Origin of the sequence: Pseudocitrobacter sp. 73 (assembly GCF_008369545.1) — a bacterium.
Classification (GTDB): Bacteria; Pseudomonadota; Gammaproteobacteria; order Enterobacterales; family Enterobacteriaceae; genus Pseudocitrobacter; species Pseudocitrobacter vendiensis.
On sequence record NZ_VTZO01000006.1, the window covers coordinates 1 to 224,369 of the forward strand.

248 protein-coding genes, 9 tRNA genes, 10 pseudogenes, 1 riboswitch and 1 other annotated feature (1 of these 269 running past the window's edge) are annotated in these 224,369 nt (G+C 52.0%); of the genes and pseudogenes, 124 read left to right on the plus strand and 143 right to left on the minus strand.

Annotation, left to right across the window (positions count from 1 at the left end):
• Positions 1–411, plus strand: a 411-nt coding sequence (locus tag F0Q32_RS04790; RefSeq protein ID WP_149462179.1) for an IS3 family transposase, incomplete at its 5' end; no start/stop codon positions are given.
• Between the two features lie 220 nt (positions 412–631).
• On the opposite strand, the gene F0Q32_RS04795 is transcribed toward F0Q32_RS04790, so the two are convergent.
• The 3 genes and pseudogenes from F0Q32_RS04795 to F0Q32_RS26735 all read right to left on the minus strand — a co-directional run.
• Positions 632–928, minus strand: a complete 297-nt coding sequence (locus F0Q32_RS04795) for a hypothetical protein (RefSeq protein ID WP_149462180.1) — start codon at positions 926–928, stop codon at positions 632–634.
• Positions 921–1,889: an IS5 family transposase gene (locus F0Q32_RS04800; RefSeq protein WP_000654811.1), complete on the minus strand. Its 969-nt coding sequence runs from the start codon at positions 1,887–1,889 to the stop codon at positions 921–923. Before F0Q32_RS04800 ends, F0Q32_RS04795 begins: the two co-directional genes overlap by 8 nt.
• Before the next feature lie 31 nt (positions 1,890–1,920).
• Positions 1,921–1,983, minus strand: a pseudogene (locus tag F0Q32_RS26735) (IS1 family transposase); the annotation flags it as partial.
• A 370-nt stretch (positions 1,984–2,353) separates the two neighbouring features.
• On the opposite strand from F0Q32_RS26735, the gene F0Q32_RS04810 reads away from it, so the two are divergent.
• Genes F0Q32_RS04810 through F0Q32_RS04830 form a run of 5 tightly spaced genes read left to right on the plus strand, consistent with a single transcriptional unit; the run spans position 2,354 to position 8,052 of the window.
• Complete coding sequence (locus tag F0Q32_RS04810) at positions 2,354–2,881, plus strand: fimbrial protein (RefSeq protein ID WP_015965675.1); 528 nt, start codon at positions 2,354–2,356, stop codon at positions 2,879–2,881.
• Between the two features lie 57 nt (positions 2,882–2,938).
• On the plus strand, positions 2,939–3,625 hold the full coding sequence (locus F0Q32_RS04815) for a molecular chaperone (protein ID WP_053275383.1): 687 nt from the start codon (positions 2,939–2,941) through the stop codon (positions 3,623–3,625).
• Between the two features lie 12 nt (positions 3,626–3,637).
• Positions 3,638–6,244 carry a fimbria/pilus outer membrane usher protein gene (locus tag F0Q32_RS04820; RefSeq protein WP_053275384.1) on the plus strand — a complete coding sequence of 869 codons (2,607 nt, stop codon included), beginning with the start codon at positions 3,638–3,640 and terminating at the stop codon, positions 6,242–6,244.
• Positions 6,245–6,256: 12 nt separating this feature from the next.
• On the plus strand, positions 6,257–7,297 hold the full coding sequence (locus F0Q32_RS04825) for a fimbrial protein (protein WP_053275385.1): 1,041 nt from the start codon (positions 6,257–6,259) through the stop codon (positions 7,295–7,297).
• Between the two features lie 20 nt (positions 7,298–7,317).
• Positions 7,318–8,052: an EAL domain-containing protein gene (locus F0Q32_RS04830; RefSeq protein ID WP_105629577.1), complete on the plus strand. Its 735-nt coding sequence runs from the start codon at positions 7,318–7,320 to the stop codon at positions 8,050–8,052.
• A 78-nt stretch (positions 8,053–8,130) separates the two neighbouring features.
• Here the strand turns inward: F0Q32_RS04830 and F0Q32_RS04835 are convergent.
• The 7 genes from F0Q32_RS04835 to F0Q32_RS04865 all read right to left on the minus strand — a co-directional run bounded on the left by F0Q32_RS04835 (position 8,131) and on the right by F0Q32_RS04865 (position 18,197).
• Positions 8,131–8,828 (minus strand): IS1-like element IS1B family transposase gene (locus F0Q32_RS04835; RefSeq protein WP_223844742.1). Its coding sequence is split into 2 segments (ribosomal slippage): positions 8,131–8,579 and positions 8,579–8,828, totalling 699 coding nucleotides; the frame shifts between segments, so codons are not numbered across the junction.
• 86 nt (positions 8,829–8,914) lie between these two features.
• On the minus strand, positions 8,915–9,670 hold the full coding sequence (locus tag F0Q32_RS04840; protein WP_149462181.1) for a M48 family metallopeptidase: 756 nt from the start codon (positions 9,668–9,670) through the stop codon (positions 8,915–8,917).
• Positions 9,667–12,951 (minus strand): type I restriction endonuclease subunit R, encoded by a 3,285-nt coding sequence (locus F0Q32_RS04845; protein ID WP_149462182.1) that lies wholly within the window; start codon positions 12,949–12,951, stop codon positions 9,667–9,669. Before F0Q32_RS04845 ends, F0Q32_RS04840 begins: the two co-directional genes overlap by 4 nt.
• 70 nt (positions 12,952–13,021) lie before the next feature.
• Complete coding sequence (locus F0Q32_RS04850; protein WP_255475141.1) at positions 13,022–14,884, minus strand: cold-shock protein; 1,863 nt, start codon at positions 14,882–14,884, stop codon at positions 13,022–13,024.
• Positions 14,829–15,512: a YecA family protein gene (locus F0Q32_RS04855; RefSeq protein WP_149462184.1), complete on the minus strand. Its 684-nt coding sequence runs from the start codon at positions 15,510–15,512 to the stop codon at positions 14,829–14,831. The genes F0Q32_RS04850 and F0Q32_RS04855 overlap by 56 nt, the downstream gene beginning before the upstream one ends.
• Positions 15,509–16,684: a restriction endonuclease subunit S gene (locus F0Q32_RS04860; protein ID WP_149462185.1), complete on the minus strand. Its 1,176-nt coding sequence runs from the start codon at positions 16,682–16,684 to the stop codon at positions 15,509–15,511. Before F0Q32_RS04860 ends, F0Q32_RS04855 begins: the two co-directional genes overlap by 4 nt.
• Positions 16,674–18,197, minus strand: a complete 1,524-nt coding sequence (locus F0Q32_RS04865) for a type I restriction-modification system subunit M (RefSeq protein WP_094888002.1) — start codon at positions 18,195–18,197, stop codon at positions 16,674–16,676. Before F0Q32_RS04865 ends, F0Q32_RS04860 begins: the two co-directional genes overlap by 11 nt.
• A gap of 306 nt (positions 18,198–18,503) precedes the next feature.
• Here F0Q32_RS04865 and F0Q32_RS04870 point away from each other — a divergent pair, with 306 nt between their 5' ends.
• From F0Q32_RS04870 to F0Q32_RS04895, 6 genes are all read left to right on the plus strand, one after another.
• Positions 18,504–19,736, plus strand: coding sequence for a hypothetical protein (locus F0Q32_RS04870; RefSeq protein WP_149462186.1), 1,233 nt, complete (start codon positions 18,504–18,506; stop codon positions 19,734–19,736).
• 506 nt (positions 19,737–20,242) lie between these two features.
• Positions 20,243–21,373: a hypothetical protein gene (locus F0Q32_RS04875; protein WP_149462187.1), complete on the plus strand. Its 1,131-nt coding sequence runs from the start codon at positions 20,243–20,245 to the stop codon at positions 21,371–21,373.
• 142 nt (positions 21,374–21,515) lie between these two features.
• Positions 21,516–22,652 carry a site-specific integrase gene (locus F0Q32_RS04880; protein WP_001721477.1) on the plus strand — a complete coding sequence of 379 codons (1,137 nt, stop codon included), beginning with the start codon at positions 21,516–21,518 and terminating at the stop codon, positions 22,650–22,652.
• Between the two features lie 142 nt (positions 22,653–22,794).
• On the plus strand, positions 22,795–22,995 hold the full coding sequence (locus F0Q32_RS04885; RefSeq protein ID WP_000281555.1) for an AlpA family transcriptional regulator: 201 nt from the start codon (positions 22,795–22,797) through the stop codon (positions 22,993–22,995).
• Entirely contained in the window at positions 22,985–23,623 is a 639-nt protein-coding gene (locus F0Q32_RS04890) for a hypothetical protein (RefSeq protein WP_001721479.1), read from the plus strand. Before F0Q32_RS04885 ends, F0Q32_RS04890 begins: the two co-directional genes overlap by 11 nt.
• 49 nt (positions 23,624–23,672) lie before the next feature.
• Positions 23,673–26,273, plus strand: coding sequence for a hypothetical protein (locus F0Q32_RS04895; protein WP_149462188.1), 2,601 nt, complete (start codon positions 23,673–23,675; stop codon positions 26,271–26,273).
• Positions 26,274–26,321: 48 nt separating this feature from the next.
• On the opposite strand, the gene F0Q32_RS26085 is transcribed toward F0Q32_RS04895, so the two are convergent.
• Positions 26,322–26,648 (minus strand): hypothetical protein, encoded by a 327-nt coding sequence (locus F0Q32_RS26085; RefSeq protein WP_000280681.1) that lies wholly within the window; start codon positions 26,646–26,648, stop codon positions 26,322–26,324.
• Between the two features lie 389 nt (positions 26,649–27,037).
• On the opposite strand from F0Q32_RS26085, the gene F0Q32_RS04900 reads away from it, so the two are divergent.
• Positions 27,038–27,940, plus strand: a complete 903-nt coding sequence (locus F0Q32_RS04900; protein WP_001721481.1) for a YafY family protein — start codon at positions 27,038–27,040, stop codon at positions 27,938–27,940.
• A 62-nt stretch (positions 27,941–28,002) separates the two neighbouring features.
• Positions 28,003–28,821, plus strand: coding sequence for a DUF726 domain-containing protein (locus F0Q32_RS04905; protein ID WP_001721482.1), 819 nt, complete (start codon positions 28,003–28,005; stop codon positions 28,819–28,821).
• A 624-nt stretch (positions 28,822–29,445) separates the two neighbouring features.
• Here F0Q32_RS04905 and F0Q32_RS04910 read toward each other — a convergent pair.
• From F0Q32_RS04910 to F0Q32_RS04930, 4 genes are all read right to left on the minus strand, one after another.
• Entirely contained in the window at positions 29,446–29,880 is a 435-nt protein-coding gene (locus F0Q32_RS04910) for a DUF2787 family protein (RefSeq protein WP_047741667.1), read from the minus strand.
• Positions 29,881–29,973: 93 nt separating this feature from the next.
• Complete coding sequence (locus F0Q32_RS04915) at positions 29,974–30,483, minus strand: hypothetical protein (protein WP_001721485.1); 510 nt, start codon at positions 30,481–30,483, stop codon at positions 29,974–29,976.
• 25 nt (positions 30,484–30,508) lie between these two features.
• The gene (locus F0Q32_RS04920) at positions 30,509–30,880 is read right to left on the minus strand and encodes a hypothetical protein (RefSeq protein WP_255475144.1); all 372 of its coding nucleotides are present in this window, start codon (positions 30,878–30,880) and stop codon (positions 30,509–30,511) included.
• A gap of 376 nt (positions 30,881–31,256) precedes the next feature.
• A complete protein-coding gene (locus F0Q32_RS04930; RefSeq protein ID WP_001721489.1) occupies positions 31,257–32,459 on the minus strand; it encodes a site-specific integrase in 1,203 nt (400 codons plus the stop codon).
• Between the two features lie 80 nt (positions 32,460–32,539).
• Here F0Q32_RS04930 and F0Q32_RS04935 point away from each other — a divergent pair, with 80 nt between their 5' ends.
• The gene (locus tag F0Q32_RS04935) at positions 32,540–33,280 is read left to right on the plus strand and encodes a hypothetical protein (RefSeq protein ID WP_001721490.1); all 741 of its coding nucleotides are present in this window, start codon (positions 32,540–32,542) and stop codon (positions 33,278–33,280) included.
• A 240-nt stretch (positions 33,281–33,520) separates the two neighbouring features.
• On the opposite strand, the gene F0Q32_RS04945 is transcribed toward F0Q32_RS04935, so the two are convergent.
• From F0Q32_RS04945 to uvrY, 6 genes are all read right to left on the minus strand, one after another.
• A tRNA-Leu gene (locus F0Q32_RS04945) sits at positions 33,521–33,607 on the minus strand.
• A 12-nt stretch (positions 33,608–33,619) separates the two neighbouring features.
• A tRNA-Cys gene (locus F0Q32_RS04950) sits at positions 33,620–33,693 on the minus strand.
• A gap of 38 nt (positions 33,694–33,731) precedes the next feature.
• Positions 33,732–33,807: transfer RNA gene (locus F0Q32_RS04955), tRNA-Gly, on the minus strand.
• Between the two features lie 151 nt (positions 33,808–33,958).
• Positions 33,959–34,507 carry a CDP-diacylglycerol--glycerol-3-phosphate 3-phosphatidyltransferase gene (pgsA, locus tag F0Q32_RS04960; protein ID WP_015963969.1) on the minus strand — a complete coding sequence of 183 codons (549 nt, stop codon included), beginning with the start codon at positions 34,505–34,507 and terminating at the stop codon, positions 33,959–33,961.
• Positions 34,508–34,561: 54 nt separating this feature from the next.
• Positions 34,562–36,394: an excinuclease ABC subunit UvrC gene (gene uvrC, locus F0Q32_RS04965; RefSeq protein WP_149462189.1), complete on the minus strand. Its 1,833-nt coding sequence runs from the start codon at positions 36,392–36,394 to the stop codon at positions 34,562–34,564.
• Positions 36,391–37,047 carry a UvrY/SirA/GacA family response regulator transcription factor gene (uvrY, locus tag F0Q32_RS04970; protein WP_015963967.1) on the minus strand — a complete coding sequence of 219 codons (657 nt, stop codon included), beginning with the start codon at positions 37,045–37,047 and terminating at the stop codon, positions 36,391–36,393. Before uvrY ends, uvrC begins: the two co-directional genes overlap by 4 nt.
• A 453-nt stretch (positions 37,048–37,500) precedes the next feature.
• Between uvrY and F0Q32_RS04975 the strand changes: the two genes are divergently transcribed.
• Positions 37,501–37,725 carry a DUF2594 family protein gene (locus F0Q32_RS04975; protein WP_149462190.1) on the plus strand — a complete coding sequence of 75 codons (225 nt, stop codon included), beginning with the start codon at positions 37,501–37,503 and terminating at the stop codon, positions 37,723–37,725.
• A 67-nt stretch (positions 37,726–37,792) separates the two neighbouring features.
• Here F0Q32_RS04975 and sdiA read toward each other — a convergent pair whose 3' ends face one another.
• From sdiA to F0Q32_RS05015, 8 genes are all read right to left on the minus strand, one after another.
• The gene (gene sdiA, locus F0Q32_RS04980) at positions 37,793–38,515 is read right to left on the minus strand and encodes a transcriptional regulator SdiA (RefSeq protein ID WP_149462191.1); all 723 of its coding nucleotides are present in this window, start codon (positions 38,513–38,515) and stop codon (positions 37,793–37,795) included.
• A gap of 205 nt (positions 38,516–38,720) precedes the next feature.
• Positions 38,721–39,473, minus strand: coding sequence for an L-cystine ABC transporter ATP-binding protein TcyN (gene tcyN, locus F0Q32_RS04985; RefSeq protein WP_149462192.1), 753 nt, complete (start codon positions 39,471–39,473; stop codon positions 38,721–38,723).
• Entirely contained in the window at positions 39,470–40,138 is a 669-nt protein-coding gene (gene tcyL / locus F0Q32_RS04990; protein WP_149462193.1) for a cystine ABC transporter permease, read from the minus strand. Before tcyL ends, tcyN begins: the two co-directional genes overlap by 4 nt.
• A 15-nt stretch (positions 40,139–40,153) precedes the next feature.
• A complete protein-coding gene (gene dcyD, locus F0Q32_RS04995) occupies positions 40,154–41,140 on the minus strand; it encodes a D-cysteine desulfhydrase (protein WP_015963962.1) in 987 nt (328 codons plus the stop codon).
• A 93-nt stretch (positions 41,141–41,233) separates the two neighbouring features.
• Positions 41,234–42,034, minus strand: coding sequence for a cystine ABC transporter substrate-binding protein (gene tcyJ / locus F0Q32_RS05000; RefSeq protein WP_015963961.1), 801 nt, complete (start codon positions 42,032–42,034; stop codon positions 41,234–41,236).
• Positions 42,035–42,119: 85 nt separating this feature from the next.
• The gene (gene fliZ, locus F0Q32_RS05005; protein ID WP_149462194.1) at positions 42,120–42,665 is read right to left on the minus strand and encodes a flagella biosynthesis regulatory protein FliZ; all 546 of its coding nucleotides are present in this window, start codon (positions 42,663–42,665) and stop codon (positions 42,120–42,122) included.
• Positions 42,666–42,703: 38 nt separating this feature from the next.
• On the minus strand, positions 42,704–43,426 hold the full coding sequence (locus F0Q32_RS05010) for an RNA polymerase sigma factor FliA (RefSeq protein WP_113857143.1): 723 nt from the start codon (positions 43,424–43,426) through the stop codon (positions 42,704–42,706).
• 162 nt (positions 43,427–43,588) lie between these two features.
• On the minus strand, positions 43,589–44,869 hold the full coding sequence (locus F0Q32_RS05015; RefSeq protein ID WP_149462195.1) for a FliC/FljB family flagellin: 1,281 nt from the start codon (positions 44,867–44,869) through the stop codon (positions 43,589–43,591).
• A 247-nt stretch (positions 44,870–45,116) separates the two neighbouring features.
• Between F0Q32_RS05015 and fliD the strand changes: the two genes are divergently transcribed.
• The 4 genes from fliD to amyA all read left to right on the plus strand — a co-directional run bounded on the left by fliD (position 45,117) and on the right by amyA (position 48,900).
• Positions 45,117–46,526, plus strand: coding sequence for a flagellar filament capping protein FliD (fliD, locus tag F0Q32_RS05020; RefSeq protein ID WP_149462196.1), 1,410 nt, complete (start codon positions 45,117–45,119; stop codon positions 46,524–46,526).
• 15 nt (positions 46,527–46,541) lie between these two features.
• Positions 46,542–46,952, plus strand: a complete 411-nt coding sequence (gene fliS / locus F0Q32_RS05025) for a flagellar export chaperone FliS (RefSeq protein ID WP_149462197.1) — start codon at positions 46,542–46,544, stop codon at positions 46,950–46,952.
• A complete protein-coding gene (gene fliT / locus F0Q32_RS05030) occupies positions 46,952–47,326 on the plus strand; it encodes a flagella biosynthesis regulatory protein FliT (protein ID WP_149462198.1) in 375 nt (124 codons plus the stop codon). Before fliS ends, fliT begins: the two co-directional genes overlap by 1 nt.
• Before the next feature lie 86 nt (positions 47,327–47,412).
• Positions 47,413–48,900 (plus strand): alpha-amylase, encoded by a 1,488-nt coding sequence (amyA, locus tag F0Q32_RS05035; RefSeq protein ID WP_149462199.1) that lies wholly within the window; start codon positions 47,413–47,415, stop codon positions 48,898–48,900.
• 106 nt (positions 48,901–49,006) lie between these two features.
• Here amyA and yedD read toward each other — a convergent pair.
• A pseudogene (yedD, locus tag F0Q32_RS05040) lies at positions 49,007–49,417 on the minus strand (lipoprotein YedD); the annotation flags it as partial.
• A 181-nt stretch (positions 49,418–49,598) separates the two neighbouring features.
• Between yedD and yedE the strand changes: the two are divergent.
• The 3 genes from yedE (at position 49,599) to F0Q32_RS05055 (ending at position 52,069) form a co-directional block, all read left to right on the plus strand.
• The gene (gene yedE / locus F0Q32_RS05045) at positions 49,599–50,813 is read left to right on the plus strand and encodes a selenium metabolism membrane protein YedE/FdhT (protein ID WP_149462201.1); all 1,215 of its coding nucleotides are present in this window, start codon (positions 49,599–49,601) and stop codon (positions 50,811–50,813) included.
• Entirely contained in the window at positions 50,810–51,043 is a 234-nt protein-coding gene (yedF, locus tag F0Q32_RS05050; protein WP_108475236.1) for a sulfurtransferase-like selenium metabolism protein YedF, read from the plus strand. The genes yedE and yedF overlap by 4 nt, the downstream gene beginning before the upstream one ends.
• A gap of 357 nt (positions 51,044–51,400) precedes the next feature.
• Entirely contained in the window at positions 51,401–52,069 is a 669-nt protein-coding gene (locus F0Q32_RS05055) for an SOS response-associated peptidase (protein ID WP_149462202.1), read from the plus strand.
• On the opposite strand, the gene F0Q32_RS05060 is transcribed toward F0Q32_RS05055, so the two are convergent.
• Positions 52,070–52,390 carry a hypothetical protein gene (locus F0Q32_RS05060; protein ID WP_188016828.1) on the minus strand — a complete coding sequence of 107 codons (321 nt, stop codon included), beginning with the start codon at positions 52,388–52,390 and terminating at the stop codon, positions 52,070–52,072.
• A gap of 77 nt (positions 52,391–52,467) precedes the next feature.
• Between F0Q32_RS05060 and F0Q32_RS05065 the strand changes: the two genes are divergently transcribed.
• Positions 52,468–52,707, plus strand: a complete 240-nt coding sequence (locus F0Q32_RS05065; RefSeq protein ID WP_149462204.1) for a DinI family protein — start codon at positions 52,468–52,470, stop codon at positions 52,705–52,707.
• Complete coding sequence (locus F0Q32_RS05070; protein WP_149462205.1) at positions 52,707–52,946, plus strand: hypothetical protein; 240 nt, start codon at positions 52,707–52,709, stop codon at positions 52,944–52,946. The genes F0Q32_RS05065 and F0Q32_RS05070 overlap by 1 nt, the downstream gene beginning before the upstream one ends.
• Positions 52,947–53,048: 102 nt before the next feature.
• On the opposite strand, the gene F0Q32_RS05075 is transcribed toward F0Q32_RS05070, so the two are convergent.
• The 22 genes from F0Q32_RS05075 to F0Q32_RS05180 form a co-directional block, all read right to left on the minus strand.
• On the minus strand, positions 53,049–54,380 hold the full coding sequence (locus F0Q32_RS05075; protein WP_149462206.1) for a phage tail protein: 1,332 nt from the start codon (positions 54,378–54,380) through the stop codon (positions 53,049–53,051).
• Positions 54,381–54,452: 72 nt separating this feature from the next.
• Positions 54,453–55,055, minus strand: a complete 603-nt coding sequence (locus F0Q32_RS05080) for a hypothetical protein (protein ID WP_255475148.1) — start codon at positions 55,053–55,055, stop codon at positions 54,453–54,455.
• 35 nt (positions 55,056–55,090) lie between these two features.
• A complete protein-coding gene (locus F0Q32_RS05085) occupies positions 55,091–55,390 on the minus strand; it encodes a hypothetical protein (RefSeq protein WP_147251875.1) in 300 nt (99 codons plus the stop codon).
• Positions 55,391–55,400: 10 nt separating this feature from the next.
• A complete protein-coding gene (locus F0Q32_RS05090) occupies positions 55,401–58,961 on the minus strand; it encodes a host specificity protein J (RefSeq protein WP_149462208.1) in 3,561 nt (1,186 codons plus the stop codon).
• A 55-nt stretch (positions 58,962–59,016) separates the two neighbouring features.
• Positions 59,017–59,616 carry a tail assembly protein gene (locus F0Q32_RS05095; RefSeq protein WP_054528465.1) on the minus strand — a complete coding sequence of 200 codons (600 nt, stop codon included), beginning with the start codon at positions 59,614–59,616 and terminating at the stop codon, positions 59,017–59,019.
• Positions 59,604–60,335 carry a C40 family peptidase gene (locus F0Q32_RS05100; protein WP_149462209.1) on the minus strand — a complete coding sequence of 244 codons (732 nt, stop codon included), beginning with the start codon at positions 60,333–60,335 and terminating at the stop codon, positions 59,604–59,606. Before F0Q32_RS05100 ends, F0Q32_RS05095 begins: the two co-directional genes overlap by 13 nt.
• Before the next feature lie 12 nt (positions 60,336–60,347).
• Positions 60,348–61,118: a phage minor tail protein L gene (locus tag F0Q32_RS05105; protein WP_188016829.1), complete on the minus strand. Its 771-nt coding sequence runs from the start codon at positions 61,116–61,118 to the stop codon at positions 60,348–60,350.
• Entirely contained in the window at positions 61,118–61,468 is a 351-nt protein-coding gene (locus F0Q32_RS05110; RefSeq protein ID WP_149462211.1) for a phage tail protein, read from the minus strand. Before F0Q32_RS05110 ends, F0Q32_RS05105 begins: the two co-directional genes overlap by 1 nt.
• A 79-nt stretch (positions 61,469–61,547) precedes the next feature.
• Positions 61,548–62,045, minus strand: a complete 498-nt coding sequence (locus tag F0Q32_RS05115) for a type II toxin-antitoxin system death-on-curing family toxin (protein ID WP_149462212.1) — start codon at positions 62,043–62,045, stop codon at positions 61,548–61,550.
• Positions 62,046–62,055: 10 nt separating this feature from the next.
• Positions 62,056–62,235 (minus strand): hypothetical protein, encoded by a 180-nt coding sequence (locus F0Q32_RS05120; RefSeq protein WP_016156674.1) that lies wholly within the window; start codon positions 62,233–62,235, stop codon positions 62,056–62,058.
• Between the two features lie 492 nt (positions 62,236–62,727).
• Entirely contained in the window at positions 62,728–63,114 is a 387-nt protein-coding gene (locus tag F0Q32_RS05125; protein ID WP_127341916.1) for a hypothetical protein, read from the minus strand.
• A gap of 56 nt (positions 63,115–63,170) precedes the next feature.
• Positions 63,171–66,347 (minus strand): phage tail tape measure protein, encoded by a 3,177-nt coding sequence (locus F0Q32_RS05130; protein ID WP_149462213.1) that lies wholly within the window; start codon positions 66,345–66,347, stop codon positions 63,171–63,173.
• Positions 66,347–66,634 carry a DUF1799 domain-containing protein gene (locus F0Q32_RS05135; RefSeq protein ID WP_149462214.1) on the minus strand — a complete coding sequence of 96 codons (288 nt, stop codon included), beginning with the start codon at positions 66,632–66,634 and terminating at the stop codon, positions 66,347–66,349. The genes F0Q32_RS05130 and F0Q32_RS05135 overlap by 1 nt, the downstream gene beginning before the upstream one ends.
• Before the next feature lie 17 nt (positions 66,635–66,651).
• Positions 66,652–66,990, minus strand: a complete 339-nt coding sequence (locus F0Q32_RS05140) for a phage tail assembly chaperone (protein ID WP_149462215.1) — start codon at positions 66,988–66,990, stop codon at positions 66,652–66,654.
• A gap of 40 nt (positions 66,991–67,030) precedes the next feature.
• Positions 67,031–67,561: a KilA-N domain-containing protein gene (locus tag F0Q32_RS05145; RefSeq protein WP_149462216.1), complete on the minus strand. Its 531-nt coding sequence runs from the start codon at positions 67,559–67,561 to the stop codon at positions 67,031–67,033.
• Positions 67,562–67,777: 216 nt separating this feature from the next.
• Entirely contained in the window at positions 67,778–68,710 is a 933-nt protein-coding gene (locus tag F0Q32_RS05150) for a phage tail tube protein (protein WP_149462217.1), read from the minus strand.
• A 46-nt stretch (positions 68,711–68,756) separates the two neighbouring features.
• Positions 68,757–69,206: a phage tail terminator-like protein gene (locus F0Q32_RS05155; protein WP_149462218.1), complete on the minus strand. Its 450-nt coding sequence runs from the start codon at positions 69,204–69,206 to the stop codon at positions 68,757–68,759.
• Entirely contained in the window at positions 69,196–69,795 is a 600-nt protein-coding gene (locus F0Q32_RS05160) for a hypothetical protein (RefSeq protein ID WP_149462219.1), read from the minus strand. Before F0Q32_RS05160 ends, F0Q32_RS05155 begins: the two co-directional genes overlap by 11 nt.
• Positions 69,796–69,797: 2 nt before the next feature.
• Positions 69,798–70,151 carry a hypothetical protein gene (locus F0Q32_RS05165; RefSeq protein ID WP_149462220.1) on the minus strand — a complete coding sequence of 118 codons (354 nt, stop codon included), beginning with the start codon at positions 70,149–70,151 and terminating at the stop codon, positions 69,798–69,800.
• A 1-nt stretch (position 70,152) separates the two neighbouring features.
• Positions 70,153–70,635, minus strand: a complete 483-nt coding sequence (locus F0Q32_RS05170; RefSeq protein WP_149462221.1) for a DnaT-like ssDNA-binding protein — start codon at positions 70,633–70,635, stop codon at positions 70,153–70,155.
• A gap of 2 nt (positions 70,636–70,637) precedes the next feature.
• Positions 70,638–70,823: a hypothetical protein gene (locus F0Q32_RS05175; protein WP_149462222.1), complete on the minus strand. Its 186-nt coding sequence runs from the start codon at positions 70,821–70,823 to the stop codon at positions 70,638–70,640.
• Between the two features lie 39 nt (positions 70,824–70,862).
• Positions 70,863–71,996, minus strand: a complete 1,134-nt coding sequence (locus F0Q32_RS05180; RefSeq protein WP_255475150.1) for a P22 phage major capsid protein family protein — start codon at positions 71,994–71,996, stop codon at positions 70,863–70,865.
• A 110-nt stretch (positions 71,997–72,106) separates the two neighbouring features.
• On the opposite strand from F0Q32_RS05180, the gene F0Q32_RS05185 reads away from it, so the two are divergent.
• Complete coding sequence (locus tag F0Q32_RS05185) at positions 72,107–72,847, plus strand: hypothetical protein (RefSeq protein ID WP_127341149.1); 741 nt, start codon at positions 72,107–72,109, stop codon at positions 72,845–72,847.
• On the opposite strand, the gene F0Q32_RS05190 is transcribed toward F0Q32_RS05185, so the two are convergent.
• The 3 genes from F0Q32_RS05190 to F0Q32_RS26420 all read right to left on the minus strand — a co-directional run bounded on the left by F0Q32_RS05190 (position 72,844) and on the right by F0Q32_RS26420 (position 74,865).
• A complete protein-coding gene (locus tag F0Q32_RS05190; protein WP_149462224.1) occupies positions 72,844–73,596 on the minus strand; it encodes a DUF6651 domain-containing protein in 753 nt (250 codons plus the stop codon). The two genes, F0Q32_RS05185 and F0Q32_RS05190, sit on opposite strands and share 4 nt — an antisense overlap.
• Positions 73,597–73,724: 128 nt before the next feature.
• Positions 73,725–74,189, minus strand: a complete 465-nt coding sequence (locus tag F0Q32_RS05195; RefSeq protein ID WP_149462225.1) for a DUF2829 domain-containing protein — start codon at positions 74,187–74,189, stop codon at positions 73,725–73,727.
• Between the two features lie 19 nt (positions 74,190–74,208).
• Positions 74,209–74,865, minus strand: a complete 657-nt coding sequence (locus tag F0Q32_RS26420; RefSeq protein WP_255475152.1) for a hypothetical protein — start codon at positions 74,863–74,865, stop codon at positions 74,209–74,211.
• A gap of 201 nt (positions 74,866–75,066) precedes the next feature.
• Between F0Q32_RS26420 and F0Q32_RS26740 the strand changes: the two genes are divergently transcribed.
• Both F0Q32_RS26740 and F0Q32_RS26745 read left to right on the plus strand, forming a co-directional pair.
• Entirely contained in the window at positions 75,067–75,489 is a 423-nt protein-coding gene (locus F0Q32_RS26740) for a DUF559 domain-containing protein (protein ID WP_370516869.1), read from the plus strand.
• 120 nt (positions 75,490–75,609) lie between these two features.
• The gene (locus F0Q32_RS26745; RefSeq protein ID WP_370516868.1) at positions 75,610–76,473 is read left to right on the plus strand and encodes a hypothetical protein; all 864 of its coding nucleotides are present in this window, start codon (positions 75,610–75,612) and stop codon (positions 76,471–76,473) included.
• Here F0Q32_RS26745 and F0Q32_RS05215 read toward each other — a convergent pair.
• From F0Q32_RS05215 to F0Q32_RS05330, 23 genes and pseudogenes are all read right to left on the minus strand, one after another.
• Positions 76,382–77,785: a DUF4055 domain-containing protein gene (locus F0Q32_RS05215; RefSeq protein WP_149462227.1), complete on the minus strand. Its 1,404-nt coding sequence runs from the start codon at positions 77,783–77,785 to the stop codon at positions 76,382–76,384. The genes F0Q32_RS26745 and F0Q32_RS05215 overlap by 92 nt on opposite strands.
• 4 nt (positions 77,786–77,789) lie before the next feature.
• Positions 77,790–79,361 (minus strand): terminase, encoded by a 1,572-nt coding sequence (locus F0Q32_RS05220; RefSeq protein WP_149462228.1) that lies wholly within the window; start codon positions 79,359–79,361, stop codon positions 77,790–77,792.
• Positions 79,358–80,008 carry a hypothetical protein gene (locus F0Q32_RS05225; protein WP_149462229.1) on the minus strand — a complete coding sequence of 217 codons (651 nt, stop codon included), beginning with the start codon at positions 80,006–80,008 and terminating at the stop codon, positions 79,358–79,360. Before F0Q32_RS05225 ends, F0Q32_RS05220 begins: the two co-directional genes overlap by 4 nt.
• 165 nt (positions 80,009–80,173) lie before the next feature.
• Positions 80,174–80,392, minus strand: a complete 219-nt coding sequence (locus F0Q32_RS05235; protein WP_149462230.1) for a hypothetical protein — start codon at positions 80,390–80,392, stop codon at positions 80,174–80,176.
• Between the two features lie 151 nt (positions 80,393–80,543).
• Positions 80,544–80,927, minus strand: a complete 384-nt coding sequence (locus tag F0Q32_RS05240; protein ID WP_045889172.1) for a hypothetical protein — start codon at positions 80,925–80,927, stop codon at positions 80,544–80,546.
• 61 nt (positions 80,928–80,988) lie between these two features.
• Positions 80,989–81,462 (minus strand): lysis protein, encoded by a 474-nt coding sequence (locus F0Q32_RS05245; RefSeq protein WP_149462231.1) that lies wholly within the window; start codon positions 81,460–81,462, stop codon positions 80,989–80,991.
• Positions 81,459–81,899, minus strand: coding sequence for a lysozyme (locus F0Q32_RS05250; protein ID WP_023330224.1), 441 nt, complete (start codon positions 81,897–81,899; stop codon positions 81,459–81,461). Before F0Q32_RS05250 ends, F0Q32_RS05245 begins: the two co-directional genes overlap by 4 nt.
• Positions 81,886–82,191 (minus strand): phage holin family protein, encoded by a 306-nt coding sequence (locus F0Q32_RS05255; protein WP_129318762.1) that lies wholly within the window; start codon positions 82,189–82,191, stop codon positions 81,886–81,888. The genes F0Q32_RS05250 and F0Q32_RS05255 overlap by 14 nt, the downstream gene beginning before the upstream one ends.
• Positions 82,192–82,356: 165 nt before the next feature.
• Positions 82,357–82,432: transfer RNA gene (locus F0Q32_RS05260), tRNA-Arg, on the minus strand.
• 241 nt (positions 82,433–82,673) lie between these two features.
• Positions 82,674–83,438 (minus strand): antitermination protein, encoded by a 765-nt coding sequence (locus F0Q32_RS05265; protein ID WP_149462232.1) that lies wholly within the window; start codon positions 83,436–83,438, stop codon positions 82,674–82,676.
• Entirely contained in the window at positions 83,438–83,548 is a 111-nt protein-coding gene (locus F0Q32_RS26095; RefSeq protein WP_188016830.1) for a hypothetical protein, read from the minus strand. Before F0Q32_RS26095 ends, F0Q32_RS05265 begins: the two co-directional genes overlap by 1 nt.
• Positions 83,545–84,186 (minus strand): recombination protein NinG, encoded by a 642-nt coding sequence (locus F0Q32_RS05270; protein WP_149462233.1) that lies wholly within the window; start codon positions 84,184–84,186, stop codon positions 83,545–83,547. Before F0Q32_RS05270 ends, F0Q32_RS26095 begins: the two co-directional genes overlap by 4 nt.
• Positions 84,179–84,847, minus strand: a complete 669-nt coding sequence (locus tag F0Q32_RS05275; RefSeq protein WP_149462234.1) for a metallophosphoesterase — start codon at positions 84,845–84,847, stop codon at positions 84,179–84,181. Before F0Q32_RS05275 ends, F0Q32_RS05270 begins: the two co-directional genes overlap by 8 nt.
• Positions 84,847–85,301 (minus strand): annotated as a pseudogene (locus tag F0Q32_RS05280) (YbcN family protein). Before F0Q32_RS05280 ends, F0Q32_RS05275 begins: the two are co-directional and overlap by 1 nt.
• A 198-nt stretch (positions 85,302–85,499) precedes the next feature.
• Positions 85,500–86,051: an antA/AntB antirepressor family protein gene (locus tag F0Q32_RS26430; protein WP_255475155.1), complete on the minus strand. Its 552-nt coding sequence runs from the start codon at positions 86,049–86,051 to the stop codon at positions 85,500–85,502.
• A 271-nt stretch (positions 86,052–86,322) separates the two neighbouring features.
• Entirely contained in the window at positions 86,323–87,099 is a 777-nt protein-coding gene (locus F0Q32_RS26435) for a DUF551 domain-containing protein (protein WP_255475156.1), read from the minus strand.
• Between the two features lie 271 nt (positions 87,100–87,370).
• A pseudogene (locus F0Q32_RS26750) lies at positions 87,371–87,607 on the minus strand (ead/Ea22-like family protein); the annotation flags it as partial.
• Between the two features lie 203 nt (positions 87,608–87,810).
• Positions 87,811–88,002, minus strand: coding sequence for a DUF1382 family protein (locus tag F0Q32_RS05305; protein WP_149462235.1), 192 nt, complete (start codon positions 88,000–88,002; stop codon positions 87,811–87,813).
• Positions 87,999–88,298 carry a protein ren gene (locus F0Q32_RS05310; RefSeq protein WP_149462236.1) on the minus strand — a complete coding sequence of 100 codons (300 nt, stop codon included), beginning with the start codon at positions 88,296–88,298 and terminating at the stop codon, positions 87,999–88,001. The genes F0Q32_RS05305 and F0Q32_RS05310 overlap by 4 nt, the downstream gene beginning before the upstream one ends.
• Positions 88,295–89,089 (minus strand): replication protein P, encoded by a 795-nt coding sequence (locus F0Q32_RS05315; RefSeq protein ID WP_188016831.1) that lies wholly within the window; start codon positions 89,087–89,089, stop codon positions 88,295–88,297. Before F0Q32_RS05315 ends, F0Q32_RS05310 begins: the two co-directional genes overlap by 4 nt.
• Positions 89,071–89,799 (minus strand): helix-turn-helix domain-containing protein, encoded by a 729-nt coding sequence (locus tag F0Q32_RS05320; protein WP_063619687.1) that lies wholly within the window; start codon positions 89,797–89,799, stop codon positions 89,071–89,073. The genes F0Q32_RS05315 and F0Q32_RS05320 overlap by 19 nt, the downstream gene beginning before the upstream one ends.
• 130 nt (positions 89,800–89,929) lie before the next feature.
• The gene (locus F0Q32_RS05325; RefSeq protein WP_149462238.1) at positions 89,930–90,151 is read right to left on the minus strand and encodes a CII family transcriptional regulator; all 222 of its coding nucleotides are present in this window, start codon (positions 90,149–90,151) and stop codon (positions 89,930–89,932) included.
• 40 nt (positions 90,152–90,191) lie between these two features.
• Entirely contained in the window at positions 90,192–90,413 is a 222-nt protein-coding gene (locus F0Q32_RS05330; protein WP_023296412.1) for a helix-turn-helix domain-containing protein, read from the minus strand.
• Positions 90,414–90,511: 98 nt separating this feature from the next.
• Here F0Q32_RS05330 and F0Q32_RS05335 point away from each other — a divergent pair, with 98 nt between their 5' ends.
• From F0Q32_RS05335 to F0Q32_RS05435, 26 genes and pseudogenes are all read left to right on the plus strand, one after another.
• The gene (locus F0Q32_RS05335) at positions 90,512–91,144 is read left to right on the plus strand and encodes a LexA family transcriptional regulator (protein WP_058657415.1); all 633 of its coding nucleotides are present in this window, start codon (positions 90,512–90,514) and stop codon (positions 91,142–91,144) included.
• A 435-nt stretch (positions 91,145–91,579) separates the two neighbouring features.
• A complete protein-coding gene (locus F0Q32_RS05340; protein ID WP_149462239.1) occupies positions 91,580–92,008 on the plus strand; it encodes an HNH endonuclease in 429 nt (142 codons plus the stop codon).
• 168 nt (positions 92,009–92,176) lie between these two features.
• Positions 92,177–92,464 carry a hypothetical protein gene (locus F0Q32_RS26310; protein WP_223145794.1) on the plus strand — a complete coding sequence of 96 codons (288 nt, stop codon included), beginning with the start codon at positions 92,177–92,179 and terminating at the stop codon, positions 92,462–92,464.
• Between the two features lie 39 nt (positions 92,465–92,503).
• Positions 92,504–92,710, plus strand: coding sequence for a hypothetical protein (locus F0Q32_RS26315; RefSeq protein ID WP_223145795.1), 207 nt, complete (start codon positions 92,504–92,506; stop codon positions 92,708–92,710).
• A gap of 128 nt (positions 92,711–92,838) precedes the next feature.
• Positions 92,839–93,348, plus strand: a complete 510-nt coding sequence (locus F0Q32_RS05350) for a hypothetical protein (protein ID WP_149462240.1) — start codon at positions 92,839–92,841, stop codon at positions 93,346–93,348.
• Complete coding sequence (locus tag F0Q32_RS26105; RefSeq protein ID WP_188016832.1) at positions 93,345–93,503, plus strand: hypothetical protein; 159 nt, start codon at positions 93,345–93,347, stop codon at positions 93,501–93,503. Before F0Q32_RS05350 ends, F0Q32_RS26105 begins: the two co-directional genes overlap by 4 nt.
• The gene (locus F0Q32_RS05355) at positions 93,500–93,709 is read left to right on the plus strand and encodes a hypothetical protein (RefSeq protein ID WP_001514158.1); all 210 of its coding nucleotides are present in this window, start codon (positions 93,500–93,502) and stop codon (positions 93,707–93,709) included. Before F0Q32_RS26105 ends, F0Q32_RS05355 begins: the two co-directional genes overlap by 4 nt.
• Before the next feature lie 70 nt (positions 93,710–93,779).
• On the plus strand, positions 93,780–94,814 hold the full coding sequence (locus F0Q32_RS05360) for a hypothetical protein (protein ID WP_149462241.1): 1,035 nt from the start codon (positions 93,780–93,782) through the stop codon (positions 94,812–94,814).
• Between the two features lie 7 nt (positions 94,815–94,821).
• Entirely contained in the window at positions 94,822–95,106 is a 285-nt protein-coding gene (gene gamL, locus F0Q32_RS05365) for a host nuclease inhibitor GamL (RefSeq protein WP_149462242.1), read from the plus strand.
• Between the two features lie 11 nt (positions 95,107–95,117).
• Positions 95,118–95,351, plus strand: coding sequence for a hypothetical protein (locus tag F0Q32_RS05370; RefSeq protein WP_023328770.1), 234 nt, complete (start codon positions 95,118–95,120; stop codon positions 95,349–95,351).
• Positions 95,348–95,546, plus strand: a pseudogene (locus F0Q32_RS26110) (hypothetical protein). The gene F0Q32_RS05370 and the pseudogene F0Q32_RS26110 overlap by 4 nt, the downstream one beginning before the upstream one ends.
• Positions 95,543–95,851 carry a hypothetical protein gene (locus F0Q32_RS26115; protein ID WP_161503855.1) on the plus strand — a complete coding sequence of 103 codons (309 nt, stop codon included), beginning with the start codon at positions 95,543–95,545 and terminating at the stop codon, positions 95,849–95,851. Before F0Q32_RS26110 ends, F0Q32_RS26115 begins: the two are co-directional and overlap by 4 nt.
• Positions 95,848–96,471 carry a lambda exonuclease family protein gene (locus tag F0Q32_RS05380; protein WP_149462243.1) on the plus strand — a complete coding sequence of 208 codons (624 nt, stop codon included), beginning with the start codon at positions 95,848–95,850 and terminating at the stop codon, positions 96,469–96,471. The genes F0Q32_RS26115 and F0Q32_RS05380 overlap by 4 nt, the downstream gene beginning before the upstream one ends.
• On the plus strand, positions 96,468–96,896 hold the full coding sequence (locus F0Q32_RS05385; protein ID WP_149462244.1) for a regulator: 429 nt from the start codon (positions 96,468–96,470) through the stop codon (positions 96,894–96,896). Before F0Q32_RS05380 ends, F0Q32_RS05385 begins: the two co-directional genes overlap by 4 nt.
• Positions 96,893–97,060 (plus strand): hypothetical protein, encoded by a 168-nt coding sequence (locus F0Q32_RS26120; protein ID WP_188016833.1) that lies wholly within the window; start codon positions 96,893–96,895, stop codon positions 97,058–97,060. The genes F0Q32_RS05385 and F0Q32_RS26120 overlap by 4 nt, the downstream gene beginning before the upstream one ends.
• On the plus strand, positions 97,057–97,716 hold the full coding sequence (locus F0Q32_RS05390) for an MT-A70 family methyltransferase (protein ID WP_149462245.1): 660 nt from the start codon (positions 97,057–97,059) through the stop codon (positions 97,714–97,716). Before F0Q32_RS26120 ends, F0Q32_RS05390 begins: the two co-directional genes overlap by 4 nt.
• A pseudogene (locus tag F0Q32_RS05395) lies at positions 97,713–98,471 on the plus strand (dcm methylase); the annotation flags it as partial. The gene F0Q32_RS05390 and the pseudogene F0Q32_RS05395, both read left to right, overlap by 4 nt.
• 7 nt (positions 98,472–98,478) lie before the next feature.
• Positions 98,479–98,697 (plus strand): annotated as a pseudogene (locus F0Q32_RS26445) (hypothetical protein).
• Positions 98,694–99,305, plus strand: a complete 612-nt coding sequence (locus F0Q32_RS05405) for a hypothetical protein (protein WP_149462246.1) — start codon at positions 98,694–98,696, stop codon at positions 99,303–99,305. The pseudogene F0Q32_RS26445 and the gene F0Q32_RS05405 overlap by 4 nt, the downstream one beginning before the upstream one ends.
• An 88-nt stretch (positions 99,306–99,393) precedes the next feature.
• Positions 99,394–99,579, plus strand: a complete 186-nt coding sequence (locus F0Q32_RS05410; RefSeq protein WP_149462247.1) for a hypothetical protein — start codon at positions 99,394–99,396, stop codon at positions 99,577–99,579.
• On the plus strand, positions 99,572–99,793 hold the full coding sequence (locus F0Q32_RS05415) for a TraR/DksA family transcriptional regulator (protein WP_149462248.1): 222 nt from the start codon (positions 99,572–99,574) through the stop codon (positions 99,791–99,793). The genes F0Q32_RS05410 and F0Q32_RS05415 overlap by 8 nt, the downstream gene beginning before the upstream one ends.
• Positions 99,790–100,461 (plus strand): hypothetical protein, encoded by a 672-nt coding sequence (locus F0Q32_RS05420; RefSeq protein ID WP_149462249.1) that lies wholly within the window; start codon positions 99,790–99,792, stop codon positions 100,459–100,461. The genes F0Q32_RS05415 and F0Q32_RS05420 overlap by 4 nt, the downstream gene beginning before the upstream one ends.
• Positions 100,439–100,678, plus strand: coding sequence for a DUF4222 domain-containing protein (locus F0Q32_RS05425; RefSeq protein WP_149462250.1), 240 nt, complete (start codon positions 100,439–100,441; stop codon positions 100,676–100,678). Before F0Q32_RS05420 ends, F0Q32_RS05425 begins: the two co-directional genes overlap by 23 nt.
• Before the next feature lie 9 nt (positions 100,679–100,687).
• Complete coding sequence (gene sra, locus F0Q32_RS26755) at positions 100,688–100,858, plus strand: stationary-phase-induced ribosome-associated protein (RefSeq protein WP_186436782.1); 171 nt, start codon at positions 100,688–100,690, stop codon at positions 100,856–100,858.
• A 108-nt stretch (positions 100,859–100,966) separates the two neighbouring features.
• Complete coding sequence (gene xisR, locus F0Q32_RS05430; RefSeq protein WP_149462251.1) at positions 100,967–101,209, plus strand: excisionase family protein; 243 nt, start codon at positions 100,967–100,969, stop codon at positions 101,207–101,209.
• A 45-nt stretch (positions 101,210–101,254) separates the two neighbouring features.
• The gene (locus F0Q32_RS05435) at positions 101,255–102,550 is read left to right on the plus strand and encodes a site-specific integrase (RefSeq protein WP_149462252.1); all 1,296 of its coding nucleotides are present in this window, start codon (positions 101,255–101,257) and stop codon (positions 102,548–102,550) included.
• A gap of 26 nt (positions 102,551–102,576) precedes the next feature.
• On the opposite strand, the gene fliE is transcribed toward F0Q32_RS05435, so the two are convergent.
• Positions 102,577–102,888, minus strand: coding sequence for a flagellar hook-basal body complex protein FliE (gene fliE / locus F0Q32_RS05440; protein ID WP_149462253.1), 312 nt, complete (start codon positions 102,886–102,888; stop codon positions 102,577–102,579).
• A gap of 214 nt (positions 102,889–103,102) precedes the next feature.
• Between fliE and fliF the strand changes: the two genes are divergently transcribed.
• From fliF to rcsA, 14 genes are all read left to right on the plus strand, one after another.
• The gene (gene fliF / locus F0Q32_RS05445) at positions 103,103–104,764 is read left to right on the plus strand and encodes a flagellar basal-body MS-ring/collar protein FliF (protein WP_149462254.1); all 1,662 of its coding nucleotides are present in this window, start codon (positions 103,103–103,105) and stop codon (positions 104,762–104,764) included.
• Complete coding sequence (fliG, locus tag F0Q32_RS05450; RefSeq protein ID WP_015963948.1) at positions 104,757–105,752, plus strand: flagellar motor switch protein FliG; 996 nt, start codon at positions 104,757–104,759, stop codon at positions 105,750–105,752. The genes fliF and fliG overlap by 8 nt, the downstream gene beginning before the upstream one ends.
• Positions 105,745–106,440, plus strand: a complete 696-nt coding sequence (gene fliH / locus F0Q32_RS05455) for a flagellar assembly protein FliH (protein WP_149462255.1) — start codon at positions 105,745–105,747, stop codon at positions 106,438–106,440. The genes fliG and fliH overlap by 8 nt, the downstream gene beginning before the upstream one ends.
• Positions 106,440–107,810 (plus strand): flagellar protein export ATPase FliI, encoded by a 1,371-nt coding sequence (gene fliI, locus F0Q32_RS05460; protein ID WP_149462256.1) that lies wholly within the window; start codon positions 106,440–106,442, stop codon positions 107,808–107,810. The genes fliH and fliI overlap by 1 nt, the downstream gene beginning before the upstream one ends.
• A gap of 21 nt (positions 107,811–107,831) precedes the next feature.
• Positions 107,832–108,278, plus strand: a complete 447-nt coding sequence (gene fliJ / locus F0Q32_RS05465; protein ID WP_149462257.1) for a flagellar export protein FliJ — start codon at positions 107,832–107,834, stop codon at positions 108,276–108,278.
• Positions 108,271–109,413: a flagellar hook-length control protein FliK gene (locus tag F0Q32_RS05470; RefSeq protein ID WP_149462258.1), complete on the plus strand. Its 1,143-nt coding sequence runs from the start codon at positions 108,271–108,273 to the stop codon at positions 109,411–109,413. The genes fliJ and F0Q32_RS05470 overlap by 8 nt, the downstream gene beginning before the upstream one ends.
• Positions 109,414–109,519: 106 nt before the next feature.
• The gene (gene fliL, locus F0Q32_RS05475) at positions 109,520–109,987 is read left to right on the plus strand and encodes a flagellar basal body-associated protein FliL (RefSeq protein WP_149462259.1); all 468 of its coding nucleotides are present in this window, start codon (positions 109,520–109,522) and stop codon (positions 109,985–109,987) included.
• A 4-nt stretch (positions 109,988–109,991) separates the two neighbouring features.
• On the plus strand, positions 109,992–110,996 hold the full coding sequence (gene fliM / locus F0Q32_RS05480) for a flagellar motor switch protein FliM (RefSeq protein WP_149462260.1): 1,005 nt from the start codon (positions 109,992–109,994) through the stop codon (positions 110,994–110,996).
• Positions 110,993–111,406: a flagellar motor switch protein FliN gene (gene fliN / locus F0Q32_RS05485; protein ID WP_149462261.1), complete on the plus strand. Its 414-nt coding sequence runs from the start codon at positions 110,993–110,995 to the stop codon at positions 111,404–111,406. Before fliM ends, fliN begins: the two co-directional genes overlap by 4 nt.
• A gap of 2 nt (positions 111,407–111,408) precedes the next feature.
• A complete protein-coding gene (gene fliO, locus F0Q32_RS05490; protein ID WP_149462262.1) occupies positions 111,409–111,792 on the plus strand; it encodes a flagellar biosynthetic protein FliO in 384 nt (127 codons plus the stop codon).
• Positions 111,792–112,529 carry a flagellar type III secretion system pore protein FliP gene (fliP, locus tag F0Q32_RS05495; RefSeq protein WP_149462263.1) on the plus strand — a complete coding sequence of 246 codons (738 nt, stop codon included), beginning with the start codon at positions 111,792–111,794 and terminating at the stop codon, positions 112,527–112,529. Before fliO ends, fliP begins: the two co-directional genes overlap by 1 nt.
• 12 nt (positions 112,530–112,541) lie before the next feature.
• The gene (gene fliQ, locus F0Q32_RS05500) at positions 112,542–112,811 is read left to right on the plus strand and encodes a flagellar biosynthesis protein FliQ (protein ID WP_007371488.1); all 270 of its coding nucleotides are present in this window, start codon (positions 112,542–112,544) and stop codon (positions 112,809–112,811) included.
• A 5-nt stretch (positions 112,812–112,816) separates the two neighbouring features.
• On the plus strand, positions 112,817–113,611 hold the full coding sequence (fliR, locus tag F0Q32_RS05505; RefSeq protein ID WP_149462264.1) for a flagellar biosynthetic protein FliR: 795 nt from the start codon (positions 112,817–112,819) through the stop codon (positions 113,609–113,611).
• A gap of 278 nt (positions 113,612–113,889) precedes the next feature.
• Entirely contained in the window at positions 113,890–114,513 is a 624-nt protein-coding gene (rcsA, locus tag F0Q32_RS05510) for a transcriptional regulator RcsA (protein ID WP_149462265.1), read from the plus strand.
• A gap of 46 nt (positions 114,514–114,559) precedes the next feature.
• Here rcsA and dsrB read toward each other — a convergent pair whose 3' ends face one another.
• Positions 114,560–114,748 carry a protein DsrB gene (dsrB, locus tag F0Q32_RS05515; RefSeq protein ID WP_112296194.1) on the minus strand — a complete coding sequence of 63 codons (189 nt, stop codon included), beginning with the start codon at positions 114,746–114,748 and terminating at the stop codon, positions 114,560–114,562.
• Positions 114,749–114,915: 167 nt separating this feature from the next.
• Here dsrB and F0Q32_RS05520 point away from each other — a divergent pair, with 167 nt between their 5' ends.
• Positions 114,916–115,125, plus strand: coding sequence for a YodD family protein (locus F0Q32_RS05520; RefSeq protein WP_149462267.1), 210 nt, complete (start codon positions 114,916–114,918; stop codon positions 115,123–115,125).
• A gap of 294 nt (positions 115,126–115,419) precedes the next feature.
• The gene (locus F0Q32_RS05525; protein ID WP_149462268.1) at positions 115,420–116,232 is read left to right on the plus strand and encodes a mannosyl-3-phosphoglycerate phosphatase-related protein; all 813 of its coding nucleotides are present in this window, start codon (positions 115,420–115,422) and stop codon (positions 116,230–116,232) included.
• Here the strand turns inward: F0Q32_RS05525 and dgcQ are convergent.
• From dgcQ to F0Q32_RS05540, 3 genes are all read right to left on the minus strand, one after another.
• Complete coding sequence (gene dgcQ, locus F0Q32_RS05530) at positions 116,229–117,917, minus strand: cellulose biosynthesis regulator diguanylate cyclase DgcQ (protein ID WP_149462269.1); 1,689 nt, start codon at positions 117,915–117,917, stop codon at positions 116,229–116,231. The genes F0Q32_RS05525 and dgcQ overlap by 4 nt on opposite strands.
• A 202-nt stretch (positions 117,918–118,119) precedes the next feature.
• Positions 118,120–118,299: a YodC family protein gene (locus F0Q32_RS05535; protein ID WP_149462270.1), complete on the minus strand. Its 180-nt coding sequence runs from the start codon at positions 118,297–118,299 to the stop codon at positions 118,120–118,122.
• 77 nt (positions 118,300–118,376) lie between these two features.
• Positions 118,377–119,288, minus strand: a complete 912-nt coding sequence (locus F0Q32_RS05540; RefSeq protein ID WP_149462271.1) for a DUF808 family protein — start codon at positions 119,286–119,288, stop codon at positions 118,377–118,379.
• Between the two features lie 177 nt (positions 119,289–119,465).
• On the opposite strand from F0Q32_RS05540, the gene yedA reads away from it, so the two are divergent.
• The gene (yedA, locus tag F0Q32_RS05545) at positions 119,466–120,377 is read left to right on the plus strand and encodes a drug/metabolite exporter YedA (protein ID WP_149462272.1); all 912 of its coding nucleotides are present in this window, start codon (positions 119,466–119,468) and stop codon (positions 120,375–120,377) included.
• On the opposite strand, the gene F0Q32_RS05550 is transcribed toward yedA, so the two are convergent.
• From F0Q32_RS05550 to drpB, 4 genes are read right to left on the minus strand one after another with little or no spacing between them, the layout of a single operon-like run.
• Positions 120,352–120,846 carry a very short patch repair endonuclease gene (locus tag F0Q32_RS05550; RefSeq protein WP_149462273.1) on the minus strand — a complete coding sequence of 165 codons (495 nt, stop codon included), beginning with the start codon at positions 120,844–120,846 and terminating at the stop codon, positions 120,352–120,354. The two genes, yedA and F0Q32_RS05550, sit on opposite strands and share 26 nt — an antisense overlap.
• Positions 120,827–122,242 (minus strand): DNA cytosine methyltransferase, encoded by a 1,416-nt coding sequence (locus tag F0Q32_RS05555; protein WP_149462274.1) that lies wholly within the window; start codon positions 122,240–122,242, stop codon positions 120,827–120,829. The genes F0Q32_RS05550 and F0Q32_RS05555 overlap by 20 nt, the downstream gene beginning before the upstream one ends.
• A 57-nt stretch (positions 122,243–122,299) precedes the next feature.
• Positions 122,300–122,995, minus strand: a complete 696-nt coding sequence (locus tag F0Q32_RS05560) for a phosphohydrolase (protein ID WP_149462275.1) — start codon at positions 122,993–122,995, stop codon at positions 122,300–122,302.
• Positions 122,996–123,052: 57 nt separating this feature from the next.
• Positions 123,053–123,322: a cell division protein DrpB gene (gene drpB / locus F0Q32_RS05565; RefSeq protein ID WP_149462276.1), complete on the minus strand. Its 270-nt coding sequence runs from the start codon at positions 123,320–123,322 to the stop codon at positions 123,053–123,055.
• 698 nt (positions 123,323–124,020) lie between these two features.
• Here drpB and ompC point away from each other — a divergent pair.
• Positions 124,021–125,196, plus strand: coding sequence for a porin OmpC (gene ompC / locus F0Q32_RS05570; RefSeq protein ID WP_149462277.1), 1,176 nt, complete (start codon positions 124,021–124,023; stop codon positions 125,194–125,196).
• Positions 125,197–125,250: 54 nt separating this feature from the next.
• Here ompC and F0Q32_RS05575 read toward each other — a convergent pair whose 3' ends face one another.
• Positions 125,251–126,147: an N-acetylmuramic acid 6-phosphate etherase gene (locus F0Q32_RS05575; protein WP_149462278.1), complete on the minus strand. Its 897-nt coding sequence runs from the start codon at positions 126,145–126,147 to the stop codon at positions 125,251–125,253.
• 165 nt (positions 126,148–126,312) lie between these two features.
• Between F0Q32_RS05575 and F0Q32_RS05580 the strand changes: the two genes are divergently transcribed.
• A complete protein-coding gene (locus tag F0Q32_RS05580; RefSeq protein ID WP_149462279.1) occupies positions 126,313–127,932 on the plus strand; it encodes a sensor histidine kinase in 1,620 nt (539 codons plus the stop codon).
• The gene (dcuR, locus tag F0Q32_RS05585) at positions 127,929–128,648 is read left to right on the plus strand and encodes a two-component system response regulator DcuR (RefSeq protein WP_149462280.1); all 720 of its coding nucleotides are present in this window, start codon (positions 127,929–127,931) and stop codon (positions 128,646–128,648) included. The genes F0Q32_RS05580 and dcuR overlap by 4 nt, the downstream gene beginning before the upstream one ends.
• Here dcuR and F0Q32_RS05590 read toward each other — a convergent pair.
• Together F0Q32_RS05590 and F0Q32_RS05595 are read right to left on the minus strand one after the other, a co-directional pair.
• Entirely contained in the window at positions 128,629–129,594 is a 966-nt protein-coding gene (locus tag F0Q32_RS05590) for an FAD:protein FMN transferase (RefSeq protein WP_149462281.1), read from the minus strand. The two genes, dcuR and F0Q32_RS05590, sit on opposite strands and share 20 nt — an antisense overlap.
• A gap of 60 nt (positions 129,595–129,654) precedes the next feature.
• Positions 129,655–132,435: a flavocytochrome c gene (locus F0Q32_RS05595; protein WP_149462496.1), complete on the minus strand. Its 2,781-nt coding sequence runs from the start codon at positions 132,433–132,435 to the stop codon at positions 129,655–129,657.
• A gap of 632 nt (positions 132,436–133,067) precedes the next feature.
• Between F0Q32_RS05595 and F0Q32_RS05600 the strand changes: the two genes are divergently transcribed.
• On the plus strand, positions 133,068–134,576 hold the full coding sequence (locus F0Q32_RS05600; protein ID WP_188016834.1) for an anion permease: 1,509 nt from the start codon (positions 133,068–133,070) through the stop codon (positions 134,574–134,576).
• A gap of 54 nt (positions 134,577–134,630) precedes the next feature.
• Positions 134,631–136,280: a class I fumarate hydratase FumA gene (gene fumA, locus F0Q32_RS05605; protein WP_108475202.1), complete on the plus strand. Its 1,650-nt coding sequence runs from the start codon at positions 134,631–134,633 to the stop codon at positions 136,278–136,280.
• An 83-nt stretch (positions 136,281–136,363) separates the two neighbouring features.
• On the opposite strand, the pseudogene F0Q32_RS26450 reads toward fumA, so the two are convergent.
• Both F0Q32_RS26450 and F0Q32_RS05620 read right to left on the minus strand, forming a co-directional pair.
• Positions 136,364–137,101, minus strand: a pseudogene (locus F0Q32_RS26450) (YnfC family lipoprotein).
• 211 nt (positions 137,102–137,312) lie between these two features.
• The gene (locus tag F0Q32_RS05620; RefSeq protein ID WP_149462284.1) at positions 137,313–137,696 is read right to left on the minus strand and encodes a VOC family protein; all 384 of its coding nucleotides are present in this window, start codon (positions 137,694–137,696) and stop codon (positions 137,313–137,315) included.
• 175 nt (positions 137,697–137,871) lie between these two features.
• Between F0Q32_RS05620 and F0Q32_RS05625 the strand changes: the two genes are divergently transcribed.
• The 4 genes from F0Q32_RS05625 to F0Q32_RS05640 all read left to right on the plus strand — a co-directional run bounded on the left by F0Q32_RS05625 (position 137,872) and on the right by F0Q32_RS05640 (position 140,990).
• Positions 137,872–138,993, plus strand: a complete 1,122-nt coding sequence (locus F0Q32_RS05625) for an alkene reductase (protein ID WP_149462285.1) — start codon at positions 137,872–137,874, stop codon at positions 138,991–138,993.
• An 18-nt stretch (positions 138,994–139,011) separates the two neighbouring features.
• Entirely contained in the window at positions 139,012–139,326 is a 315-nt protein-coding gene (locus tag F0Q32_RS05630; RefSeq protein WP_149462286.1) for a helix-turn-helix transcriptional regulator, read from the plus strand.
• 110 nt (positions 139,327–139,436) lie between these two features.
• Positions 139,437–140,345, plus strand: coding sequence for a LysR family transcriptional regulator (locus F0Q32_RS05635; protein WP_149462287.1), 909 nt, complete (start codon positions 139,437–139,439; stop codon positions 140,343–140,345).
• A gap of 126 nt (positions 140,346–140,471) precedes the next feature.
• Positions 140,472–140,990 (plus strand): SRPBCC domain-containing protein, encoded by a 519-nt coding sequence (locus F0Q32_RS05640; protein WP_149462288.1) that lies wholly within the window; start codon positions 140,472–140,474, stop codon positions 140,988–140,990.
• A 38-nt stretch (positions 140,991–141,028) separates the two neighbouring features.
• Here the strand turns inward: F0Q32_RS05640 and F0Q32_RS05645 are convergent, their stop codons facing one another.
• Positions 141,029–142,612 carry an MFS transporter gene (locus F0Q32_RS05645; RefSeq protein ID WP_149462289.1) on the minus strand — a complete coding sequence of 528 codons (1,584 nt, stop codon included), beginning with the start codon at positions 142,610–142,612 and terminating at the stop codon, positions 141,029–141,031.
• A 109-nt stretch (positions 142,613–142,721) separates the two neighbouring features.
• Positions 142,722–143,021 (minus strand): hypothetical protein, encoded by a 300-nt coding sequence (locus tag F0Q32_RS05650; RefSeq protein ID WP_149462290.1) that lies wholly within the window; start codon positions 143,019–143,021, stop codon positions 142,722–142,724.
• 525 nt (positions 143,022–143,546) lie between these two features.
• On the opposite strand from F0Q32_RS05650, the gene F0Q32_RS05655 reads away from it, so the two are divergent.
• Positions 143,547–144,818, plus strand: a complete 1,272-nt coding sequence (locus F0Q32_RS05655) for an amino acid permease (RefSeq protein WP_149462291.1) — start codon at positions 143,547–143,549, stop codon at positions 144,816–144,818.
• Between the two features lie 366 nt (positions 144,819–145,184).
• Here the strand turns inward: F0Q32_RS05655 and F0Q32_RS05660 are convergent.
• Positions 145,185–145,274 (minus strand) — tRNA-Ser (locus F0Q32_RS05660).
• Between the two features lie 90 nt (positions 145,275–145,364).
• On the opposite strand from F0Q32_RS05660, the gene mtfA reads away from it, so the two are divergent.
• Both mtfA and F0Q32_RS05670 read left to right on the plus strand, forming a co-directional pair.
• Complete coding sequence (gene mtfA / locus F0Q32_RS05665; RefSeq protein WP_149462292.1) at positions 145,365–146,162, plus strand: DgsA anti-repressor MtfA; 798 nt, start codon at positions 145,365–145,367, stop codon at positions 146,160–146,162.
• Between the two features lie 100 nt (positions 146,163–146,262).
• Positions 146,263–146,338 (plus strand) — tRNA-Asn (locus F0Q32_RS05670).
• Positions 146,339–146,376: 38 nt separating this feature from the next.
• Here F0Q32_RS05670 and cbl read toward each other — a convergent pair.
• A complete protein-coding gene (gene cbl, locus F0Q32_RS05675; RefSeq protein WP_149462293.1) occupies positions 146,377–147,327 on the minus strand; it encodes an HTH-type transcriptional regulator Cbl in 951 nt (316 codons plus the stop codon).
• A 101-nt stretch (positions 147,328–147,428) separates the two neighbouring features.
• On the minus strand, positions 147,429–148,346 hold the full coding sequence (gene nac, locus F0Q32_RS05680) for a nitrogen assimilation transcriptional regulator NAC (RefSeq protein ID WP_015963906.1): 918 nt from the start codon (positions 148,344–148,346) through the stop codon (positions 147,429–147,431).
• A 309-nt stretch (positions 148,347–148,655) separates the two neighbouring features.
• Here nac and F0Q32_RS05685 point away from each other — a divergent pair.
• Positions 148,656–148,731: transfer RNA gene (locus tag F0Q32_RS05685), tRNA-Asn, on the plus strand.
• A 56-nt stretch (positions 148,732–148,787) separates the two neighbouring features.
• Here F0Q32_RS05685 and F0Q32_RS05690 read toward each other — a convergent pair.
• Positions 148,788–149,864: a glycosyltransferase family 9 protein gene (locus tag F0Q32_RS05690; protein WP_149462294.1), complete on the minus strand. Its 1,077-nt coding sequence runs from the start codon at positions 149,862–149,864 to the stop codon at positions 148,788–148,790.
• Positions 149,865–150,155: 291 nt separating this feature from the next.
• Here F0Q32_RS05690 and shiA point away from each other — a divergent pair, with 291 nt between their 5' ends.
• Together shiA and F0Q32_RS05700 are read left to right on the plus strand one after the other, a co-directional pair.
• On the plus strand, positions 150,156–151,469 hold the full coding sequence (gene shiA / locus F0Q32_RS05695; protein WP_149462295.1) for a shikimate transporter: 1,314 nt from the start codon (positions 150,156–150,158) through the stop codon (positions 151,467–151,469).
• A gap of 114 nt (positions 151,470–151,583) precedes the next feature.
• Positions 151,584–153,032 carry an AMP nucleosidase gene (locus F0Q32_RS05700; RefSeq protein ID WP_149462296.1) on the plus strand — a complete coding sequence of 483 codons (1,449 nt, stop codon included), beginning with the start codon at positions 151,584–151,586 and terminating at the stop codon, positions 153,030–153,032.
• Between the two features lie 88 nt (positions 153,033–153,120).
• Here F0Q32_RS05700 and F0Q32_RS05705 read toward each other — a convergent pair.
• The 3 genes and pseudogenes from F0Q32_RS05705 to F0Q32_RS26760 all read right to left on the minus strand — a co-directional run bounded on the left by F0Q32_RS05705 (position 153,121) and on the right by F0Q32_RS26760 (position 154,890).
• Positions 153,121–153,196 (minus strand) — tRNA-Asn (locus F0Q32_RS05705).
• Positions 153,197–153,335: 139 nt separating this feature from the next.
• Entirely contained in the window at positions 153,336–154,760 is a 1,425-nt protein-coding gene (locus tag F0Q32_RS05710) for an EmmdR/YeeO family multidrug/toxin efflux MATE transporter (RefSeq protein ID WP_149462297.1), read from the minus strand.
• A pseudogene (locus tag F0Q32_RS26760) lies at positions 154,708–154,890 on the minus strand (DUF5951 family protein). The gene F0Q32_RS05710 and the pseudogene F0Q32_RS26760 overlap by 53 nt, the downstream one beginning before the upstream one ends.
• A 63-nt stretch (positions 154,891–154,953) precedes the next feature.
• On the opposite strand from F0Q32_RS26760, the gene F0Q32_RS05715 reads away from it, so the two are divergent.
• Positions 154,954–155,029 (plus strand) — tRNA-Asn (locus tag F0Q32_RS05715).
• Positions 155,030–155,073: 44 nt separating this feature from the next.
• Here the strand turns inward: F0Q32_RS05715 and ldtA are convergent.
• The 23 genes from ldtA to pduF form a co-directional block, all read right to left on the minus strand.
• Entirely contained in the window at positions 155,074–156,003 is a 930-nt protein-coding gene (gene ldtA / locus F0Q32_RS05720; protein WP_149462298.1) for a L,D-transpeptidase, read from the minus strand.
• 141 nt (positions 156,004–156,144) lie between these two features.
• The gene (gene cobT, locus F0Q32_RS05725) at positions 156,145–157,200 is read right to left on the minus strand and encodes a nicotinate-nucleotide--dimethylbenzimidazole phosphoribosyltransferase (protein ID WP_149462299.1); all 1,056 of its coding nucleotides are present in this window, start codon (positions 157,198–157,200) and stop codon (positions 156,145–156,147) included.
• A 30-nt stretch (positions 157,201–157,230) separates the two neighbouring features.
• Entirely contained in the window at positions 157,231–157,971 is a 741-nt protein-coding gene (gene cobS / locus F0Q32_RS05730) for an adenosylcobinamide-GDP ribazoletransferase (protein WP_149462300.1), read from the minus strand.
• Positions 157,968–158,513, minus strand: coding sequence for a bifunctional adenosylcobinamide kinase/adenosylcobinamide-phosphate guanylyltransferase (gene cobU, locus F0Q32_RS05735; protein WP_149462301.1), 546 nt, complete (start codon positions 158,511–158,513; stop codon positions 157,968–157,970). Before cobU ends, cobS begins: the two co-directional genes overlap by 4 nt.
• Positions 158,507–160,033: a cobyric acid synthase gene (locus F0Q32_RS05740; RefSeq protein ID WP_149462497.1), complete on the minus strand. Its 1,527-nt coding sequence runs from the start codon at positions 160,031–160,033 to the stop codon at positions 158,507–158,509. The genes cobU and F0Q32_RS05740 overlap by 7 nt, the downstream gene beginning before the upstream one ends.
• Positions 160,033–160,845, minus strand: coding sequence for an energy-coupling factor ABC transporter ATP-binding protein (locus F0Q32_RS05745; RefSeq protein WP_149462302.1), 813 nt, complete (start codon positions 160,843–160,845; stop codon positions 160,033–160,035). The genes F0Q32_RS05740 and F0Q32_RS05745 overlap by 1 nt, the downstream gene beginning before the upstream one ends.
• A gap of 8 nt (positions 160,846–160,853) precedes the next feature.
• Positions 160,854–161,531, minus strand: coding sequence for an energy-coupling factor ABC transporter transmembrane protein (locus F0Q32_RS05750; RefSeq protein ID WP_149462498.1), 678 nt, complete (start codon positions 161,529–161,531; stop codon positions 160,854–160,856).
• Positions 161,518–161,799 (minus strand): energy-coupling factor ABC transporter substrate-binding protein, encoded by a 282-nt coding sequence (locus F0Q32_RS05755; protein WP_015963893.1) that lies wholly within the window; start codon positions 161,797–161,799, stop codon positions 161,518–161,520. The genes F0Q32_RS05750 and F0Q32_RS05755 overlap by 14 nt, the downstream gene beginning before the upstream one ends.
• Positions 161,800–162,537 carry a cobalt ECF transporter S component CbiM gene (cbiM, locus tag F0Q32_RS05760; RefSeq protein WP_149462303.1) on the minus strand — a complete coding sequence of 246 codons (738 nt, stop codon included), beginning with the start codon at positions 162,535–162,537 and terminating at the stop codon, positions 161,800–161,802.
• Positions 162,537–163,247 carry a cobalt-factor II C(20)-methyltransferase gene (locus tag F0Q32_RS05765; RefSeq protein ID WP_149462304.1) on the minus strand — a complete coding sequence of 237 codons (711 nt, stop codon included), beginning with the start codon at positions 163,245–163,247 and terminating at the stop codon, positions 162,537–162,539. The genes cbiM and F0Q32_RS05765 overlap by 1 nt, the downstream gene beginning before the upstream one ends.
• Entirely contained in the window at positions 163,244–164,038 is a 795-nt protein-coding gene (locus tag F0Q32_RS05770) for a sirohydrochlorin cobaltochelatase (protein WP_149462305.1), read from the minus strand. Before F0Q32_RS05770 ends, F0Q32_RS05765 begins: the two co-directional genes overlap by 4 nt.
• Positions 164,035–164,835, minus strand: a complete 801-nt coding sequence (locus tag F0Q32_RS05775; protein WP_149462306.1) for a cobalt-precorrin-6A reductase — start codon at positions 164,833–164,835, stop codon at positions 164,035–164,037. The genes F0Q32_RS05770 and F0Q32_RS05775 overlap by 4 nt, the downstream gene beginning before the upstream one ends.
• The gene (locus F0Q32_RS05780; RefSeq protein WP_149462307.1) at positions 164,832–165,557 is read right to left on the minus strand and encodes a precorrin-3B C(17)-methyltransferase; all 726 of its coding nucleotides are present in this window, start codon (positions 165,555–165,557) and stop codon (positions 164,832–164,834) included. Before F0Q32_RS05780 ends, F0Q32_RS05775 begins: the two co-directional genes overlap by 4 nt.
• Positions 165,557–166,612, minus strand: a complete 1,056-nt coding sequence (cbiG, locus tag F0Q32_RS05785; protein WP_149462308.1) for a cobalt-precorrin 5A hydrolase — start codon at positions 166,610–166,612, stop codon at positions 165,557–165,559. The genes F0Q32_RS05780 and cbiG overlap by 1 nt, the downstream gene beginning before the upstream one ends.
• Complete coding sequence (locus F0Q32_RS05790) at positions 166,593–167,366, minus strand: cobalt-precorrin-4 methyltransferase (protein WP_149462309.1); 774 nt, start codon at positions 167,364–167,366, stop codon at positions 166,593–166,595. Before F0Q32_RS05790 ends, cbiG begins: the two co-directional genes overlap by 20 nt.
• Positions 167,359–167,928 carry a decarboxylating cobalt-precorrin-6B (C(15))-methyltransferase gene (locus F0Q32_RS05795; protein ID WP_149462310.1) on the minus strand — a complete coding sequence of 190 codons (570 nt, stop codon included), beginning with the start codon at positions 167,926–167,928 and terminating at the stop codon, positions 167,359–167,361. Before F0Q32_RS05795 ends, F0Q32_RS05790 begins: the two co-directional genes overlap by 8 nt.
• Positions 167,918–168,523, minus strand: a complete 606-nt coding sequence (locus F0Q32_RS05800; RefSeq protein WP_149462311.1) for a cobalt-precorrin-7 (C(5))-methyltransferase — start codon at positions 168,521–168,523, stop codon at positions 167,918–167,920. The genes F0Q32_RS05795 and F0Q32_RS05800 overlap by 11 nt, the downstream gene beginning before the upstream one ends.
• Positions 168,517–169,656: a cobalt-precorrin-5B (C(1))-methyltransferase CbiD gene (gene cbiD / locus F0Q32_RS05805; protein WP_149462312.1), complete on the minus strand. Its 1,140-nt coding sequence runs from the start codon at positions 169,654–169,656 to the stop codon at positions 168,517–168,519. Before cbiD ends, F0Q32_RS05800 begins: the two co-directional genes overlap by 7 nt.
• Positions 169,653–170,285: a cobalt-precorrin-8 methylmutase gene (locus F0Q32_RS05810; RefSeq protein WP_149462313.1), complete on the minus strand. Its 633-nt coding sequence runs from the start codon at positions 170,283–170,285 to the stop codon at positions 169,653–169,655. Before F0Q32_RS05810 ends, cbiD begins: the two co-directional genes overlap by 4 nt.
• Positions 170,286–170,295: 10 nt before the next feature.
• The gene (cbiB, locus tag F0Q32_RS05815; RefSeq protein WP_149462314.1) at positions 170,296–171,255 is read right to left on the minus strand and encodes an adenosylcobinamide-phosphate synthase CbiB; all 960 of its coding nucleotides are present in this window, start codon (positions 171,253–171,255) and stop codon (positions 170,296–170,298) included.
• Positions 171,252–172,631, minus strand: a complete 1,380-nt coding sequence (locus F0Q32_RS05820; RefSeq protein ID WP_149462315.1) for a cobyrinate a,c-diamide synthase — start codon at positions 172,629–172,631, stop codon at positions 171,252–171,254. The genes cbiB and F0Q32_RS05820 overlap by 4 nt, the downstream gene beginning before the upstream one ends.
• A 97-nt stretch (positions 172,632–172,728) precedes the next feature.
• Positions 172,729–172,905: riboswitch (cobalamin riboswitch) on the minus strand.
• 227 nt (positions 172,906–173,132) lie between these two features.
• Positions 173,133–174,050 carry a regulatory protein PocR gene (pocR, locus tag F0Q32_RS05825; RefSeq protein ID WP_149462316.1) on the minus strand — a complete coding sequence of 306 codons (918 nt, stop codon included), beginning with the start codon at positions 174,048–174,050 and terminating at the stop codon, positions 173,133–173,135.
• Between the two features lie 212 nt (positions 174,051–174,262).
• Positions 174,263–175,051, minus strand: coding sequence for a propanediol diffusion facilitator PduF (gene pduF, locus F0Q32_RS05830; protein WP_149462317.1), 789 nt, complete (start codon positions 175,049–175,051; stop codon positions 174,263–174,265).
• Positions 175,052–175,571: 520 nt separating this feature from the next.
• On the opposite strand from pduF, the gene pduA reads away from it, so the two are divergent.
• The 21 genes from pduA (at position 175,572) to F0Q32_RS05935 (ending at position 192,313) form a co-directional block, all read left to right on the plus strand.
• Entirely contained in the window at positions 175,572–175,856 is a 285-nt protein-coding gene (gene pduA / locus F0Q32_RS05835) for a propanediol utilization microcompartment protein PduA (protein ID WP_149462318.1), read from the plus strand.
• Positions 175,853–176,665: a propanediol utilization microcompartment protein PduB gene (gene pduB, locus F0Q32_RS05840; RefSeq protein WP_149462319.1), complete on the plus strand. Its 813-nt coding sequence runs from the start codon at positions 175,853–175,855 to the stop codon at positions 176,663–176,665. The genes pduA and pduB overlap by 4 nt, the downstream gene beginning before the upstream one ends.
• Before the next feature lie 18 nt (positions 176,666–176,683).
• Positions 176,684–178,348 (plus strand): propanediol dehydratase large subunit PduC, encoded by a 1,665-nt coding sequence (pduC, locus tag F0Q32_RS05845; protein WP_149462320.1) that lies wholly within the window; start codon positions 176,684–176,686, stop codon positions 178,346–178,348.
• Positions 178,349–178,358: 10 nt separating this feature from the next.
• Positions 178,359–179,027, plus strand: a complete 669-nt coding sequence (locus tag F0Q32_RS05850) for a propanediol/glycerol family dehydratase medium subunit (RefSeq protein WP_149462321.1) — start codon at positions 178,359–178,361, stop codon at positions 179,025–179,027.
• 13 nt (positions 179,028–179,040) lie between these two features.
• Positions 179,041–179,562, plus strand: a complete 522-nt coding sequence (gene pduE / locus F0Q32_RS05855; RefSeq protein ID WP_149462322.1) for a propanediol dehydratase small subunit PduE — start codon at positions 179,041–179,043, stop codon at positions 179,560–179,562.
• 9 nt (positions 179,563–179,571) lie between these two features.
• Entirely contained in the window at positions 179,572–181,404 is a 1,833-nt protein-coding gene (locus tag F0Q32_RS05860; RefSeq protein WP_149462323.1) for a diol dehydratase reactivase subunit alpha, read from the plus strand.
• A complete protein-coding gene (locus tag F0Q32_RS05865) occupies positions 181,394–181,744 on the plus strand; it encodes a glycerol dehydratase reactivase beta/small subunit family protein (protein ID WP_149462324.1) in 351 nt (116 codons plus the stop codon). Before F0Q32_RS05860 ends, F0Q32_RS05865 begins: the two co-directional genes overlap by 11 nt.
• 19 nt (positions 181,745–181,763) lie before the next feature.
• Positions 181,764–182,039 (plus strand): propanediol utilization microcompartment protein PduJ, encoded by a 276-nt coding sequence (gene pduJ, locus F0Q32_RS05870; RefSeq protein ID WP_149462325.1) that lies wholly within the window; start codon positions 181,764–181,766, stop codon positions 182,037–182,039.
• Positions 182,040–182,062: 23 nt separating this feature from the next.
• Positions 182,063–182,512 (plus strand): BMC domain-containing protein, encoded by a 450-nt coding sequence (locus F0Q32_RS05875; RefSeq protein ID WP_149462326.1) that lies wholly within the window; start codon positions 182,063–182,065, stop codon positions 182,510–182,512.
• A gap of 11 nt (positions 182,513–182,523) precedes the next feature.
• A complete protein-coding gene (locus F0Q32_RS05880; protein ID WP_149462327.1) occupies positions 182,524–183,153 on the plus strand; it encodes a phosphate propanoyltransferase in 630 nt (209 codons plus the stop codon).
• Complete coding sequence (gene pduM / locus F0Q32_RS05885) at positions 183,153–183,644, plus strand: microcompartment protein PduM (protein WP_149462499.1); 492 nt, start codon at positions 183,153–183,155, stop codon at positions 183,642–183,644. Before F0Q32_RS05880 ends, pduM begins: the two co-directional genes overlap by 1 nt.
• A 3-nt stretch (positions 183,645–183,647) precedes the next feature.
• On the plus strand, positions 183,648–183,923 hold the full coding sequence (gene pduN, locus F0Q32_RS05890) for a propanediol utilization microcompartment protein PduN (RefSeq protein WP_149462328.1): 276 nt from the start codon (positions 183,648–183,650) through the stop codon (positions 183,921–183,923).
• 9 nt (positions 183,924–183,932) lie between these two features.
• Positions 183,933–184,940 (plus strand): two-domain cob(I)yrinic acid a,c-diamide adenosyltransferase PduO, encoded by a 1,008-nt coding sequence (gene pduO, locus F0Q32_RS05895; protein ID WP_149462329.1) that lies wholly within the window; start codon positions 183,933–183,935, stop codon positions 184,938–184,940.
• Positions 184,937–186,322 carry a CoA-acylating propionaldehyde dehydrogenase PduP gene (gene pduP / locus F0Q32_RS05900; protein WP_149462330.1) on the plus strand — a complete coding sequence of 462 codons (1,386 nt, stop codon included), beginning with the start codon at positions 184,937–184,939 and terminating at the stop codon, positions 186,320–186,322. The genes pduO and pduP overlap by 4 nt, the downstream gene beginning before the upstream one ends.
• 10 nt (positions 186,323–186,332) lie before the next feature.
• Positions 186,333–187,445, plus strand: a complete 1,113-nt coding sequence (locus tag F0Q32_RS05905; RefSeq protein WP_149462331.1) for a 1-propanol dehydrogenase PduQ — start codon at positions 186,333–186,335, stop codon at positions 187,443–187,445.
• On the plus strand, positions 187,442–188,797 hold the full coding sequence (locus tag F0Q32_RS05910) for a 4Fe-4S dicluster domain-containing protein (protein WP_149462332.1): 1,356 nt from the start codon (positions 187,442–187,444) through the stop codon (positions 188,795–188,797). The genes F0Q32_RS05905 and F0Q32_RS05910 overlap by 4 nt, the downstream gene beginning before the upstream one ends.
• 2 nt (positions 188,798–188,799) lie before the next feature.
• The gene (gene pduT, locus F0Q32_RS05915) at positions 188,800–189,354 is read left to right on the plus strand and encodes a propanediol utilization microcompartment protein PduT (RefSeq protein WP_149462333.1); all 555 of its coding nucleotides are present in this window, start codon (positions 188,800–188,802) and stop codon (positions 189,352–189,354) included.
• The gene (gene pduU, locus F0Q32_RS05920; protein ID WP_149462334.1) at positions 189,354–189,704 is read left to right on the plus strand and encodes a propanediol utilization microcompartment protein PduU; all 351 of its coding nucleotides are present in this window, start codon (positions 189,354–189,356) and stop codon (positions 189,702–189,704) included. Before pduT ends, pduU begins: the two co-directional genes overlap by 1 nt.
• 4 nt (positions 189,705–189,708) lie before the next feature.
• The gene (pduV, locus tag F0Q32_RS05925) at positions 189,709–190,161 is read left to right on the plus strand and encodes a propanediol utilization protein PduV (RefSeq protein WP_149462335.1); all 453 of its coding nucleotides are present in this window, start codon (positions 189,709–189,711) and stop codon (positions 190,159–190,161) included.
• Positions 190,146–191,360 (plus strand): acetate/propionate family kinase, encoded by a 1,215-nt coding sequence (locus F0Q32_RS05930; protein ID WP_149462336.1) that lies wholly within the window; start codon positions 190,146–190,148, stop codon positions 191,358–191,360. Before pduV ends, F0Q32_RS05930 begins: the two co-directional genes overlap by 16 nt.
• 92 nt (positions 191,361–191,452) lie before the next feature.
• Positions 191,453–192,313 (plus strand): GHMP kinase, encoded by an 861-nt coding sequence (locus F0Q32_RS05935; protein WP_149462337.1) that lies wholly within the window; start codon positions 191,453–191,455, stop codon positions 192,311–192,313.
• Positions 192,314–192,350: 37 nt separating this feature from the next.
• Here F0Q32_RS05935 and F0Q32_RS05940 read toward each other — a convergent pair whose 3' ends face one another.
• The 4 genes from F0Q32_RS05940 to dacD all read right to left on the minus strand — a co-directional run bounded on the left by F0Q32_RS05940 (position 192,351) and on the right by dacD (position 195,758).
• Positions 192,351–192,686, minus strand: coding sequence for a DUF496 family protein (locus F0Q32_RS05940; RefSeq protein WP_015963878.1), 336 nt, complete (start codon positions 192,684–192,686; stop codon positions 192,351–192,353).
• A gap of 166 nt (positions 192,687–192,852) precedes the next feature.
• A complete protein-coding gene (locus F0Q32_RS05945; RefSeq protein WP_149462338.1) occupies positions 192,853–193,911 on the minus strand; it encodes an FUSC family protein in 1,059 nt (352 codons plus the stop codon).
• A gap of 90 nt (positions 193,912–194,001) precedes the next feature.
• Positions 194,002–194,475: a DNA gyrase inhibitor SbmC gene (gene sbmC / locus F0Q32_RS05950; RefSeq protein WP_149462339.1), complete on the minus strand. Its 474-nt coding sequence runs from the start codon at positions 194,473–194,475 to the stop codon at positions 194,002–194,004.
• Positions 194,476–194,591: 116 nt separating this feature from the next.
• The gene (dacD, locus tag F0Q32_RS05955) at positions 194,592–195,758 is read right to left on the minus strand and encodes a serine-type D-Ala-D-Ala carboxypeptidase DacD (RefSeq protein ID WP_149462340.1); all 1,167 of its coding nucleotides are present in this window, start codon (positions 195,756–195,758) and stop codon (positions 194,592–194,594) included.
• 190 nt (positions 195,759–195,948) lie between these two features.
• Between dacD and sbcB the strand changes: the two genes are divergently transcribed.
• From sbcB to F0Q32_RS05990, 7 genes are all read left to right on the plus strand, one after another.
• The gene (gene sbcB, locus F0Q32_RS05960; protein ID WP_149462341.1) at positions 195,949–197,373 is read left to right on the plus strand and encodes an exodeoxyribonuclease I; all 1,425 of its coding nucleotides are present in this window, start codon (positions 195,949–195,951) and stop codon (positions 197,371–197,373) included.
• 166 nt (positions 197,374–197,539) lie between these two features.
• The gene (locus F0Q32_RS05965) at positions 197,540–198,145 is read left to right on the plus strand and encodes a CDP-alcohol phosphatidyltransferase family protein (protein WP_149462342.1); all 606 of its coding nucleotides are present in this window, start codon (positions 197,540–197,542) and stop codon (positions 198,143–198,145) included.
• Positions 198,124–199,059, plus strand: coding sequence for a phosphatidate cytidylyltransferase (locus F0Q32_RS05970; protein WP_370516870.1), 936 nt, complete (start codon positions 198,124–198,126; stop codon positions 199,057–199,059). The genes F0Q32_RS05965 and F0Q32_RS05970 overlap by 22 nt, the downstream gene beginning before the upstream one ends.
• Before the next feature lie 3 nt (positions 199,060–199,062).
• Positions 199,063–199,704, plus strand: coding sequence for a 1-acyl-sn-glycerol-3-phosphate acyltransferase (locus F0Q32_RS05975; RefSeq protein WP_149462343.1), 642 nt, complete (start codon positions 199,063–199,065; stop codon positions 199,702–199,704).
• Entirely contained in the window at positions 199,697–201,457 is a 1,761-nt protein-coding gene (locus F0Q32_RS05980) for a bifunctional alpha/beta hydrolase/class I SAM-dependent methyltransferase (RefSeq protein ID WP_149462344.1), read from the plus strand. Before F0Q32_RS05975 ends, F0Q32_RS05980 begins: the two co-directional genes overlap by 8 nt.
• A complete protein-coding gene (locus F0Q32_RS05985) occupies positions 201,454–202,740 on the plus strand; it encodes a phosphatase PAP2/dual specificity phosphatase family protein (protein WP_149462345.1) in 1,287 nt (428 codons plus the stop codon). The genes F0Q32_RS05980 and F0Q32_RS05985 overlap by 4 nt, the downstream gene beginning before the upstream one ends.
• A complete protein-coding gene (locus F0Q32_RS05990) occupies positions 202,716–203,132 on the plus strand; it encodes a hypothetical protein (RefSeq protein WP_149462346.1) in 417 nt (138 codons plus the stop codon). Before F0Q32_RS05985 ends, F0Q32_RS05990 begins: the two co-directional genes overlap by 25 nt.
• Before the next feature lie 29 nt (positions 203,133–203,161).
• Here F0Q32_RS05990 and tsuB read toward each other — a convergent pair whose 3' ends face one another.
• The 6 genes and pseudogenes from tsuB to F0Q32_RS06025 all read right to left on the minus strand — a co-directional run bounded on the left by tsuB (position 203,162) and on the right by F0Q32_RS06025 (position 208,066).
• A complete protein-coding gene (tsuB, locus tag F0Q32_RS05995) occupies positions 203,162–203,389 on the minus strand; it encodes a thiosulfate utilization sulfurtransferase TsuB/YeeD (protein ID WP_015963873.1) in 228 nt (75 codons plus the stop codon).
• A gap of 14 nt (positions 203,390–203,403) precedes the next feature.
• Positions 203,404–204,459 (minus strand): thiosulfate utilization transporter TsuA/YeeE, encoded by a 1,056-nt coding sequence (gene tsuA, locus F0Q32_RS06000; protein ID WP_149462347.1) that lies wholly within the window; start codon positions 204,457–204,459, stop codon positions 203,404–203,406.
• A 186-nt stretch (positions 204,460–204,645) separates the two neighbouring features.
• Entirely contained in the window at positions 204,646–206,004 is a 1,359-nt protein-coding gene (gene plaP, locus F0Q32_RS06005) for a putrescine/proton symporter PlaP (protein ID WP_108475161.1), read from the minus strand.
• Positions 205,994–206,056 carry a membrane protein YoeI gene (gene yoeI, locus F0Q32_RS26765; RefSeq protein ID WP_108475379.1) on the minus strand — a complete coding sequence of 21 codons (63 nt, stop codon included), beginning with the start codon at positions 206,054–206,056 and terminating at the stop codon, positions 205,994–205,996. The genes plaP and yoeI overlap by 11 nt, the downstream gene beginning before the upstream one ends.
• 163 nt (positions 206,057–206,219) lie before the next feature.
• A pseudogene (locus F0Q32_RS06020) lies at positions 206,220–207,204 on the minus strand (LysR family transcriptional regulator).
• Between the two features lie 37 nt (positions 207,205–207,241).
• On the minus strand, positions 207,242–208,066 hold the full coding sequence (locus F0Q32_RS06025; RefSeq protein ID WP_149462349.1) for an SDR family oxidoreductase: 825 nt from the start codon (positions 208,064–208,066) through the stop codon (positions 207,242–207,244).
• A 178-nt stretch (positions 208,067–208,244) separates the two neighbouring features.
• Here F0Q32_RS06025 and hisL point away from each other — a divergent pair, with 178 nt between their 5' ends.
• From hisL to hisIE, 9 genes are all read left to right on the plus strand, one after another.
• Positions 208,245–208,295 carry a his operon leader peptide gene (hisL, locus tag F0Q32_RS06030; protein ID WP_113857321.1) on the plus strand — a complete coding sequence of 17 codons (51 nt, stop codon included), beginning with the start codon at positions 208,245–208,247 and terminating at the stop codon, positions 208,293–208,295.
• Positions 208,271–208,391: a sequence feature (His leader region), on the plus strand. It overlaps the preceding gene by 25 nt.
• 33 nt (positions 208,392–208,424) lie before the next feature.
• Complete coding sequence (hisG, locus tag F0Q32_RS06035) at positions 208,425–209,324, plus strand: ATP phosphoribosyltransferase (protein ID WP_149462350.1); 900 nt, start codon at positions 208,425–208,427, stop codon at positions 209,322–209,324.
• A gap of 5 nt (positions 209,325–209,329) precedes the next feature.
• Complete coding sequence (gene hisD / locus F0Q32_RS06040; RefSeq protein WP_149462351.1) at positions 209,330–210,634, plus strand: histidinol dehydrogenase; 1,305 nt, start codon at positions 209,330–209,332, stop codon at positions 210,632–210,634.
• Positions 210,631–211,692 (plus strand): histidinol-phosphate transaminase, encoded by a 1,062-nt coding sequence (hisC, locus tag F0Q32_RS06045; protein WP_149462352.1) that lies wholly within the window; start codon positions 210,631–210,633, stop codon positions 211,690–211,692. Before hisD ends, hisC begins: the two co-directional genes overlap by 4 nt.
• Positions 211,689–212,756 carry a bifunctional histidinol-phosphatase/imidazoleglycerol-phosphate dehydratase HisB gene (gene hisB, locus F0Q32_RS06050; protein ID WP_149462353.1) on the plus strand — a complete coding sequence of 356 codons (1,068 nt, stop codon included), beginning with the start codon at positions 211,689–211,691 and terminating at the stop codon, positions 212,754–212,756. The genes hisC and hisB overlap by 4 nt, the downstream gene beginning before the upstream one ends.
• Positions 212,756–213,346 carry an imidazole glycerol phosphate synthase subunit HisH gene (hisH, locus tag F0Q32_RS06055; RefSeq protein WP_149462354.1) on the plus strand — a complete coding sequence of 197 codons (591 nt, stop codon included), beginning with the start codon at positions 212,756–212,758 and terminating at the stop codon, positions 213,344–213,346. The genes hisB and hisH overlap by 1 nt, the downstream gene beginning before the upstream one ends.
• Positions 213,346–214,083 carry a 1-(5-phosphoribosyl)-5-[(5-phosphoribosylamino)methylideneamino]imidazole-4-carboxamide isomerase gene (gene hisA, locus F0Q32_RS06060; protein WP_149462355.1) on the plus strand — a complete coding sequence of 246 codons (738 nt, stop codon included), beginning with the start codon at positions 213,346–213,348 and terminating at the stop codon, positions 214,081–214,083. The genes hisH and hisA overlap by 1 nt, the downstream gene beginning before the upstream one ends.
• Positions 214,065–214,841, plus strand: a complete 777-nt coding sequence (gene hisF, locus F0Q32_RS06065; protein ID WP_149462356.1) for an imidazole glycerol phosphate synthase subunit HisF — start codon at positions 214,065–214,067, stop codon at positions 214,839–214,841. Before hisA ends, hisF begins: the two co-directional genes overlap by 19 nt.
• Complete coding sequence (hisIE, locus tag F0Q32_RS06070; protein WP_149462357.1) at positions 214,835–215,434, plus strand: bifunctional phosphoribosyl-AMP cyclohydrolase/phosphoribosyl-ATP diphosphatase HisIE; 600 nt, start codon at positions 214,835–214,837, stop codon at positions 215,432–215,434. Before hisF ends, hisIE begins: the two co-directional genes overlap by 7 nt.
• 59 nt (positions 215,435–215,493) lie before the next feature.
• On the opposite strand, the gene wzzB is transcribed toward hisIE, so the two are convergent.
• From wzzB to F0Q32_RS06110, 8 genes are all read right to left on the minus strand, one after another.
• Positions 215,494–216,468 carry an LPS O-antigen chain length determinant protein WzzB gene (gene wzzB / locus F0Q32_RS06075; protein WP_370516871.1) on the minus strand — a complete coding sequence of 325 codons (975 nt, stop codon included), beginning with the start codon at positions 216,466–216,468 and terminating at the stop codon, positions 215,494–215,496.
• A 169-nt stretch (positions 216,469–216,637) separates the two neighbouring features.
• Positions 216,638–217,804 carry a UDP-glucose 6-dehydrogenase gene (gene ugd / locus F0Q32_RS06080; RefSeq protein ID WP_149462359.1) on the minus strand — a complete coding sequence of 389 codons (1,167 nt, stop codon included), beginning with the start codon at positions 217,802–217,804 and terminating at the stop codon, positions 216,638–216,640.
• Between the two features lie 231 nt (positions 217,805–218,035).
• The gene (gene gndA / locus F0Q32_RS06085; RefSeq protein ID WP_001572820.1) at positions 218,036–219,442 is read right to left on the minus strand and encodes an NADP-dependent phosphogluconate dehydrogenase; all 1,407 of its coding nucleotides are present in this window, start codon (positions 219,440–219,442) and stop codon (positions 218,036–218,038) included.
• A 90-nt stretch (positions 219,443–219,532) separates the two neighbouring features.
• Entirely contained in the window at positions 219,533–220,477 is a 945-nt protein-coding gene (locus F0Q32_RS06090) for a glycosyltransferase family 2 protein (protein ID WP_149462360.1), read from the minus strand.
• 3 nt (positions 220,478–220,480) lie between these two features.
• Positions 220,481–221,227, minus strand: a complete 747-nt coding sequence (locus F0Q32_RS06095) for a lipid II flippase family protein (RefSeq protein ID WP_149462361.1) — start codon at positions 221,225–221,227, stop codon at positions 220,481–220,483.
• The gene (locus tag F0Q32_RS06100; protein WP_149462362.1) at positions 221,224–222,522 is read right to left on the minus strand and encodes a hypothetical protein; all 1,299 of its coding nucleotides are present in this window, start codon (positions 222,520–222,522) and stop codon (positions 221,224–221,226) included. Before F0Q32_RS06100 ends, F0Q32_RS06095 begins: the two co-directional genes overlap by 4 nt.
• A gap of 7 nt (positions 222,523–222,529) precedes the next feature.
• Positions 222,530–223,312, minus strand: coding sequence for a glycosyltransferase family 2 protein (locus tag F0Q32_RS06105; RefSeq protein ID WP_188016837.1), 783 nt, complete (start codon positions 223,310–223,312; stop codon positions 222,530–222,532).
• On the minus strand, positions 223,296–224,369 hold the 3' portion of the coding sequence (locus F0Q32_RS06110; protein ID WP_149462364.1) for a CDP-glycerol glycerophosphotransferase family protein. Its footprint extends 12 nt past the window's final position; 1,074 of the gene's 1,086 nt are visible here — the last part of the coding sequence; its start codon lies beyond the right edge, outside the window — the gene reads right to left on this strand; it ends in the stop codon at positions 223,296–223,298. The genes F0Q32_RS06105 and F0Q32_RS06110 overlap by 17 nt, the downstream gene beginning before the upstream one ends.

Consider the following 224,369-nt stretch of genomic DNA (forward strand, 5'->3'; position numbering starts at 1 on the left):
ATCGATCTCTTCGCCCGTAACGTGGTGGGCTGGTCGATGAAGCCCACTCTCTCACGCGAACTGGCGCTGGATGCACTGATGATGGCGGTCTGGCGACGTAAACCCGACGGCGAGGTCATCGTGCACTCAGACCAGGGAAGCCAGTACGGCAGTGACGACTGGCAGCGCTTCTGCCGGGCTAATAACCTGGTCCCGAGCATGAGCCGGCGTGGCAACTGCTGGGATAATGCGGTGGCCGAATCGTTCTTCAGTTCACTGAAAAAAGAGCGCATCAGGAAGAGAATATACAAAACCCGGGATCTAGCCCGGGCGGATATCTTCGATTACATTGAAGTGTTCTACAACCGGGCCCGGCGCCACAGTCACCTCGGCGGCGTCAGTCCGGAGGCCTTCGAACAGGCCTCGTCGTGAGGACAGAATTTGTCTACGGGCGTGGGGTCAGTCCACAACACCACGGTCAATCAACCAATGACTGAGCAAATCAGGCTCAACATTACGGTTGTTAGGACGCTTGTGCCAATCGCCTAGATAACGATAGCCCAATTCCTCAATAAAAAACCTGATTACGCGCTGTTGAGTTGCGCGTTCACGTTGTCCGACAGTTGTCACTGTTCTTATTACCTTTAACTAATTATGCCAATTCAGACTCAAACGCTGCATCATTCGCTTCAGCCTCTGTGCCATCAATTAATGCCAAGACTCGGTCAAGAAAGCGTTGCGCTTCGTATACATCTGTTGCTTGCCGCAGATAATGAGGTATTCGTTCAACAAACTCGGAACGTGATAAAGGCTGATGTTCCAGCAAAGCCTCAAGCATTGCGGGCCGCAACAAACGACGATCAGCATCAACATTAGGAAGCTCAACGGCTTTGTTGAATAAATAAGATTTCTTGCGAACGACCCTGTAGCTGGCTGGATTTTCAGGCAATACGCACGCTTTCTGGCATCCCAGCCTTTGTCATCCTGTTCAACGCACGCACCATGGCCATAGCTTCCGCTACCTGACCATCGTAGTCACGCAGCGTCAGTGAATCTCCCAACAACTGCTTCATTCTGTACATTGCCGTTTCCGCTATCGAGCGACGGTTATATTCCGTTGTCCATTTCCACCGTGCATTGCTTCCGCTCAGCCGCTGATTAGCAACGGCACGGTTGCGGTCTGCGTACTCACCGGGCCAGTAACCTGCTCCTTTTCGGGGAGGAATAAGCGCGCTGATTTTTTTGCGGCGCAGTTCATCGTGACAGAGCCGGGTATCGTAAGCCCCGTCTGCCGCGGCTGCCCTGATTTTTCTGTGAGTCTGCCGGATAAGGCCCGGGAAGGCTTCTGAGTCCGTGACGTTATTCAGCGACAGGTCTGCACAGACAACTTCATGTGTGTTGCTGTCAACAGCAAGATGCAACTTTCGCCAGATACGACGGCGCTCTTTGCCGTGCTTTCTGACTTTCCATTCGCCTTCACCAAAGACCTTCAGCCCGGTGGAATCAATCACCAGGTGTGCGATTTCACCCCGGGTGGACGTTTTGAAACTGACATTAACCGACTTTGCCCGCTTACTGACACTGGTGTAATCCGGGCAGCGCAACGGAACGTTCATCAGGGCAAAAATGGAATCAATAAAACCCTGCGCAGCCCGCAGGGTCAGCCGGAATACGCGTTTAATCACCAGAACGGTGGTGATGGCGAGATCAGAATAGCGCTGGGGCCTTCCTCGTGATGAAGGCGTTGCCGACTCATACCAGGCCTGAATCGCCTCATCATCCAGCCAGAAAGTGAGGGAGCCACGGTTGATGAGAGCTTTGTTGTAGGTGGACCAGTTGGTGATTCTGAACTTTTGCTTTGCCACGGAATGGTCTGTGTTGTCGGGAGGATGCGTGATCTGATCCTTCAACTCAGCAAAAGTTCGATTTATTCAACAAAGCCCCGTTACGCACCACCCCGTCAGTAGCTGAACAGGAGGGACAGCTGATAGAAACAGAAGCCACTGGAGCACCTCAAAAACACCATCATACACTAAATCAGTAAGTTGGCAGCATCACCTTATCTATCAATGTATTCGGTTTAATTGATTGATGCCAATATATAATCAATTCTCATTTAGGAAATGACTTAGCCTAACTTACGAATATTCCAGGGTTTTTCCGATAAAACATAAATATGAGTTCTAATCAACTGTTTCTACCTATCAATAACAACCCATTAAAATATTAAAACAATCCTTGTAATCAAACTGTTCTGGTAAACTTCATCGCACTCAACTTGCCTGCACTGGCTGGTTGCATGCCTGGCTGCACTGCATTCACTTTCAGTGCTGACTACTTATGTCGTTTTTCAAAGAAAATACATGGAGTTAAAATGAATAAGAAATTGCTGCCGATTGCGGCTCTCATTATTTCCGCATCCGCAATGAATGCTTATGCAGTAAATGGTAAAGTCAATTTTACCGGTGAAATTATCGAATCCACCTGTACTGTGACCTCTGGCGACCAGAATAAAGACGTCTTCATTGGTAAATATCCTACCAGTGCATTTGCCACCAAAGGCGACGTTACCGCCTCTAAAGCCTTCACCATCAACCTGGAAAAATGCGAAGCGGGTGATTACTCCCTGCGTTTCGATGGCCCGTCTGTTGCGGGTAACCCAAACCTGCTGTCCGTTGACCAGGCAGGCGGCGTTGGTATCGAAATTCTGACTAACGACGAAAAAGTTATCCCGATTAACCAGGATGCCGATGCCAGCTCCCCATGGGTTAACGTTGCCACCACTGGCGATGCCAGCGGTACCGCGACCTTTAACCTGAAAGCACGTTACAAATCCTTCCTGGATAAAGTGACTGCCGGTTCCGCAAACGCCAGCGCAACCTTCACCATCGAATACAAATAATTACGGATAACGGATGTTAGCCACGGATGGCTAATAAAATATAACTGGAACAGGTAAATGAAAAAAATAGTAGCAGCCTTATTACTGCTGGCGTCATTAGAGGCATCTGCGGGTATCCAGGTCGATCAAACGCGTGTGATTTATAACGGCAATGAAAAATCCGCCGCGCTGTCCATTCATAACGATACGGATGAAACATGGATGGTTCAGACCTGGCTGGATACCGGAGATTCATCCGCTACGCCTAAGAATTTACCGATGCAGGCAATTCCACCGATTTTAAAACTGGCGGGCAATAAAGACGCTATTTTGCGTTTCATCTACTCTGGCGCAGGCTTACCGACCGATCGAGAAACCGTCTACTGGATTAACGTTCAGGAAATTCCCCCTGCATCAAAACAAGAGAACGTTCTGCAAATTGCCATACGCACTCGCGTGAAACTTTTTTATCGTCCAACCACGCTGAAAACCACCCTGCAAAAAGAAGTGGAAGCATTGAGCTGGCGTAAACAAGGTAATCAGCTGGTGGTCACGAATAACGGCCCGCTGCACATCACTTTTGGTACGTTGACCCTGAAAAATGGCACCAGCAAAACCTGGAAAGTGAATGCCGATATGGTTAATCCGATGGATTCACTGCGCATCAACTTACCGGCCGGCGCGTCTATCGCCGATCAGCTCTCTTTCACCTTTATTAATGATTTTGGCGGACACACGGAAATTAAAGACATCCGCCTGGAATAAGGGATAAGTACAATGGCCAGCCATAAGATAAGGACTACACCGGGACGTCTGGCGCAACGAATTCGTTGCGCCGTTTACGTATCAACAATGCCATTGTTGGCGACGCCGTTTGTTAACGCGGAAGAACAGTTCAATACCTCTTTTATCCACGGGGCTGACAATGCCTCGCTTGTGCAAAGCTTATCCAACAGCGATGATATCCTGCCGGGTCACTATCCCTTTGATATTTATCTGAATAAAGTTCGCGTCGATCACCGCGACGTTGAATTTAAAAAAGATGGCCCCAATACCCCAGGCTATTTTTGTTTAGATGCAGAGAGCTTCCGTCAATATGGCGTTCTGGTGCCAGAAACGGCAGGAAGCAGCGCGTGTTACGATCTGGTCAAAGGGATCCCCGGCAGCAGCGTTAGCTGGAATGCGGCATTGCAGGAGCTGGATATTTCCGTTCCACAAACCGAGCTTGAACCGCGCCCGCAGGGAATGATTTCACCACAAGTGTATGACGACGGGATCAACGCCGCATACTCTAACTATGCCTACAGCGGTAGCCATTCCCGTTACACCAGCAACGGGGAAAAGCACGATAGCGACTACTCCTTCCTGACGCTGAATAACGGTATCAATATTGGTGCCTGGCGCTTTCGCAACAACGCAACCGTCTCGAAAGAGAGCGGACGAAACGCGCAGTGGAACTCGGTGTCCAGTTGGGCGGAAACGGACATTGTGCCGTGGCGCAGCCGCGTCTTAATTGGTCAGAGCAACACCAATAACAACGTTTTCGATAGCTTCCAGTTCCGTGGCGCACAACTTTCCAGCGTGCCGGAAATGCTGCCGGACAGTCGCCGCGGCTACGCGCCGGTGGTGCGCGGCGTCGCTAACAGTAACGCCCGCGTGGAAGTGCGCCAGAACGGCTATACGGTTTACAGCACCGTCGTACCGCCAGGGCCGTTTGCCCTGAATGATATTCACCCCAGTACCCTGAGCGGTGACCTGGACGTCACGGTGATTGAAGCCGATGGTACGCGCCATAACTTCACGCTTCCCTACTCCTCCGTGCCGAATATGCTGCGTGAAGGGATTTGGGAATATCAGGTGACCGCCGGGAAATATCACGATGGCACCACCGATTACGAACCAAACTTTATTCAGGGTACGGTTTCTCACGGCGCGGGCTGGGACATCACCCCGTACGGCGGGATAATCGTGGCTGAAAACTACCGCTCCGGCGTGCTGGGTATCGGTAAGAATATGGGCGACTACGGCGCGGCGTCCGTCGATGCGTCCTGGTCCGACACCGATCTGGCTTCCGGCGACAGTAAACGCGGCGCCAGCGTCCGTTTCCTGTACTCTAAATCCCTGAATGCGCTGGGCACCGAACTACAAATTGCGGGTTATCGTTACTCCACTTCCGGCTTCTATGATTTCTCAGATGCGGTGACCGAACGCTCCAACTGGAAAAACGGTTTCTACCAGACGGAATATTACGATCAGGAAGGCGATAACAGCGGCGCGCCGTCATGGGCAACCCAGAGCCAGCGCCGTCGTTATTACGAATCAATGCGTTATAACAACAAACGCCAGCGTGTCGAACTGACCGTCAACCAGCACGTGGCCGGGGCGTCGTTGTATGCCACCTTTACCCGCCAGAACTACTGGAACACCTCATCGTATGACCGCACCATCCAGACCGGGATCAACACCAGCTTCCATTCAGTGAACTACAGCCTGTTCTATCAAAGCAGCCGCAGTAACTATGGCTACAGCGACAACAGCGTCAACGTCAGCGTGTCGATTCCGTTCAACATCTTCAGCCCGGATAACCAAACCGTCGCGTCGTTTAACGCCTCGCACAGTAAACAGAGCGGCGATGGCTACAGTGCGGGCCTGAGCGGCACGCTGCTGGATGACCACCGCATGAACTACTTCGTCCAGAGTGGTCATTCCCAGTATGGCGGTGACACCAGCGTAGCAAACCTGGGTTATATGGGCAGCATGGGTAACGTGGCGCTGGGCTACAACTACAACAACAACTATCAACAGACGTCCCTCAACGTCTCTGGTGGCGTAGTGGCACACTCTGGCGGCGTAACGCTGTCGCAGCCACTGCAAAACACCTTTGTGCTGGTGAAAGCGCCGGGCGCGCAAGGCGTGCGTCTGGAAAACCAGCCAGGGGTGGCAATCGACCGGTTTGGCTATGCGGTGTTGACCTCTGCAATGCCGTATCGCCATAACCGCGTCGCACTGCGTACTTCTGATATTGGTAACGGAATGGAAATCCCGCTGGCGGCAAAAGATATCGTGCCAACACAGCGCGCTATTGGTCGTGTCGAGTTTGAAACACATCGTGGTCATAGCCTGCTGATCCACGCCAAACTGGCAGACGGCTCTGTACCGATGATTGGCGCCAATATCTTTAACCAACAGGGCGTTAACGTCGGCGTGGTCGGCACGCGCGGCGAAGCCTATGTGGCGGGTATCGAAAGCGGCGAGCGTCTGCGGGTGAAATGGGGCGACGATGACAGCATGTCCTGCACTCTGCCGATACCTGAACTGCCTCCTGTCGATCGCGATCAACCCGGTGGTTACCAGGTTGTGTCTATCACCTGTAACCGGAACTAAAGGATATTTACCATGCGGATTTTTAATCCACTGCCGCGCACCGGGCTGCTTCTGCTGATTTTGTCCGGCGCGCTATTCTCCACCAGCAGCTACGCGCTGACCTGTAAGCGTGCCAGCGACGGTAGCGTCGAGCAGATCATCCCGTTGGATCATCAGATCAACGTTTCTACCGCCAATCTGACGGCAGGCACCGTGTTGTGGCGCTCACAAACTTTTACCTCGACCTTTAAATGCACGGATACGAATAACTACCCGCAGGGGGAAGATGCCTACCTGTGGTGGGATCCGGACGTTAAGATGTCGGCTATCCACAATTCGCTGGAAGTCGGTGTGACTTTCCTTGGAACAGATATTGATCCAACCAAAATCAAAAGTACCGACATTGGCCCAGGTACAGTATGCCGACGGACGGCGGGTGGACGGTGCAGGCCCCCTGCGCTTCCGCAGACCATCACGGCATCCTACGCTATTTATATCAAAGCAACCGGCAACCCACCGCCTTCCAACGGTGTGATTAACGATCAGAGCAAATATGCCGCCTTCCAGGTCGATGGTGAAGGCGGCTTAAACAACCAGCCAAACAGCAACTTCCGCGCTTATGTTTCCGGGCTTGGCAATATCAGGTTCATCTCCTGTAGCCCGAAAATCACCGTCTCAGCCAATAACGGCGAAACGGTAAACTTTGGCGCGATCCCGGCGCGTAATGCCGTGGTCGGGAAGATTGAGAAACAAGTGCCGTTCAGCATTCGCGCCGACCTGACCGGTCAGGGCCAGGATTGTGAAAAACAGACCCTGATGGCGAACTTCAGTACCACCTACCCGACGCAGGATAACCAGGTCATTCTGCCGGAACAGAACAGCGGTTTCGGGATTTTGCTTTCCCGCGCCGATTCGCCGAACACCTGGATTCACATGAACACGCCAATGGAGCTGGGCTATGTGAACGGGAGCGTCGTGGAGAGTAATTTTCTCGCCAGCCTGAAATGGCTTAGCGCAACGCCGAAAGTAGGCAAATTCAACGCGTCAGCTAATATTGACGTGACCTTTAAATAAAACGAGGACACTCCCGGAAAATGTCGCTGACTTCCGCCGAGCCAACCGGACTGCGCTATGTTTTTCAGCCAATGTTCGACCGCGCAGGCAAAATGATTGCCGTTGAGTGCTTAACCCGGTTCACGCAGGTTCCGGGAAGCACGGCCATCACCGTAGAGCAGTTCTTTAGCGAGGCGTCTGAGGAGCTTCGCGCCCGCATTTTGCAAGAGCAAATTGCGCTGGTGAAGAGCTATCAGTGGTGGTTTCAACAAAATGACGTGATGGTCACTATTAATGTTGACGAAGCCACGCTGCACTTGCTGAACGATGACTTTATTGCCGATTGTGTAAAAACGATCGGCTGCCTGCATTTCGAGGTGAGCGAGTTTTCCAGCACCCTGGTAAAACGCAACCCTGCCATCGATGCGCTGGGCGATAAATATTCGTTCTGGCTGGATGATTTTGGCGCGGGCTATGCCGGGTTTGGCGCACTGGTGATGCAGTCGTTCCGTTTTATCAAAATGGATAAAAATCTGCTGTGGAACCTGTGTGAAAAGAAAAACGGACAGCAGTTGATGGCCTCGCTGCTGCACTACTTCAGCGCCAACCACTACCAGGTGATCGTTGAAGGAATTGAAACGCAGGAGCATCTGGCCTGGCTTGATAACATGCCATGGTTTGCGTTACAGGGATTGCTGTGGCAAGAACAGAGTATTGAAGCCCTGACTGCCGGCCACTCCAACGCCAATTATCTCCCCCGCCAGCCCCATCACTAATTCCGTACGTTTTCATTGTTCTATATTCCCATGCGCTAAAGCGTCTTGCTTTATCGCATGGTTGGTAATGACTCCAACTTATTGATAGTGTTTTATGTTCAGATAATGCCCGATGACTTTGTCATGCAGCTCCACCGATTTTGAGAACGACAGCGACTTCCGTCCCAGCCGTGCCAGGTGCTGCCTCAGATTCAGGTTATGCCGCTCAATTCGCTGCGTATATCGCTTGCTGATTACGTGCAGCTTTCCCTTCAGGCGGGATTCATACAGCGGCCAGCCATCCGTCATCCATATCACCACGTCAAAGGGTGACAGCAGGCTCATAAGACGCCCCAGCGTCGCCATAGTGCGTTCACCGAATACGTGCGCAACAACCGTCTTCCGGAGCCTGTCATACGCGTAAAACAGCCAGCGCTGGCGCGATTTAGCCCCGACGTATCCCCACTGTTCGTCCATTTCCGCGCAGACGATGACGTCACTGCCCGGCTGTATGCGCGAGGTTACCGACTGCGGCCTGAGTTTTTTAAATGGCGGAAAATCGTGTTGAGGCCAACGCCCATAATGCGGGCGGTTGCCCGGCATCCAACGCCATTCATGGCCATATCAATGATTTTCTGGTGCGTACCGGGTTGAGAAGCGGTGTAAGTGAACTGCAGTTGCCATGTTTTACGGCAGTGAGAGCAGAGATAGCGCTGATGTCCGGCAGTGCTTTTGCCGTTACGCACCACCCCGTCAGTAGCTGAACGGGAGGGACAGCTGATAGAAACAGAAGCCACTGGAGCACCTCAAAAACACCATCATACACTAAATCAGTAAGTTGGCAGCATCACCGACAAATGAGCCCATTGGAATAAGTTAGAAACTACATATCTGCCAACAACATCCCAGCCATACCATCCAGTCGCTTCTTAACCTTTTCCCACCCAGGAATAACCTGCCCCATCAGGCGGTAAAACTCTTCACTGTGGTTGTGCTCAGCAACATGGCATAACTCATGTAGCAAAACATAATCGATACATTCTGAGGATGCCTTAACCAGCCATGGATTCAGGGTCAGACAGCCTTTTGCTGAACAGTTGCCCCATTGCGTTTGCATCGCCCGCAGACGTATCGGAGGACGCTCACTGACCCAAAGGGTCTGCGGAATCAGTAAATCAAGCCTGCGCTGAAAAACATCTCTGGCACGTTCCCGATACCATTCAGCCAGCAAGGCTTTAATCTTTTCTGCCGATTTGTGTCTGACAGTCACTTCCAGACGCCCACGCAACATTTTCACTCGTTGCGGCACAGTAGCGTCTTCTGTCACTTTCAACTGATATTGCTTACCGAGATAATAATGGCTTTCTCCGCTGACATACTGACGCGGAACAATGTGTGTCTGTTGCTCCCTGAAATCACGCAGTTGCTGGTATATCCAGCGCCCTCTTTTTTTCAGCGCAGACAACACCTCGTGCTCCGGTGTTTCTGGCGGTACAGAGGCCACTACCCGGCAGTCGGGATGCACCTTGATGAGCACCCTGCCCTTTACGACCTGACGCGGAAAACACTGTACGACGATGACCTCATCACCATAGACAATGCGTAACGCTTTCATTGATGGCGATTCTTTTTCACTCATGATTTCATCAAACCAACGCGCAGTATCTGGATGATGGTTTCCACAATACGGTTAACCTGATTCATTCCGGCACCCATCTCCCGGCAGGCCGTAAACAGCAGCGGCAAAAGACTTGTCTTAACGGCTTTTTCAATATCCTGTGGGTTCAGGGAATTTTCTGCCACTGCTTTGACGATAATGCTGTCCACTTCAAAAGCCAGCTTCGTCCACTTATCCTGCACCTGAACGTCGTTTACCGCAAAAACCTCAGGTAGCTCTTTTTTAAATACACCGTAATACGCCTGAGCATGCTTGTTTACCGCCAGTGCATCCGGGATATCGCTGAGCTTACGGGCTTCAACCTGTTCTTCAAATTCACGGAACAAAAGGTACTGTTTCAGCGGATGGTCAAACAGTTTTTCAGCCTCTTCGATAGCCATACGCAGGAGTTTTGAAAATGCCTCCTGAGCATACGGGTCATCACGCAATTCCTGCTCAATCATCTTTGTCACACGGGTTTTAATGATGTCGGTTTCATTGCGGGTTTTATTGTTGTCCCACTCTTCGGGCTTTTCACTCTTGCCCATTTTACCGACTTCATACACGCCATCCGGTTCACGAACCTCAACGCCGGTGACATGCTTATCCAGCAGTTTTTTCACCTGCTCAGCGTAGTCGTCATAATTGACCTGCTCTCCACTTACCTGCATCGCCCACTGGCGAAGGCTGGACATCTGTTTTACGGTTTCTTTATAGAGATTTCGGTCTTGTTCCGTAAAGCTCTTGTCGGTGAAGAAGGTAGCGGACTGCAGTGCCACTTTCAGGCATCCGGCAAAGGCCGTTAACGCCTCGAAGAAATCATCACGGGTTTTCTGATGGATATCGACCATCTCTCCATCACGCTCTTCCATTTTAGGCACCAGTACTGCACGCAACTGCTCAGTATCATTTTTGTTTTTAACACCGGAAAATATGGCCCACAACTGGTTATACAGATGCGGCAGACGCTTGTATTCAGAGCTCATGGCGCTGTACAGCCCGTCAATATCCTTGATGTCGTATCCGCCCTGAGTTCGGGAAGCGAGATCCTGATATTTACCGATAGTCGTGTCCAGCTCAGCCAGAATGCCGCGATAATCAATCAGCAGGCCAAACTTTTTCAGTGGATGCAGTCGATTCACCCTGGCAATCGCCTGGATAAGGTTGTGGGACTTAAGCGGCTTGTCGATATACAGCACGGTATTTTTCGGTTCATCAAACCCGGTGAGCAGTTTATCAACGACGATCAGTAATTTGAGCTTATCATCAGTATCGAAACGACTGATGATGTTGCGGGTATACGCGGACTCATCCTGAGTGCCGACATTGTCCTTCCACCATGTCGTCACTTCCGGCAGTTTGCTTTCATCCACCTCGGTATTCCCTTCCCGGGTATCAGGCGGGCTGATAACTACAGCCGACTCAAACAACCCGGCTTCATCAAGATACTTTTTATATTTGATGGCGGAAATCTTGCTGTCACAGGCAAGTTGCCCTTTCAGCCCCTCATCAATATTCTTCGAGAAGTGTGTGGCGATATCGAGTGCGATCAGCCGGATGCGGTCATCTGCACTATAAACCTCACCTTTACGGGCATATTTACGCTTAAGGTCGGCTTTTTGCGCTTCGCTTAACCCATCGGTAATACGATCAAACCAGGCATCTATTGCCCGGTCGTTTACCTCAAGATCAGGAATACGCTCCTCGTAGAGCAGAGGCGTCACCGCCTGATCTTCTACCGCCCGCTGCATGGTATAAGCGTGGACAATCGGCCCGAATTTATTGGTGGTCTTATCTTCTTTCAGCAATGGCGTACCGGTAAATGCCACAAAGGCGGCGTTCGGCAGGGCCAGTTTCATTCGCACATGGTTCTCGCCACCCTGGCTGCGGTGTCCTTCATCAATCAGAACGATGATGTCGGGGCTGGTATTGACGCATTCAGGCAATTTTGTCGCTGAGTTAAATTTCTGGATAAGGGTAAAGATTATACGTTCTTTACCAGAGCCAATCTGCTGTGCCAGCTTCTGACCTGAGGTCGCCATCGCTTTGGCCTTATCATCCTTCCCGGCCAGTTCTCCACCAGAAGCGAAAGTACCGCTGAGCTGCCCTTCAAGATCGACACGGTCCGTCACCACCACAATGCGACACTGCTTCAGGCTGTCATGAAGGATCAGCGCCTTGCTGAGGAAAACCATGGTGTACGATTTACCTGACCCCGTGGTATGCCAGATCACCCCACCTTCCCTGCCCCCATCCGGTCTGCGGGTGCTTATGCGTTCCAGCAGTCTTTTAATCCCGAACACCTGCTGATAGCGGGCGACAATCTTTCCGGTCTTTTTATCAAACAGGGTGAAGAAGCGGGTCATCTCCAGCAGACGTTCCGGCGAAAGCAGGCTGATAAGCAGCTTATCCTGTCCACTGACGGCCAGTTCACCAGCGGCTACTAACTGTTGGTACCAGTCGAGATCGGCTGAAGGACGATGATCAAACAACGCATGAATTTGTTCAGTCGATAACTTATGGTTGCGCAGCGCATACATCTGCGCATCAGTAATATCTTCTTCGCGCCATGCCGCCCAGAATTTCATTGGTGTATGACAGGTACCGTAGCGCCCGTCATGCCCGTTAATCGACAGTAATATCTGGCTGTAAGCAAACAGCTGCGGGATTTCATCATTGAGCTGATTTCGGATACTCTGGGATATCCCTTCGTCAATGGTTGGCCCTTTCTTGCCGTGACCCGCCGGGCTTTTCGCTTCAATGACGGCCAGCGGGATACCATTCACAAAACACACAATATCCGGTCTGCGGGTTTCGACACCGCCTGACCGCAATACCGTAAATTCTTCGGTAAAATGGAACTGGTTATTTTCCGGATGTTCCCAGTCGATCAGCGCAATGGTGGGGTTCACCTTCTTGCCATCGACAAACTCCGTGACGGCGATACCGTAGAGCAGATGGTTATACATCCGCTCATTGGCTTTCAGCAGCCCTTCATTCAGCGCCGGAGAACAAACCTGCGATATCAGGTTATCCAGTGCCTTTTCCGATAACTGGCAAGTTTTACCGCCCGCCATAAAGGAACGCTTCGACAACGCCTCACGCAGAACCGGACGCAGCACCACCTCATCCTGTTTATAGCCCCGATAACCCATAATCTGTTTCGGGGGTAAAAACGTCCAGCCGAGGCTGGTCAGTAACGTCAGTGCCGGGATTTTGGCGCTGTATTCTTCCTGGAATTTAGGTTGGTAGTGCTTATCCACCCGGTAATCCTTCTTGGCTAAGAGGTGAAACTGTATGTCTGTACGGACATACTCAAAAATGAGCGAAGACTTATGATGAAAAGAACGGCGAGTCCCGGTAAAGGCGATCATACTTGGCCTGTTCTGTTTCACCCTTGTTTACATTACCAAATTTCTCCTGATGCGTCGTACAGCAGGAACCACAGGATGCACAAATAAATCGTCCTTCTGAACATTTTTCATGCAAATCTCTGGCGTCAATTATTTCGCTGCATTTGTAACCAATACAGTGATTAATGTAATACCCGATACCAAACTGTTCGCAGGAATGACTGGCACATTTAAAGACGGTCAGGCGATACGCGGCCTGGAAAGGTTGTTTCACAAATCCTTTCGACTTTGTATCCCAGACGCTGACTTCGACACGAGCATATTTCATATCTGGAACCATCAGCACCCCACAACTTCGGCAATGCAAGCGGGAATGTAATTCTCTGATACGGTTGAAATACCCAGCCAGTTTAATTGGGAAATCCCGCTTAGATGGTTCTCCTGCAACCATATAGGTCATGCCATAGTGCGCAAGCCAGTCATAAATAGTAAAGTCGATGTAATCCCGACTGAGCTCGGGTAGTACCTGCGGATCATGGCAGACTTTCGAACGACAAAGGTATTTTTTCTCTATCGTTCCATCAGACTGTTTTGCATTCCAGTGAAATGCTTCACAGGATAATTTTAAATTCCGGGAACGAATTTTCAATGAGCTACACTGTGGGAACAATTTGAAAACAGAAGGATGGCTTACCGGGATTTTACCCGACAACACTCCCTGCCATATCTCATGCAGAATAATACTCAGAACGGACTGTTCATCGTTACGCCCAATCAGCGGTAACAATTTACTCAGAATAAAGTATTCAGGGTCAGAAGAAAATTCAGCATTTGATTCAACATCATTAACAAAACTGAAATCTTTTCTGAACATCTTCTGTTTAATCAAATACGCACTGGTAAAAGGGCTAATCACGGAATGCTTGTAAAATTGCTCTCTCGATGAGAATTTCTGCTGATAGGCATCACGGACAAACGGTTTTATATCCATTTTATTTTTCGTGAAACTACGTCGAACAAAATTCTCTATATCATCATGCCGATGCTCAAGAATCCGCTCGCTACTTATACAATCGTAAAAAGCCAGGTAGAGAATAGCACTTATAGATATATGGCTGAGTAATTCATTGATGATGTCCGATGTTGAAGCCCCCTGGCAATCCGTAGCTGCAGAACACCTTTTCACCCAAACAGCGAACTGATCAATGTTATTATCGATAAATGACGAAGGCATGACCACAGGAGATATTTGTTGTGCGGTCAAATCATCAAAATTCTTATCAGAGGCGAAAAGTGCAAACTGGTTATCGTAGTTACGTGATTTTAAAAATAGCGGCAAGACTTTTGTAGCAGCTATATCACTGGTAACTAACCGAATTATAGCCCTTTCGCCAAAGGACTGAGTGAGGAAATTAATAACGCAGTCACGATAACGCCAACGAGCGAAATCAACGCCCTCCTCAATAATAGCGCGGAGATATTCAATAAGGAGCTCAGCCGTCTCCTCATCTGTTTTATCAAGAATGTGAACGTTAAAAGCCGTAGACTTACCATTTTTACCTATACCTTCCCTGAACAGCACCGGTGTATTGTCAGCAGGTGTATAGTTCCGGCTTATCTCATTCTTATGAAAAAACAGCTCATTACCATTCTCTGATAAGAGAAAGCCAAAGTTATTCTCCCGATCCGTTTTACTATTATAGCCTCCGAACCAGAGAACATTTCCCATGTACCACCGGGAACGATCCAGATTGTTCACTGCCATGAACAAGCCCCCTTCCGCTTTGTCAGTGCAGGCAGCACTTTTTAAATTTTTTACCGCTGCCACACTGACACGGGTCATTACGACCGGGCAGTTTTTCTGCCCCCTTCACGGGTACAGTCTGAGATGATGCCTCTGACATTCTCACCGACAACCAGTGCTGATAAAGCGCCAGTGCCGCAGGCTGAATGAGAGTAATACTCTGTTCAAATTGAACAGGTGACATTTTCTCAACCACTGGGAAGTTCTTTTCAATACCATGAAGGGCTATCGCCTCCAGCGAGGGACGTAAGGCCTCTGGCAAGGCTGACCAGTCATCCAGAGACCGGCCTTTCATATACCCGAAACACCACTCTTCGACGATGGTATATGTCTTCCCCTTCACCTCACGTCCATTGAAAATCGGTTCAAACTGTTCAGGGGCCTCATACAGGCAGCCAGCGATATCGTTCATATGCTGAAAACACAGCCCCACAAAACGCGTCATCTCTTTTTCAGTGGTCCAGCGAGGGTGGTAATCACCTCGCCCCCAGATAGCACTGAGCCAGGTATTAGGGGAAATCGTATTCGGGCCAGAGACAATCGCCGTCAGAAAGCCATCCAGCTCAGAGAAACAGAGCACAGAGTCATCATTGCCGTATTTCATCAACACCTCTTCCAGCCAGTCGATTTCCCGGTCAATCAGCGGCCCGCTTTTCGTCAGTTTCATTCGGCAACCGCCTCATCGACCTTAACACGACGTTTGCCAGTCAGTAGCTGTTGCATCAGGGCTTTTTTCTCATCTCTCAGGCAGGCGAGTTTTTTCTCAAGTGTGTAGATTTCGGCGTCGGCTGCGGACAGCACGGTGGCGATCTTTTGTTGCTCTTCGATACAGGGCAAATTAATGATATGCGTTTTAATGTTTCCGGTTATTTGTGGTTGACCGGAACCGGATATTAAATACTTCAGATCACTGCCATTCAGAGTATAGAATAGAAATTTTTTACTCACGTAGGAATAGTTATCCGTATTGATAACCATTGCATTTCCGGTAATCCACGATTTTGCTTGAGTCCAATTGACTATGCCGCATGTGCTACCCCGGCAAGTTACGGCTATTTGTTCAGTTTCGTGGTTAAACTCTTGATAAAATCCAATAACTCCATTTGCGCCATAAACTGGATACCCCGAATCAGACATCATAGACTGGGATATTGTTTTTGGTTGATAAACATCAGCTACATCTGAAAGAAGTTTTTTCTCCCATTTACCATTAAACCTCACCCCACTTTCATCCAGCAAGCGTTTCTTCCCAGTAAGCAATTGCTGCATCAGGGCTTTTTTCTGCTGCTGGCTGTTGGTGAGAAGCTTTTCCGTCACCGAAATAGCTTTATCCCAGGTAGACAGGATTTGGGCGATTTTCTTTTGTTCGAGGAAAGGCGGTAGATTGATCAATATCTCACCGCAATCTGGAACTCTCATATGAGCTACAGTACCGCCATTGCTAAAATCTTCAATTTGTTTCTGGCAGAAGGGACTTGATAACGAGTAGAACAAGAAATAGTTATCTGAAAGGCAGGTATCAGCTCGATACATCATCGTTCTTTGCCCGAGGAAAATACCTTCAGCATCTTGCAGGACACCAGCTTCTCCTACAGGTGCTTCACGTGTAAAGATGATATCACCTACTTGCGGTTTTCCGCGTCGAACCCATTGCAGGTAAGTGTCTTCAGTCACATATCTGACGTCTTCAGTATTAACCCTTCCATTACGTACATTCGTGGTACGAATCATCTTAAAGGGAGTTTCATAATCAACAACTGGAGCTGTTTTATTTACGCAATCGATTATAGACTCGCACACATCCTTAATCGGTACTCGTTTCCACCCCTTAGGCACCATAACCCAGCTCCTCCAGATAACCCGCCATCTGCGTTTCCAATTTCGCCAGTTCCGCTTTCAATTCCTCCCGCTCAGCACGAACGGCAAGTAAATCGATATCTTCTTCTTCTTCAAAGGTATCGACATAGCGCGGAATATTGAGGTTGTAATCGTTGTCCTGAATCTCCTTCAGGCTGGCAAGGTAGGCATATTTCTCGACGCTATCGCCATCACGGTAGGTCTTGACGATTTTCTCGATGTTTTCTGCGCTGAGCTGGTTCTGGTTTTTACCTGCCTTAAATTCACGGCTGGCGTCGATAAACAGCACCTTGTCATCCACTTTCTGCTTTTTAAAAATCAGAATTGCAGCAGGAATACCCGTACCGTAGAACAGTTTTTCAGGCAGGCCAATCACCGCATCGAGTAGGTTTTCATCAATCAGCTTCTGACGAATTTTGCCTTCGCTGGAGCCACGGAACAGCACACCGTGCGGCACCACTACGCCCATACGACCCGTTCCCGGTTTCAGGGTTTCGATCATATGCGAGATAAAGGCGTAATCCCCTTTAGTCTTCGGCGGTACACCGCGACGGAAACGCCCAAACTTATCATTCTCGGCCTCGTCATGGCCCCACTTATCCAGGCTGAACGGTGGGTTTGCGGTCACGATATCAAACAGCATCAGGTCGCCGTTTTTATCCAACAACTTCGGGTTACGAATGGTATCGCCCCACTCGATTTTGTGGTTATCTTCGCCGTGCAGGAACATGTTCATTTTCGCCAGCGACCACGTGGAGCCAATCGCTTCCTGACCGAACAACGCATAGTTGCGGCTATCATGTCCTGAGACAATTTTACGCCCGCACTTCATTAGCAACGAACCGGAACCACAGGCCGGGTCGCAGATTGTATCACCGGGTTGAGGATCAAGCAGTTCAGCGATGAGATCCGAAACTTCCGGTGGGGTATAGAATTCCCCGGCTTTCTGCCCACCGCTGGCAGCAAAGTTTTTGATCAGATATTCGTAAGCATTACCGATAACGTCCAGCGTACCGACACGGCTTGGCTTCAGGTTAAGATCTTCACCGGCAAAGTCTTCCAGCAACTGACGCAGGATGGTGTTCTTCTGTTTTTCTTCGCCCAGACGGTCAGTGTTAAACGAAATATCCTGGAAGACACTTTTCCCGGCATCTTTCAGTTTGGTGCCGTTGGCTTCTTCAATCGCATGCAGCGCCTGATCGATACGCTCACCGTTGCCCGGCTCATGACGTCGCTCGTACAACGCATAGAAACTGGCGCTTTTCGGCAACACGAAGCGCTCGTTCGCCATCATCGCTTCAATCAGTTCCGGCTCATCACCATATTGCACTTTATATTCGTCGTAGTGATCCTGCCAGACATCCGAAATGTACTTAAGGAATAGCATGGTAAGGATAAAGTCTTTATAGGTATCAGCACTGATGGTGCCACGGAACGTATCACACGCGGCCCACAGGGCTTTGTTGATCGTGTCCTGACTGATTTTGTCGTTCATGAATCATCCTGGTCTGAAGAAAAAGCTAGCGATGCAGGGCTTTGCATCTTAAAAATTGCGGTAAATGATACCGTAAGATGCCTCCCCTGACACGCCAATATCGCAGCATTCAGGTTTGCATCATCCCCGTAATATCGACATGAGACAGACTGACACAACCGGGCTCGTCACTCGCTAAAAACCAATTATCTTAGTAAGATAGCATCCATATTAGCCATGGTGTAAAACTGCCGTTGGGGTAATGATGATCCATATATCACCCATTCTGGTGTGTGAAGCTGACATCATCCATAATCGGCAACGTTGATGCCCTTTGATAGTAATGATGACCGTCAATGTGATTCCCCTGCTGACTGGAGGTCTCCGGATAGAATGAGTATTGCCAACTGTGCTATCGGCCCACTTTATGATGAGCAAATAAAAAAAACACTTATGTATGCTGACCATAAATTCAAGCGGCTAATGAATACACGAATGTCGTTACTCGAACATTTATCACCCCACTATGACTTATCTTCCATGTTCAGCTATGAGTTGGAGGGAAGAGTTTTTCGGATTAAATTGATCAAGCCTGAGATTAAATTATCTCGCCAGCAGTTGATCTTCTCCTCACTCTTTTTAGAGCAAGATTTTCTAAAAGAATATAAAAAACACATCTCAAATACTCTACAAAAAACAATCAAACAGTGCATTAAAAAATACAAACAAAAAATCAAAATCGAGCCTTCTATTTTAGATTACATATCAACGTCACCCCGCAATACTTCGAGTTATGTATTACATGAGATAGTTTCTCAATGTGAACATTGCGATGAAATTCGCAATATTAAAAATGATATATTGCTTGATGAACTAACGTTGAATGGCCGGATCACTAACATTTCAAAATACATTAAAAATAGTCAAGATAAAATCGTCGAACATATAGAGTTCTGCACTCATAAATTTGTCAATATAAGTCGTAAGAATCGCCACATTTTCAACACCACCACAATATCTGGCAGAAAACCTAACATCACTGGTGTTTTACTTTGCCTTTCAGAATTGATAAGCAACCTGCATATTTACCCAACTGAAATTAATAATATAAGAAATGCCATAATATTAAGCATTGTATACTCTGTACTTCAACATCTTCAATCCGGAAGAGAAACAGAAAAAACCAAAACCTCTCCAGCACTGGATTTTATCCCCACCATCATCGCACCTCATGTTTTCTACCTGGCGAAACGCGAAAAATCCTCTCAATATAAATACATTGAAAAAGAATACCTTCTCGGCCAGTTACTTATATTTTTGATGTATAAAACAGTTTACTACTCGATTCATAACATCAGGGTAAGCCATAAGCACTTCTATAACGATATAAAACCAAAATTAATGGCATTAAAAAAAGAAAGCTTATTAAGCACCAATTTCATGAAAAATCGAAGTGAGATTAGAGGTGAAGTCTTTGGTGATGTTGGTAGTATTGAGGCTGATTTAAGGGAAATCAGCACATTGATTCAGCGGCGGAAGGCATTATTTATTTCCTTTTAACTTCAAAACGATAAAAACAAATGAGAGACTGAATAAATATCAGCCTCTCATATTGTTAATAAGTTTCAACTTTAATATCTGAGAAATCATTCTATCTGGGCCTTGTGGACATTAATCCTCCTGGCAACATACGACTCAAAGTTTCAGCCTTGTATAGTCATCATCAATAGTACAGGATTGGGTGCTGCTCGCATGTATCATTCTGGTATTAATACTGATCATAAGGGGTAACTTGTATGTAATTTAAAAACCATCATATCTCAAACCTCACAATGCTCATATTTTGACCATAAAAACTAACCGATTTACACCCGCCACACACCGTCATAACTTATTGTATTTAAATAGCTATAAGCCTCTAGCTCACTGATTACACCATTAAATTCAAGCCATATCCTTACGCAGATTCAAGCTTGCCCCTGCTGCCATTCATGTTTTAGGATTACCTCGCTAACACGACATGCTACTTTTTAAATCAGTGCATTAATTCAAACGAGGATAAAATTATGTTCGAGAAAATGAAAAACAATGTACCCCGTGTACCGGGGAATTTAAAAAAACTTAACCAATACCAAAAAGACATTGATCACCTGTCTAAACTATTTTCTGAACAGCAATTACTGGAACTAATGACGACTACCGAATCCGATCAAATATTGCAAATGAAGCCTGCTGTAGATATTCTTCATGTACTATCTCCATCAGCATCTACTGCTAAGCATATCAATTTTTTTCAGCACGTCCCAGTGCTCGAACAATGGTTAAAAAATGAGTGCACTGCCTTTAATTTACTGGCAGTACATTTCTATTCACAGCAATCCCGTAAAAATGTAATTCCAAAAGAAATCTGTATGCTACTGGATGCATTTATTGAAACTGAACTTTCATCTGCGGTTAATGGTAATAATAATGCCGAACTCCTTTCTTGTTTTCAAAACACGCTGGATAAAATGTGCAATACACTAACATTTATAGACCACACAGTTACGGAACAATCAGATCAAGTAGCAATGCTTGATTTCAGCGCAAAAATGCATGAATATACTGTTGAAATCAGGACCTTTTTGAAGTCTGAATACTGGCTATACAAACTACCTAAGGATATTAACATTCCAGCCATTGACCTATCCTGGCTTGTGTTTTGTTACTTTTGCTCTGAATATCTTTTTGTATTTATTCAAACAACACTCAATACAATGAAGGCAGGAAAAATCATTCGTGATAACTACCTTTATCATCCTAAAATGATTGCATTGATCATTTTATCTATGCTGCCTTATGAAGTCATTCATAACGATGGATCACTGAATAAGTTTAAAACGCCTTTAACCAGCCCTGATGAGTTCATAATCAAATCAATTTGCATTAAAGGTAAGCAAAACACTACGGGGTATAAAAAAGATATCGAACAATTGCTTCGTAAGACATATATCTACATTGCATTACTCTTAAACCCTGAGTGGGCACCATCTTCCAAGGAGTTGATTTCATTTTTATCAGGAAAGTCCACCGTGATAAGTGGTTCACTCAACTTCCAGTCAACCTCCAGTGGTCTGGGTGTTCAAACTAACAATATCACTCTTCTTAAGAATGAGGTTTACTTCGAAAAAATAGCGAACAAGATCATGAAACTGTAGTTTCTTAATATAATGGCGACATGGAATTGTGTTGCCATTATATCCGAATCAGCATTTTTCACCTGATGAACTGTGAAAGCTGTAACTGGCAGACTATAACCTCACATCGTATTTTTCCAGTGTCATTTACAGGAGAAATACGATGCCTATTCTGGATCTGCGTTTCAGCAACAAATCAATTCACCAACTTCCACATCCCCTCACGGGTTGTCAGGAATACCGTGATATTCAGTGCCAAAACCTGCGTGCACTGGTATATCCAAAACGGATCACGCTGGCCTTTCGCGCCACCATCAAAAATCAACGTATATATGAAACACTGGGTGAATTCCCTCATCTCTGCATTGAGGATGCCCGTCAGCATGTGATGAACCTGCTTGCCGATAAAAATCGCCTTGCTGTTCAGTCCCGTCGATTCACTGTGGAACAGGCCATCAATGACCTGTGGCTACCGGATTTGCAGTTGTATAAAAAGAGTCCTCAGTCAGAGTTGTCAAAACTCAACCTCTACGTTCGCCCGTTCTGGGGCAAGCGGCAACTTCGCGACATCACGGCAGGAGAACTAGAACAATATGCTGCTGGCTTACGGGAAAAATTACGTCCGTCAACAGTAAACCGTATCCTCGCAATATTGTCCAAAATATGCTCTCTGGCAGTACGTGCTGGATGGATCACACATTCCCCGATGTCACATGTCCGCTATCTGAAAGAAAATAACATTCGCTATCGCACACTATCACCGACAGAAATCCCGCGCTTTATTGACGCGGCAACAGCGCTGCAAACACCGGCAGCTGATTCTATATTGCTTGCTCTTTATACCGGGATGCGTATTGGAGAGGTATGTACCCTGAAATGGGAGTACTGGCACCCGGATATGCATCAACTCATACTGCCTGATACAAAGTCCGGACACCCTTTCACCTGCCCACTTGCACCTCCAGCCATTGCAGTTGTCCAGTGCCAGCAAGACCTGATGCTCAGCAAAACTTACATTTTTCCACAACTAACCGACAATGCCCGCCCTCTGGCATATCCGCGTGCAACCTTTGCCCGTATTTGTCGGGATGCCAACATTGATAACCTGCGGATGCATGACCTGCGCCGTACCTTTGCCACCCGGGTACTACAGGCGACCGGGGATATTGCAATCGCTTCCCATCTGCTAAATCACCATTCACTCACGGCGACCCGTCGCTACGCTTTTCACAATGCAGCGACATCGCACGCAGTGGTTTCTCAGGTCATAGAAAGTTATGACACAAAAATGAACCTATGATCTGTGATTCGTGATTGATGCAACACTCGTTTAAGGACGGTATTGTCATTGCATGCTTCTGCAGGGCCCTGCATTAAGCCATCAAAGAATGTGGATTGATATTAAATCCGCGTGGCTTCTTCTTCTCTAAAACCGGAGGTTTATGTATTTAACCATTAAGCAGTTTGCAGAAAGATTTAATCTTTCCGCATCCACGGTTGCGTCAGATATATCGCGCAACCCAGGAAAACTCCCGCCCTTCATCAGAATTGGGCGGGCTATACGATTCTCTCTTGATGATATTGTTGAGTGGGAAAATGCACATCGTCAAAACAAACTTAAAGGTGATATAAATGGTTACTAAGAACACAGCAAATAATGCTAATAATGCACTGAACATTCTTCCTGAAGCAGCAAACACAGCTGTAGACAACGATGAAAAATATCTGTCCTTTGCATTAGTTCTCGCTATCACGATTATGGACAACTTAGTAAAGCTCATCGGCACAGATGGCTTCGTACTTTATACCTACACCCTGCAGGACACGGCTACTGCTCGTGCTGTTTTTAATGAATTAGCCAGGCGTCTCAAAAATTTCAATCGTCAGGAGGAGGTCTACACCACCGATTACCTCACCTTTCGAATGAAATACATTTACGGTGTTACCCTGTTCGAACATGATAGTAAATCTATCCTTAACCTTTTTGATAAGAAGGGTTATCCAGTATTGAGTGAATCAGGAGAACCCGGTTCTCTTGATGATATGTATCTTGACATTCAAGCCCGATTACATGGCGGCTACGCCTCGAAAAAGTTTCTTCATTTACATGAACATTGTCTGTTATCTGCACACGTTACCCCGTCTGTGGAAAAGACGCAACGTGGTATCCTGATTAAAGCAGGCAGGAAACTCGTTTCCTTTATCTATGCAGATAATGAATCTCGCAAAAATGATATTTTCAAAGCTGTAGTAGACGTCATTAAATCCTGATTCATTATGCCGGGGGGGACAAACTCCCGGCATTTTTTCGGAGTTAACTATGAGCCATAATTTGCAGGACATCCTCGCTGCCGCCTCGGGGTATCAGTCCGTGACTTCAGAGCCAGCGCTCAATCTTAAAAGACCTAAAACGCTTGATGATTATCCTGTGATACCACCTGCATCAAAAAAAGTATCTGTTATTTCAAGTGACCTGACACTCCATATCGGTTTTGATACCGAATATGTTTTCAACCCTGAAACACGACAGAATGATATTCTGTCATATCAGAGTTATGTCGTCTTACCCGATAACACTGGTGTATCGAACATTATCTATCCACCTGACTCACAGAAAAAATCCCGGCTGTCTTTTAAGGACTTTCTCTGTCAAACGATTACACCGCTTCTTGAAACGGGTGTGATTACAAAATGGCCCGGTATTATTAATATATATGCGCATTTCATTCGTGCGGATATCGCCTCCTTTGCCAATTTCTGGTCAGACTACAAAATTCTTCTGAAAGGAATACGCGGTACTGTCAGCAGCTTCAAAAATCGTTACGGTATCGATTTTGATGAACAGCAGGAACGTCGCGTAAAGACTGAACAGATAATGTTTGACAAACGAACTTCCCCTCCGCGTTGCAGTAACGTAGCTTTCATCGATACACTGCTTATCACTCCCGGGGGTATGGGTCTGGCTGAATGTGGTGAATTACTGGGTCTTCCCAAACTCACCATTCCTGCACCTTATTCCATAACCAATATGCGTGAATATCTTCTGGGCGACAGAGCAGGGTTTGAAGCCTATGCTCTGCGGGATGCCGAGATTGCGGTTCGTTATGCTTTACAGGTTCGCAATTTTTGCGCCCGGGAGCTGATGATTGATCGTGTCCCCGCCACCATCGGGGCGATGGCAGTTTCACGGTTCACCAAAACACTGAAAGAAAACAATATGTCTCCTGAAGTCTGCCTTGGGACACACATTAAAACCCGTGAACTCTGGCTCACGGAGAAACAGGCATTCCGGACGATTAAAAACCCCGCCAGTGTTCCTTCAAGAGAGCTGTTTGAAACGTTCCCGATCAACTGTTACCACGGCGGACGCAATGAGTGTTTTATGATGGGGGTTACACCGTCTGATCACTGGTATGACTACGATCTGGCTGGAGCGTATACCACCGGGCTATTAGATATCCTCACACCCGATTACGGGAACATCCGCCTCAGTAAAAATCCGGACGATTACTGTGGGCATGTAATGGGATTTGCGCTTGTCACATTTCGGTTCCCGGAATCAGTTCCCTATCCCAGCCTGCCGGTTCGGACCGATCAATATGGGTTATTCTTTCCATTAAGTGGCGAATCATGGGCAACGGCACCTGAAATCGCACTTGCTCTGGCACTCGGGGCTGATATTACGATCCATAACGGGATCATCGTCCCCTGGCGCTGTGATACCTCCCCACATAACAGCGAATCAACATCGGTGTTTCTTCCCTTTGTTCAACAGGTCCGGGAGAACCGCAATCGCCATATTAAAGGTTCTCTGGAGGAGAAATTCTGGAAAGAAATTGGCAACTCGCTTTATGGCAAACTTGCTCAGGGGCTTCGCGCCAAAACCGCCTTTGATACTGCCCGTGGGGTAAACAGATCCCTCCCGCCATCATCGGTTACTCAGCCATTCTTTGCTGCGCATGTGACGGGATTTATCCGCGCCGTTGTCGGGGAACTCATGAATGCTTTGCCTTCTGATTCAACCGTTGTCAGCGTCACAACCGATGGCTTTTTGACAAATTGTTCACTTAACAAGATAAACATGAGCGGTCCACTGTCTTCCCGATTCCAGTCGCTGTGCGATATTGTTGATCCGGGCTCATCAATGTTGACATGCAAGCATGAGGTTAGCCAACTTATCGCCATGAAAACCCGGGGGCAGTTAACCTATAAAGCTATTCAGGGAAAACCTGTTGTTCATGCCAGGGCTGGCGTTAAACCTCCTGCCGATATTCCACGCAGTGACTATAACGACTATATGGTAGATCTTTACCTTAATCGTTTACCCGGTCAGACGTTATCCCGAAGTACGTTGATATCAACGCGTGAGATGTGGCTGTCGGAAAGCGATCTGGTATCCCGGGAACAGGATATTCGTCTTAATCTGGAATTCGATTTCAAACGCCAGCCCGTACAGCCCGCCATGAATGAAGGGCATTTACTGATGTCTTCCCGCCCGTGGGATAATATGGAAGAGGCTCTGCAGCAACGCTCCCTTTTCGACGACTGGCGGCAAACGCATACACTGAAGACCCTGGCTGACTGGGATGACTGGTGTGATTTTCTCTATTGCCGGACGGTGTTTTCTGATATGAAACTAAAAGTCGGAAGCAAACGTAGTGATGATATTTTAGTCAGACTATTTCTCCGGGCGCTGACTCAGTGCCAATGGGGGCTGATGCCGAAAGATAAAAAAAGTTATTCCTGTAAAGAGGTTGCTGAATGGCTGACGTCAGAAGGCTATTCAGTAACAGTGACTGATGTAAAAAATGCGGTAAGAGCAAAGATACCCCAAATGAAATTTGGCTCTGTAACACTGCGAATGAAGCGACTGATGGATATCATCGCCCGTAAATATCCGACATTCGGTCTTCCCGTGTGATAAAAGATAAATCGCCCCCAACTCCTTTAACAGAAGTTGGGGGCTTAATCACAGACAATCGGCATCAAAACAGTGAAATAACTGCCGTGCATCAGGATGACCATTTACATGATAGATCCTCATGGCATGACAGGTGATACTCTCGAGATTAGCCGCCAGCCTTTTCCCCATATTCACCAGTATACCATTTGGTATTTTACTGCTTGTGCTGTTTACCGTCAGAATAAAACAACGCGTTTCAACTCTGACCTCAATAAAATCATTTCCAAATAATGTACTCACAACCTGCTTGATTGTTTCTTCATAATCCGTCAAATCAATGATATCACGCCATCTCGCATTTACGAGTTGATACTTTCTGATATGTAAATACATAGAACCGCCTTTATGTTATTTCAACTAAAATGATGTTCTCCGACATTATGTAAATATTAGTGACCATTGTAATTGCTGATAACCTCTCATCACAGGCAGCAACCTTCGTCTCTTACGGTGCCCCTGTCTCTCTGACTTGATGGCAAAAGTGCATGGCCAAATATGCAGCAAAAACAGGTCATGCACAGGTCAGGATAATAATCATCACCCTGAACGTAAAAATACACATGAACAGGATAAGTCCACATGTTATTCGATCAGTCTACGTATGTTTTAGTATATTGATAATTAAAGATTTAATTTTTTTCTCCACCACGGTAAAAGTGGACTCATCTTGTCCGTTGCTTTGCTGAAAATATCCTTTTCGCTGGCATTAACCGGTTAAACGAATGGGTAAGCACGATAAACTTGGATATCGACTCGGATTGATTTTAACTCGCCTGAACAATGGTGAATCACTAGCCGTCCGGGAGCTATCTGAGGAATTTAACGTTTGCGAAAAAACTATTCGTCGTGATCTTACTCAGCGCCTGTGCTATCTTAGTCTGATTCGACAAAATGGTCGCTATCGCCTGTCTAACGGTGTTCTCGGTCAACGCAGCAATGCTGATTTACGTCATTTCACGCGCATCCTGGGCATTGAAGGGCTGTTCCCTCGCTGGGATGACAGGCTACTGGGTATTTTATTGGGTAACACGAAAAACAACCAGTTTCTGATAAAACAACGCCCATACGAAAACTGCGGATCATTCATGTCAATACTGAATGTATTATCCGATGCCATCCTGTCACAGAAGAAAGTAAATTTTAATTACAAAGATAAAGAGTTTCGGGCTGTTGAGGCATACAGGCTGGTTAATGACAAAGGGTTGTGGTACCTAGCAGCCTCCCATAACAGCACATTAAAAAGCTTTGTTATCTCATCTATCAAAGATGTTTGCGTGAGTAATATCGCTTTCAGTATACCCCCCGAAATTAATGAAGAAATAGAAAAAACAGATGGTATCTGGTATGGCGAAGATCTTATCGAAGTTCTCATTTCAGTTTCCGCACATGTTGCTCCGTGGTTTACCCGCCGTCATCTATTACCGAGGCAGGAAATAATTCATACTTCCCGGAATGGCGATTTACTGATAATATCACGTGTAGCACACACAAATCAGATAATACCTTTAATGAAATACTGGATGCCGGATATCGAAGTAATACGACCCCTCTCAGTCCGTCAACAACTTACTGAAGATATACAATCCGCACTGAAACGTTACACCCAGCCAAGTAACGCCCCGTAGAGACTCGGGTAATATCATTATCACTGAATGCTATTTCTGTAAGCTAAATAAATGGAGTTACCATGAATAAATACCCAGTTCTTATTATTGTATCAGGATTTCTGACCGAAAATGACATTTCATGGTTAAACCGAATTGAAGCAGGGTGTGACCTTGATGTCAGGTACTTTCAATGGGAATCAGCAAATCTACTATCCATATTAAGTTCTAACATAGCGAATAAATGGGGATTATATACTCTCCTCCCCCTGAGAACGCCCCCTTTATTGTCATCAATCTCCATCCCATTTAAAGCGCGTCAGGCCTGGTATAATGCAACTAAAGCATCGGTTAATAACAGAGATAAATTAGCGCGAATCATAAATGAGATATATGATAAAGAAAAGCGTAATGTGATCATCATGGGACATTCTTTAGGAACTCGATTAATAAATAATACATTACCCTACATTAAGAATGACAATACCCTTTTAACAATATCTATGGCTGGAGCCACCCCAATAACAAGTTATACTGAGAATATAATGAAAATGACTTACGGTTCAAAGATGGGGCATTTAAATATCTACAGTGAACATGATAAAGTGCTTAACACGATATACCCTCTCGTAGAGTCAGTAACGCCAATTGGGGTTCGGGAGGTGAGATTCGGACCTGCTCGGGTGATCAACTGGAAGTGGGATATTGGTCACACTGAATATATTACTTCAAAAAGGATTGATTCATTAATACACTGGTTAAATGTTACCTGTGCCGATTTAGCTGATCCAGACGTAGAGCTCACTGACGACGATATAAAATTATTTAATGATATTATTGACCTTGCAAATTTAACACACCACGAAGACATCACCGTGCCTGAATTAACGTCACTCAAGTAGTAAAACAACTTAGAGTAAAAAAAATCTTATATTATAACGGGAGCGCACATCAACTCCCGTTACGTTTTCATATTTAAGTATTTATATGGATTCGATTAGAAATTTCGTCTGACCCGTTCCCTTATCAAACTTGCCAGCCTTACCCTTCCAGGTGAAATAGTTTCCGTTACAGTTTCAACTCTCAACAAATCACGCTGTCCGGTTCGGCGACTGACCGCGAAACGCTGACATATATCATTAACCGATACCGTATTACCGGTATACAGTTGAAGTAATATCCAGCACAGCCTTTCTGCGATCCTTTCACCGCGAGTTTTATACATCTGTAAAACCTTCAGTTATCGTCAACGATGACATAGTCCACCTCAAAACCCACATAACTGACTGTATTCATGAATATTTATTACCGGTGTAATACTGTCGTTGGGGTAATGAATTAACCGTTATCACCCTGCTACTGGAGAATGCACCATAGGGGGCAAAAATCACGAGGGATCTGAGATCCCCCGTGTCTGCACATGTTTATGCGAACGGTCCGGTACAACCAGTATCATCATCATGCTGCGATGTACTGCGCATGAAGAGGATTACAAAGATGCCCGTTTTCTTCCTGTTCATAACAGGTCAACAACTTTCCACAGTTACCGTTACCCGGTAAATCCCCATAGACAGGTAATCCATAAAATTACCCTCCCATAAGGACCAGAGTTCATTCCTCTCTGCCGCCAGTGAAATATCCCCAGCCAGATAATGGAAGACGTATTGACCTGACCAACAAAAGTCCATTTCCTTTTCCAGCTCCGGATAGACTCGTCCCATGTAACTAAAGTCTGTGACATAGTCGAAATACCATTCGTTATCCTGGCGGATGAACCGCATTTCAACCGGATGAAATCCGCCGGATTCTGCACTGTAGTCCGGGTCACGAAAATTAATGACTACTGCCCTGACCGATGTTTGCTGAGATTGTTCTGCCAGAAGCGTAACGATGTGCTGCTGAAATAATTTAGTGACAGGCAGCGTTAATCCTGCCTGTTTTAAGACATACTGGGTTTGCATAATAGATTTTCCTGTAAAAGGTGAGTAGAGGTGTGTAGTAGTTTCTGGTTGTATAACAGTTCTGGTAAAGAATTAATTCTTCGCAATCCTTTCTCAATCGCCAACCTTACCGAGTGTTTTAAGACGCGCCCGCCAGTCAGCATATAAAACATGCGTAAACAACTTCTCAGGGTGCGCCTCAAGCAGACATATATCCGGTGAGCGTAAAACAGCAGCCAGAAAACCAGCATTATTGGCACTTGCTCCTTTAAATAATGATCTGAATACGCCTGATGTGAAGCCCGTTGTCGGTTGAACTTCGAGTACACTTTCAATCTTAGAAAGTGGGACCCAGTCTTTAGAGAACAATCCACCGCTGCCATTTGCCATGAGACGCAGGTAAAGTTCATTATCCGTTTCAGACATAGCCAGTTGCCATGTCAGAATACCGCTGGCTTTAGGGCTGATTTTTTCCGCCTGTCCTGATTCAATGAGCAGCTTATAACTCTCTTCAGGTAATATTTGGCCATCTTCAGTGATACCTTTTTCAATATCACTTAAATCATTATTTAACTCCAGCTTCTCGTGTTCATTATTATTTTTCTCTAACTTTGATTTTCTCATTTTCATCTCCTGATTTTAATCTGATTTACAGACGGGATTCCGCCATAGACATTAATGTGTCAATCCCCTTCAAAGGGTATTCCGGATGAAATAGCAGATAAATACCATTTCCATTATCTTCTGTAATTGATAGCATCAAGTAATATTCATCTGTCAGATGGACCACGAACTCAGGGTTTGCAATTAAATGATGAATTACATCCAGTACGTGTCGTTTAATATCTTCGGGAACATCACCGGGTTCAATGTACATTAATGTTACACCCACCTCGCCCCAAAAATTCATTGCGGAAAGTTCATCATCAAATGGAAGTATCAGTTCTTTTCTCAGGACAGTCATAACTGAATCGGGAAGAAGGAGCGACGGCAGGTCTTGCCAGTTCGAGATAAATTTCATTGAATAATCCTCATAAACAAAAAACCCGATACGTTTTAAGTATCGGGGTTACATAGACAGGGTAAAGAATCTGGAATTGCCTTCAGTGGTCATCTATATTCTTTCATAATATCCACAATCCTTGCAGATAAGCACTGGCGCATTATTTCTTTCACGCTGTTTAAGGAATCCAAATAGACGCTGTATCGCCCTGATGATTTCTTTAAGCAATTCTGGTAATTGCTCCGGGCTAATATAACCGGATGTCGATGTCAGAAACCGGTCATCGCGAGTCACCTTTGCTATATTTCCGGCAGTTTCTGTGACTGTATTCCGACTACCGCACTTAGGGCACTTTAACGTCATAATCATTCTCCACGTTTAAGAGACGCAAAAATCACTGTTCTTTACTGGTAGCTACGGGGGGTAAAAGAAGGTCGGTAACACCCTGCCCGGTCTGACGCATTCGCTCTGGTGTCAGTTTTGCGTAGCGCTCCGTACTCTGAATACTGGCATGCGCCAGCTGGGCTTTAACGTCATACAGACTGTACTGTCCGCTGGAGACAAGTAATGATGCGACGGAATGGCGCGTAGTGTGGAAACAGACTTCACTTTTATCTATCCCGCACTCTGCCAGTATTTTTTCATAGGCCCACCGGGGTTCTGATATTGGTTTTCCATTATCTTTTACGGCAAACAGATAGGGGTTGCTGCCAGCCCGTGGGATCGAATCAATAATAGATAATGCAACATCACTGAGATACACAGTTCTGCTGCGACCATTCTTAGTATAAGGAATGAATAACGACCTGTTATCCCGATCAATATGTTTGTGCATGACGTTAAGCATTTCTGATTTGCGGGTACCGGTTAACAACAGCATGGCTATTAGTCCCCCGGCAGCCTTATTGGGATATCGTGCCGCAGCGTCGAGGATCCTTCTGATCTCATCGGCGTCAAAAAAGCGCGTCCGCTGATTATTCTCCTTCAGCAAAGGGATCTTATCGGCTTCATTCTTCTCCAGGACATCCTGTCGTAGCGCATAACGCCCCATAGTTTTCAGAATAGCCAGTGCCCTGTTACAGGTTGACGGTGCATACTGCTGGCCGTGAATACGACCCTCAAGCATGTCGAAAAGCACCTGCTGGATTTCCCGGGCCCGAAGGTCGCAGTAACGTATCTTCCCCAGACGAGGTTCAATGTATTGCGTGAAACGCTGAACATCCTTATCCCAGGACTTTTTATGGCGCTTGATGAACGGAACATAGGTCTGGTGAAAAAACTCACTAAGCGTTGGCATAGCACGATAATTATCGCGTTCTGCCTTAGGGTCATTTCCCAGTGCAATCGCCTCCTTGTGACGACGAGCTATCTGACGGGCTGTCCCCACATCAATTTCAGGGAATCTGCCAATACTGATACTTTTTTTGGTACCGTGGAATGTGTAGCGCAGGAGGAAACGTTTGTTACCCGTTCGACCTGAGAGGCATTTGAGGCCAATGACCTCGGTATCAGATACCTCAAGCTCTGTAGATCGGGTATCTGTGTTTGCCGGAAGGGCTTTGATGGATGAATTGGTGAATCGGAAGGATTTTTGCATATTTATCCTCATATATCTGATTGATATCATGAAAATAATATATATCTGAAGGTGTTTTTATTACGGGGCAGGATTGAAGAATGGAAAGGCTATTAGACGCGTACAAACGGATATTACAGGAAGTTGACGCCCAGTCATTTAACCTGAATGAAGATAAATACTCAGGCGTCTTTTTACCCGTGCCGTTTGAAGAATACTGGCATTCACCGGTAAAAATCATGCTGGTTGGACGTGAAACCGCTGGCTGGAATACGCTGAATGGTAAGAATACGATATCACGGGTGTTGGGACTTATGCCTGACGTCACCATCGGGCAGGTGGTTGAAGAGGCTGTAGATCGTTACAGGAAACATCTTCCGGTACAAAATGATGGCACCACCAACCTCAAATCACGTAGCCGCTTCACGCAATATCATTTCAGGCTGGCCCGGGAGCTTAATATTCCTCCTCAGGCTATCGTGTATGCCAATCTACTGGCGTGGGATTACGACGGACTGACCCCTCTCAATCGCCCTCAAAATGAATTGCAGGAAGTCATATTAGCCTCGCTGAAGCTACTGGCGGTACAAATTAAACACCTTGAGCCTGATTTCATCATCTTTGCATCTGGAGCCCGGAGAACAGACTACATCATAAAACAGGTGCTTACTGAGCTGGGCGGCTATGAGACTTCTTCAGTCATTCCGGGGAAGCTATGGGAGTTCAAAACAGGTAATGCAATCTGTTTCAGAATTGCCCATCCACGGGCTATGCGCGGACACCAGAAGTACAGAGATGAGGTGATTGCACGAATTAAGCAACTTTGTACTCAGGGTGGCTAGAGCATTACAGCTTGCTCAGCGGGCCCCCTTCCCGGAAGCGTACCGGAAAACAGGCAAAGCGGCCTGGTTCTCTATGCTGGAGGCGACACGTTCGATTCGGCATTGCCAGGCTGGAGATTGCAGCTCATTGCACCCCATGAGCACAGGATATGCACAGGACATGAATTTCAGGCACAAAAAAACCACCCGGAGGTGGTTTCACGACACTGCTTATTGCTTTGATTATTCTGATGTTTCCCATGGTACCCGGAGTGGGACTTGAACCCACACAGCGCGAACGCCGAGGGATTTTAAATCCCTTGTGTCTACCGATTCCACCATCCGGGCTCGGGAAGAAAGTGGAGGCGCGTTCCGGAGTCGAACCGGACTAGACGGATTTGCAATCCGCTACATAACCGCTTTGCTAACGCGCCTTTAAAACTTAACACCCGCAACTGCCGATGCTTTAATTTGGAGCGGGAAACGAGACTCGAACTCGCGACCCCGACCTTGGCAAGGTCGTGCTCTACCAACTGAGCTATTCCCGCATCATCAAGTTGCTTTGCTAACCACTTGATTTTGCTATCGTCTGGCAATCAGTGCTGCCGTTCGATGCGTTGCATTCTACTTATCTGACGCACTGAGTCAACGGTATTTTTCGCAACTTTGTGTTGTTTGCTGAAAATTACGCCGAAACGATCACTGTTCAAGCAAATCTGCACGCGCAGCGTTCAAATATTGCAGCATTGACCACAGCGTCAGCACCGCCGCAAACAGGAAGAGCACAATACCGGCCCACTCAACCCACTCATTAGGACGCCACAGCAGCCACGCCAGGGCGGCCATTTGCGCGGTGGTTTTCACTTTGCCGATCCAGGAGACTGCCACGCTACTGCGTTTACCCAGTTCTGCCATCCACTCACGCAGAGCAGAAATGATGATTTCACGGCCAATCATAATGGCAGCCGGCAACGTCACCCACCACGTGTGATAGTGTTCCACCACCAGCACCATGGCAATCGCCACCATCACTTTATCGGCTACCGGGTCAAGGAACGCGCCAAAACGCGTACTCTGGTTCCAGCGACGCGCCAGATAGCCATCAAACCAGTCTGTCACGGCGGCAATACAGAAGATAAGCGCGCAGGCGAATGGCGCCCAGACGAACGGGAGATAAAACGCCAACACAAAGAACGGGATAAGGATGACGCGGAACAGGGTAAGCAACGTAGGAATATTATATTGCATGCAAGGTAACTATCTGTTGTTAGTAAATATTAGCCCTATGTTGCTACAGAGCCCCTAATGTTTCAACGAGTAGAAGATCTTTTCTGCCAGGCCGTGAGAGATACCCGGAACTTTTGCTATCTCTTCTACGCTTGCATTCTGCAAGCCCTGTAGGCCACCCATGTACTTGAGTAGCATCTGACGTCGCTTCGGCCCAACGCCTTCGATAGTCTCCAGCGTACTGGTGCTCTTTACTTTAGCGCGTTTTTTACGGTGCCCGGAAATCGCATGATCGTGTGATTCGTCACGAATATGCTGGATAACGTGCAGCGCAGGCGAATCTGGCGGTAAGCTAAAGCCCTCGCCTTCCGGTTCGAAGAACAGCGTTTCGAGCCCGGCTTTACGGTCGCTGCCTTTCGCCACGCCGAGCAGTAAAGGATGGTTTTTATCCCACGCGACATCCAACTCAGCAAAAACGGCTTTTGCCTGGCCCAGTTGCCCTTTCCCGCCGTCGATGAGTATGACATCCGGGATCTTACTCTCTTCTATATCTTTGCCATAGCGGCGTCGCAGCACCTGATTCATCGCGGCATAGTCATCGCCCGGCGTGATCCCGGTAATATTGTAGCGGCGATACTCGGCGCGCAGCGGCCCGTTCGCATCAAACACCACGCAGGAGGCCACGGTCTGTTCCCCCATCGTGTGGCTGATATCAAAACATTCCATACGCTTGATCTCGGGCAGCTCCAGTTGCGTCGCCAGCGCTTTCAGGCGCTGATGCACAGTAGACTGTTGCGAAAGTTTGGTGGTGAGCGCCGTCGCCGCGTTGGTGCGGGCAAGTTTCAGGTAGCGTGCGCGGTCACCGCGCGGTTTGGTTTCAACGTGAATACGTCGCCCGGCCAGCTCAGATAAGGAATCGGCCAGCAGCGTTTTATCACTGAGCGCAAAGTCGAGCAGGATTTCCCCTGGCAGAGTACGCATCTGGCTGCCCTGGAAGTAGAACTGACCGACGAAAGTTTCCACCACTTCGTCCAGTTCCGTACCGCCGGGCACTTTCGGGAAGTAACTGCGACTGCCCAGCACTTTACCCTGTCGGATAAAGAGCACATAGACGCAAGCCATTCCTGCCTCAAACGAGACGCCGATAACGTCGAGGTCATCGCCGTTATTCGAGACAAACTGTTTCTCGGTCACGCGGCGAACCGCCTGAATCTGGTCACGAATGCGCGCCGCCTCTTCAAACTCCAGCGCCTGGCTGGCTTTTTCCATCCGCGCGATCAGCATCGTCAATACCTGATCATCTTTCCCGGCGAGGAACAGGCGCACATAGTCGACCTGCTGCGCGTACTCTTCTTCGCTGACCAGCCCGGCCACGCAGGGCCCAAGGCAGCGGCCTATCTGGTATTGCAGACAGGGACGCGAGCGATTGCGGTACACGCTATTTTCACACTGACGGATCGGGAAGATTTTTTGCAACAGCGCCAGCGTTTCCCGCACAGCATAGCCGTTAGGGAACGGACCAAAATACTCCCCTTTCGCATGCTTCGCGCCACGGTGCATCGCCAGCCGTGGGTGGGTATCGCCGCTCAGGAAAATAAAGGGATAGGATTTATCATCACGCAGCAGCACGTTATAACGTGGCTGGTAGAGTTTGATGTAGTTATGCTCCAGCAGCAGCGCTTCGGTTTCCGTATGTGTCACGGTCACGTCTATCTGCGCAATTTGCGCCACCAGCGCTTCCGTTTTACGGGAAGAGACCTGGCGACGAAAATAGCTGGAGAGGCGTTTTTTTAGATCTTTGGCTTTACCAACGTAAATAACGGTGCCGCCGACATCGTACATGCGATAGACGCCGGGCTGGCTGGTGACCGTTTTCAGGAAGGCTTTTGAATCAAAAACTTCACTCACTGACTTGCTAACGACTCCGCATTGCACAGACCATGGCGAATTGCCAGGTGAGTCAGCTCCACATCACCGTGAATGTTTAATTTGCTGAACATTCGATAGCGATAGCTGTTCACCGTTTTGGGACTCAGATTCAACTGCTCTGAGATCTCATTTACTTTTTGGCCTTTAGTGATCATCAGCATAATCTGCAATTCGCGTTCAGACAAACTGGCGAATGGCGATTCAGTTTTTTCCGGCTCTATCTGACTCAGGGCCATCTGCTGTGCAATATCGGAAGCGATATAGCGCTGACCAGAGAAGACAGAGCGGATGGCATTCACCACTTCTTGTGGCGCTGCCCCTTTCGTTAAATAGCCAGCCGCCCCTGCCTGCATAACCCTGGCGGGAAGCGGATTTTCGGTATGAACGGTTAACATAATCACTTTTGTATCAACCGCAGAGCGCGCAATCTTACGCGTGGCCTCCAGGCCGCCGATGCCCGGCATGTTCATATCCATCAGTACAACATCAACGGGATTAGCGCGGCACCACTTCACAGCGTCTTCGCCGCAGTTAACTTCACCGGTGACCCTAATACCCTTTATATCTTCGAGAATGCGTCGTATCCCTGCGCGCACCAGTTCGTGGTCATCAACAAGAAGGACGTTGATCAAAGGAATAATCTCCAGAATAGGGATAACGCTACTGCCTCTTAATTCACCTCCATAGTACCGGGTTTTATATCAATTTTGAAAGTCTAAAAGTGTCACAGCGTCGATTTTGATCTCGTTTTTGGAAATTAGAATGTACATCCGCTGGAAACGTCTTAAAAACAGTGAGATGCAACGCGCACTTTTTACAACTTTCTGCGCAATTTGTCCAAATATGGACAATTTTTCGCAGATGAGAAATACGCAATATAATATGTAACAATAATTAACGATGAGTGAACCAGATTTAAACATTTTGTGTGCATAATCACTGTTCCGGCCATTTTTAATTATCAGGAAAGGTGAAAGCGGCGGGTAAAAAACAAGCACTCCTTTTTTTCTACTGGCTTGTGGTATACTTCGCGCCCTTCACTATCCAGTATCGCGCACCAGCGCAGAAATCATACGAGGCAATAAATGAGCACACCTGATTTTTCCACCGCGGAGAATAATCAACACCTGGCGCAGGAGGTATCCTGTCTGAAAGCCATGCTGACGCTGATGCTACAGGCCATGGGTCAGGCAGATGCAGGCCGCGTGATTCTCAAAATGGAAAAGCAAATTGCACTGCTGGAAGATGAACACCAGTCTGCTGTATTTTCCAGCACCGTTAAGCAAATTAAACAAGCTTACCGCCAGTAATAAAAAACCGGCTGTAAGCAATGCCTGCAGCCGGTTTCCAGTCTGACACGCAGAACCTTAAAAAGAGTCAGATGAGACCAATCGCCACCGCATAACAGGCAATCTGTGTTTTATTGGGCGCGTCAAATTTCTTCTGCATATTCTTTTGGTGAAAGTTCACCGTATTCTCGGAAATTGACAGAATCATCGAAATCTCCGCCGACGTTTTACCTTCTGCCGTCCACTGTAGTATTTCCAGTTCACGTTTACTGAACTTCATCGTCCTCGGCATAACCATTTCATCTTCTACGCGTAATAGCGCAAGGGAACTCATCTCTAATAACATTTGCAGACGAAGTTCTATTTCATCACTATACGGCCCCGCTTCTGTGGCGTGAGTCCGTGATACCGAAAAGAAACTATGAGCATGATTAGGAAGCATCAGGCATTGTGTCGCGCCGGTGCGCAGACCATGATCGCGTGCGGCATCCCACAGCTCCTGGGCTTCACAGAATAACGCGTCATCCCAGCGTAAATGACCAAGACGGAAATTATCCTGCTTCAGCACCGGATCGACTGCCAGATAATTCGCTGCTTTGTAATGCGACATCCAGGCGTCAGGATAGGTGGTATAAAGTGAAATTTTAGGTCGCGTGAATGGTACCGGATGGCGCACGCACAGCGAGAAGAAGTCATATTCAAGGCGTTCGGTTTGCTGCTGCAGAAGCGTATAAATTTGGTCGCTGGTCGATGCGGATTGAAAACGGTGCAGCATCTCCCGCCGCCAACTGAAAAAGTCACTGTCCCTCATAACGAACGAGAAAGCCTCTTATTGAGAATTGTTTTTATCAATACAGAAAACTAACACATAAACAGTGCTTATATGTATAAAATATTACATTCCCGCAAAATTAACTTAATTTTCGACTGCCGGGCTGAGATATGTCAGGGAAGTCTGCGGGAGGGCGAGGCAATTACCGTCCTGATTTTGGTTAAGGACGGTAATTGATTGCGGCTTATTGCATGAGGAATTTTTCGAGGAACTGACGGGTACGCGCCTGCTGCGGATTAGCAAACAGCGCTTTCGCCTCGCCCTGCTCCACAATGCGTCCCTGATCCATAAATATGGCCCGGTCGGCGACATCGCGCGCAAAACTCATCTCGTGCGTCACAATCACCATGGTACGTTTCTCCTGAGCCAACTGGCGAATGGTGTTCAGCACCTCGCCGACCAGTTCGGGATCCAGCGCAGACGTCGGCTCATCAAACAGAATCACATCCGGGCGCATTGCCAGCGCGCGGGCGATAGCCACACGCTGCTGCTGACCGCCGGATAAGCGGCGCGGATAGCTCCCCTCTTTCCCGGTCAGGCCCACTTTCGCCAGTAACTCACGCGCGCGCGCGCTGGCTTCAGCCTTATTTTCCCCTTTCACAATCACCGGGCCTTCAATGATATTTTCCAGTACCGTCCGGTGGGGAAACAAATTGAAGCTCTGGAAGACAAACCCCACATGCTGACGCAGACGGCGAATTAGCCCCTTCTGCTGGCTGATGGATTTTGCCGTGTCGATGGTAATATCACCCACCCGAATGGTGCCGCCTTCCGGCTGTTCCAGCAAATTAATGCTGCGCAGAAGCGTGGTTTTCCCCGAGCCGCTCGGCCCGATAATCGCCACAACTTCACCTTCGTTTACCTGCAAATCGATGCCATGCAGCACCGTCTGACCATGGAACTTTTTCACCAGGTTTTTTACATCGATGGCACTCATTTTGGATCACGCTCCTGGCGGTTAAGCTGATTTTCAAAGTAGTTTTGCAGCGAGGAGAGCACCGTCGCCATCACCCAGTAGATCAACGACGCCGCGAGATACATGGTGAACACTTCCAGCGTGCGCGAAGTGATCAGTTGCGCCTGACGGAACAGCTCCGGTACCTGAATCGTCGCCGCAAGCGAGGTGTCTTTCACCAGGCTAATAAAACTGTTCGACAGCGGCGGCAGCGCAACCCGCGCAGCCTGCGGCAGAATCGCCCGGCGCAGCGTTTGCCACGGCGTCATCCCGATACTGGCGGCCGCTTCCCACTGGCCTTTATCGATAGAAGAGATCGCCGCACGCAGCGTTTCAGACGTATACGCCGCCGTATTCAGCGACAGACCAATCATCGCCGACGGGATAGGATCTAATTCAATGCCAAACTGCGGGAGGCCGTAGTAAATCATAAACAGCTGTGCGATAAGCGGCGTTCCGCGGAAAATAGAGATGTAGAATCGCGCCAGCCAGCGCACCGGCCAGATTTGCGACATGCGCATCAGCGCCAGCAGGAACCCCAGCACCAAACCAAAAAACATGCCGCCAATACTCAATTGCAGCGTGAATACCGCGCCTTTGAGCAGATAGGGCAGCGAATCAACAACCAGTTGTATACTCTCTTGCATAAGTCTTTTTCTACGTTAGATATGCGGATGATAGGCGAAGAGCGCAGGCGCGCCGCCCGTATGAACAAACAGAATCGGCCCTTCATCCTTAAAGCGTTTCTGCGTAATACCGTCGATAAGCCCGGCCATCGCTTTGCCGGTATAGACCGGGTCCAGCAGAATGCCTTCGAGGCGAGAAAGCAGTTTCACCGCTTCCATGCCAGCTTCATTTGGCATGCCGTAAGCCGGGGCAAAATAGTCATCCCACAGCAGAATATCGGCACTGGCGCTCACCTCAAGGCTTTCGGCAACGGCCTGCTGCAGCGTCACCACTTTTGGTTTTTGGTCCGCGACACTGCGCGAAACGGTGACACCAATCAGTTCCGCATCCGGCATCACCTGCTCAAGGCCCACCGCCAGCCCGGCGTGAGTACCTGCGCTACCTGACGCCACCACCACGGAAGAAATCGCCACCGCACCTTCACACTGTTGCGCGATTTCCAGCGCGCTTTCGACATAACCCAGCGCACCCAGCGCGTTAGAGCCGCCTACCGGAATGACGTAGGGACGAAAACCCTGTGCTTCGATGCGCGTCGCCAGTTCAGCCAGCTGTGCGTTCGGATCGGTCAGCGCGTCGCACATTTCCACCTGGGTATTGAACAGATCCAGCAGCAGGCGGTTACCGTTGGTCAGATAGTTTTCCGCCGTGGTGCCAATCGGGTTTTCCAGCAGCGCCACGCAGTGCAGGCCGAGCTTCGCGGCTACGGCAGCGGTCTGGCGCACGTGGTTCGACTGAATGGCCCCGGCGGTAATCAGCGTATCCGCGCCTTCACGCAGCGCATCTGCCGCCAGAAATTCCAGTTTACGCAGTTTATTGCCGCCCATCGCCAGCGGCGTGACGTCATCGCGTTTGATAAAAATGTCGCGCCCTAAGTAATCGGAAAAACGCGGCAGATATTCCAGCGGCGTCGGCGCGCCAATAAATTCGAGGCGCGGGAAGCGCGTTAAGTTTTGCAGAGACATGAAACCTCCTGACTAAATTCTCTTGATTATGCACCCAGTTGCCGCGGAAATAAAAAAAGGCGCTCTGTTAGCGCCTTTTTTAAGCAACTTCGATTATTTCGTCACGTCAGCGCCGAACCATTTCTCAGACAGCGCTTTCATGGTGCCGTCTTTCTGCATGGCATCGATCGCGCCATCAATCGCTTTCAGCAGGTCTTCATTGCCTTTGCGCAGCGCCACGCCAGATTCCTGGTGAGAGAACGCTTCACCAGTGACGGCCAGCGTGTCATTGGTTTTCTTCACCATATCCAGCGCTGCCAGGCGATCAACCAGAATGGCGTCAACACGGCCTACGCGCAGATCCTGGAATTTCGTCGGGTCATCATCATAGGTGCGAACATCTACGCCCTGCACATTCTGACGCAGCCACTCTTCGTAGTTGGTGCCCAGACCCACGCCCACTTTTTTCCCTTTCAGGTCAGCCGGGGTTTTAATGGAACCTTCGTTGCCTTTTTTCACCAGCGCCTGAATACCGGAGATGGTATACGGGGTAGAGAAATCATATTTTTTCTGACGTTCAGGTGAAATGGTCACCTGGTTTATCGCCACATCAATGCGTTTGGAATCCAGTGACGCCAGCATCCCGTCCCATTTGGTCGGTTTAAGGTCTGCTTTTACGCCCAGATGTTTCGCCAGGTCGTTGGCGAAATCGACTTCAAAACCGGTCAGTTTGCCATCGTCGCCCTGGAAGCTGAACGGCGGATAGGTGCCTTCCAGACCAACGCGCAGCGTGCCGCGCTCTTTCACCTGGTTAAGCAGATTTTCCGCTGCAAACGTGTTCGCGCTGACACCTGCCATCAGAGCCACTGCCATCACGCCCATCAGTGCCTGACGACCGAAAAGTGCTAATTTCATTATACCCCCGAAAAGATTGCTTTTTTTGTAGTGTAGGCCGTTTGTGAAAACAGACAAACACCAGACAGTTATAAGCTATTCCGTTTTAATATATATCAGAGGTCGCGGGATACGCGAGGTTCTGACCCGGTACCATGCCAGCCCGATTAACAAATTGCGTATATTTTCGTAGCGCAATACGATAATTATTGGTGCTGGTCAGCGGCAGCCAGGGAATTAATATCTCATCCGGCGCGCCTTTCTGCAGCAGGTTTCGGGGAATATTATTTTTAACCAGATGCTCGCCCAGACGCCGTAAGCGCACGACATACTCACGCACCGTGCCGGGGCTCATTTCGGTCTGTTCAAAGAGAAACTGCTTAAAGCCAATGATATCAAAGAAATCACTCTGCTCTTTGCAGTGCAGGTCGCCACAGAAGCGGCATAGCGCAGCCCACTCGCCACGCTGCTGTAACCAGGTCTCCTCGTCCATCAGCATATCCAGACGGGCGATGGCGAGTTTGTTAACGATTTCGCCAAGGCGAACAAGCGTCACCCGATCGAGCGCTTTATGGCAGTGAGTACAATGTGTTTGGCTGTGTTTAAAGTCTTTAAGGTAGCGGCTTAAAGGCCGTCTTTTTAATTGCTGCATAGTGGTGAAAACTCCACGTCGTCATTTCTTATGCGGCATTACTCCAGCTTACCCAGCTTAGTGCGCAGGCGTTTGATTGCCTGGCTATGCAACTGACTGACTCGCGACTCCCCCACTTCCAGTACCGCGCCAATCTCTTTCAGATTGAGCTCTTCCTGATAATAGAGCGTCAGCACCAATTTTTCCCGCTCTGGAAGGGCTTCGATAGCTTCCATCACGCGTAGTCGGAGATTCCCCTCCAGCAATTGGTGTAGCGGATTTTCCTGCTGATTTGCCTCCGTCACCATCTCGACGCTATCGCCATGCTCTTCCCGCCACTCATCGTAGGAGAACAACTGGCTATTATTGGTATCGAGCAGCATCTGACGGTACTCTTCAACGGGAATGCCCAACCGATGCGCAACTTCTGTTTCGGTCGCGTTACGGCCCAGTTCCTGTTCCAGTTGCCCCATCGCCTGCGCAACTTCACGCGCGTTACGCCGAACGCTACGCGGTGCCCAGTCCCGGCTGCGTAGTTCGTCCAGCATCGCCCCACGGATGCGTTGCACTGCGTAAGTGGTAAATGCCGTGCCCTGCAGAGCGTCGTAGCGTTCAACGGCATTCAATAACCCTATGCCGCCCGCCTGGAGCAAATCGTCAAGTTCCACACTCGCCGGCAATCGCACCTGCAGGCGCAGTGCCTCATGGCGCACCAGAGGTACGTAACGTTGCCATAGCGAGTGTTTATCCATTACACCATCAGCGGTATAGAGTGAATTCACGATAAACAGCCCTGCATTAATTAAGTTATCGGCATAATTATCCGTTTCTGCATAATTTTTAATTGAGGGAATAGTGGGTGAAATGAGGGGTTATTTGCGCAGTCGGGGAAGTGGAAACGTGAAAAACCCCGCCGGAGCGGGGTTTGCGAGGCATTCAGGCGATTAGCCCTGCAGCAGAGACAGAACCTGCTGAGGAACCTGGTTGGCTTTCGCCAGCACGGAGTTACCGGCCTGCTGAATGATCTGCGCTTTCGACATGTTGGACACTTCGGTCGCATAGTCGGCGTCCTGAATACGGGACTGCGCTTCAGACAGGTTGGTGGTGGTGTTGTTCAGGTTGGTGACCGCAGAATCCAGACGGTTTTGTACCGCACCGAGGGAGGAGCGGAATTTGTCGATCTGGCTGATAGCGTCGTCAAGGGCAGCCAGCGGATTAGCTGTTTTAGCCTGCGCGGATAAATCAGCCTTATCCCCTTTAGTTACGGTGCCATCGGTCGCGATATCTGCTTTGTAATAATCAGCACCATCTTTGACGTAATAAACGCCAGTACCTTTCCCATCTGCATCCTGTGCTTCAAAGACACCATCACCAGTTTCACCTGTCAGTGTTGTCCCGCCTGAGGCCGGAGTCTTTTCATAGGTGGTTACTGCTGTTGAGAAAGTAGCAATACTACCGGACGCCACTTTAGTGGCTGCATCGGTTGAATCATAAGACGCTGCACCAGTTGTATCATCATAAGTGGCAGTGAAGTAATCAGCACCAACTTTCACGGCGTAATTACCGCCTCCGTCCGTGAACAAACCATCGGCTGCCGTACCGGCACCCGCATCATTAAAAGTAACCGGGGCCGTAACGGCTGGTGTTCCACCGATAGAGGTAGTCGCCGTTGCAGATAAGGTTGTTGCAGCAACGTCTTCTACGCTAAAGCCCTTTAAATTCAGAGTGGTCGAATCAATCTGTTGCAGATCGATAGTGATGGTCTGACCATCGTTAGCGCCAACCTGAATAGACATCTTGTCATTCTTAGCTAGCACATTCACGCCGTTGAACTGAGTCTGGCCAGATACGCGGTCAATCTCTTCCAGACGAGATTTGATTTCGTCCTGAATAGATGACAAATCAGATTTTGAGTTGGTGCCAGTTGAAGCCTGTACAGTCAGTTCACGCACACGCTGCAAGTTGTTGTTGATCTCAGACAGCGCGCCTTCAGTGGTCTGTGCCAGAGAAATACCGTCGTTGGCGTTACGTGCAGCCTGAGTCAGGCCCTTGATGTTAGAGGTAAAACGGTTAGCAATCGCCTGGCCCGCTGCATCATCCTTTGCGCTGTTAATACGCAAGCCAGATGACAGACGCTCAATAGAGCTGGACAGCGCAGACTGGTTTTTGTTGATGTTGTTCTGAGTGATCAGCGAGAGGCTGTTGGTATTAATGACTTGTGCCATGATTTCTTTTCCTGTTTTCAAGTCTACGGTTTAGGTATTGGGCTTCCACCCTTCGGCTTCGTCGCCGTCAAACCTGTTATCGTCTGGTCACTCACAACCTTTAGAATTTTTTTCTAGCCGCCGAAATACTCTCCTCACACCGTCCTATTCTCGCCATTAAATACGCAAAATTAATCGTAAACTTTGCGCCATTCCCGCCGATAACCCCGGTATTCGTTCTACGTGTCACACGATTAAGGAATTCATAATGGCAAGTATTTCAACGCTGGGCGTCGGGTCGGGTTTGGATCTGAGCGGCATTCTGGACAGTCTTGAGGCGGCGCAAAAATCGACGCTGACGCCAATTTCAAAACAGCAGAGTTCATATACCGCGAAACTGAGCGCCTACGGCACATTAAAAAGCGCGCTGGAAACCTTTCAGACTGCCAACACTGCGCTGAATAAAGCCGACCTTTTTACCGCCACCTCCACCACCAGCAGCAGCACCGCGTTCAGCGCCACCACCACCGGGAGCGCGATTGCCGGGAAATACACCATCAGCATCACTCAGCTGGCGCAGGCGCAAACGCTGACCACCAAAAACAGCCAAACCGACACCAAAACCGCTATTGCCAGCAGTGACAGCGTGCTGACTATCCAGCAGGGCGGCGGGAAAGATCCGGTGACCATTGATATCAGCGCGGCCAACTCCTCGCTAACCGGTATCCGCGACGCCATCAACAATGCAAAAGCAGGCGTCAGCGCCAGTATTATCAACGTCGGCAACGGACAGTATCGCCTCTCGGTGACCTCGAACGATACGGGCAGCGCCAACGCAATGACCCTGAGCGTGAGCGGTGACAGCGCCCTGCAAAGCTTTATGGGCTACGACCCGAAAGCGTCCAGCAACGGCATGGAAGAGAGCGTCACCGCGCAGAACGCCAAACTGACGGTCAACAACGTTCCGATTGAAAACAGCAGCAACACCATCAGCGATGCGCTGGAAGATATCACCCTCAATCTGAATGATGTCACCACCGGCAACCAGACGCTGACCATCACCAAAGACACCTCAAAAGCTGAAAGCGCGGTGAAAGCATGGGTGGACGCTTATAACGCGCTGCAGGATACGTTTAGCAGCCTGACCAAATACACCGCCGTTGATGCGGGCGCAGAGAGCCAGGACACCAGCAACGGCGCACTGCTCGGCGATTCCACGCTGCGCACGATCCAGACGCAGTTGAAAACCCTGCTGGGCAATACGCACAGTAGTTCCGATTACAAAACGTTGTCGCAGATTGGCATTACCACCGACGCCAGCACCGGCAAGCTTGAATTGTCGACCGAAAAACTGCAGGCGGCGCTGAAAAAAGATGCCTCCGGCGTGGGCGATATGTTTATCGGCGACGGCAAAAATACCGGCGTCACTACCACGATTGGCAACAACCTCACCAGTTGGCTTTCTACCACCGGGATTATCCAGGCGGCGAAAGATGGCGTCAGTAAAACGCTGAATAATCTGACGGATCAGTACAACGCCGCCAGCGATCGTATCGACACAATGATGGCGCGCTACAAAGCGCAGTTCACCCAACTGGACGTGCTGATGAACTCCCTAAACTCGACCAGCAGCTACCTGACGCAGCAGTTCGATACGTCCAGCAGCAACTCTAAATAATTAGCAGGAGACGACATGTACGGCGCAAAAGGCACGCAGGCCTACGCACAAATCGGAGTAGAGAGCGCAGTCATGAGCGCCAGCCAGCCGCAGCTGGTGACCATGCTGTTTGACGGGGCCCTCAGCGCACTGGTTCGTGCTCGCCTGTTTATGCAGGACAATCAGTTAGAAGGTAAAGGGCTCTCGCTATCGAAGGCGATTAATATTATCGAAAACGGCCTGAAAGTGGGGCTGGATGAGAACAGCCGTGATGAACTCACACTGAATCTTATTTCGCTGTACAGCTATATGGTGCGACGCCTGTTGCAGGCTAATCTGCATAATGATGTCGCCGCCGTTGAGGAAGTGGAAGGCTTGCTGCGCAATATCGCAGATGCGTGGAAGGAGTCGTTACTTACGCCAAACTTGATTCAGGACGCCGTCTAATGAACCACGCACCGCACTTGTATATTGCCTGGCAACAGTTGGTTGAGAAAAGCAAAACGATGCTCCGCCTTGCCACACAGGGTTTGTGGGATGAATTGATCGCCAGTGAGATGGAGTACGTGCGTGCGGTGCATCAGGTCGCGGAGCTCACCCAGCAGAATCCGCCGTCGGGCGCCATTCAGGACCAGCTCCGCCCACTATTACGCGCCGTGCTGGATAACGAAGCCGAAGTAAAACGTCTTTTACAACTGAGGATGGATGAGCTGGCCACGCTTGTAGGTCAATCCTCCCTACAAAAATCGGTACTCACCACCTACGGTAATCAAGGGGGGCATGTTCTGTTGCCGCAAAGCAGCAACGACACCAGCCATTAATCCCCGCGGCGTGATTTTTGTCCAAATATCGCGCCGCACGCATTTCACACCTATATTACTTGTGTCGCCTTACACGGAGAGCAGGTATGCGCAACCCCACCCTTTTGCAATGTTTTCACTGGTATTACCCTACGGGCGGCGAATTATGGCCCGAAGTTGAGGCGCTTGCGCCGAACCTGAATGAAATAGGTATCAACATGATCTGGCTGCCGCCGGCCTATAAAGGCGCTTCTGGCGGCTATTCTGTAGGCTATGACAGCTACGATCTGTTCGATTTAGGCGAGTTTGATCAGAAAGGAACCGTTGCCACTAAATATGGTGATAAAGGTCAGCTACTGTCGGCTATTGACGCCCTGAAAAAGCACGATATCGCGGTACTGCTGGACGTGGTAGTGAACCACAAAATGGGGGCAGATGAGAAAGAGCGCATTCGCGTGCAGCGGGTTAACCAGGACGACCGCACGCAGATCGATGAAGAGATTGTGGAGTGCGAGGCCTGGACACGCTACACCTTCCCCGCGCGCGCGGGACAATATTCAAAATTCATATGGGATTACAAATGCTTCAGCGGGGTCGATCATATTGAAGATCCGACCGAAGACGGTATTTTCAAAGTCGTTAACGACTATACCGGCGAAGGCTGGAACGATCAGGTTGATGATGAGATGGGTAACTTTGATTACCTGATGGGCGAAAATATTGATTTTCGTAATCACGCGGTCACTGAAGAGATTAAATACTGGGCACGCTGGGTGATGGATCAAACCCACTGCGACGGTTTTCGTCTCGACGCGGTAAAACATATTCCGGCCTGGTTTTATAAAGAGTGGATTGAGCACGTTCAGGAGGTGGCGCCCAAACCGCTGTTTATTGTGGCCGAATACTGGTCGCATGAAGTGGACAAACTGCAACAGTATATCGATCAGGTCGACGGCCAGACGATGCTGTTCGATGCGCCATTGCAGATGCATTTCCATGAAGCCTCACGCATGGGCGCGGATTACGACATGAGCCAGATTTTCACCGGCACGCTGGTGGAAGCCGATCCCTTCCACGCGGTGACGCTGGTCGCCAATCACGATACCCAACCGCTTCAGGCGCTGGAGGCCCCGGTTGAAGCCTGGTTTAAACCGCTGGCCTATGCGCTGATCCTGCTGCGGGAAAACGGTGTGCCTTCCGTCTTTTATCCCGATCTTTTTGGGGCACACTATGAAGACACAGGTGGCGACGGCGACACTTACACCATCGATATGCCGGTGATTGAACAGCTACATGAATTAATCGACGCTCGCCAGCGCTTTGCCCACGGTGTGCAAACGCTGTGGTTCGATCATCCCAACTGTATCGCCTTCAGCCGCAGTGGCACTGACGACGCGCCGGGTTGCGTGGTGGTCATGTCTAACGGCGACGATGGCGAGAAAGCCATTACGCTTGGCGAAAATTACGCCAACAAACGCTGGAAGGATTTCCTCAATAACCGGGAAGAAATTGTTGAGACCGACGATGCGGGCAGCGCCACCTTCACCTGTAAGGGGGGAGGCGTCAGCGTGTGGGTTCTGGAGGATGTGCTGTAAAACAGACCCGGCGGGAGAACCGCCGGGTTAACACTTATTTGATGGGAACGATATCCGCAGGCACGCTGCTGGATTGCGTTTCCGGCTGCGTGGCTGGCAGCTCTGTCGGTAACGCGCTCGCCAGCGGTTTTTTCTCCAGCGCGGCGATACACTCGATGGTTGGGCGATCGACGCGTTGTAACGTCATGCCATCATAGTCCAGCGTACCGTTTTCGCGATCGACGGAATAGACATCGCGTTTTTCGGTCACGTTATACAGCTCATCCCCACGCAGCATCAGTTTGCCCGGCACGGCAATCGTACGCTGCCACTGACGGCAATCCAGCGTATCGCCATCACGGGTGACGATTAAACTGCCGATGGCTTCCGGGCTGACCAGCGAACGCTGTGGCCCTTTCGTTTGCCAGTAACCAACCAGCCCTTCTGGCGCGGGCGCTTTCACCACGTCTTTATAGTTCTCGACCTGCACGCAGCCTGCCAGCGTCATCAGCGCGGCAACCATTGCTAATTTTTTCATGATTCATCCTGCACACGGAGAAAAAAATATTGTGACATTATAGCCTTAAGCTCGCCACCCTTTCACGTCCGTTGTCTGAAATTGATCTGTTCGAGGTTTTACGCAAAAAGCATTCGCCAGATGAATATTGCAGCGTAGAATTCCCGCTCTTTCGATCCTTCTGAGTTCAGAGGCTAGCACCATGACCTGGCAACACTTCAAACAGGCGTACCTGATCAAATTCTGGGCCCCTGCCCCGGCGGTTATCGCGGCCGGTATTCTCTCCACCTATTATTTTGGTATTACCGGCACCTTCTGGGCGGTGACCGGCGAATTCACCCGCTGGGGTGGACAACTGCTGCAACTGGCAGGCGTTCACGCTGAAGAGTGGGGATACTACAAACTGATTCACCTCGACGGCACCCCGCTGACCCGCATCGACGGCATGATGATTATTGGCATGTTCGGTGGCTGCTTTGCCGCCGCGCTGTGGGCCAATAACGTCAAACTGCGCATGCCACGCAGCCGCGTGCGTATCCTGCAGGCCATCATCGGTGGCGCGATTGCCGGTTTCGGCGCGCGTCTGGCGATGGGCTGTAATCTGGCCGCATTCTTCACCGGGATCCCTCAGTTCTCGCTGCACGCCTGGTTCTTCGCCGTGGCAACCGCGATCGGTTCCTGGTTCGGCGCGCGCTTCACCCTGCTGCCGCTGTTTCGGATCCCGGTAAAAATGCAGAAAGTCTCTGCCGCATCGCCGTTAACGCAAAAACCGGATCAGGCGCGTCGCCGTTTCCGTCTGGGCATGCTGGTGTTTATCGGCATCGTTGGCTGGGGGCTGTTTACCGCCATCGATAAACCCAAACTCGGCCTCGCGATGCTGTTCGGCGTTGGCTTTGGCCTGCTGATTGAACGCGCGCAAATCTGCTTTACCTCAGCCTTCCGCGATATGTGGATCACCGGGCGCACGCATATGGCGAAAGCGATTATCTTCGGTATGGCGGCCAGCGCTATCGGTATTTTCGGTTATGTTCAGTTGGGAGCAGAAGCCAAAATCATGTGGGCGGGCCCAAATGCGGTGATTGGCGGTCTGCTGTTCGGCTTTGGTATTGTGCTGGCAGGCGGTTGCGAAACCGGCTGGATGTATCGCGCGGTGGAAGGTCAGGTACATTTCTGGTGGGTGGGCATTGGCAACGTCATCGGTTCAACCATTCTCGCCTACTACTGGGATGATATTTCCCCGGCACTGGCAACCAACTGGGATAAAGTCAACCTGCTCAACACTTTCGGCCCGACGGGCGGTCTGCTGGTAACTTACCTTCTGTTGTTTGCGGCGCTGATGCTGATCATCGGTTGGGAAAAACACTTCTTTAAACGCAAGAATCAGTCTGCCGTTGTCACGGCGAAGGAGATAGCATGAAAGATATCGTGCCTGATTACCGTCTGGATATGGTCGGCGAGCCGTGCCCGTACCCGGCAGTCGCCACGCTTGAAGCGATGCCGCAGCTGAAAAAAGGCGAAATTCTGGAAGTGGTGAGCGACTGCCCGCAGTCGATCAACAACATTCCACTGGACGCCCGCAACTACGGCTATACCGTGCTGGATATTCAGCAGGATGGGCCCACGATTCGGTATTTGATTCAGAAGTGAGTTGTTTGCACTCCCCTCACCCCGGCCCTCTCCCACAGGGAGAGGGCGAAAACCGACGCAGAATTCAACACTGAGCACAATCGGTTCCCTCTCCCTGTGGGAGAGGGTTAGGGTGAGGGGAACCCGCACGCACTTACCCATCAATTACACCTGCATGCCCATCACATGAGCATGTATTTTTCATAAACGACAAAGATCGTCCAAGAGCGCATTACATAACAGTTGGTTGGCGTCGTTAAAAACCATCCCTACCCAAGTTCCCCCAAGAATCCCCCTCCATTTATGTCCCATCCATGCCCCATTCCATTTCAGCAATTATCCTCTTCTATACTTTCAGTTCGACTACTGGAGGTTTCCATGTGCGGACGTTTCTCTCAATCAATGACCCGTGAAGATTACCTGGCGTTAATCGCTGAAGAGGCCGAGCGTGACATCCCGTTCGACCCGGAACCGATTGGCCGGTACAACGTGGCGCCAGGCACTAAAGTTTTGCTGTTGAGCGAACGAGACGAACAACTACACCTCGATCCGGTTTACTGGGGCTATGCTCCAGGATGGTGGGATAAGCCGCCTCTGATAAACGCACGTGTGGAAACCGCGGCCACCAGTAGGATGTTCAAACCACTCTGGCAACATGGCCGGGCGATAGTCTTTGCTGATGGCTGGTTCGAATGGAAGAAGGAAGGCGACAGGAAGCAGCCGTACTTCATTCATCGGGCGGACGGTAAGCCGATATTCATGGCAGCGATAGGCAGTACGCCGTTTGAACGTGGCGATGAAGCAGAAGGCTTTCTAATTGTCACGGCGTCTGCCGATAAAGGACTGGTCGATATTCACGACCGCAGGCCACTGGTCCTCTCACCGGAGGCAGCGCGCGAATGGATGAGGCAGGATGTAGGCGGGAAAGAAGCAGAGGAGATTGTTGCTGACGGTTCTGTGTCAGCAGATGCATTTATCTGGCACGCAGTCTCGCGCGCCGTCGGCAATGTGAAGAATCAGGGCCCGGAGTTAATCGAGCCCGTCTGATTAAATTACCGGGCTATCATCATCGGTGGCCCGGTTAATCAGATGCGTCAGAACTCCCTTCACATCCACCTCATCCAAAACATCACCTTCCAGAACCTCACCATCGACCGTTATCAGTGCATCACCTCTACGCCTGGCAAAGTGACAGCCTCCTGAGTACGAAATCAGGTAGGTGCTATCCGGCGAGGGCTTCATACCCTTCTCTATCACCGCAAGTCCATGCGATGTCTCAATCACCAGGCTGTTAGCCGTGACGCCGCAGATAGTCTCTATGGTGAGCGTGCGTTCAATATAGTCTTTTGCTGGCGATGGAAAACCCATGATTGCCCCCATACTTGACACTGGATAAAAACACAGTATAAATACTGTATATCCAACCAGTAAAGAGGGAAGCTAAAATGTTTGTGGAATTGGTTTATGACAAGCGCAATGTGGCAGGACTTCCGGGTGCTCGTGAAATCATCCTGTCAGAGCTTACTAAACGTGTTCACCGGATTTTTCCTGATGCAGATGTGAAGGTGAAACCGATGCAGGCGAACGCCCTAAACAGTGACTGTACGAAAACAGAGAAAGAGCGGCTTAACCGCATGCTTGAGGAAATGTTTGAAGAGTCTGATATGTGGATGGTGGCAGACTGATGGACATCGATAACATCATTATCTCTGGTGTCAGAATCTACTTTCCACCAGATAACATCCTACCCACTCCATCGCCGGATATGCTCACCTTTGCCGTAATTAGAGACGAAGAAGAGTTATCCGACTACTTTCTGATGATACACAAAGATGGAAGATGGGGCTTGGCCACTGCAAGACTTTTCAAAGAACCGGCTGAGGCTATCAGTACGGCAACCAAAATCGGGCAAAACATGTGGTGACAGCATTATTAACTTATATACTTTTTGCACGTGCCAGGGCATGAACAACCTGGCCGCTGCCGCAGCCCATTACGATAATCAGCGCGGCTGCGGCACTGTTAGTTAGCCCTGCTGAGAATCGGTCGGCTCTTCAGACTCGAACTTCCTCATCGCATCAATTGCCTCTTCCTGCTTTTGATTCCAGATACTGCAAGCTGGCATCTGAACACGAACAGAAACAAACTGATCTGTCGGAATATCGACCGGGTCTCCATCAGCCAGGCCATCAATTTCATTACGAGCGAACTCCGGTGCGCCGGGATTCGTACGATGATAGGTTTTTACAAGCACGGAACCATCTGCATTCACTTCATAATCAAGCCAGATTAACGGCTGCTTATTACGGTCTGTGGGGATATCAAAACCGCCGTCTATGCCACCCCAGGCAGCGTCAGCGTTCAGACCAGTGCAGCCTTCAATGAGATATTCTCCGACGCTCAGCCTTGTTACTGTACAGCCTTCAGATTCATCGTTGAGATGGCATGAACCATCGGTATAGACCTGCACGATTGGAGAGGCTGCTTTGAGCGTGCCATCGCTGGCTTTAGTTGTATTTCTGTTATTATAAAAAATAGTCCAACCTGTAACTTCACCAGATGCATTATAAAAACGAGTACCTAAATGCACGGCAGAACCTGAATAAATCCAGTCTATAAGAAACTTATGCCCCCATCCATATTGAGACAAAATAGCCCAGTGCTGGCCCGTAATGCCAGGCCCTGATGCCATACCATTTGAAGCATTTAATCCAATAGCAGAGTCACCTATAGGTAACAAATTAAAATTACTACCGAAATCGGATGCTTGATTACTGACTAGCATCGGTGTGGCTTTCATAAAGGCAGCATGGAGGTTGTTGGCCATCACGACATTATCTCCAGAATCCCCGACATCTTTCGTAGCGCTACTTCCTAAACCGAGGTTTGTGCGAGCGTCTGCTGCTGTCGTTCCGCCATGTCCACCTTGCGCTATTGGAACTGCCCCGTTAGAACCTTTCTGGGCCAATTTACCCAGTGCGGGAATAGTAACGCTGACTCCATTAATCGTTACGGTTACGCTCTGATTTGCTGAAGTGCTGGCGAACGTCTCCCATGCTCCGATATTCTCGTCGTACTCATTAATGAGCTGAGACATACTCTGCGCCAGGCCATCGACTGAGAGGCTATCGGTAACGAGGATGCCGTACTTCTGTCCGCTCAGTGCCGGTGACGCAGCCGGGGTAACGGTTAACGATGTGCCGCTGTTGATAGCGGTAATCTGAAACATCTGGACCGGGTTAGAGAGCACAATAATGGTCTGGCTCACGCGAATCTGGCTTGCCGCTGCTGTCCAGTTCGTCCCGGTGCCGGTTGCGGTATTCCCGTTGATGCTGATGGTACCGGTGTTATAAATCATATTTTCTCCAGGCATAAAAAAACCCGCCGGAGCGGGTTTGAAGTTTAATAAATGTATGAACTGACTATATCGTTAAATATTCGGTAGAATAGCGAATGGAATCTTTAGGCCGTATGGCTTTAAGGTATTTGCCCACGACACCTGATTTCGATTTATCCAGACAGCCTGCAGCGTGCCTCCCGAGAATTTAAAAAACAAACCTGAATATCCGGAAACAGTACCGTCTGTATTGATATTCCCCGGGCAGTCGCTGGCCAGTAACCAGCTGTTCGTTCCAATGCTCTGTGAATAGGCTGTGTTATCTAAATCATAATTTGCAGGTATTTCAAAGAAGCCTGTCACGCGCGGTATTTTTGCAGCTGTCACGGCTGACCAGACAAGCTTTCCCTGGGCGTTGAACACATCGACATAGCCACTTGTGGTTGTGACATCATAGCCAGTACGAGCCATTGTTCCCGCATTAGCCGTCATGTAAGGGTAACCGAAGATAACCTTCGCATTGTTATTGAACTTGAACCACTGCAAATCGTTATTGTAAGGAAAGGGGTTTATTGCAAATCCCATATCCGTACCGTTGCCAAGTGGCGTTGAAATTTCGAAATAGCCAGTATCGGAAATGGTAGAGTAAACTTTTGAATCACGATAATAAGTACAGTAAAAGTCAGAGTCGACCACCTTCGCCCCTGCTGTATTAAAGGACTGGAATCCGCTCATATGAATGCATACACATTAACAGTCACTGTATGGGCATAAGCATATTTTAAAAGAATAAATGTTCTTATCCCTCCATCGTATGCCCGACAGTAGTAATATCCAATTTCACGGCCCGCTGATACCGATACTGGCACCGCAAAGTAACCAGCTGCTGTTGCACCTGCATAACTTGTGGTAACGACCGTCGCACTTGCAGGTACTGAAATAACCAGAGAGCCCACATAACGACAATTATAATCACCAATGTCAGCGACAAGATTGCCTGATGCATCCCAGCATTGTACCCCTTGAGGCATAATCAACTCCTTACCATAAGCCCATACGAACGCGCAGAACATTATTGTTATCGTAAATCTGAATCAATGTATTACTGATAACCATCCGACCGGTTCCCGCGCTGCCATTTATATAAAATGTTCCGTCTTTATTGATGTGCCAGCCGGTGCTGTTCGCGACATAGTTATTGGACTGAATGTAGTTACCGATTTTGGCGTTGCTGATAGTTCCATCACCGATTACGGTATCCCGGATAATCGTCTGTCCATTCTGAATAACGAACGGTAGCGTCGTCACGCCGCCGACAGCCGTTGTCACGGCAAAGCGGTCCGCCAGGAATACCACCTGCGACTGCATGCCGCTGGGCGTGTTCTCAACGCCAATCCCCATGCCCGCCGCGTAGTATTGCCCGTTGCTGGCCAGACCAACTTTGATTGAGTACAGCGCGGATAAATCGCCATTAATATCGGCAATTGCGTTAGCGTTCGTCGTGATGGAGGACGTATGCCCTTCCACCGTCGCGGTGATGGCGTTGATTTGTGTCGCCGTCGCCTGCTGATAATTCGAAACAGTCTGGCTCAGGCTGTTAATCGAGGCTTTATTACCGGCGACGTCCGTCTCAAGGCTCAGCAGTGATTCGGCTGTTGCCTGCTTCTCATCGACGATAACCTGATCGATGCGGTCCAGCTGCGCGCTGTTTCCGGCAACCGTGGCTGAGAGCGTTTTCCGCGTGGCGACCTGCGCCAGGTTGCTCTGGATAATGGCAATCGCTGAGTTCTTGACCCCTCCCGTCATGCCGTCCATAGACACACTGATGCTGTCGATTCGCTGGCCCAGCGCGGTATCAGCCGTCGCAACGGTCTGCTCAAGCTCAGAGAGGGAAGACGACACTTCACCGACCGTACTCGAAAGCTCATTAACGCTGGTCTGAACCTTCCCGACGTCCTGGGCATTTTTGGCGATATCCTTCGCCTGCTGCTCCAGTTCCTCGTTAGCCTGTTTAATATCATCAGCCATGCCAGCGACTTTCTCACTGGTGTCGACGGCATTCTCAATCAGGTCTTTGAAAACCACTGAGTCCTTCATATCCTCCAGGATTGCATCGGTGATATCGGATACATCGATGCTGGCCTGTCCGCGCACCCAGTCGGTCCATCCGCTCTGATTCCCGATCCTGTCGACAAGCCGTGCCTGGTACCAGAATTCCTGCCCCGCCTTCAGCCCCATCTGCTGATAAAGTTTCTGCGGATACGGTACAGATGCCAAAAGCATCGGATTCGAACCGTCAGCGGCAATGCTGTATTGCAGCTCAGTGCTCAGGGTGTCGCCGGTATTCGCCGGGAATCCCCAGGTGACGTTAATCCCGAATACGACGTCTTCGGAGGCTTTAAGCCCGACAGGTTTGGGTACATCACCCGCGCGTCCCTTCAGGTGTGTAAGCGCGGAAGTTGCCCAGAGACTCGATGCACCGCCGGAGTTGATCGCGCGTACACGGACCAGATAATCACCCTCGAAGATGCCAGGCACTTCGATATTGCGAAGACCGGTCTCCGGTACGTTAACCCACTCATTGTCGCCGCGCTTCCACTGCACCCGATAGGCTATGACATCCGCCTGTGGTTTGCCGTTCTTGTCGACCGGCGCATCCCAGGATGCCGTCAGGGTAGCCACTCGCTGCCCCTGGCGCACTGCGTCATAGCTCGCTACCGCGATATTGGTCGGCTGGTTAACGAGGCCGGTTGGTATCAGACTGATTGGCGGCGTGTCCAGGCGGGCATTGTTGTCGACCGCATCATATTTTGATGCGTTATATTCGGCCCCGGTGATTGTGAAGGTGTTTTCTTCATCATCAAATCTCAGGTTCGTAACACGGAAGTATTGCAGGCGCAACTGCCCGGCATCGATGACGAAAACAGCGTTGGGTAACGGCTCTGCCGTGAAAGGCGTGGCGACCACCAGCTGCGTGCCGTTTACGGCCTGGATCACCCTGCTTTCAACGGTACCGCCCCGTGTGCGGATCATCAGCGTGTCACCCGCAACGGCACTGGTTCCCCGATCGGTTGTCACAGCCTTCAACCCGGCGTTATATCCGGTTATACGCCCGCCATAAACACGCCCTGAAAGGCGTTCGTCAGCAAATGCAAACACGGTACCCGGCACGTAGACATAGCCATCAAGCCCGGTCTGTAGCGTGATAATCCGGTCGAGTGAGTTGGAATACACAGCCCACCCGCCACGGCGCTGTGCTTCGCTCTCGCGCGTACAGCCGATTGCGGTGATCTGCGTCTGCTTAAACTTGAACTGCTTAACCAGGTCCGGGAACATCACCGCTGTTGTGCGGTCCTGGTAGTGATTGTCAGGGTCGCTGAAGTTAATCAGCGCGCTGGAGAAGCGGGTCTTTTCACTGCCGCTCGAGTAAACCGGTTTGCCCACCACCGAAGCGCGGGTAAGGATTTGCAGCTTCGACGTATCCGCCGGCATGTCCGAGACAACATTGAACATGTTGTTGCCCCAGAACGTCATGCCATTGAACCCTGCGGCGATGTCTTTGATTACCTGCCACGCATCAGCCTGCGACTGGATGTAGACATCAAACATGAAGCGCGGCTCGGTACCGTCGCCACCCTTCCCGTCAGGTACTTTCTGATCGCAACGCTGGGCAATACGGTAAAGCTCCCACTTATCCAGCATCTGCGCCGTGACGCGTCGGCCAAGTCCGAAACGCGGCTCAGTGAGCACATCGAACCAGATCCATGCCGGGTTATTCGTCCAGCCCCACTTAAACGTCCCGTCCCATGTGCCGCTATAGGTTCGGGCTATCGGATCGTAATTCGAAGGGATGCGGATAATGCGCCCCTTAGGTTTACAGGAAACCTTCGGGATATTGTTGAACGATTTGGCGTTGAACGACACATACAGCAGCGCCGTATGGGGATAACGCAGGCGCGCATCAATCACCTCAGTGATTGCCTGTACCTGCGTTTTATTCTGCAACATCTGGCTGGTGCTGTCATCGGTGTCACGCACCACGCGAATCTGCCAGCCTGTACTGGCTTTCGGAAGATTAATGCGATGGGTCAGTTCATAGAGAGAACTGAGTTTCTCTGTCACGGTTTTAGTCATGACTGTCGAGTAAGCGCCACCGTCCACCGCCAGATCAATATGGTACTGAACCGTAGTGCCGACAATATCCGCATCGTTTTCCTGCTGCTGTAACCCAGGGATGCCAATACGAACCAGCACCGCGTCAATCTGGGTGTTACTCAGTGCGCGGGTCCATGGTGTGGCCTTTGTCAGCGATACCCCAACCGTAGTTTCATTCTCGACTGCAGGGAATCCCGGTATTGGTGTCTGGGTCTGTGTGCCAGGCCGGAAATCCCATGACACATTTTCAAAATTCATCGTTCCGTCGGGATTTCCCAACGGCGTACCGTCCAGGAATATCCGGGTCGCATCCAGGCCACCAGCAAACTCCCCCTCCCCGAGCGCCAGCAGCATGCGGCAGCGTGCCATTGACTGAGCCGAATCGGGCTGTTCTACAGGTGTGTGCTGCTTCTGGCTGCCACCCTTTGCACCAGTGATCGCTTCCATATTACATCCATAAAAAAAGCACCCAATTGGGTGCTTGATATTCAGAAAGGAGTTTTCAGATGTCTTCTGCGACTATGCCGGCACTGATGATGGCGCCGCCAATCTCGCGCTCACCATAAAGAAGCGCCACCGGGTTACCCATCGCAAGGGTATTCACCGAGCCACCGAAGGCATATGAGGGTTTATTGTCAGGATCGTCTCGCCCCTGTAACCCTTTGGGCTGGGGCGAAAGCATCTGGTAAATACCGCCGGCCATCATTGACGCGCCCGACATGATAAGTCCGGCCCCAAAGGTCAGGCCAACGCCTGTCCAGTTGGTCGTTACTCCAATAATTACGCCAGCAACAACCATCACGGCGCCGAGGATTGTCTGGAACATGCCGGCCTTCTTCGCCCCTTCCATAACTGGCGCTATGCGAATATCGCTATCGCCTGCCAGCTCCTGGAAGTCCTGCACGCCTATGTTGCGCTTACCGCGAAACACCGCGAAGGTCATGCCATTTTTTTTTGCATTCATTAGATAGTCTTCCAGCCCGTCGAAGTTGATACACAGGGCTTTGACCGCTTCGGCAGATGTCTGCACTGCCAGTTTATGCACGCGCCCGAACCGGGCGCCCAGTGCGCCATACAATCGAATCGTGGTTAAACGCGCCATGGCTTTATCTCCTGCGGCAGGTCTTTGTGACGAACGCAGATCATCGTGCGGTCTTTGAAATAGCCGCGGGCATACGGGGTAATACATGAAGGCTGGCCGTAAAGGTGATGGAGCAGTTCACCTTCTTCAGTGATGATGCCCGCATGGTTCCACTTATCGGAATCAACCTGCATGATGACCATACAGCCAGGTGCCGGATCGCACTCGACGAACCCTTCCCGCTCCCAGTTTTCGAAATAGAGGTTGTCCGGGTACTGGCTTTCCCACCATGGGTAATCGACGCGAAAATCGTTCAGCGTGACGCCCTGGATGGCATGCCAGTCCATAATCAGCCCCCAGCAGTCATTCGAGCCCAGGATAAACGGACGCCCAATAAGTGGCACCGCCTCCGGCATTATCTCGGCGTATTCATCGCTGTCCGGAGCGTAAATACCCCATACCACGCCGGAGTTATTGCACTGTTGTCGGTCCAGATCGGACGGAATAGGCCGGGCACCGTCGCCAGGGTGGGAGTGGATGACGCGAATAATCGTCCCCGCATCCTCGGCATTTGCCCAGTGCTCGCCGTCAATCCGGAAATGCTCTGTCGGATTTTCGTGCGTATTCGGCACGGGAATGTAGCGCTGGCGACGGCCAGACTGAATAACGAAGCCACAGCACTCGCGTGGGGATTCCTCCAGTGCATGCGCCCGGATAGCTGCCATTATGGTTTTATTCATTGGTACGTCCGGTTATCGGGAAAAAAGCACGGTGGCTGGATAGCCCCCAAAATCAAGGGTCGCGGTATTAGGCTCTGCCAGCCCGGCACCAAACCGCTTACGGCAGTCACTCAGGCAGCCGCCGCACACATCCAGCGCCGGGTCAGCGACAGGATTACCCTTCGCATCAAAATACGCCGTGCCGTTGTAGGTGCAGCCGTCGCCGCTACGGTATTGCCCGCGCAGCGCCCACTCGCAGAGGGAGGTGATTTGCCGTGTAGGAATGACCAGATTTTGCAAATCGGCCGGGCTGCTGAGTGACCAGGTAACTACCTCGTCGTCTTCGGAGGTTTTGGTGTCAAGCCAGAAGGTCTGAAGCGTGAACATCGACGGGTCGGCTGTAGGATTTACACCGCCAGGAAAATTCACGGCATCGAGATAAACCGCGTAAGTGTCGATAATGCTCACTTTAGCGTTAACCATATCCTTAAATTGCAGGCACAGCGCAGTGATATGGCCGTCAAGGTTTGAGACACTGAGAGTGGGCTCCGCTGCCTGGTCTGTTGATAGCTCCAGGCCTGAAACCTGAAACGGCCAAAAATCGTAGGTATTGCCACCGAAGAAGATAGGCTTGGGTCCGAGCTTTTGTTCATCTCCATTGGCAGCATCAATTTCTTCCGGCGTATGGGGGAAAGGTGCGTAGTGGAAACGGTGGATACCACCACTGAACTCTGAGGCGTCAACTTCAACCAGGCGGACTCTGCCACCTGGTGCCAGCATCGCCGCCTGATCGACTAATGCCATTATGCGTACACTCCGTAAGCCCGTTTGATGGTGAACGTCAACTCAGCATATTTGCTGCTGATCTGCGTTTTACGAACCGAATCGGCTACGACGCGGTAAAGTCCCTTCTCTTCACCTGGCGGCGTAATGATGAAAGCTTTCACGGTATGAGCGAGGAGAAAATCACGAATCCTGTCCACTTCCGACTCGTTGCCCGTGTGCTTCATATGGACCTGAATAGCCGTGGAGTTAATCCCGTTATCGGCCACCTGCTCGTAGCCATCACCGAACTGCGCCGCGCGTACTGCCTGACTATATTCAATCGCCCCAGCACCGAGCTGCGAGCGCCAGCTGTATGTTTCAACTGCCATATTTACTCCATAAAAAAACCCGCCGAAGCGGGTTATATAATTCAGTATTGGTCGGCAGAAAAACCGCCTCTTAGCGGATTCAGTTATTCGATATGATTCGGATGTAGTGTGAAGTCGCCACGAGAGCCTGAAGCGAATTTCCGCCTGTTGCACATAACGTTCTGGAATCGTACTCTCGAGACCAGTGGCATAACCAATTTTCCAGGTCATCCACTGAATAATCCTTACGAGCCAAACCCTCTGCGATGGTTACGACCTCATCACTGGGTGCTGTAAGCTCATATCCATTCAGCAACAGGAATACGTAACCAGCCATCATGGCAGTTCGTTTGTTTGCATTTGCGAATGGATGATTCTGGATCAGGCTTTCAATCAGAACAGCAGACAGACGAAACATGTCGTCTGTCTGCTCATAATATCGAATTGTACTTGGTCGTGACTGGGAAGAACTGAGGTTGTTCGGATTCAGTACGCCTATAGGTTCATTTGGCGTCTGAGTCTCGATCAGAGACCTGTTGATGTAAACGATATCTTCGATGGAAAGATAATTGACTCCCTCAACATACTCTGTCGTCATCCGTTTTTACTCAGACCTTTGAAAGTTCTTCCATCGCCTTCTCGTAACGAGCAAACCCGAACTCAAAGGCGTTTTTTACTTGACCAGTATGTGAACAAGCTTCGCTGATCGCTGCACGAGGTTTCGCCACCGTGGATTTGTCACGAGGCGGAATGTACAAGCGATCTGCCTTTTTTAATGCGTGACCCATGATTATCACCCTCATGCACGTTTGGCAGTGCTTTCTCAAATTGTAGGATGTAAACACATCCAAAGATTTCATGACCACTTTAAGTGGTTGAGGACAATTTAATACCATTCGTCATATTTGAGCAATGGGCCCATGTCTGAAGATGGATGCATGTTCGACGAACTTAATCGCGGCCACTTTGCAAGTTAACACCATTTTCGCAGAAATTACCCTCAGGTAATAGTAAACTATTGTCACGTTCTCGGGAGATAGGCCGAGCCTATGATCCTCTTCACACGTTCAAGAATGGCATAAAAAGCACTTTTTGCACAAAATGCATGGTTTGGTTGGAATGCACGACAACAAAGATTGCTGTAGTATTTGGCCCCATCTGAAAGAGGCGCTCAGATTTTGACCACACACCGCCCCCCCGGCGAAAACAAAAAGCCCCGCGTTAGCGAGGCTTGGTTTTGGTTGAAAGCATGGGAGGGAAAGATATCAAACCATTTTGGTTTAACTTCCATTCATTTCTACAAGCCGGTAATCAGTCTTCCCATCCTTGTCTTCAATACATTCAGCCCTGAATTTCTGCTCAAGACCAAATTTATTTTTGGCGCTAAACTCCTGCGTGGCGTAAAACTTACCGTCATCACCGAGCCATCTGTTCGAGCCAAACACCGACATATCCAGGGTGCTTTTGTTAATGACTGACATCCTTACGTAAGCTTCACACGCGCTTCTCAACTCATCCAGCTTCTTATCAGATAACGCTTTGGCTTCCTCAGCTTTCAATTCGTCATCAGTTTTCAGACTAAGTCTCGCTGCCACAAGGACAACAACTAAAAGTAAAATGAGCAAACCAATGGTTTTGAGTATCTTCTTAAAGATTTTTTTTAACACAATCATCCCCTGATTTTTATGGTTTTCATCATATTAACCAGGGGACGACGTAAACACTACCTGCCTTTACTGAAGTTGTAGATCATGCCTCCAGGCTTAAGGTGCTTCTGGATAACCTGCAACGCAGCGTTCTGCATTTCATCAGCAAGGGCACGGCCCATAGCATCACCTGAGCTGGAAGACTGAACAGTTGCAGAACCACCAGCATCAACGTTAACGGTGGTATTAATAACCGGAGCCATACCGCCACCGCCCTGGGCGCGTACGCCCAACCGCCCGGCAGAATCCCGAGTAAGTGGCATGATTGCTTCAGCGCCGGCCTCTGCGAATACACCGCCCTTCGCAAACTTGGACGCCCCCTGGAAAGTAAAATACTGGGGAGAGTCGTATACCCCATTGACGTACTTACTGAGCCCGGGCGAGTCATAGACACCGCCTTTAGCATTAAAGGTTAGCCCAGCAGCAGCGTTAGCATATGATCCGCCAGGAGTGCTGCCGCCGCTACTGCCACCGCTTATCCAGCCCATCGCAGCCTGTACTGTATAGGCCACTATAAGTTGGTTGGTTATCTCGAGGATCATCTTGAGCATAGATTTGCCGAACTCTTTAACTGACGCGGTGCCAGTTGTCATAAGCTCAGTCAGCATGTTGCCCAGGCCGGTCAGCGTGGAACTGGCAACGTTTTTAACGGCGTCGTAAGTGTTCGTGGCCGCATCCAGATATTCATTCCAGCCACTTACCGCACCTGCTTTCCAGTCGCCCCGTAATTTGTCCTCTTCAGCGTAATATTTTCTGAGAGCTGCCAGTTCTTTTTTATAACCGGCATCGTCAAGCTTACCGCCACCGTTGAGCCAGCCCTGGCGAAGCTGCGCCTCTTCCATCATGCGCTGCGTTTGCCGACTGCTGAGGCCTGCACTGTCGCGCAATGCATCGGTTTTTTCCGACATCTGCGTGACGTATTTATTCGCCTGCTGCGCCAGGCCGTTAATCTTCTGCTGCGCCTCTACTTCCTTATTCTTCTGATCAACCACCTTGGCGGCGTTCAGAATCGCCTCACGGCTCGACAGTAAAGATTTTTCCTGAGCAGTAAGCGACCGTGTCTTCGAAGCCTCATCCAGCTCTGCAAAGCGTGATTGCTGCTTGCTGAGTTCAGTGTTTTTGGCGTGGACATCACCGGTCTGCCGCAGAGTTTCGAGCGTTTCCGTTAACGTTCTGGCCTGTGCCCGGTAGTTCTCAAGAGTGCGATCGCCAGCATCCAGAGTGGCTTTGGCCTCTTTGGTCTTTTTGGTCGAGTCTTCGGCAAGCTTCGATACTGCGTCCTTTGTTTCACGACTTACCGACCCGTTGCCTTTTACTCCACCACCAGCGCCATTTCTGGCCTCATCCTCCCATTGTCCTTGGGATTTACTGAGGTTTGCAAAGTGCTTGTTGTAGTCGGCAGTAAGCTGGACATACTCCTTGTTGGCAGCTTCTCGATTCTTGGCGACGCTCTCAGCTAACCCATCAAACCCCATGGATTTGATGAGTGCTTCTCCACCCGGGAGTTTGTTTGCAATATCTGTGAAGCCAGTGACCATTCCCCCCATAATTTCGAGAGAGAACTCTTTCATCTTCACGAACAGGGCCTCAAACGAGGTTCCCAGCAGCTTAAGTACTTCGATGACCTGGTTGCCCCAGGCCCTCACTGTGACCCCGATTTGACCGAAGGTATCGGAGGCAAAAGCCTTAAGACCGTTCCACGCCTGCCCGATATTATCGGTGGCCTCTACAATTTTATTACTTCGATCCTCCATGGTGTCGGCAAAAAGCGTTATAGCTTCGTTTGCCGCTGCTGTTTTCCCCTTCGTTTTCTCCAGGGTAATGATGTGCTTCATCATGGCTTCATCAACAAAGCCATATTGCTGGTTCAAGCTTGCGAGCGCTTTAATAGGGTCGCTTGCCAGGCGTGAAAAATCCGCCAGCGCAGCCTTTGTATCCAGCCCAGCATCGCCCATAGCCAGAATTGATTTGGCGATTTTCGACATCTGGTCGGCGGTATACTTCCCGGTGTCATTTAGTTGGACCAGGGTATCAACGGACTCAGCCAGGGAAGCACCTGCGTTATCAGCAACAGCTTTTGCCGCATCATTCAGTTGCTGCATGGAGGAAAAACCAGCCCCGCCCATCAAAATGAGCGATCTGGCAACGTTGTCGAACTGTTGGGATGAACTGTATGCAGCCCCCGCCAGAAGAGCCAGTAAACCCACCGTGCCCGCAATCGCAAGATTAAAGGTATTTAGCAGCCCGCCGGCCCGCCCCAGTTTCTCCGCTGCCTCACTGGTATTGTTAAGTCCTTCAGCAGCGTCACTAATCCCCGCTGCCGACTCGGATGTTTCTCTGCTCTCCTCGTTAAACCCAAACAATGCGTCCCGCAAAGCCTGGAGCATTGGACTTAACCCCCCGAAGGAATCTTTTATTTGCCCACCTTGCTGGAGCAGGATAAGGAATGGAGACTGCCCTCCCGCCAGTTGCGTAGCGATATCGGTAAACTGCGCCGGAAGCGTGCGCAGCGCTGCGCTGTATTGACCGACGGAGATTCCAGCGCGGCGGGCCGCCGCCTCTTGGCGGGATAGTGCCTCTGGGAGAGCGTCAGCCACGCCAGAGAGGCGCTCACGCGTCTGGTTAAGGATTGTGTTGAAGTGCTCGAACTGAGCACCGTTAATGCGCCCTGCTTCGAAATGGGCCACCAGCTGTGCGTGCTGCTCATCCAGCGAGTTGAAAGCACGAATCGTCGGGTCGATGGAGCCCAGCAGGTTTTTCAGTGCTGTGGACTGCTTCTCTGCCGCCTGGGTGGCGGCTAATTCAGCCTGAGCACGCGCTGCTGCCTCGCCGGTGTCGGTCAGCTTGAGGCGGGTGTCGTCCAGAATTTTGCTATACGCCTGGAACGAATCAGTATCAAGAAACCCCTTCGCCTGGAAGTTGCGCAGTGCCGCCTGCTGCTCATCAAGGCGGTTAAGCGCCTTGTTTACCGGGTCAATATTCTCCAGCAGCCCCCTGAGCGCGTTCTGCTGTTCCTTAATTCCTTCACTGCCCTGTTTCGCAGATTCAGCGCCAGCGCGAAACACGCTATTCAGATCATCTGCTTTATCTACAGCACCGGCCGCCGCCTGGCCGAGTTTATCCAGTTCGTTGCTGGCTGTTTTCAGGTCAGAAACATCGGCCCGCAAAGTAATCGAGGCGATCTGGTCTGTCATTATTTCGTCTCCTTGTGCATTACCTTGAGAGCCTCGCTTTCCATAATTTGAAGGTCAGCCATGCAGGCCGCCGCATCCTCAACCCCGTGTAACTCGAACATCCAGGGTAGAACGTTGTAATCAAGGCCGGTCGCCCCGCTCGCGCCGACTCGCCACTGGGTCGCCAGGGAAGAGAAGATGGTGAAGGACCGCCACACCGAGGGCAGGATCCACACCTCTTCCTCCACGTCCTCAGGCGTCAAACCAAAAGCGCTCAGCTCCGCGAGAGTCGGCCCCGGCGTGTACAACGCTGCGGCGACCTGCCTCAGTTTTTTTCGCGGATGCCCATGAGTTCCTTGGTGTAAGCCAGGCCGATGCTGTCAAACGCGCGAGGGTAGTTCTTCAGCAGGACGATCACGTTATCGCGGGTGAGTTCATCCGGCAGCGCCCAGCCATCGACGATTTCCATCAGGTAATCGGCCTGTGGCTCAATAGCAGCTTTCTTGCTTGCTGCATCCTTTTGCAGTTTCTCGTCCATCGCGCGCAGCTCTTCCAGCGTCTTATGGCGGAAGGTGAATGTAAGCTTGCCGTCTTCGGTACCGGCGCGCGGGATGCTGGCAGTTGCGGAGAAGGTTGGGTTTGGGATCAGGGAGAATTTGGTCATTTCGGTTCCTTAGAAAAAAAGAAACCCGCCGGAGCGGGTATTAGTTAATGCCGGGCAGATACATCTGGACTTCGTCAGCAGCACGCTCCCGGACTGAATGCAGGAGTTGTTTGCGCCCACCAATACCCCACTTAGCCATCTGACTTGCACACTGGCTAATTGCTTTGGTTTCAGTGTTGATGATGTGGTCGATTTTGTTCAGGCGCGACATGGCACTAATACCCAGACGCACCACTGTTCTAAATACTTCGTACACTTCAATCTCAAACTCTGGTTTTATCCAGGCGGCATAGCGAATTGCCAGAAGTTCAATGCCCCATGCACCACTTTGATCACCGCCTTTTATAACCTTAAGTGGTTGATTTTGTTCCGAAGCACTTTTTAGTGCTTTGGATTTTAGCGCTTTAACGAAGCGTTTGATCTGCGCGCTACGCAGGAAGACGCTGGGCCTTTGTGACTCAGTAGCCTCTCCGTTAGCTACCGCTGCCGCATGAAGATCGTTAAGACTGTACCGGCCTTCGTCATCAACGTGGACGGAGACCCCATTCACTGAGACGGTTGGGTGATTCATGGTGTGTACCTTTTAAAAAGCGAACCTGTTCACACAGAAAAGCCGCCCCAAGAGGCCCACCGGCACTAACGGCAGTTCTCAGGAACGCTTTCTGAAAGGTTCTTGGTTAGAGAGCGCGTGTGAAGGCGCAGTTTGAAAAGATGGGCAATGCGAATACAGAAAATTCGCCAGCGGTACTCATTGCGAAATAAAGCCCGGCGAACCGGGCCTGATTGATTAGCTGACAGTAACGGTGCACCCAGCAGAGGTAAGCGTCTTGCCTGCGGCATCAGTGACTTCGCAGGTGTAAACGCCAGCATCGGAAGACTGTGCGGATGGAATGTTAAGCGTCGATGCCGTTTTACCAGGAATGGCGGTACCGCCTTTCTTCCATACGTAGGTGTAAGGCGCTGAACCACCCTGCATGACAACAGCCAGGTCCAGAGGTGAGCCAGAGGCAACAGACTTGGTTGCCAGCAGGTCTGTCAGGAATGCCAGCGGCACAGCGGAAGAGTCAGCGATCGGGTAAATCTGCATATCCGATTCGAAGTTCATGCGCGCTTCGTTGCTTTCTACGGCGTTGATTTCGGTCTTTGGTACCTTCTGGAATGAGACTTTCGCAGAGTAGTAGCGGTCCGCTTTGCCGCGCTGGTTGTGGAACCAGATTGCCGTCGTATCGCTTGACTCATCGAGTTCAATCAGTCGCTTGTAGATGGCAAGCAGCGGGTCGTGAGCGAACGTATAGACCTGTACCACTGCGTTTTTAAACGTCGGGATAGTTCGGGCTTTATCATCTTCCAGGAACTGGATGCTGATGGTCTGCTGGTCGCCACCTTCGGTAGATAAGGTCATGACCTGTGGCATGGTGATCCACGAGTCAATTTTGCGTAGCGTCCCCGCGCCAGTACCGGCCGGGAATTTATTGGTATCGGTGGTATCGAACGCTTCCAGCACGATTTTGGTACCAGTGACCGACTTCACGCGAAGCACCATGTTATCGAGCTTCAGCCAGCCAGAGTTAACCTGGACAACATCACCCGCCAGAATGCCAGCGGCAGATGCAACAGTCAGTTCGCATTCAGTTGCGTTAGAGGCAGCGGTAAAGGTGATGGGAGCCTGATAGGCCTTGGCCACGTTCACACGCGAGCCGTTAGGGATTGCGAATGCCATAGCACTCTCCTGAATTTAGCTAATAAAAAACCCGCCATCTGGCAGGTCAGTAGTCAGCGCGGTACTGCATGCTGACGGGAATGGTGTAGGTTATGGAGCCACTGGACCCGTTGGGCGCCGAGGTTGGCCGGTCCTGGATGGGTTGTCTCACCTGCGGCGGCCCGTTGATGTAAACCGTCAGATTACCGTCCACCAGCGGCAGTCCTTCAGGGAAGGCATCGGCAACAGACTTTGCCAGCCCCCTTGCCAGCGTCACCCCGCCGCCTGCCGGCGCGATGATGTTGAGCTGGAGGATGCCCTGATATGTAAGCAACTGACCTTCCAGATCCTGCCCCACGGTTTGCGCCGGAAGAACGTAAACACGCCCGTACGGCGCATTATCCGGTGGAGTAAACGCGATGTTCGGCCAGGCCACCGGCAGCCCGAGCGAGGAGCAGATAACCGCGACGCGACCTTCCAGCATGCCAGCGATACGCATTGACTGATCACCGGCCATTGCGCACCTCGCTCATTGCCTCACGGAATAGCTGCGCCGCGTCGATAGCTGTAATGCCCACCATCCCGCCCGGCGCCTGGGTGGAATGACCGTTTTCCAGCGCTGCCGCATATGGCAGGTTATTGGTGAAGTAAATCGAGCTGACCTGGCCCACTCTGAATACCTCAAGCACCGCCATGCCACGGGAATTTGAGCCCTGGCCGGAAGCATCTGGTGTATCGTTTGACTGAGTCGGCTGGCTGTCGAAACCAACATACCAGTTGTTTTTGAACCGCCCGCCGACATAGCCGTCTGGCTTTTTGATGTCCATCGAGTCGTTTACGCGCAGGCCGCGCTTGAGCCGCCCGGCTTTGGTGAGGTTAGCCGGATTATCACGTAGGTTCGCGTTATGCTCCCGAACTGCATCGTTATAGGCCGATGCTGTCTGGTTCACCTGCCAGAGGTCGGGGTTACCAATTGGAGACATCTCCACCAACTGAGCGAGGATTTTAATACCCGTCCTGCGTACCACCTCATCCATCTCCTCTTTTGAGCTATCCACGAACAACTGAATGGCAGCCAGGAACGGCTGATTAGCAGTACTGGCCATACTCACGCCCTCAGTTGGATGTTGTAGGAGATAAGCACATCAGCAGGCTTAACCGGATTCGGCTGCACTACCCGCCACTTTTTGCCGTCAATCTCGATGCGGTCATCGATACGCACCTCAGTTTCATACGTGGCCGCCAGCTTCTTATCGCCTGTAGCAATCAGAGAGCCGTCGATTTCACGAGAGGAGTATTCAGTGATAACGCCGGTAACGGTCGCGATAACAGGCTCGGTGGTAATCTCTTTCCCATACTGATCGCGGGAGGTGGTACCGCCTCGGGTCAGTTGGTAGGATTTGCCGTTATCCTTCAGGAGCCGCGTTGCCGTAGCGCGCATGCGGAGATAGTCGATTGCCATGCTACCCCCTTTCGATACGGATCTGATTGCCGCCCACCACCAGCCCGCGCAGCGAGGAATAGAACCAGGGGAATGACGGCGAGGCCTTATTGGTTCCCGGCTCGTACTGGACGGTAACAGCACCCTCAACGCGCTCCATTGTCACGGCGCCACCACCAGCTACCGACGGCGTGAGGTCAATCTCCTGAGATTCGATAGCCAGCCGGCATTGAGCATCAACCAGGCGCTGTGGGATAGCGTCATCCGACAGGTCAACACCGTCGAAGCGCACGCCAGAGCGAGGCCAGGATAGTGGCTGTGAAACAACGCTGCGCTGCCCGCGCCATGACTTACCTTCCAGATAATCCATTGCCTGCATCAGCATCTGGCCGCACTCACCATCATCTGCAGGAATGCTATATCCGCGCCAGGCGGCAAATGCCCGCAGGTCTGACACGCTGGCGTAGCTGTTGAAGTCTGGAGAGTTGGGATCGGCAACCAGCATGGTTATTCCTCCCGACGCCAGTCCAGCGCCAGCCAGTTATCCACTTCATCAGGATGAACATCTGCACGCAGCGGGCCGCCAGGGAATTCCGTGGTGTCGCGAACCATGACCACCAGCTCAATACCATGCTGAGCTGCAAGCTTTTCCGCGTCACGTTGTGCGCGCTGCTCTTTGGTTAATCCGGCCATTGGGCCTCCTGAAAAACAAAGGGGCCGAAGCCCCCTGGGTTAACCCATGATGATGGCGGAATGACGTGGCGCCACAGCAGCCACACCCCATGCCAGACCAACTTCATAACGCACCTGACGGTACTGGCGGTACAGCGCCACCTGGAAGGTGATGCCAGATACCGGGTCGGTCACATTCATGACGTCATCAGCAGTATCGCCACCTTCAGGCATCGCCGGGGTACGGCTGGCCAGCAGGAATGCCCCGCGGTCAAACGCCATGTTCGGTACAAATTCGCTCAACACAGTGACATCAGCCTGGTCTGCCAGATCCTGACGGAGCCCCGGCGCGCTGATGGTGATAGTGGAAGACGTAGCCGCAACAACCAGATACTGATTGTCATCACCAGCGAACTTCACCGCAGTACCTGCAGCAATACCGCCGGTGCCGGCAGAGATAGCGATGATGATATCGCCCTCTTTCTTCTCGCCATTGACCTTATAGCCAGCAGCAGCGCTTTTCGCGGTACGCTTGATGCTGAAGGATTCGTGGAGGTTGAAGCCCATGATGCGACCGATAACACCTTCACGCAGCAGCTGGTCGGTTCCCGCTTCGTTCGCTTTGAAGAGGACAGCCTGTTTACCACGGATGGATGCCATCGCTTCGCCACCAAGCACCATACGCAAATCGGTAGTCGGCGCACCGTTATCGGTCAGGATTTGACGCGCCAACGCAGCATCAGTCAGATCGTCTTTGATGCTGAACGGGGTATTCTTCGGCGCGCCAACAGCGCGGGAGGAGTTGAGGTACAGCGCAGCGAGGTCTGCATCCACTTCGTTCGCCAGCGCTCGGAAAGCCTGCTTGAACTGGTCAGCCAGGATGGTGTTGTAGGTACCAGCCGGGCCCAAAGCCAATTGCTCTTCACCATCCCATTTGACCGGGGCCATCTTGGATTTGGTGATTTTGACATCCACACCACCGATGGTCTGGTCGCCAGAATTAGGTGCTGACGGACCAGGGACAATATCTTCAGTGGTGGCTGCAGGTGCGACTGGCGCACGTACGGTCTGGTCTTTTGCAGCAGCATCCGCTTTCGCGTCACGAGCCACCGCAGGAATAAAACCAGTTTGCTCGCGGGACACTACGTCCAGCGCGGTATAGATGGTCGGGATTAAATTTGTGAGAGTATTCACTAGATTGTCCTTATGATTCAATGGATTGATATTTGCTCTATCCAGAGCTTGCGCCGCACCTCTTCCAAGGATAAGCTAGGGATTACATCTGTTATAAATGGTAATCAAAATTGAAAAAATGTCTGATTGATGGCTGTGATCGCGATGCTGATTCAAAGGCGCATGGTAAAAAAGGATATTGCTCGGCCCATTACCAGCGCATCCGAATTTATGGTGATGCGATGACGTACAAAAAGATCGCAAAACCTTTTGAATTTAAAAAATGTTTGGTTGAGGACTGCGAAAGAAGCGCTAACCGTACTAATGGCGGTAAACGTGGATATTGCTCAATGCACTATCTGCGAGTTAAACGATCTGGAGACCCTTTGGTTGTTAAACAGACTCCATCACCTGCAAAAGACTTTATTGAAACGCATAAAGATTATGATTCTGATGAATGTTTAATCTGGCCTTTCCACCGAGATAAAAAAGACGGCTACGGGCGCATTCATGAATCAGGAACTGAGCGGCTAATAACCGCCTCAAGGGCAATGTGTATCGCTGCCCATGGTGAGCCACCAACCCAACGCCATGAATCTGCTCACAGTTGTGGTAAAGGACATGAAGGATGTGTTAATCCACGACACCTTTACTGGGCAACCCCAGAGGAAAATCAGGGCGACAGAGTCCTGCACGGCACATCAAATAGAGGCGAGGCTCAATGGAATCACAAGCTAACTGTTGAGCAAGTGCGGGAGATCAGGAAACTTATAGACTCCCACACATTGCGAGAATTAGCTGATATGTACTCAGTATCAACCAGAGCTATTCACAGCATAAAAACCAGAAAAACATGGGCGTGGCTCGATTAATCGACGATGCTGACGCCGTCTTTCAGCGCTGCTTGCTTGCCAGCGTTATCCAGGGAATCAAACGCACCGCGTTTCATGGTTTTTTGCCCGGCCTGATGCTGCGACTGGTGGGAGTCACCGCCGCTGTTGCCGGACGATTTGAGGATGTAGTCTTTCTGCGGATGCGACTCGACCAGAGATTCCAGCGCTTCATCGAAGCTAGCCAGCTCGCCAGGCTTGGTGCGAGAGAACACCTTATTGCCCTGACCGTCGAAGGCCACGACCTTGCCGTCTTCGATTTTGAAGTTCTGCCCGAAGTACGAACGCACGAACTCAGCCGGGATCGCCATCTTCTCTGAAATGAATCTGGAGCCACCGAAGCGGCCGCCGATCATCTCGTCGTAGAGCTGGCTTTCGAGCTGTTTGGTCTTGCCGTTCGCTTCATCCAGCTGCTGCTGGAATACCTTGGTAATCTCAGCCTTAACCTGGTCAACAGCGCCAGCGTCGATCAGTTTTTTCTGGTCGATTTTGGTCATCATCTCCAGGGCTTCGAGCGCCTTGGTCGGATCGGTGATGCCAGAGAATTTCGCGAGACTGGCTTCCGCCGCCTCCTTCGCTTCACGGTGAGTTTTAGCTTCACCATTCAGGGAGGTGATTTTGGTCATCGCTGCGGCTGCGTCGAACGGGATCTCTTTGCCATCTTCATGGATGTACACAGGCATACCGTTTTCAACGACCACATTTCCGTTAGCATCAAGTTTCAGTTTCATTGTTTTTGCTCCAGCCTTCCGGCCATTGGTAATAGGTCATCCGACCCGGTCACCGCGTCGCATCCGCTCAGCGGCAGGCATAAAAAAGGCCGCTCGGAGGCGACCTGCTAAAACGATAAGTAACTGGTTTAGATAATCTGCCAGTCATCAGCTAAGACGTCGGTTTGGCTTGGTGCCCAAGGCACGCGAGCGCCATTTGGGTATGGCATAGCACCATTGCATGGCACCGGATAAATTAAACGAATGTACGGCAGGTCCACAGATGGCGACTGCTGGACCAGCTCAAGCCACAGGCCCTTGCCGTTCCAGCCTGCCCGGGTGACACGCTTTCCTGATTTCAGAGCCTCGACAGCCAATCCGAAGCTAAGGCCCGATACTGGTCGGTAGGCTTTGTCGAACACCTCTTTTGGACTCCAGCTCACATACCCATTAAAGCGCTCGGTATTTGGCTTTCCGCCATCCAGATACTCGACGAGATAGCCTTCATCGCTGCCATTTTCATCACCTGGCAACTGCCAGCCGCGAAAATCGTTATAAGCCTGACGGTTCATCGGGTAAGCATTGATAAGCTTCACGCCAATATGTTGAGTCATTGGTTTTTACCTTTATCAGTTATTCGAACGCCGACGCATCCACGCGGCGCAGTTCGTCCAGAGTCATGAACTCACCTTTATCGGTGAACATTTCCGGCACCGTGATTTTGCCGTCACGTAGCATCATGGCGCGGGTAACACCCAGCACCTGCTCCTGCCGTGCGTACGGTTGCCGGGTAAGCCAATCGGCATAGCTGGTATGCGCTGGTACCTGCCCATCCATCGAGGCGCGTGTAGCGCTGCTCAGTTCGCCTGAGGCTATCTGCATCTCTTCCCACGATTTGGTAATCAGGATTTCACCGGAGCGACAGTTTGATACGAGCAAGCCGTTAGCGAAGTATGAATTAGCCTCACCAACAGAAAGGTCGTATAATTCATTCCTATTATCGACAACAAAAATGGATTCAATAGTGCCATGAGAAAAGTTATTGATTACGCATTCCTCATCCAGTTCGAGCATTGGGGCAAGGGCCTTTCTTTGCGTGAAATCGAGAGGCTGTACGGGCTCGGCAATGGTGTTGTCTCCCGAGCAGCCATTAAGCACGGCATCAGAACGCGTACTAGAGCTGAGCAGCAGCGTGTCAGCATCGACCGCGGAATTACCACCTACCACAGCGGAGCCGATCACCACTTCTTTGGGCTCAGAAAGGAAAACAGCGACGTCATGGCCGCCCACTCCGCTCGCATGACCGCGAACAACCCCACTCAAAACAGAGATGTCGTGGAAAGAATCAAGTCAACCAATCTTGCCAATGGTCATTTCGAGAGAGTCAGCGAACGAATGAAGAGCCGCCACGTTAGCCATGAATACCGAGAGAAAATAGCCAAAACGCTGCAACCCCAATTCAGAGAGAAGATTAGCGATCGCGAGCAAATGATGCTTCTCGCTCTCTCCCATGATGATAGATGGGTTCACCAGCACCTTTTCGAACACTATCTGCTCGACTTTGCGATCCCATCCCTCGGCGTGGCTATCGAAATCGACGTCGGCGGGCACAAGCTCGGTCGTTCTCAGAAGCGCGATGAGAGTTTGGCGGAGTCTGGCTGGGTAATCCTGCGCATGAGATGTGACAAGGCCACTTCCGTTGATTACTGGCACCACCTCTTTTCCATGATGGAAAAGTTTGTCCCCAACTTTGAGAGCTCCTGCAAATTTCCACCCTTCAAGCGTCAATACCGGGTGATCGTGCGTTATCAAAAGAACCCTACCGGTATCATCCTGGATCTTAATGACAGGGAGACCATTAGCAGCCTTTCTGACCTTCTGCATGACCGGCTCAAAGCACCCTTTATGGGTTAAAGCCCTATCCCCAAGTTCGATATGTTCCACCGCTTTGGGGCCATTGTCAGTTGTGATGATGGTCCCTTTTGGTACCGCGCAAAAGTGGATTTTTCCAGGCCCTCTGAGATACGGCACCACATGGCCCAGCGGCTTGCCGTCGAGGGTGTAGAGCTTGCGGTCGCGGATAATGCACCACTGGCTGGTATGTGTATCCAGCGTGGACGACCACTGTTTGGCCTTCACGATATCGCTGTTGGCCTGTGCGAACTCCTGGCGCGCCGTGGCGGCCATGTGATTCACAGCGGTGCGGGTCACCACCGCCATGTCGCGCCGGGATGCGTTGATCACCCCGTCTTCACGGTTGAGTTTTGGCGTGCCAGCAGCGCGCCGGACAATCTGTTCTACCGTCTCGCCCTGGAGGAAACCGGAGCGCACAGCATTTGTGATTTTGTCCAGCCGGTCGGCTTCAAGCTTCTGGCCCCACTCCTTCAGCAATCTCCCCTGGAATGGCTGCGCTGCTGCTGCGGCGTAGACCTGCTCAGGTGCGATGCTTTGCAACGGCACATGCTTAAGGATCTGCTTCGGGATGATGCTGCTGAACAGGTCCAGCTGATACCCGGCCTCATATTCAACGTAGCGCGTCAGTTCACGTGCCAGCGCAGCATTCACCGGTTCATAGGCCTGTTGATTCAGGTCGCGCACACCAGCCAGCAGCGAAGCCAGGCGGCGAGCGCTGTAGGTATCAGCGCGCTTACCCTCCAGCAGAACAAGCAGCCGGGCAGCCAGATCAGCATCCATCCTGTTAAGCAGCCCCACCATTCGTCGGGCAACACCCGTCCCGTAGCGCGTCACGTAAAGTCCGTGAGCTATGGTCTCGTCCTGCAACCTGTCGTTTACCGAACGAGCCATATCACACCTCGCCCGGTGGCGGTTCAGTCAGAGATGCTGACTCAGCAAGCAACTCGCTCAGAACCACATCAGGATCCGCATCGGCATCAATAATGTTCAACTTCTGTAGCGATTTAATCGCATCAGCTCGACGGATATCACCACCCTGGCGCAGTGCCTGGATGGCAAGCGCGGCGGACGGATTGAATACGGTCGATTCGACATCCAGCTCAGTGCGGACATCTACGTTGCCACCATCTTTCTCGCCGATGTACTCAGCCATGATTTGCAGGATGTTGTCGATCGCATCTTCAAGGCTGGTAGCCATGGTGTAGAGCGGTGACTGCTCCTGCATTTTCTCTTCAGAGGTCTGGTCTACCGATTTGGTAGAGGTGTTCTCTGTACGCAGCAACTTCGCGCCCGCCTGGCGCATCTGCTCCACAAGTTCTGCCAGCGACTCTTTACCAGCACCGATGGAGGAGCCTGTATGCTCGACGTATTCCAGACCCTGCTTTTGCCGATCAGTGAACGACGTAGCTGAAGACGAGCCAATTATCAGCTCTTGCCCCTCTTCCAAACCGAACACCGTGAGCAACGGCACCCTGGCGACGTGCAGAATGTTGTCCTGCTCGCTCTGGCTCTGCCAATGCTTGATGTTCAGCAGGGCCATGTTGAGCAGTGGCGGTGATCCGCACATAAACCCGGTGCGCTTGGTGTAGAGCGTGACCAGAGTGATATCCTGGCGGGATGTCTGCCACTCCTCGAATAGCGCCCAGTTCGCGGCACCGTCAGCATCTTTGGCCTTGCGGTAAATTTCCACCTTTCCAGGTGTCAGGTACCGTATTTGCTCGACCTTGGTCTGCCCGAAGTCGTCGCCGTCTTCGACCACAACCTCTTTGATACGCAGCGCAGTCAGCACCACTTTGCCGTCCACCATTTTCGACTTCCAGCCAATTACCTGGCGTGGATTAAGCATGGTGACATAGGGGCGCGCGCCGGTAGCTTTCTCTTCAGCTTTGGTTTTCACCTTTTCGGTGTCCACCCTGGGATAATCCACCAGCGCGTGGGAGAGTCCATACTGCATCGCCAGACCGAAGAATGCCTGCGCCCATACGTCCAGGCGCGTCCCCTCAAGGTCGAAGTTTTTCGCATACTCTCGCAGCTGATCAGGCACATTCTCGGCAATCTTAATGGGCTCGGCGAATACACGCCCGATGTTTTGCTTAATGGTCTCTTCGTAGGCTGGCAGAAGCGTGGCCACGGCGAGGCGTTTTTTGTAGTCCTCTTTGTCTTCTTTTGGCCAGCGCGGGAGATAAGACTCTCCAAGCTGTCGCATATAGAGCGTGCCGCCCATCAGGGCGTCGTTGATATCCCACGCCTCGACCATGTTCCCATAGTCCAGATTGGGTGTTGAGATGTCAGGCATGGAGTTACATCCGTAGGTTGGTGACTTTGCCGACTTTCTTCGGCGGTGAATGCAGGACGGCATATCGAGTGCCATCCCAGTCGTGATCTTCCTGCTGAGTGTCTACGTCATCAGGGTTCTTACTGTCGCGAACGAGCACCGGAACACGGCTTATCCAGCCGCGGCAATAGTCGAAGACGTAGAATGCTGGTTTCTCAGGTACACCAGATTCCAGCTTCTTACCCTCAAGGACGGCCTCCAGCATGTCAGCAAAGAGGGCCGATCCGTTTACGCGCGATCCCGGTTTCTTGTTGGATGGAACCCACTTAACGCCCTGCGATTCCATCTTCTGGGCAATAGAGAGCTCGTCATCGCCAGTGTTGTAGATGGCACCGTCAGCTGGGCCCGGCACAACCTTTTTGCAGATACCGGGCATGATGTTCAGTTGCCCCTGAGTTATCCCATTGAGTTTTATCTCTTCAGGTTCAGGCAGCTCTTCGCCCATCAGCCGCTTATCAATCCAGGCCACACCCTTGGCGACGTTTGTCGAGCTCATATTGAGCCCTTTGTTCAGCTCGTCAGGTGGACAGCCATACCACTCGCCAATCAGGATCAGCGACCCGGCTGGCGGGCAGAACTGGCGACCATCAGGCAGCTCTGCGGCGGTTCCGTCGGATCGTGCCCACCAGAGGTTGGAAAACGGTTTCGATTCGCCCCAGTCATGCGAGCGGTCGACCGTCCAGCTATCCGGTATGCGGAATGGCTTGATGACATGATGCGAGGCATTCCACAGATGGTCGAAACGTCCGCCGCTGGTAACATCCCACGAGCCATCAACCCACGCCTTACGGCGATTCGGGTCTTTGATGGCCATCAGCGTTGCGATGTACTGCGGATCGAGGTACGGGTTCTCTTTGAACGAGCCGTGAATCGCAACGCGGGTAAGCGTGACGTCCTCTTCACGCTCGGTCTGCGGGTTGAACACCTTCTGTGTTTCGCGAATGATAGTGCCGCGCGGCGCCGGCTCAATGAATCGTTTTTTTACCCAGGTGTGGCCGATGCCGAACGGGTTTGTGGTGCTGAAAGTCTCCAGCGGGATCGGCTTAAGTAATGAACCATCTTCCAGCGGGTAATTCTCTGGCCGGAACGATGAGCGCCGGCAGGAAAACATCATCTCGTAAAACTCAGATGACTGCTGCTTGGTCAGTTCGTTGAAACCGATGAACGGGAATTCCTGCCCGTGATAATCCCAGTAATCGCCCTCCTCCTTGCCGAAGCGAAACAGGAGTTCTTCTCCAGTCGGCCATACCCAGCGCAGCTCGGATGCTGACGCCAGATAGCGCGCACCGTCATTAAATAGGCGATACATACGCTTCGACTGGGTGATGATGTCGGTGAGGTTTTTATACTCGGTATCGAAAATGACACCGCGCCAGAACGAGCCGTAGCCCAGACCAACCAGGCGACGAAAGCGCGCCAGCTGCGCGGCAGTTTTACCCGGTCCGCGCGTACCTTCATAGAGGACTTCGTTACACGGACAGCTAAGGGAGAGCGATTGCGATCCCGGCAAAGGTTTCCAGACGGCTTTGTAATTCATCCACCAAGAACCTCGCTCTGTTGTTTCTGTGCTGCAGCTTCCCAGCTATCCACATTGTCGCTGGTTGGTACCAGCATTACGTTGTGAGTGACGTCCTTAGCAGGCTCTTTCTCGCCAATGTCATATGCCTGGCGCTCAAGGCCGACAAGGTTTTTCATCGCATCACTCAACGCTTTCACTGCTTTGACTCGTTCCGGCATGCTGATAATTGAGTGGTAAATCTCGTTGAGCTTATCGCGTCCATTCTCGTCCGGCTCAAGCATCAGCTCGCCCAGCTTACGAAGAGAAGCTACGTCCGCACACTCAGCGCCCAACTCATCAAACAGAGCATTGGTGATCTCCCTGGCTCGCCGTATGTCACCGCGATGCTCCATGCGCACCGTAGCAATCACCTCGGCAGTGGCCTCGATTAGTACGCGCTCAGAAAGTACCGTTTCGCTGCGTACCTGTTTGCGTACCTCGGCTTTGCGTACCAGATCGTCTGCACGCTCTTTCACCTTCGCATTGAGGTCACGAGACCATTCATCACGTTTGGCACGCTTACGGATAGCGCCTTCGCTGATGCCGTGTTGTGATGCTATTTCTCGGAGGGACATCACTCCGGCCCGGTACGCCGTCTCGATGGCCTCCCAGTCCGGTTTGCTCATTCGTTACTCCGTTATCTCTTTACAGGCTCATACTTCAACTTCTGGCTAATGCCATACTTAACGATGAAGTTACCCACCTTTTGGTAATCAGGCTCGCACCGCATCATCAAGCAGAGCAGTGTCAGCGTCCTGAGATAGACAGGAACCCACCACCTGCTCTTGATTTCAACTGACAGTCTGCACGTCGCCATTGGTGTCTTCCTCTGCTGGTACTGGCGTGAACTCCACTCGCTTTACATCGGCAGGAGCGAAATACAGCCACTGCCCAGTCTCGGTCGCCAGCGGTACAAAGCCGTTAACCAGCTCAGGCTGACGTCGTGACATCTTGCCCGTGAAGGTTTCGCCTGTTTGGGTAGTTAGCGTGATTTGGTAGATGTCGGACATGATTACCTCTTTGCCTTGTCGCAGCTGTTGCCCTGCTTCTCAGAAGTGCTTAGCCACTTACGGCTTACCCGTCAGCAAGATGTGATCACCATCCTTACGGGGTTACACAGATCATTATCGAAGCCCCTCAGTGAAGGGCTCCTGTAATGCCCTACTTAACAGTTTCGATGGTTGAGCCGTGAGAGTTCATCACGTAAACCTGGTCGCCCGGATAGATGAACTGGTAACGGATGCCATCAAAGGCGCGCTTCTTTGCATGCTCAGGACTTTCGAAGTCTTCAATAAGGACAGCGATGGCATCATGGTCCAATACGCCATCGCGCTCACTGACAATCAACTCCTCTCCCTGGAGTGCGTGTTTGCACTCTGGGTCGGCATACACATCCGGGAGCCAGATAGCAAAGTCAGGGTTAGAATGGTCATTTGTAAGCTTGAGGATGTCGTCAAATCGTTCTGAGTCAGGTCTAGCTACTGTGAATGTAGGCAACTCGCAGATATGGGTTACACCATTGATAATGGTTTTTACAGTGAACATTGTTACTTCCTTCTTCGTCTTCTGGTTACAACAAAAAGCCCCACACGATGGCGAGGCTTGGTTACTTCAGGCACTGCGTATCGATGTATTCCTGCATGCCGTGAATCATTTTGTTAACGGTTTCGATTCCGTCCCGGTGATCGAAATAATTCCGTCGAGCGTCTGGAGTAAGTTCGGGGGTTCCTGCATCATCCACGCCGGTGGCGGAGGTGGCTTTGGACACTCCAGGGCAGGTTGCGGCGATGCGCAGCCGTTTAGCGCCAGAATCGACATCCCGACGCAAATCGTTAATGGTTTTTTTCGCATCAGACAATTCCTTCGTATATTTGGCATCCAGTGCAGCGACATCACGCTGGCGAGTCTGCATGTCTTTGATAGTGGCGTTCGCCAGGCTTAGCTTCTCAGTAGCCTTATCGCGCTGGTCTTTGTAGGTGATGGCGTTATCGCGGTATTTGTTAACGAGGAACGCCAGAACGCCGATTAACGCCAGCACCAGCAGCTGCAACCAATAACGCTTTGCCAGTGCCGCTATCACGACAGGAACAGAGCACGCTCCGCCTCACGACGACGGGTTAGCCCATTCAGGACTTTGCCACCAGCTTTATTCCAGCGCAGGAATTCATCAGCAGCACCAGCGTAATCACCGGCGTTGAGTTTTCGCAGAAGGGTCGATGTCGACAGTGACCGGGCGCCGAGGTTGTAAGTGAACGACACCAGAGCATCGAATTGCCCCTGAGTCAGGTCAACTTTGACCAGGCGGGACACGTCGTTTTCATAGCTGACCAGCCCGGTCTTCAGCAGGCGTTCTGCAGTTTCCTGCTTAATCGTCATCCCGGCTCGGATCGGTTTGCCGTCGACAGGCTTGGTCCAGCCATAGCCGATCGTCCACACTCCGACGCTGTCCTGATACGCGGTGAGCTTGCAGCCTTCGAACTGCTTGATCAGGGCAATGCCTTTATCACTGGTTTGCATTCTTCATCCCCGTCAGACGTTCCCAGAAATAGGTCAGAGCCACGGAGCCCATCGCCCCGCTAATGCCTGACGTAACCAGAATCATGTAAAGGCTCAGCCCACTTTCTACGCTGATTAGGCCACCAATGAGTCCGGTAAAGCCGGACACTGCAATTTGCGCCAACGCATTGACCCAGCTCCAGGCGGCTTTGTTCTGCTTCACGTCAATAAGGTATCTGACCAGGCCGCCCCAGCATGACAGAGCAAGGACAATCAGCCATGACACTCCGGCAATGCTTTCTTTATCTTGCATACGTTTAGCCATATCACCTCCGAAAAAACGGGGTGCTGTTTGTGTAGAGTGGAAGGATGACAGGAAACAACGACCGGACATCGCAAATAAAAAACCCGGCGACAGGCCGGGAAGATGAGGGTAAGGCAATGCCGGCTCTCTGGCCGTAAATACCCTGGCTGGGTTTGGCTCACCTGGCTGGATTCGAACCAGCGACAAACCGCTTAGAAGGCGGTTGCTCTTTCCACTGAGCTACAGGCAAATAAAAAGCCCGAGGCGCGAACCTCAGGCTTGGATTTTTGGTGATGGCTCAAGTCGCGTTTTGGCTGTCGCCACACAATTCAGCTTTTGGGCTTTCGATGTCCCCGATTCATGAGCGCTGTCATCTTGCACTTCATCACCTCAACGAAGGCATTAACCCATCGTTATAATCGATATTAACCAAATATCGCCACTTTGTAAATATATTTCCTACAGAAAGTTAATCCTGTAGGAAATATTTCTCACTGAGTCACTTTCTTTAGCATGTTGTTGGCAAACTCTTCTTGCTTAATGCACTCTCCTACAAGGCTTTCGAAGAAGTCTTTGTAGGATCGGCGCCATGTGGTTTCCGGGATATCGATAACGTTATCGCTAATGAATTTGCGGACGCTTTCCGGCAGTAGTCGGGAGTAGCCTCGCCCATTACAGCGGGAACAGGTTTTATGTACCGGTACGCCGCCTTGCTGTTTGGTTTTCTCTTCGTCCAGGACAACACCCTTCCCATTACAGCGGCATGCGTTGCTGATAACGCCCTTCCCTTTGCATTTGTGGCACAGCACTTTGACGGTCTCTCGCTTCTCTTTCAGATTCGGCCTACCGATGTACTTCATGGTCATGACTTCAGCCTCAACGAAGCGATCACCATTGCAGCAGTCGCATGTACGGGTGCTGGCAGCGCTGCGGGAATAGTCTTCAAAGGCAAAGGTTGCGAGCAGTTGCATGACCTTTGGCTTAATATCAGAATCAAGTTTGCGCAGCGCGGCCACCTTGTCACATTTGGTCAGCGCGTACTCTGCCAGCAGCGAGATCGCCTTATCTCGGTCATGAGTGCTGATACCCATTTTCCCCAGGAAAGCGCTGTATCCCATCGATGCTCGTTCCTGAGTCATCCCCATGGCTGCCATTACGTCCGTACCAGTCAGAGAGTCAGACGCAGTAGCGCGAGGAGAGTCACTGATCATGGTTGATTTTGCGAAGTGGAACTTCAGCGTGTTCTCAAGGTTCATTAAGCGGCTTCCTTCTGAGGTTGTTTGTTCTGGCTGTGCTTTGCTACTGGCGGCATCCTGGCGCGCATGACGCTTTCGGCCTGGTATCGGGATATCTGGTCGCGGGTCATGCGGCCTCCTGCTGTTTCAGCTCTTTCAGCTTTGCTCGGTACTCGTCTCGGATCCGGATGAAGTCATCGCGGCGGTAATTGGTCATTTTATGAGGCCCGTTCAGCCAGTCGACATACTCCTGCCCGTAACGAGCGATCAGTCCGGACTCATAGTTCTTCGCTACCGTGGCCTCTTTAGCTGTGTACTTGCCGGAACCGGCATTGCAGGATTTGCATTGTTTATGGGCATTGCGCTCTTCAAAGCGCAGCTCAGGGTTAGCACCAACCGTTTTGAAGTGGCCGCAATCCCACTGCCCGCCATGCAGATCAGGCGGATTTGTCTCTCCGCAGCTGATGCAGGGAAGATCGACATCTCTGGCACGGATGAAGGCGTTGAATGCTTGTTGAGCCTGCGCCTTGTAATAACCGGCGGGACGTAGCTCTGCCAGTCGCTCCTTGCGACGCTTGCGCCCTGCCTTCTCGGCCTCTTTCTGCTCTTTGATACGCTTTGCGGCTTCCTTCACTTTCTCCTTGGCTCGCTCTTCAATTGCCAGGATGACGCCATGCTCCTGGCAACACCAGCGGATCCGGATATCGTGATATTTCGGCACGAACCACTCATCACAAACTTTGCACTTACGGCGGGCTGGATTACGCATGGTCACCACCTTGAACCTGTACCAGCGTCAGGTTTCCGCAGAACACAGCACCGGTATCGATGTACATCTGGTTTGCATATTTCAGAGGCTGGCGCGCCGGGGTATGCCCGAAAATGAAGAGGTCAGCACCGGTTATTTCTGAGGTGATTCCGTCCATCGCATCGCTCACTCTCTCACGATTCCAAATTACCATTTCCTCTGACACTGGCTTATCGAACTCGTACTCGTTGTACGGGTAGTCAGCATGGCAGATGACCACTTTGCGATTTCCGGTCACCAGTTCGATGATCAGAGGAAGTTCAGCGGCCTTATGCACTAACGCCTTTGCCAGCACTTCTTTGTCATAGTCGAGATTGAAGAACCAACCACCACCATTTACCAGCCAGTGATTGACGTTCCCATACTCAGATAGCCCATCAATCATCATCTGCTCATGGTTGCCGCGCACAGCTCGGAACCACGGCATAGTAATCAGGTCAAGGCACTCGACATTTTCGGCTCCGCGGTCGATGAGGTCACCGACGGATATAAGAAGGTCATGAGTCGGATCGAAGTTTAGGTCTTCCAGCTTGCCCATCAGGTTTGTGTAGCAACCATGCAGATCGCCAACCACCCAAATATTGCGCCAGTCAGCACCGTTAATGCGTTGATAAATACTCATCAGGCCTCCTGCTTATCGCGCAACTGCTGGAATTCGCAGCCGCTAGGAATCGTCAGCGCCAGGCCAAACTGAGCGCACCACGCTTCGACTTTGCACAGGAAGATTGCATTTCTCCGGTATCAAGTTGCGATGTATGGCGAGGCTCCCAGGTGGTTTCTTTGGTACCGGTTATGAAATCGGTGTAGGTGACTTCTTCGCATCCGAGGTAGGTCTTTTTGAGGTTGCGCTTAACCCAATCAGGGGTGGCGTCTGTGCGACCGGAAGCGATCAGGTATTCGCTGATTTCCTGGTACCACATATGGGAAAGTGAGTTCTGAGAGATGCTGCGTTTCTCGCGCCACTCTTTGACCTGCAAACGCAATGGGCGGCCAGATTCGAGCTGCTCTTGCAGGAGCTTGCCAATAGCGGCGAAATTACCGGAGTGCAGCTTGATACCGCATTGAGGGATGTTCACGCTTCACCTCCGCAGAGGCCAAACGCAGAATGCAGAAAATCACAGGTGCCAGAAAGCATCTGTGAAAGAGGTCGGATTGTAACTTCATACAGCGCCATGAGGTTTCCTCTTCACGACGCTGGGGATTGGGTATCAGCGGGTGTTCAGGCCGCTGACCCCATGATTATAGCAGATGTTTTGATTGGTGATTATCAAAAATCAGTAATATGCGCCGACAGGCATGGTAATCATCTCCGATACGAAGATACCGAAACGCTTAGCTGTGCCCTGAATGATTTCACCTGGTGAATTAGCCCCGCCACGAAAAGTTTCTTCCTGACCGGTCACCACATCTTTGTAGGTCAGTGTGATGATGTAGCGGAATGTTGGTGCGTTATGGCGGTGGACTGGACGGGTTGCTGGTTGCGTGGTTTTCTGCGTCAGGCGTTTTTCACACTCGATGAAGTACCGGCGGATCTCCCGCCCTTTTTCGTTGCGCTCAACCATTGCCAACTCTTTCGCAGTGTCGATGGTGAGATGGTAATCCTTGCTACGGCGGTCGCCACCGCGCCCAACATTGATCCCCCCGCTTTGGTGAACCAATACATAATCGGCATCGATGAGAAATCCGTACTCAGTGATTCGGTTTTTTATCCACGTTGAAAAGTCACGTTTAACACCGAGAAAAGCATGCAGATCTCGCGCGTTGACAAGTAAAGCAGATTCGCTGGAGATGGTGCCGTTGAATACGGGAATAAGTTGAGAAGTCATTGTGATGTCCTCTTAGTCAGGATAATCACCACCGTCTGGTCTCAATCATTGGGTGGTGAACTGTGCAGGGTTGAGACTACCGGCTAAGAGAACCCGGCCAACCTTTCGGTTGCCCCACACAGCCCACCATAAATCGCGAATGTGGCTGTGCTTAGCGCATAAAAAAACCGCTAACGCGGCTATGCGTCTCTTAGATATCCGGGGTCTCAATCCCGACAACCGATTTTGCGGCTGCACAGGGAATATAGCCCCGGATATCTGTTTGTGTCAATTACTCCTGCTGCGGTGCTGCTGCGAGCATGACCTTGTAAGTTCCCTTATATGATGGGTTTTTGGTGCCAATAAAATGCAACCACCCGGCATCAATCATCTCTTTCGTTGGCTCAACCGGAACCAACTGCCAACCATCCGGAATTGCCGGAGAGTTGCCAGCCACCGCCTCCTGATATCGCTCCAGTTCGACGTATTCCTGCACCGCCCAACCGCTTTTGGCAAAACTGGAGGCCTCAAAAGCATCAAACGTGAATGACGTTTCACTGCCGGTTGGCGAGGTGACCCCGTACAGGTCAGCTACCTGCTGAAACCGCGTGGATGGCAACTTGTAAGCAGTCCTTACAAGTTCGACCATATCGCGATCATCATCGGAATGGTTGAGCATGGCGGCGCGGCAGGCGTTCCAGCCGACAGCTTTTCCGTGTTCAAACGCGCTGTCAAAGTCATCATCCATTTCCATCGCATCGGGCACAGATACCGGCGCTGGATGGACGGTGTAGAGCGGCATTACCTCAATATTGAAGATATCCCCCTCGCTTGGACACGCCTCTGCGCTACCGTAAACCCAAGGGTGAACGACTCCGTTACGCTTGTTGATTAATCTGTGCGCCCACGCCACAGGCTCCGCTTCGAGCGATGCCAGCGCGATACGCGCATTATTAATCAGGAGGCTATCAGCAGGAGATAAAACAACATGAGCGTTTCCCTCCGCATCAATTTCAGAATTCGTAATTTTTCTGAACAGCTTTGCCAGTTCTTTGGTAATAGTGCTCATGGGCGAATCTCCGTCCTGCCACCAAGTAAGCGGATTGCCACTCGTTCCCGGAAGGTAAGCGGTCGATGGTGTCCGCGGGCATTAACAATTTCAGGCTTTCCATTAGGCGGATAATTGACCCTGACCGATTGACCATCTAGCGCGTGAGAAGCCTCGAGTAGTGCTGACTTTAAGTGCGCAGGGCACTCTTTCTGCACCCGCTCGCCGTCTGAAATGACACCTGCAATCCCCTGAAGCATGCTGGCTAAATTGCTGAGATAATTTTTCACATTCACTCTCCTTTACCGGTGCCATAGGCAGATAAGCACTCTTCAAATCCAGCCTGATTATCCGTTTGACCTAAACTGAAGCCATGCTGAAGACCATGACGAAAGGCGCTGTCCTGCAACTTGTCGACTGTTTCGAGCTTCTCTTCCAGCTCAATAATCCGCTGGCGTAAGGCGGTGTTATCATCAAACAACTCGCAAACATGGCGGTTCTGCTTGCCTACTCGATTTTCACTATCAGCAATCTGCTTATCTCTGGCTTCCAGCGCCTCTACCAGCTCAGCGCTAGCCGCTTGCCATGCTGTCCACATATAAGTGAAAACCTGCACTGAGTAACCGCCACCGCTTGGATTGCGTCGTTTCTTTAAATAACCCCATGGTAAAGCGCTGGCTTCTTCTGCCCACGCTTCGAATTTTTCACGCTGCGCCAGTTCTGTTGTCATGCTCATACTGCACCGCCTTCATGCTTTTCTGCTTCGACTGCCATATTTTCAAGCCGTCGAGATAGCTCGGCGGCCAGCGTCTGGAACTCTTCTTCGGTCTCCACCGGGATCGGCACAAAGCGAATCCCGATATGTGCGAGGTTGGTAGCAATTTCTATGCTTTTCCTCAAGTCAACGGGTGAGGCTCTGTTCATGCTGATGTTCTCCCGTAAAACGCTAATACCCGACGCATAGCCGGACTCTGGCGGCATTCACTGAAAATCATGTTGGTACAGTTGCGCGACGTCCCTGCCTGCTCTTCCGACGTCGCCAGGCGATAAGTCACCGTTCGCCAGACCTTGCTGACACGCACAATCTTTCGTGCTCGCTCCAGATCGATGGCGTTCTTCGTGATGCAGTTGATGGTCATGCCGCAATCTGTGGCCACATCCTTCGCGGTGAAGGTCCGGTGCGTTTCGAGATAACGCAGAATTGCCTGTTTGCCTTTCATTGGATAAGCCCTCTCTCTTTCCCGCGCTGATACTCTTCCCAAAGCCATTGGGCCGGGGTTAGAGCTCCGAGAGTCGCTGCGTTTGGCATGCACCCGAAGCTTTTTCCTTCCGGGTGATAACCGGCCTGACGGCTCACGTGATTTGTCGGGATCACTTCATCAGAATTCTCGAGCGCCAGGACGGGAGATGGTATTTTTTCCCCACCAGCAACTTTCAGCGCCCATTCCTCAAGTTTTTTTGACGCGTATTTTTCAGTTTCAGCCTCGCTCAGCTGGCGCTGGTACATCGCTCTGCGCGTATCGGTCACAATCCAGTACATGACGTCATGAGACCACGGGAAAGCTTCTGCTCCGCCGGTATGCAGCCCTTTTTCGCGGCTATAACGATGGAACTCATTCATCACATCAGCCAGGCCAATGCCAAGCACCGTGCCGCTATCCTTGCACCATTTGATGAATTGCCCAGGCGACGGCCAGAAAGGTGATTCACTGGCGCGGGCATGACGCACACCAGCGGAAAGTTGTTCGCGAGTGCGGATCCCATTCTCTGAAAACGCTGCGATCCACTGACGCTTTGCCGTTTTCTCGTCTGCGTCAGTTTTCAGGTTTGTCTGCGTAGACGCAGGGAAAATCTGCTTCAGCTGCCGAAAGAGAGAATCAACAAGCCCCTCAGCCTCATGGTTGATAACCTTCTGCTGGTCGGTACTTCCGTTCGCCATTCTGGAAAGTAGCGCGCCATCACGGCCGTTAACGGCTTGCATAATCTGATTATTCACAGGAAGTCCTCCCATCCCTCGCGGCTGTTCCAGTGAGGCGTTTCCTGCTCGGCACGACCACGCTTAGCCAGCGGGTTAACCCTGGCATTCCGGATCCAGACTCTGAAAGCCGAATTCCAGTCGATTAGCTGCGTGCCACGGGAAAGGTGATAGTCCCGGAAGTTCAGCAGCTCAGTTTCAATGCTCACCCCCTTCTCGGCAGCCATGGCAATGTGATCTGCTGATGGCTTAAACAGGGGCGGGAATGGAATCTCCCCGTTTGGTGAAATCCCGATCCGCCGCTTAGCGGATTCGCTCATAAAACCTTCGCGCCCAGAGAGAGAGTTAGGTTCAGTGACTGGTTCAAAAGAGTGACTGGTTCTGGTGCCATCTGGTGGCACAGGGGGTGTGCCATCTGGTGGCATAGGGTGTGCTTCGTCGTGGCATACCCCTGTGCCATTTAATGGCATAGGGGTGGCATCTAATTTCAGGTAATACACATTTGACGTGTTTCCTTTTCCGTTGTTGACGCCGACACGGTTCTCACGCTTGATAAGACCCATTTCTTCAAGCGCATCAATATGGTTACGAACAGCCGTTCGGCTGCATTCGCATTGGTCGGCGATGTGTTGATACGAAGGCCAGCATTCGCCTTTGTCGTTGGCGTTATCAGCCAGCTTAATCAGGACGAGCTTACGCAGTGAGTTTCCCACTTTGACCCCCATTGCTTTCGCCATAAGTGACATGCTCACGTGCTACCTCCGGTTTGTTTACTCTCTTCGATTTACTTGGCATAATTGCCTCGCAATTGACTGACGTTTATTGCACCTGAAAGCCGTTGGTGTTCGCGCACCGCGGCTTTCGCCCTTTCTGCGTTCATGCTTCAAAATCTCCCTTCACTCCATCCCGGTTCGAAATCAGGATGGCCAGCAGCAGCGACATGTTCGGAACCAGGTTTTCCCGCCACCGGCTTACGGTTGATTTGTTGACCCCGATAACCTCGGCGATACGGGTTGTTCCCAGCTCTGCAATCTGACGGTGTAACCAACTCTCAATTCGTCGTGCCTCCGCTTTGTTGCGTGTCGTTAAGGTTTCCATTTGCGATACTTCCTCTGATTTAATTGGTTATGGCCGCCGGTCATGCGGCTGTTGATTTATTTGGCTCGTCGCCAAAGAGAAGCCATTCAGGCTCGCACTTAAGGGCGCGCGCCAGCTCAACCAGGTAACGTGGGCGCTTTGTTGTCCCGGCCTCAATGGCCTGCAGAGATTGCTGTTTCATTCCTGCCAGCTTCGCCAGCTGATCCTGAGACAGATTCATCTCTTCACGTTTTTGCTTGAGTCGTTGAGAAATTGTTTCCATATCTCCTCCACAGTTTTATCTGTATTCTCTGACAGTTATTTCTGTTTGTCAATTACAGTTTTAACTGTGATTATCAGGGAGGACAGAGAGAGGTATTTATGAGCCTTGCGGACCGCGTAAAGCAGAAGAGAATTGAGCTGGGGTTAACCCAGGCAGAAGCAGCTGAAATGGCCGGTATACGGCAGCAATCTTGGCAGAGCATTGAAGATGGGAAAACACTTAAGCCACGGAATATAATTGGTATAGCCAAGGCTCTGAAATCCGATGCTGACTGGCTGATGAATGGCGGCGCTTTTATGCCGGTGGCAGAGGTTAACAGCAGGAGAGTTCCGTTGATAAGCTATGTTCAGGCAGGCGCATTAGCCGAAAAAAATCCCATTGAGGCTTTCGACGGGAATCTCGAGTACATCCTCACGGACTCTGATATTTCTGAATATACCTTCGCGCTGCGCATAGAAGGTGATTCGATGGAGCCTGATTTCAAGGCCGGGGACATTATCATCGTTGATCCCGAGGTTGAGCCAACTCCCGGGGAGTTTGTTGTGGCAAGGAACGGCGGAGCGCAGGCAACTTTCAAAAAATATCGCCCAACATACATTGACCCCATGGGATGCCAGCACTTTGAATTAGTCCCCCTAAATGATGATTACCCTGTCATTAACAGTGATCACCAGCCATTGACCATCATTGGCGTTATGATTGAGCATCGCATCTACCGCAGAAAGCGATAGCAGACCTTCCCTCCTATAAAAAATCACCGGCTTCTGCCGGTTTTTTTTCGTCTGAACAAAAATATTTTTCAATCAAATACAGAAACATATGTATTTTACGCCATTAAATACAGTTTTGTCTGTTGACGATAATACAGTTTTATCTGTATCTTTAACCCATCGAAACAAAACATCGACAGCTGAGCGAAGTTAGCCAGCGGCGGACAGCAAGTCGCCTGCTCATTAAGAATTCAGTCAAGCAGCAAATCACCCGGAGCGCTCCTGGCAAATTGAAATGGCGCCCAATGGGATTGAGGCAGGTGTGTAACGCGTGGCGGGTATAGCACACGAAGAGGACTCCGCACCGGAATGGTTTGCTGCTCAGTTCCCGAACATCGGGGAATCTTTACCAGTGTCTCCTCATGATGGGGTAGCGGTAAAGAAAATGGGAGGAATATGAAACTTAATACACCTTGCCAGGATCATGGTCGCACAAGAAGTATCAGGGGCGGAGGATATGTTGTTGTCAGGTATCAGGGACGTACAACAAGCCTTCATCGCGTGGTCTTTATGGAAGCAAATAACCTGAAACCGGCAGATTTGGAGGGTCTTGTTGTACGGCACAAATGTGATAACCCACGCTGCATCAACCCTGAACATTTAGAGTCCGGCACACAACAGGAAAACATGAATGACATGATTTCCCGTGGGCGTAGTTCTAAGCGACCTGGTGAGAAAAATCACCAAGCGAAATTAAAACTACGGGATGTGGAGATCATTAGGGAAATGAAAGGGAAGTGTACACAAGCTGAGCTGGCAATGAAATTTCATGTAAGCCAAAAGCAAATAAGTAGGATTCAGCGCGGAGAAAGATGGCGCTCGTGAGAACGGGCAACACTGGCAGGGAGTTGGCGCTGACCAAAACAGGGAATGTTTTTGGATTGGATGAATGCGCAGGCTGATGCGCTGAGACGTCAAGATGATGATGCTCAAGCTGCCTGGGCACGGTTCGCAAAGTGGTGAGAGGCAGGTTTACCCAGCGAGAAATCATCAATGCCGGGAGTAGTTCAGCACCGGCCATCCAATCACCAAAGCATTTCTCCCGCATCAGCGGGTAACGACAGAGCCAACCTCAAGCACCGGGCGCCGATGCTTGGTGATGGTAATACTGCCATCTCAACCGCACAGGAGACGATGATCCTGTTCTGGTTGGATTGGAAAAGTCTTCTTGGCCCGCCAGCGCGCGGGCATTTTTTTGGAGGTTGCATGTTTGCTACTGACATCTCACTGAAATACGGCACTCATCAGCCAGAGACGATTCTGGAAACAATGCCGATCTAAGAAGCCTCCGAAATTATCAAGGAGAAGCTTCGTGATGAAGTGCGCAAGGAACTCGAGTGCGAGTATGGCGATCGCCTTTATGAGGCTGAAGAAGAGGCATCAAACTGGGAAAGCAGAGCTGATGACTATGAAAGCGATGCGACTTGCCTGGCTAAGGCCATAAGAGAGGCTTTTGAATCTTCCAGCTTTGAAGATGCAAAGGTGATCCTCCAGCGAGCGATGCACGACCATAAAGACTATTTCTGAAGACCCGCTACGGCGGGTTTTTTATCGCCATATCAAAGCAAATTCACAGAGTTTGCTCAGATATAGCACCCCCTGCTGGGGATTGGGTTTAAACGTTCGGCGGCGCGGCCTTAAGCGCGGAGATGATTATGACTCTTATCGAATTGACCAAAAAGAAAATGGCAATTGAAGCCGAACTGGCTCAGTTGAAGGCGAAGTTTGTTGATGACACCTCACGCATCGGCAAGGAGTTTATTGCTGTGTCTGAAGGTATCAACCAGGCCAATAAAGGCCTAACGATTGAGATGGTCCAGCATGGCATGACGATCATTAACTTCGGAGACCCGAAACAAAGCACGGAGCGGCGCGGGTGTGTTGAAGATGCGATTAACGACATTGCATCCGGGTTTACCCGCCTGAGCGAGCGCTATTTTGGCACAAAAAATTACGCCCAATGGAGCGATCAGCGTGAAGACCATCGCTATGGATATGGCCCTAAACACGGCTCTATCTGCTTCAAAATCGGCTTAACTGGCGCTGCCCTTAATAAGCTGGCAAGCGGCGGGTTGAGTGATTACGACGCTGAATGCGCTATCTACTGCCTAATGAACATTGACGCCATCAATGCGGCAAATGCCAAAGCCCGGGAGGCATCATGACAGTCACCCACAACGTCAAGCAGTACACCGCCAAAAAGCTCAACGATAACGAGTGGCAACTGACGTCGGTATCGGCACCGCGGGAAAAGCTCACACTTAATCGCCGGCAGATGCATATCGCTGGCCTCCTGGTACAGGTTGAGGTGAAGGTATGATGCACCACTACGGAACCACCCCGCTCATTCGCCAGTGCGTCACGCCCGGCATGATGGCAATGCATGAAGGTCGCACCTATCGCGTTTCAGCAGTCATTCAGGAGCGTAAATGGGTATACCTGCACACCGATGCAGAAATCATCCGACTAAGTGACTGCGTGATTGACGTCCTTCTGGACGGTCACGGCAACCCTATCCAGCACTAACCACCATATTCAACCGATCGGCCTGGCTTTCTGCGGGCGGGATCTGCACATCCAAATTTCAGGAGAAACCATGAGCGAAGTAACGGACTTAACTGTCATCGAAATCAAGACGGAACAGGCGCCGGTGCTGTACGTAGCGGGCGGCCTTGATGCTTATCTCGAGCAAATCCGCCAGGCAGTAAACGAAGTGCCGGACCTGTCCACGAAGAAAGGCCGTGACCGTGTCGCCTCTCTGGCGGCGCAGGTATCCCGCAGCAAGACGGCAATCGAAAAGCCGGGCCGTGAGTACCTGAAGCGTCTGAAAGAGGCTGTGCGTCCCGCTGAGGCCGAAATTAAGCGATTCGTTGATGCCTGTGACGAGCTGCGCGATGCGACCCGGCGCCCACTCACTGAATGGGAAGCCGAGCAGGAACGCATCAAGGCTGAAGAAGCCATGAACGCGATGCACGCCGAAGCGCTGGTGATGAACGAAGAGTTCGACCGTCAGCGCGCCGCGCAGATCGAGGCAGACCACGAAATGGCTCTGCTGATGAATGACAAGTTTGACCGTGACCGCGCCGCGCAGATCGAGGCAGACCACGAAATGGCTCTGCTGATGAATGACAAGTTTGACCGTGACCGCGAAGAGCAGCGCCGCCTGGCGGAACAGGCTCAGCGTGAGCACGAAGAACGCATTAAGCGCGAAGCGGCAGAACAAGCCCGCCGCGATGCCGAAGCGAAGCACAAAGCAGAGATAGAAGCTGCAGCGCGCCGTGAAGCTGAAGAGAAAGCACGTGCAGAGCAGGCTGAACGCCAGCGCATTGAAGCGGAACAGCGTGCGGCACGCGAGAAACAGGAAGCAGAAGCCCGGGCGGAGCGCGAAAAAGCCGCGGCAGTGGAAGCTGAGCGCCTCAAGGCAAAACAGGCAGAAGAAGCCCGCCTAGCCGAAGAGAAGCGCAAAGCTGAAGAAGAAGCGCGCCGAGCCGCAGACAAAGAGCACCGCCGCACCGTCAATCGTCGTGTCTACGCAGATCTGATTGCTCAGGGCATCCCCGAAGAATTCGCGCAGAAAGCAGTGCTGGCGATCGCTGGCGGCAAAGTGCAGGACGCGCACATCAAATATTGAGGCAACCATGAACGCATACCTCACTTACGACCGCATCGAAGATCGGCGCTGGGTTGAACAACAACTCACCGACGAGAAAGAGAAGTGGATCGACGACCGGGCTCAGCAAATCATCGACATGATGCCAAAAGAGCCGTCCGGCCTCTTCCACTTCACGGTCCCGATTGACTCCAGACCATACGAAGGACTTCGCAGCGATAAAGCTGGCGAGGCCTACAACGATTTCATTTCGGCAGTTGCTTACGCCCAGGCAGAATACGACTGGGAACACCGTACCGGCTGCCCGTTTTAAGGAGAGAGTTAATGGCCCGCAGAAATTTACTCCACAAATCGAAATTAGCCGACTTTAAGGAGTGGCTCTCGATGAACGGAATTCAGTGGAGAGATGGGAAAGGTAGTTACCAGGTGATCCAGGTGAATACGGGATGCGGCTGGACACCGATTTATGACAGCAGCAAAGAGCGACGCGAGCATTTCACCATTCAGGATGCTCTCAGGCCTTTGGTAAACAGATTCATCAGAGAGGCTGCAAAATGACAGATTCAAAAACACATTACCGCAAGGCATTTGACTCTCCTTACCTGAGCAGCGCCGACATCGTTGAGCCAACGGTGCTGACGATCGCCCGCGCAACGTTAGAAAACGACAAAACAAAAAAATCCAAAGACGTTTTTAACACCGCTTATTTTGAAGAGCGCGAGCTTCGCCCTGGCGAAAAGCTTAAGCCTATGATTCTGAATGCAACCAATAGCAAGATGCTGAAAAGCATCACCGGCTCGCCCTTTCTTGAGGATTGGGTTGGCGTGAAGGTCACTGTCTACGTCGATAAAAATGTCCGGTTCGGAAAGGAATCGGTTGAAGGTCTCCGCTTAAGCCCGGCGCGCGTCACAAAGCCGGTGCTTTCGCCAGATAAAACGCAGGCATGGAATAACGCCAAGGCAGCCTTCAAACGCGACGGCAACCTTGATGCAGTGCTGGCGAGAATGGACATTTCCCCAGAGCATCGCCGCCAACTTGAACAGGAGTGTTCATCATGATCTGGCACGACGTCGAGCAAAATGGTGAAGAGTGGGATGCTCTTCGCCTGGGTAAGGCCACCGCTTCAAACTTCGGCCTGATCATGGCTAACGATGGGAAAGCGTTTGGCGAACCGGCCAAGCGTTACGCTCTACAGTTGGCTCTGGAGCAGATTAAGGGGTGCAAGTCTGAGTTTGGCTTCTCAAACGAGCACATGGAGCGCGGGCACGAACAGGAGCCAATTGCCCGCATGCTGTACGAAGAGATGAACTTCGTCGACGTGGATAATGGCGGGTTCTTTGATCACGAAACGTACGGTGACAGCCCTGACGGACTCGTAGGACAGGACGGCCTCATTGAGATTAAGTCGGTCATTGCCGCCACTCACTACTCCACCCTCACCCGCGGCTCCTTCGATACGGCATACAGATGGCAACTTGTCGGTCACCTTGATTGCTCTGGCAGAGATTGGGTGGACTTCATCAGCTACTGCGCAGACTTCCCGGATGGTAAACAGCTCATCGTCTATCGCCTTACATCTGCCGAATGTGAATCAGAAATAGCACGGCTTCGCGCACGCAGAAAAGATTTCCTCGAACTTGTTGCGGACATTAAGCGCCGCATACTGGAGCTCGAATGAAACGCACACCCTTCTATCGCAGGCCCGGGCGAACCGGGCAATTCTCCGGCCTCCGTGAGCGCGTTATCTGGATGATTCAGACGCGCGGCCGCCCGGTAACCGGCAGCGAAATCGCAGAGAAGTTTGGCGTAACGCTCATTGAGTTTAACCGGGTTGCCAACGGCAACACTCGCGGCACCGGACAGATAGCTCAGATCGTTGAGTCAAAAAAATGGCTTAACGAGGACGGCATCTGCGACCGCACTTTCGACCTGGTCACGAAACCAAAGGTCGTAACGCCACAGGGCAAATCGCGCCTGTTCACCCGGCGCGCCATAGAGCAGTCGCAGGAAGGTAGACGGCAGGAATGCATAGCGCGAGCCGCCCGCCGTCGTCGCCTCATTGCTCAGGGCCTCTACATCGACGAAATGGAGTCAGTGCTATGAAAGCGTGGTCTCTCGAAGAGCTGGCGATGCTGCAGCGACACTCAAACGCTGAAGTCGCTGAGATTACCGGCCGCTGCATTGAAGAGGTAGGAGATAAGCGGCTGCAAACCAATATTGAGCGTAATGGCTGGGATGTTAACGATCCGGAGCGGGAGGATGTATGACCGGAAAATACTCTCTTATCTACGCCGACCCGCCTTGGTCTTACGGCAACACCATCAGTAACGGAGCCGCTGCCGATCACTACTCCACCATGAAGTTAATCGACATCAAGCGCTTGCCTGTGTGGGAGCTTGCCGCCGAAAACGCAGTGCTGGCGATGTGGTACACCGGCACGCATAACCAGGAGGCTATCGAACTGGCAGAGGCCTGGGGCTTCACCGTTCGCACGATGAAGGGCTTTACCTGGGTGAAGCTGAATCAGAACGCCGAGTTGCGCATCAACAAGGCGCTGGCCGAGGGGGAAGTTGCCGACTTTTACGACTTCCTCGATCTGCTGAACGCCGAGACGCGCATGAACGGCGGCAACCACACCCGGGCCAATACCGAAGATCTGCTGATTGCCACCCGCGGCGCCGGGCTGGAACGAAAGCACGCCGGGATTAAGCAAGTGATATACAGCCCGCTGGGCGCGCACAGCGAAAAGCCATGGGAAGTGCGCCACCGGCTAGAGCTGCTTTACGGTGATGTGCCGCGCATTGAGTTGTTTAGCCGCTGCGCGGCGCCGGGCTGGCACCACTGGGGAAATCAGTGCGCCACCGCCGCGGTTGAATTGCTACCCGGCTGCGCCATCGACGTTGTGAAAACGGAGGCCGCATGAGCAAAGGTACCATTATCTGCCTGTGCGATATCACTGGCGTCATGTCTGAGCCATGGGTTGAAGCCGGTTACCGTGCGGTGTTGGTTGACCCGCAGCATCCAGATACTTCGATTAACGGTCCGATTGAACGCATATCGGCAACCATAATTGAGGCTATGCCGCGGCTGTCCCAGATCATTCGTACAGAGAACGTGGTTATGGTTATCGGCTTTCCTCCTTGCACTGACGTTGCAGTATCAGGATCCCGCTGGTTCGAATTAAAACGAGCCAAGGACCAACATTTTCAGGCGAAAGCTGCACTTGTTGCCGAGCAATGCAGGATGACAGGCTTGGCGGCCGGATGCCCGTGGGCATTCGAAAACCCAGTGAGCGTGTTCAGTAGCATCTTCGGTTCGGCAGATTACACGTTCCATCCGTACCAGTTCACTGGGCTGTGCGCGGATGACAACTACACGAAACAGACCTGCCTCTGGACAGGTAACGGCTTCAAGACGCCGGCAGAGAATGTGCACCCGATGGTGGAAGCAGCTATCGACGCCGTGAAGCTGGCCTGCGGCCGGATGGTGCCGAAGAAGAAGGCAATCGAGGTCATCTCAGGAACATCTTTCGCCGGATTGGTGACTGACTGGTATCCGGACAACCGCATTCACGAATGCCCTCCCAGTGACGAGCGTGCCAACATTCGAAGCGCAACTCCTCTGGGCTTTGCGAAAGCAGTTTTTCTTTCGAATGCCCCTCATCTCAAAAACAAACGGAGGCCGCATGACGCCAGAAACAGACAACGCCATCCGTGCCGCCTGCCGCCGCTGAACCGAGGAAATCCAGCAGGCCATGCGCAAGAAGCCAAAGCCTAACTGGAACGAAACGGTGCCTCCCATCATCAACAAGCATCACAAGAAAATTGAAGCTCTGGGAATTAGCCTCATGGAGTTAGTCGTCAAAACTGGCCGCCTTAACGGGCGGTTTGGAGCCGAACAATGAATATGAAAACTGAAAAAATCGTGATGATGGACAGCGCTGAAGCGGCCAGCATCCAGACTGTAACTGGCTGGGTAGACCGACAAGGCCGTTTCTGGGGTGGTGACGAGCACCAGGCGCGTTGGTGCGGTGCCACTCATCGCAAGTGCAAAAACAAACCTGAAGAGCACCCTATTCATAGCACTCATGGCTATTGCGAAGAATGCCACCGCGAAAGCCGACAGGCGAAGTTCTCTACCTTTGAGCGCGCGGTATGGGCCGGAGAGCCGCTCGTTATCTTTGACAGTGACCAGTACTTTTTCGACGCTGAATCGCTGGCTGACTATTGTTGTGAGCACTCCCTACTGCCGAGTGAGTTGCAGTTAATGATCTGCGAGCCTAACTACCCGCCGGAGTTCGACCTGGAACAGCACTGCGAAGAGATAATGCCTGATGGTGATGACTATTACTGCTTGCCGCAAGCTGTGCGTGATGCTGCTGAGGCACTGAATAAGGCGCTGAAAGAAATTGCTCCAGTTTCGTGGAGCGCCAGCAATCGCGTGGCGATCGTCTCTGACGACATGCTCAACGATGAGCAGAAAGCCGAAATAATGGCGGAGCGCGCCGCATGAAGGCACTAATCACCCGGGAGCTTAAGGCTCCTTTTTTATTGCTGGCGTTCACATTCAACCGAATTAACCGACAGTTCCGGGAGCACCCATGAAACGAACATCCATAGCATTAGCTGTCATGGCTGCCGCCTGTACGTCAGTTAAATCGTGGAGCATCGCAGAAATTTCCCCTTCCATTTATATCGGGAATAGCTATCCGGTTAGTGGTGGAAAAACTGGAATTGCAGCGGCGCGTCGAGCCGCCAAGAAACGCAGGAGAGCACAACATGGCTGACATCATCGATACCGCAGCAGAAATTGAAGAGCTTCAGCGTAACGCTGCCCTTTCCGCTCACCGCATCGACCACAACGCCGTATCAGCTGAGCATTGTGAGGAATGCGACGAACCAATTCCCGAGCCGCGGCGCGCTGCCGTTCCAGGCTGCCAGACGTGCGCGGAGTGCCAGGGCGTTATCGAATTGAGGAATAAGCAGAGGGGGATCCAGTGAAAGAGCGCGGAATGATTTTTAATGAGTATCAGGTGCGCGCCTTGCTTGATGGCAGCATGACGCAGGTTCGGCGCCCTATCAAATGGCGTCAGACTCGGGCTACTGAAATTGCAGAGCGCGACGATGGAAGCATGTGGCCATGGAGCGAAGATGCGGAGCACGTGTGCGATTACTGGCATCCATGTCCATTCGGTGTAGTTGGCGATGCGATTTATGTCAGAGAGTCATTTTCACGGCTCGACGCATTTAACTTCTTTGATCCAGCAGTTCCTCACGAAGTCCCGGACTTCTGGTATTGGGCCGATGGTGAGCCAGCATGGGGAGACTGGACACGTCCACAATCTGGCGCAGTAATGCCTCGCGCCGCCAGCCGAATCACCCTGGAGATAACCGGCATCCGGGTCGAGAAACTTCAGACGGCTAATGAATCAGACTTGCTGAATGGCCTTGGCGACATGCTCGAACACTGCGAAACCGTAGCTGGACGAGCCTTCAACCATGCCGAGCATTATGCGATCGCTGGCGTTCCGGTAGGGCTGTGTCCAGAAATGCACGGCTTTAAAGCGTGGTGGGATAAGGCCAATGGCGAAGGTAGCTTCGACTCCAACCCTTGGGTCTGGGTAATCGAATTTAAGGTGGTGCCCAATGTTCAGGATAATCCAGCCTAATACCTGGTACGCCGATCCCCATGGCGCGCCCTGCAAAATACTCCGCTCAACCTATGAAGTAATCCACTACATCCGCAACGGCCGCACCTGCATCGCCAGTATGGGCAGATTTCAGCATGAATTCGAGCCGCTGACAAAAGCACAGGCCGAACGGATCGCTGAAGAAATCGAAACAGCAGAACACCTGAAGAAGCTTCGCGCCCAGCGTGCGGCATGAGGAGAAATTATGAAGAGTAACGCAGCCGCACGTCGGCTACTTGGGATGCCTCACTGGCGCAGTAATACGCAACAAATGCATTTTGTCGCTAACGTTCATCATGCAACAAAGACCGGAAAGATGGTTAGCGCATGGGTAGCTATGCGGACTAAGTCAGATTCCTTTTTCTATTTCACTTAATGACGCAACTGATAGCCGGTTATGAGCTGGCTATTGGGTGCGAAAGCACCACCTCGTGATCCATTTTGCCCGGCCCTGCGCCGGGTTCTTTTTTGCCTGGAGACACCCATGACCGACATTATTCAGCTGGCGCCCAACAAGTGGGTGACAGAACAAAAGTTGACTGAAATTACCGGACTCAAGCCAGGGACTATCGAGCGCGCCCGTAAATGCTGGCTTATCGGACGCGAGTATATGCACATCTCGCCAGAGGGCGAACCAAAACCTACCAGCCAGTGCATGTACAACACAGAAGCGATTAATCGCTGGATTGAACAACAAGCGTCTAAACAGCCAGGTGCTCACCCTTGATGAACAAGGTATGCTTAGCAGGCTCTTGGACGTCAGGAGGGAGTAATGGCTAAGTCAGCATACCCAACAGGCGTGGAAAACCATGGCGGTACGCTCCGCATATGGTTCATCTATAAAGGCAGCCGGGTGCGTGAAAGCCTCGGCGTGCCGGATACACCAAAAAACAGAAAGGTCGCTGGCGAGCTGCGCGCGTCGGTGTGCTTTTCGATTAAGACCGGCAACTTCAACTATGCAGCGCAATTCCCAGACTCGCCTAACCTGAAAAGGTTTGGGGTGGAGAGCAAGGAAATCACCGTGCTGGAGCTGGCGAATAAGTGGCTTGAACTGAAGCGTATGGAGATCAGCACCAACGCGATGTCACGCTATGCATCTATAGCTCGCAACATGGTGCCCAGGATTGGTGGGGACAGGCTGGTATCTGCGGTAACGCAGGAAGACCTGCTGTTTATCAGGAAGGAATTGCTGACCGGTTATCACACGCTGAAAGTCGGGCAGAAAACGCCGGTTAAGGGCCGCTCAGTCAGAACGGTCAACAACTACATGAAGACCATGGGCGGGATGTTTAAGTTTGCCGCTGATAGCGGTTATGTACGGGTGAATCCGTTCACCGGGATCGCCATGCTTAAGCGGTCACGATGCGAGCCTGACCCGCTGACGCGCGATGAGTTTGTCAGGTTGATTAACGCCTGCGCCCACCAGCAACTGAAAAACATGTGGTCTCTTGCCATCTACACCGGCGTGCGCCACGGAGAACTTGTGTCGCTGGCCTGGGAAGATATCGACCTGAAAGCGGGTACGATGATGATCCGCCGGAACCACACGTTAACGAAGGAGTTCACCCTTCCGAAAACAGAGGCCGGGACGGACCGTATCATCAACCTCATTCAGCCAGCGATCGACGTGCTGAAGAGCCAGGCCGAGTTAACACGCCTGGGTAAGCAGTATCAGGTTGAGGTGAAACTGCGCGAGTATGGCCTTACCGATGTGCATCCATGCACGTTCGTGTTCAACCCGCAGATCGCATCACGTAATGGCCGTGCCGGGCATCATTACGCAGTGGGGTCGATTAACCAGTCGTGGGAAGCGGCAATGCGACGCGCCGGGATTCGCTATCGCAGAGCATACCAGTCCCGACACACGTATGCATGCTGGTCGTTAGCTGCCGGCGCAAACCCGAACTTCATTGCGAAGCAAATGGGCCACACCGACGCGCAAATGGTTTACCGGGTGTACGGATCCTGGATGGCTGAAAATAATCAGGACCAGGTACTCATCCTAAACCAGAAATTGAGCGAGTTTGCCCCATCCATGCCCCACGCTGTGGGATCGGATGGTTATTAATAATAAATATCATTAGGTTAGATAACCTAAACCTGCATGCCCATCACTTCCTGATACGCACTCACCATTTTATTCCTCACCTGAATGCCCATCTGTAACGACACGGATGATTTTTGCAGATCGGTCATAACATCATTCAGCGCCACGCCCGGTACGCCAAGGGTAAAGTTTTCCGCCTGGGTGCGTGCGGCGTTTTGCGTATCGCTGATGCGATCCAGAGCGGCGCTCAGTTGCCCGGCGAAACTCACGGTTGACTGCGTATCAACCTGCTGATTCCGCGCCACATTGGCTGTCATGTGTAACTGTGACAGCACGCCCTCAATACCCTGAATCGCCATAACCCACTCCTGATAAATGTTAATGGAGCAGAGATTAGCACCTTGTCAATAAGATAAAGGCGTTAATTAGCGGCAAAAAAACGGGTTATTTGGACCATAGAAAATCCCGCGACAGCAAATAATGGCAGCGCTGTCATTTTGTGTTCGTCGCCCGGGAGTCTGCTTTGTTTTTGTACACATTTAACGCCATCTTTCAGGATTTACGAGGTGCGCAATGAGCGCGAACGCCACGACTACGCCGCAAACTAAAACGCTGGAGTGGGTCAGTCGCCTGCGCGCAAACCCGAAAATTCCGTTGATGGTGGCCAGCGCTGCCGCGGTGGCTATCATCGTTGCGCTGGTGCTGTGGGCGAAAAGCCCGGACTACCGCACGCTGTTTAGCAACCTTTCCGATCAGGACGGCGGCGCGATTGTCAGCCAGTTAACGCAGATGAACGTCCCCTACCGCTTTGCGGATAACGGCGGCGCAATCGAAGTTCCTGCGGATAAAGTGCATGAACTTCGCCTGCGTCTGGCGCAGGCCGGTTTGCCAAAAGGCGGCGCGGTCGGTTTTGAATTACTTGACCAAGAGAAGTTCGGCATCAGCCAGTTCAGCGAGCAGGTGAACTATCAGCGTGCGCTGGAGGGCGAGCTGTCGCGTACCATCGAAACCCTGGGGCCTGTGAAGAGCGCCCGCGTCCATTTAGCGATGCCCAAACCGTCGCTGTTCGTGCGTGAACAAAAATCCCCTTCTGCCTCTGTGACCGTCAATCTTGAACCGGGTCGCGCGCTGGACGAAGGACAAATTTCAGCGGTGGTGCATCTGGTCTCCAGTTCCGTCGCCGGGCTACCGCCAGGCAACGTTACGCTGGTCGATCAGAGCGGGCATCTGCTCACACAATCCAATACCAATGCCCGTGACCTGAATGACGCGCAACTGAAATACGCCGCCGACGTAGAAAGCCGTGTGCAACGCCGCATCGAAGCCATTCTGGGGCCCATCGTCGGCAACAGTAATGTGCACGCGCAGGTCACCGCGCAGATCGATTTTGATAATAAAGAGCAAACGGAAGAGCAGTATCGCCCAAACGGGGATGCCAGCCAGGCCGTGCTGCGTTCACGTCAGGTGAATGAGAGCGAGCAAATCGGCAGCCCGTACCCGGGCGGCGTGCCAGGCGCGCTGTCAAACTCCCCTGCGCCCGCGCCGTCAGCACCCATTGCGACACCGCCCGCGACTAACAATACCCGCACCACCAGCACCCAGAGCAGCGGCGGGCCGCGCAACACACAGCGTAACGAAACCAGTAACTACGAAGTGGATCGCACCATTCGCCATACCAAACGCAACGTGGGCGACATTCAGCGCCTTTCCGTGGCGGTGGTGGTGAATTATCGCGCGCTGGCCGACGGTAAAACGCAGGCGCTCAGCGCCGAGCAAATGAAGCAAATTGACGCTCTCACGCGTGAAGCGATGGGCTTTTCCAGCCAGCGCGGCGATACCCTCAATGTGGTCAACTCTCCGTTTACGCAGGCGGAGGAAACCGGCGGTGAATTGCCGTTCTGGCAACAGCAATCGTTTATCGATCAGTTGCTGTCGTTGGGTCGCTGGTTACTGGTGCTGCTGGTCGCCTGGCTGCTGTGGCGCAAAGCCGTTCGTCCGCAATTAATGCGCCGTCAGCAGGAGACGCAGGTCGCCGCCGAGCAGTCGCGCGTCATCCAGGAAACGCAGGACGCGGTGGAAGTGCATCTCAGCAAAGATGAGCAACTCCAGCAACGCCGCGCCAACCAGCGAATGGGCGCGGAAGTTATGAGCCAGCGTATTCGTGAAATGTCTGATAACGATCCGCGCGTTGTCGCGCTGGTCATCCGCCAGTGGATGAATAACGATCATGAGTAAATTAAGCGGTGTAGATAAAAGCGTCATTTTGCTGATGACCATCGGTGAAGATCGCGCCGCCGAGGTGTTTAAACACCTGTCGGCGCGAGAAGTGCAGCAGCTCAGTACCGCTATGGCCAATGTGAAGCAGATCTCCAATAAGCAGCTTACCGAAGTGCTGGCGGAGTTTGAGCAGGAAGCCGAGCAGTACGCCGCGCTGAGCGTCAATGCCAACGAATATCTGCGCTCGGTGCTGGTGAAAGCACTCGGCGAAGAGCGTGCCGCCAGCCTGCTGGAGGACATTCTCGAAACCCGCGAAACCGCCAGCGGCATCGAGACGCTCAACTTTATGGAGCCGCAGAGCGCCGCCGATATTATTCGCGACGAGCATCCGCAAATCATCGCCACCATCCTGGTACATCTCAAACGTGCGCAGGCCGCCGATATTCTGGCACTGTTCGACGAGCGCCTGCGTCACGATGTGATGCTGCGTATCGCCACCTTCGGCGGCGTGCAGCCTGCTGCACTGGCGGAGCTGACTGAAGTGCTCAACGGTCTGCTGGATGGTCAGAATCTTAAGCGCAGCAAAATGGGCGGCGTAAGAACGGCGGCTGAAATTATTAACCTGATGAAAACCCAGCAGGAAGAAGCCGTTATCACCGCCGTGCGCGAATTCGACGGCGAGCTGGCGCAAAAAATTATCGACGAGATGTTCCTGTTCGAAAATCTGGTCGAGGTGGACGATCGCAGCATCCAGCGGCTGTTGCAGGAAGTGGACTCCGAATCGTTACTTATCGCGCTTAAAGGAGCCGAACCGCCGCTGCGCGAGAAGTTCCTGCGCAACATGTCTCAGCGTGCCGCCGATATTCTGCGCGACGATCTCGCCAACCGTGGCCCGGTGCGTCTGTCGCAGGTGGAAAACGAGCAGAAAGCGATTCTGCTGATTGTGCGTCGTCTGGCGGAAACCGGCGAGATGGTGATTGGCAGCGGAGACGACACCTATGTCTGATACCACGCCGTGGAAAGTCTGGCAGCCGGACGATCTCGCCCCGCCCTTAGAAGATGAGATTGTTATTCCTGAGCAGGAAGCGGATGCGCAAGAGATCGCCCTTTCTGAAGAAGCATTGCGTCAGCAGCAACTGGCGCAAATTCAGATGCAGGCTCACGAGCAGGGTTACCAGGCTGGGTTGCAGGAAGGCCGCGCCGCCGGGCAGCAGCAGGGTTATCAGGACGGTCTGGCGCAGGGGCTTGAACAAGGCACAATGCAGGCGCAACAAGCGCAAGCCCCGCTCCATGCCCGCATGCAGCAACTGGTCAGCGAGTTCCAGAATACGCTGGATGCGATGGATAGCGTCATCGCCTCGCGTTTAATGCAGATGGCGCTGGAAGCCGCCCGACAAATCATCGGCGAGACTACATCCATCGACAGTTCTGCGTTGATTAAACAGATTCAGGGATTACTGCAACAGGAACCGTTATTTAGCGGCAAACCGCAGCTACGCGTAAACCCTGACGATCTTCCTCGCGTAGACGCGGTGCTGGGTGCCACCTTAAGCCTGCACGGCTGGCGGCTGCGCGGCGATCCGACGTTACATCCTGGCGGTTGTAAAGTGAGCGCCGATGAAGGTGACCTTGATGCGAGCGTCGCCACCCGCTGGCAGGAACTCTGCCGTCTTGCCGCGCCGGGAGCTTGCTGATGACCGCGCGTCTCACCCGCTGGCTGACAACGCTGGATAACGTCGAAGCGCGCATCGCCCAGCTTCCTACCGTGCGCCGCTATGGTCGCCTGACCCGCGCGACCGGGCTGGTGCTGGAAGCCACGGGTCTGCAACTGCCGCTCGGTGCGACATGCATTATCGAACGTCAGCTTGGTGCAGAAACGCAGGAAGTGGAAAGCGAAGTGGTGGGCTTCAATGGTCAGCGCCTGTTTCTGATGCCGCTGGAAGAAGTAGAAGGTATTTTGCCCGGCGCGCGCGTCTATGCGCGTAATGCCTCCGGCGACGGGTTACAAAGCGGCAAACAATTACCGCTCGGCCCGGCGCTGCTGGGGCGCGTGCTTGACGGCAGCGGCAAACCGCTCGATGGCCTTCCCGCGCCGGAGACCACCGAAACCGGCGCGCTCATTACACCGCCGTTTAACCCGCTCCAGCGAACGCCGATTGAACACGTGCTGGATACCGGCGTGCGGCCCATCAACGCCCTGCTCACCGTCGGTCGCGGGCAGCGTATGGGGCTGTTTGCCGGCTCCGGCGTGGGTAAAAGCGTGCTGCTGGGGATGATGGCGCGCTACACCCAGGCGGATGTGATTGTGGTTGGCCTGATTGGCGAGCGCGGGCGCGAAGTGAAAGATTTTATCGAGAACATTCTCGGCAGCGAAGGCCGGGCCCGTTCAGTGGTGATTGCCGCCCCAGCCGACGTGTCGCCGCTACTGCGCATGCAGGGCGCGGCCTATGCCACCCGCGTGGCGGAAGATTTCCGCGATCGCGGCCTACATGTGCTGCTGATTATGGACTCCCTCACCCGCTACGCGATGGCGCAGCGTGAAATCGCCCTGGCGATTGGCGAGCCGCCCGCCACCAAAGGCTACCCGCCTTCCGTTTTCGCCAAATTGCCCGCGCTGGTTGAACGCGCCGGGAACGGCATCAGCGGTGGCGGTTCAGTCACCGCATTTTATACGGTGCTGACCGAAGGCGACGACCAGCAGGACCCCATCGCCGATTCGGCGCGCGCCATTCTCGACGGGCATATTGTGTTGTCGCGCAGGCTGGCAGAGGCCGGGCACTATCCGGCCATCGATATTGAAGCATCCATCAGCCGCGCGATGACGGCGCTGATAAGCGAACCACACTACGCCCGCGTGCGTCATTTCAAACAGTTGCTCTCCAGCTTTCAGCGCAACCGCGATCTGGTGAGCGTCGGCGCTTACGCCAAAGGCAGCGACCCGATGCTGGACCGCGCCATCGCGCTATGGCCGCAGCTGGAAGCATTTTTGCAGCAGGGCATTCTGGAAAAAGCCGACTGGGAGAGTTCTCTTCAGGGGCTTGAGCAAATTTTCCCGTCAACCTGATGAAGCAGGAGGTACCGCAAGATGGCGCAACAAGGTGCATTGGCCACGCTCAAAGAGCTGGCGGAAAACGAGGTGGATACCGCCGCGCTCAAGCTCGGCGAGATGCGTCGTGGTTTTCAGAAAGTCGAAGAGCAATTGCAGATGCTGATGGATTACCAGCTTGAATATCAAAACAATCTCAACAGCGACATGAGTCAGGGGATTGCCAGCCTGCGCTGGCAAAACTATCAGCAGTTTATTCAGACGCTGGAAAGCGCCATTGAACAGCATCGCCAGCAGTTACAGCAATGGAATAACAAAGTGGAGCAAGCATTGACCTTCTGGCGCGAGAAAAAACAGCGTCTTCAGGCGTGGGAGACGTTGCAGGAGCGCCAGGCCAGCGCCACGCTGCTGGCGGAAAACCGCCTTGACCAGAAAAAGATGGATGAATTTGCCCAGCGCGCCACCTTAAGGAATCGCAATGATTAACCTGCTCACGCTTTTAGCCCCGGACGTCGAGAGCGGCACGCCGGGTATTTCCACGCAGGCGGGCGGCGAGGCGGATTTTCTCAGCCTGCTCAGCGATGCGTTGGGGAGTGAACATACCCAACCGCTTAAAAGCCTGACCGCCGCCCTTTCTCAGGAGCCGGCGGACGCAAAAACCACGGCAAAAACCTCCATTACCGAATGGCTGTTACAGCAGGAGACGGCAAAGATTCCAGTCGAACTGCCGGACGGTACGACAACGGATACGCAGACGCTGCTCAGCCAATTGGCCTCGCATCTGAAAAGCGATGTTCAGAGTACCCAACCGCAGGAGGATAGCGATGACGACGAAACCGTTAGCGACGCATCGCTTGCCGGGATGAGCGCGCTGATGGCCATGCTGCCAACGGTGCAACCTGCACAACCAACGACGGTCACCGCAGGCACTGAGATGCCCACTCTGAACGGTGTATCCGAACGCGGCGGTGATAAATCTTTTGCTCAGCACGCCGCCAGCAACGATACCGCGCAGCCGCTTGCCAACAGTGAACTACCCACCGCAACACAAAGCGCGCCGCAGTTGGCACCGATAGCGCTGAAAGCAGAAGCCGACAGCACGCCAACCGCTGCGGCCCCAACGGCAACGTTCTCCGGGCTGGTCAGTGTCGCCGCACAAACTACGCCTGCATTACCGGCCCCAATCGTACAGGCTCCACTCGGTTCACCGGACTGGCAGCAGAGCATAAGCCAGCACATCACCCTGTTCACACGTCAGGGGCAGCAGACAGCTGAGTTACGTTTGCATCCGGAAGATCTCGGCCAGGTGCATATCTCGCTTAAGCTCGACGATAACCAGGCGCAGATTCAAATGGTGTCGCCGCACAGCCACGTGCGCGCCGCGCTGGAAGCCGCGTTACCGGTACTTCGCGCACAGCTGGCCGATAACGGCATTCAGCTTGGACAAAGCAATATCAGCAGTGAGAGTTTTGCCGGACAGCAGCAACAGCAACATGCTTCGGGCCAGCAGTCGGCCTGGCGTGGCGCGGCATCCGGGGATGACGAGGATGATACGTTGATCGCCCCTGCTGCGTTGCAATCCGCCGCAAGCGGCGATGGCAGAGTCGACATTTTTGCCTAAACGCCAGAGGTAGCGTGATTATTCCCGTCTTTTCCACGCTTTGACCCGCGCGGGAGTCGGGATAATCACACGATAAGCAGTATATGCAACAGGAAGACCGCATCAGATGACCGACACCGCTATCACCAAAAACCGCAAACGCGCCATTTGGCTGCCGCTGCTGATCCTCGTGACGCTCGCCGCCGTAGCGATCGCCGGTTACAGCTACTGGCGGATGCAGCAGCACAATACCACGGAAAGCAAAACCGAGACGCCGCCCCCTGCCGCGCCGGTCTTTTACGCGCTGGATACCTTTACGGTGAATCTCGGCGACGCGGATCGCGTACTTTATCTCGGTATTACGTTGCGTCTGAAAGATGAAGCGACGCGCGCACGGCTGAATGAGTATCTGCCGGAAGTGCGCAGTCGTCTGCTACTGCTACTTTCTCGCCAGGACGCCACGCAGTTGGCGACCGATGCCGGGAAGCAAAAACTGGCCGCCGCCATTAAAGAGACGCTGAGCACGCCACTGATTGCCGGTCATCCAAAGCAGGACGTGACTGACGTTCTCTACACCGCTTTTATTCTGCGATAACCTCATGGGCGATAGCATTCTTTCACAGGCCGAAATCGACGCCCTGCTCAACGGCGACAGCGACAATCGCGATGAACCGCAGGCAGGCGTGGCGGGCGAAAACGACATTCGTCCTTACGATCCCAATACCCAGCGTCGCGTGGTGCGCGAGCGTTTGCAGGCGCTGGAGATCATCAATGAACGCTTTGCGCGTCAGTTCCGCATGGGGCTTTTTAACCTGCTGCGTCGTAGCCCGGATATTACCGTCGGGGCGATTAAAATTCAGCCATATCATGAATTTGCGCGCAATCTTCCCGTGCCGACCAACCTGAACCTGATCCACCTGAAACCGCTACGCGGCACCGGGCTGTTCGTGTTCTCGCCGAGCCTGGTGTTTATCGCCGTGGATAACCTGTTCGGGGGCGACGGTCGTTTTCCGACCAAGGTTGAGGGTCGCGAATTTACCCACACGGAACAGCGCGTCATTAATCGCATGCTGAAACTGGCGCTCGAAGGCTACCGCGATGCGTGGAAAGCGATTAACCCGCTTGAAGTCGAGTATGTGCGCTCCGAGATGCAGGTTAAATTCACCAATATCACCACTTCGCCCAACGACATCGTGGTCAACACGCCATTCCACGTTGAAATCGGCAACCTGACCGGCGAATTCAATATCTGCCTGCCGTTCAGCATGATCGAACCGTTGCGTGAACTGCTGGTAAATCCGCCGCTGGAAAACTCGCGCAGTGAAGATCAAAACTGGCGCGAAAATCTGGTGCGCCAGGTGCAACACTCCGAACTGGAGCTGGTGGCAAACTTTGCCGACATTTCACTGCGACTGTCGCAGATCCTGAAGCTAAAACCCGGAGATGTGCTGCCTATTGATAAACCAGACCGCATCATCGCACACGTCGATGGCGTGCCGGTACTCACCAGCCAGTACGGTACCGTAAAAGGCCAATATGCTTTGCGCGTCGAACACCTGATTAACCCGATTTTGAATTCGTTGAATGAGGAACAGCCCAAATGAGTGATATGAATAACCCGTCCGACGAGAACACCGGCGCAATGGACGATCTGTGGGCTGAAGCGTTGAATGAACAACAATCCACCAGCAGCAAAAGCGCGGCGGATGCCGTGTTCCAGCAACTGGGCGGCGGCGACGTCAGTGGTACGTTGCAGGATATCGATTTGATTATGGATATCCCGGTCAAGCTCACCGTTGAACTGGGCCGCACCCGCATGACCATCAAAGAATTGCTGCGTCTGACGCAGGGTTCCGTGGTCGCACTGGATGGCCTGGCGGGCGAACCGCTGGATATCCTGATTAACGGCTACCTGATTGCCCAGGGCGAAGTGGTGGTGGTGGCGGACAAATATGGCGTGCGCATCACCGACATCATTACGCCGTCCGAGCGCATGCGTCGCCTGAGCCGTTAATCATGAAAAGTCCGACTCACGCCACCGTCACCCACGCGTCTGCGCCCGATGCCTCACCGCTGATTCAGGTGAGCGGCGCGCTGCTCGGTATTATTCTGCTGATCCTCGCGGGGGCGTGGATTGCCAAACGTTTTGGCGTCGGCGGTAATAGTGTGAGATGTCTGCAGGGTCTGAAAGTCAGCGCCAGCGCTTCATTAGGCCAACGCGAACGCGTGGTGGTGGTAAACGTCGAGGATGCACGACTGGTGCTGGGCGTCACTGCCAATCAGGTTACCCTGCTGCACACGCTGCCGCCCGCGCCAGCAGATACTCAAACAACACAGCCTGCTGCCGCCGATTTTTCGTCATTGATGAAAAATGTTCTCAAGCGTTCCAGGAGATCCTGATGCGCCGCATTTTCGTTGTCCTCATCTCCACGCTGTTATTGCTCTCGCCATCTGCCTTTGCGCAGCTGCCGGGGCTGGTCAGCCAGCCATTACCGGGCGGCGGTCAAAGCTGGTCACTGCCGGTTCAGACGCTGGTGTTTATCACCTCGCTGACGTTTATTCCGGCCATTTTGCTGATGATGACCAGTTTTACGCGCATCATTATCGTCTTCGGTCTGCTGCGCAACGCGCTGGGCACCCCCTCTGCGCCACCGAACCAGGTACTGCTGGGGCTGGCACTGTTTCTGACCTTTTTTATTATGTCGCCGGTCATCGATAAGATTTACACCGATGCCTATCAGCCTTTCAGCGAGGACAAAATTACGTTGCAGGAAGCCATGGATAAAGGCTCGCAGCCACTGCGCGAGTTTATGCTGCGTCAAACGCGCGAGGCCGATTTGGCCCTGTTTGCGCGTCTGGCGAACAGTGCGCCCATTGAAGGCCCGGAAGCAGTGCCGCTGCGCATTCTGCTACCGGCCTATGTAACCAGCGAGCTGAAAACCGCCTTCCAGATTGGCTTCACTATTTTTATTCCCTTCCTGATTATCGACCTGGTTATCGCCAGCGTGCTGATGGCACTGGGGATGATGATGGTACCGCCCGCCACAATCGCCCTACCGTTTAAGCTGATGCTGTTCGTGCTTGTCGACGGCTGGCAACTTCTGGTGGGTTCGCTGGCGCAAAGTTTTTACAGTTAACAGGAAAGCGACATGACACCTGAATCCGTGATGATGATGGGCACCGAGGCGATGAAAGTCGCGCTGGCGCTGGCTGCGCCACTGCTGCTGGTGGCGCTGATTACGGGGCTGGTTATCAGTATTTTGCAGGCGGCGACGCAGATTAACGAAATGACGCTCTCATTCATTCCTAAAATCATCGCCGTGTTTATCGCTATCGTGGTCGCCGGACCGTGGATGCTCAACCTGCTGCTTGATTACGTGCGCACTCTGTTCAATAACATTCCGTATATCATCGGCTAATCCTGATGCTCAATATCACCAGCGACCAGTGGGTCCACTGGATAAGCCTCTATTTCTGGCCGCTGCTGCGCGTGCTGGCGCTGATTACTACGGCCCCGATATTGAGTGAACGCACCGTGCCTAAACGCGTCAAACTGGGGCTCGGGCTGGTGATAACCGTGGTTATCGCCCCCGCCATTCCGGTGCCGGATGTCCCGCTTTTTTCACCTGACGCCCTTTGGCTGGCGCTTCAGCAAATCCTGATTGGCATTGCACTGGGATTTACCATGCAATTTGCCTTTGCCGCCGTGCGGACTGCCGGGGAGATTATCGGTCTGCAAATGGGGTTGTCGTTTGCGACCTTTGTCGATCCTGGCAGTAATCTGAATATGCCCGTACTGGCGCGAATTATGGATATGCTCGCCATGCTGTTGTTTTTGGTTTTTAACGGCCATTTATGGCTGATTTCGCTGCTTGTTGATACCTTTCACACCTTGCCCATTGGTGGCGACCCCCTTAACAGCAACGCCTTTCTGGCCCTTTCGCGGGCAGGGGGACTTATCTTCCTCAATGGCCTGATGCTCGCACTGCCGGTCATTACGCTGCTGCTCACCGTTAACCTTGCATTAGGTATGCTTAATCGTATGGCGCCGCAATTGTCCGTATTTGTGATCGGTTTCCCAGTCACATTAACTGTAGGGATATTATTGATGGCGGCGTTAATGCCACTTATTGCGCCTTTTTGCGAACATTTATTTAGCGAAATATTCGATCTTTTAGCGGATATTATCAGCGAGTTACCCCGAGTCAATTATCCCTGAATCCGCTATCGATATTGTAAGGAAATTCCTAAAAGGAAATTTATAAAACATCAACCAGGATATATCTGGCGCGGATTATTTGTTTTTACCCTACTCACATAACATAACATTTACTTTACTTTGAGAAGATTCCTGGCAAATTATACGTAACTTTACGGGATAGTTTAGGCCGCCTGATCGTCTTCGCTTGGTTCTTAGTTTTAATAATTTGCTCAGGCAGTTATGAAGTGTTCAGGCAAGAGGGTTAATTATCGTTACGCATTGAGTGAGGGTATGCCATGTCAACGATTATTATGGATCTATGCAGTTACACCCGGCTAGGATTGATAGGGTACTTGACGAGTCGAGGGGTTAAGAAGCGCGATATTGATAACGTCAGCGACGTTGACGGACTTGCGGCATTATGTAGCACCCGCCGCCCGTCTGTGGTGTTCATTAATGAAGACTGTTTTATCCACGATGCACAGAGCAGTCAGCACATTAAACAAATCATTAATCAACACCCCAGAACGCTGTTTATCGTTTTTATGGCGATTGCAAATATCCATTTTGATGAATATTTAATGGTTAGGAGTAATCTGTTAATTAGCTCCAAATCGATCAAACCAGACACTCTTGATGATATTTTGGGGAATTATCTTAAAAAAGAAACTGACAATGTAAAGCAGATGAACATGTCGACGTTATCGTTAAGTCGAACGGAATCGAGCATGTTACGCATGTGGATGTCGGGACAGGGGACGATTCAGATATCGGATCAAATGAATATTAAGGCCAAGACGGTATCGTCACATAAGGGTAATATCAAGAGGAAAATTAAAACGCATAATAAGCAAGTGATCTATCATGTTGTGCGTCTTGCAGATAATGTCACCTCCGGCATTTACGTGAATATGCGTTAATGTCGACTTACTGGCGGATAACACCGCCAGTCAATTTCATGACGACTCAGTCTACTTTCTCGACGAAAATACCGTCCGGATGGCCATTTTCATTGAAAAACCAAATACCGAGCGGATAATCTTCCAGCGAGACCAGATACATTGTTCCTTCACTGAACTGCTCAATCGCCAGTACCACGCCCGATCGACGTGGGCCGCCATCCGTTTTGACCGTGACACGATCGTTTACCTGCATACGCAATCTCCTCAACATTTCTGCCCAGTGTAGAACAAAATGCCCGCGCTGACAGCGCCTGACTGCATAACTGCTGCTTTCTTCATCAATCACTCATCCGCTCATAAAATGAGCACATTGATAAATGCCGGGTATACTTATTATTGCACGGGCTGTAAGAGGTAGTGATGATGAACAATGCCAAAGCGACCCACGGCGTCAATGTTGATGCGCTGCTGGCAGCAATCAATGAAATCAGCGAAAGCGAAATCCATCGTACCGCTGACGATCCTTATCACGTGAGCGTTGATGGCCGTGAATACCATACCTGGCGAGAACTGGCTGAAGCGTTTGAGCTGGATATTCACGATTTTAGCGTGAACGAAGTCAATCGATGAGGATAGGGATAAAAAAATCCCGACGCTTGAGGAGTCGGGATCAAACTTGCATCTGCAAGAAGTCATCGAAAAATTCGTTACACCAGGAAATCTGATGTGGATGAAACATTATCTGCGTTTATATCCAATGACAAGATTTATTCACCAGACAGAACAATCCACTCACGGACAATGCCTAAGTGCATTACCGCGGGCCCAGCATCCCACGCGGGTTGTCATGCGTTTTATCTCAATTATACCGTTTTATTATTTTGAGATTTTTCTTAATAACCTTTGTGTGCATAAGGAGATCTTATGTTTGATTGGCAACAACCGCTGGTAATCTTCACTGATTTAGATGGCACGCTGCTGGATAACCACACTTATGATTGGCAGCCGGCAGCAGCCTGGCTGATGCGTCTGAAACAGCGGGATGTGCCAGTTGTCTTGTGTAGCAGTAAAACCGCTGCAGAAATGATGCTTATTCAGAAAGAGATTGGACTGGAAGGTCGCGCGTTTATTGCTGAGAACGGGGCAGTTATCCAGCTTGATGCAAAATGGCAGGATGACGAGTCCTGGCCACGCATCATTTGCGGGGCAACACATGCAGATATTCTGGGTGTCCTGCACCATCTTCGCGAACGGGAAGGCTATAAGTTTACCGCGATTTCCGATGTCGACGCGCAGGTGCTCAGCGAGTGGTCTGGTCTGAATGACAAACATGCGGCGCTGGCACGCCTTCAGGAGGCTTCTGAGACGCTTATCTGGCGCGATACAGATGAACGCATGGCCGCATTTTCCGCGACGTTACATCAGCTTGGGCTGCGTTTTATTCAGGGGGCGCGTTTCTGGCACGTGCTGGATGAGCAAAGCGGTAAGGCTCAGGCGGTCAGTTTTCTGCGCCGCAGGATGCTGCAACGGGAAGGTCACAGCCGACTTTCCCTTGGTTTAGGTGACGGCCCTAATGATGCAGACCTGTTGGATAGCACCGATTACGCCGTCGTGGTGAAAAGCCTGAATCGGGAAGGGATTCATTTAAAAAATGACGACCCGCAACGAGTCTACCACACGCAGCGGCAAGGCCCGAGTGGCTGGGACGAGGGCCTCAGCCACTTCCTGGGTGATTAATCTTTGGCGCGCACCTGATTACGTCCACCCTCTTTCGCCAGATAGAGGCGGCGATCGGCCACCGATTGCAAATAGGCAAAATCATAACGTTTCTGCTCATCGTCGCTGGCTGATACCCCGACGGACGCGCTGACGCGAATGGTCTGCCCTTTCGACACCAGTATCTCACGGCGGTTGATACACTCGCGGATACGCTCGGCTATCTCTCGCGCCTGAGCAAGCGTGGCGTTCGGCAGGACAACGCAGAACTCCTCTCCGCCCACACGCCAGGCAATATCCCCTTCGCGTATTTTATTCGCAATCAAGCGGGCAATATGTGCCAGCACGCGGTCACCAGCCTGATGGCCATAGTGATCGTTAATCGATTTAAAATGATCGAGATCGAGTTGCAGAACCGCCAGCGGTTTTCCTGCCTGCCGACACTCTGCCGATGCCGTTGCCGCACGCTCAAACAATGCGCCACGGTTGTATAAACGCGTCAGCGCATCGTACCAGGCGCGCCATTGCAGGGACTCCTGTAATGTGGACATGTTACTCACCATCTGACGAATAACCATCCACGAGAGAATCAGCATACCGGTGAACAGTATCCACAGCAGCGTAAGCGCGATGCTGATACGCCCAAAATCGCCTTTTATCCCCTCTTCCAGGCTGTGAATCCGCAGCAGAACACCATCAAAATTACGCAGCTTTTCCCAGCTGATATAGCGCGTCATTTCGCGAAGACTACCGCGATTATTCTCTTCGTAGGCGCGAGCGAGCTGGGCCTGCACTTCCTGGGTGAGTGGCGTGACATGCGGGTTGGACGAGGCGATCAGGTTCATCCGGCTATCATAAAGCTGATACTCCCCTTCTGTTTCGCCTTCCACGGCACGTAACAAAAACTCGCCCATTTCTCTGACGGAGAGTTGCGCCGCCAGCACACCAAACCAGTAGTGCTGATAGTTCAGCGGTACAGATGCGGTAACCATCTGCGCTTCATGCTGTTTATCGCTGGAAAACGTCGTGTACCAGCGCACGCCACGTCCGGGATTTTCACGTTCAGACTGCTGTATGAACCACGGGCTGGTCACCAGTTCATAAAACTGCTCGGTAATATTACGGGTCACGGGCTCGCTGCTCAGGAAGAATCCGGCCCGCGACACGTAAAGCATGCGCGGTGAAAAGCGCGAAAGATGTTGCCCGGTAATAGAAGAAAGACGCAGTAAATAGCCCAGCTCTAACGCCGCGGTGAACTCGTTTGCGACCAATGGGTTATCGCGCGATAAGAAATCAGATTGCTCGACAAACGCATCCGACACACCATTGAGCGGCAACGTACGGCGGTTTTCCAGCGCGATATGCCAGTCTGGCTCATGGCGTTTGCGGGAGAATTCCGCTTCCGCATTACGCAAAACTTCAAACGCCAGCGGCGCCTGCAGCGCGGCCTGCATGCCATGACGAAAAAAAAGCAGTCGATCGACGTTGAATTGCAGCTGCCCATCCATCTCACGGGCAACGTTTTCCAGATTATTGCGCTGGCTGGAGATATAAGCCTCCTCCAGTACCACCGTTTCGCGCCACGTCAGAATCGTTGAACACAGCAGAACAATACAAAAGCAGAGGTTTACCACTCTACCGGGTCTGGAGTGCTGGCTAAGTTTTCTCAACCAACCGGGGGATTTTTCGGGGGCTACGGGATGCACAAAGGCTCCCGGCAAAACTCCTGATGAAAAGACAACGTACTCACTCCTGAACGGAAAAACGGCCTTGAATTCATGATGTACAAACAATCTTAGTATCGAGTCACACACGCATCATTGCCTGATGCGCTACGCTTATCAGGCCTACAAGATTTCTGCAATATATTGGATTCGCAAAAAATTATAGGCCGGATAAGACGTTTGGCTAGGCTTTCTCCTGCGCGCTATCGCCACCAGGCATGAGCTCATCTTCATGGAAGGCCTCACGCTTGACGCCAAAACCGTCATACCAGCGACATTCAACCATCCCACTGGCATAACCCGTCACAACCATACGCTGACCACCATTTTTAGACTGAACTTCATCACTGACCAAAAAGACCATAGTTGCCTCCGGTATCAGGGTGAAACAGTTTCACATTAGTCGATCGCCAGCGGATTTGCGTAATAGGTGCGCACTTTTTAGCCTTCACGCTGACGAAGGCGATTGATGCCATTTACGACCGCAACCACGACAGCGCCGATAATAAATCCGAGCACCAGATTCGCAAGCATCGGGAGTAACATCGCGACGACGGCGCCCTGCTGTGTGGCGAAGCCTTCAATCGCGTGATGTAACGGCGCAACACCGTGAACCACAATCCCACCGCCAACCAAAAACATCGCCAGCGTACCGACCACTGATAGAATTTTCATCAACCAGGGTGCAACAAAAAGTAAACCTTTCCCGACCCCTTGTGCCAGCGCGCTCTTTTTCTCTGCCAGCCAGTAGCCCATATCGTCCAGTTTAACGATGATGCCCACCAGCCCATAAACGCCGACGGTGACCAGCACGGCAATACCTGACAGAATCAAAACCTGGTTCAGTAGCGGGGCTTCTGCCACGATGCCAAGGGTAATCGCGACGATTTCTGCGGAGAGAATAAAATCGGTACGGACAGCGCCTTTTACTTTATCGCGTTCGTAAACCATCGGGTCCTGATTGGCGATAGCGTCTAATCGCTGCTGACGCGCGGCATCATCCTCTTTGTGCTTACGCGCATGCAGCGTATGCACCACTTTCTCCACCCCTTCGAAGCACAGGAACGCCCCGCCTATCATTAACAACGGGGTCACCGCCCAGGGAATAAACGCGCTGATCAACAGGGCCAGCGGTACGAGGATCACTTTATTCAGCAGTGAACCCTTCGCCACGCTCCAGACCACCGGAAGTTCACGATTTGCGCGCACGCCGGAAACCTGCTGTGCATTCAGCGATAAATCATCGCCCAGCACGCCCGCCGTCTTTTTCGCCGCCAGCTTTCCCATCATGGAGATATCATCCAGCAGCGTGGCAATATCATCCAGTAAGGTTAATAAACTACTTCCCGCCACAATCTATTCCTTTCATTATTTTGTTTATTAATCACACAGTATGGAACAAATATACGGGTTACACATACCATACATTTTGCATACATAAATTCAACATTTCACTGCAAATAAAAGCACTCGCAGAGAATCATTTTGCCGCTTACTATATCCCGCCTTGGTGTTTTCCCGTGAGAAATTATGCGTATCAAACAGCTGTTACCGCTTATCGGTGCATTATTTGCGCTCTACATTATCTGGGGTTCGACCTACTTCGCCATCAGCATCGGCGTTGCCAGTTGGCCACCGCTAATGATGGCGGGCGTGCGTTTTCTTTCGGCGGGAGTGTTGCTGCTGAGCTATCTGCTGTTAACCGGTCATCGCCTGCCCGCCTGGCGTCCGTTACTGAACGCCGCGTTAATTGGCGTACTGCTGCTTTCAGTGGGTAATGGTCTGGTCACCGTCGCCGAACACCAGAATGTGCCTTCCGGTATTGCTGCCGTGATGGTCGCGACGGTGCCGCTGTTTACACTCTGCTTCAGCCGCTTTTTTGGTATCGCGACGCGTAAACTCGAATGGTTGGGTATCGCCATCGGTCTGGCCGGGATTATTCTGCTGAACAGCGGCGGCAACCTCAGCGGTAACCCGTGGGGCGCGGTTTTGATTTTGATTGGTTCGATGAGCTGGGCTTTCGGTTCTGTCTACGGTTCACGCATCGAACTGCCCGTCGGTATGATGGCAGGGGCGGTTGAAATGCTGGCAGCAGGTATCGTACTGATGAGCGCTTCTCTTCTGACGGGTGAACGTCTGACCACAATGCCGGATACCTCTGGCTTTCTGGCGGTAGCGTATCTGGCGGTGTTCGGCTCCATCATCGCCATTAATGCCTATATGTTTTTGATCCGCAACGTGTCGCCTGCGGTCGCCACCAGCTACGCCTATGTTAACCCGGTGGTAGCGGTACTGCTGGGTACCGGGTTTAACGGTGAACATTTATCGGGCGTCGAGTGGCTGGCGCTGGTGATTATTATCGCCGCCGTGGTGCTGGTGACATTAGGGAAGTATCTGGTCGGCGCGAAAAGCAGCGTTACATCGTGTCAGGTAGAGAAGTAATCGCCAGTTGCGACATCCCCTGAGTGCCGATCTGCGCGCTGCCCTCGCCGCCGCAGATCCACTCTTCCAGCCGTTCCTTCAGGTCGTTATCCGCCAGTTTTTCACGCCCGCGCAGGGCGCATTCCCAGATAATCAATACCCGCCAGCCCAACTGATGCAGCCGGGCAACATCGCGCCTGTCGCGCGCCACATTGCTGGCGATTTTTGTCAGCCAGAATTCCGTACGCGTGGCGGGGACCTTAAACAAGTAGCAGTCGTGATGATGCCAGAAACAGCCATGGGTAAAGATGATGCAGCGGTAATCGTCCATCGCGAAGTCGGGCCGCCCCGGCAGGGTTTTATCCTGTGCCGTCCAGGCGAAGCCGCACTCGGTAAGCAAGGTGGCGACGCGTTTTTCTATCGCCGTGTCGCGCGTACCGATCGCCCGCATGTTTTTACTGCGGGTGGCTTTATCGTGAACGTCCGCCATTTTTCTCTCGCATCGCAACGGCCTGCAAAATGCGCGAACGCAGCAGACGCGCCACGGCGGCAAAAACCGGCACCACCACGGAATTACCAAACTGGCGATACGCCTGGGTATCAGAAACCGGAATACGGAACTGATGGCTATGGGGTTGTTCAAAGCCCATCAGGCGCGCGCATTCCCGTGGCGTTAAGCGGCGTGGGCGATGCCTCTGGTTTTGCGGATCGTCGAAATCTTTCTCCCCCAGCGCTTTATCCCAACCGCGATCGATAAGGATCTCCGCACCGTCTTTGTAATAGCGCGCAGAGAGCGTACGCGCCACGCAGCCCGGACGCGTCGGGTCAACCATGCCGTAACCAAAACCGTTGCCTTTTGCCTGGTGCTTACGCGCGTAGCGGTAAAGATATTTCCACAGTACGGGGGTCAGAATGAATTTTTCATCCACTGTCGGGTCCAGCAGTTCGCCAAACTCTGGCCGCCGCGCCGGGTAGTAATTCGGAATATCGCGCAGGGTAAATCCTTTGTGCAGACCAAGAGAGCGTCGGAAACCCACCAGCACGATACGCTCGCGGTGCTGCGGTAAAAAGTGCTGCCCGTCGATAATTTTCGGGTCATCCGCGCCCATATCCGTTGCATCAGAGACTTCGTACCCCAGTTCATCGAGGGTTTGCATTATGATGCGGAAAGTTTTACCGCCGTCGTGGCTTTTGAGATTTTTGACGTTCTCCAGCACAAAGATAGGCGGACGGCGCGCGTCGATGATGCGCACCACATCAAAAAACAGTGTGCCCTGCGTATCGCAGGCAAAACCGTGCGCGCGGCCCAGCGCATTTTTCTTGGAAACGCCCGCCAGTGAAAACGGCTGGCACGGGAAGCCCGCGAGCAAAACATCGTGCTGGGGGATGTGTTGACGAATATTCTCCTGGGCTTCACTGTCGCTCACATCCGTGTGATGACTTAAGGTGATATCACGGATGTCGGCATTGAACTGATGCTCGCTCGGATCGCAGAACCAATTTGCTTTATAGGTACGCACCGCATGTTTGTTCCATTCACTGGTAAACACGCACTTCCCGCCTATGGCCTCAAACCCGTGGCGAATGCCGCCGATGCCAGCAAACAGATCAACAAAACGAAATGCGTAATCTGGATGATGTGCAGGAGGTTTGGGCAATAAAGCCGCCAACTGAGCCATCTCGTTTTCACTCAATCGCGTATTGGCACGCGCCAGCGTCACCACCCGTTTAACGATGGCCGGGCTCCAGTGCTGCTCGCCTACCGCATTCAGCTGCGCCACGACGGTTTTGAGATCGTATATTTCCAGCACATGTTCAAGCAGTGCCTGGGCATCGGTTTCAACCGCCTGATGCGGGGCCTCGCTCAGTGACTCACTCTGTTGCATAGATTCAACCAGACCAGACAAATAAGCGTGAGATTACCATACTTTGCCGAAGGAAATTCATTCCGACAGCGTAAATCGACGCACCACTGCTTCATCTATACCCAGCGGGTCGCCACGCAGCTCAGCGCTCAGTTTCGCCATAAACTGCACCAGATAATCCGCATTATGTTGCGCAAGCTTGCGCCCTCTGACGGTTTGCATGGTTTGCGGTAGCCGTAACAGCTTGGTTTGAAAGTGATCCAGCGCCCAACGTTTATCGTCTAACGGGCGAGAGTCAGCAAAAGGATCGTCCGCGTTAAACAGCGGCGTGTTCATGGCGCCCGACACGGCAAAGACGCGCGCGAGGCCGATAGCGCCCAACGCTTCAAGACGATCGGCATCCTGCACAATTTTCGCTTCCAGGGTCCGTGGCGTTATCTGCGCGCTAAAACTATGAGCTTCAATGGCATGCGCCAGCGCGGGGAAGAGATCGTCCGGGAAATCAGGGAAATCCTGACGCAGAATGACCTGCGTTCGTTCGGCAGATAACCGCGACGCGCGTGAACGATCGGGATGATTTTTGGGCGGGCTGATAATGTCGTGGAAATAGCAGGCCGTGAGCAGCACCAGTAAGTTGACAGGTTCGTCTGCGGCGATGTGTCTGGCACTGAGCCAGACACGGCGGAAATGGGAAATATCGTGGGCGGCATCGCCACCGGGGTAGTGTTGTGCGAACCAGCGTTCAAAACGCTGCTGCCAGGCATCAATTGTCATGCTTTGCGGCCTTAATCCGTTTCCAGGCCGCGAGAATAACAAAATTCGCGTAGCGCATCATTCCTGAATCTGACGAGGACGGGTATACCAGGCAATGCCGCCGAGGATCAACCCGACAATCCCGAGCACGATAAACCCCGCAAGCGCCCCAAGCAGTTTGCCGGAGGTTGAGCCGATTTCGCCATCCAGCGTCGCGCCAGGAAGGGTTTCTACCTCGCTAATAACCCAAAAGTAACGCACCATCGCCCAGACAAAATAGCCGCAGAACGCATAAAAAACCCATAACGCCAGCTTACCGCCAGGGCCACGCGTCATTGTTTCTTCCATATAACACTCTCATTTAGCGAGGAAAATCGTTGTTGCCGCAATTCCATTTAAGGATCAAATGTGATTGCCGTCACATTATAGCGACTCTTTGCACGCTGAGTAGTACTGGTCAGTCCTGCCTGAGCGCAAAATGCCGATCGTTTGATCTTCGGCAATTTTGTGAGGTGATGCACAATTCTCCAGAGGCACAAGCGTCAATGCTTCATGATTTTGTTGATTGAAATAATTTTATTATATATTTCTGATGAAATTATTCATATTTTTAATATTTCATGATCCGTTTTCAGACTTTACCTTTCATTATTTTCATGCAACTATTGCTCCGTTATTAGCCTTTTGTTGTTTTACACTGCACTCGTTAAATTTTTTTCATCTATAGCAGGCCCGATGATTTTTTAGTCGGGCTTTTTTTTTAGTTTTTTTTCCTCTTACCCTGTCATCAAATCACATATCAATATCTAATAAATTACCGACAAACATACATAAAACATCGTAAATTCAATCACATGTATTTACTATCCATATTTATATTATTAAATACATACAAATAAAAAATTAAAGAAACATTTTGCAATATTTAATATAAAATAGTTACATCTTTGACGTAAAATAAAATGAACTCTATAGATAATATCGCCGCTGCAATGCTGATTTATCTAAAAGCATTCATAACCATTATTATTTAAAGGAAATAAATAATGAAAAGAAAAGTATTGGCAATTTTTGTCCCGGCATTGTTAGTGGCTGGTGCAGCAAATGCGGCAGAAATCTATAATAAAAACGGTAATAAACTGGATCTCTATGGGAAAGTCGATGCTCGTCATACTTTCTCTGACAATCCGGGTGATGATGGTGATGACACTATCATTGAACTGGGTTTCAAAGGTGAAACGCAGATCACTAACGAATTGACTGGCTTTGGTAACGCACTGATGAAAGTGAAAGCCAGCGATACCGAAGGTAGCGATAACATGTATGCGAAACTGGCCTTCGCCGGTTTGCGCTATGCCGATGCAGGTTCATTCGACTACGGCCGTAACTACGGCGTCGTGTACGATGTCGAAGCATGGACCGATATGTTGCCGGTCTTCGGTGGCGATTCTTACACCTGGACTGACAACTTCATGACTGGCCGTGCTAACGGCGTAGCGACCTACCGTAATACTGATTTCTTCGGTCTGGTTGAAGGCTGGAACTTCGCGCTGCAATATCAGGGCAACAACGAAGGCGGCAACACAAACGAAGATCAGGAAGGCACCAAAAACGGTCACGACGATTATCGTTTCCAGAATGGTGATGGCTTCGGTATGTCCACTACCTATGATTTCGGTGATGTACTGGAAGGCTTAAGCGTTGGTGCGGCATTCTCCTCTTCTGACCGTACAAATTCACAGGTCAATGCTGGCGGTATCAACAATCGCTACAGCAAAAACGCAGGTGGCGCAGAAGCTGAAGCCTGGACCGTTGGTGTGAAATACGATGCTAACGACGTCTATCTGGCGATGATGTATGCAGAAACCCGCAACATGACACCGTATGGTGACGCTGGCATTGCCAACAAAACGCAAAACTTTGAAGCGGTTGCTCAGTATCAGTTCGATTTCGGTCTGCGTCCGTCTTTAGCGTGGGTTTACTCTAAAGGTGAAGACCTGGGTGATTACAACGGCCACAACGGTCAGCATCACGTAATTGAATACACCGACAAAGCGCTGGTGAACTACGTTTCTGTTGCAGCGACCTATTACTTCAACAAAAACATGTCCGCATACGTCGATTACAAAATCAACCTGCTGGATAACGACGTGAAATTCTATCAGGACAATGGCATCTCCACCGATGACGTTGTGGGTGTTGGCCTGACTTATCAGTTCTAATCCCTACATATTATAAAGCCCGCATTGCGGGCTTTTTTATTTCTTATGAAAGCGTTACGGCGCTTCCTGCAACGCCACTCGCACAAAACCGTTGTTCTGCGCCAGCAGGGCATTGGCATCATTGGCTTCCATTCCTGTGAGCACCATCAGAATTGCGGTTTTACAATGATGATCGCAGCGTTCCAGCGCCGCTTTCGCCACGGCGCGTGAACAACTTCCTGCTTCCATCACAATCGCAATCTGACGCTCGCACCACTGGGTGGTATCCCCTTGCAGATCCACACGCAAATTGCTGTAAACCCGGCCGCTGCGAATCGCAAGCCCGGTGGTCAGCATATTCAGAACCAGTTTCTGTGCGGCATTGGCTTTCGGATTACCGTAGCCAGCCACGACTTCCGCCCCGGTTTGTGGCGCAATAACCAACGACGCCAACTGTGCGGCTTCGCTTTGCGGATTGCGCGTGAGCACCGCTACCGGCGCACCCAGAGACCACGCGTGACGCAGTGCGCCCCACACCCACGGCGTTTTTCCGCCGACGGTCAGGCCCAGCAGCATATCTTTATCATTAAAGCCGATGGCCTGAAGGTCCAGCGCACCACGATCGTAATCGTATGCGGCTTCGCTTTTTTCATTCAGCATCGCCTGCGGCCCACCCGCGATAAGCCCGACAATCGGACCGTGACCCTGTGGTGTAAACTCACTGGCAGCCAGCATCCCGGCACGCCCCGACGCGCCCGCACCGACTATCACTAAGCGCCCACCGCGACTCAGCGCCGCCGCAGCTTGATCCACTAAACGGGTGATTTCATCCAGACAAGGCGTGATGGCATCGGCAATACGTTTATCTTCCTGATTGATAACGTTAAGCATGTCCTCGGTGGACAATCTGTCGATATCGGCGGTAACAGTACTGCGTCGTTCCATGACTGCATCGGTAAGCTTAATGCTCATAAACTGCCTCCTTATTATGAGTTGCCTTTCAATATAAAGTGTTTCATATGTATAGCCTGAGAGTGGCGTCACAAAGAGACGTTTGTTTTGCTAAGGGCTACACTGCTTTAAGAAATCAGGCTTATCAGCGATAATGCTTGTTTATTAATGATGACAGGGATCCCGATGCACGATTTACAGCAGCCTCAACGCGCGCCAAAACGTCCGATGAAGCTCAGTACGCTGGTCACCCTGATGGTCTGCGGTGTCATCGGTGCCGTCCTGCTGGTTATCTACACCTTTTATCTTGCGCAAATTGCCAAAGCCACGCGTACGGGGTTGCAGGATACCGCCTTTGCTATCGCGCGCACCCTCGCCGATTCGCCGGAAATCAAACGCGGCCTCACCTCACCTTCTTACAGCGATATTATTCAGCCGATTTCAACCGCCGTGGAACAACGTAATCATCTGCTGTATGCGGTGGTGACAGATATGCATGGCATTCGTTATTCGCACCCTGATCCCCGCCGTGTCGGCCAGCGTTTTATCGGAGAAGATTTACAACCCGCCCTGCTTGGTCAGGAAAATGTCTCGGTGAACCATGGCGTACTGGAAGAGGCGCTGCGCGTCTTTACGCCAGTTTATGATGAAGAGCGCCGTCAGATTGGCGTGGTGATTGTCGGTATCTCGATGAACGATGTTCAGGCGCAAATCAACGCCAGCCGCTGGAATGCCATCTGGTTTGTGTTGTTCAGCGCCATTATTGGTAGCTTCGGAACCTGGGTGCTGGTTCGGGTACTGAAAAATATTCTTTTCGGGCTTGAGCCCTACGAAATTTCTACGCTGTTTGAACAGCGTCAGGCGATGCTGCAATCGCTTAAAGAAGGCGTCATCGCCGTCGACAGCCTCGGAAACGTAACGCTGATTAACCATACCGCGCGGCAAATTCTGCTCTCCGCCAACAATCGCCAGCCTGGAGAACCGCCACATGCGCCGCTACAGGGAAACCTGCAACAGGTTCTGTCTACCGGAGTCGCGATTCCGGATCAAGAAGTGGGCTGCAACGGACGTCTGTTACTCACCAACACCGTACCGGTCCGCAGTCAGAACCGTGTGATTGGCGCGATTTGCACCTTCCGCGATAAAACCGAAGTCAGCCAGTTGATGCAGCGCATGGATGGTATGGTGAACTATGTCGATGCGCTGCGCGCTCAGTCTCACGAGTTCATGAATAAACTGCACGTGATCCTCGGGCTTTTGCACATCAAGCGCTACGACAAGCTGGAAGAGTACATTCTGCAAACCGCGCAAAATTATCAGGCCGACATCGGCGAAATTCAGCATAAAATTAAATCACCGATCGTTGCCGGTTTCCTGCTTGGCAAAATCAATCGCGCGAAAGAAGCCGGGTTTACGCTGACGCTTGCCGAAGAGTCGCGCGTGCCGGACAACGCCAACGAACAACAGGTGGCGGTACTGGTCACCGTGCTGGGCAACCTGATAGAAAATGCGCTGGACGCCATGTCCGGCCAGCCGGAAGGCGAGATAAGCCTGCTGCTGCACTATCAAAATGGCTGGCTCTCCAGTGAAGTCAGTGATGATGGGCCTGGCATCGCCCCGGATAAAATTGATGCTATTTTTACCAAAGGTTTTTCGACGAAAGGCGAGAATCGCGGCGTCGGGCTCTTTCTGGCCCGGCAACAAACTGAAAACCTCGGCGGCAGCATCGCCGTGGAATCAGAGCCGGGCGTCTTTACGCAATTTTTTGTACAAATCCCCTGGGACAGCGAGAGGAATGCCGAGTGATTAATGTGTTAATTGTTGATGATGATGCCATGGTGGCCGACCTGAACCGTCTCTATATCGAACGGGTTGAGGGGTTTAGCTGCTGTGGTATCGCGTCAACCCTCAGCCAGGCTCGCGAATTTATTGAAGAGAGTGTGCAGCCTATCGACCTGGTGCTGCTGGATGTTTATATGCAACAGGATAATGGGCTGGATCTGCTGCCGATCATTCGCGCATCGGGCCGGGCCATCGACGTTATCATGATCTCTTCCGCTTCAGATGCGGAAACTATTCAAACGTCGATGCATTATGGTGTGGTGGATTACCTGATCAAACCGTTCCAGTTCCCGCGCTTTGAAGAGGCGTTAACCGGCTGGCGTGAGAAAAAACAGCTGATGGGAAACCATAAGTATTACGAACAGGCTGATGTTGATCGCCTGCTGCACGGCGGTGCGCCGGAACTGGCTGACGCCAAACGTCTGCCGAAGGGTTTAACGCCGCAGACGCTGCGCACTATTTGTCAGTGGATTGACGCGCATCCGGAAAGCGAGTTCTCTACCGACGACCTGGCGAACGCAGTGAATATTTCGCGAGTATCATGCCGAAAATACCTGATTTGGCTGGCGCAGATTAATATTTTGTTTACCAGCATTCACTACGGCGCAACCGGGCGCCCGGTGTATCGCTATCATCTGCTGGCGGAACAGTACGGTCTGCTTAAACAGTACGCGCAATAAGCCGATAATCGTCATCAAGCAGCGTAAACCGGTAATGTCTGGCCGATGAGAGAATGATCTCCCGCTGTTTGGTGACAAATATCGCTTCAATGTCCGGGCGTCCGCGTAGCGCTGCAATACCCTTCTCTACACCCATTCCATAAATCAGCGTGGTCCAGAGATCACAGTCGAGCGATTCGCTGGCGATAATGGTCACGCTGTCGAGCTCGTTATCCAGGGGATACCCGGTGCGAGGGTCAAGAATATGGTGATAGCGGCGCCCGTCCAGCTCGAAAAAGCGCTCGTAGACGCCGGAGGTCACCACCGACTTGTTCACCACCTCAATGGCCCCGAGCAACGCGTTATCCTGCGCAAAGGGCTTCTTCAGGCCAATCGACCAACCGCCCTCGGGTGAACCGAGCGTTTGCACATTTCCACCAAGATTAATCAGCCCCAGCGTCACGCCCTGCTGGCGCAAATAGTCGCGCACGCGGTCGGCAATGTAACCTTTTGCAATCGCCCCCAGATCGATTTCCATTCCGGCACGCGTCAAAAATACACTGCTTTGAGCATCATCCAGCACCACATTATGTGGATCGGTCAACGTCAGTAATTGCGCAATATCCTCGGCGGGCGGCACGCTATCGCCCTTAAAACCGATTTTCCAGCGTTTCACCAGCGGGCCAATCGCCAGATTAAACGCGCCGCCGGGGACAAGGCTTGCGGCTTTGGCGCATTTGATCAACTCATAAACCGGGCGGCTGACGCTGACGGGATTGATGCCGGCGGCGTGAATGATATCCATCACCTGCGATTGTGCGCGGTTAACGGTGAGGAGGTCTTCGTATTGCTTGATGAGATTAAAAACACGGGAGGCGAGCGGTTCGTTGTGTTCGAAGAGTTTGAGCAGAATGGGCGAGCCCATCAGGACCGCGGAATAACTGTATACGCGTGCATCGTCTGACATTCCAGCCTCCTTTCACAAAAGAGAACCCGGTAGCCTGGGCTACCGGGATTTCATGGGCTGCTAGCTGCGTTTTGCGCGCATTGCGGCCTGATGACCGGCGAGTGTACCAAAGATAATGATATCGGCGACAGCGTTACCGCCGATACGGTTGCCACCGTGGATGCCGCCAACCACTTCGCCTGCGGCGTACGCCCCGGCGATCACCTTGTGCGCTTTATCCAGCACACAGGTCTCGGTATTGATGGTCACGCCGCCCATGGTGTGGTGCACGCCCGGCGCAATTTGAATCGCATGGAACGGACCTTCGTTGATCGGCGCACGCAGCGCGGTCGTACGACCGAAATCATCATCGTGCTGTTTTTCAACGAAACCGTTATAGCGTTCCAGGGTTGCCAGGAAAGCGTCTTCATTGAGCCCCAGTTTTTTCGCCAGGTCGCGCGGTGAGCTGGCGCTGGTGACAAAGCCACGGCCAATGTATTCATCAGCGGCTTTGTTTTTCGCCCGAACATGCTCATCAAACACGATGTAGGCATATTTTTCCGGCAGCGCGATGATTTGCGCGGACACTTTGTCGCGGGTTTCCATTTCATTAAAGAAGCGGTTGCCCTGCTGATTCACCAGAATCGCCCCGCCGCCGCGGATAGATTCGGAAATCAGGTACGATGTTTTCTGCTCAACGGTCGGGTGAATCTGAATTTCGCCCATATCGACCGTGCCTGCGCCGATATTTTCCAGAAGTGAGATACCGCCACCGGTTGCGCCTTTATGGTTGGTGGTCACGAAGCCGGCCAGATCCGGACGGTATTTCACCACCATCGCGCTGTTGGCGCTGAAGCCACCGGTCGCCACGATAATGCTTTTGGTTGCGACGGTAAGCGCCTCTTTCTCTTCGGTCAGCAGACGGACTGCGGAAACTTCACCGTCCTCCATCACGATATCCACCACGGAAGTATCGAGCATTACATCGATATTGCGTTTGTTGACGTTACGCACCAGGCCGCTGATCAGATAGCCGCCAACCGCCGATCCGTCACGCGGACGGTGGGTACGGTCGATGCTCATCCCGCCGGTAGTGGTGATGTCGTTCAGCATAATGCCGCGCGTAGCCAGCCATTCGATGGCTTCTGGTGCGTTTTCGACAAAGCGACGCAGCAGTTCCGGGTTGTTTTTGTTTTTCCCGCCTTTCAGGGTTTCCTGGTAGAACAGCTCTTTGCTGTCCTGAATCCCTTTCACGCGCTGGAAGCGCGTTTCCGCCGCGTTCATCCCGGCAGAGGCTTTGATGGTGTTCCCACCGATGGTTGGCATTTTTTCGACAATCAGCACGCTTGCGCCTTCGTCGTGCGCCTGAATCGCCGCAGCCAGACCCGCGCCGCCGCTACCAACAACCACAACGTCGTAGCTTTTCGCTTCTTCGATGTCGCCGCCCTCTTCCGCCACCCGCGCTTTGCTTGATTTGAGCATCGCTTTAGAGACGGCTTTTTTCACTGCTTCACTCTGACTGGTTGCGCCGGAGATAGCATCAACGTGCGGGGTGTTCGCATCGAGAATACGGGTACGAATCTCTTCAAAACTGGTGGTGAATTCCACGCTTTGATCCGGCGCGCTCGCCAGTTCGATATCGGCGATACGATCCGTATCCAGGCTGACGTTGATAACCAGTTCGTTGGTATCGTCCATCACGGTTTCCACGAAGGTACCCGCTTTGAATTTGGACTCGCCCATGCTCATGTCGCGGATCATCGCTTCAACCAGGAAGAAACGCCACAGCGGTTCCGGGATGCACAGGGCTTCGCGCTGAGTGCTGTCGATGAACAGTTCCGGCGCTTCATTACGCGCAATGCGGTCAGTCCAGTCCGGATAGGCGATGCAGGCGCGTCCCACGGCGACCAGGTCGTAACCGTTATCCAGCGCGGTATCGACATCCGCTTCGTTCACGACGCCGCCCACGCCCATTACCGGGATTTGCGCGAGCGTTTCAGAACGCATGGCGACATATTTTTGAATCAGCGGCGTCGGATCGTTGGTTTCAACGATAGAAGGACGCAGCGTAGCGCCTACTGAGAAGTGCAGGTAATCGACGCCGCGCTCCGCCAGTTTTTCCAGCAGATACATGGTGTCGTCAAAGCGGATACCCGGGATTTCCATCTCTTCTGGCGAGAAACGATAGCCGATGATAAAGGAATCATCAGCATACTGGCGCACCATTTTATGGGTGATATCCAGTACTGCCAGCGGGAATTTCGCGCGATTGTCGCGGCTACCGCCCCACTCATCGTCACGCAGGTTGGAGTTCGGCGAGTAGAATTGTTGAATCAGATAGGTGTTGGCACCATGAATTTCCACGCCATCGAAACCGGCCTGGATGGCACGACGTACCGCATCGCCGAATTTACCGACCATGCCATACACTTCTTCCGTGGTCAGGGCGACCGGGGTTGCGGCTCCGTCACGCGGTGCAGCAACGGCGCTTGGGCCTACCGGCGTACGCCCACCGATCAGCTTTGGTTCGACCATGCGGCCACCGTGGTAAATCTGTAATAGCGCTTTCGAACCTTTAGATTTGATCGCTTCGGCAATTTTCGCCAGGCCGGCGATTTTGTCGTCGTTGTCGATACCCAGTGCGCCCGGGAAAGCGACGCCGAGATCGTCAACAAAGCAGCACTCGACGATGATGGTACCGATGCTGCCGGAACGGGCGCGATAGTACTCAATCAGCTCGCTGCTGACTGAACCGTCGTAATAACCCGAACAGGTGGTCATCGGGGCCATGAACAAACGGTTTTTAATTTCAGTTCCGTTCGGTAAGGTGAATGACTCAAGTATGCGATGGTTTGTGTTCATCATATAAAAACTCCAAACTTTAAAAATTGAAATCTGCGAATTCTGAATCGGTGTGTATTTGAGTTATTTTTTCTTGCCGATATTGATGCTATTAATATAATGGTATTTTTAGTTACTAAAGTAATTACGTTAGTTAAAAAACTAATTAAGTACCGCTATAACACCAATACCCCCATGGTGTTATTAATAAAAAATATTTTGTTCACAATTATTTAAAATGTTATTACTTTTACGCTACCTCTTAAAATGCAGTAAACCCCGTAACTTCACCTGCAATAACTAATATAAATCAATGACTTAGACAAGCATCAACTTATGTTCTATATTTAAGATACCCGCGCTCTCGTGAGCAATTAACGGCCAATACCCTTATAGTCCAACAGGGTTATTCAAAAATAATAAAAAGCGCGTTATCGTCCTGTTTTTTTGATCGAGATCAATTGCCTTATTCTTTAAAAGAGCATTAAATAAATATAAAGAATTCCTGATTTATCGCTAACGAAATAGCGCTAAATTTCCATGCCAGTAATACAAAAAGCCGCCTTTAATAATTAAATAAAGTAAAAAAACTAAAGAAAGCAAAAAGTCATTCCTGGCATAACCGAATTATTAACAACTTAAGACGCAAAACTATGAAAGAGAAAACCGCCGTAACGCCCCCCGTGGCGAGCAAGCCAAAAGACGGAAAGACAAACCGTCTGATGATGATGGCACTGCCGATTATCGTCGCCGTGCTGCTGCTATTTGTGCCGGTTCCTGAAGGGCTGCCGCCGTATGCCTGGCACTACTTCGCTATCTTTGTCGGCGTCATCGTCGGCCTGATTTTCGAACCCCTGCCGGGTGCGGTGATCGGTCTGACGGGCGTCGTCGCCATCGCATTATGCAGCCAGTGGGTGCTTTTCAGCCCGGAACAACTGGCCGATCCGAAATTCAAACTGGCAGGCGCGTCCTTTAAATGGGCAGTGAGCGGCTTCGGTAACTCCACCGTCTGGTTGATTTTCGGTGCCTTTATGTTTGCCGCCGGTTATGACAAAACCCGCTTCGGTCGCCGCCTGGCGCTGATTCTGGTGAAATATCTGGGTCGTCGCAGCCTGACGCTCGGTTATGCCATAACCTTTGCGGACCTGCTGCTGGCGCCGTTCACCCCATCCAACACCGCGCGTAGCGGCGGGACGATCTACCCGATTATCGCCAACCTGCCGCCGCTGTACGGTTCAAAACCGAACGACCCGAGCGCGCGTAAAATTGGTTCTTATCTGATGTGGGTGGCGATTACCGCCGCGTGTATCACCAGTTCTATGTTCCTTTCCGCCCTGGCACCAAACCTGCTGGCGCTGGCGCTGGTGAAAAGCATCCTCGGTATCACCATTTCCTGGGGCACCTGGTTCATCGCCTTCCTGCCGCTGGGTATCCTGCTGATTCTGACTATGCCGTTGCTGGCTTACTGGTTCTATCCGCCGGAAGTGAAAGTGAACGACGAAGTGCCGCTGTGGGCGAGCCGTGAACTGGAAAAACTGGGCAAACTGTCACGTAACGAAATTCTGCTGCTGGTCTTCGTATGCTGCGCGCTGCTGATGTGGATCTTCGCTGCAGCGTGGATTGAGCCTGCCATGGCGGCGCTGTTAATCGTTGGCCTGATGCTGTGGACCGGCGTGCTGGAGTGGAACGATATCACTGGCAACAAAGCCGCATGGAACACCTTTGTCTGGTTCGCAACGTTAGTGGCGCTGGCCGATGGCCTCTCCTCTACTGGCTTTATCAGCTGGTTGGGTAAAGAAGGCGGCCTGCTGATGAGCGGTATCTCTCCGGGTGTGGCAACCGTTGTTCTGCTGCTGGCGTTCTACCTGCTGCACTACCTGTTTGCCAGCACCACCGCGCACACCACGGCGCTACTGCCAGCGATGCTGACCATCGCCGCCACTATTCCGGGCATGAACATGGAAGTGTTCGTCCTGCTGATGGTGACTTCACTGGGTATCATGGGGATTATCACCCCATACGGTACTGGCCCGAGCCCGATTTACTACGGGAGCGGCTACCTGCCGACCAAAGACTACTGGCGGTTAGGCACCATCTTCGGTGCCATCTTCCTGGCAGCCCTGCTGCTGATTGGTTACCCGTGGATGTCCATGATGTTCTGATTCTCAACCGCCGGAGGGTAACGTCCGGCGGTTTTATTTTATGGAGCAATAGCTATGTCGAATAAACCTTTTGTTTACCAGAACCCCTTCCCGCTTGGCAAAGATGACACCGAATACTATCTGCTGAGCCGCGAGCACGTTTCCGTTGCCGAATTTGAAGGTCAGGAAATCCTCAAAGTTGAACCTGAAGCGCTGACGCTGCTGGCACAGCAGGCTTTCCATGACGCCTCTTTCATGCTGCGCCCTTCTCACCAGAAACAAGTTGCCGCCATCCTGAATGACCCGCAAGCCAGCGAAAACGACAAATACGTCGCGCTGCAATTCCTGCGCAACTCGGAAATCGCCGCTAAAGGCGTCCTGCCGACCTGCCAGGATACCGGTACTGCTATCATCATGGGTAAAAAAGGCCAGCGTGTATGGACCGGCGGCGGCGATGAAGCTGCTCTGGCACGCGGTGTTTACAACACTTACACCGAAGATAACCTGCGCTACTCGCAGAACGCCCCGCTGGATATGTACAACGAGGTGAACACCAAAACCAACCTGCCTGCGCAGATTGATCTCTACAGCGTTGACGGCGACGAGTATAAGTTCCTGTGCGTCGCCAAAGGCGGCGGTTCAGCGAACAAAACCTATCTCTACCAGGAAACCAAAGCGCTGATCACCCCGGCGAAATTGAAAAACTATCTGGTTGAGAAAATGCGTACGCTGGGTACGGCGGCCTGCCCTCCTTACCACATCGCATTCGTGATTGGCGGTACATCCGCTGAGAGCACGCTGAAAACCGTTAAACTGGCGTCAACCCGCTACTATGACAGCCTGCCAACCGAAGGCAACGAACACGGTCAGGCGTTCCGTGACGTTAAGCTGGAGCAAGAACTGTTACAGGAAGCGCAGAACCTGGGCCTCGGCGCGCAGTTCGGTGGCAAATATTTCGCTCACGATATCCGCGTGATCCGCCTGCCGCGTCACGGCGCATCCTGCCCGGTCGGCATGGGCGTTTCCTGCTCGGCGGATCGTAATATCAAAGCGAAGATCAACCGCGATGGTATCTGGATCGAGAAGATGGAGCACAATCCGGCGCAGTATATCCCGGAAGCACTGCGTCAGCAGGGTGAAGGCAGTGCCATTGCTATCAATCTGAACCAGCCGATGAGTGAAATTCTGGCACAGCTTTCAGCACATCCGGTATCTACCCGCCTGTCGCTGAACGGGACGATTATCGTTGCCCGTGATATCGCGCACGCCAAACTGAAAGAGCTGATCGATAACGGGGAAGAACTGCCGCAGTACGTGAAGGATCACCCGATTTATTACGCAGGCCCGGCAAAGACACCGGAAGGTTATGCTTCTGGCTCTCTCGGCCCAACCACCGCAGGTCGTATGGACAGCTACGTGGATCTGCTGCAGTCGCACGGCGCAAGCATGGTGATGCTGGCGAAGGGCAACCGCAGCCAACAGGTCACCGATGCCTGTAAACAGCACGGTGGCTTCTATCTCGGCAGCATCGGCGGCCCGGCGGCGATTCTGGCGCAGGACAGCATCAAGAGTCTGGAATGCGTGGCGTATCCTGAACTGGGTATGGAGGCTATCTGGAAAATCGAAGTGGAAAACTTCCCGGCCTTTATCCTGGTGGATGATAAAGGGAACGACTTCTTCCAGCAGATCCAGAACAAACAGTGTTCAGGGTGTTCACAGCGTTAATCACGTAAAAAAAGCCTGATGCGCTACGCGTATCAGGCCTGCATGACGAAGCCAGGCATCCGCCTGGCTTTTTTGTGTTTGGCTCAATAAAACGTCGCTTGCGTATACACTTTCAACCTGAGCGGCTTTTTACCGGGTTTATCTTCCCAGGTAATGGTTAAATCACACTTTCCCGGCGTACCGCGTTCATCATACTGACAGACGCTATTGGTGGCATAGTTTTCTGAATAGCGCGAGGAGTTGATCAGTGTGTAATCCAGCGGCTTATGCTGCGGGTCACTGTACATCACCACATTCGAGGCCGTTACACCGCGCGAGGAGTAAAACTTCGTCATATTGACGTTGCCGCGTTCATCGTACAGATATTCAGAGACCTTATTGCCCATAAAACGTGTCGACATCAGCAGACCATTATCTGCGATTTAATATTGTTCTAAACCGCCGCTCTCAGTTTTTGACACAATATTACATTTCTCATCTAATGATATAGTAATAATTGACCAGTCTTTGATGCCTTTAAGTGTGCGCCCATCACGCCTGAGAATCAATTCCGATCGTTTTCGTTTATCATTAAATTGCAGACTATCAAGACACCCACTTTGACTCAGCGTCGCATCCAATTCATATATCTGCTGTCCCTTTTCATTCTCAATGGAGACGTTTAATTCTTTAACATTCCCTCTGATAGACACAAATCCATATAATAATGAAAGATTATATAAAACAGGAAGATAGGAATCATTCGCCAATACAGAGCTTGATAACATGAAAAAACCGAGTAATGGTGTTTTCCTATTACACAGCATAAGCCCCTCCATCATTTGTTACTATTATTTTATCATAGTAAGCCACAATCGACACCGATGCTCAATATCTCAATAGATTATTTTCAGATGCAAATATCTTAATAAAATAGAATTACCGTGAAATTATTTCGTAGTCATCATACAAGATACGTAATAATACAGAGTATAATCCCTGATGGTATTAGAAGTGACATCAGGGAATGATATTAAAATGACGAAACAGCATTTACTCAACAATCTCAACTAAATTGCCATCGGGATCTTTAATAACTGCTTCGTAGTAACCGTCTCCGGTGGTACGCGGGGCGGAGACTAAAATTCCCCGTTCTTGTGCCTTCTGCGCCAGGGCATCTACTTTTGCCTTCGTGCCGACGGCAATCGCCAGATGTACCCAACCGCTGGTGTTGTTATCCGACTCGCGCGCGGTTAACCCTGGTTTGGTCATCAGTTCAATAGCCACATCCTCACCCATCTTAACAAAGTAAGATTCAAAGCCGGGATTAGTTTTGCTGCAGTACTTTTCGTTGATTGATCCCTCAAAGAAATCAACCCAGAAGCGAGCCTGAGTCTCAAGCTGTCGCGTCCAAAGTGCAACGTGGGCGATTTTCATCTTTCACCTCTTTCTCAGATTGTAATCAGTAACCGGTTGTCTCTTAGACTTATTTTTACTCACTATGCCAGTAATCAGCACAGAGATCGTCATCTAAATATGACTTTTTGCATTTACACATTTAAATTTATAAATATAATAACCCGCACTTTTAGTAGCAGAAGAATGCTTGAATATGAAAAACGACACTCTCTTTAGCCCACTCACCCTCGGCGGCCTGACCTTACGCAACCGCGTGATCCTGCCGCCGCTGACTCGCTGTCGCAGCGAACAACCGGGGAATGTGCCTGGCCCACTGATGGTTGAATATTATCGCCAACGCGCCAGCGCCGGGCTGTTGATCACCGAAGGCACGCAGATTGAACCCCGAGGCCAGGGCTACGCCTGGACGCCGGGCATTCACAGCGATGCTCAGGTTGAAGGCTGGAAAAAAGTCACGGATGCCGTCCATCAACAAGGCGGTGTGATTTTCTGCCAGCTGTGGCACGTCGGGCGCGTCTCACACACCTCGCTTCAACCGAATCAACAGCCGCCCGTCGCACCGTCGGCCATTGCTGCCACGAACGTACGCGTTTTTATCGAAACCGCGCCTGGTGAAGGCATGCTGACCGCCCCGAGCCAGCCGCGTGAGTTGAATACGGAAGAGGTTAAAGAACTGGTTGAGCTCTACCGTCAGGCCGCGATTAACGCTAAACGCGCTGGCTTTGACGGCGTGGAACTGCATGCGGCAAATGGGTATCTCATCAATCAGTTCATATCAGAACACACCAACCATCGTACGGACGAGTACGGCGGTTGTCTGACAAACCGTCTGCGCTTTTTAAAAGAAGTCATCGATGCAGTGAGCGATGTGTTTGGCAGCCAGCGCGTCGGGGTGCGTTTCTCGCCGCTGTTCACCACCACAGACGAAGACAGGGTCTACCTCGGCCTGGTAGAGTCTAATCCGCATGAGACCTGGACCACCGCGGCCCGCTTGCTGAACGATGCCGGTGTGGGTTATCTCTCCATTGCAGAAGCAGACTGGAACAACAGCCCGGATCTGCCAGAAGATTTCCGCGCGGCACTGCGCGTCGCATTCCGCAATCCGATTATGTATGCGGGCCGTTACACGGCAGAAAAAGCGCAGCACATGCTGGAAAATCACTGGGGCGATATGTTTGGTTTTGGTCGTCCGTTTATCGCCAACCCTGACCTTCCGGCACGCCTGAAAAACGGCTTCCCGTTGAATGCGGTGGATGAATCATCCATGTATGGCGGCGGCAGTAACGGGTATACTGATTACCCGGTTTATTCATAAAAAGAGTAATGAGGTCGCATGACACCTGAAAACGCCATGAAGTTACTGTCGAATCCCACGCGCGTTGCCATTCTGAAGTGGCTAAAAAACCCGCACGAGTCATTCGCCGAGTACAGCCAACTTTATGACTATGATGTCTATGGTGTCTGCGCCAGTCTGATTCAGGACAAAGCCGGACTCTCGCAGCCCGCCACTTCCTTGTGCCTGAAGGCGATGCAGGAAGCGGGCTTGCTGGAGGCCAACAAGGTTGGAAAATGGACCTACTATCGGCGCGTTGAATCGGGCATTGATACCATGGCCCACAACGTCGCTGAGTTTCTGGAACACCTCTGATCCCTCGGGCGACACCTCGTCGCCCGATTTGCTTCGCCGCTGCATAGACACCACCCCGCCCAGACGCTAGCATTCCATAACTATTCTTATCGCATCGTGACGCTTACATTATGAATAATGATATCAGATCGCTGGATCTCAACCTGTTGAAGGCGCTCGACGCATTGATTGATGAAGGCAGCGTCACCCGCGCCGCCCAGCGGCTTTCGCTGACGCAACCCGCCGTCAGCGGCATGCTGACACGCTTACGCGACTATTTTGGCGATCCGCTGTTTGTTCGCGCGCAGCGTGGCATGGTGCCCACGGCACGGGCCCGCGAGCTTGCCGCGCCGGTGAAGCAGATCCTGACCGATATCTCTATCCTGCTGAAGCCTGCACATTTCGACCCGTTGAGCGCCGAAATGACCTGCTCGATTATGGCCACCGATTACGCGTTAAAAGCGGTGATAGTACCGCTAATGAGTGCGCTAAAAAAACGCGCACCGGGTATTCGTGTCGCCGTGCGTCCGGTTGATGATGAACGTCTGTTTTCCCTGCTGGAGCGTGGCGATGTTGACCTGGCGCTGGTCACGCCTGCAACGACACCCGGCGATCTTCACGGGCGTGCGCTGTATGAGGAGGAGTACGTTTGCATGCTGCGCGCCGATCATCCTGTCGCCGTCTCGGGCACACTCAGTCTCGACCAGTTTTGCGCGCAGGACCACATTCTCGTTTCCTCAGAAGGCGGTTTCTGGGGCGTGACTGACGAGGCGCTGGCAGCGCTTGGCCGCACACGGCATGTCGGCATGTCCGTAAACAGCTTCCTTGTATTGCCGGAAATTTTACGGACGACGGATATGATTGCCGTCGTGCCCCGCCGTCTTGCCCTACAGCATGAACATTTGACCATTATGCCGCCACCGCTGGACGTGCCCGGCTTCACCAAAAGTATGGCCTGGCACGAACGTAACCATCGTGACCCTGCACATCAGTGGATACGGGCCCTCTGCGTCGAGGTTAGCCAGAACGCCTCATCCTGATATAAGTTATCTTATGAATTATATCGTGATTGCTAATTTGTCTTATAAGTGAATTTACCGATAATAGCTTCATACCGCTGAGATGCACGCCTTCAGCGCCATTGACATGATTTGAGGAGATACACTATGAACGCAATTAACTGGCCAGAAGGTTTTGTTCCGGGCTTCACCGATAACTTCGTCTCAAACGAAATGATCATTGCCGGGCTTAGCGTGAGCGACGTTTGGCCGTTCCTGAACCAGCCTTTCCTGTGGCCGGACTACTACAAAAATTCCGCAGATGTTCGTTTCTACGATAATAAAGGCCCGGAACTGGAAAACGGCGTCCGTTTTTACTTCAGCACTTTCGGCTTCCCGGTGGAATCTCAGGTCGTCGAGTATGTCCCGCCAGCAGAGGGACAACCCGCGCGCGTCGCCTGGCACGGTTGGTCTGGTGAAGAGCATGCCGCCGATCGTCTCGATGTACACCACGCGTGGCTGCTGGAAGACTTGCCGGGTAACCGCGTGCGTATTCTGACCCAGGAAACACAGAACGGCCAGCCAGCAAAAGCACTCGCCGCCACACGCCCTAACCCAATGCTTAACGGGCACCAGGAGTGGCTGGACGGATTGGTTGCTGCGGCGATGAGTGCGAAGAAAGCGTGATGAATTCGCGTCAGGGGCCACGCCCCTGACGCGGTTATTTATGGCCTGGATGTGGTAATAAAGTGCCGTACTTTTGGCGGTTCATCACCCGTGTGATATTGCAGGAGTTCTGCCTGGATATCCGCATCAGCCTTTGACACCCTTCTGTGCTGGCGCAAATGTTCCGCCCAGGACTCCACCATAAACCACTCCAGTAAAATGCGCGGATTGGCAGAATCTTCGGTGATCCCCCAGTTATAGGCCCCATCCCGCCGCCGTTCGTACGCCAGGTTATAAATGGCTTTCAGGAAAGGCGCGCGATGCTGCGGATCAACGTCGTATTCAATCTGAATCAGCACGGGCCCGCGATCGTGCTCAACCACCTCTGCCGTCAGCGGCTCTGGCCAATGGTTGGACGGCAGCAGATCCGATTCTCCTTTTGGCAGGCGCAGGCGATAACTGACAACACCAATAACAATGATGCCAATAGCGCCAATGAACAGGGTTTCCTGAACGCCAGCCGATTGCGCCAGTGCCCCCCAGGCCAGGCTGCCCGCCGTCATCGCTCCATTAAAGACGGTCAGATAGACCGCCAGTGAGCGGCCACGAACCCAGTTCGGTAAAATCGACTGCGCTACGCCGTTGAATGTGGTCAGCGCAATAATCCAGCCGCAGCCCAACACCACCAGCGCCACCACGGCCAACCATTGTGGCGGCGCAATCGACAACAGCGCCATCACGGAAGCGGTAATGATCGACGCCAGTAAAAGCAGGCCATCCGCACTGCATTTTTGCCGCAATTTGGGTAACAGAAACGCGCCGGCAATCGCACCGACACCGACTGCGCCCAGCAAAATCCCGTAGAAGCCGGCATCACCGCCCAGCACGCGGCGTGCAACCAGCGGAAGCAACGCCCAAACGGAGCTGCAAAACGCGAAGAACAGAAACGTGCGCAACAGCACAACGTGCAGCTCACGGCTGGCCATGGTGTAGCGCAACCCGGCACGAAAAGCACCGAGGAATTTTTCCGCCAGCTCATCGCTATCGGTTTTGGCTCTTTTCCACCACAGCAGGGCCGCAATCACAAACAGATAACTGATCACATCCACGCCGTAAGTGACTGACGTACCGAAGGTTGCCAGCACAACCCCGCCCAGCGCCGGGCCGATTGCGCGTGCAATATTGATGCCCAGCGAGTTCAGCGCGACAGCATCGCGAAGATCCTGCTTCTTCACCAGTTCAGGTACAATCGCCTGCCAGGTCGGCCCCATTAACGCCGCGCCGATCCCACCTACAAAGGTAAGCGCCACCAGCGAAAGAATGGTTTGCAGCCCCGTTGCGGAAAGCAGCAACAGGCAAATACTGACGCTTGCCATCAATAACTGAATACCAATTAAGAACTTGCGGCGATCGAGAATATCAGAGAGCACACCGGCGGGGATGGCGAGCAGGAAAACCGGCAGCGTCGCGGCAGCCTGAACCATCGCAACGGCCAGAGGCGAAGAAGAGAGATCGGTCACTAACCATGAGCTGGCAATATCACGTGCGAAAGAACCTATATTACCAATAATTGTTGCTACCCACAGAACTGCGAATACAGTCTGGCGTAATGGGCCAAAGCCACTGGAGGCGCTGGTCGTCATTATTCATCCTCAACAAAAAGTCGTGGATTAAATTTAGCCTAATGGTATGTGTATTACACGTGATAGTGTTGAAAGCGCCCCGAATATTTATCCAGGGCGTACAGGGTGTTTAACGGAAATCGAGGACATCAGGCTTCGAAGAGGGGTAACGTTCGACTTGCTGCGGAGCAAATCCTTTTAGCTGATCGCGATAGAAGCGCAAACGCTGTTGGAAGTGCTCAGACATCTCTAAGGGCATATTACCCACGACAGCGCGTGCGCACAGGCCACGTTGTTCATACTCCATTTTCGCAACGGTAAAGGCAATGAAATCTACGTTAGTTTTCATAGACTTTGGACAAAACTCAAACATATAAGCTCCTTTATTGTTTGTTTTCTCCACCCGACATGCAGTCGGTTTTTTTAGCATAGCCTGTTTTCTGACCGTTGAGTTAAATACACCTGAAACGAATGGGGTTACTTACCCATATTTTAAATTATGCAGATATCTATACGCAGGGTTTCGCATCATTCAAATATCCGACTGCTCATCCTCTGCGCCTGAAAGTTCATCTTTTCGGATTAACCGTCGTCGCCCCGCTCATTGTGCGAGCGCCGGACTGCATCAAAAGTAGTCGCTGTGTAATCACTTACCCACCCTTAAGTTAACTCATTGAAACAATTATGCTACGCGCAGTTTAAATAATACTGAATATTTAAATATCTTCATTTTAATCTTTAAAGAAGAGATTAATTGTGATAATAAAATAATGAACGGGATTATACTTAATCACTTAATATTAAAAAATTAAGCATCATCTCACATTCACTCATTGTTCACACCTTGACCAATGTATGAGTTTACAACAGGTAACATAAGGAACTGTTATTTCATATGCAAACGGAAGAAAACATGACATTTATATTTTGACAGTTACGAGCATTAATAATAAAAATGGTTACCAACACAATAAACAATATTGCATCACCCACATCAGCATGGAAGTTTAAAGATACAATCTGGTCCATGGGAGTCTATGGCGCAACCGTCGGAGCCGGTGTTTTGTTCCTTCCGGTTGAAATAGCCATGCGCGGGCCGCTGGTCTATTTGTTGCTGATTATCCTTAGCCTGCCGCTATCGATGATACCGCATATGCTGATTTGCCGCGTATTTATGCGCGAAGAAGGTCCGAAGGATAAGTCACTTCCGCTCTTCAATAGCTTCTTTGATCACAAAGGTAAAAAGGCGATTAAAGTTTTTTACTGTTTTTCTAACTTTCCGGTTACCCTGGTTTACGGTATTTCGCTGGTTAATGCTATCAATAGCTACGTGATAACCCATTTACATTTACCGGGCATTAACCGCGCGGTGCTGTCGTTTATCGTTGTGGCGATTTTATTTTTACTGTTGAGCCGGGGCCGCGATAAAGTTGTCGGCATGATGTCGGTACTTGTTTTACCCTTCGCTGTCACCGTCACGCTTATCGCTGCCTTTCAAATTCCACAATGGAACCTCGCCAATGTGATGCCTGCTATTCATGGTGTCGGGCAGCAGCCTGTAGGCAACTCACTTAAAAACATCTGGCTTACCATTCCACTTATCACCTTCGCCTTCTGCTCCGTGCCGTTAATGTCGCCACTGGCGTCGTTTTATCGTGAAGCCGGGCACGGCGGTGAAAAAAAATCCGTAAGGGTCATCAAAGTCGCTTATATCAGCATCTATGCCAGCATCATCTTCTTTGTTACCAGTTGCCTGTTAAGTATTCCGCACAATGTCTTTGCTCTGGCTAAATCGCAGAATTTGAACGTGCTTTCCGTACTGCAAAAAGATAACAGTAATATCGTTCTTTTTTACATTGCCCCGTTTATTGCCATTATCGGCATGACCAAGTCGTTTTTAGGCATTTGTTTATCGGTAGCAGAAACCTTTGCCCGTATGGTCAGCGATGCACTTGGCGAAAAAGAGGACACGCCACATAAAAAAGGGAAACGCATTGCGTGGCTTATCATGTTCAGCATCTCTTATGCCGTCGTGTATATTAATCCCGATGTTATCGAACTGATTGAAAAATTCTGCGGACCGCTTCAGGCAATCTTCCTGTTCCTGATCCCTGTTTATTTAATCTACAACCGAAGCGCGCTCAAAAGTTTGCGTGGTATTCGCCCGGTGGTGGTACTGATTGGCGGTATTCTAACCGTATCTGCTCTTTTTTATTCCCTGTTCTAAAAGCCAATACACTGTCAGGGTATTTGGCCTGATTGATTCAGCAGCCCGCTTAACGAGTTGCTGAATCAAGTACCGCCACCTCTGTTGAATCCGCTACATTGGTTTAGTCAAAGCTCATTATGGTCATTGTCCTGCGCGACAGAGTTTGTTTTGCATCCGTGGTTGACGTAAGAAAAGACAGGAAGCGTATAAGGATTAATCCGGTTTTAAGCCAATAAAGGGTGTGCGCAAGGCGTGCATCCTTTTTTTTGCTAATACTGACGTAAAGCAATGAGCAATTGACGGAAGATTTTAGGTTGGGATTCTCTCAGATTACCTCAATGCGAGTTGAGTCACTGAAAATTATTGCGGTAAGTGCTTGAATAGTGGCGGAGAGAGGGGGATTTGAACCCCCGGTAGAGTTGCCCCTACTCCGGTTTTCGAGACCGGTCCATTCAGCCGCTCTGGCATCTCTCCGTTTTGATGGTTGCCATGATGCCAGGTTATTTGGCATTTTAACAGACCCAGTCTCTTCAATTGCGTTCAAGTGACGAGTTTGCGAGCAAAATGATGATTAAATGGCCCTGGAAGGCAGATGAGTCTGCTGAAAAAACCGACATCCCGTGGGAACAAGCGTTCTCCGTCCCACTTTTAGCCAATCTCAGCGCAGATGAACAAAGCAAACTCCGCGTGCTTGCCGATCGTTTTTTGCAGCAAAAGCGGCTGGTTCCTCTTCAGGGATTAGTGCTGGAGCCTATCACTCAGGCACGTATTGCGCTGCTGTTTTGCCTGCCGATAATGGAGCTGGGGCTTGAATGGCTTGATGGCTTCCATGAGGTGCTCATCTACCCCGCCCCCTTCGTGGTGGATGATGAATGGGAAGATGATATTGGCCTTGTGCATAATCAACGCGTGGTGCAGTCCGGCCAAAGCTGGCAACAGGGGCCCATTATTCTTAACTGGCTCGACATTCAGGACTCCTTCGACGCATCCGGCTTCAACCTGGTTATCCATGAAGTCGCACATAAACTCGATACCCGTAATGGCGATCGCGCCAGTGGCATTCCGTTAATACCTCTGCGTGAAGTCGCGGGCTGGGAGCACGATCTCCATGCAGCGATGGATAATATTCAGGATGAGATTGATTTAGTCGGTGAAAGCGCCGCCAGCATTGATGCTTACGCGGCTACTGATCCAGCAGAGTGTTTCGCCGTGCTGTCCGAGTATTTTTTCAGCGCCCCCGAACTTTTCGCTCCGCGCTTTCCGGCACTGTGGCAGCGTTTTTGCCAGTTCTACCGCCAGGACCCGCTCACGCGTTTGCGAGATAACGACACGCAGGAAGATATTTCGCCTGTAGTTCACTAAAACAACAGCTTGCGCTAAATTCATGCAATTGAATCAGTCAGTTAAATTTAGTGTTGACACAATATTACGAGGCCAGTAGTATTCGCCTCGTTCACACGATTCCTCTGTAGTTCAGTCGGTAGAACGGCGGACTGTTAATCCGTATGTCACTGGTTCGAGTCCAGTCAGAGGAGCCAAATTTAGAAAAGCCCGCTTATCGCGGGCTTTTTGCTTTTTAGATTTGATAATCCAGCGCCAGCTCATCAGGCTCCATCGCCTGCCGCTTAATTTCCTCCAGCGATAACCCAGCATTACACAATTCGATAAAACGCCAGACATAGTTACGCTGTAGCTGCCCGCGTTTAAGACCCAGCCACACCGTGTTGGCATCAAACAAATGATGCGTATCCAGTCGCACCAGTTTGCCGGACTCCTGAAGATCGCCAGACTGTTCAGCGACCAGCCCAATGCCCAGCCCCAGTTCAACGTAAGTTTTGATAACGTCTGAGTCCTGCGCGCTGAGCACGATATCCGGCAACAGCCCTTTGCGGTTGAAGGCTTCATCAATACGCGAGCGCCCGGTGATCCCCTGGCGATAAGTAATAAGCGGCCAGCGCGCGATGGCTTCCAGCGTCAGCGGCGTGATTTGCGTCAGAGGATGATCCTGCGGTACCAGCACATGGTGATGCCAGCGGAACCAGGGAAAAGCCACCAGCGTACTGTCATTGCTCAATCGCTCGCTGGCAATGCCAATATCCGCGCCACCGTTATGTAGCAGCGTTTCAATTTCCTGCGGTGTTCCCTGGACCAGTTCCAGACGCACATCAGGGAATATTTCACGAAAAGCTTTAATCACCGGTGGCAGGCTATAGCGCGCCTGGGTATGCGTGGTTGCGACCGTCAGAACGCCCGAACCATCGTTGGTGAAAAGATCGGCAAGACGTCGAACGTTACTTGCCTCATTCAGAATACGTTCGGCAATCACCAACAACGCTTTACCCGGTTCGGTCATCCCCAGCAGTCGCTTTCCGCGGCGGATGAAGATCTCAATCCCCAGCTCTTCCTCCAGCTCACGGATATGACGGCTTACACCCGATTGCGACGTGTATAGCATATTGGCAACTTCAGTCAGGTTGTAATCCTGCCTTGCTGCTTCACGAATTATTTTTAGTTGCTGGAAGTTCACCTTCCCCTCCGGGTCAAACAGACATTGCACTATTGTTAAAGTCTGTCGCGTCCACTAACAAATAATAAAAACCAGCAACTTATTACTTAAAAGAATATACGTTAGCTCACCAGCTGCAATTCGCGGTTATCCAGCGCCGGGCGGCTGACCAGCGAGATTAGAATTTCTTTCACCGCCTGCGCCTGTGGAGAGAGCTGTCCACGGGCTGACATATTTAGCGACAACGGCAGGCTCATTGATGGCGTGGTGATCCGGGCCATCCAGCCATTTGCCGCCTGTGATAGCGTTCGCGCGGCGGACTCTGGCAGAACGGTGACGCCCATCCCACTGGCAATCGCCGCCGTCAGCGTAGAAATAGATTCTATCTCACCAATGATTTTGGCCGTCAGACGACGCAGCGAAAATGCTTCATCTACCCGGGCACGGACTGCGCTGTAGTCGCGCGGCAGGAACAGGTTCATTTCAGCAACTGCCGTTAAATCGATGCTCTGTCCCGGACAATCACGCGTGCCAACCAGGTAGAGATCTTCTTTCAGCAACGGCTGACTGTTAACGCCCGCCACGGGAGAGCGGTCGTAAAGTACCGCCATATCCAGCTGGCCGCTCAGCAGTTTGTCATTCAACGCCGCGCCGCTGTTTTCATGAAGATAAATCAGCACTTCCGGCAGTTCGTTACGCACGGCTTGCAACAGCGGCATGGTGATGGACGATGCCGCTGTACCCGGCGCCAGACCAATGGAGACCGGGCCGCTTAACGTTTGCCCGACATTATTCACCGCCAGCTGCGCCTGCTCACACTGGCGCAATATCGTACGCGCATGGGTATAAAGCACTTTCCCCGCTTCCGTTGGCGTAACGCCGCGCTTAGTGCGGATCAGTAATTGCTGATCGAGCTCCCCCTCCAGAGTGGCAACCTGCTGGCTCAGTGCGGGCTGTGCGATATGTAACACTTCAGCGGCCTGGGTCAGGCTACCGATATCGACGATTTTCACAAAGTACTTCAGTCGTCTTAAGTTCATTTTGCCTCCTGTACTGCCAACAATGGCGTTTAGATATCGAAGGAGTTGCAAGATGCTTGCCAGCTTTTTAAGAAAAGGCGTCACGGGCGCGTAACAAGGCTTTCCAATCGATAAGCGCATTTTCGCAGGCAGTCAGAAGATGTTGATCTGCCCCATTAGGGGTAAATTCGCACCACCCCGGTGCAAATCAACGAAAAAATAGCCAATCACCCGTGAATTGCTGAAATTGTCAGCAAACGAACACAAAGTGGAGAGACACCCTTTGACAAGCCAGAAGCACCCCGTTAATATGCGCCCCGTTCACACGATTCCTCTGTAGTTCAGTCGGTAGAACGGCGGACTGTTAATCCGTATGTCACTGGTTCGAGTCCAGTCAGAGGAGCCAAATTTAGAAAAGCCCGCTTATTGCGGGCTTTTTGCTTTTCGGCAGAAAGTTATATGTCACCCCACAGAACGCGATTGCCTGTCGATCCTCATCAAAATACGTCTTAACGTGACTTCAAACTCATTCATATTGATATGATCAATATCTTTCCCCACCACAATGTTCTCTGCAATATCCTGCATCGTCGGCCAGCGTGTTTTATAATCCACGTAAATCGCAATAGCCGGTATATTGTAAGCACTGGCCATATGCAATATTGATGTGTCCGGTGTGATAGCCAGAAAAGCGTCTTTAATAATGCTCGCCGATCGCATCAGTGTAGGGGGTAGTGTTAATCGATAAACATTACGGCGCGATTCCACGAGTTTTTCCGCACTCTCAATACCTTTGGGGCCGTGCACAATGACAATCGGCATATCACATATACGTTGAATTATCGCAATCAGATTCTGCGCAACAGCGTATGAAAATGTTCTCGCCGCAATGCTGCCTTCTAAATTCATAGCGATATATGGCCCCAACGCCCCCATCTCTTTACGCACTTCTGTGATGGACTCAGTGCTTAGCGGGAATTCATACTTCGCAGCAACAGCAGGAAAACCCGCATCTCTCATTAACGTCGCCCAGGTCATAGGGACAGGCGCGCGAAGATGCTGATCCATTCTTGAGGCTATCTTGCATAATGGGGAATAACATTTCTGAGTTAGCCCCACGACCTGAAAGTTAGTTCCAGCTTTTAGCGTGCGGATAAAAACCATAGTTTTGAAGTTCTTTTTACGCATTGCTTCGATGCAAAGGTCAGGCGTACCATATTGCTCTTTTATTGCCGTCGCGAGTTTTTTTATTTCAGCAATCGTGGCGTGGTCCTGCATCGTCATCGTTGTGACAGTTAGCTTTGTGTTATTTAATGTCAAAGCCTCAAATACAGGTTTATTAAGCGTGGATGACACAATTAGCAGATGTGCTATGGGTTGTTGCTCCAGTGCGCGAATCAGAGGATAAATCGCCATGGCATCCCCAATCTGGTCGGGAATGTGAATAACAACAAATTTCACATCATTAATATGAATGCTTTTGGCATTATAATCATAAAAACTAAATATGATATTCCTGAACATCGTTAGTAATGGCATTGAGTAGCGACAACTCCCTGTCGAATGAAATATTACATTTCGCCGCAGTCTATCAGATCTATCGCCATCGACTTCATCGTTCTGCGCATCGTTTTGTGAACCCTTTTGAAAAAATGAATAATTTTAGTGCGTAACTAAGTGTAATCTTACCGTTACATAAAAATTCAGTACATAAAACCATTCCCCTGATGCGTCAGTCGCGGTAGTCTCATAAGAACCAGTTATGAACTGGCGCAATGTGTACAATTTTATTTACAAATATAAGAAAAAGACGTTACAGACAGGATAACTATGGATTCCACCCTCACCTCCACGCGTCTTCAGGAGAAAACACCTTCACTTAGCCGCGCCCGACGCGCCGCACTCGGCAGTTTTGCCGGAGCCGTCGTCGACTGGTACGATTTTCTGCTTTATGGCATTACCGCCGCGCTGGTGTTCAACCGAGAATTCTTTCCACAGGTTAGCCCGGCGATGGGCACGCTGGCAGCTTTCGCGACCTTCGGCGTTGGATTCCTGTTTCGCCCACTCGGCGGAGTGATCTTTGGTCATTTCGGCGATCGTCTTGGCCGTAAACGTATGCTGATGCTGACCGTCTGGATGATGGGCGGCGCGACGGCGTTAATCGGCCTGCTGCCCTCCTTTGCGTCGGCAGGATGGCGGGCGCCCGCATTGCTGGTCACGCTGCGCGCTATCCAGGGGTTTGCCGTTGGCGGTGAATGGGGCGGCGCGGCACTGCTCTCGGTAGAGAGCGCGCCAGAGAATAAAAAAGCGTTCTACAGCAGCGGCGTGCAGGTGGGTTATGGCGTAGGGCTGCTGCTTTCCACCGGGCTGGTTTCGCTTATCAGCATGCTCACCACTGACGAACAGTTCCTGACCTGGGGCTGGCGCATTCCTTTCCTGTTTAGCGTTGTACTGGTGCTTGGCGCGTTATGGGTCCGTAACGGAATGGAAGAGTCCGAGGAATTCGAACAACAGCAGCAAACGCCGCCGGTCAAACAACGCCTGCCGGTTATGGAAGCGCTGGTTCGTCATCCTGGCGCTTTCCTGAAGATTATCGGTTTACGCCTGTGCGAACTGTTGACCATGTACATCGTCACTGCCTTCGCCCTCAATTACTCAACGCAAAATCTCGGGCTGCCCCGCGAACTGTTCCTCAACATCGGTTTGCTGGTCGGTGGCGTAAGCTGTCTGACTATCCCCTTCTTTGCCTGGCTCGCCGATCGCTTCGGCCGACGCCGCGTCTACATTATTGGCGCATTAACCGGCACGATAAGCGCCTTCCCGTTCTTTATGGCGCTGGAAGCGCAATCCCTTTTCTGGATAGTGTTCTTCGCCATCATGCTGGCTAACGTCGCGCATGACATGGTGGTATGCGTTCAGCAGCCCATGTTCACCGGGATGTTTGGCGCCGGCTATCGTTACAGCGGCGCCGGTGTCGGTTATCAGGTCGCAAGCGTGGTTGGCGGGGGATTCACACCGTTCATCGCCGCAGCACTGGTCACCTTCTCGGGTGGCGACTGGCACAGCGTAGCCATTTACCTGCTGGCTGGCTGCCTGATATCCGCAGCCACTGCCCTGCTGATGAAGGATAAGCCGCAGGCCTGAGCATCTTGCTTAAAGGTTAATCAGTTGTGACAAAGGCGTCTTCTGACGCTTTTGTTTCATCTGAGGCTGACATACTATCGAAAAACGCCGCAGACCTGACACAAGGAGCGAAGGATGAATACTACGAGCGCAAGCCTGACGCCTGAACAAGCCCTGGAAAAACTTCAGGCACTGTATGACCAGTCGGTCACCGCCCTGCGTAATGCCATTTCCGTGTACATTGATAATCATTCGCTGCCTGATGCCAAAGCACGCGCCGAGGGGCTTTTTGTCTACCCCCAGCTCTCGGTTTCATGGAGCGGTAACGCGCACAAAGCACAGAAAACGCGCGCCTTTGGCCGCTTTACCCACTCCGGGTGTTACACCACCACCATCACGCACCCCACCTTGTTCCGCCCTTACCTGCTGGAACAGCTCACGTTGCTGCATGAAGATTATGATGCACACATTGAGGTGGGCCTGTCGCAGCATGAGATCCCGTATCCGTACGTGATCGACGGCTTAATGCTCGACCGTTCCATGAGTGCCGACCTGACGCGCTTTTTCCCCACCACGGAGCTGGCGCAAATTGGCGATGAAACAGCGGATGGCATTTTCCATCCCACCGAGTTCTATCCGCTTTCGCACTTTGACGCGCGCCGTGTGGATTTCTCGCTCGCCCGCCTGCGTCACTACACTGGCACGCCGGTAGAACATTTCCAGCCATTTGTATTGTTCACCAACTACACCCGTTATGTGGATGAGTTTGTCCGTTGGGGCTGTAGCCAGATTCTCGACCCGGAAAGCCCGTATATTGCGCTCTCCTGCGCCGGGGGAATTTGGATCACTGCGGATACGGAAGCGCCGGAACAGGCGATTTCCGATTTGGCCTGGAAAAAACATCAGATGCCAGCGTGGCACCTCATTACTGCTGACGGCCAGGGGATCACGCTGATTAACATCGGCGTAGGCCCGTCGAACGCCAAAAACATCTGTGACCACCTGGCAGTGCTGCGCCCGGATGTCTGGCTGATGATTGGCCACTGCGGTGGTCTGCGCGAAAGCCAGACCATTGGCGACTACGTTTTGGCGCACGCTTATCTGCGCGACGACCACGTGCTGGATGCGGTGCTGCCGCCCGACATTCCCATACCAAGCATTGCCGAGGTGCAGCGTGCCCTCTATGACGCCACCAAGCAGGTCAGCGGTATGCCAGGCGAAGAGGTTAAACAACGTCTGCGCACCGGCACCGTGGTGACGACGGACGATCGTAACTGGGAGTTGCGCTATTCGGCTTCCGCGCTGCGATTTAACCTCAGTCGCGCCGTGGCGATTGATATGGAAAGCGCCACTATCGCCGCCCAGGGTTATCGCTTCCGCGTACCTTACGGCACCCTGTTGTGCGTCTCTGACAAACCGCTGCATGGCGAAATTAAACTGCCGGGCCAGGCAAACCGTTTCTATGAAGGGGCGATTTCCGAGCACTTGCAGATTGGCATTCGCGCAATTGACCTGCTGCGTGCCGAAGGTGACAAGCTGCATTCGCGTAAGCTAAGAACCTTTAACGAGCCACCATTCCGGTGATAAGGCGATAAACGGGCCGCCACGGCCCGTTTTTTTTACTGAACGCAGAAAAGCAAAAAGCCCGCTAAAAAGCGGGCTTCTCTAAATTTGGCTCCTCTGACTGGACTCGAACCAGTGACATACGGATTAACAGTCCGCCGTTCTACCGACTGAACTACAGAGGAATCGTGTGAACGGGGCGAATATTAACGGGGTGCCCCGGGGTTGTCAAAGCCTGTTTTCACAAAAAAATACCGTTTGCTGCTTTATTCCACACTTCGGTTAAAAATCATCGATTTCTGATGATTTTCACAGCAGTGGCGCTTACTCCATCTTCACGCGCGGGTATTTCCACAGCCAGCGGCCACTGACCAGTCGCCAGTAGAACAGCGCACCACGGACTGCCCAGTCGAGGAACATCCCTAACCACACACCGACGACGCCCATACCGAGCACAATACCCAGCGTATAGCCCGCCACTACCCGGCAGCCCCACATCCCCAGCATTGATACCCACATCGCAAAGCGCACATCACGCGCGCCTTTAAAGCCTGAGGGCAGCACCCAGGATGCGGCCCAGATCGGCATAAAGGCAGCGTTCAGCCACAACAGCACTTTCACCACTTCTTTTACATCCTGCTCCTGGGTATAGAATGACGCGAACAGCCCTGCAAATGGCGCGGTGCCCCAGGCAATGGCCGTCAGTACGATGGTCGACATCCAGAAGACATGGCGCAGCTGGCGTTCCGCCTGACCAATCTGCCCGGTACCCAAACGTTTACCCGTGATGATAGTCGATGCCGAACCCAGGGCGTTACCGGGCAAGTTAATGAGCGCCGCCACGGAAAAGGCGATAAAGTTACCTGCGATAACGTTAGTCCCCATTCCGGCAACAAACATCTGGGTAAGTAATTTCCCGCCATTAAACAGCACCGACTCAATGCTCGCCGGAATACCAATCCCCATCACCTCCCAGATAATGGCGAAATTCAGCGGCTTCAGATAGCTTTTCAGCGGAATACGCAGCGCCGGGTTAAAGCCAATCATCAGCACCCAGATAATCGCTGCCGCACCGATATAGCGCGAAATGGTTAACCCCAGCCCCGCGCCCGCAAACCCCAATCCTTGCCAGGAAAACGCGCCGTAAATCAGGATGCTACTGATGATAATGTTGAGAATATTCATTCCACCGTTAATCATCAGCGGAATTTTCGTGTTCCCTGCGCCACGCAGCGCGCCACTACCAATCAACGCAATCGCCGCCGCCGGATAACTCAGCACCGTCAGTTCAAGGTAGGTTAAGGCCAGACCTTTTACTTCCGGCGTCGCTTCACCCGAGACAATATTAATAATCTCACTGCCGAAATAGTGGATGACCGCAGCCAGCACAATGGCAAACAAGGTCATAATCACCAGTGACTGTCGTGCAGCCGCCCTCGCCCTCCGCCGGTCACGTTTACCCAGACTAAAGGCGACCACCACCGTTGTCCCGAGATCGATAGCCGCAAAAAAAGCCATGATCACCATATTAAAACTGTCGGCAAGCCCGACGCCTGCCATCGCTTCTTTCCCCAGCCAGCTCACCAGGAAGGTACTCAATACCCCCATCAGCAGGACGCAGGTATTCTCCAGAAAAATAGGTACAGCAAGGGGGGTGATTTCACGCCAGAAGAGGACTCGATAGCTTTTGCGTTTTTTATACCAGGGCGTGCGTGCGACGGCCTGACGGAGCGCGGTAGTGACGTTCAAAGTGGACCTTAGTGAGAAAGTTGAAACTCCATTTCAAATGATGAGGGAGAAACCCGGATCCTGCAAAACATTTTTCCTTAATATTTGTCGGTAATTACAACAAATTGTTGACGGAATCGGCAATCAGCATGAACAGCCAGAATTGGTGTTTGACAAAATTTTTTTCGCCGCTAATATGTGCCTCCACAACGATTCCTCTGTAGTTCAGTCGGTAGAACGGCGGACTGTTAATCCGTATGTCACTGGTTCGAGTCCAGTCAGAGGAGCCAAATTCGAGAAGCCCGCTTTTAGCGGGCTTTTTGCTATCTGCAAATCAGAAACGCTCACTTCCCGCACCGATATTCACCGGCATGCCCGAGCGGCGCTGCATTTCGCTTTGCGCCCGGTTAGCATCTACCCCTTCTCCGCGCACGAAAGCCTGCATGGCTGGCGTGACCGGGAGCGGGACTTTTTTATCTGATTCATATTCTGAGCGGTTACGGGATAACGGCTCGTGAACTTCCAGCCAGCGGCTACCGTCTGGTTCGGTGGTGTATTTCACCGGGCGGTCAATAATTTGCACCCGTGTGCCCACCGGCACCGTATCAAATAAATATTTGATATCGTCATTGCGCAGGCGAATACAGCCCTGGCTTACGCGCAGGCCAATACCAAAATTCGCATTGGTGCCGTGGATGGCATACAGCCTGCCAATATATATAGCGTACAGCCCCATCGGGTTTTCTGGCCCGGCAGGCACCATCGCAGGCAACGTTTTGCCCTCTTTGGCGTATTCACGGCGCGTATTGGCCGTCGGCACCCAGGTGGGTCCTTCCTGCTTACGCTCCACTTTCGTTACCCAGTTGCGCGGCGTTTCACGCCCTGCCTGGCCAATACCAATCGGCAGCACCTCAACGCTGCTGCCGTCTGGTGGATAGTAATAGAGGCGCATCTCCGCGACGTTAATCACGATACCTTCTCGCGGTGTATCGGGAAGGATGAGCTGCTGCGGGATGGTCAGCGTCGTACCGCGCGCGGGAAGATAAACATCCACGCCAGGGTTGGCCTCCAGCATATTGCTCAGCCCCTGCCCATAGCGGGCGGCGAAGGCTTCCAGCGGGAAGTTACTGTCGAGAGGGACGATGATTTTTAACGGGCTACCGACCAGTCGGCTTCCTTCCGGGGGCAGCGGGTAGGTCACCGCCAGAACGCTCTGGCTGGCAAGCAGCAGCATAGCGGAGCATAACCGTTTGACACGACGCATAATTTCCCTTCCTCAGCCGTGAAAGATAATTGTTAATTATAGCTTTTTTGTTCACCTTCCGCTGATAAAAGCAGTGATTAACGAGGGGAATTTTATATAGGCTAAGCGAAACCGCTCCAGTGCGGAGCGGTGAGGAAAAGATTACTTCTCTGGCAGGACGATATTACTTTCGGCTAACGTCCCCATGTTGTTATAAATAGCGCAGGCGGATTCCACGATATGCATCGCCATTGCCGCCCCACTTCCTTCACCCAGACGCATCTGCATATTGAGATACGGCTCAAGCTGTAATGCTTCCAGCGCGATACGTGCGCCCTTCTCCGCCGACAGATGCGAGGGGATCAGATACGGTTTGACCGAGGGGGCGATTCGACACGCAGCCAGCGCCGAGGCGTAAGAAAGGAAGCCGTCCAGTACCACCGGAAGACCACAGGATGCCGCACCCAGCATCACGCCCGTCATGCCGACTAAATCGAAACCGCCCACTTTTGCCAGCACATCCACGCCATCAGCCGCATTGGGCTGATTAACCGCGATTGCGCGTCGCACCACATCCACTTTATTCGCCAGTTGTGCCTGGGGCAGGTTCGCGCCAATCCCTACGGATTCCTGCGGATCGGCGCCCGTTAACACACTGACAATCGCCGCGGCGGGCGTGGTGTTCGCCATGCCCAACTCGCCAACGCCAAACAGCGTTACCCCCTGCTGTGCCAGATTTTGCGTATAGCGGATGGTTTCCAGCAGCAATTCCTGCGCCTGTTGATGGCGCATTGCCGGGCCACGCGCAATGTTGCCACTGCCGCGCGCCACTTTCATGTTCACCACATCAGGGATAGGATCGGCGTCAATCCCGACATCAATCACATGCACTTTCGCCCCCGCCTGCGCCGCCAGTACGCAAACGCCGGTATTATGACGCGTCATGTTAACGGTCTGAATCGCAGTGACCACCTGCGGCGAAATCGCCACGCCTTCATGCCAGACGCCATGATCGGCGCACATCACCAGAATCGCTTTTTGCGCGACCTGCGGCTTACCTTTTAGCCCCGGCATGCCCGCTAACTGTATCGCCAGCGCTTCCAGGCGTCCCAGGCTTCCCGGCGGTTTAAGCAACCCGTCGATATGGTGTTGCGCCTGCGCCATCGCGGCGCTATCTAACGCCGGAATGGCGGCGAGCAGCGTTGAGAGTGTTTGCATCTTTTTCCCCGATGTTCCGTTAAGGCTGGCTTAAATTAACGCCAGCAGAAAGATAAGTTCGCCCAGTTCAATGCTTGCGCCCATGGTGTCACCCGTCTGGCCGCCCAGGGTACGTTTGAGCAACTGACCAAGGATAAAGACGGCAATAAAGGTCACCAGAAGCGCACGTAGCCCATGTGCTCCCAGCAGCGTCACCACCAGTACCGCAGTCAGCGCGAGGGTCAACGCCGCCTGGCGAAAGGTAACTTTGCCAATAAACAGATTGCCCAGCCCCTCTTCACGCGCGTAGCGGTGGCGATACATCAGCAGCACCACACAGCCGCGACCGGCGATACAGGCACAGGCCAGCGCCGCCAGCATCGGTGTATCACGCAGCGCTACTTCATTCACCGCCAGCACTTTGCCAAGCAGAACAAAAATGAGCGCTAATCCACCGTGCGTGCCCAGGCGACTGTCGCGCATGATCTCCAGCATTTTTTCGCGACGACGCGCAGAGAAGACCCCATCACAAGTATCGGCCAGGCCATCCAGATGGAATCCCCCGGTCAACAGCGCCAGCGCCAGCACCGCAAAAAATGCCGCCAGCGGCACACCGCACCAGGGCTGTAACAGCATAAAGACCAGTCCGCTTAATGCCCCCAGCAGTAAACCGACGAGGGGAAACGTAACAACGCCACGGACATACTGGTCGATATCCAGGCCCTGCGACCAGCGCTGAGGCACCGGCAAACGGCTCATAAACGACAGCGTGGCAAAGAAGATCCTGCTCATTTTATTTTGACTCCAATTCCTGACACCACCAGCCAGACGTCATCCGCCGCCTGCGCCAGTTTTTGATTCACTCGTCCGGCAATGTCGCGAAAATGGCGTGCCAGACGGTTCTCCGGCACGATCCCCATTCCCACTTCATTGGTTACCAGCACCACTAATGATGGGCAGCGCTGGCAGGCTATAATAAGCTTCTCAATTTCCAGGTCCACCGCCCTTTCCAGCGCCGCGAAATCCCAGTTATCGACATCGCCTTCCCCGCCGTTGGCAAACAGCACGTTGGTCACAAGCGTCGTCACGCACTCCAGCAAAATCGCTTCTTCGGGATCGTTTGTCGGGGCGATCACCGCGTCTAAATCCTGCCAGCGTTCGGCAGTCCGCCAGTGCGCCGGACGACTATCGCGGTGATGCTGAATGCGCGCGTCCATTTCCGCATCGGTAATTTGCGAGGTGGCGATGTAAAGCACGTGCGGGTATTCGCGCAGCAGTGATTCCGCGTGACGGCTTTTACCGCTGCGCGCGCCACCGGTAACCAGTATCATGATTGCGGCTCCTGATAGTCGTGCATAATCTGATAAATCTTCTCAATATCAATATGTTCACGCATCGCGTTGGCGAGAATATCAAACTGCTGCGCTTTGTAATCGGCATAGCTCACCGTGACGTCCAGCGCGGAAAGCCCTTTGCGCTGACGCAGAGCGTTAACGATGCCGCGCGTGAAAGCATCGCTATCGAATAAACCGTGCAGATAGGTGCCGAATACCAGCCCATCGTCGCTGACCGCGCCGTCGGCAAGCGTGGAGCCGTCCGGGCGATGCAGCTCCAGCGCCGCGCGACAGTGCGCGTGGCGGGTGGTGGTCCCCATATGGATTTCGTACCCGGAAATATCCATCCCGGAGACATTCGCCAGCCAGCCGGGGAGCGTGGTTTGCAGGCGCGCGCGCGTTTGCTCGGTAGTTTTCTCCGGCGCAAACAGCGTGTCTGTCGCCAGCAGCCCCAGACCCGGTAGTACGCCGAGCCCCGATTCAATCTCATCGGTAATCGTTTCGCCAAGCATCTGATAGCCGCCGCAAATGCCCATCACCGGCGTGCCTTCGCGATGCCGTGCCAGCAGCGCCTGCGCAAGGCCGCTTTGCCGCAACCAGTTAAGATCGCCGAGCGTATTTTTGCTGCCCGGTAGAATGATGAGGTCGGCATCGGCCAGTTCCTCCGGCGTGCGCACATAACGCACGCGCACATCCGGCTGCGCCGCCAGCGCGTTGAGGTCGGTGAAGTTGGATAAGTGTGGAAGTTGCGCCACCGCGATGGTCACCGGGCGATCGCCCACATGTCGATAAAGCCCTCGCTGCATAGCAACGCTGTCTTCCTCTTCAAGGTCAACATCCAGCCACGGCATCACGCCGAGCACTGGTACGCCGGTAAGGTCTTCAATCTGTTTAACACCAGGCATCAGCAGCGAGACATCGCCGCGAAACTTATTGATGATCACCCCTTTGACCCGCGCGCGCTCATGTTCAAGTAGCAGCGCCAGCGTGCCATAAATGGAAGCAAAAACGCCCCCCCGGTCGATGTCAGCCACCAGAATCACCGGGCACTGCGCCAGTTCGGCCATGCCCATATTGACGATATCGCGATCGCGCAGATTAATTTCCGCCGGGCTCCCCGCGCCTTCCAGCACCAGCGCGTTGTACTCCTGCCCAAGGCTGGTATAGACCTCAAGAATTTGCTGACGCAGGCGCGGCTTATAGTCGTGATAGCTTACGGCGTCCATATCGGTCATGACTTTGCCCATCAACACCACCTGCGCCTTGCGGTCGCTGGTCGGTTTGAGCAGCACCGGGTTCATGCGTACATCCGGCGTAATACCGGCGGCTTCCGCCTGAAAAATCTGCGCACGCCCCATCTCTTTGCCATCCGGCGTGATGCCGGAATTAAGGGCCATATTCTGCGATTTAAACGGCGCGGTCTTTAGCCCGTCCTGATGAAAAATACGGCACAGCCCCGCCACCAGCACACTTTTGCCGACGTCGGACGCGGTGCCCTGAATCATAATTGCCTGCGTCATCATGCATGTTCCTGATTGTTGTTGCGCATACGGCTGAAAAATTCATCTTCGGTTTTACACAGCGGCAGGCCGAGTTGGGCATGCAGCTTTACCAGCCAGGGCTGCGTCAACCCGGCTTTTGCCATCACATCCGCACGGGAAAATACCTCTCCCGGCGCCCCCTCGGCCAGCACTTCGCCACGGTGCATGACATACACCGCATCGCTCACTTCATAAATCAGGTCAATATCGTGGCTGGAGATCACCACGTGATTGCCCTGGCTAACAATGCGCCTGATTATCTCAATCATCTGCGTACGCCCGGACGGATCAAGCCCCGCAGTCGGTTCATCGAGCAACAGATAGCGCGCCTTCAGCACCAGCGCGCCGGCAATCGCCACGCGCTTTTTCTGCCCGTGGCTGAGACACTGAATCGGCTGATGACGAAAATGCTGTGCATCCACCAGCGTCAGCGCGTCCTCGACGCGGCGGGCGATTTCCGCCGCATCCACGCCCAGGTTGCGTAGCGCGAACGCAATATCACTGTCGATGTCGGTGTAGAAGATTTGCTGGTCCGGGTCCTGAAAGACAGTGGTGACCTGCTGGCGAAGCGCCAGCAGCCCGCGTTTGCTGTATTCCAGCGGCTTGCCCTGCCACAGTACCGCGCCCTGCTGCGGGCGTAATATGCCGCTTAAATTCATAAACAGCGTCGATTTCCCGCAGCCGTTTGCGCCCACCAGCCCGGTAACGGCGTGCGCAGAAAAATCAAGATTCAGACCGTTCAACACAGGCGAGTCCTGATAGCGAAAACAGAGATTGTTGATCGCGAGCATCCGGGCCCCTAAAGGTGAAAATCACCCTGATAAAGTTTGATATCCAGCGTTGTCGCCATCTGCTGATAACGCATAAGCACCCTCGTGAACAGCAACCCAACCAGCATCGCCAGCGAGTGATACCCTTTCGGCAGACTACGATACCCAAAACGCAGCGTCTGTGCGCGATGAATGGCCAGTGCTTCATCTAACAGAATAAAAATGAACCGCCAGGTCAGCAGAATTTGTTCGGTGATTAAGCGCGGCACCCGCGCGCGCTGTAGCAAAACGATGAGCTGATCGAACGGCAGATTAAGCACCAACCAGAACGTCGCCGACAACGCGCACAGGCTACGCCAGAATGTGTCGTTGGCGGTGAAAAGCCCTGACGGCGTCATGCCCAGCCAGTAATGACCAATGGAAATGCCCCACCACAGGCTTTGCGGGTCGCGGCTGATACTGAACAAAATCGTCAATACGCCCACCAGCAAAAAACCCAGCGGCAGCGCCATCCAGCGGCACCAGCGCCACAGGGATATGCGCGCAATAAAGCAGGTTAGCGCGGCGGTAAACAGCAGCGTTATCACGCGCCCAAGAACGGGCAGCGTAAATGCCAGCACCATCAGCAACAGCCAGAGCAGAAATTTCCACCCCGGCGCAATATGCCGCCAGCGGCTCTGATAGCTGATGCGGTCAAGCCCGGTCATCACGACGCTGGCGTCCTTTGGTGTAGCCAAGAATATAGAAAATTACCGCCGCGCCAATGGAGCCTTGCAGCGTGAACAGTAAACTTTCAATCTCGCCGCTGGCCGGTTCATACAGCGGCTGGAACCACGGTTGATAGTCGGGCGCGACCACCTGAATCTGGTTCTCCGCTTCACCGTCCGACCCGCCATATTCGCCGCCGTGATTAATGAAAAACGGCAGGATCACCAGCGCAATTACCATCGCCAATAGAATCAACGTCTTTTTCATTTAATGCCCCTGTACGGAAATCAACTGTCGTTTGGTAAGCTGATCGTAAATCAGCACCGTTAATAACCCTTCAGCAATAGCGATTGGGATCTGCGTCAGGCAGAAGATCCCCATAAATTTGACGATGGAACCTGTTGCGCCCGTTTCAGGGTCCGGGAACGCAACGCCCAGCTGTACTGAGGTGACGAAATAGGTCACCAGATCCGCCAGCATGGCGCACAAAAATACGCACACATCGCGACGCAGCCCGGCGCGGCAGGCCATCTTCCACACCAGATACCCGACTACCGGGCCAATGACCGCCATCGACATCCCGTTGGCGCCGAGCGTGGTTAACCCGCCGTGGGCCAGCAATAACGCCTGGAACAACAGAACAATGGCGCCCAGAATCGCCACCACGCCGGGGCCAAACAGAATCACCGCCAGCCCAACTCCGGTGGGGTGCGAACAGCTTCCGGTGACCGACGGAATTTTCAGTGCGGAGAGCACGAAGATAAACGCTCCACACAGCGCCAGCAGCACCTTCTGATGATTATCTTCCGCCACGATGCGGCGCAGGCGCACTAAGCCGTACCACAGGCACGGCAGAAACAGCAGCCACCAGGCCAGCGCCCACATCGGCGGTAAAAAACCTTCCATAATGTGCATAGCGAAAGCCTGCTCGGGTACCACCATCAGCAGCAGCGCGACGGCGAGGCCGCTCAGGGAAAGCTGTTTCAGTTGTTTTTCAAGGATCATTACGCTGACCTCCACTGTTTATTGACCAGGATGGTGGAGAAATACGGCAGCGGCTGATCGTCGCTCACCTCCGCCAGATTGTGCCAGCACTGCTCGCCGGGCAGCGTGGCTTCCGCCATCATCAACGCACACTCCAGCAGCCCCGCCTGCGCCAGTAGCGCCTTGATGCGGGCGAAGCGGCCATACACCTTCATCAGTACCAGGCTGTCGTGCTGCGCCAGCGCCTGAGCAATCTCCGATTCTGGCGCGGTACAGGCAATCACCGCCATCGACTGCTGCTCCATGGCCAGTGGCGTTTTGCTGCGGGCGGCAATGGCGGCAAACGAGGTCACGCCAGGCACAATCTCCAGCCAGTCTGGATTGCCAATACGCGCCAGCAGAAAGACCCAGGTGCTGAAGAGCATCGCGTCGCCCAGCGTGATAAATCCGACCTGTTTGCCGGCTTCCACTTCCTGCACCAGCGCGGCGGCGACCTCGTTCCAGACAGCTTCTTTTTCCGCGCTGTCGGCGCTCATTGGGAAGTGACAGCAGCGAACTTCGGTCTGTTCGCCGAGATACTCCCGCACAATGGAGAGCGCTAAACTATCGCCACCTTTACGTCCGGCGGGCGCATACAAAATATCGAGCGAGCCCAGCGTGCGGGCGGCGCGAACGGTAATCAGATCGGATGCCCCGGGCCCGGTGCTCAGCGCATATAATTTCCCCGTCATGCGGCTTCTCCCAGCGTTTCATTAAGCGCCTGATGTAAATGCTTCACAAACATCGCCCGCACCTGCGGGTTTTCGCCCAACCCACACAGCCACGGTGTGGCGGGGATCCCGGCAGCGTTAAATAAGGTTTTCCACGAGTCTTCTTCATCAGAAGCCATGTCGTTGATCGCATGATCGCCCGCGACCAACATCAGTGGCATCAGGTGAACCGCGCGAACGCCTTCGCGTTGCATGCTGGCAATCAGACCGTCCACTTCCGGGTAACTCTCAACCGCGCCGACGCGTGCAGGAAACTGCTGCGCGGTCATCATATGGTCTAAACAGGCGTAGGCGGCAAAGGCATGGTGGCTGGCGCCGTGGCCCATAAAGACCACTTTCTCGTTAGCGGTGAGCGCGGGCATTTGCTGGCGCAGCGCTGACATCAGCTCAACGTAGTCATCGTGGGTGCTCAGTAAAGGCGCGCCCAGCGTCAGGCGGGAAAATTGCGGGCGCAGAGATTGCACTTCGCTGGCAATCTTTTCGTACTCATCACCGTTGATAATATGCAGCGATTGAATCGCCACATCCTGATATCCCTGCTCCGCCAGTTTTTGCAACGCCTGCAATGGGGTATCAATCTCAATACCGTCGCGCTGTTTCAGCTTGCGGATAATCATCCCGGACGTGAAAGCGCGAAACAGGTCGCGATCCGGGCAACTGGCGGCAAGCTCACGCTCGCAGGCAACGATATTTTTTTCGCAGGTTTCGGGGTAGCTGGTGCCGAAACTGACGACCAGAAGGGCTTTTTTCATCGATTCTCTCCTTCCGCCGTCGCCAGCCAGCGTACAATACGCCGCTGCACATCGGCGCGGTTTTCCAGTAGTTCCTCTCCCGACACCAGCGGTGCCGGGCGCGTAATCACGATGCAGGGAATACCCGCATCCAGACAGGGCTGTACTTTTTCCTGATAACCGCCCTCAGCGCCTGAGGATTTGGTAATCACCACATCGGCGTGGCACTGGCGGTAAAACGCGGCGTTAAACTCCGCACTGAACGGGCCGCAGAGTGCAAAAATCTCGCCCACCCCGAAACCCAGTTCGACACACTGGTTTATCACTTCAGGTACCGGTAGTACGCGGGCCAGCAGCGTTTTCTCCGGCAGGCCCGCACGCCACTGCGCTAAATCTTTACTGCCGGTGGTGAGCAATACGCGCTCGCCAAAACGCTTCGCCATGTCGCACGCCTGGCGGATATCTGGCACAAAATGAAGCAACGGATGGGTGAGTTCGCGTAGCTGTTCCGGGCGCTGATAGCGGCTCAGCACTACGCCCGCCGCTTCGCAGGCGCGCACTACGTTACGGCTCACGACTTCGGCGTAAGGATGCGACGCGTCGATCACCCAGCGCGTGTTGTTTTCTTTTAACCACGTCATCATCTGCGCCAGCTCCAGCCGCCCGCAGCGTACCTGGCCGCGAATATCGCCCGCCAGTTGCTGCCCGGTTGGCGTAGCAACGGAAAGGGTGTAATGCACATTCGCGGCATCCAGCAGCAGGCAGATCATCCGCGCATCGCTGGTGCCGCCAATGACCAACACATCGCCGAAACTCACAGCACATACCCTCGCGGCGTGATCATCAGGCCATCCTGCACATAGGTGGTTTTATTGCCGACAATCACCAGGCTTGTCATATCCACCGGCGCAAAATCCATCTCGCCAAGGGTGGTTACCCATTTTTCCTCTTTCTTACGCCCCGCCGATTTCACCACGCCCACCGGCGTATTCGCACTTTTACTGGCGGCAAGCAGTTCAAACGCGCGCGCCAGGTGTCCTTCGCGACCCCGGCTGCGCGGGTTATAGAAACAGATAACAAAGTCAGCCTCTCCGGCGGCGATAATGCGTTTTTCAATAACCGGCCACGGCGTCAGCAGGTCGCTCAGGCTGATGTGGCAGAAGTCATGCATCAGCGGCGCGCCAAGCAATGACGCCGCCGCAATACTGGCGGTCATGCCAGGAATAAGCCGCACTTCAACGTCCAGTTTCTGTTTGCTGACCAGCTCCAGCACCAGCCCCGCCATGCCGTAAATACCGGCATCGCCGCTGCTGATCAGCGCCACGTTGTGCCCGGCCTGCGCCAGGTCAATAGCAGTCTGGCAACGCTCAATCTCCTTGCACATGCCGGTTTTGATAACCTGCTTGTCGCCGGTAAAGGCTTTCACCAAATGGGTATACGTTTTATAACCGACGATAATTTCCGCCGCCTGTAACGCTTCCACGGCTTCCATGGTCATCATTGCCTGCGAGCCAGGGCCAATTCCAATAACGGTTAACATCAGTGTGCTACTCCCAAAGTGATGGTGACGCCCTGTTCGCGCAGGGTCTCTCCGGTGATATTGCCCTCACTCAGCAACCAGGCCGATGGGCCGGAGACGCTGCCAACGCCCACCGTCTGGCGGACAAAATCAGAGGAGGTAAATCGGTGTTCATGTTCACTCAACGCGTCGGCGCTGAAGGTGTAAAACGGCACGCGGCAGGCAGCAGCAAGCTCGTTCAGCGCAGCTTCCTCTTTTTTAAGCTCAATGCTGCCGATAGCTTTCAACGCCAGCGGGTCAACATTTTGCGCTGCCATCAGGCGCTCAAGCAGGGCGAAGACGCGTTTACCGGGGGTATCGCGACGACAGCCAATCCCGGCCACAACACGCTGTGGAACCAGCTTCCAGTGTCTGATGGCAATATCAGGTAAGTCACGCTGCAGCGTGATACACACGAGCGCATCCAGTTCCGGTAACGACTGCAAATCGGCAACGGCAATAAACCCACGGCTATCACACTGACTGAGTGCCTGCTGAAAAGGCGCATCGCACCACAACCCTATCCGCTTCCCGCTTACCAGCATCTGGTTGACGGTTTTTACCGTCGCGCGAAAATCGACCATTCGCGCATATAGCTGAAAGGCCAGCGTATCGAGTGACGCCAGTTGGTTCACATCTGTCGCGGTCGTAATCACCGGCTCAGCATCCAGCAAATCGGCCAGATAACGCGTCAGGGCATTCGCCCCGCCTGCATGTCCCGAAAGCAGGCTGATAACATGACGACCCTGCTCATCAATAACGATCACCGCCGGGTCACTAAACTTGTCGGCGATCACCGGTGCCAGCACGCGAACGGTAATCCCCGTTGCACCAATAAAAATCAGCGCAGAATAGTTCGCGAACGCCTCACGGGCAGCCTGCGCGAATCCCCCCTCAAAGGGACTAAACCCCTCTTCCAGCAAGCTTTCACTGGTAAAACAGGTCATCGGCAACAGGGCCGATAAGCGTTTTGCCAAACGAACTCCGCCGGGCGTCAGGCAAAACAGCGCTATTGACTCAGGCTTTACGATATTCATGGCTAAAGTCCGCGGCATAGAGTTTTGAATAGTGGTATTCATCGCCCAAAAATTTCCCCACCAGAATCAGCGCTGTTTTGCGAATGCCCGCATCGCGCACTTTGTCGGCGATATCTGCCAGTGTGCCGCGTACAGTCTGGCTTTCGGGCCAGGTCGCTTTGTAGATGACCGCAACGGGCGTCGTTGCCGGATACCCGCCTTCAATCAGGCGTTCGGCAACGCGGTTGATTCGCTGGACGGAGAGATAAATCGCCATTGAGGTTTGATGCTGTGCGAAAGATTCAAGCTGTTCGCGTTCCGGGACCGGCGTGCGTCCTTCAAGACGCGTAATGATGAGACTTTGCGACACTTCCGGCACGGTGTACTCGACGCCCAACTCTGCCGCCGCCCCCAGAAAAGCGCTCACGCCCGGCACCACCTGCCACGCAATCCCTCTGCGGGTTAACTCTTCCCCCTGCTCGCGCACGGAACCATAGAGCGAGACATCGCCCGTTTGCAGGCGAACCACGGTTTTTCCTGCTTTGATGCCCGCCTCCATCACATCGAGAATTTGCGTCAGGTGGAGCTCAGCGCTGTCGTAGTACTGCGCTTCCACCGGGCAGTATTCCAGCAGTTCCGTGTTGATAAGCGATCCGGCGTAAATCACCACTTGTGCTTGCTGTAGTAACCGGTAGCCCTTAAGGGTAATCAGTTCCCGGTCACCGGGGCCTGCGCCCACAAACCAGACGCAACGGGGGTCGAATGTTTCAGACATGCGCTTCTTCCTTCTGACAGGCGATGACATAAACGGGGTTATTCGCTTTAAAATAGTGACCGCTACCGAGCGGCATACGTGCTGATACCTGAATGTGCTGGCAATCCACCTCAACACACCCACGTGCTTGCAGGTGCGCCAACGCGGCATTAAGGTTTTCCTGCAGGATAAAGGTCATCACCAGTCGCCCGGCGGGATGGAGTTGCTCAAATGCCCAGTCGATAAGCGCGGGTAACTCGCCGCCGCTACCGCCCACGAAAATGGCATCAGCTTTCTCTTTTACCGCAACAGGGGCGTGCGCCTGAACAATCGAGATGTGTTCACAGCCGAAATGGCGGCAATTCTGAGCCATCAGGTCGAGCGCCGCCGGGTTGCGTTCAATCGCAGTAACCTGAAGCGCGGGAAAATGCACTGCGGCTTCAATGGAGACGCTTCCCGTACCTGCGCCAACATCAATAAAATGGTCAGCACGGTGCAGTTCCAGCTTTGATAACGCCAGTGCGCGGACCACTTCTTTGGTCATCGGGACTTTTTCACCGCGTAAAAACAGTTCATCTTTCATCAAGGATCACCACGGTATTCATGCCATAGTCAGCATTGACCTCACTGACGCGCAGCCAGTGGATCTGTTCATTTTCCATCGCCAGATTTTCGCCAATCACCATCCAGCGTTCCCCTTTTCCCCGCGCGACGAGTTGCGCCGCAATATGACGCGGGCCGCACCGGGCATCCGTCACCATCGCCACTTTGCGCTGACGAGCCAGTTCATCAAAAGAAACCTCACGGCCATGGCTGCTGGTCAGCCACATTTCGTTCATATCAATACCCGCGCGGGCGCAGAGGTATTGCACGGCGCTAATGCCCGGCACAATACGCACTGCTTCACGCCCAAAATGCGCCACCATGCGCGTACCAATGCCGTAAAACAGGGGGTCGCCAGAGGCCAGCACAACGATGTTCTGGTGCTGATGTTCGGTTATCCACACCAGCAGTTGCGCAATATCGGCATCAAGAAGACGCTGCTCGCCGTTAAATTCGGGGAACTGCGCCAGATGACGTTTCGCCCCCACCAGTGCATCGGCTTGCGCGATAGCGTTCTGTGCCAGCGGCGTAATCAGCGTTAATCCGGCCGGCCCCATACCCACAACGGTTAACATTGCAGCGCCTCCACAATGTCACTGACCGGGCGATTACTGCCCAGGACCTGGTTATCAAAGGCGAACATGATGGCGTCGCAAACAGGCGGCGTTTTGGTGTAGCGGAGTTTTTGCAGTACCCGCATGCAGATACGTTCGGCAAGATGGTTGTAGATATGCTGGAAACCGTAAGCGTCGATGTGCTCCATCGCCGCCTCAGTGGTATCGCAGTCACCGACCAGCGTCAGCAGTTCGAGCGGTGCGCCCAGCAGCGCCAGATGCGCCACCAGCGTTTCCATTCTCGCATCCGCGATATGGCTGTGGGTGTGGAAAATCCCGGCGGCTATTTTGATAAGCTTGCCGGGATGGCCAATGAGGACAATGTGCTGATACCCCAGACGCACCGCCTCTTCCACCATGTAGCCGACGAAATTGCTCATGGTGACCACCACATTACTGTCGATGCCCATTTGTTCCCGGACAAAGCGCTCACCGTGGTTCCCCGGCACCAGCACGACTCGCGTCAACCCGGCAGCACGTTTGATCTCCAGTTCCAGCGACAGGGAGCGTTTCCAGCTCTCTTCTGACATCGGTGTAACAATTCCCGTCGTGCCCAGAATCGAAATACCGCCAACAATACCGAGCCGCGCGTTATAGGTTTTCAGCGCCCGCTCTTCACCTTCCGGGGCAAAAATTTCCACATCTGCGCCGCGCAATGGGCCGATAGCTTCACGGACGGCGGCTTCAATCGTCTGACGTGGTGTGCGGTTAATCGCCGCGCTTCCCAACGGCAGCCCCACCCCTTTGCGGGTGACGGTGCCAACACCTTCACCGCCGCGCAGCACAATCTCGCCGCTGTCGTTCAGGCTGACACGGGCAAAAATCAGCATGCCGTGAGTGGCATCAATATCGTCACCACCATCTTTACGTATCGCCGCCACGGCCTGCTGCCCTTCAATGTGCGGCGATTCCACGTTCAGGTTGAGCGTCACGCCAGAGGGCGTAACGATAGAGACCTGGTGGATGACATGCTGACGCAGCACCATCAGCGCCGCGACTTTCGCCGCCGCAGTGGCACAGGACCCCGTGGTATAGCCCTTACGCAGGGGCTTACCGTTGTGCCAGACAGGTGCATCAAATGCCGCGTCACTCATTTCGCATCTCGCAGATGATAGAGAATGGCATTCACAATCGCCGCCGCCACATTACTTCCCCCTTTACGCCCCAGCGCAGCAATGGCGGGAAAATCACTGTGCGTCAGCGCCTCTTTAGATTCCGCCGCACCCACAAACCCGACCGGAACGCCCACCACACCGCTCACCTTTACAGGATGCTCCAGCAGACGGAACAAGGCCGTCGGTGCGTTGCCGAATACAAACACCTTTTCACCCTCTTCACGCACTGCGATATCGACCGCCGCCATTGAACGCGTGATGCCCTGCGCCTTCGCTTCGCGCACTACGCGCGGGTCACTGATATAGCAGCGGCATTCGCCGCCAGAGTTTGCCAGCAGCGGTTTGTTGATGCCGGAGAGCGCCATTGTTGTATCGGTGTAGAGCGTGCAAGGGCGGCTTAACGCTGCGGTTAGCTGCTCCAGGGCATCGGCGGAAAACCATAAAATGTCCAGCCATTCGAAATCGGCGGTGGTGTGAATGACCCGTTTGATAATCGCTTCATGGAGCGGGCTGGCGAACCGATAATCAGGTCGGGTTTCGCGGATTATCTCGCCAATAATGTCAAAGCTTTTGGCCTCAATGGCCTGTGGCTGGCGGATGTAATTCATGTGCTACTCCTCAGGCCGCACCAGCAACCAGCCACCGTGCCGTCATAAACAGCACCAGCGCCAGCGTGGAAGCAACCCACATCAGTCGAATCGTTCGGGATATGTCACCTACAGAAATGTCGCGTCGCGCGTCGCCTATCCACGGCTTCTCAACACGCTCACCAAAGTAGTCATTCGGGCCACCGAGACGGATACCCAGCGCACCGGCAACGGTAGCTTCAGACCATGCACAGTTGGGGCTGCTGTGGAGATGGCGATCGCGCCAGCCGATACGTAACGCGGCAGCGGCGTTGTCGCGGCAAAGAAATGCGGCGGCGCTGAGCAACAGCCAGCTCAGACGCGCAGGAATGAAGTTGGCGACGTCGTCCAGCCGGGCGCTCACCATGCCAATCGCGCGGTATTTCTCATGTTTGTAGCCGACCATGGAATCGAGGGTATTGACGGCTTTATACGCCATTGCCAGCGGCGCACCGCCAAGCATCAGGAAGAAGAGCGGCGCGATAATGCCATCGACGCTGTTTTCGGCAACCGTCTCGACCACAGCGCGGTTAATCTGCTCGGGTTGCAGTTGCGACGTGTCACGTCCCACTATCCAGGAGAGTTTTACGCGGCTTTCCGCCAGGTCGCCCGCCTGTAACGGGCGTTCTACAGCGCGCGCAGCATCGGCGAGGCTGCGCGCGGCAAGCACGGTGAAAATCATCCAGATTTCAACCGCCCAGCCCAGCCAGCTATGGAGCGTAAATGCCAGTGCCAGCACACTCCAGGAAAGCGTCCAGGTCACGCCGACCACCACCAGCCACATCACCCCGCCACCGATACGCAATGCGCGATCGCTGTGGCAGTAACGGCGCACCTTTGTCTGCACCGCGTTGATAAGCGCGCCCATCCAGCGTACCGGATGCGGCCAGTTATGCGGGTCGCCAATAAGCACGTCGAGTATCCAGGCGATACACCAGGCAAGCAGCGTCATCGTGCGCTCCTCGCGGCATTGAGCCAGTGTGCCAGCATCATCGGATGCTGGGCGAAGTGCACGTGCAGATAGCTGGCAAACGTGTTGCCAACCTGCCAGCCACCTGACCAGGTTTGTAGAGTCTGTCCATCACGCACTTTGCGACAATCGAGGACCGCCGGGGTTTGCGGGGAGAAGTCAGAGTAGTGAAACTCGTGGCCCCGCAGCGTTTCACCGGGGGCCGCCAGCAGGGTCTGCTCACGAGCCTGCGCCTCGCAGTAGCCAAAACGCGTCAGCCGTTTGCCCATTTTGCTGTGACCGGGAATGATATTTGCCATCGGGTGGATTTCGCCCTGCGCATCTTCAAGCGTACTGCCGAGATACATCAGGCCGCCACATTCGGCGTAGATAGCCACACCGCGTGCGTGCGCCGCGCGAAGTTGTGCGAGCATCGCCTGGTTTGCCGCCAGCGCCCTGGCATGCAACTCCGGGTAGCCACCACCCAGCCAGATCATCTGGCACTCCGGCAGCACGTTATCGTGCAGGGGGCTAAAGCGCACAACATTGATACCCGCACGCGCGATCAGCGCGATATTGTCGGGATAGTAGAAATTGAACGCCTCATCGTCCGCCAGCGCCAGAGTGATATTTTCGCCATCCAGAACAGCAGGCAGAGGCGGCCATTCGCCCTGAGGATCGTTTTCAAGGGCACTTAGCGTCAGCAGTTTTTCGATATCCATCGTCAGTGCGAGGGTGTCAGCAAAATCGCGCCATGGCTGTTGGGTCACCACAGACTCACGCGCGGTAACTAACCCAAGGTGGCGTTCCGGCAGAGCAACCCCCGCCACGGAAGGAACGTAGCCAAGTACTGGCAGCGCGCAGTAGCGCTCAATGGCGGTTTTTAAAAGCTGGAAATGGCTGTCGCTGTTGACGCGATTGACAATCACGCCCGCGATATTCAAAGAGGGGTCAAAATGTTGAAAACCCATGACCGTCGCGGCAATGGAGGTTGAAACGGCTTTGCCGTCAACCAGCAGAATGACCGGACAACCCAGTTGTTTCGCCATCGCAGCGGTGCTGCACTGGTTAGGGTCGGAACCTATTCCGTCATAAAGGCCCATCACACCTTCAATGACCGCAATATCCGCCTGTTGCATCTGCTCATTAAACAGGGCGTTCAGCACCAGGGCGGGCAGCATAAAACTATCAAGGTTACGAGAGGCGACACCGGATACCGCCGTATGCCAACCGGTATCAAGGTAATCCGGGCCCACTTTGTAAGGCTGTACCCGCCATCCGCGTTGTTTCAGCAGGCTCAGTAAGCCAAGCGTTACCGTGGTTTTGCCACAGCCGCTGCCGGTTCCTGCAAGAATGAATGCGTAACGTCTGGCCGCCATACCCCGATCCCTGTCAGGGTGGTAGGGGAACATCAGGATGCGCGTATACCCGGTCTTTCGACCGCACGCTTCTGAGCAACCCACTTCCCACCGAAGTTGTTGAGATGTACCGACAGGCAGGTCTTCTGGCTTAGCGTCATCCTCGCCCGTCCTTCCCAATCTCGCGATCAGTGGTTATTACGGGGTCGTCAGCATTACAGCAGCGGGGGCTGCGGGGGATTTACACCCCCTTCCCTGACACATTACGTGTCTGACCTGTCGGTTTTACATGATGAGCAGCCGTTATACTGCTCATCACAAAATGATGTGTTAACGAATGCATAAAGCGAAAAAATCAATTCGCAATAACGCCGTTATCTCATCACAAAAATAATTGTCGTTGCAGTTTATCTCTCTTAAATCACTATTTTGTTGCGCTGTGACAATTTATTGCATGGCGCGAGATTTTTTCATGCTACATCGCTATCCGTGCAATACAGTATCAAAAATCGGCAATGCAAATCAGGCCGATTCTTCTGAACGCTTTTCGCTAATTTGCTGGCGATACGCCTGCGGCGTTATCTGGTAGGTGTGGCGAAAAACCTTGCAGAAATAGCTGGTCTGAGAAAATCCTAAATTACGGGCAATACTGGCAATGCTCCAGTTACTGTGGCTCAGCAACTCTTTGGCGCTCGCCATACGTTGTTGATTTACCCAGGCGTTGAAGCCAATACCCTGATACTTTTTAAACAGTTTGCTGAAGTAATAAGGGCTAAGATAAACATGAGAAGCCACCTCTTCGAGACGAAGTTCATCCGACAAATGCGCATCAATGTAACGTAGTGCTTTATTCATTTTACTGTCATGAGGATTCGTCTCCCGTACGGAACGGGGCAATGCCGCCTGCTGAGGGTTATCTTTAATCACCACAAAATTAAGCTGCTTTTTAAGGCAGTTTTCTACTATCAATTTCAGGAGATCCGCAGAAGCCATCACCCGCGAAAAATCCATTTCCGGGACATTGCGAAATTCATTAAGCAGTTCTGGATCGGCCTGCCAGCGATCATCAATATTCAGAATATCAATCATGCCCGTCTCCGCTTCATTGCGCACACGCACCTGGCCACACAGAACGAACCCGACAAGATGCCCGGCAATCACCAGTGGAATAGAAATATCCGTTAACCCGGCATGACAGCGATAGATGCACGGCTGGTCTGATTTCGACGCCTCCAGCCCACCGCAGCGATCGCTCATCCGGCAGCGAGTGCTGTGCTGCGGATGCTGACGCATCATCTGGCAAAATGAGGTGAAATTAAACAGCTCAGAAATTTCATCACCATGAATATTGACCACCACAACCGCCAGACTGGTGGCTTGTGCAAAATCCTGTGCGATTTTATTAATGAGTTCTGAGTTCAGTGTACTCGCAGAAATCATGATAAAACCCCTCAGTTAATCCATTGTTATAATGCAACATTATTTTTACACACCTATTTCATATCATCTTTAATCCTTATCGATGGCATGACGTAAGGTTGACAATAACAAAAGCCCCTCGAAGCTGAGAGACTTTTTAATAAATTCGGAAAGCAGATCACGAAATAATAATGAATAAAATGTTACCGCTGTTCAAAGGCCTAATGAATGCATTATTTAATATTCACGGGCAAATTATTACTGATCAAATAACGATAAATTGCCGCCCCCGCACAAGCCCCAATGAGCGGCGCGATCAACGGAACGATAAAGTAAGGAATATCACGCCCACCCGTGATAGCGACATTTCCCCACCCGGCAAGCCAGGTAAAAAGTTTGGGGCCAAAGTCACGCGCAGGATTCATCGCGAACCCCGTCAGCGGCCCGGTTGCTGCGCCAATCACCGCCACCAGAATACCAATAAGCAACGGCGCCAGCGGGCCTTTGGGCACACCATTACCATCGTCCGTCAGCGCCATAATCAACCCCATCAGCATGGATGTAATGACGATTTCAACCAGCGCGGCCTGCCAAACGCTCAGCCCCGCAGCCGGGTAAGTGCTAAATATTCCCGCCAGTTGCAGACTCTCGACACTTCCACGAACCATATCGTGAGCGGTTTCAAATTCAGTGAAAAGAGAGGCATACAACAGATACGCAAGCAGCGCGCCGCAAAACGCGCCAGCAAACTGAGCGACGGCGAAGGGGAGCACTTTGCGCCCTGGAAATTGAGCAAACAGCCAAAGCGCAACCGTGACGGCCGGATTAAGGTGCGCACCAGAGATCCCCGCGGTTAAGTACACGGCAAGCGAGATCCCAAGCCCCCAGACAATGCAAATCTCCCATAAGCCGAAGCTCGCGCCCGCAACAACCGCAGCGCTCAGGCAACCGATACCAAAAAAGAGAAACAGCCCAGTACCTAAAAATTCGGCAATACATTGTGCTTTTAGTGAATCATTCATGGTGACACCTTTTAAGCGGAGTTGTGTCTTAGCCAGCGGATCCATTGCTGACGGTGCAAAACGTCGGCCCTTACTATAAAAAGTGGTCCATGAAAATTGTTGGCAACCTGAATAAATACACGTCTGAAAAATCGCCTTGCAATAGCAAATTCTTGCTATGCCCGTTTCACCTTTCCACACGCACCGGGTATTTCAGCTAATTATTTCATTTTTTAAAATGTGAAAATATTGCTTTTTTTAGATGTCTTTTTTTCTATAAACATCACATATCGGTTTATTGTCGCTTAGCAAACAATGTTTTCGCTGTCATCAACAAAAATGTAAATATGGATGGTTAATAGCTAATTATTCACATAAATAAAAACCCTCAAAACGAATAAAATCATCAACATAAAACAAACCATGACAATTTTATGCCATGGCTACACCACTATTTTTTCACGCATAAATTCAAGTCAGCCATTCTTTTTTCCCCCTTCTTTTTATAGTCATCAATATCAAAAAACCAGGCGAGGTCTTTATGCAACAAGAAGCGTTAGGAATGGTAGAAACCAAAGGATTAACTGCCGCTATAGAGGCCGCAGATGCAATGGTGAAATCGGCCAACGTGATGCTGGTCGGTTACGAAAAAATCGGTTCAGGGTTGGTGACCGTTATTGTCCGTGGCGATGTTGGCGCGGTAAAAGCGGCCACTGACGCGGGTGCTGCGGCAGCTCGCAACGTGGGAGAAGTGAAAGCAACACACGTCATTCCTCGCCCACACACCGATGTCGAAAAAATCTTACCAAAGGGAATTAACGGATGAGCAGCAATGAACTGGTGGAACAGATCATGGCACAGGTGATCGCCCGTGTGGCAACGCCGGAGCAATCGGTTACTCCTGAAACCTCCAATACAAAACGAGAAACCGCTATGGCAGAGAAAAGCTGCAGTTTAACGGAATTTGTGGGCACCGCGATGGGTGACACCGTTGGCCTGGTTATCGCGAATGTGGACAGCGCCCTGCTGGACGCCATGAAGCTTGAAAAACGCTACCGCTCTATCGGCATCCTCGGCGCGCGCGTTGGAGCTGGCCCGCACATTATGGCCGCCGATGAAGCCGTCAAAGCGACCAACACGGAAGTCGTGAGCATTGAACTTCCGCGTGATACCAAGGGTGGCGCAGGTCACGGTTCGCTGATTGTTCTGGGTGGCAATGACGTTTCTGACGTTAAGCGCGGTATCGAAGTCGCCCTGAAAGAGCTCGACCGCACCTTTGGCGACGTCTATGCCAACGAAGCCGGGCACCTCGAACTGCAATACACCGCACGCGCCAGCTACGCGCTGGAAAAAGCGTTTGGTACCCCGATTGGCCGCGCCTGCGGCGTGATTGTCGGCGCACCCGCGGCTGTCGGTGTGTTGATGGCGGATACGGCACTGAAATCCGCCAATGTTGACGTGGTGGCGTACAGCTCCCCTGCGCAGGGCACCAGTTTCAGCAACGAAGTCATTCTGGTGATATCCGGCGACTCCGGAGCCGTTCGTCAGGCGGTGATCTCCGCACGTGAAATCGGCAAAACCGTCCTCTCGACGCTCGGTTCTGAACCGAAAAACGACCGTCCCTCCTACATTTGATATCCATGAGGCTGATTCATGAGATCGAAAAGATTTGAAGCACTGGCAAAACGCCCTGTGAATCAGGACGGGTTTGTTAAAGAGTGGATCGAAGAAGGCTTCATTGCGATGGAGAGCCCAAACGACCCGAAACCGTCAATTAAAATCGTTAACGGTGCCGTGACCGAGCTGGACGGCAAACCGGTCAGCGAATTTGATCTGATTGACCACTTTATCGCGCGTTACGGGATCAATCTGGCACGTGCGGAAGAAGTCATGGCGATGGACTCTGTCAAACTCGCCAATATGCTCTGCGACCCCAATGTAAAACGTAGCCAAATCGTGCCGCTGACTACTGCGATGACCCCGGCAAAAATTGTCGAAGTGGTATCGCACATGAACGTGGTTGAGATGATGATGGCAATGCAGAAAATGCGCGCCCGTCGTACCCCTTCTCAGCAATCACACATTACCAACGTTAAAGACAACCCGGTGCAGATTGCCGCAGATGCTGCGGAAGGCGCATGGCGTGGGTTCGACGAACAGGAAACAACCGTCGCGGTGGGGCGTTATGCGCCTTTCAACGCCATCGCGTTACTTGTCGGCTCGCAGGTTGGGCGCCCCGGCGTACTGACACAATGCTCGCTGGAAGAAGCGACTGAACTGAAGCTCGGTATGCTGGGACACACCTGCTACGCCGAAACCATCTCTGTTTATGGTACGGAACCCGTCTTCACCGACGGCGATGATACGCCGTGGTCGAAAGGCTTTTTAGCCTCATCCTACGCATCGCGCGGCCTGAAAATGCGCTTTACCTCAGGCTCCGGTTCCGAAGTCCAAATGGGCTATGCCGAAGGCAAATCCATGCTGTACCTGGAAGCACGCTGCATTTACATCACCAAAGCCGCAGGTGTTCAGGGCCTACAAAACGGTTCCGTAAGTTGCATCGGTGTCCCTTCAGCGGTGCCATCAGGGATCCGGGCGGTACTGGCGGAAAACCTGATCTGCTCCTCACTGGATCTGGAATGCGCCTCCAGTAATGACCAGACCTTCACCCACTCCGATATGCGTCGTACCGCACGTTTCCTGATGCAGTTCCTGCCGGGTACGGACTTTATCTCCTCCGGTTTCTCTGCGGTACCGAACTACGACAACATGTTCGCAGGCTCCAACGAAGATGCCGAAGACTTCGACGACTATAACGTTATTCAGCGCGACCTGAAGGTTGACGGCGGTCTGCGCCCGGTGCGTGAAGAAGACGTTATCGCCATTCGAAATAAAGCCGCTCGTGCGTTGCAGGCCGTGTTTGCGGGGATGGGGCTACCGCCTATCACTGACGACGAAGTGGAAGCCGCAACCTATGCGCATGGCTCGAAGGATATGCCTGAACGCAATATCGTCGAAGATCTCAAGTTTGCCCAGGAAGTCATCAACAAGAACCGTAACGGCCTGGAAGTGGTGAAAGCACTGGCTCAGGGCGGGTTTAACGATGTTGCACAAGACATGCTGAATATTCAGAAAGCCAAACTGACCGGAGATTATCTGCATACCTCCGCCATTATCGTGGGCGACGGACAGGTGCTTTCTGCCGTAAATGACGTCAACGATTATGCCGGTCCGGCAACAGGTTATCGCTTACAAGGCGAACGCTGGGAAGAGATTAAAAACATCCCTGGCGCACTTGATCCCAACGAGCTTGGCTAAGGGGTGAACAATGGAAATTAATGAAAAGCTGCTGCGCCAGATTATCGAAGACGTACTGTCCGAGATGCAGGCCAGCGATAAACCTGTCTCCTTCCGTGCAGCCAGCGCATCTGCAACGCCCACTGCGCCACAAGGCGAAAGCTTTCTGACGGAAATCGGCGAGGCGAAACAGGGTACCCAGCAGGACGAAGTCATCATTGCTGTGGGTCCTGCGTTTGGCCTCTCTCAAACCACCAACATTGTCGGCGTATCCCATAAAAGCATCCTGCGCGAAATGATTGCCGGTATTGAAGAAGAAGGGATTAAAGCACGTGTGATTCGCTGCTTTAAATCCTCCGATGTGGCATTCGTCGCCGTCGAAGGTAATCGCCTGAGCGGATCAGGCATCGCCATCGGGATCCAGTCCAAAGGCACGACGGTTATCCACCAGCAGGGGCTGCCGCCGCTGTCGAATCTCGAACTCTTCCCGCAGGCACCGTTGCTGACGCTGGAAACCTACCGTCAGATTGGTAAGAACGCGGCGCAGTACGCAAAGCGTCAATCACCACAGCCCGTCCCTACGCTGAATGACCAGATGGCGCGCCCGAAATATCAGGCTAAATCCGCCATTCTGCACATCAAAGAGACGAAATACGTCGTAACGGGCAAAAACCCACAGGAACTGCGCGTGGCGCTTTAATAAGGATCCCTTTATGAATACCGATGCAATTGAATCGATGGTTCGGGACGTGTTGAGCCGCATGAACAGCCTGCAGGGCGACGCTTCTGCTCCGGTTACCGCATCCGTCAGTACCACACACACCGCGAAAGTGACTGACTACCCGCTGGCAAATAAGCATCCGGAATGGGTAAAAACCGCCACCAATAAAACGCTGGATGAGCTCACCCTTGAAAACGTCCTGAGCAATAAAATCACCGCGCAGGATATGCGTATCACGCCGGAAACACTGCGTATTCAGGCTGCTATCGCAAAAGATGCAGGGCGCGATCGGCTGGCGATGAACTTTGAACGTGCAGCAGAGTTAACGGCCGTATCGGACGACCGCATCCTGGAAATCTACAACGCTCTGCGGCCCTATCGCTCAACGAAAGAAGAGTTAATGGCTATTGCTGACGATCTCGAAAGTCGCTATCAGGCGAAAATCTGCGCCGCTTTCGTTCGTGAAGCAGCAGCCCTGTACGTCGAGCGTAAAAAACTCAAAGGCGACGATTAAGGACAGGACATGAAATATATCGCTGGCATTGATATTGGTAACTCATCAACAGAAGTCGCTCTGGCGGCGCTGGATGAGACAGATGCATGCACCCTAATCGGTAGCGCACTGGCAGAAACCACCGGAATCAAAGGCACATTACGTAATGTGTTTGGCATTCAGGAAGCGCTTACGCGTGCGGCCCATCACGCGGGCATCAATGTCAGCGATATTTCACTCATTCGCATCAACGAAGCCACGCCGGTCATTGGCGATGTGGCGATGGAAACCATCACCGAAACCATCATCACCGAGTCCACGATGATTGGCCATAACCCCAAAACGCCGGGCGGGGTCGGTCTGGGCGTGGGGATCACCATTACGCCGGATGCGTTGTTAACCTGTTCTGCGGATACGCCTTATATCCTGGTGGTGCCATCAGCGTTCGATTTCGCGGATGTTGCCGCCATGATTAACGCATCCACGCGCGCAGGATATCAGCTCACCGGCGTGATTCTGCAGCAAGATGATGGCGTGCTGGTCAGTAACCGTCTGGATACCCGGCTGCCCATCGTGGATGAAGTGCGTTATATCGACCGTATCCCGCTGGGAATGCTGGCCGCCATTGAGGTTGCGGTTCCCGGAAAAGTGATTGAAACACTCTCTAATCCCTATGGCATTGCCACTGTCTTTAACCTCAACGCGGATGAAACCAAAAATATTGTTCCGGTCGCGAGGGCATTGATTGGCAACCGTTCGGCTGTGGTGGTGAAAACACCATCGGGTGATGTGAAAGCACGTGCAATCCCAGCCGGACACATTGAACTGCAATCTCAGGGGCGCACATTGCGGGTCGACGTGGCGGCGGGGGCTAACGCCATTATGAAAGCGGTCGGCGAATGCCCAAAACTGGATAACGTCATTGGCGAAGCGGGCTCCAACATCGGCGGTATGCTTGAACACGTTCGCCAGACCATGGCAGAACTGACCAATAAACCAGGCAACGAGATTTTTATCCAGGATCTGCTGGCCGTTGATACCTCCGTTCCGGTTAGCGTCACTGGCGGATTAGCAGGGGAATTCTCGCTGGAGCAGGCCGTCGGCATCGCCTCAATGGTGAAATCCGATCGGCTGCAAATGGCGATGATCGCCCGAGAAATCACGCAAAAACTGGGCGTAGATGTTCAGGTCGGTGGGGCTGAAGCGGAAGCGGCGATTTTAGGAGCGTTAACCACGCCCGGAACGACACGCCCGCTGGCGATTCTGGACCTGGGCGCGGGTTCAACAGACGCCTCAATCATCAACCCGAAAGGGGACATTATTGCCACACACCTCGCGGGGGCGGGTGATATGGTCACCATGATCATTGCCCGCGAACTTGGGCTGGACGATCGTTATCTGGCGGAAGAGATCAAAAAATATCCGCTGGCGAAAGTGGAAAGCCTGTTCCATCTGCGACATGAAGATGGCAGCGTGCAGTTCTTCCCTTCCCCGCTCCCCCCGACGGTTTTTGCTCGCGCCTGCGTGGTGAAACCCGATGAACTGGTGCCCCTGCCCGGCGATCTGGCGCTTGAGAAAGTACGTGCGATTCGCCGTAGCGCCAAAGAGCGCGTCTTTGTTACCAACGCTCTACGCGCACTTCGTCAGGTCAGCCCCACCGGCAATATTCGTGATATTCCGTTTGTGGTGCTGGTAGGAGGATCATCCCTTGATTTTGAAGTCCCACAGCTTGTCACCGACGCGCTGGCGCACTATCGCCTGGTTGCCGGGCGAGGAAACATTCGTGGAACGGAAGGTCCGCGCAATGCCGTCGCCACAGGGTTGATCCTCTCCTGGCAAAAGGAGTTCTCGCATGGACAGTAACAACCCCATTCCCGCCATTGTGATTTCCCCCACCGGAGAAAGCCTCTTCGACTGGAATGACGTCCTGCTCGGCATCGAAGAAGAAGGTATCCCCTTCGTAATCCTGCCGCAAACGGACGGCGATGTGGCACATCAAGCATGGCTGGCAGCGTGCCGCTCCCCCCTGCTCGTGGGCATAGCCTGCGATAACCAAACGCTGGTTGTGCATTACAAGAATTTACCCGCATCAGCGCCGCTTTTTACGCTGACGCATCAGCAGAACAGCCTTGATCGCCGAAGTACAGGAAACAATGCGGCAAGGTTAGTTAAAGGGATCCCTTTTCGGGATCTGAATAAGTAATCCACTGGAGAATCGCTGTATGAATAACGCACTGGGGCTTGTTGAAACAAAAGGGCTGGTTGCCGCCATTGAAGCTGCGGATGCCATGGTGAAATCCGCCAACGTGCAACTGGTTGGCTACGAAAAAATCGGTTCCGGCCTGATTACCGTAATGGTTCGCGGCGATGTGGGTGCCGTGAAAGCGGCCGTCGATGCGGGCAGCGCCGCAGCTAATGCCGTGGGCGAAGTCAAATCCTGCCATGTCATTCCTCGTCCTCACACTGACGTTGAGGCCATTTTACCGAAGTCCGCTTAAATCGCAGATAAAAGGAGTTCAGCGTGAAGCAATCACTGGGATTACTCGAAGTTAGTGGTCTGGCATTAGCCATCAATTGCGCGGATGTCATGGCGAAAGCCGCTTCCATCACGCTGGTTGGCCTCGAAAAAACTAACGGTTCAGGCTGGACGGTGATCAAAATCACCGGCGATGTGGCATCCGTGCAGTCCGCCATCATCACCGGTGCCAGTTTTGCAGATCTTCAGCACGGTCTGGTTGCACATAAAGTGATAGACAGACCCGGCGAAGGCATTCTTTCCCGCGCAGCGCCTGCGGGTCCTGCGCCCACGAGAGAAGCCGACCAACAGCCTGACACTGAAGTCGTTACAGAAGAGTCAGAACCGGAAGGAAACCCTGCGGATCGGGAAGTCAGTTGCAATCTGTGTCTGGACCCGGCCTGTTCGCGTCAAAAAGGTGATCCCCGGTCGCTCTGTCTGCATTCAGGTAAGTAAGGTAAAGCGTAATGGACAAACAAGAACTGGAAACAACGGTCAGCAAAGTACTGGATGAAATACGCGAACGCCCTATCCCACTGGGCGTTTCAAACCGTCATATCCATCTCAGTGAAGACGATTATGCCCGACTTTTCCCGGGGCAACCGATCAGTGAGAAAAAGGGGCTTCTCCAGCCTGGGCAGTTCGCATCGGACCAGACCCTGACGATCGTTGGGCCAAAGGGTCAGTTGAAGAATGTCCGTTTGCTGGGGCCGCTGCGCAGCGCCAGCCAGGTGGAGATTTCTCGAACCGATGCCAGAACGTTAGGGATTACCGCGCCACTGCGTATGTCCGGCGATCTGGCTGGCACACCAGGCGTGCGTCTTGTAAGCCCCTTCGCCGAGCTGGATTTAACGTCCGGAGTCATTGTCGCTCAGCGTCATATTCACATGTCGCCACTGGATGCCTTGATCCTGCGCGTTTCTCACGGCGACAGCGTTTCTGTTGCCATTGAAGGCGATGCGCGGCGGTTGGTGTTCGATAACGTCGCGGTTCGTGTCTCACCAGATATGTGCCTTGAGATGCATATCGACACGGACGAAGCCAACGCCGCAGGGGCCGATAATCCCCAGGTCTGCGCCAGACTGGTCATGCCGTGATGAACAGTGAACAGTTGCAGCGAATCGTCGAAGAGGTTGTTTGCCGCCTCACGCGTCGTGCCGGGCGTGTTGCTACGCTCAGCGTCGCGCAACTGCGGGAAGCCAACGCTCGCGCGTTGTTTTGCCACTATGCCTCGCTGACGATCCTGCAGGTTGATCTGCCGTTGCTGGAGCACGTTGCCCATGCCGCATCGTCAAATGCCGCAGCAGTCATTATTCAGGACGCGATGGCATCCGGTCTGCGCGTACACCTGTCAGTACAGCACCGTCTGTTATCGGCCATGCCCGTAAAAAAGCTGGCCCGACTGCCCCTTACGTTCAGCGACGAACAGGGGAAAAACGTTGTTTTACACCCGCTTACGCTATTGAGCCATGCCGACGTGGCGCGTCACTGTGGAGGCGTGCTGGTGTTACGTCGCCAGTGCGTTGTTACGGCGTTAGCCCGAGAAGCCGCCAGCCAGCGGAATATTCAGTTAATTAAGCAGGAGTGAACCATGCATCTGGCCCGAGTTACTGGCGCAGTGGTCGCCACGCAAAAATCGCCTTCTCTGGTGGGTAAAAAACTCCTGTTGGTGCGTCGGGTTAGCGCCGACGGAGAACCGCCCGCAAGCCCCGCTTCCGGTGATGAGGTGGCGGTCGATTCAGTGGGCGCAGGTGTGGGCGAACTGGTGTTGCTCAGTAGCGGCTCCAGTGCGCGGCACGTTTTTTCCGGCCCCAACGAAGCCATCGATCTGGCCGTTGTCGGCATTGTCGACACACTTTCTCGCTAAGGGGGCAGCATGCCGATTTATACCCGCACGGGCGACGGCGGAACAACCGCCCTCTTTACCGGTCAGCGCGTCAGCAAAGCACATCCACGCGTTGAGTCCTACGGCACGCTTGATGAACTCAACGCTGCCCTGAGCCTGTGCGTGTGTGCCACAGAGTGCGAACAGCATCGTTCTCTGCTGGAGGCGGTTCAACAGCAGCTTTTCTGGTTTAGCGCCGAACTGGCCTGCGAAAGCGATACGCCCTCGCCGAACCAGCGTTACATCAGCACGGAAGAGATTGCCGCACTGGAAACAGCCATTGATACCGCAATGGGGCGTGTTCCCCCTCTGCACAGTTTTATTCTGCCAGGCCGCAGCGAAGCCGCAAGTCGTCTGCATTTCGCCCGTACCCTCGCTCGCCGCGCAGAGCGTCGTCTGGTTGAACTGTCTGAGGAAATATCCGTCAGGCAGGTGTTAATGCGCTATATCAATCGGCTTTCCGATTGCCTGTATGCCCTGGCGCGCGCCGAAGATCACGACGCCCATCAGGATACGATCATTCAGGAAGTGATGAGACGCTACCTGGCGTCCACGCACTCCTTACCCGCGAAGGATTACGCTATGAGTCTCTCTTTTCAGGATCTCCACCAGTTGACCCGCTCTGCCGTGGCACGAGCAGAAGAAATCAACGTACCCGTTGTGGTCAGCATTGTTGATGGTCACGGTACGGAAACGGTGACATGGCGAATGCCTGACGCCCTGTTAGTCAGCAGCGAACTCGCGCCCAAAAAAGCCTGGACTGCCGTGGCGATGAAATCCGCGACACACGAACTGGCCAGCGCCGTTCAGCCAGGTGCGCCGCTTTACGGGCTTGAAAGTCATATGCAGGGAAAAGTCGTCACTTTTGGTGGGGGCTTCCCGCTCTGGCGTGACGGGCAACTCATTGGGGGTCTTGGTGTCAGCGGTGGAAGCGTTGAACAGGACATGGATATTGCACAAGCCGCCATTGCGGCCATAAACGTGAGTACTCATCAATGAACAGTTCAGAACTGGAAACCCTCATTCGCTCAATCCTGAGCGAACAATTAGTACCCGGGTGCGTGGAGGCCAAACAAAACGGCATTTTTCAGTCCGTTGGCGAAGCCATTGATGCTGCCCACCAGGCTTTCTTGCGCTATCAGCAATGCCCGTTAAAAACCCGCAGCGCCATCATCAGCGCGATGCGGGAAGAGCTGACGCCGCACCTGCCTGCGTTGGCGGCCGAAAGTGCGGACGAAACGGGCATGGGAAACAAAGAGGATAAACTCCTTAAAAACAAAGCTGCGCTGAATAACACGCCGGGAGTCGAAGACTTAACCAACACGGCACTCACGGGCGATGGCGGCATGGTGCTGTTCGAGTACTCACCGTTTGGCGTGATAGGTTCGGTGGCCCCCAGTACAAACCCGACAGAAACCATTATCAACAACAGCATTAGCATGCTGGCGGCGGGAAACAGCGTTTACTTCAGCCCGCATCCGGGTGCAAAAAACGTGTCGCTCAAACTGATTGCGATGATCGAAGAGATTGCCTTCCGCTGCTGCGGCATTCGCAACCTGGTCGTGACCGTTGCGGAACCGACATTTGAAGCGACCCGACAAATGATGGCCCACCCCAGGATTGCCGTTCTGGCGATCACCGGAGGCCCTGGCATTGTGGCGATGGGCATGACCAGTGGGAAAAAAGTGATTGGCGCAGGCGCAGGAAATCCACCGTGTATCGTGGATGAAACGGCAGATCTCGTGAAAGCCGCCGAAGATATCATTAACGGCGCATCGTTCGATTACAACCTGCCCTGTATTGCCGAAAAAAGCCTGATCGTTGTTGAATCCGTCGCGGAAAAACTGATTCAGCAGATGCAAAGTTTTGGCGCTCTGCTTCTCAGCGCAGCGGATACTGACAAGCTACGAGCCACCTGTATGCCGAACGGCCAGGCCAACAAAAAACTGGTTGGTAAAAGCCCGTCAGCCATGCTGGAAGCATCCGGGATTCCGGTTCCCGCAAAAGTGCCACGCCTGCTTATTTCCGTGGTGAAGGCGGATGATGTCTGGGTAACCGGTGAACAACTCATGCCAATGTTGCCTGTCGTCAAAGTCAACGATTTTGACCGTGCACTGGCGCTGGCGCTGAAGGTCGAAGAAGGCCTGCACCACACCGCCATCATGCATTCGCAAAACGTGTCTCGCCTTAACCTGGCGGCTCGCACGCTGCAAACGTCTATTTTCGTGAAAAACGGCCCCTCCTACGCAGGTATTGGCGTGGGTGGAGAAGGGTTTACCACCTTCACAATCGCAACGCCCACCGGGGAAGGCACCACATCAGCCCGCACCTTTGCTCGTTCGCGTCGTTGCGTGCTGACAAACGGTTTCTCCATCCGATAACGAGGTCGTGATGAATAGGTTTTCACTGCAAACCCGGCTGTATAGTGGCAAAGATTCTTTGCATGTGCTGAAGCGCTTTACGAATAAGCATATCTGGATTATCTGCGACGGGTTTCTGGCGCGCTCCGAACTGATTGAAACGCTGCGCGGTGCGCTTCCCGCGAGCAATCACATTAGCGTGTTTAGTGAGATCACCCCCGATCCTACCATCGCGACGGTCGTACAGGGGATTGCGCAAATGCAGTCCCTGACTCCTGACGTGGTGATTGGTTTTGGGGGTGGTTCGGCGCTTGACGCGGCGAAAGCCATCGTCTGGTTCAGCCGCCAGTTTGGTATCGAAATTGAAACCTGTGTCGCCATCCCTACCACCAGCGGCACAGGTTCAGAGGTCACCAGCGCTTGTGTGATAAGCGATCCCGAAAAAGGGATTAAGTATCCGTTATTCAATAACGACCTCTACCCGGATATGGCCATTCTCGACCCGATGCTGGTAGTGAGCGTTCCTCCCGCAATCACGGCTAACACGGGGCTGGATGTGTTGACCCACGCGCTGGAGGCTTACGTCTCATCACAGGCCAGTGATTTCACGGATGCACTTGCCGAAAAAGCTGGCCAGATTGTTTTCCAGTATCTGCCTGTCGCTGTGCGTAAAGGCGATTGTCTGGCAACCCGGAGCAAAATGCATAATGCCTCGACGATGGCGGGGATGGCCTTTAGCCAGGCCGGTCTGGGGCTGAATCACGCCATTGCCCATCAACTTGGCGGTCAGTTTCATCTGCCTCACGGTCTGGCGAATGCCCTTCTGCTGGGATCGGTCATTCGCTATAACGCCCACGATCCACGTGCAGAGAAACGTTATGCCCGGTTCGCGAAAGCCTGCCGTCTTTGCTCGCAAGACGCGAATGAAACCGCCAGCGTAAACGCACTCATCCAGCACATTGAACAGCTCAAAAAAGCGTGCAATATCCCCACGCTTTACGACGCGCTTAAAGAACAGAAACAACGCTGGTCGCAACATATTCCGGCCATGGTTAAAGCAACCCTTGCAGACGTCACGCTGAAGACTAACCCGCGCACCGCAGATGCGGATGCCATTCAGGCATTGCTTGAGGAGTTGTTATGAACAGCGCCCTGAATACAGAACAACCTGATGTTGATGCTCAGGCTATTCGCGAGGCGGTTCGCAATGCGGGCGTCGTGGGTGCCGGGGGAGCAGGTTTTCCGGCCCATGTTAAATTGCAGGCGCAGGTAGAGACCTTTCTGGTCAATGCTGCCGAGTGCGAACCCATGCTGAAAGTTGATCAGCAACTGATGGTTCAACAACCTGCGCGCCTGATCCGTGGCATCGAGTATGCAATGAAGGCAACGAGCGCACGCGAAGGCATTATTGCGCTTAAAGAGAAATATCAGCCTGCCATCAATGTGTTAACCCCGCTTTTACCCGGCAACATCCGATTGCATATCCTGCCAGATGTCTATCCGGCAGGTGACGAGGTGTTAACGATTTGGATGGCAACTGGCCGCCGCGTTCCCCCTGCGGCCCTTCCCGTCAGCGTCGGGGTGGTGGTTAATAACGTCCAGACGGTCCTGAATATCGCCAGAGCCGTGGAGCAAAATTATCCGGTGACACGCCGGACATTAACCGTGAACGGCGTGGTGGCGAATCCTCTCACAATGAGCGTACCTGTTGGCATCTCTCTGCGCGAAGTGCTGGCACTGGCTGGCGGGGCGACCATCGATGACCCTGGTTTTATCAACGGGGGCCCGATGATGGGAAGCCTTATCACATCGCTGGATGCCCCGGTAACCAAAACCACCGGCGGCCTGCTGGTCCTGCCGAAATCGCATCCGTTGATTCAGCGTCGTATGCAGGATGAACGCACCGTGCTTTCCATGGCAAGAACCGTTTGCGAGCAGTGTCGTCTGTGCACAGACCTCTGTCCGCGACACCTTATCGGGCACGAATTGTCACCACACCTGCTCGTTCGCGCCGTCAATTTTCAGCAAACCGCAACGCCGCAGTTGTTACTCAGCGCCCTGACCTGCTCCGAATGCAATGTCTGCGAAAGCGTCGCGTGCCCGGTGGGGATATCTCCAATGCGTATTAACCGCATGCTAAAACGCGAACTGCGCGCCCAAAACCAGCGTTATGAAGGGCCACTGAATCCTGCTGACGAGATGGCGAAGTACCGCCTGGTACCCGTGAAACGATTGATCGCCAAACTGGGCCTCACGCCGTGGTATCACGATGCGCCACTGTCTGATGCTGAATTCACCACCGGGACCACCACGCTCCTGCTGCGACAGCACATTGGCGCCAGCGCAGTTCCCTGCGTACAAAAAGGTGACCGCGTTATCCGGGGTCAGTGCGTGGCTGACATGCCACAAGGTGCGTTAGGCGCACCCGTCCATGCCAGTATCGACGGTCTTGTCAGTGATGTGACCGACCAGTCTATTACCATTGTGAGAGGGTAATCATGTCTCAGGCTATAGGTATTTTAGAACTCACCAGCATCGCCAAAGGCATGGAAACCGGCGATGCGATGCTGAAAAGCGCCAATGTGAATTTGCTGGTCAGCAAAACGATTTGTCCGGGCAAATTCCTGTTGATGCTCGGCGGGGACGTTGGTGCGGTGCAACAGGCTATTGAAACAGGGACTTCGCTTGCCGGAGAGATGCTCGTCGATAGTCTGGTATTGCCCAATATTCACGCCAGCGTACTGCCTGCCATTAGCGGCCTTAACAGCGTCGATACGCGCCAGGCCATCGGGATCGTCGAAACCTGGAGCGTAGCAGCCTGCATCAGCGCCGCCGACCGCGCCGTCAAAGCGTCCAACGTTACGCTGGTACGCGTGCATATGGCGTTTGGCATTGGCGGGAAATGCTACATGGTCGTCGCCGGAGAGGTATCTGATGTCAACAATGCCGTTACGGTTGCCAGCGAAAGCGCGGGGGAAAAAGGGTTGCTGGTCTATCGTTCAGTAATCCCCCGTCCTCATGAGGCGATGTGGCGTCAGATGGTGGAGGGATAATGGACAAACAAAAAACGACGGATCGCATGATCCAGGAATATGTACCGGGGAAACAAGTCACGCTGGCACATCTCATTGCCAACCCCGGCAAAGATTTATTCAAAAAACTGGGGTTACAGGATGCGGTGACCGCCATTGGTATTCTGACGATTACGCCGAGCGAAGCGTCGATTATCGCCTGTGATATCGCCACGAAGTCAGGGGCGGTAGAAATTGGTTTCCTCGACCGTTTCACAGGTGCGGTCGTGCTGACGGGCGACGTATCCGCGGTCGAGTATGCGCTCAACCAGGTCACGCGCACGCTGGGCGAAATGATGCGGTTTACCGCCTGCCCCATTACGCGGACATAACGCCATGAAACGAATGATGTTAATTGGCCCAAGCCAGTGCGGTAAAACATCGCTTACGCAGTGTATGCAGGGTGACGCGCTTCACTATCAAAAAACGCAGGCGATCGTCTGGTCGCCTGACACGATTGATACCCCCGGTGAATATCTGGAGAACCGACGGCTGTACAGCGCGTTACTGGTCAGTTCCTGCGAGGCCGATGTCATCGCGCTGGTGCTGAATGCGGATGCGCCCTGGTCACCGTTCTCACCGGGATTCACCGGGCCAATGAGCCGCCCGGTGATCGGGGTGGTCACCAAAGCCGATTTAGCCACCCCGTCACGCATTTCAGCCGTTGCGCAGTGGCTGGAACAGGCGGGAGCGGAAAAGGTATTCATCACCAGTTCGCTGACAAAATACGGGCTGGACGCGGTGTTTACCTTCCTGAACGAAAAGGAACTGACATGTCTTACAAAATAATGGCGATCAACGCAGGCAGCTCATCTCTTAAGTTTCAACTGCTTTCAATGCCGCAGGGCGAGCAAATCTGCCAGGGTCTGATAGAGCGCATCGGGATGGTGGACGGGCAAGTCACCCTCAAGACGCAGGGGCAGAAATGGCAGGATACCTTACCCATCGCCGACCACCGCGAGGCAGTGGCGTTGCTGCTGGAAAAGCTGCTCGGTCACAATATTATCAGCAGCATTAATGAAATTGACGGGGTCGGGCATCGAGTCGCCCACGGCGGAGAATCATTTAAAGATTCCGCACTTGTTACGGATGATGCGCTGGCAGAGATTGAGCGCCTTTCCGAACTGGCTCCCTTGCATAACCCCGTCAACGTAGTAGGCATTAACGTGTTTCGCCAGTTGTTGCCCAACGCGCCTGCTGTCGCCGTATTTGATACGGCCTTTCACCAGACGCTGGAGGCATCCGCCTACCTCTACCCTCTTCCCTGGCGTTATTACGCTGAACTGGGCATTCGCCGCTACGGTTTTCATGGCACCAGCCACAAATATGTCAGCAATACACTCGCGGAAAAACTGGGTATTCCCCTTAGCGCAATACGGATTGTCAGTTGCCATCTGGGCAACGGCAGTAGTGTTTGTGCGATTCAGGGCGGTAAATCCGTTAATACCTCAATGGGGTTCACGCCGCAATCTGGCGTGATGATGGGCACACGAAGCGGCGATATTGATCCGTCAATTCTGCCGTGGGTCGCTATGCGTGAAGGTCAAACGCCCCAGCAGCTCAACCATCTGCTTAACAACGAATCAGGTCTGTTAGGCGTCTCTGGGGTATCGCACGATTGTCGCGATGTCGAAAACGCGGCTACCGCGGGTAACCCGCGAGCCAAACTGGCGTTAACGCTGTTTACCGAACGCATTCGCGCCACCATCGGTAGCTATATCATGCAGATGGGCGGGCTGGATGCCCTGATCTTTACCGGGGGGATCGGCGAGAATAGCGCGAGGATCAGGCAAGCAATTTGCCATAACCTGCACTTCCTGGGTCTTTCCATTGATGATGAAAAAAACCAGCGTAACGCAGCTTTCATTCAGGCCGAAAACGCCCTTGTTAAAGTGGCGGTCATCAATACCAACGAAGAGTTGATGATTGCCAAAGATGTGATGCGTATTGCTATAGCGAACACACTGGAGACCTGTCTTACTGCCTGATGCTGTGGTTCTCTGGGTTGCGACAAGTCATGGCAATAGCGCTTCTGGCATGACACTATGCGCACAGAAAAAAGCAATCGAAAGGTACTGACGTGGCCATTGCACAATGCCCCGCATCCTGCGGGGAACTGATTCAGGGCTGGATCCAGGGAAGTGAGAAATTAATCTCCTGCCCGGTTGGGCTATACAGCACCGTGGAAGTCAAAGCGGGTAAACCGGCGAACAATGAACGCCCGCTTACCCGCGCAATGGTTAATCAGTTGCTGACGCTCTGGGATTTTCCGCCAGAGTGGAGCAGCCAGTTGCGCATTAACCTGCACTCACCGATTCCGGTCGCCAAAGGGATGGCCAGCAGCACGGCAGATATTGCCGCCACCGCCGTCGCGATGGCTCGCTATTTTGATAAGAGCATTGGCGAGCAGGAACTGGCACGGCTTTGCGTCAATCTCGAACCCACCGATAGCACACCCTTTCATCATCTGACGTTGTTTGATCACAATGAAGGCAGTGCGCAGACCGTGGGCATTCGACAACCCCGGCTTGATATTCTGGTACTGGAAAGCCCGGACACACTGCAAACCGCAGATTACCACCGTCTCGACAGACATAGCGCCCTGCTCGCCAGCGCGCCGCAACTGACGCTCGCCTGGCAGAAAGCGCGTCAGGCATGTGAGACGGGGTCAGCGGTATTGCTGGGCGAGGCGGCAACGCTGAGCGCTATCGCCAGCCAGGCTATCCTGCCAAAACCGGGTTTCAGACGCGTGCTGGATATTGTTGAACACTATTCGCTGTATGGCGTCAGTATTGCGCATAGCGGTAGCGTGATGGGATTGATGCTGGACAACGCTCAACACGATGTTGACGCCGTGATGGCTGAATTAGAAAAAGAAGAAGGCGATGTGCTGTGGCCGCAAAAATACCTGCTACCCATGGTGGAAGGCGGCGTCAGGTAGCATTCAGGCGGCGTAAAAGCCGCCTGAAAGAGAGAGATTACTCAGCTTTCGGCTCAGCAACCTTCTGTTCACCCATCGCTTTCAGCTTTTTAGAGATGTCGCGACGTTCTTTAGAAATTTCGGCATTTTTGATGATGTAATCATCAACGCGATCTTCGTAATCGCTCTTCATGCTGGCAATGATGCCCTGAATCGCTTCAACGCTCATGCCCGGTTTGATGTAGTCGCTAAGGTTGTCCAGCAGCAGTACGCGCTTCTGGTTGTCACGGATCTTTTTCTCAACGTCCTGAATTTCACGCTGCAGTTTGTTTTTACGACGGAACAGACGAACAAACTCCAGTACATCCTGAAATGAAGGCTTAGTTGTTTCCATTTTTACACCCCTGATATTTGAGACTCGGATTCGTAAATGCAACGGCTATAAGACTATATATACGTATAGCCGCTGCTAATGACAATGGTTTTTACCTGTCCCTCATCATAACCCTAAACGCTGCTGAATCGAAACAACCCAGGGCCAAAGGTGTTGCATTCGTCGCTTATTTACGCAGCGCGCGGCAGATAAGCAGTGATAAGAGCTCAAGCTGACGCGCCAGCTCCATGCTGAGCCACACGTAGCCATGAATGGGCGTCTCCACCATATGATTGCTTTTGTGCTCCGTCAGCAACTGGCGGAGCTCATCGACGATCTCGTTGAGTTTTTCCGTGTTCGCTTTTACCGGCTGCGGGTTACCTTCGTACAGCGCATGGGCGATGGTTAATAGCGTTTGCTGCGTCATCTGCTGCGTTTCGCGTAGCGTATGAGCATTAAGCATTAAAAAGTGGCTTTCACGAGACGCCCAGTGCGCGTTAATTTGCAACTCAAGCATACAAACGAGATTGCGGCTCACGGTCTGGATACCTTCGAATACCGATTTCTGGATATGCGTTTCTTTGCTGGCAGGCGTAATCAGCCCGCGGATTTTCACCACATCGTTCAATACTTGTTGCAGATGTTTTTCCAGATGCGGCCGTTCCACCAGATTAGGTGAAAACCCGGCCTGATAGAGACGATTAAACTGGGTCACAAAGGCCGCCATCTGGATACGCCAGTGGATAAACGCCCGTTGCGGCCAGACACCGGTGAAAAGCATCGCCAGCAGCGAACCGAAAATAACGTCGCCGCTTCGCCACAGCGCAGTATGCATATCGCCCGGCGGTGCGCCGACCACCACGCCCAGCGTAATGCCAATCAGCAGTGCCTGATAGGGACGTTTCCCGAGCGTCAGCCAGCCGCACAGGTACATTGCCCCGGCGCACCACATCAGCATCAGCGGTAAAGAAATGAGTTCAAGTTTAAGCGCAATTAAACCCAGCGCCGAGCCGAGGATAGTGCCGCCAATACGCTGAAAGGCGCGCGGCACCACGTTTCCCCAGAACGAGATGGGCCCCATGATAACCACGAGAGTAATCAGCGGCCACGAGCCTTCCGGAATGTCAAAAATACGTACAATCAGAAAGGCCAGCACAAATGCCAGGGCTATACGGATACCGTGGACGATACGGTAATTGCGGTATAGCCGAATTTCAAAAGGACTGAGTGATTTGTCAGGACGCACACCGGTTCTCCGGCAGAACTAAAGAGCGCAATTGTACCTGCTTTTGCCCGGCTCGCATCATGAGGCGAAAAAAATCTTTCACCTTAATTTTCAGACCACGTTTCGCGCCACCGCAACGTACATCTGAATATCCCAGTAGCCATCCTGATTGCCGTCGTTGAGATAGATTTCGAAGCAGGGCTTGCCATCAATGTGATACGCATTGTCTTTCAGCAATACGTCAAAGAATTGCAGCCATGGCGTGGAAAAATCATGCTCAAGAACCCGCGCGCTGGCAACCGCATATTCGCCGCCATCAATATGGGTGAGGATGACGCCCTCGCTATTGGGCGGCAATGTGAAATTGTCAGCCACCGTCACCACCGTATTGCAGCGCAGTTTTTCAGGCGGCACTTCATCGGGGTTATCGAAATAGACGGCTACCCACTCCTTCGCCGGTATTGACTGAGTGTCTACCCACATCATCAGTTGCTCAAAACCCTGCTTAACGGTTTCTTCCCATGGGCCAACCAGATGGAAACCGGCGACGGTACGGGCGTGGACATGTTCGATACTGTAGTGCATAGATCCCCCTCAGACAGAGTTTACTGTATATAGATACAGTAAAATATAGCAGTGCCTTACCTGATAGTATGTGCACTGCTTCACATTGTCGCCAGGGGATGACGGAGGTGTCAGCGTTACGCTTTATGGTGGAAATAGTCGCTCAGGCGCGAGAACATCCCCCCCTTATTGACACTCTCCAGCGTGACCAGCGGCCAGTGAGCGACAATCTTATCGCGGTCATAAAGTTGAATTTCCCCCACGCGCTGATGCGCGGCGATAGGTGCTTCCAGCTCTTTGCCGTCCAGCACGTATTTCGCCTTAATGTTGGGAATTTCCTTCTTCGGCAGCGCCAGCCAGAAATCCTGATCGGTGCCGAGATCAATCGTCTCTTTATCCCCGTACCAGATGCGCTCAGTGCCCACTTTTTTACCGTTTTGCAGCACCTGCACGGTGTCGAAATTCTGTTGTCCCCAGTGCAGCAATGTGCGCGCCTGCTCTTCACGCCCTTTCGGGCTGTCTGCGCCCATGACCACCGCAATCAGGCGGCGTTTGCCGTCAACCGCAGAGGCGATAAGGTTAAAGCCTGCGCCGGATGTATGGCCGGTTTTCAGGCCATCAACGTTCATGGTTTTATCCCACAACAGTCCGTTACGGTTCTGCTGCGTGATACCGTTCCACGTCAGGCTTTTCTCGCTGTACATGTGATAAAAATCAGGCTCGCCATGAATGATCGCGCGTGACAATACGGCGAGATCATAAGCAGAACTGTGTTGCCCCGGCGCATCCAGGCCATGCACCGTTTCAAAATGGGTATCGCGAAGTTTCAGCGTTTCCACATAGTGATTCATCATGGCGACGAACTGCGGCTGGCCCCCGGCGATGTAATCCGCCAGCGCGACGCAGGCGTCGTTCCCGGAATCGACAATCAGGCCACGGCTCAGATCGTGCACGCTGACCCGATCACCCTCTTTCAGGAACATCAGCGACGAGCCATCAAATACCGGATTACCTTTCGCCCAGGCATCGCGGCCTACGGTGACGATATCGTCCGGCGTAATACGGTGGCTATCGATGGCGCGATCCACGACGTAACCGGTCATCAGCTTGGTCAGGCTTGCCGGGTTACGCTGCTGGTGTTCATTTCCGGCAGTCAAAATTTGCCCGGTGGTATAATCCATTAATACCCAGGAACCGGCTTTAATGGCCGGTGGCGTGACGGGAGGAACCGCGCTGTCAGTAGCAAAGGCACAAGAAATACTCGAAGCGAGCAAAGATACAGCAATAAACAAACGGGCTTTCAACAGCAAATCCTCAGCAATTTCAAAATCGTGGTCCTTTTTACGGAACTTCCCGCTTTCATACAGCCATTAATTGCAAGAAAATATGACATAACCTGAATCGGCCTCGAAAACCCACCCTTCTGATGGGACTGTAAATCGTTTACCATGGTGTTAATTCGCCCGCTCGCTTATCAGGGATTACGTTAAGACCATGCAAGAACCTGCCAATACCCCCGGATTCCTCTTCCACGATTACGAAACCTTCGGCACCAGCCCGTCGCTGGATCGCCCGGCTCAGTTTGCCGCCATTCGTACCGATAACGATTTTACTATCGTCGGAGAGCCCGAGGTCTTTTACTGTAAACCCGCTGATGATTATCTGCCGCAACCGGAAGCGGTATTGATTACCGGCATTACCCCGCAGGAAGCGCGCGCGAAGGGCGATAACGAAGCTGCGTTCGCTCGCCGCATTCACGATCTTTTCACCGTGCCAAATACCTGTGTAGTGGGTTACAACAATGTGCGTTTCGATGATGAAGTTACGCGCAATATCTTCTACCGCAACTTCTACGATCCTTACGCCTGGAGCTGGCAAAACCATAACTCGCGCTGGGATCTGCTGGATGTGATGCGCGCCTGCTATGCCCTGCGCCCGGAAGGGATCAACTGGCCAGAAAATGAAGACGGGTTGCCGAGCTTCCGTCTTGAACATCTGACCAAAGCGAACGGTATTGAGCACACTAACGCTCACGATGCGATGGCAGATGTTTATGCCACTATCGCCATGGCAAAACTGGTTAAAACCCACCAGCCTAAGCTGTTTGACTATTTATATGCCTATCGTAGCAAGCAAAAACTGACCACGCTGATTGATGTGCCGCAAATGAAACCGCTGGTGCATGTGTCCGGGATGTTTGGCGCCTGGCGCGGCAATACCAGTTGGATTGCCCCGCTGGCGTGGCATCCGGACAACCGCAATGCGGTGATCATGGTGGATTTGGCCGGTGATATCTCTTCACTGCTGGATCTGGACACCGATACCCTGCGCGAACGTCTCTACACACCGAAAGCCGACCTGGGAGATGCCTCACCGGTTCCGGTGAAACTGGTGCATCTGAATAAATGCCCGGTGCTGGCCGTCGCGAATACTCTACGCCCGGAAGATGCTGAACGTCTGGGCATTAATCGCCAGCATTGTCTGGATAATCTTAAAGTTCTGCGCGAAAACCCGCAGGTACGTGAAAAAGTGGTGGCGATCTTCGCCGAAGCCGAGCCGTTCGTGCCGTCGCCGAATGTCGATGCGCAGCTCTATAACGGCTTCTTCAGCGATGCTGACCGGGCCGCAATGAAAATTGTGCTGGAAACCGAGCCGCGCAATCTGCCCGCACTGGATCTCACCTTCGCCGATGCGCGTATTGAGAAATTGTTGTTTAACTACCGGGCGCGCAATTTCCCAGGCTCGCTGGACGAGCAGGAGCAGATGCGCTGGCTGGAACATCGCCGCGATATCTTTACGCCGGAGTTTTTACAAGCCTATATGCAGCAACTGGAAGCGCTGTACGCGCAGTATGAAGGGAACAGTGAGAAACTGGCACTGCTGAAAGCGCTGTATCAGTACGCGCAGGAAATTGTTTAACGCTCGCCGCACTGTTAATAGACGGTTAGTGTTTTGCCTTTAAGCCCGCATGCGACTCGTGACGGGCTCTTTTCCGAATTTGCCTCTTCCGAATAAAAAGCGTTTCCTCCATGCGGATGCGTAGGCGCATCATACCCGGGTCGAAAATTATTCACGGAATAGAATAATGACCCTCTACCAAATAAAACCCGCCTTTCAGCGCCTATTGCGTCCGATGATGTTTTGGCTGCATAAACATCACATTACGCCTAATCACATCACACTCTCTGCGTTGGCACTCTCGTTTATCACAGGCGGCATACTGGCCATCTTCCCTGACCCGGGTTTATTTGTGCTTCTGCCCGTCGTGCTGTTCATTCGTATGGCGCTCAATGCTCTGGATGGCATGCTTGCCCGTGAGTGCAATCAGAAAACATCCCTCGGGGCTATTTTGAATGAAACAGGGGATGTGCTTTCCGATGTTGCACTCTACTTACCCTTCATGCTTCTCCCCGACAGTAACGCCATTCTGATTCTATTCATGCTGTTTTGCGCGCTGATGACAGAGTTCTGTGGGGTATTGGCACAAACACTCACCGGTAATCGCAGTTATACCGGGCCGTTTGGCAAGAGTGACAGAGCACTGGTATTCGGCGCGTGGGGGCTTGCATTGACATTCTGGCCCTCGTTAGTGCAATGGAATAACGCATTATGGGGCATGGCGACGCTACTGTTGCTCTGGACAGTGGTGAATCGTTGCCGCAGTGCGATATGCCAGGGAGAGACGACATAATGTTGCTTGAGAAATCGCTGGCGGCTATCTATTTACTCTTATTGCTCGCCACGCTAATCAATGGATTACTGGTGCTGCTACGTCCGGGGAAAAACTGGCGAGAACTCACGCTACGTATACGTACCTGGTGGATCATCATCATCCTGTTCTCACTGGCCCTGCTCAGCCCTCACTGGCTGGCACTTACTTTCTTCGCCCTGGTCAGTTTTGTCGCGCTGAAAGAATTTCTGACCCTGGCGCCATTGCGTCAATCCGATCGCATGCCATTGTTATGGATGTTTATTGCTATTCCCCTTAACTACTGGCTGATTGGTATCGGCTGGTACGGCATGTTTACGATTTTTATTCCCGTGTATGTTTTCCTGTTCTTACCGACACGAATGGTGATTGCTGGTGACACTCACAACTTTTTACGAACAGCATCTCAGTTGCACTGGGGTCTGATGACGACGGTTTTTGCCTTCAGTCACGTCGCCTTTTTACTCATTTTACCGTCAGACAATCAATCCACTGGCGCATTGTTGGTCCTTTTTTTGGTCGGTCTGACAGAGCTAAACGACATAGCGCAATATCTATGGGGCAAATCGCTGGGTCATATCAAAGTGACGCCTAAAGTCAGCCCTAATAAAACGTTGGCCGGCCTTTTGGGTGGGGTTGCAACCACCGCGCTCGTCGCAACAGTATTGGGGCCGGTACTCACACCGCTATCCTCGCCAATGGCATTAGCCGCTGGGGCGATCATCGGCATAACGGGTTTCTGTGGCGATGTTGTGATGTCAGCCATTAAACGTGACATCGGTGTGAAAGACAGCGGAACGCTGTTACCCGGCCATGGAGGCATCCTCGATCGTCTGGATTCACTGCTCTTTACTGCACCGGTCTTCTTCCATTTCATTCGTTATTATTATTACTAATCTATGCAGAAACGTATTCTTCGCTTGCTTTTCTCGCTTTGCATTGTCTGGCCCGTAATGTGGCTATGGTTAGGGCTACGAATCAGGCACCGTGAAAAACTGCCCAAACATGGCCCGTCGATTGTCGTGGCGAATCATAATAGCCATATGGATGTATTTGCACTGTTGTCTCTCTTTCCACTGCGTCAGCAGGCCAGCGTTCACCCCGTTGCGGCGGCGGATTACTTCCTGCGAAACAAGGTAATGGCGTGGTTTTCGCTAAACATCCTCAACATTATTCCCGTCTCACGCAAAGGGGGCGACAACAACCCACTGGCGTTATGTGAACAAGCGCTGCGAGAAGGCAAAACGGTCATTCTGTTTCCTGAAGGTACACGTGGCGACCCAGGCATTCTGTCGCCACTCAAATCAGGCGTTTGGCACTTGAGTCAGGCGGTGCCGGAAGTGCCCATCGTCCCCATCTGGCTTCGCGGAACGGACCAGGCGATGGCGAAAGGAAGCGTTATCCCCCTGCCTTTATTTATCGATGTCACTGTCGGGGATGCGTTGTATTTCAATCAGGATAAACAGCAATCTATGAGCATGCTAAAGGAACAACTGCAGGCTCTTGAGCAACAAACAACAGGGAATCATCCTCATGATTAATACACGGACACCTGAAGAGCGACAATTTCTTACCAGCGATAATGTTGAGCTGTTTTATCGCTACTGGCCCGCAACCGCGGGCGAGACGGCGCGAAAAGTGATTGTGTTATTTCACCGTGGTCACGAGCATTCAGGTCGCCTGCAGCACATCGTCGATGAACTTGCCATGCCAGACACGACGTTTTACGCCTGGGACGCCAGAGGACATGGTCGCTCTCCTGGCCTTCGAGGCTTCAGTCCCTCACTGGCTCGTTCGGTGCTGGATGTCGACGAGTTTGTCCGCTTCACTGCGCGTGATAGCGGGGTTCCGTTGGAGGATATCGTTGTGGTGGCACAAAGCGTTGGTGCGGTGCTGGCAGCAACCTGGGCGCATGATTATGCGCCCAGGTTGCGCGGGCTGGTTCTGGCTTCCCCCGCGTTTAAGGTTAAACTTTACGTACCTTTTGCCCGTCCCGGGCTGGCGTTGCTGCATCGATTACGTGGCCTCTTTTTCGTGAACTCTTATGTGAAAGGTAAATATCTGACTCATGATCCTGACCGGGTGGTGAGCTTCAACCAGGATCCGCTGATTACCCGTCCGATTGCTGTGAATATTCTGCTCGATCTCTATAAAACGGCGGAGCGCGTGGTCAGTGATGCCAGCGCAATTACTCTGCCTGTTCAGATGTTGGTCTCGGGGGAAGATTACGTCGTGCATCGCCAGCCGCAGCTTGATTTCTACCATAATCTACGTAATCAAAATAAAGAGCTGCACGTTCTGCCAGGTTTTTATCACGATACACTTGGCGAAAAAGATCGCTATCTGGCATTTGATAAAATGCGTGAATTCATTGACAGGCTTTATACCAACCCACCACAGCATTTTGACTACAGTTCAGAAGACCAGCGGAGCCCGGGTGCCGACAACTGGCGCATGTTAAGCGGAGGGCCTGAGCCTTATTCATTGGATGACTTCGTCTATCGCGGCTTACGTTATGGCATGAAAATACTGGGCACGCAGTCCAGTGGCGTACGCCTTGGTTTTGAGACTGGCTTTGATTCCGGCAGTACACTCGACTATGTCTATCGTAATCAGCCACAGGGAAGCAGCATATTAGGGCGCATGATTGATAAGAACTACCTCGACAGTGTGGGCTGGAAAGGTATTCGCCAGCGCAAAATTCATCTTCAGAGGCTTATAAGGCAAGCGGTCGAACAGCTAACAGCAGAAAACAGGCCAGTGCGCGTGGTCGATATTGCTGCCGGACATGGACGCTATGTGCTCGATGCGCTGGAAGACAATGCTGCGGCAACGGACATCCTCTTGCGCGATTTCAGTGAATTAAACGTGGCAAAAGGTCAGGAGATGATCGCAGGTCGCGGTATGGCTGGTCGCGCACGATTCGAAAAAGGTGACGCGTTTAATCGCCAGGATTTAGCCGCCCTCACCCCGCGCCCAACACTCGGAATTGTCTCTGGGCTGTACGAACTTTTTCCGGAAAACGAGATGGTACGTCGCTCGCTTGCGGGAATGGCTGACGCCATTGAGCCTGGCGGAATTTTGATCTATACCGGGCAGCCCTGGCATCCGCAATTAAAAACAATTGCCTGGTCCCTCACCAGTCATAAAGATGGCAAAGCGTGGGTTATGCGTGTTCGAACCCAGGGGGAGATGGACGCCCTCGTCCGCGAGGCTGGTTTCGATAAGTGTGCACAGCTTATTGATGAATGGGGTATTTTCACGGTTTCACTGGCTGTGCGCCGCGCCTCATGACCACCCGACTCACCCTCTTCAGGCAAGGAGTGGGCTGGCTAATAGTGCTGGCCCCCTTTTTTTTCTTAACCTATGGGCAGGTGAACCAGTTCACTGCCGGACGCAGCGACGTCGGGAGTGTCGTCTTTTGCTGGGAACAGAATATTCCTTTCGTGCCACTGACCATCCTGCCTTACTGGAGTCTCGATCTCCTGTACGGTCTATCATTGTTTGTTTGCACTTCACGCCATGAACAGCGCCGGCTGGTTTGCCAGTTGTTACTGGCTTCGCTGATAGCCTGCGCAGGTTTCCTGCTGTTTCCTTTACAGTTTACTTTTACCCGGCCAGATGTAACCGGCTTTACAGGTTGGTTATTTGCACAGCTTGAACACGTCGACTTGCCTTATAACCAATCCCCTTCTTTGCACATTATTCTCAGCTGGCTGCTATGGCGTCATTTCTCTCGGCATTTACGTGATCGATGGCAATCGTTAAATACCGGCTGGTTTTTTCTGATTGCCATTTCGGTTCTGACAACCTGGCAACATCACTTTATTGATGTTCTCACGGGATTCGCTGTGGGGTTATTCATCGACTGGCTTATCCCTGAGAAGGGTAACTGGCATGGGCAATTAGCGACAGAGAAAAAGAGGCAACTAAGCTTGCGCTATCTTAGCGCCATGCTGTTTGCACTTTGCGCGACCCTCATCACGCCCTGGTTTTGGTGGCCCACATTAGCCTTATTTATCGTAACCCTGGCTTACGGCGTAGCGGGTGTAAATGCGCTACAGAAAGATGAACAAGGAAGAATTGCTCCAGCTGCGTGGTGGTTATTACTGCCATGGCGCGCAGGAATGTGGCTATCCATGCGTTTATACACGCGAATTTTACCCCCGATTAGCCCGGTCAGGGAGGGAGTCTCCATTTCCATCTATCCGCGTACATTACCCGTTCAACAGGCCGTACTCGATCTCACCAGTGAATTCCCCCGCTCTCATTCAACGGGGGGCAAAACTTACTGCTGTGTACCGATGTTAGATTTGGTTATTCCGGACATCACTCTACTACACCGTGCAGTAACGGAACTGGAACAACTGCGCGCAAACCATGGCAGCGTGCTGGTACATTGCGCGCTGGGGTTATCACGTAGCGCACTGGTCACCGCAGCCTGGTTGATTTACCGAAATCCACAACTTGAACCTTCGGCTGCCATAGCAATGATTCAACAGGCCAGACCGGAAGTTGTATTTACACCCGCATCCAGAGAACTCTTGCAAAGATGGAAAACAGAGAAAATCAATTAAACAGCGCGGCGTTGTTACATCGTCAGCTTGTGCAAGATACGCTTGAGAGTTCGCGTTTTTTCATGTTTTTTTCCATTCCGCCCATGATGTGGATACTGCTGTCGAGACCTTGTTTAACCCCAGGCGTGTTCACGGGATTAATGACGTTTGTATGCGGGCTCATCTGGTACGGATGCTGGAGACTTTGGCTTGATACCCGGTACCTTCGCGCGATCGACGAAAAGAATAATCATCTTGCGGGAGAGGCACTTTTTTTTATATGGCAGCGTAAGAAGCTTCAATCGCTGACGTTTGCACAACGTCAAGCAGGGGCCTTAAAGCAATATAAATTGACGATGTTGCTTACCGGTATTCTGTGGCTTATTTGGGTCGTTGTATTGGTCGCAAGGTAATACGCCCCGCACCTGCGGGGCGCACTCTATCAGGCTTTCTGCACCGTAATGCTCCAGGCAGCATCGCCCGCCTGCTGGAAATCAGTCACGGTGTGCCCCTCTTCCGCCGCCCACTGAGGAATAGCTTCCGTCGCCTGGGTGCAGTCGAATTCAATCACCAGTTGGTCCCCGCTGGCCATTTCGGCCATTGCAGCTTTTGCTTCAATCAAGGGAAACGGGCACACCTGGGTGACCACATCGAGTTTTTTTACCGTCATCTTTTTTACTCCTGTTATGCCGTAGCGGTTTTCAGCTTCGCTTTACGCTGCGGACGCACATACAACATCCACGACGCGGTCCACACGCCAAGGATCATAAATACCAGGCCAATCCAGCCCTGCCAGGTCATCATTGCGGTCATCACCAGGCCGTTACCGATCGAGCAACCACCTGCAATGCTGGCGCCGAAGCCCATCAGTACGCCGCCAGAGGCACTGCGCAGCGTGGTGCTGGCATCGGCGGCACGCACGCGGAATTCGCGGCTACCTTTGGCTGCGATAAAGGAACCGAGGAAAATACCCAGCACCAGGAAGACGCCCCAGTTAACATATTTGCTTTCGCCAGAAACGAGGAATTGCAGAATGTTGGCGGTCGGCGAGGTGATGCCTAACCCAAACATACGCCCGGTGGCTTCGCTCAGCGGCCATGCCAGCAAAGCAATAAGCCCAATCAATACGGCGGTGACAAACGGATGCCAGCGCTTTTCAAACAACAGATGCGCCAGCCCTGTCCGGCGTGGCGGTAGTGACGCAACCTTCAGCTTCGGCTTGCGTAACTCTTTGCTGACCAGCCAGAGGGTGGCGATCAGCAACACCGCTATCAGTGGCCAGACGGAGATATTAAGAGTTTCCGCAATGCCATTATGCGCAGTGGTGTGCTGCCCCAGAAACGCGTTCAGGCCGGCGGCGTGCGGCGAGCGCATTACCGCACTCATCACCATGTAGGTCACCAGCGCAATCCAGCTGCCAATCAACCCTTCACCGGCGCGATACCAGGTTCCGGTCGCACAACCACCTGCATAGACAATACCAATACCAAAGACAAAACCGCCCACTACGGTGCCAAGCCACGGAAACGCGCCCGCGTCATACTGCACCAGCCCGGTTTGAATCAGCGCGAAGACGCCAAGGCTTTGAACCGAAATGGCAATCAGTAAGGCATAAAACATGCGATTGTTTTTCGCGATATACATATCGCGGAAACCGCCCGTCAGGCAGAAGCGACCACGCTGCATCACAAACCCCAGCAACGCGCCACAAATTATTCCGCTCACGATCATCTGCAACATAAAAATTAATCAACCTGGAAAATATCAGTGCGTAAATTATTCCAGCCACACCTGCCAGGGACCAATAACCAAAACCTCTATGATATTCCGTTTGGTTATTTAACGATTATTTTTAGAAACCGCGTGAAATTAGGGCATAAAAAAACCGGAGGCGTTTGGCCTCCGGTTTTCAGCGAATCTTAATGATTACGCGACATCTTCGTACTGCGGAACCGGATTGCGGAAGCTTTTGGTCACGCACGCCAGGTAGATCAGGCCGATAGCCGCCCAAATCAGACCCAGAACCATTGAGCTCTCTTCCAGGTTAACCCACAGTGCGCCAACGGTCAGCGCGCCACAGATTGGCAGGAACAGATACTGGAAGTGATCTTTCAGCGTTTTGTTACGCTTCTCGCGGATCCAGAACTGTGAAATCACAGACAGGTTCACGAAGGTGAACGCCACCAGCGCACCAAAGTTAATCAGCGCCGTTGCCATAACCAGGTCAAAGTTGATTGCCAGCAGAGCAATCGCGCCCACCAGAATGATGTTCATCGCCGGAGTACGCCATTTCGGGTGTACATAACCGAAGAAGCTTTTCGGGAACACGCCGTCACGACCCATTACGTACATCAGACGCGCAACGCCTGCGTGCGCCGCCATACCGGACGCCAGAACGGTAATGGTGGAGAAGATCAGTGCACCAACCTGGAACGCTTTACCTGCAACGTACAGCATGATTTCAGGCTGTGACGCGTCCGGATCTTTAAAGCGAGAGATATCCGGGAAGTAAAGCTGCAGGAAATAGGTGGAGAAGATAAAGATCAGGCCACCGATCAGCGCAGTCAGGAAAATCGCACGCGGAATCACACGCTCAGCGTCTTTCGTCTCTTCAGACAGGTTGCTGATGCCATCAAAGCCGGTAAACGAGAAGCACAGAATCGTTGCCCCGGTAATCATCGGGATCACGTGCGCATCGCCAGACCAGAACGGACGTGTGCTGCTAAGCGTACCCGCACCTTCACCATGGAACAGACCATAAATAATCATACCCAGAATCACCGCAATCAGCACCACCTGGAACACCACGATAACGGTGTTGAAGTTGGCGACAGATTTAATGCTGCGCAGGTTAAAGGCGGTCATGAAGGCTACCAGCGCAATAACGAATACCCACGATGGGATAGACGGTACCAGTGCTTCAAAATAGATTTTCGCCAGCAGGATGTTGATCATCGGCGCGAACAGATAGTCGAGCAGCGACGACCAGCCCACCATAAAGCCTACGGTCGGGCTAATGGATTTCTGGGCGTAAGTATAGGCAGAACCTGCAGACGGGTAGCGACGTACCAGTTTGCCATAGCTCAGCGCGGTGAACAGAATCGCCACCAGTGCAAAGCCGTAGGCAGTCGGCACATGACCGTCTGTCAGACCAGATACGATACCGAACGTATCAAACAGCGTCATTGGCTGCATATAGGCAAGGCCCATCATGACAACCGGAATCAGCGTAAGGGTTTTACGTAATTCCACGCGAGAGGTGTTTGGAGTAGCGTTATGCGACATGGTTATTCTCCTTACGGGTGAAAACCGTCGCAAAAACAAAAAATTGCCCCATTTTTTTGATTTCCTCAGCGACAACAACTGTCGTTTTTTAAGTAAGTATCTATCCGGTACGAAGCCCGGCCTCTTTTATTGAATGATTTGTTTGATGCAAAAAAATAACCGACGCGTATTAAAACGTCGGTTAGTCTCATATTTTGCAAGCGGCACATTCTGCATCAAATTGACATAAAAATACAAGAGAATGTGAAGCCGATCGGCCAACTTCGCTGTCTAACCGATTGATTATTCAGCACCGGTCGAATTATAGACCGCAGCTATAGCACTATTTGCTAAAACAGCATCCCGCCACCATACACTGGCGAGCCCGGAGGTCTGTTCATTCCAGCCAATCCAGACCGGTTCAAAGGGGATATGGGCAACGACAGATTTTTCAACCAGCGCCCCACTTTCAAGGAAGCGTTGCGCGAGATATCGGGGTACATAACCACAACCTAAACCACTGATTTGTAATTCAAGTTTGGTTTTGAAATCGAAGACCGTGATCGCTTGTTGATCGTCAAGAAGTTGCTGAAATGTGGCACACTCTGATGAGGTGTTATCACCGACCACAATCGCGCGAAAACGTTTGATGGTACGCCGGGACAACGGCTCCGGCATTTGTGCCAGCGGATGATGCGCCGCCACCACAAAAATTTGCTCCAGTTGGCCAAGAGGCATAAACCCAAAGCCGCTTAACGGCGGCGGTTCACGCAATGCGCCGACGATAATATCCGCATTGCCCTGAATTAGCGCCTGCCACGATCCGCCCAGAACGCCATTAATAAATTTCAGCCGGGTAACACTGTGATGTTGATAAAAGGTTTCAATTAATGGTGCCAGCAGAGAAAAAGGAAAGGTGTCATCCACCCCGATCACCAGTTCATTTTCCCAACCTTCGTGCAGTTTAATCGCCTGCTGCTCCAGCTCACGCACCGTGTGCAACACTTCTCTGCCTTTTTCCAGCAGCATCTGCCCGGTGCGGGTGAAGGTCGCCCGATGACCACTGCGATCAAGAAGTTGAATATTGAGGTCGCTTTCCAGCTTGTGAACGGTGTAACTGAGGGCTGAGGGGGTTTTATAGAGCTTTGCCGACGCCGCGGCAAAGCTCCCTTCTTTATCTAATGCATCAAGAATAATCAGCACATCGAGCAAAGGCTTCATGGTCGTCCCCTGGCATCAGGCTGAACGCCGAGGCGGATTATTCCATCGGCATTAACAGAGGATCAGGATACTGGTATTCGAAACCCAATTCATGGCAAATTCGGTTGCCATCAATAAGTTTGCCCGTGCCGCTGCCCGCATGCTGCGAAAACACCGGCGTCTCCAGTCCCAGCTCGCGCGCCATTTGCGGATAAAAAATTTCGCGGGCCGGATGGAGGGGCGCACATATATTATAGATATGTCCGCCTTTCGGAGCCTGCAATAACAGCGTAATCGCTGAAATCACATCCTCCAGATGCACCAGATTGACGCCATGCTGGCCGTCTGGCGCGGATTTCCCGGCGAAGAATCGGCCAGGATGACGACCCGGCCCCACCAGCCCCGCCAGACGCAAAATATCAACGGACGTCCCCGGCAGATGATGCAGCCAGTCTTCCAGCTCTTTCAGGACCTTGCCGCTCGATGTGACGGGGTCGCGCGGCGTACTCTCTTTAATCGTACCCTGCGTGTTACCGTACACCGAGGTTGAACTGGTAAAAATAATGCGCGGGATATGATGCGCAAGTGCGGTATCCACTATCTCCTGTACCGCCTGGCGATAAAAATCCTCCCCCTCCCCGCTGCGACGCGCCGGTAAGGTAATGACCAGTGCGTCAACATTCATAAGCGCATCTAAATCATCCGCTTCACAAACCAGTTGCGGTTCAAGGCGTAACGGGTAGCTGTCAATCCCGCACATCCGCGCCGCTTCCACTCCATCCTGCGTCGTTTTGCTGCCGGTAACCTGCCACCCACGCGCCGTCAGCGCCAGCGCCAGCGGCATGCCCAACCAACCTAATCCGACAATCGCGACCTTTTTCATGCCTGCTCTCCTGGTTTCTGGCTATCCTTCTTCTATAAGGCTACGCCAGCCTGCGAGAACTGACAATTTATACTGTGAATATGAAATGATTTAAAGATTGAAAAAACCCCTTGCCTTCAACGGTGAAAGTGGGCTAGGTTAAAAGACATCAAGTGAATACTCATTCAACGAGAAATTAATTATGTGCGTTCAATTTAAACACCACCATCATCACCATCATCCTGACTAGTCTTTCAGGCGATGTGTGCTGGGAGACGTCTAGATCTTCCAGTGGTGCATGAACGCAAGAGAGCCCCCGGAAGATTTCTTCCGGGGGCTTTTTTTTGAACTAAATTCAGCAGGGTAAGAGGAAATCAGAATGTTAGATAACAGCCGTTTACGCATAGCTATGCAGAAATCAGGTCGCCTGAGCGATGATTCACGCGAATTACTCGCCCGTTGCGGCATTAAAATCAATCTCCACACTCAGCGCCTGATCGCGATGGCGGAGAACATGCCTATCGATATTCTGCGCGTGCGTGACGACGATATTCCGGGGCTGATTATGGATGGCGTGGTCGACCTCGGCATCATCGGCGAAAACGTGCTGGAAGAAGAGCTGCTGAGCCGCCGTGCGCAGGGCGAAGACCCGCGTTATTTCACCCTGCGTCGTCTTGATTTCGGCGGCTGTCGCCTGTCGCTGGCTACCGCCGTCGACGAAGCCTGGGATGGCCCGGCAGGTCTGGACGGCAAACGTATTGCCACCTCTTACCCGCACCTGCTCAAACGTTATCTCGACCAGAAAGGCATCGCGTTTAAATCTTGCCTGCTGAACGGTTCCGTCGAAGTCGCCCCGCGCGCTGGCCTCGCCGATGCAATTTGTGACCTGGTTTCCACCGGCGCAACGCTTGAAGCCAACGGACTGCGTGAAGTGGAAGTGATTTACCGCTCCAAAGCCTGTCTTATCCAGCGCGACGGCGAAATGAGCGAAGCTAAACAGCAGTTGATTGATCGTCTGCTGACCCGTATTCAGGGCGTTATTCAGGCGCGCGAATCGAAATACATCATGATGCACGCCCCAACCGAACGTCTGGATGAAGTGATCGCCCTGCTGCCGGGTGCCGAACGTCCAACCATTCTGCCGCTGGCGGGCGACCAACAGCGCGTAGCCATGCACATGGTGAGCAGCGAAACCCTGTTCTGGGAAACAATGGAAAAACTGAAAGCGCTGGGTGCCAGCTCGATTCTGGTGCTGCCGATTGAGAAGATGATGGAGTAACGACCATGAGCTTTAACACCCTGATCGACTGGAATGGTTGTAATAAGGAAGAGCAGCAGGCGCTGCTGATGCGCCCGGCGATTTCGGCTTCCGACAGCATTACGCGCACCGTCGCGGAGATCCTGGATAACGTTAAGCAAAACGGCGACCGTGCCCTGCGCGAATACGGCGCGAAGTTTGATAAAACCGACGTGACCGCGCTGAAAGCCACTGAAGAGGAAATCGCCGAGGCCAGTAACCGCCTGAGCGATGAACTGAAAGCCGCGATGAACGTCGCGGTAAAAAATATCGATACCTTCCACACCGCGCAAATTCTGCCGGGCGTGGATATCGAAACTCAGCCGGGCGTGCGCTGCCAGCAGGTCACGCGCCCTATCGCCTCGGTGGGCCTCTATATTCCGGGCGGCTCCGCGCCGCTTTTCTCCACCGTATTAATGCTGGCGACACCCGCGCGTATCGCCGGTTGCCAGAAAGTGGTGCTCTGTTCCCCCCCGCCCATTGCTGATGAAATTCTTTATGCTGCACAGCTATGCGGCGTGAAAGAGGTGTTTAAAGTCGGCGGTGCGCAGGCCATTGCCGCGCTGGCGCTTGGTACCGAGTCAGTTCCGAAGGTGGATAAAATTTTTGGGCCGGGCAACGCTTTCGTGACCGAAGCCAAACGCCAGGTCAGCCAGCGTCTGGACGGTGCCGCCATCGACATGCCTGCGGGCCCGTCTGAAGTGCTGGTGATTGCCGACAGCGGCGCGACGCCGGACTTTATCGCCGCCGATCTCCTTTCACAGGCGGAACACGGCCCGGATTCACAGGTGATCCTGCTGACGCCAGATGCCAACATCGCGCGTGGCGTGGCGGAAGCCGTGGAACGCCAGCTTGCGGATCTCTCGCGTGCCGACACCGCGCGTCAGGCGCTTTCCGCCAGCCGTTTGATTGTCGCTCGCGACATCGCTCAGTGTGTGGAAATTTCCAACGCCTACGGCCCGGAGCACCTCATCATTCAGACCCGCAACGCGCGTGAACTGGTCGATCAAATCACCAGCGCGGGTTCGGTTTTCCTTGGCGACTGGTCACCGGAATCAGCGGGGGATTACGCCTCCGGCACCAACCACGTGCTGCCGACCTACGGTTACACCGCAACCTGCTCCAGCCTGGGACTGGCGGATTTCCAGAAACGCATGACCGTGCAGGAACTCTCTCGCGACGGTTTTGCGTCTCTCGCCGCCACCATTGAAACGCTGGCCGCAGCCGAACTGCTGACCGCCCACAAAAATGCCGTCACCCTGCGCGTAAATGCCCTGAAGGAGCAAGCATGAGCATTGAAGAATTAGCCCGCGAGAATGTGCGTAATCTGACGCCCTACCAGTCCGCTCGCCGCCTGGGCGGCAAAGGCGATGTCTGGCTCAATGCCAACGAGTTCCCGACGCCGGTGGAGTTTCAGCTCACCGCGCAAACGCTGAACCGCTACCCGGAATGTCAGCCAAAAGCGGTGATTGAAAATTACGCCGCCTATGCAGGTGTAAAGCCGGAACAAGTGCTGGTCAGCCGTGGCGCAGATGAAGGCATCGAACTGCTGGTGCGCACGTTTTGTGAGCCAGGGAAAGACGCGATTCTCTACTGCCCGCCGACCTACGGCATGTACAGCGTGAGCGCGGAAACCATCGGCGTAGAGTGCCGCACCGTACCGACGCTGGAGAACTGGCAGCTCGATCTCCCGGGTATCGCCAGTAAGCTCGACGGCGTGAAAGTGGTTTACGTTTGCAGCCCGAATAACCCAACCGGGCAGCTGATAAACCCGCAGGATTTCCGCACGCTGCTGGAGATGACGCGCGGTAAAGCGCTGGTAGTTGCCGACGAAGCCTATATTGAGTTTTGCCCGCAGGCGACGCTGGCAGGCTGGTTGAACGAATACCCGAATCTGGTGATCCTGCGCACGCTCTCCAAAGCCTTTGCCCTCGCCGGCCTTCGTTGTGGTTTTACCCTGGCGAACGAAGAGGTTATCGCCCTTCTGTTGAAAGTGATTGCCCCTTATCCGCTCTCCACACCGGTTGCTGATATTGCCGCGCAGGCGCTGGCGCCGCAGGGCATCACCGCGATGCGCGAACGCGTGGCGCAAATTCTGGCAGAGCGTCAGTATCTGGTGGCGAACCTTGACGGCATCCCGTGCGTGGAACAGGTCTTCGACTCTGAAACCAATTACATTCTTGTGCGCATTAAAGCTTCCAGCGCAGTGTTTAAATCTTTGTGGGATCAGGGCATTATCTTACGAGACCAGAATAAACAACCTTCTTTAAGCGGCTGTTTGCGTATCACCATCGGCACCCGCGAAGAGAGCCAGCGCGTTATTGACGCTTTGAATGCGGAGAATGTATGACCCAGAAGTTTCTCTTTATTGACCGCGACGGCACCCTCATTGCAGAGCCGCCGAGCGATTTCCAGGTTGACCGTTTCGAGAAACTGGAATTTGAACCGGACGTTATTCCGACGCTGCTGACCCTGCAAAAAGCGGGCTATAAGCTGGTGATGGTCACCAATCAGGACGGGCTGGGCACCGACAGTTATCCGCAGGCGGATTTTGACGGCCCGCATAATCTGATGATGCAGATTTTCACCTCGCAGGGCGTTAACTTCGAAGACGTGCTGATTTGTCCGCACTTCCCGGCGGATGACTGCGACTGCCGCAAGCCGAAAACGAAGTTGGTTACCGCCTGGCTGGCCGATGGTGTGATGGACAAAGCCAACAGCTACGTGATTGGCGACCGCGCCACCGATATCCAGTTGGCAGAAAACATGGATATCATCGGCCTGCGTTATAACCGCGAAACGCTGAACTGGGCGACGATTGGCGCGCAACTCACTCGCCGCGACCGCTACGCGCACGTTGAGCGTAAAACCAAAGAAACACAGATCGACGTTAAAGTCTGGCTCGACCGTGAAGGCGGCAGCAAAATCAGCACCGGCGTCGGTTTTTTTGACCACATGCTGGACCAAATCGCCACCCACGGCGGCTTTCGCATGGAGATTGCCGTACAGGGCGATTTGTATATCGACGATCACCACACGGTGGAAGACACCGGGCTGGCGCTGGGCGAAGCGTTAAAGATGGCGCTGGGCGACAAACGCGGCATCAATCGTTTCGGCTTTGTCCTGCCGATGGACGAATGCCTGGCACGCTGCGCACTGGATATCTCCGGGCGTCCGCACCTCGAGTATAAAGCCGAGTACAACTACCAGCGTGTGGGCGACCTGAGCACCGAGATGATCGAGCACTTCTTCCGCTCGCTCTCCTACACCATGGGCGTCACACTGCATCTGAAAACCAAAGGCAAAAACGATCACCACCGCGTGGAAAGCCTGTTCAAAGTCTTTGGTCGCACGCTGCGCCAGGCGATTCGCGTGGAAGGCGATACCCTTCCCTCCTCAAAAGGAGTGCTGTGATGAACGTCGTTATCCTCGATACCGGCTGCGCCAACCTGAACTCGGTGAAGTCCGCCATCAGCCGCCACGGCTATGATCCGCTGGTGAGCCGCGACCCGGACGTGGTACTGCGCGCCGACAAACTGTTTCTGCCAGGCGTGGGGACCGCGCAGGCAGCGATGGACCAGATTCGCGAGCGTGAACTGGTCGAACTGATTAAAGCCTGTACCCAACCGGTGCTGGGTATTTGCCTCGGGATGCAAATCCTCGGCAGTCGCAGCGCAGAAAGTAACGGCGTCGACCTGCTGGGCATTATTGACCAGGATGTGCCGAAAATGACCGACTTCGGCCTGCCGCTGCCGCACATGGGATGGAACCGCGTCTACCCGAAAGCGGGCGACCGTCTGTTCCGGGGTATCGAAGATGGCGCGTACTTCTATTTCGTTCACAGCTACGCCATGCCGGTGAACCCGTACACCATCGCACAGTGTAACTACGGCGAACCGTTCACCGCGGCGGTGCAGAAAGATAACTTTTACGGTGTGCAGTTCCACCCGGAACGTTCCGGTGCCGCCGGGGCGCAACTGCTGAAAAACTTCCTGGAGATGTAATGATCATTCCAGCTTTAGATTTAATTAATGGCACGGTGGTGCGTTTACATCAGGGCGACTACGCCCAACAGCGCGATTACGGTAATGACCCACTGCCGCGTTTACAGGATTACGCCGCTCAGGGCGCACAAGTGCTGCACCTGGTCGATTTAACCGGCGCGAAAGACCCGGCGCTGCGCCAGATTCCGCTGCTGAAACAACTGGTTGCGGGCGTGAACGTACCGGTACAGGTTGGCGGCGGCGTGCGTACCGAAGACGATGTTGCCGCTCTACTTAATGCAGGCGTTGAGCGCGTGGTTGTTGGTTCGACGGCGGTAAAATCGCCAGAAATCGTTAAAGGCTGGTTTACCCGCTTTGGCGCGGAGCACCTGGTGCTGGCGCTGGACGTTCGCATCGATGAGCAAGGCACGAAGCAAGTCGCGGTGAGCGGCTGGCAGGAAAACTCCGGCGTCACGCTGGAAGAACTGGTCGAAACTTATCTGCCGGTTGGTCTGCAACACGTACTGTGCACCGATATTTCGCGTGACGGCACACTGGCGGGCTCTAACGTCTCGTTGTATGAAGAAGTTTGCGCTCGCTACCCGCAAGTGGCGTTTCAGTCTTCCGGCGGCATTGGTTCGCTGGCTGATATCGCCGCCCTGCGCGGCACCGGCGTGCGCGGCGTGATTGTCGGACGCGCACTGCTGGAAGATAAATTCACCGTAACGGAGGCCATCCAATGCTGGCAAAACGGATAATCCCCTGTCTGGACGTACGCGATGGTCAGGTTGTCAAAGGCGTGCAGTTCCGTAATCACGAAATTATCGGCGACATCGTCCCGCTGGCAAAACGCTATGCCGACGAAGGTGCAGACGAATTAGTATTTTACGATATCACCGCCTCCAGCGATGGTCGCGTTGTCGATAAAAGCTGGGTTTCCCGCGTCGCGGAAGTGATTGATATCCCCTTCTGCGTCGCCGGTGGCATCAAATCCATCGACGACGCGGCGAAGATCCTCTCATTCGGCGCGGACAAAATTTCCATCAACTCCCCGGCGCTGGCCGACCCGGAGCTGATCACCCGCCTGGCGGATCGCTTTGGCGTGCAGTGCATCGTGGTCGGGATCGACACCTGGTTTGACGCCGACAGCGGCAAATATCACGTCAATCAATACACCGGCGACGAAAGCCGCACCCGCGTCACCCAATGGGAAACCCTCGACTGGGTGCAGGAAGTACAAAAACGCGGCGCGGGGGAAATCGTCCTCAACATGATGAACCAGGATGGCGTGCGTAACGGCTACGACCTGGCGCAACTGAAAAAAGTGCGTGAAGTCTGCCACGTTCCCCTGATTGCCTCGGGCGGCGCGGGCACAATGGAACACTTCCTCGAAGCCTTCCGCGATGCGGATGTCGATGGTGCGCTGGCCGCCTCGGTATTCCACAAGCAAATTATTAATATTGGTGAATTAAAAGCGTACCTGGCCGCACAGGGCGTGGAGATACGGGTATGTTAACTGAACAACTGGACTGGGAAAAAACCGACGGACTGATGCCCGCCATCGTACAACACGCGGTTTCCGGCGAAGTCTTAATGCTGGGCTATATGAATAAAGAGGCGCTGGCGCAAACGCAAACGTCCGGCAAAGTGACGTTTTATTCGCGTACCAAAGAACGTTTGTGGACCAAAGGCGAAACCTCCGGCCATTTCCTTAACGTGGTGAGCATCACGCCCGACTGCGACAACGACACGCTGCTGGTGCTGGTCAACCCAATTGGCCCAACCTGCCACAAAGGCACTTCCAGCTGCTTCGGCGACGCCAGCCACCAGTGGTTGTTCCTGTATCAACTGGAACAACTGCTGGCCGAGCGTAAAACCGCTGACCCGGAAAGCTCCTACACCGCGCGCCTGTATGCCAGCGGCACCAAGCGCATCGCGCAAAAAGTGGGTGAAGAAGGCGTAGAAACCGCGCTGGCGGCAACGGTGAAAGACCGCTTTGAGCTGACGAACGAAGCCTCGGATTTAATGTATCACCTGCTGGTGCTGTTGCAGGATCAGGATCTCGATTTAACGACGGTGATTGAGAACCTGCGAAAGCGTCATCAGTAAGGTTTCATCAGACGTAAAAAAACCGGGCGAGCCCGGTTTTTTGTTATCTGATATAAGCGTTACGCTTTCGGTTTGTAGTTACGCAGCGCATTGCGGCCCAGTACAACACCGGCACCAATCATCCCACCCAGCAGCACCGCAAGCACCAGCGTCAGGCCACGTTTCGGGCTGTCGCGACGGATTGGCAGCGTCGGCTTCATCACGTAACGATAGACGTGAATGGTTTTCGGGTCGACTTTCAGTTTCTCGATATCGAGCAGGTTTTTCTTCAAACCGTAGTAGCCACCACCAAAGGTCAGCGGTCGGCTGGCTTCGTTGGCTACCATTGCGCCCAGCGCTTCGGTACCTAACAGGAACATGGTTTCCTGGGTAACATCTTGCGTTTGCTGAAGCTGCGGTTTGGTGACGTTACTTTTCTGCGCATATTTCAGGGATTCGGTAATCTGCTTTATACGCAGATCTTTTTGTTCCTGAGCGACGGTTTCCTGGTTTTCCAGGTCGTCCTTAATGTTCATCACACGCAATTTGATGGTGTCATTAAGGTCAAGTTCCAGCTCATCAGCGATTTGTTCGTCGATTTTCTGGATGTACTCGGCTACACCGCGCTGAGCGGACTGGGCTGAGTCACTGACGTAAGACACAGTAAGGGGCAATGACTGGCCCTTAACAGACGGCTCAATAGTCAACTTCTCAGGTTCTTCCTGATTGTCCAACGCTTCAGTCAAAGCGATAAATGCAGAATTAAAACGGTTAATGACCTGGTTTTGAACATCAGACAATGTAATCGATGAATCGAGAGTATTGATAGCGTTATGGTAGGTCGCGATCTGCGCCGCGTCCGGACGCGTGATAGTGGCGGTCGAGGTCCATTTCTCTTTCGCTAAAAAGATGTAGGCGACAGCAAGGGCAATGGCGACAATGACGCACACGACGATGGTCAACTTGCCACGCCAGAGTTGCATCAACAAATCGATCAGGTCGATCTGCTCCGACTCACGCTCATACCCGTTGCGCCCATTATTGTTATCTTGAATCATATAAACCTTAGTGACATCCGAACAGAAATACCCATGAGGGCATCAGTTTACCTGGACCATTCCGAATTTCTATAGGATTTTCACCAAAAACAGAGAAACCTGAAAAGAATAAGAAAAAAGACTGAACGCCCATCGGGCAAGGCATTCAGCTTGTCAATGATTTGAATTAGTCGTTGCCAAAAAGATCGCGGGTGTAAATTTTTTCTGCTACGTCCGTTAACTCTTCTGCCATACGGTTAGAGACGATAACATCGGCTTCTTGTTTGAACGCCTCCAGATCGCGAACCACGCGTGAGCTGAAGAATTCATCCTCTTTCATCACCGGTTCGTACACTATCACCGTTATCCCCTTCGCTTTCAGGCGTTTCATGATGCCCTGTACGGAGGAGGCGCGGAAGTTATCAGAGCCGCTTTTCATAATCAGACGGTAGATACCGACAACTTTCGGTTTACGCGCCAGAATCGCGTCAGCGATAAAATCTTTACGCGTGCGGTTTGCGTCAACAATCGCGGAGATGATGTTGTTAGGCACCGACTGGTAGTTCGCCAGCAGTTGCTTGGTATCCTTCGGCAGGCAGTAGCCGCCATATCCAAAGGAGGGATTGTTGTAGTGATCACCGATACGCGGGTCCAGACAGACACCTTCGATGATTTGGCAGGAATTAAGGCCCAGGGTTTCCGCATAGCTATCCAGCTCATTAAAGTAAGCAACGCGCATTGCCAGATAGGTGTTGGCAAAAAGTTTAATCGCCTCTGCTTCCGTCGAATCGGTAAACAACGTCGGGATGTCCTGCTTAATCGCCCCCTGCTGGAGCATACGAGCAAAACGTTCTGCACGCTCTGAACGCTCGCCAATCACGATCCGCGAGGGGTGAAGGTTGTCGTACAACGCTTTACCTTCACGCAAAAACTCTGGCGAGAAAATAATATTATCGGTGGCATATTTTTTCTTCACCGAATCCGTAAAACCAACCGGCACCGTTGATTTAATAATCATGACGGCCTGCGGATTAATCTCAATGACATCCTGAATAACTGACTCAACGCTGGACGTATTAAAATAATTAGTTTTAGGATCGTAATCCGTTGGCGTCGCGATAATGACGTAATCAGCATTCTGATAAGCAAGGTATTTATCAGTGGTTGCGGTAAAACGCAGCTCCCCTGAACGCAGATACTGTTGGATCTCCTTATCCACAATAGGCGAGACACGCTCATTGAGCATATCCACACGTGAAGGAATGATGTCCAACGCTACAACGTCGTGGTGTTGCGCAATCAACAGGCCGTTCGAGAGGCCGACATAGCCTGTACCAGAGATGGTAACTTTCATTTTACTCTCTCAGAATAAACTTAATTATTTATAATGTGATATCACATCAATACGTTTAAAATTTTTTAACTCGTAAGCGTATTCACTGCAATAGAATTACAAACAATTCGGACTTTCTTCAGAGAGAATAAACGGTCAATATTAAGTTACTCTTAAGACAGGGTCATAAAGCAATAAGAATTTCGCGCAAAAAAAACCCGGCAATGCCGGGTTTTTATTATTTATTTAGGATTAATCCAACCATTCGGTATGGAATACACCTTCTTTATCAGTACGTTTATAAGTATGCGCACCGAAGTAGTCACGCTGAGCCTGAATCAGGTTAGCCGGCAGTACTGCAGAGCGGTAGCTGTCATAATAGGCAACAGCAGCGCCGAAGGTCGGCACCGGAATACCGTTCTGTACAGCGTAGGCAACCACGTCACGCAACGCCTGCTGATACTCATCAGCGATATTTTTGAAGTACGGAGCCAGCAGCAGGTTAGCGATACCGGCATTTTCAGCGTAGGCATCCGTGATCTTCTGCAGGAACTGTGCGCGAATGATGCAGCCAGCACGGAAGATCTTCGCGATTTCGCCGTAGTTCAGATCCCAGTTGTATTCGTCAGACGCTGCACGCAGCTGAGAGAAGCCCTGCGCGTAAGAAACGATTTTACCGAGATACAGCGCGCGGCGAACTTTCTCAACGAAAGCCGCTTTGTCGCCAGCCAGTTCTGCTTTCGGGCCAGAAAGCACTTTAGACGCTGCAACACGCTGATCTTTCAGAGAGGAGATATAACGCGCGAATACGGACTCGGTGATCAGGGACAGCGGCTCGCCAAGATCCAGGGAGCTCTGGCTGGTCCATTTACCGGTACCTTTGTTAGCGGCTTCGTCCAGAATCACATCAACCAGATAGTTACCGTCTTCATCTTTCTTGGTGAAGATATCTTTAGTGATGTCGATCAGGTAGCTGCTCAGTTCGCCTTCGTTCCACTCGGTGAAGGTTTTCGCCAGCTCATCATTAGACAGGTTCAGGCCACCTTTCAGCAGAGAGTACGCTTCTGCAATCAGCTGCATATCACCGTATTCGATACCGTTGTGAACCATTTTCACATAGTGACCCGCGCCATCTGCACCAATGTAGGTCACGCACGGTTCGCCATCTTCAGCAACCGCAGCAATCTTGGTCAGGATTGGAGCAACCAGCTCATAGGCTTCTTTCTGACCACCAGGCATGATGGATGGGCCTTTCAGAGCGCCCTCTTCACCACCGGAAACACCGGTACCGATGAAGTTGAAACCTTCAGCAGAGAGTTCACGGTTACGACGAATGGTGTCCTGGAAGAAGGTGTTGCCACCATCAATGATGATGTCGCCTTTATCAAGATACGGTTTCAGGGAATCAATTGCAGCATCGGTGCCCGCGCCTGCTTTCACCATCAACAGGATACGACGTGGGGTTTCAAGAGATTCGACGAATTCCTGTACCGTGTAATAAGGAACCAGTTTTTTGCCTGGATTTTCGGCAACAACTTCTTCAGTTTTTTCACGGGAGCGGTTGAAGATGGAGACGGTATAACCACGGCTTTCGATATTGAGCGCCAGGTTGCGCCCCATCACTGCCATACCGACTACGCCGATCTGTTGCTTAGACATTATGTACTCCTGTATGAGGTTTCACTACAATTTATACCTTAGCACGTTATATTCGAAAGGTATTAACTAATAAAATGGAAATGACAAGCTTTAATTTTTCCTTCCTAATTTAATAAGGTACAATTTTCGGAGGAGTTTAAAAGGTAAAAATTTTAATACTAAAAAATGAATTTTATAGGAGGAGAGCATATAGCTATATGAAAACATAGGTTCTTTTTTATGCTTATAAAAATTAACTTGGTCCCCAAACTCAAGGCAATTATAAAGCAAGTGAATAATGTTTTTAGCTAAGAAATGTTTTAACCAAGGAATAGTATCAACATATTTCCTTAGTTCTTCAATGATAAATCTTTCATTTGTGGGCCTGGTATTTCTGGAATTAGCCTCAGTGTTAAGATTATATTCATGTATGCATTCCCGAGAGAATACCGGTCTAAACTTCATCGCTAATAATGAGCAGAAATAAACATCCTCTGTATGAGTAACCCCATTCGGAAAAGTCAACTCACTGATTAATAGTGATTTCCTTTCAATACAGAAAGTTGAGGCATGGCATGGAAAAGATCCAGGATGATATGCGGCTATATAGAAAAAATTATCCACAACACCATATTCGAATTTTTTACCCAAAATCCTTGATACATCTATTGCTGGTGTTTTATGCCCGTCGCGAACCCTATAATAGTTAGAGCAGTAATAACCATTATCAGGAAATTTTTCAATTAAAAATGAGAAATGCTCTAACGCATTTGGCAAATAAATGTCATCCCCATCGAGAAAAAGTAAATAGTCGCCAACAGCATTATTAATTCCAGTATTTCTTGCACACGAAACGCCACAGTTTTTTTGTTTTATTACTTTTATACGCGTATCATTTATGTTTTCAACAACACAAACGCTTTTATCTGTAGAACCATCATCAACCACTATTATTTCAAAATCTTGATATGTCTGATCCAAGATGGACCATATTGCACTTGCAATATATTTCTCTTTATTATAAAGAGGGATTATAATTGAAAATTTCATTGTCATTGTTTAAACAGTTGCCTTATAGAGTAATAAAAATATAGACGGCGCAATAACTGAGAATACAAAAATTCGAGCATAAAATATTGACATAAAAGCAGAAATAAAATTATAACGCCTCTCAATGGCTACCGAAAGCGCAGGATCAATTTTAAAAGTTAATAATAAAGTTGCAAAGGCATTTATAACACCAGACATTTGCGTAATCATTATTTTATGACTAGGCGATATTAGAGCAAAATAAAAAGTCATGAAGATCCCTATAGCATGAATAGAATAAACAAAACATGCAATAAAGAAATATTTATAATCAATTTTAAAGTTATCTATATCTGAAATATCAACTTTTATTCCTTCCACTTTACTATTGGAAATAGACCTGAAAAACGAATGAAAGATTCCTCTACCATTGACATAGTTTATAATGAACCTTATATAAAAGTTGCAAATTGGTTTACGTAAGAAATATACTCCACCACCTAAGATAGCCGCAAAGTAGAAAGATAAGAGCACACATACTATGAAGATAGAAGGTGTATAACCACTATCAACCATCAGACCAATTAGAGGCATCAGCAATACAGAGAAGAAACGTGTTAAAGTAAAAGTAGTATTCTGCAAAGAATAGGCTATTGCATTTTTATCAATAAAATATCCAGCCACTCGACTATATTGTGATATGAACTCAATGAGCAGCATCATGCCATATAAAAAGGGAATGACATATAAGTACCAATTATTTAAGATCAAATTCATCTCTTTAACCTTTTTAATGCAAATAAGCTTAAAGCCAAGGTCATCCAGGGAGCCGTAACAGTAGTGGTACTGAAAAACAATATCTGAAAAATTGACAAAGCTAATAGCGAACTAAAAAAACAATGTGTTTTAGTTGCTGTATTAATTTTTGAAAGCAAATAAATAGTAAAACTCATTACTATAACAAAACCCAGAACACCTGCATCAAGTGAAATTTGAGCTCCATATGCATTAGGCTTAAGGAACTCAACATCCTGGCTCGTCAAGAAGGAAATTGCATTAGTATTAAAACCCACTTTCTCCATAATTTGAAATATCTCATCCCCGCCATTGCCTAAACCGACCCCTAAAGGCTCGATAAATGCTCCAGCATATCCCGCTATAACAGATATTATTCTGATACTTCCAAAATATTGTAAATCATTTAAACTAAAATCCTTCCTAACTTCAAGGAATGAGTTCATAATCCCGGACAAACGTTCAGGTAGGAAATTATATCCCCCAAACAAAATAAAAACATAAACTGCAAATAATAACATTGGCGCAATAATAAAAAATGATAACAACCGATTGACATTTGCACTCAGAAAATAAAAAAACAAATAAAAAAACAATAGTATTAAATAAGTAGCATAAAGCGATGCGCTTTTATTTAAAAAAACACATACAACAAGCATGAAAACTAGAAATATATTCTTTCTGTTGTAATGAGTATTTATATCAAGAAATAACTTAGGGGAAATAATCATCGTTATCAGCAGTGCTGATAATAAAAATATGTACTTTGCAGCATGCGCTGGTTCAGAATATAGAACACCTACACCTCGCCCACCGCCATAAAAACCCAGACGCCCTCGTTTAATTATTTTTTCAAATATAGGATTAATAATACCATTAATAGAATCAGGAGAAATAGCCTGAATAATTGAAACAATAAAAAAAATAGTCAATATTATAACTAAATGTTTTTTTTGTAAAAATCCAAAATATTTATAAAAGTAACAAAAAACAGCCGGACCAATCAGATAGAAAAATATTGTAATCCCGTTTGAAGCTTTTGTTAAAATCCCTATAACAAATGAAGGTGCCAGAAAAAACAGGAATATTACTATACTAAAGGAGGAGCTTGATAACTTTAAATTTAAAAGTATTTGAATAGTACCGTATGCTATAATGAACACACCAATTACAGGCTGCACTTCGGCACTAATAAATGGCAAAAAATTAAAAGAACAAAATATAGAAAAGAAAAAAACTATAAAAAAAGTTCTATGGATGAATTTATCATCACGCATTATCAATTTATTTACCTCTATAATTTATGTAATGTTTTTTCAATCCATAGCACGTATAACAGGATAAATAAAATAGAGACTTGAGCACTCCAATACCTTCAACCCTGCGATAAACATTATATTGCCGTACTAACTCCCTCCATTTATTAGACGAGAGTGATTCTGAAGACACTCGATAAAAAGCAATAATACTTTCACAGAGCACTACTCTGGCATGCTCAGACTTAAGTATTTTTAACCAAAGAGCATAATCTTCTTTATCAACCATAGGGAAAAAATGTTTCCCCAAGGCATATGAATCATACATTACGGTCAAGCAACCAATATCACATCCCCTAAGCAATTTGCTGTAACTTATTAGAGATTGTGGCCGAAATTCGCCAATGAGGTTGTTTACATCACCAGAAAATATAGCATAAGACCCATAACAAAAATTAGCATTATGTTCTTTCATCAATGCTATTTGCAACTGAATTTTATTAGCAGACCAATAGTCATCACAATCTAGAAATGCTATATATCGACCAGTACAATATTGAACTCCCAAATTTCTTGCTTTTGCAGCCCCACTACAAAGCATCTCTGTTTGAAATACTTTGATCCTTTCATCTTGCTCTGCATATTTTTGCGCTATTTGTAAACTTGCGTCATTTGAATGATCATCAATAATTATTAACTCCCAATTATCATAACTTTGTTTTTTAACTGATGATATAGCATCATGAATATAGGCCTCTCCATTATATATAGGCATAATAATCGAAACTAATGAATTATTTAAATTTTGCATAAATGGATTCCATACATCCCTTACTACTTCCAACATACTTGGTATAATCTAACGCGAAAAATTTATCATTATTTTTTAATTGTAATAGAGCGGCTAGTAAATCATCAACATCACGAACACCTAATTTTCTTATCATCATATTCATATGTTCATCAAACCCCCGGTTATTCATGTATCTATCTATATCCGGAGTATAGAAAATTACACTTTTAGAAACCGGTGCAAACTCAAAACAAGCACTGGAATAATCCGTAATTAAGCAATCAAACTCAGAATAAAAATCCACCATGTCACAAATATCTGAATTAATAAATTTGACATTAGTGCTTTCAAACTTTTTGACGTCAATTCGTTTCAATTCATATGGATGTAACTTAATAATTAAATTAATTTCATTGTCTGTTGAAAACTTATATTCAAAAGCAGTTTTCATTTTTAACAATATATCTTTAATATCATCCGTACCATCTCGCCAAGTTGGAAGATATAGGATTTTTAGAAGTTTATCTTTATTCTTTTTGATTATTGATTCCGCAACTTCCTGTGAGGGCACACCAAAAAACAAAACTTTATTATCATTATATCTGAAGCTATTAGCTAATCGCCTTCCCATTAGTGAGTCAGATGTAACCAAATATGTGTAGCTAAAATAAATCCTTAACCTATAAAGCAGCTTATAAACGTTATTGAAACCAATAAAACTAAATTTATTTAAATCATAAGGGCTATTTAGGAGAATGTTTTTGAGTGGGAAACCATGCCACAATTGGACTCTTGGTACCAGAAAACATGCTAAGGGTAATCTTCCTAAACCATGGGTCAAAAAAACAGCTCGTGTTTTTGCAAAATTAAAAACAAGCTTAATTTGCTGTTTCAATGTAATCTGACTTATATCGATAAACTCGCAACACTCACCTTTTTCCTTATAATAATCATATAAATATTTGACATTCCCTTTGAGCCCAAGAGGAGAGTAGAAAAGATACTTATTTTTAGTTATAAATGGTCTAAGAATGAAGACAATTGGTAGAGAAAATAGTGAAATAGCAAATCTTAA

Coding starts and splice junctions, on each gene's coding strand:
- F0Q32_RS04810 (WP_015965675.1), top strand. CDS start 2,354: ATGAATAAGAAATTGCTGCCGATTGCGGCTCTCATTATTTCCGCATCC.
- F0Q32_RS04815 (WP_053275383.1), top strand. CDS start 2,939: ATGAAAAAAATAGTAGCAGCCTTATTACTGCTGGCGTCATTAGAGGCA.
- F0Q32_RS04820 (WP_053275384.1), top strand. CDS start 3,638: ATGGCCAGCCATAAGATAAGGACTACACCGGGACGTCTGGCGCAACGA.
- F0Q32_RS04825 (WP_053275385.1), top strand. CDS start 6,257: ATGCGGATTTTTAATCCACTGCCGCGCACCGGGCTGCTTCTGCTGATT.
- F0Q32_RS04830 (WP_105629577.1), top strand. CDS start 7,318: ATGTCGCTGACTTCCGCCGAGCCAACCGGACTGCGCTATGTTTTTCAG.
- F0Q32_RS04840 (WP_149462181.1), bottom strand. CDS start 9,670: ATGAGTGAAAAAGAATCGCCATCAATGAAAGCGTTACGCATTGTCTAT.
- F0Q32_RS04850 (WP_255475141.1), bottom strand. CDS start 14,884: ATGACCCGTGTCAGTGTGGCAGCGGTAAAAAATTTAAAAAGTGCTGCC.
- F0Q32_RS04855 (WP_149462184.1), bottom strand. CDS start 15,512: ATGAAACTGACGAAAAGCGGGCCGCTGATTGACCGGGAAATCGACTGG.
- F0Q32_RS04860 (WP_149462185.1), bottom strand. CDS start 16,684: ATGGTGCCTAAGGGGTGGAAACGAGTACCGATTAAGGATGTGTGCGAG.
- F0Q32_RS04865 (WP_094888002.1), bottom strand. CDS start 18,197: ATGAACGACAAAATCAGTCAGGACACGATCAACAAAGCCCTGTGGGCC.
- F0Q32_RS04870 (WP_149462186.1), top strand. CDS start 18,504: ATGCCCTTTGATAGTAATGATGACCGTCAATGTGATTCCCCTGCTGAC.
- F0Q32_RS04875 (WP_149462187.1), top strand. CDS start 20,243: ATGTTCGAGAAAATGAAAAACAATGTACCCCGTGTACCGGGGAATTTA.
- F0Q32_RS04880 (WP_001721477.1), top strand. CDS start 21,516: ATGCCTATTCTGGATCTGCGTTTCAGCAACAAATCAATTCACCAACTT.
- F0Q32_RS04885 (WP_000281555.1), top strand. CDS start 22,795: ATGTATTTAACCATTAAGCAGTTTGCAGAAAGATTTAATCTTTCCGCA.
- F0Q32_RS04890 (WP_001721479.1), top strand. CDS start 22,985: ATGGTTACTAAGAACACAGCAAATAATGCTAATAATGCACTGAACATT.
- F0Q32_RS04895 (WP_149462188.1), top strand. CDS start 23,673: ATGAGCCATAATTTGCAGGACATCCTCGCTGCCGCCTCGGGGTATCAG.
- F0Q32_RS26085 (WP_000280681.1), bottom strand. CDS start 26,648: ATGTATTTACATATCAGAAAGTATCAACTCGTAAATGCGAGATGGCGT.
- F0Q32_RS04900 (WP_001721481.1), top strand. CDS start 27,038: ATGGGTAAGCACGATAAACTTGGATATCGACTCGGATTGATTTTAACT.
- F0Q32_RS04905 (WP_001721482.1), top strand. CDS start 28,003: ATGAATAAATACCCAGTTCTTATTATTGTATCAGGATTTCTGACCGAA.
- F0Q32_RS04910 (WP_047741667.1), bottom strand. CDS start 29,880: ATGCAAACCCAGTATGTCTTAAAACAGGCAGGATTAACGCTGCCTGTC.
- F0Q32_RS04915 (WP_001721485.1), bottom strand. CDS start 30,483: ATGAGAAAATCAAAGTTAGAGAAAAATAATAATGAACACGAGAAGCTG.
- F0Q32_RS04920 (WP_255475144.1), bottom strand. CDS start 30,880: ATGAAATTTATCTCGAACTGGCAAGACCTGCCGTCGCTCCTTCTTCCC.
- F0Q32_RS04930 (WP_001721489.1), bottom strand. CDS start 32,459: ATGCAAAAATCCTTCCGATTCACCAATTCATCCATCAAAGCCCTTCCG.
- F0Q32_RS04935 (WP_001721490.1), top strand. CDS start 32,540: ATGGAAAGGCTATTAGACGCGTACAAACGGATATTACAGGAAGTTGAC.
- pgsA (WP_015963969.1), bottom strand. CDS start 34,507: ATGCAATATAATATTCCTACGTTGCTTACCCTGTTCCGCGTCATCCTT.
- F0Q32_RS04975 (WP_149462190.1), top strand. CDS start 37,501: ATGAGCACACCTGATTTTTCCACCGCGGAGAATAATCAACACCTGGCG.
- sdiA (WP_149462191.1), bottom strand. CDS start 38,515: ATGAGGGACAGTGACTTTTTCAGTTGGCGGCGGGAGATGCTGCACCGT.
- tcyN (WP_149462192.1), bottom strand. CDS start 39,473: ATGAGTGCCATCGATGTAAAAAACCTGGTGAAAAAGTTCCATGGTCAG.
- tcyL (WP_149462193.1), bottom strand. CDS start 40,138: ATGCAAGAGAGTATACAACTGGTTGTTGATTCGCTGCCCTATCTGCTC.
- dcyD (WP_015963962.1), bottom strand. CDS start 41,140: ATGTCTCTGCAAAACTTAACGCGCTTCCCGCGCCTCGAATTTATTGGC.
- tcyJ (WP_015963961.1), bottom strand. CDS start 42,034: ATGAAATTAGCACTTTTCGGTCGTCAGGCACTGATGGGCGTGATGGCA.
- fliZ (WP_149462194.1), bottom strand. CDS start 42,665: ATGCAGCAATTAAAAAGACGGCCTTTAAGCCGCTACCTTAAAGACTTT.
- F0Q32_RS05015 (WP_149462195.1), bottom strand. CDS start 44,869: ATGGCACAAGTCATTAATACCAACAGCCTCTCGCTGATCACTCAGAAC.
- fliD (WP_149462196.1), top strand. CDS start 45,117: ATGGCAAGTATTTCAACGCTGGGCGTCGGGTCGGGTTTGGATCTGAGC.
- fliS (WP_149462197.1), top strand. CDS start 46,542: ATGTACGGCGCAAAAGGCACGCAGGCCTACGCACAAATCGGAGTAGAG.
- fliT (WP_149462198.1), top strand. CDS start 46,952: ATGAACCACGCACCGCACTTGTATATTGCCTGGCAACAGTTGGTTGAG.
- amyA (WP_149462199.1), top strand. CDS start 47,413: ATGCGCAACCCCACCCTTTTGCAATGTTTTCACTGGTATTACCCTACG.
- yedE (WP_149462201.1), top strand. CDS start 49,599: ATGACCTGGCAACACTTCAAACAGGCGTACCTGATCAAATTCTGGGCC.
- yedF (WP_108475236.1), top strand. CDS start 50,810: ATGAAAGATATCGTGCCTGATTACCGTCTGGATATGGTCGGCGAGCCG.
- F0Q32_RS05055 (WP_149462202.1), top strand. CDS start 51,401: ATGTGCGGACGTTTCTCTCAATCAATGACCCGTGAAGATTACCTGGCG.
- F0Q32_RS05060 (WP_188016828.1), bottom strand. CDS start 52,390: ATGGGTTTTCCATCGCCAGCAAAAGACTATATTGAACGCACGCTCACC.
- F0Q32_RS05065 (WP_149462204.1), top strand. CDS start 52,468: ATGTTTGTGGAATTGGTTTATGACAAGCGCAATGTGGCAGGACTTCCG.
- F0Q32_RS05070 (WP_149462205.1), top strand. CDS start 52,707: ATGGACATCGATAACATCATTATCTCTGGTGTCAGAATCTACTTTCCA.
- F0Q32_RS05075 (WP_149462206.1), bottom strand. CDS start 54,380: ATGATTTATAACACCGGTACCATCAGCATCAACGGGAATACCGCAACC.
- F0Q32_RS05085 (WP_147251875.1), bottom strand. CDS start 55,390: ATGCCTCAAGGGGTACAATGCTGGGATGCATCAGGCAATCTTGTCGCT.
- F0Q32_RS05090 (WP_149462208.1), bottom strand. CDS start 58,961: ATGGAAGCGATCACTGGTGCAAAGGGTGGCAGCCAGAAGCAGCACACA.
- F0Q32_RS05095 (WP_054528465.1), bottom strand. CDS start 59,616: ATGGCGCGTTTAACCACGATTCGATTGTATGGCGCACTGGGCGCCCGG.
- F0Q32_RS05100 (WP_149462209.1), bottom strand. CDS start 60,335: ATGAATAAAACCATAATGGCAGCTATCCGGGCGCATGCACTGGAGGAA.
- F0Q32_RS05105 (WP_188016829.1), bottom strand. CDS start 61,118: ATGGCATTAGTCGATCAGGCGGCGATGCTGGCACCAGGTGGCAGAGTC.
- F0Q32_RS05110 (WP_149462211.1), bottom strand. CDS start 61,468: ATGGCAGTTGAAACATACAGCTGGCGCTCGCAGCTCGGTGCTGGGGCG.
- F0Q32_RS05115 (WP_149462212.1), bottom strand. CDS start 62,045: ATGACGACAGAGTATGTTGAGGGAGTCAATTATCTTTCCATCGAAGAT.
- F0Q32_RS05120 (WP_016156674.1), bottom strand. CDS start 62,235: ATGGGTCACGCATTAAAAAAGGCAGATCGCTTGTACATTCCGCCTCGT.
- F0Q32_RS05130 (WP_149462213.1), bottom strand. CDS start 66,347: ATGACAGACCAGATCGCCTCGATTACTTTGCGGGCCGATGTTTCTGAC.
- F0Q32_RS05140 (WP_149462215.1), bottom strand. CDS start 66,990: ATGACCAAATTCTCCCTGATCCCAAACCCAACCTTCTCCGCAACTGCC.
- F0Q32_RS05145 (WP_149462216.1), bottom strand. CDS start 67,561: ATGAATCACCCAACCGTCTCAGTGAATGGGGTCTCCGTCCACGTTGAT.
- F0Q32_RS05150 (WP_149462217.1), bottom strand. CDS start 68,710: ATGGCATTCGCAATCCCTAACGGCTCGCGTGTGAACGTGGCCAAGGCC.
- F0Q32_RS05155 (WP_149462218.1), bottom strand. CDS start 69,206: ATGGCCGGTGATCAGTCAATGCGTATCGCTGGCATGCTGGAAGGTCGC.
- F0Q32_RS05160 (WP_149462219.1), bottom strand. CDS start 69,795: ATGGCCAGTACTGCTAATCAGCCGTTCCTGGCTGCCATTCAGTTGTTC.
- F0Q32_RS05165 (WP_149462220.1), bottom strand. CDS start 70,151: ATGGCAATCGACTATCTCCGCATGCGCGCTACGGCAACGCGGCTCCTG.
- F0Q32_RS05170 (WP_149462221.1), bottom strand. CDS start 70,635: ATGCTGGTTGCCGATCCCAACTCTCCAGACTTCAACAGCTACGCCAGC.
- F0Q32_RS05175 (WP_149462222.1), bottom strand. CDS start 70,823: ATGGCCGGATTAACCAAAGAGCAGCGCGCACAACGTGACGCGGAAAAG.
- F0Q32_RS05190 (WP_149462224.1), bottom strand. CDS start 73,596: ATGAAACTGAAACTTGATGCTAACGGAAATGTGGTCGTTGAAAACGGT.
- F0Q32_RS05195 (WP_149462225.1), bottom strand. CDS start 74,189: ATGACTCAACATATTGGCGTGAAGCTTATCAATGCTTACCCGATGAAC.
- F0Q32_RS26740 (WP_370516869.1), top strand. CDS start 75,067: ATGCTTCTCGCTCTCTCCCATGATGATAGATGGGTTCACCAGCACCTT.
- F0Q32_RS26745 (WP_370516868.1), top strand. CDS start 75,610: ATGGCCCAGCGGCTTGCCGTCGAGGGTGTAGAGCTTGCGGTCGCGGAT.
- F0Q32_RS05215 (WP_149462227.1), bottom strand. CDS start 77,785: ATGCCTGACATCTCAACACCCAATCTGGACTATGGGAACATGGTCGAG.
- F0Q32_RS05220 (WP_149462228.1), bottom strand. CDS start 79,361: ATGAATTACAAAGCCGTCTGGAAACCTTTGCCGGGATCGCAATCGCTC.
- F0Q32_RS05225 (WP_149462229.1), bottom strand. CDS start 80,008: ATGAGCAAACCGGACTGGGAGGCCATCGAGACGGCGTACCGGGCCGGA.
- F0Q32_RS05235 (WP_149462230.1), bottom strand. CDS start 80,392: ATGTCCGACATCTACCAAATCACGCTAACTACCCAAACAGGCGAAACC.
- F0Q32_RS05240 (WP_045889172.1), bottom strand. CDS start 80,927: ATGTTCACTGTAAAAACCATTATCAATGGTGTAACCCATATCTGCGAG.
- F0Q32_RS05250 (WP_023330224.1), bottom strand. CDS start 81,899: ATGCAAACCAGTGATAAAGGCATTGCCCTGATCAAGCAGTTCGAAGGC.
- F0Q32_RS05255 (WP_129318762.1), bottom strand. CDS start 82,191: ATGCAAGATAAAGAAAGCATTGCCGGAGTGTCATGGCTGATTGTCCTT.
- F0Q32_RS05265 (WP_149462232.1), bottom strand. CDS start 83,438: ATGAACCTTGAGAACACGCTGAAGTTCCACTTCGCAAAATCAACCATG.
- F0Q32_RS26095 (WP_188016830.1), bottom strand. CDS start 83,548: ATGACCCGCGACCAGATATCCCGATACCAGGCCGAAAGCGTCATGCGC.
- F0Q32_RS05270 (WP_149462233.1), bottom strand. CDS start 84,186: ATGCGTAATCCAGCCCGCCGTAAGTGCAAAGTTTGTGATGAGTGGTTC.
- F0Q32_RS05275 (WP_149462234.1), bottom strand. CDS start 84,847: ATGAGTATTTATCAACGCATTAACGGTGCTGACTGGCGCAATATTTGG.
- F0Q32_RS26430 (WP_255475155.1), bottom strand. CDS start 86,051: ATGACTTCTCAACTTATTCCCGTATTCAACGGCACCATCTCCAGCGAA.
- F0Q32_RS26435 (WP_255475156.1), bottom strand. CDS start 87,099: ATGAGCACTATTACCAAAGAACTGGCAAAGCTGTTCAGAAAAATTACG.
- F0Q32_RS05305 (WP_149462235.1), bottom strand. CDS start 88,002: ATGAACAGAGCCTCACCCGTTGACTTGAGGAAAAGCATAGAAATTGCT.
- F0Q32_RS05310 (WP_149462236.1), bottom strand. CDS start 88,298: ATGAAAGGCAAACAGGCAATTCTGCGTTATCTCGAAACGCACCGGACC.
- F0Q32_RS05315 (WP_188016831.1), bottom strand. CDS start 89,089: ATGGGAGGACTTCCTGTGAATAATCAGATTATGCAAGCCGTTAACGGC.
- F0Q32_RS05320 (WP_063619687.1), bottom strand. CDS start 89,799: ATGTCACTTATGGCGAAAGCAATGGGGGTCAAAGTGGGAAACTCACTG.
- F0Q32_RS05325 (WP_149462238.1), bottom strand. CDS start 90,151: ATGGAAACCTTAACGACACGCAACAAAGCGGAGGCACGACGAATTGAG.
- F0Q32_RS05330 (WP_023296412.1), bottom strand. CDS start 90,413: ATGGAAACAATTTCTCAACGACTCAAGCAAAAACGTGAAGAGATGAAT.
- F0Q32_RS05335 (WP_058657415.1), top strand. CDS start 90,512: ATGAGCCTTGCGGACCGCGTAAAGCAGAAGAGAATTGAGCTGGGGTTA.
- F0Q32_RS05340 (WP_149462239.1), top strand. CDS start 91,580: ATGAAACTTAATACACCTTGCCAGGATCATGGTCGCACAAGAAGTATC.
- F0Q32_RS26310 (WP_223145794.1), top strand. CDS start 92,177: ATGCCGGGAGTAGTTCAGCACCGGCCATCCAATCACCAAAGCATTTCT.
- F0Q32_RS05350 (WP_149462240.1), top strand. CDS start 92,839: ATGACTCTTATCGAATTGACCAAAAAGAAAATGGCAATTGAAGCCGAA.
- F0Q32_RS26105 (WP_188016832.1), top strand. CDS start 93,345: ATGACAGTCACCCACAACGTCAAGCAGTACACCGCCAAAAAGCTCAAC.
- F0Q32_RS05355 (WP_001514158.1), top strand. CDS start 93,500: ATGATGCACCACTACGGAACCACCCCGCTCATTCGCCAGTGCGTCACG.
- F0Q32_RS05360 (WP_149462241.1), top strand. CDS start 93,780: ATGAGCGAAGTAACGGACTTAACTGTCATCGAAATCAAGACGGAACAG.
- gamL (WP_149462242.1), top strand. CDS start 94,822: ATGAACGCATACCTCACTTACGACCGCATCGAAGATCGGCGCTGGGTT.
- F0Q32_RS05370 (WP_023328770.1), top strand. CDS start 95,118: ATGGCCCGCAGAAATTTACTCCACAAATCGAAATTAGCCGACTTTAAG.
- F0Q32_RS26115 (WP_161503855.1), top strand. CDS start 95,543: ATGATTCTGAATGCAACCAATAGCAAGATGCTGAAAAGCATCACCGGC.
- F0Q32_RS05380 (WP_149462243.1), top strand. CDS start 95,848: ATGATCTGGCACGACGTCGAGCAAAATGGTGAAGAGTGGGATGCTCTT.
- F0Q32_RS05385 (WP_149462244.1), top strand. CDS start 96,468: ATGAAACGCACACCCTTCTATCGCAGGCCCGGGCGAACCGGGCAATTC.
- F0Q32_RS26120 (WP_188016833.1), top strand. CDS start 96,893: ATGAAAGCGTGGTCTCTCGAAGAGCTGGCGATGCTGCAGCGACACTCA.
- F0Q32_RS05390 (WP_149462245.1), top strand. CDS start 97,057: ATGACCGGAAAATACTCTCTTATCTACGCCGACCCGCCTTGGTCTTAC.
- F0Q32_RS05405 (WP_149462246.1), top strand. CDS start 98,694: ATGAATATGAAAACTGAAAAAATCGTGATGATGGACAGCGCTGAAGCG.
- F0Q32_RS05410 (WP_149462247.1), top strand. CDS start 99,394: ATGAAACGAACATCCATAGCATTAGCTGTCATGGCTGCCGCCTGTACG.
- F0Q32_RS05415 (WP_149462248.1), top strand. CDS start 99,572: ATGGCTGACATCATCGATACCGCAGCAGAAATTGAAGAGCTTCAGCGT.
- F0Q32_RS05425 (WP_149462250.1), top strand. CDS start 100,439: ATGTTCAGGATAATCCAGCCTAATACCTGGTACGCCGATCCCCATGGC.
- sra (WP_186436782.1), top strand. CDS start 100,688: ATGAAGAGTAACGCAGCCGCACGTCGGCTACTTGGGATGCCTCACTGG.
- xisR (WP_149462251.1), top strand. CDS start 100,967: ATGACCGACATTATTCAGCTGGCGCCCAACAAGTGGGTGACAGAACAA.
- F0Q32_RS05435 (WP_149462252.1), top strand. CDS start 101,255: ATGGCTAAGTCAGCATACCCAACAGGCGTGGAAAACCATGGCGGTACG.
- fliE (WP_149462253.1), bottom strand. CDS start 102,888: ATGGCGATTCAGGGTATTGAGGGCGTGCTGTCACAGTTACACATGACA.
- fliF (WP_149462254.1), top strand. CDS start 103,103: ATGAGCGCGAACGCCACGACTACGCCGCAAACTAAAACGCTGGAGTGG.
- fliG (WP_015963948.1), top strand. CDS start 104,757: ATGAGTAAATTAAGCGGTGTAGATAAAAGCGTCATTTTGCTGATGACC.
- fliH (WP_149462255.1), top strand. CDS start 105,745: ATGTCTGATACCACGCCGTGGAAAGTCTGGCAGCCGGACGATCTCGCC.
- fliI (WP_149462256.1), top strand. CDS start 106,440: ATGACCGCGCGTCTCACCCGCTGGCTGACAACGCTGGATAACGTCGAA.
- fliJ (WP_149462257.1), top strand. CDS start 107,832: ATGGCGCAACAAGGTGCATTGGCCACGCTCAAAGAGCTGGCGGAAAAC.
- F0Q32_RS05470 (WP_149462258.1), top strand. CDS start 108,271: ATGATTAACCTGCTCACGCTTTTAGCCCCGGACGTCGAGAGCGGCACG.
- fliL (WP_149462259.1), top strand. CDS start 109,520: ATGACCGACACCGCTATCACCAAAAACCGCAAACGCGCCATTTGGCTG.
- fliM (WP_149462260.1), top strand. CDS start 109,992: ATGGGCGATAGCATTCTTTCACAGGCCGAAATCGACGCCCTGCTCAAC.
- fliN (WP_149462261.1), top strand. CDS start 110,993: ATGAGTGATATGAATAACCCGTCCGACGAGAACACCGGCGCAATGGAC.
- fliO (WP_149462262.1), top strand. CDS start 111,409: ATGAAAAGTCCGACTCACGCCACCGTCACCCACGCGTCTGCGCCCGAT.
- fliP (WP_149462263.1), top strand. CDS start 111,792: ATGCGCCGCATTTTCGTTGTCCTCATCTCCACGCTGTTATTGCTCTCG.
- fliQ (WP_007371488.1), top strand. CDS start 112,542: ATGACACCTGAATCCGTGATGATGATGGGCACCGAGGCGATGAAAGTC.
- fliR (WP_149462264.1), top strand. CDS start 112,817: ATGCTCAATATCACCAGCGACCAGTGGGTCCACTGGATAAGCCTCTAT.
- rcsA (WP_149462265.1), top strand. CDS start 113,890: ATGTCAACGATTATTATGGATCTATGCAGTTACACCCGGCTAGGATTG.
- dsrB (WP_112296194.1), bottom strand. CDS start 114,748: ATGCAGGTAAACGATCGTGTCACGGTCAAAACGGATGGCGGCCCACGT.
- F0Q32_RS05520 (WP_149462267.1), top strand. CDS start 114,916: ATGATGAACAATGCCAAAGCGACCCACGGCGTCAATGTTGATGCGCTG.
- F0Q32_RS05525 (WP_149462268.1), top strand. CDS start 115,420: ATGTTTGATTGGCAACAACCGCTGGTAATCTTCACTGATTTAGATGGC.
- F0Q32_RS05535 (WP_149462270.1), bottom strand. CDS start 118,299: ATGGTCTTTTTGGTCAGTGATGAAGTTCAGTCTAAAAATGGTGGTCAG.
- yedA (WP_149462272.1), top strand. CDS start 119,466: ATGCGTATCAAACAGCTGTTACCGCTTATCGGTGCATTATTTGCGCTC.
- F0Q32_RS05550 (WP_149462273.1), bottom strand. CDS start 120,846: ATGGCGGACGTTCACGATAAAGCCACCCGCAGTAAAAACATGCGGGCG.
- F0Q32_RS05555 (WP_149462274.1), bottom strand. CDS start 122,242: ATGCAACAGAGTGAGTCACTGAGCGAGGCCCCGCATCAGGCGGTTGAA.
- F0Q32_RS05560 (WP_149462275.1), bottom strand. CDS start 122,995: ATGACAATTGATGCCTGGCAGCAGCGTTTTGAACGCTGGTTCGCACAA.
- drpB (WP_149462276.1), bottom strand. CDS start 123,322: ATGGAAGAAACAATGACGCGTGGCCCTGGCGGTAAGCTGGCGTTATGG.
- ompC (WP_149462277.1), top strand. CDS start 124,021: ATGAAAAGAAAAGTATTGGCAATTTTTGTCCCGGCATTGTTAGTGGCT.
- F0Q32_RS05575 (WP_149462278.1), bottom strand. CDS start 126,147: ATGAGCATTAAGCTTACCGATGCAGTCATGGAACGACGCAGTACTGTT.
- F0Q32_RS05580 (WP_149462279.1), top strand. CDS start 126,313: ATGCACGATTTACAGCAGCCTCAACGCGCGCCAAAACGTCCGATGAAG.
- F0Q32_RS05590 (WP_149462281.1), bottom strand. CDS start 129,594: ATGTCAGACGATGCACGCGTATACAGTTATTCCGCGGTCCTGATGGGC.
- F0Q32_RS05595 (WP_149462496.1), bottom strand. CDS start 132,435: ATGAACACAAACCATCGCATACTTGAGTCATTCACCTTACCGAACGGA.
- F0Q32_RS05600 (WP_188016834.1), top strand. CDS start 133,068: ATGAAAGAGAAAACCGCCGTAACGCCCCCCGTGGCGAGCAAGCCAAAA.
- fumA (WP_108475202.1), top strand. CDS start 134,631: ATGTCGAATAAACCTTTTGTTTACCAGAACCCCTTCCCGCTTGGCAAA.
- F0Q32_RS05620 (WP_149462284.1), bottom strand. CDS start 137,696: ATGAAAATCGCCCACGTTGCACTTTGGACGCGACAGCTTGAGACTCAG.
- F0Q32_RS05625 (WP_149462285.1), top strand. CDS start 137,872: ATGAAAAACGACACTCTCTTTAGCCCACTCACCCTCGGCGGCCTGACC.
- F0Q32_RS05630 (WP_149462286.1), top strand. CDS start 139,012: ATGACACCTGAAAACGCCATGAAGTTACTGTCGAATCCCACGCGCGTT.
- F0Q32_RS05635 (WP_149462287.1), top strand. CDS start 139,437: ATGAATAATGATATCAGATCGCTGGATCTCAACCTGTTGAAGGCGCTC.
- F0Q32_RS05640 (WP_149462288.1), top strand. CDS start 140,472: ATGAACGCAATTAACTGGCCAGAAGGTTTTGTTCCGGGCTTCACCGAT.
- F0Q32_RS05645 (WP_149462289.1), bottom strand. CDS start 142,612: ATGACGACCAGCGCCTCCAGTGGCTTTGGCCCATTACGCCAGACTGTA.
- F0Q32_RS05650 (WP_149462290.1), bottom strand. CDS start 143,021: ATGCTAAAAAAACCGACTGCATGTCGGGTGGAGAAAACAAACAATAAA.
- F0Q32_RS05655 (WP_149462291.1), top strand. CDS start 143,547: ATGGTTACCAACACAATAAACAATATTGCATCACCCACATCAGCATGG.
- mtfA (WP_149462292.1), top strand. CDS start 145,365: ATGATGATTAAATGGCCCTGGAAGGCAGATGAGTCTGCTGAAAAAACC.
- nac (WP_015963906.1), bottom strand. CDS start 148,346: ATGAACTTAAGACGACTGAAGTACTTTGTGAAAATCGTCGATATCGGT.
- F0Q32_RS05690 (WP_149462294.1), bottom strand. CDS start 149,864: ATGCCATTACTAACGATGTTCAGGAATATCATATTTAGTTTTTATGAT.
- shiA (WP_149462295.1), top strand. CDS start 150,156: ATGGATTCCACCCTCACCTCCACGCGTCTTCAGGAGAAAACACCTTCA.
- F0Q32_RS05700 (WP_149462296.1), top strand. CDS start 151,584: ATGAATACTACGAGCGCAAGCCTGACGCCTGAACAAGCCCTGGAAAAA.
- ldtA (WP_149462298.1), bottom strand. CDS start 156,003: ATGCGTCGTGTCAAACGGTTATGCTCCGCTATGCTGCTGCTTGCCAGC.
- cobT (WP_149462299.1), bottom strand. CDS start 157,200: ATGCAAACACTCTCAACGCTGCTCGCCGCCATTCCGGCGTTAGATAGC.
- cobS (WP_149462300.1), bottom strand. CDS start 157,971: ATGAGCAGGATCTTCTTTGCCACGCTGTCGTTTATGAGCCGTTTGCCG.
- F0Q32_RS05740 (WP_149462497.1), bottom strand. CDS start 160,033: ATGACGCAGGCAATTATGATTCAGGGCACCGCGTCCGACGTCGGCAAA.
- F0Q32_RS05745 (WP_149462302.1), bottom strand. CDS start 160,845: ATGCTCGCGATCAACAATCTCTGTTTTCGCTATCAGGACTCGCCTGTG.
- F0Q32_RS05750 (WP_149462498.1), bottom strand. CDS start 161,531: ATGACCGGGCTTGACCGCATCAGCTATCAGAGCCGCTGGCGGCATATT.
- F0Q32_RS05755 (WP_015963893.1), bottom strand. CDS start 161,799: ATGAAAAAGACGTTGATTCTATTGGCGATGGTAATTGCGCTGGTGATC.
- cbiM (WP_149462303.1), bottom strand. CDS start 162,537: ATGATCCTTGAAAAACAACTGAAACAGCTTTCCCTGAGCGGCCTCGCC.
- F0Q32_RS05765 (WP_149462304.1), bottom strand. CDS start 163,247: ATGACGGGGAAATTATATGCGCTGAGCACCGGGCCCGGGGCATCCGAT.
- F0Q32_RS05770 (WP_149462305.1), bottom strand. CDS start 164,038: ATGAAAAAAGCCCTTCTGGTCGTCAGTTTCGGCACCAGCTACCCCGAA.
- F0Q32_RS05780 (WP_149462307.1), bottom strand. CDS start 165,557: ATGTTAACCGTTATTGGAATTGGCCCTGGCTCGCAGGCAATGATGACC.
- cbiG (WP_149462308.1), bottom strand. CDS start 166,612: ATGAATATCGTAAAGCCTGAGTCAATAGCGCTGTTTTGCCTGACGCCC.
- F0Q32_RS05790 (WP_149462309.1), bottom strand. CDS start 167,366: ATGTCTGAAACATTCGACCCCCGTTGCGTCTGGTTTGTGGGCGCAGGC.
- F0Q32_RS05795 (WP_149462310.1), bottom strand. CDS start 167,928: ATGAAAGATGAACTGTTTTTACGCGGTGAAAAAGTCCCGATGACCAAA.
- F0Q32_RS05800 (WP_149462311.1), bottom strand. CDS start 168,523: ATGTTAACCGTTGTGGGTATGGGGCCGGCCGGATTAACGCTGATTACG.
- cbiD (WP_149462312.1), bottom strand. CDS start 169,656: ATGAGTGACGCGGCATTTGATGCACCTGTCTGGCACAACGGTAAGCCC.
- F0Q32_RS05810 (WP_149462313.1), bottom strand. CDS start 170,285: ATGAATTACATCCGCCAGCCACAGGCCATTGAGGCCAAAAGCTTTGAC.
- cbiB (WP_149462314.1), bottom strand. CDS start 171,255: ATGACGCTGCTTGCCTGGTGTATCGCCTGGATACTCGACGTGCTTATT.
- F0Q32_RS05820 (WP_149462315.1), bottom strand. CDS start 172,631: ATGGCGGCCAGACGTTACGCATTCATTCTTGCAGGAACCGGCAGCGGC.
- pocR (WP_149462316.1), bottom strand. CDS start 174,050: ATGATTTCTGCGAGTACACTGAACTCAGAACTCATTAATAAAATCGCA.
- pduF (WP_149462317.1), bottom strand. CDS start 175,051: ATGAATGATTCACTAAAAGCACAATGTATTGCCGAATTTTTAGGTACT.
- pduA (WP_149462318.1), top strand. CDS start 175,572: ATGCAACAAGAAGCGTTAGGAATGGTAGAAACCAAAGGATTAACTGCC.
- pduB (WP_149462319.1), top strand. CDS start 175,853: ATGAGCAGCAATGAACTGGTGGAACAGATCATGGCACAGGTGATCGCC.
- pduC (WP_149462320.1), top strand. CDS start 176,684: ATGAGATCGAAAAGATTTGAAGCACTGGCAAAACGCCCTGTGAATCAG.
- F0Q32_RS05850 (WP_149462321.1), top strand. CDS start 178,359: ATGGAAATTAATGAAAAGCTGCTGCGCCAGATTATCGAAGACGTACTG.
- pduE (WP_149462322.1), top strand. CDS start 179,041: ATGAATACCGATGCAATTGAATCGATGGTTCGGGACGTGTTGAGCCGC.
- F0Q32_RS05860 (WP_149462323.1), top strand. CDS start 179,572: ATGAAATATATCGCTGGCATTGATATTGGTAACTCATCAACAGAAGTC.
- F0Q32_RS05865 (WP_149462324.1), top strand. CDS start 181,394: ATGGACAGTAACAACCCCATTCCCGCCATTGTGATTTCCCCCACCGGA.
- pduJ (WP_149462325.1), top strand. CDS start 181,764: ATGAATAACGCACTGGGGCTTGTTGAAACAAAAGGGCTGGTTGCCGCC.
- F0Q32_RS05880 (WP_149462327.1), top strand. CDS start 182,524: ATGGACAAACAAGAACTGGAAACAACGGTCAGCAAAGTACTGGATGAA.
- pduM (WP_149462499.1), top strand. CDS start 183,153: ATGAACAGTGAACAGTTGCAGCGAATCGTCGAAGAGGTTGTTTGCCGC.
- pduN (WP_149462328.1), top strand. CDS start 183,648: ATGCATCTGGCCCGAGTTACTGGCGCAGTGGTCGCCACGCAAAAATCG.
- pduO (WP_149462329.1), top strand. CDS start 183,933: ATGCCGATTTATACCCGCACGGGCGACGGCGGAACAACCGCCCTCTTT.
- pduP (WP_149462330.1), top strand. CDS start 184,937: ATGAACAGTTCAGAACTGGAAACCCTCATTCGCTCAATCCTGAGCGAA.
- F0Q32_RS05905 (WP_149462331.1), top strand. CDS start 186,333: ATGAATAGGTTTTCACTGCAAACCCGGCTGTATAGTGGCAAAGATTCT.
- F0Q32_RS05910 (WP_149462332.1), top strand. CDS start 187,442: ATGAACAGCGCCCTGAATACAGAACAACCTGATGTTGATGCTCAGGCT.
- pduT (WP_149462333.1), top strand. CDS start 188,800: ATGTCTCAGGCTATAGGTATTTTAGAACTCACCAGCATCGCCAAAGGC.
- pduU (WP_149462334.1), top strand. CDS start 189,354: ATGGACAAACAAAAAACGACGGATCGCATGATCCAGGAATATGTACCG.
- pduV (WP_149462335.1), top strand. CDS start 189,709: ATGAAACGAATGATGTTAATTGGCCCAAGCCAGTGCGGTAAAACATCG.
- F0Q32_RS05930 (WP_149462336.1), top strand. CDS start 190,146: ATGTCTTACAAAATAATGGCGATCAACGCAGGCAGCTCATCTCTTAAG.
- F0Q32_RS05940 (WP_015963878.1), bottom strand. CDS start 192,686: ATGGAAACAACTAAGCCTTCATTTCAGGATGTACTGGAGTTTGTTCGT.
- sbmC (WP_149462339.1), bottom strand. CDS start 194,475: ATGCACTACAGTATCGAACATGTCCACGCCCGTACCGTCGCCGGTTTC.
- sbcB (WP_149462341.1), top strand. CDS start 195,949: ATGCAAGAACCTGCCAATACCCCCGGATTCCTCTTCCACGATTACGAA.
- F0Q32_RS05965 (WP_149462342.1), top strand. CDS start 197,540: ATGACCCTCTACCAAATAAAACCCGCCTTTCAGCGCCTATTGCGTCCG.
- F0Q32_RS05970 (WP_370516870.1), top strand. CDS start 198,124: ATGCCAGGGAGAGACGACATAATGTTGCTTGAGAAATCGCTGGCGGCT.
- F0Q32_RS05975 (WP_149462343.1), top strand. CDS start 199,063: ATGCAGAAACGTATTCTTCGCTTGCTTTTCTCGCTTTGCATTGTCTGG.
- F0Q32_RS05980 (WP_149462344.1), top strand. CDS start 199,697: ATGATTAATACACGGACACCTGAAGAGCGACAATTTCTTACCAGCGAT.
- F0Q32_RS05985 (WP_149462345.1), top strand. CDS start 201,454: ATGACCACCCGACTCACCCTCTTCAGGCAAGGAGTGGGCTGGCTAATA.
- F0Q32_RS05990 (WP_149462346.1), top strand. CDS start 202,716: ATGGAAAACAGAGAAAATCAATTAAACAGCGCGGCGTTGTTACATCGT.
- tsuB (WP_015963873.1), bottom strand. CDS start 203,389: ATGACGGTAAAAAAACTCGATGTGGTCACCCAGGTGTGCCCGTTTCCC.
- tsuA (WP_149462347.1), bottom strand. CDS start 204,459: ATGTTGCAGATGATCGTGAGCGGAATAATTTGTGGCGCGTTGCTGGGG.
- plaP (WP_108475161.1), bottom strand. CDS start 206,004: ATGTCGCATAACGCTACTCCAAACACCTCTCGCGTGGAATTACGTAAA.
- F0Q32_RS06025 (WP_149462349.1), bottom strand. CDS start 208,066: ATGAAAAAGGTCGCGATTGTCGGATTAGGTTGGTTGGGCATGCCGCTG.
- hisG (WP_149462350.1), top strand. CDS start 208,425: ATGTTAGATAACAGCCGTTTACGCATAGCTATGCAGAAATCAGGTCGC.
- hisD (WP_149462351.1), top strand. CDS start 209,330: ATGAGCTTTAACACCCTGATCGACTGGAATGGTTGTAATAAGGAAGAG.
- hisC (WP_149462352.1), top strand. CDS start 210,631: ATGAGCATTGAAGAATTAGCCCGCGAGAATGTGCGTAATCTGACGCCC.
- hisB (WP_149462353.1), top strand. CDS start 211,689: ATGACCCAGAAGTTTCTCTTTATTGACCGCGACGGCACCCTCATTGCA.
- hisH (WP_149462354.1), top strand. CDS start 212,756: ATGAACGTCGTTATCCTCGATACCGGCTGCGCCAACCTGAACTCGGTG.
- hisA (WP_149462355.1), top strand. CDS start 213,346: ATGATCATTCCAGCTTTAGATTTAATTAATGGCACGGTGGTGCGTTTA.
- hisF (WP_149462356.1), top strand. CDS start 214,065: ATGCTGGCAAAACGGATAATCCCCTGTCTGGACGTACGCGATGGTCAG.
- hisIE (WP_149462357.1), top strand. CDS start 214,835: ATGTTAACTGAACAACTGGACTGGGAAAAAACCGACGGACTGATGCCC.
- ugd (WP_149462359.1), bottom strand. CDS start 217,804: ATGAAAGTTACCATCTCTGGTACAGGCTATGTCGGCCTCTCGAACGGC.
- gndA (WP_001572820.1), bottom strand. CDS start 219,442: ATGTCTAAGCAACAGATCGGCGTAGTCGGTATGGCAGTGATGGGGCGC.
- F0Q32_RS06090 (WP_149462360.1), bottom strand. CDS start 220,477: ATGACAATGAAATTTTCAATTATAATCCCTCTTTATAATAAAGAGAAA.
- F0Q32_RS06095 (WP_149462361.1), bottom strand. CDS start 221,227: ATGAATTTGATCTTAAATAATTGGTACTTATATGTCATTCCCTTTTTA.
- F0Q32_RS06100 (WP_149462362.1), bottom strand. CDS start 222,522: ATGCGTGATGATAAATTCATCCATAGAACTTTTTTTATAGTTTTTTTC.
- F0Q32_RS06105 (WP_188016837.1), bottom strand. CDS start 223,312: ATGCAAAATTTAAATAATTCATTAGTTTCGATTATTATGCCTATATAT.